General features: G+C 28.0%; 217 protein-coding genes, 15 tRNA genes, 3 rRNA genes and 1 other RNA gene (2 of these 236 running past the window's edge). 152 read left to right on the top strand and 84 right to left on the bottom strand.

Annotation, left to right across the window (positions count from 1 at the left end; genetic code table 11):
* The 27 genes from fliG to ASKIR_RS08305 all read left to right on the top strand — a co-directional run.
* Positions 1-529 carry the 3' portion of a flagellar motor switch protein FliG gene (gene fliG, locus ASKIR_RS08440; RefSeq protein ID WP_066350370.1) on the top strand. 482 nt of this gene lie to the left of the window's left edge, so the window shows 529 of its 1,011 coding nt (coding positions 483-1,011); its start codon lies off the left edge, out of view; its stop codon occupies positions 527-529.
* On the top strand, positions 529-1,254 hold the full coding sequence (locus ASKIR_RS08435) for a FliH/SctL family protein (RefSeq protein ID WP_066160448.1): 726 nt from the start codon (positions 529-531) through the stop codon (positions 1,252-1,254). Before fliG ends, ASKIR_RS08435 begins: the two co-directional genes overlap by 1 nt.
* A 50-nt stretch (positions 1,255-1,304) precedes the next feature.
* Entirely contained in the window at positions 1,305-1,592 is a 288-nt protein-coding gene (locus ASKIR_RS08430; protein WP_066160451.1) for a FliM/FliN family flagellar motor switch protein, read from the top strand.
* Between the two features lie 12 nt (positions 1,593-1,604).
* Entirely contained in the window at positions 1,605-2,279 is a 675-nt protein-coding gene (locus ASKIR_RS08425) for a flagellar hook assembly protein FlgD (RefSeq protein ID WP_115588149.1), read from the top strand.
* A 13-nt stretch (positions 2,280-2,292) separates the two neighbouring features.
* Positions 2,293-3,972 carry a flagellar hook-basal body complex protein gene (locus ASKIR_RS08420; protein WP_115588150.1) on the top strand — a complete coding sequence of 560 codons (1,680 nt, stop codon included), beginning with the start codon at positions 2,293-2,295 and terminating at the stop codon, positions 3,970-3,972.
* A gap of 93 nt (positions 3,973-4,065) precedes the next feature.
* Positions 4,066-7,161 carry a flagellar hook-basal body complex protein gene (locus ASKIR_RS10305; protein ID WP_066350374.1) on the top strand — a complete coding sequence of 1,032 codons (3,096 nt, stop codon included), beginning with the start codon at positions 4,066-4,068 and terminating at the stop codon, positions 7,159-7,161.
* Between the two features lie 63 nt (positions 7,162-7,224).
* Positions 7,225-7,551 (top strand): hypothetical protein, encoded by a 327-nt coding sequence (locus tag ASKIR_RS08405; protein ID WP_066160464.1) that lies wholly within the window; start codon positions 7,225-7,227, stop codon positions 7,549-7,551.
* A gap of 1 nt (position 7,552) precedes the next feature.
* Positions 7,553-9,580 carry a hypothetical protein gene (locus ASKIR_RS08400; protein WP_228137889.1) on the top strand — a complete coding sequence of 676 codons (2,028 nt, stop codon included), beginning with the start codon at positions 7,553-7,555 and terminating at the stop codon, positions 9,578-9,580.
* A 57-nt stretch (positions 9,581-9,637) separates the two neighbouring features.
* Positions 9,638-9,952 carry a flagellin gene (locus tag ASKIR_RS08395; protein WP_066350376.1) on the top strand — a complete coding sequence of 105 codons (315 nt, stop codon included), beginning with the start codon at positions 9,638-9,640 and terminating at the stop codon, positions 9,950-9,952.
* A gap of 15 nt (positions 9,953-9,967) precedes the next feature.
* Entirely contained in the window at positions 9,968-10,828 is an 861-nt protein-coding gene (locus tag ASKIR_RS08390) for a FliM/FliN family flagellar motor switch protein (protein ID WP_066350377.1), read from the top strand.
* Position 10,829: 1 nt separating this feature from the next.
* Entirely contained in the window at positions 10,830-11,153 is a 324-nt protein-coding gene (locus ASKIR_RS08385) for a hypothetical protein (protein WP_066160476.1), read from the top strand.
* Positions 11,154-11,531 carry a hypothetical protein gene (locus tag ASKIR_RS08380; RefSeq protein ID WP_066160478.1) on the top strand — a complete coding sequence of 126 codons (378 nt, stop codon included), beginning with the start codon at positions 11,154-11,156 and terminating at the stop codon, positions 11,529-11,531.
* Entirely contained in the window at positions 11,515-11,910 is a 396-nt protein-coding gene (locus ASKIR_RS08375; protein WP_066350378.1) for a hypothetical protein, read from the top strand. Before ASKIR_RS08380 ends, ASKIR_RS08375 begins: the two co-directional genes overlap by 17 nt.
* Positions 11,907-13,061 carry a flagellar biosynthesis GTPase FlhF gene (gene flhF / locus ASKIR_RS08370; protein ID WP_066160480.1) on the top strand — a complete coding sequence of 385 codons (1,155 nt, stop codon included), beginning with the start codon at positions 11,907-11,909 and terminating at the stop codon, positions 13,059-13,061. Before ASKIR_RS08375 ends, flhF begins: the two co-directional genes overlap by 4 nt.
* A 2-nt stretch (positions 13,062-13,063) precedes the next feature.
* Positions 13,064-13,885, top strand: coding sequence for a P-loop NTPase (locus ASKIR_RS08365; protein ID WP_066160483.1), 822 nt, complete (start codon positions 13,064-13,066; stop codon positions 13,883-13,885).
* 10 nt (positions 13,886-13,895) lie between these two features.
* Positions 13,896-14,276 (top strand): hypothetical protein, encoded by a 381-nt coding sequence (locus ASKIR_RS08360; protein ID WP_174519302.1) that lies wholly within the window; start codon positions 13,896-13,898, stop codon positions 14,274-14,276.
* 12 nt (positions 14,277-14,288) lie between these two features.
* Complete coding sequence (gene fliE / locus ASKIR_RS08355) at positions 14,289-14,612, top strand: flagellar hook-basal body complex protein FliE (protein ID WP_066160485.1); 324 nt, start codon at positions 14,289-14,291, stop codon at positions 14,610-14,612.
* Between the two features lie 15 nt (positions 14,613-14,627).
* Positions 14,628-15,095, top strand: coding sequence for a flagellar basal body rod protein FlgC (flgC, locus tag ASKIR_RS08350; RefSeq protein ID WP_066160488.1), 468 nt, complete (start codon positions 14,628-14,630; stop codon positions 15,093-15,095).
* Between the two features lie 7 nt (positions 15,096-15,102).
* Positions 15,103-17,103, top strand: a complete 2,001-nt coding sequence (locus ASKIR_RS08345; RefSeq protein ID WP_066350380.1) for a flagellar hook-length control protein FliK — start codon at positions 15,103-15,105, stop codon at positions 17,101-17,103.
* Positions 17,103-17,852 (top strand): flagellar biosynthetic protein FliR, encoded by a 750-nt coding sequence (locus ASKIR_RS08340; RefSeq protein WP_066350382.1) that lies wholly within the window; start codon positions 17,103-17,105, stop codon positions 17,850-17,852. The genes ASKIR_RS08345 and ASKIR_RS08340 overlap by 1 nt, the downstream gene beginning before the upstream one ends.
* Positions 17,853-17,860: 8 nt before the next feature.
* Positions 17,861-18,907, top strand: a complete 1,047-nt coding sequence (gene flhB, locus ASKIR_RS08335) for a flagellar biosynthesis protein FlhB (RefSeq protein ID WP_066350385.1) — start codon at positions 17,861-17,863, stop codon at positions 18,905-18,907.
* Positions 18,908-18,910: 3 nt separating this feature from the next.
* Complete coding sequence (locus ASKIR_RS08330) at positions 18,911-20,911, top strand: tetratricopeptide repeat protein (RefSeq protein ID WP_066350386.1); 2,001 nt, start codon at positions 18,911-18,913, stop codon at positions 20,909-20,911.
* Positions 20,908-22,215, top strand: a complete 1,308-nt coding sequence (gene fliI, locus ASKIR_RS08325; RefSeq protein WP_066350387.1) for a flagellar protein export ATPase FliI — start codon at positions 20,908-20,910, stop codon at positions 22,213-22,215. Before ASKIR_RS08330 ends, fliI begins: the two co-directional genes overlap by 4 nt.
* Positions 22,212-23,363 (top strand): flagellar hook-associated protein FlgL, encoded by a 1,152-nt coding sequence (gene flgL, locus ASKIR_RS08320; RefSeq protein ID WP_115588151.1) that lies wholly within the window; start codon positions 22,212-22,214, stop codon positions 23,361-23,363. Before fliI ends, flgL begins: the two co-directional genes overlap by 4 nt.
* 20 nt (positions 23,364-23,383) lie before the next feature.
* Positions 23,384-25,495, top strand: coding sequence for a flagellar biosynthesis protein FlhA (gene flhA / locus ASKIR_RS08315; RefSeq protein ID WP_066350391.1), 2,112 nt, complete (start codon positions 23,384-23,386; stop codon positions 25,493-25,495).
* Positions 25,496-25,522: 27 nt separating this feature from the next.
* Positions 25,523-26,710, top strand: coding sequence for an MFS transporter (locus tag ASKIR_RS08310; protein ID WP_115588152.1), 1,188 nt, complete (start codon positions 25,523-25,525; stop codon positions 26,708-26,710).
* 30 nt (positions 26,711-26,740) lie between these two features.
* Positions 26,741-27,304, top strand: a complete 564-nt coding sequence (locus tag ASKIR_RS08305) for a flavin reductase family protein (RefSeq protein ID WP_066350394.1) — start codon at positions 26,741-26,743, stop codon at positions 27,302-27,304.
* A gap of 28 nt (positions 27,305-27,332) precedes the next feature.
* Here the strand turns inward: ASKIR_RS08305 and mnmA (ASKIR_RS08300) are convergent, their stop codons facing one another.
* The 4 genes from mnmA (ASKIR_RS08300) to ASKIR_RS08285 are packed head-to-tail and all read right to left on the bottom strand — an operon-like array spanning position 27,333 to position 31,025.
* Complete coding sequence (mnmA, locus tag ASKIR_RS08300) at positions 27,333-28,370, bottom strand: tRNA 2-thiouridine(34) synthase MnmA (protein ID WP_115588153.1); 1,038 nt, start codon at positions 28,368-28,370, stop codon at positions 27,333-27,335.
* A gap of 11 nt (positions 28,371-28,381) precedes the next feature.
* Positions 28,382-29,485, bottom strand: a complete 1,104-nt coding sequence (mnmA, locus tag ASKIR_RS08295; RefSeq protein ID WP_115588154.1) for a tRNA 2-thiouridine(34) synthase MnmA — start codon at positions 29,483-29,485, stop codon at positions 28,382-28,384.
* 22 nt (positions 29,486-29,507) lie between these two features.
* On the bottom strand, positions 29,508-29,984 hold the full coding sequence (gene folK, locus ASKIR_RS08290) for a 2-amino-4-hydroxy-6-hydroxymethyldihydropteridine diphosphokinase (protein WP_066160522.1): 477 nt from the start codon (positions 29,982-29,984) through the stop codon (positions 29,508-29,510).
* An 18-nt stretch (positions 29,985-30,002) separates the two neighbouring features.
* Positions 30,003-31,025 (bottom strand): M24 family metallopeptidase, encoded by a 1,023-nt coding sequence (locus tag ASKIR_RS08285; RefSeq protein WP_115588155.1) that lies wholly within the window; start codon positions 31,023-31,025, stop codon positions 30,003-30,005.
* A gap of 73 nt (positions 31,026-31,098) precedes the next feature.
* Here ASKIR_RS08285 and aroQ point away from each other — a divergent pair, with 73 nt between their 5' ends.
* The 3 genes from aroQ to sppA are packed head-to-tail and all read left to right on the top strand — an operon-like array spanning position 31,099 to position 33,688.
* On the top strand, positions 31,099-31,578 hold the full coding sequence (gene aroQ / locus ASKIR_RS08280; protein ID WP_066160530.1) for a type II 3-dehydroquinate dehydratase: 480 nt from the start codon (positions 31,099-31,101) through the stop codon (positions 31,576-31,578).
* Positions 31,579-31,581: 3 nt separating this feature from the next.
* Positions 31,582-32,811, top strand: coding sequence for an aminofutalosine deaminase family hydrolase (gene mqnF, locus ASKIR_RS08275; protein WP_115588156.1), 1,230 nt, complete (start codon positions 31,582-31,584; stop codon positions 32,809-32,811).
* On the top strand, positions 32,804-33,688 hold the full coding sequence (sppA, locus tag ASKIR_RS08270) for a signal peptide peptidase SppA (RefSeq protein ID WP_066350402.1): 885 nt from the start codon (positions 32,804-32,806) through the stop codon (positions 33,686-33,688). Before mqnF ends, sppA begins: the two co-directional genes overlap by 8 nt.
* A gap of 62 nt (positions 33,689-33,750) precedes the next feature.
* Here sppA and ASKIR_RS08265 read toward each other — a convergent pair whose 3' ends face one another.
* The 26 genes from ASKIR_RS08265 to ASKIR_RS08145 form a co-directional block, all read right to left on the bottom strand.
* Entirely contained in the window at positions 33,751-34,959 is a 1,209-nt protein-coding gene (locus tag ASKIR_RS08265) for an acetate/propionate family kinase (protein ID WP_066350405.1), read from the bottom strand.
* Positions 34,960-34,987: 28 nt separating this feature from the next.
* On the bottom strand, positions 34,988-35,983 hold the full coding sequence (pta, locus tag ASKIR_RS08260) for a phosphate acetyltransferase (RefSeq protein WP_066350406.1): 996 nt from the start codon (positions 35,981-35,983) through the stop codon (positions 34,988-34,990).
* A gap of 161 nt (positions 35,984-36,144) precedes the next feature.
* Positions 36,145-37,335, bottom strand: coding sequence for an acetate/propionate family kinase (locus tag ASKIR_RS08255; RefSeq protein ID WP_066160543.1), 1,191 nt, complete (start codon positions 37,333-37,335; stop codon positions 36,145-36,147).
* Positions 37,336-37,417: 82 nt separating this feature from the next.
* Positions 37,418-38,359 (bottom strand): cation diffusion facilitator family transporter, encoded by a 942-nt coding sequence (locus ASKIR_RS08250; RefSeq protein ID WP_066350407.1) that lies wholly within the window; start codon positions 38,357-38,359, stop codon positions 37,418-37,420.
* Positions 38,360-38,983, bottom strand: a complete 624-nt coding sequence (locus tag ASKIR_RS08245) for a 3'-5' exonuclease (RefSeq protein WP_066350408.1) — start codon at positions 38,981-38,983, stop codon at positions 38,360-38,362.
* A complete protein-coding gene (locus tag ASKIR_RS08240; protein ID WP_170256937.1) occupies positions 38,976-40,811 on the bottom strand; it encodes a putative nucleotidyltransferase substrate binding domain-containing protein in 1,836 nt (611 codons plus the stop codon). Before ASKIR_RS08240 ends, ASKIR_RS08245 begins: the two co-directional genes overlap by 8 nt.
* 66 nt (positions 40,812-40,877) lie before the next feature.
* On the bottom strand, positions 40,878-42,524 hold the full coding sequence (locus ASKIR_RS08235) for a cation acetate symporter (protein ID WP_115588158.1): 1,647 nt from the start codon (positions 42,522-42,524) through the stop codon (positions 40,878-40,880).
* Entirely contained in the window at positions 42,521-42,838 is a 318-nt protein-coding gene (locus ASKIR_RS08230; protein WP_066349819.1) for a DUF485 domain-containing protein, read from the bottom strand. The genes ASKIR_RS08235 and ASKIR_RS08230 overlap by 4 nt, the downstream gene beginning before the upstream one ends.
* 225 nt (positions 42,839-43,063) lie before the next feature.
* A complete protein-coding gene (locus tag ASKIR_RS08225) occupies positions 43,064-44,701 on the bottom strand; it encodes a cation acetate symporter (protein WP_115588159.1) in 1,638 nt (545 codons plus the stop codon).
* Positions 44,701-45,018 carry a DUF485 domain-containing protein gene (locus tag ASKIR_RS08220; protein WP_066349844.1) on the bottom strand — a complete coding sequence of 106 codons (318 nt, stop codon included), beginning with the start codon at positions 45,016-45,018 and terminating at the stop codon, positions 44,701-44,703. Before ASKIR_RS08220 ends, ASKIR_RS08225 begins: the two co-directional genes overlap by 1 nt.
* A gap of 138 nt (positions 45,019-45,156) precedes the next feature.
* A complete protein-coding gene (locus tag ASKIR_RS08215) occupies positions 45,157-45,768 on the bottom strand; it encodes a 3'-5' exonuclease (protein WP_066349846.1) in 612 nt (203 codons plus the stop codon).
* 1 nt (position 45,769) lies between these two features.
* On the bottom strand, positions 45,770-46,315 hold the full coding sequence (locus tag ASKIR_RS10345; RefSeq protein ID WP_228255680.1) for a putative nucleotidyltransferase substrate binding domain-containing protein: 546 nt from the start codon (positions 46,313-46,315) through the stop codon (positions 45,770-45,772).
* A 63-nt stretch (positions 46,316-46,378) separates the two neighbouring features.
* Positions 46,379-47,590, bottom strand: a complete 1,212-nt coding sequence (locus ASKIR_RS08210; RefSeq protein WP_228255679.1) for a DUF294 nucleotidyltransferase-like domain-containing protein — start codon at positions 47,588-47,590, stop codon at positions 46,379-46,381.
* Positions 47,587-49,206: a VC_2705 family sodium/solute symporter gene (locus ASKIR_RS08205; RefSeq protein WP_066349849.1), complete on the bottom strand. Its 1,620-nt coding sequence runs from the start codon at positions 49,204-49,206 to the stop codon at positions 47,587-47,589. The genes ASKIR_RS08210 and ASKIR_RS08205 overlap by 4 nt, the downstream gene beginning before the upstream one ends.
* A gap of 106 nt (positions 49,207-49,312) precedes the next feature.
* Positions 49,313-49,975: a response regulator transcription factor gene (locus ASKIR_RS08200; RefSeq protein WP_066158742.1), complete on the bottom strand. Its 663-nt coding sequence runs from the start codon at positions 49,973-49,975 to the stop codon at positions 49,313-49,315.
* Positions 49,956-51,539 carry a sensor histidine kinase gene (locus ASKIR_RS08195; RefSeq protein ID WP_066349851.1) on the bottom strand — a complete coding sequence of 528 codons (1,584 nt, stop codon included), beginning with the start codon at positions 51,537-51,539 and terminating at the stop codon, positions 49,956-49,958. The genes ASKIR_RS08200 and ASKIR_RS08195 overlap by 20 nt, the downstream gene beginning before the upstream one ends.
* A 64-nt stretch (positions 51,540-51,603) precedes the next feature.
* Positions 51,604-51,680: transfer RNA gene (locus ASKIR_RS08190), tRNA-Asp, on the bottom strand.
* Positions 51,681-51,693: 13 nt separating this feature from the next.
* Positions 51,694-51,769: transfer RNA gene (locus ASKIR_RS08185), tRNA-Val, on the bottom strand.
* Between the two features lie 27 nt (positions 51,770-51,796).
* A tRNA-Glu gene (locus tag ASKIR_RS08180) sits at positions 51,797-51,871 on the bottom strand.
* Positions 51,872-51,890: 19 nt separating this feature from the next.
* Positions 51,891-51,966: transfer RNA gene (locus tag ASKIR_RS08175), tRNA-Lys, on the bottom strand.
* Positions 51,967-51,981: 15 nt separating this feature from the next.
* Positions 51,982-52,058, bottom strand: a tRNA-Asp gene (locus ASKIR_RS08170).
* 13 nt (positions 52,059-52,071) lie between these two features.
* Positions 52,072-52,147: transfer RNA gene (locus ASKIR_RS08165), tRNA-Val, on the bottom strand.
* Positions 52,148-52,163: 16 nt separating this feature from the next.
* Positions 52,164-52,238 (bottom strand) — tRNA-Glu (locus ASKIR_RS08160).
* Positions 52,239-52,257: 19 nt separating this feature from the next.
* Positions 52,258-52,333: transfer RNA gene (locus ASKIR_RS08155), tRNA-Lys, on the bottom strand.
* A 59-nt stretch (positions 52,334-52,392) separates the two neighbouring features.
* Positions 52,393-52,896, bottom strand: coding sequence for a CinA family protein (locus ASKIR_RS08150; protein ID WP_066350049.1), 504 nt, complete (start codon positions 52,894-52,896; stop codon positions 52,393-52,395).
* A 44-nt stretch (positions 52,897-52,940) separates the two neighbouring features.
* A complete protein-coding gene (locus ASKIR_RS08145; protein ID WP_066350051.1) occupies positions 52,941-54,299 on the bottom strand; it encodes an FAD-dependent oxidoreductase in 1,359 nt (452 codons plus the stop codon).
* 188 nt (positions 54,300-54,487) lie between these two features.
* Here ASKIR_RS08145 and ileS point away from each other — a divergent pair, with 188 nt between their 5' ends.
* From ileS to gmk, 9 genes are all read left to right on the top strand, one after another.
* Positions 54,488-57,217 carry an isoleucine--tRNA ligase gene (gene ileS / locus ASKIR_RS08140; RefSeq protein ID WP_066350053.1) on the top strand — a complete coding sequence of 910 codons (2,730 nt, stop codon included), beginning with the start codon at positions 54,488-54,490 and terminating at the stop codon, positions 57,215-57,217.
* Between the two features lie 115 nt (positions 57,218-57,332).
* Positions 57,333-57,608 (top strand): NifU family protein, encoded by a 276-nt coding sequence (locus ASKIR_RS08135; protein ID WP_066159095.1) that lies wholly within the window; start codon positions 57,333-57,335, stop codon positions 57,606-57,608.
* A 7-nt stretch (positions 57,609-57,615) separates the two neighbouring features.
* Positions 57,616-58,212, top strand: coding sequence for a hypothetical protein (locus tag ASKIR_RS08130; protein ID WP_066350055.1), 597 nt, complete (start codon positions 57,616-57,618; stop codon positions 58,210-58,212).
* Positions 58,190-59,485 carry a UDP-N-acetylmuramoyl-L-alanyl-D-glutamate--2,6-diaminopimelate ligase gene (locus ASKIR_RS08125; protein WP_066350056.1) on the top strand — a complete coding sequence of 432 codons (1,296 nt, stop codon included), beginning with the start codon at positions 58,190-58,192 and terminating at the stop codon, positions 59,483-59,485. Before ASKIR_RS08130 ends, ASKIR_RS08125 begins: the two co-directional genes overlap by 23 nt.
* A 185-nt stretch (positions 59,486-59,670) precedes the next feature.
* The gene (rpsB, locus tag ASKIR_RS08120; protein WP_066350057.1) at positions 59,671-60,462 is read left to right on the top strand and encodes a 30S ribosomal protein S2; all 792 of its coding nucleotides are present in this window, start codon (positions 59,671-59,673) and stop codon (positions 60,460-60,462) included.
* Positions 60,462-61,508, top strand: coding sequence for a translation elongation factor Ts (tsf, locus tag ASKIR_RS08115; RefSeq protein WP_066350058.1), 1,047 nt, complete (start codon positions 60,462-60,464; stop codon positions 61,506-61,508). Before rpsB ends, tsf begins: the two co-directional genes overlap by 1 nt.
* A gap of 38 nt (positions 61,509-61,546) precedes the next feature.
* A complete protein-coding gene (locus ASKIR_RS08110; protein WP_066350059.1) occupies positions 61,547-62,230 on the top strand; it encodes an ABC transporter ATP-binding protein in 684 nt (227 codons plus the stop codon).
* Positions 62,227-63,054, top strand: coding sequence for a hypothetical protein (locus ASKIR_RS08105; protein ID WP_066350060.1), 828 nt, complete (start codon positions 62,227-62,229; stop codon positions 63,052-63,054). Before ASKIR_RS08110 ends, ASKIR_RS08105 begins: the two co-directional genes overlap by 4 nt.
* A 3-nt stretch (positions 63,055-63,057) precedes the next feature.
* Positions 63,058-63,678: a guanylate kinase gene (gmk, locus tag ASKIR_RS08100; protein ID WP_066350061.1), complete on the top strand. Its 621-nt coding sequence runs from the start codon at positions 63,058-63,060 to the stop codon at positions 63,676-63,678.
* Here gmk and ASKIR_RS08095 read toward each other — a convergent pair.
* Complete coding sequence (locus tag ASKIR_RS08095; protein ID WP_066350062.1) at positions 63,675-65,294, bottom strand: EAL domain-containing response regulator; 1,620 nt, start codon at positions 65,292-65,294, stop codon at positions 63,675-63,677. The two genes, gmk and ASKIR_RS08095, sit on opposite strands and share 4 nt — an antisense overlap.
* Before the next feature lie 84 nt (positions 65,295-65,378).
* Here ASKIR_RS08095 and ASKIR_RS08090 point away from each other — a divergent pair, with 84 nt between their 5' ends.
* Both ASKIR_RS08090 and ccoS read left to right on the top strand, forming a co-directional pair.
* A complete protein-coding gene (locus ASKIR_RS08090) occupies positions 65,379-67,814 on the top strand; it encodes a heavy metal translocating P-type ATPase (RefSeq protein ID WP_115588160.1) in 2,436 nt (811 codons plus the stop codon).
* On the top strand, positions 67,807-68,049 hold the full coding sequence (gene ccoS, locus ASKIR_RS08085; RefSeq protein ID WP_066350064.1) for a cbb3-type cytochrome oxidase assembly protein CcoS: 243 nt from the start codon (positions 67,807-67,809) through the stop codon (positions 68,047-68,049). The genes ASKIR_RS08090 and ccoS overlap by 8 nt, the downstream gene beginning before the upstream one ends.
* 36 nt (positions 68,050-68,085) lie before the next feature.
* Here ccoS and ASKIR_RS08080 read toward each other — a convergent pair whose 3' ends face one another.
* Positions 68,086-68,376, bottom strand: coding sequence for a c-type cytochrome (locus ASKIR_RS08080; protein WP_066159059.1), 291 nt, complete (start codon positions 68,374-68,376; stop codon positions 68,086-68,088).
* 161 nt (positions 68,377-68,537) lie between these two features.
* Here ASKIR_RS08080 and ASKIR_RS08075 point away from each other — a divergent pair, with 161 nt between their 5' ends.
* Positions 68,538-69,131 (top strand): ATP-binding cassette domain-containing protein, encoded by a 594-nt coding sequence (locus tag ASKIR_RS08075; RefSeq protein WP_115588161.1) that lies wholly within the window; start codon positions 68,538-68,540, stop codon positions 69,129-69,131.
* The gene (gene hemH / locus ASKIR_RS08070) at positions 69,121-70,050 is read left to right on the top strand and encodes a ferrochelatase (protein ID WP_115588162.1); all 930 of its coding nucleotides are present in this window, start codon (positions 69,121-69,123) and stop codon (positions 70,048-70,050) included. The genes ASKIR_RS08075 and hemH overlap by 11 nt, the downstream gene beginning before the upstream one ends.
* Positions 70,051-70,066: 16 nt before the next feature.
* Here hemH and hisA read toward each other — a convergent pair whose 3' ends face one another.
* The 4 genes from hisA to lepA form a co-directional block, all read right to left on the bottom strand.
* On the bottom strand, positions 70,067-70,774 hold the full coding sequence (gene hisA / locus ASKIR_RS08065; RefSeq protein ID WP_115588163.1) for a 1-(5-phosphoribosyl)-5-[(5-phosphoribosylamino)methylideneamino]imidazole-4-carboxamide isomerase: 708 nt from the start codon (positions 70,772-70,774) through the stop codon (positions 70,067-70,069).
* 133 nt (positions 70,775-70,907) lie between these two features.
* On the bottom strand, positions 70,908-71,513 hold the full coding sequence (gene hisH, locus ASKIR_RS08060) for an imidazole glycerol phosphate synthase subunit HisH (protein WP_066350073.1): 606 nt from the start codon (positions 71,511-71,513) through the stop codon (positions 70,908-70,910).
* A 34-nt stretch (positions 71,514-71,547) separates the two neighbouring features.
* On the bottom strand, positions 71,548-72,120 hold the full coding sequence (locus ASKIR_RS08055; protein WP_115588164.1) for a ComF family protein: 573 nt from the start codon (positions 72,118-72,120) through the stop codon (positions 71,548-71,550).
* 11 nt (positions 72,121-72,131) lie between these two features.
* Positions 72,132-73,919, bottom strand: coding sequence for a translation elongation factor 4 (gene lepA, locus ASKIR_RS08050; protein WP_066350079.1), 1,788 nt, complete (start codon positions 73,917-73,919; stop codon positions 72,132-72,134).
* Positions 73,920-74,065: 146 nt separating this feature from the next.
* On the opposite strand from lepA, the gene ASKIR_RS08045 reads away from it, so the two are divergent.
* Positions 74,066-76,564: a heavy metal translocating P-type ATPase gene (locus tag ASKIR_RS08045; RefSeq protein WP_115588165.1), complete on the top strand. Its 2,499-nt coding sequence runs from the start codon at positions 74,066-74,068 to the stop codon at positions 76,562-76,564.
* 32 nt (positions 76,565-76,596) lie between these two features.
* Here ASKIR_RS08045 and ASKIR_RS08040 read toward each other — a convergent pair whose 3' ends face one another.
* Positions 76,597-77,529 (bottom strand): ribose-phosphate pyrophosphokinase, encoded by a 933-nt coding sequence (locus tag ASKIR_RS08040; protein WP_115588166.1) that lies wholly within the window; start codon positions 77,527-77,529, stop codon positions 76,597-76,599.
* 134 nt (positions 77,530-77,663) lie between these two features.
* Here ASKIR_RS08040 and ASKIR_RS08035 point away from each other — a divergent pair, with 134 nt between their 5' ends.
* A complete protein-coding gene (locus tag ASKIR_RS08035) occupies positions 77,664-78,818 on the top strand; it encodes an Opr family porin (RefSeq protein WP_066350083.1) in 1,155 nt (384 codons plus the stop codon).
* A gap of 25 nt (positions 78,819-78,843) precedes the next feature.
* Here the strand turns inward: ASKIR_RS08035 and ASKIR_RS08030 are convergent, their stop codons facing one another.
* Both ASKIR_RS08030 and ASKIR_RS08025 read right to left on the bottom strand, forming a co-directional pair.
* Positions 78,844-79,056 (bottom strand): DUF5718 family protein, encoded by a 213-nt coding sequence (locus ASKIR_RS08030; RefSeq protein ID WP_228254661.1) that lies wholly within the window; start codon positions 79,054-79,056, stop codon positions 78,844-78,846.
* Between the two features lie 41 nt (positions 79,057-79,097).
* Positions 79,098-79,301, bottom strand: a complete 204-nt coding sequence (locus ASKIR_RS08025) for a nitrate- and nitrite sensing domain-containing protein (protein ID WP_228137877.1) — start codon at positions 79,299-79,301, stop codon at positions 79,098-79,100.
* A 166-nt stretch (positions 79,302-79,467) separates the two neighbouring features.
* Here ASKIR_RS08025 and ASKIR_RS08020 point away from each other — a divergent pair, with 166 nt between their 5' ends.
* Complete coding sequence (locus tag ASKIR_RS08020) at positions 79,468-80,469, top strand: DUF438 domain-containing protein (RefSeq protein WP_066349817.1); 1,002 nt, start codon at positions 79,468-79,470, stop codon at positions 80,467-80,469.
* A gap of 39 nt (positions 80,470-80,508) precedes the next feature.
* Here ASKIR_RS08020 and ASKIR_RS08015 read toward each other — a convergent pair whose 3' ends face one another.
* The 7 genes from ASKIR_RS08015 to bioD all read right to left on the bottom strand — a co-directional run bounded on the left by ASKIR_RS08015 (position 80,509) and on the right by bioD (position 89,724).
* Positions 80,509-81,348 (bottom strand): DUF5718 family protein, encoded by an 840-nt coding sequence (locus ASKIR_RS08015; RefSeq protein WP_115588167.1) that lies wholly within the window; start codon positions 81,346-81,348, stop codon positions 80,509-80,511.
* A 153-nt stretch (positions 81,349-81,501) separates the two neighbouring features.
* Positions 81,502-83,001, bottom strand: coding sequence for a fumarate hydratase (locus tag ASKIR_RS08010; protein ID WP_066349883.1), 1,500 nt, complete (start codon positions 82,999-83,001; stop codon positions 81,502-81,504).
* A gap of 161 nt (positions 83,002-83,162) precedes the next feature.
* Complete coding sequence (locus ASKIR_RS08005; protein WP_066158862.1) at positions 83,163-84,146, bottom strand: HpcH/HpaI aldolase/citrate lyase family protein; 984 nt, start codon at positions 84,144-84,146, stop codon at positions 83,163-83,165.
* A 29-nt stretch (positions 84,147-84,175) separates the two neighbouring features.
* Positions 84,176-85,246, bottom strand: coding sequence for a MaoC family dehydratase (locus ASKIR_RS08000; protein ID WP_174694317.1), 1,071 nt, complete (start codon positions 85,244-85,246; stop codon positions 84,176-84,178).
* A gap of 10 nt (positions 85,247-85,256) precedes the next feature.
* Positions 85,257-87,779, bottom strand: coding sequence for an aldolase/citrate lyase family protein (locus ASKIR_RS07995; RefSeq protein WP_066349882.1), 2,523 nt, complete (start codon positions 87,777-87,779; stop codon positions 85,257-85,259).
* 15 nt (positions 87,780-87,794) lie between these two features.
* Complete coding sequence (locus ASKIR_RS07990) at positions 87,795-88,928, bottom strand: HpcH/HpaI aldolase/citrate lyase family protein (RefSeq protein WP_066349880.1); 1,134 nt, start codon at positions 88,926-88,928, stop codon at positions 87,795-87,797.
* A 157-nt stretch (positions 88,929-89,085) separates the two neighbouring features.
* A complete protein-coding gene (gene bioD, locus ASKIR_RS07985) occupies positions 89,086-89,724 on the bottom strand; it encodes a dethiobiotin synthase (protein ID WP_066349879.1) in 639 nt (212 codons plus the stop codon).
* 76 nt (positions 89,725-89,800) lie between these two features.
* On the opposite strand from bioD, the gene ASKIR_RS07980 reads away from it, so the two are divergent.
* The 9 genes from ASKIR_RS07980 to ASKIR_RS07940 all read left to right on the top strand — a co-directional run bounded on the left by ASKIR_RS07980 (position 89,801) and on the right by ASKIR_RS07940 (position 98,993).
* Positions 89,801-90,100, top strand: a complete 300-nt coding sequence (locus ASKIR_RS07980; protein ID WP_066158842.1) for an ATP-dependent Clp protease adaptor ClpS — start codon at positions 89,801-89,803, stop codon at positions 90,098-90,100.
* A gap of 1 nt (position 90,101) precedes the next feature.
* Positions 90,102-92,309, top strand: a complete 2,208-nt coding sequence (gene clpA, locus ASKIR_RS07975) for an ATP-dependent Clp protease ATP-binding subunit ClpA (protein ID WP_066349878.1) — start codon at positions 90,102-90,104, stop codon at positions 92,307-92,309.
* Between the two features lie 13 nt (positions 92,310-92,322).
* Positions 92,323-92,742: a c-type cytochrome gene (locus tag ASKIR_RS07970; protein WP_164698856.1), complete on the top strand. Its 420-nt coding sequence runs from the start codon at positions 92,323-92,325 to the stop codon at positions 92,740-92,742.
* Positions 92,743-93,105: 363 nt separating this feature from the next.
* Positions 93,106-94,623, top strand: a 16S ribosomal RNA gene (locus ASKIR_RS07965).
* A 113-nt stretch (positions 94,624-94,736) separates the two neighbouring features.
* Positions 94,737-94,813 (top strand) — tRNA-Ile (locus tag ASKIR_RS07960).
* 28 nt (positions 94,814-94,841) lie between these two features.
* Positions 94,842-94,917, top strand: a tRNA-Ala gene (locus tag ASKIR_RS07955).
* Between the two features lie 363 nt (positions 94,918-95,280).
* Positions 95,281-98,194 (top strand): 23S ribosomal RNA (locus ASKIR_RS07950).
* 206 nt (positions 98,195-98,400) lie between these two features.
* Positions 98,401-98,516: ribosomal RNA gene (gene rrf / locus ASKIR_RS07945) — 5S ribosomal RNA — on the top strand.
* The 16S, 23S and 5S rRNA genes sit together here with 2 tRNA genes alongside, the layout of an rRNA operon.
* A 147-nt stretch (positions 98,517-98,663) precedes the next feature.
* Positions 98,664-98,993 (top strand): ComEA family DNA-binding protein, encoded by a 330-nt coding sequence (locus ASKIR_RS07940; RefSeq protein WP_082949051.1) that lies wholly within the window; start codon positions 98,664-98,666, stop codon positions 98,991-98,993.
* Between the two features lie 204 nt (positions 98,994-99,197).
* On the opposite strand, the gene ssrA is transcribed toward ASKIR_RS07940, so the two are convergent.
* Positions 99,198-99,595: a transfer-messenger RNA gene (gene ssrA, locus ASKIR_RS07935) on the bottom strand.
* 99 nt (positions 99,596-99,694) lie between these two features.
* On the opposite strand from ssrA, the gene ASKIR_RS07930 reads away from it, so the two are divergent.
* From ASKIR_RS07930 to def, 7 genes are all read left to right on the top strand, one after another.
* Complete coding sequence (locus tag ASKIR_RS07930; protein ID WP_066159721.1) at positions 99,695-100,897, top strand: saccharopine dehydrogenase family protein; 1,203 nt, start codon at positions 99,695-99,697, stop codon at positions 100,895-100,897.
* Between the two features lie 2 nt (positions 100,898-100,899).
* Positions 100,900-102,048: a carboxynorspermidine decarboxylase gene (gene nspC, locus ASKIR_RS07925; protein ID WP_066349853.1), complete on the top strand. Its 1,149-nt coding sequence runs from the start codon at positions 100,900-100,902 to the stop codon at positions 102,046-102,048.
* 24 nt (positions 102,049-102,072) lie between these two features.
* Positions 102,073-103,017 carry a polyphosphate kinase 2 gene (gene ppk2, locus ASKIR_RS07920; RefSeq protein WP_115588168.1) on the top strand — a complete coding sequence of 315 codons (945 nt, stop codon included), beginning with the start codon at positions 102,073-102,075 and terminating at the stop codon, positions 103,015-103,017.
* Positions 103,014-104,153, top strand: coding sequence for a polyphosphate kinase 2 (ppk2, locus tag ASKIR_RS07915; protein WP_115588169.1), 1,140 nt, complete (start codon positions 103,014-103,016; stop codon positions 104,151-104,153). The genes ppk2 (ASKIR_RS07920) and ppk2 (ASKIR_RS07915) overlap by 4 nt, the downstream gene beginning before the upstream one ends.
* Before the next feature lie 92 nt (positions 104,154-104,245).
* Positions 104,246-105,544, top strand: coding sequence for a trigger factor (gene tig / locus ASKIR_RS07910; RefSeq protein ID WP_066158672.1), 1,299 nt, complete (start codon positions 104,246-104,248; stop codon positions 105,542-105,544).
* Between the two features lie 15 nt (positions 105,545-105,559).
* Entirely contained in the window at positions 105,560-106,144 is a 585-nt protein-coding gene (gene clpP / locus ASKIR_RS07905) for an ATP-dependent Clp endopeptidase proteolytic subunit ClpP (RefSeq protein ID WP_066158668.1), read from the top strand.
* A 9-nt stretch (positions 106,145-106,153) separates the two neighbouring features.
* Positions 106,154-106,669 (top strand): peptide deformylase, encoded by a 516-nt coding sequence (gene def / locus ASKIR_RS07900; protein WP_066349843.1) that lies wholly within the window; start codon positions 106,154-106,156, stop codon positions 106,667-106,669.
* Positions 106,670-106,679: 10 nt separating this feature from the next.
* Here the strand turns inward: def and ASKIR_RS07895 are convergent, their stop codons facing one another.
* From ASKIR_RS07895 to ASKIR_RS07885, 3 genes are read right to left on the bottom strand one after another with little or no spacing between them, the layout of a single operon-like run.
* Positions 106,680-107,054 (bottom strand): hypothetical protein, encoded by a 375-nt coding sequence (locus tag ASKIR_RS07895; RefSeq protein ID WP_066158663.1) that lies wholly within the window; start codon positions 107,052-107,054, stop codon positions 106,680-106,682.
* Between the two features lie 49 nt (positions 107,055-107,103).
* Positions 107,104-107,499 carry a PAS domain-containing protein gene (locus ASKIR_RS07890; protein WP_066158661.1) on the bottom strand — a complete coding sequence of 132 codons (396 nt, stop codon included), beginning with the start codon at positions 107,497-107,499 and terminating at the stop codon, positions 107,104-107,106.
* A gap of 10 nt (positions 107,500-107,509) precedes the next feature.
* Positions 107,510-109,300: a methyl-accepting chemotaxis protein gene (locus tag ASKIR_RS07885; protein ID WP_115588170.1), complete on the bottom strand. Its 1,791-nt coding sequence runs from the start codon at positions 109,298-109,300 to the stop codon at positions 107,510-107,512.
* A gap of 113 nt (positions 109,301-109,413) precedes the next feature.
* Between ASKIR_RS07885 and ASKIR_RS07880 the strand changes: the two genes are divergently transcribed.
* The 8 genes from ASKIR_RS07880 (at position 109,414) to folE (ending at position 117,518) form a co-directional block, all read left to right on the top strand.
* Positions 109,414-110,916: a YifB family Mg chelatase-like AAA ATPase gene (locus ASKIR_RS07880; RefSeq protein WP_115588171.1), complete on the top strand. Its 1,503-nt coding sequence runs from the start codon at positions 109,414-109,416 to the stop codon at positions 110,914-110,916.
* A 77-nt stretch (positions 110,917-110,993) separates the two neighbouring features.
* Positions 110,994-111,878, top strand: a complete 885-nt coding sequence (era, locus tag ASKIR_RS07875) for a GTPase Era (protein ID WP_066349979.1) — start codon at positions 110,994-110,996, stop codon at positions 111,876-111,878.
* Positions 111,879-111,902: 24 nt separating this feature from the next.
* On the top strand, positions 111,903-112,775 hold the full coding sequence (locus ASKIR_RS07870) for a hypothetical protein (RefSeq protein WP_066349981.1): 873 nt from the start codon (positions 111,903-111,905) through the stop codon (positions 112,773-112,775).
* Positions 112,756-113,436 (top strand): hypothetical protein, encoded by a 681-nt coding sequence (locus tag ASKIR_RS07865; protein ID WP_066349982.1) that lies wholly within the window; start codon positions 112,756-112,758, stop codon positions 113,434-113,436. Before ASKIR_RS07870 ends, ASKIR_RS07865 begins: the two co-directional genes overlap by 20 nt.
* On the top strand, positions 113,417-114,787 hold the full coding sequence (locus ASKIR_RS07860; protein WP_066159011.1) for a GspE/PulE family protein: 1,371 nt from the start codon (positions 113,417-113,419) through the stop codon (positions 114,785-114,787). Before ASKIR_RS07865 ends, ASKIR_RS07860 begins: the two co-directional genes overlap by 20 nt.
* Positions 114,774-115,961 (top strand): type II secretion system F family protein, encoded by a 1,188-nt coding sequence (locus tag ASKIR_RS07855; protein WP_066349983.1) that lies wholly within the window; start codon positions 114,774-114,776, stop codon positions 115,959-115,961. Before ASKIR_RS07860 ends, ASKIR_RS07855 begins: the two co-directional genes overlap by 14 nt.
* 11 nt (positions 115,962-115,972) lie before the next feature.
* Positions 115,973-116,923: a magnesium/cobalt transporter CorA gene (gene corA, locus ASKIR_RS07850; RefSeq protein ID WP_066159005.1), complete on the top strand. Its 951-nt coding sequence runs from the start codon at positions 115,973-115,975 to the stop codon at positions 116,921-116,923.
* 22 nt (positions 116,924-116,945) lie between these two features.
* Positions 116,946-117,518 carry a GTP cyclohydrolase I FolE gene (gene folE, locus ASKIR_RS07845; protein ID WP_066159002.1) on the top strand — a complete coding sequence of 191 codons (573 nt, stop codon included), beginning with the start codon at positions 116,946-116,948 and terminating at the stop codon, positions 117,516-117,518.
* A gap of 34 nt (positions 117,519-117,552) precedes the next feature.
* On the opposite strand, the gene ASKIR_RS07840 is transcribed toward folE, so the two are convergent.
* Both ASKIR_RS07840 and ASKIR_RS07835 read right to left on the bottom strand, forming a co-directional pair.
* On the bottom strand, positions 117,553-118,434 hold the full coding sequence (locus ASKIR_RS07840; protein WP_066159000.1) for a DUF234 domain-containing protein: 882 nt from the start codon (positions 118,432-118,434) through the stop codon (positions 117,553-117,555).
* A 116-nt stretch (positions 118,435-118,550) separates the two neighbouring features.
* The gene (locus tag ASKIR_RS07835) at positions 118,551-119,000 is read right to left on the bottom strand and encodes a Fur family transcriptional regulator (protein ID WP_066349985.1); all 450 of its coding nucleotides are present in this window, start codon (positions 118,998-119,000) and stop codon (positions 118,551-118,553) included.
* 142 nt (positions 119,001-119,142) lie between these two features.
* Between ASKIR_RS07835 and ASKIR_RS07830 the strand changes: the two genes are divergently transcribed.
* Together ASKIR_RS07830 and feoB are read left to right on the top strand one after the other, a co-directional pair.
* On the top strand, positions 119,143-119,373 hold the full coding sequence (locus ASKIR_RS07830) for a FeoA family protein (protein WP_066349986.1): 231 nt from the start codon (positions 119,143-119,145) through the stop codon (positions 119,371-119,373).
* A complete protein-coding gene (gene feoB / locus ASKIR_RS07825; RefSeq protein ID WP_115588172.1) occupies positions 119,363-121,246 on the top strand; it encodes a ferrous iron transport protein B in 1,884 nt (627 codons plus the stop codon). Before ASKIR_RS07830 ends, feoB begins: the two co-directional genes overlap by 11 nt.
* Positions 121,247-121,264: 18 nt before the next feature.
* On the opposite strand, the gene ASKIR_RS07820 is transcribed toward feoB, so the two are convergent.
* Both ASKIR_RS07820 and trpA read right to left on the bottom strand, forming a co-directional pair.
* The gene (locus tag ASKIR_RS07820; RefSeq protein ID WP_066349987.1) at positions 121,265-121,999 is read right to left on the bottom strand and encodes an arginyltransferase; all 735 of its coding nucleotides are present in this window, start codon (positions 121,997-121,999) and stop codon (positions 121,265-121,267) included.
* Positions 122,000-122,740, bottom strand: coding sequence for a tryptophan synthase subunit alpha (gene trpA, locus ASKIR_RS07815; RefSeq protein ID WP_066354808.1), 741 nt, complete (start codon positions 122,738-122,740; stop codon positions 122,000-122,002).
* Between the two features lie 95 nt (positions 122,741-122,835).
* On the opposite strand from trpA, the gene panB reads away from it, so the two are divergent.
* The 3 genes from panB to ASKIR_RS07800 are packed head-to-tail and all read left to right on the top strand — an operon-like array spanning position 122,836 to position 125,738.
* Positions 122,836-123,645: a 3-methyl-2-oxobutanoate hydroxymethyltransferase gene (panB, locus tag ASKIR_RS07810; RefSeq protein ID WP_066407428.1), complete on the top strand. Its 810-nt coding sequence runs from the start codon at positions 122,836-122,838 to the stop codon at positions 123,643-123,645.
* A gap of 27 nt (positions 123,646-123,672) precedes the next feature.
* On the top strand, positions 123,673-124,707 hold the full coding sequence (gene ruvB / locus ASKIR_RS07805) for a Holliday junction branch migration DNA helicase RuvB (protein WP_066407425.1): 1,035 nt from the start codon (positions 123,673-123,675) through the stop codon (positions 124,705-124,707).
* Entirely contained in the window at positions 124,704-125,738 is a 1,035-nt protein-coding gene (locus ASKIR_RS07800; RefSeq protein WP_066407422.1) for an AI-2E family transporter, read from the top strand. The genes ruvB and ASKIR_RS07800 overlap by 4 nt, the downstream gene beginning before the upstream one ends.
* Positions 125,739-125,744: 6 nt before the next feature.
* Here ASKIR_RS07800 and ASKIR_RS07795 read toward each other — a convergent pair whose 3' ends face one another.
* Both ASKIR_RS07795 and ASKIR_RS07790 read right to left on the bottom strand, forming a co-directional pair.
* Complete coding sequence (locus ASKIR_RS07795; protein WP_066407420.1) at positions 125,745-126,476, bottom strand: ferredoxin-thioredoxin reductase catalytic domain-containing protein; 732 nt, start codon at positions 126,474-126,476, stop codon at positions 125,745-125,747.
* A 98-nt stretch (positions 126,477-126,574) separates the two neighbouring features.
* Complete coding sequence (locus ASKIR_RS07790) at positions 126,575-126,946, bottom strand: hypothetical protein (RefSeq protein WP_115588173.1); 372 nt, start codon at positions 126,944-126,946, stop codon at positions 126,575-126,577.
* A gap of 100 nt (positions 126,947-127,046) precedes the next feature.
* Between ASKIR_RS07790 and ASKIR_RS07785 the strand changes: the two genes are divergently transcribed.
* From ASKIR_RS07785 to ASKIR_RS07740, 10 genes are all read left to right on the top strand, one after another.
* On the top strand, positions 127,047-129,407 hold the full coding sequence (locus tag ASKIR_RS07785; RefSeq protein WP_115588174.1) for an ATP-binding protein: 2,361 nt from the start codon (positions 127,047-127,049) through the stop codon (positions 129,405-129,407).
* Positions 129,408-129,484: 77 nt separating this feature from the next.
* Positions 129,485-129,561: transfer RNA gene (locus ASKIR_RS07780), tRNA-Gly, on the top strand.
* Between the two features lie 35 nt (positions 129,562-129,596).
* Positions 129,597-129,673: transfer RNA gene (locus tag ASKIR_RS07775), tRNA-Met, on the top strand.
* Between the two features lie 7 nt (positions 129,674-129,680).
* A tRNA-Met gene (locus ASKIR_RS07770) sits at positions 129,681-129,757 on the top strand.
* Positions 129,758-129,770: 13 nt separating this feature from the next.
* Positions 129,771-129,847: transfer RNA gene (locus ASKIR_RS07765), tRNA-Thr, on the top strand.
* 18 nt (positions 129,848-129,865) lie between these two features.
* Positions 129,866-129,940, top strand: a tRNA-Gln gene (locus ASKIR_RS07760).
* Between the two features lie 118 nt (positions 129,941-130,058).
* The gene (locus ASKIR_RS07755) at positions 130,059-131,039 is read left to right on the top strand and encodes a c-type cytochrome (RefSeq protein ID WP_066174095.1); all 981 of its coding nucleotides are present in this window, start codon (positions 130,059-130,061) and stop codon (positions 131,037-131,039) included.
* 18 nt (positions 131,040-131,057) lie between these two features.
* Positions 131,058-132,002 (top strand): cache domain-containing protein, encoded by a 945-nt coding sequence (locus ASKIR_RS07750; RefSeq protein WP_115588175.1) that lies wholly within the window; start codon positions 131,058-131,060, stop codon positions 132,000-132,002.
* Positions 131,999-132,658 carry a response regulator transcription factor gene (locus ASKIR_RS07745; RefSeq protein ID WP_066159377.1) on the top strand — a complete coding sequence of 220 codons (660 nt, stop codon included), beginning with the start codon at positions 131,999-132,001 and terminating at the stop codon, positions 132,656-132,658. The genes ASKIR_RS07750 and ASKIR_RS07745 overlap by 4 nt, the downstream gene beginning before the upstream one ends.
* Positions 132,648-133,790 carry a sensor histidine kinase gene (locus tag ASKIR_RS07740; RefSeq protein ID WP_115588176.1) on the top strand — a complete coding sequence of 381 codons (1,143 nt, stop codon included), beginning with the start codon at positions 132,648-132,650 and terminating at the stop codon, positions 133,788-133,790. The genes ASKIR_RS07745 and ASKIR_RS07740 overlap by 11 nt, the downstream gene beginning before the upstream one ends.
* Here ASKIR_RS07740 and sugE read toward each other — a convergent pair.
* A complete protein-coding gene (gene sugE, locus ASKIR_RS07735) occupies positions 133,780-134,097 on the bottom strand; it encodes a quaternary ammonium compound efflux SMR transporter SugE (RefSeq protein WP_066350005.1) in 318 nt (105 codons plus the stop codon). The genes ASKIR_RS07740 and sugE overlap by 11 nt on opposite strands.
* Before the next feature lie 129 nt (positions 134,098-134,226).
* Between sugE and ASKIR_RS07730 the strand changes: the two genes are divergently transcribed.
* Positions 134,227-135,108 (top strand): DMT family transporter, encoded by an 882-nt coding sequence (locus tag ASKIR_RS07730; protein ID WP_066350006.1) that lies wholly within the window; start codon positions 134,227-134,229, stop codon positions 135,106-135,108.
* Between the two features lie 6 nt (positions 135,109-135,114).
* On the opposite strand, the gene ASKIR_RS07725 is transcribed toward ASKIR_RS07730, so the two are convergent.
* A complete protein-coding gene (locus ASKIR_RS07725) occupies positions 135,115-135,984 on the bottom strand; it encodes a LysR family transcriptional regulator (RefSeq protein ID WP_066159387.1) in 870 nt (289 codons plus the stop codon).
* A 99-nt stretch (positions 135,985-136,083) separates the two neighbouring features.
* Between ASKIR_RS07725 and ASKIR_RS07720 the strand changes: the two genes are divergently transcribed.
* Positions 136,084-137,112, top strand: a complete 1,029-nt coding sequence (locus ASKIR_RS07720; RefSeq protein ID WP_082946346.1) for a YeiH family protein — start codon at positions 136,084-136,086, stop codon at positions 137,110-137,112.
* A gap of 21 nt (positions 137,113-137,133) precedes the next feature.
* Here ASKIR_RS07720 and ASKIR_RS07715 read toward each other — a convergent pair whose 3' ends face one another.
* From ASKIR_RS07715 to ASKIR_RS07695, 5 genes are all read right to left on the bottom strand, one after another.
* The gene (locus tag ASKIR_RS07715) at positions 137,134-137,964 is read right to left on the bottom strand and encodes a phosphate/phosphite/phosphonate ABC transporter substrate-binding protein (protein WP_066350007.1); all 831 of its coding nucleotides are present in this window, start codon (positions 137,962-137,964) and stop codon (positions 137,134-137,136) included.
* Positions 137,965-137,973: 9 nt separating this feature from the next.
* Positions 137,974-139,101, bottom strand: coding sequence for an acyl-CoA dehydrogenase family protein (locus ASKIR_RS07710; protein ID WP_066159392.1), 1,128 nt, complete (start codon positions 139,099-139,101; stop codon positions 137,974-137,976).
* A gap of 11 nt (positions 139,102-139,112) precedes the next feature.
* The gene (locus ASKIR_RS07705; protein ID WP_115588177.1) at positions 139,113-140,363 is read right to left on the bottom strand and encodes a ferritin-like domain-containing protein; all 1,251 of its coding nucleotides are present in this window, start codon (positions 140,361-140,363) and stop codon (positions 139,113-139,115) included.
* A gap of 125 nt (positions 140,364-140,488) precedes the next feature.
* The gene (locus ASKIR_RS07700; protein ID WP_066350008.1) at positions 140,489-141,229 is read right to left on the bottom strand and encodes a DsbC family protein; all 741 of its coding nucleotides are present in this window, start codon (positions 141,227-141,229) and stop codon (positions 140,489-140,491) included.
* Between the two features lie 65 nt (positions 141,230-141,294).
* Complete coding sequence (locus tag ASKIR_RS07695) at positions 141,295-142,194, bottom strand: AEC family transporter (protein WP_066350009.1); 900 nt, start codon at positions 142,192-142,194, stop codon at positions 141,295-141,297.
* Between the two features lie 118 nt (positions 142,195-142,312).
* Here ASKIR_RS07695 and ASKIR_RS07690 point away from each other — a divergent pair, with 118 nt between their 5' ends.
* From ASKIR_RS07690 to mnmE, 24 genes are all read left to right on the top strand, one after another.
* Entirely contained in the window at positions 142,313-142,894 is a 582-nt protein-coding gene (locus ASKIR_RS07690; protein WP_066350011.1) for an NAD(P)H-dependent oxidoreductase, read from the top strand.
* A 30-nt stretch (positions 142,895-142,924) separates the two neighbouring features.
* Positions 142,925-143,554, top strand: a complete 630-nt coding sequence (locus tag ASKIR_RS07685) for an NAD(P)H-dependent oxidoreductase (RefSeq protein ID WP_066350012.1) — start codon at positions 142,925-142,927, stop codon at positions 143,552-143,554.
* Between the two features lie 49 nt (positions 143,555-143,603).
* Positions 143,604-145,097 (top strand): leucine-rich repeat domain-containing protein, encoded by a 1,494-nt coding sequence (locus ASKIR_RS07680; protein ID WP_066350014.1) that lies wholly within the window; start codon positions 143,604-143,606, stop codon positions 145,095-145,097.
* Between the two features lie 87 nt (positions 145,098-145,184).
* A complete protein-coding gene (locus ASKIR_RS07675) occupies positions 145,185-146,783 on the top strand; it encodes an ABC-F family ATP-binding cassette domain-containing protein (RefSeq protein ID WP_115588178.1) in 1,599 nt (532 codons plus the stop codon).
* A gap of 79 nt (positions 146,784-146,862) precedes the next feature.
* Positions 146,863-148,494: a ShlB/FhaC/HecB family hemolysin secretion/activation protein gene (locus tag ASKIR_RS07670; RefSeq protein WP_066350018.1), complete on the top strand. Its 1,632-nt coding sequence runs from the start codon at positions 146,863-146,865 to the stop codon at positions 148,492-148,494.
* 15 nt (positions 148,495-148,509) lie between these two features.
* On the top strand, positions 148,510-155,247 hold the full coding sequence (locus ASKIR_RS07665) for a two-partner secretion domain-containing protein (RefSeq protein ID WP_115588179.1): 6,738 nt from the start codon (positions 148,510-148,512) through the stop codon (positions 155,245-155,247).
* Positions 155,244-155,552, top strand: a complete 309-nt coding sequence (locus ASKIR_RS07660) for a hypothetical protein (protein ID WP_115588180.1) — start codon at positions 155,244-155,246, stop codon at positions 155,550-155,552. The genes ASKIR_RS07665 and ASKIR_RS07660 overlap by 4 nt, the downstream gene beginning before the upstream one ends.
* Before the next feature lie 311 nt (positions 155,553-155,863).
* Positions 155,864-156,469: a hypothetical protein gene (locus tag ASKIR_RS07650; RefSeq protein ID WP_115588182.1), complete on the top strand. Its 606-nt coding sequence runs from the start codon at positions 155,864-155,866 to the stop codon at positions 156,467-156,469.
* Positions 156,459-156,683, top strand: a complete 225-nt coding sequence (locus ASKIR_RS07645) for a hypothetical protein (protein WP_066349813.1) — start codon at positions 156,459-156,461, stop codon at positions 156,681-156,683. The genes ASKIR_RS07650 and ASKIR_RS07645 overlap by 11 nt, the downstream gene beginning before the upstream one ends.
* A 5-nt stretch (positions 156,684-156,688) precedes the next feature.
* Positions 156,689-158,206: a hypothetical protein gene (locus ASKIR_RS07640; RefSeq protein ID WP_115588183.1), complete on the top strand. Its 1,518-nt coding sequence runs from the start codon at positions 156,689-156,691 to the stop codon at positions 158,204-158,206.
* Positions 158,199-158,387, top strand: coding sequence for a hypothetical protein (locus ASKIR_RS07635; protein WP_066349814.1), 189 nt, complete (start codon positions 158,199-158,201; stop codon positions 158,385-158,387). The genes ASKIR_RS07640 and ASKIR_RS07635 overlap by 8 nt, the downstream gene beginning before the upstream one ends.
* 298 nt (positions 158,388-158,685) lie before the next feature.
* Positions 158,686-159,600, top strand: a complete 915-nt coding sequence (locus tag ASKIR_RS07625; protein WP_115588184.1) for a hypothetical protein — start codon at positions 158,686-158,688, stop codon at positions 159,598-159,600.
* On the top strand, positions 159,590-159,811 hold the full coding sequence (locus ASKIR_RS07620; protein WP_115588185.1) for a hypothetical protein: 222 nt from the start codon (positions 159,590-159,592) through the stop codon (positions 159,809-159,811). The genes ASKIR_RS07625 and ASKIR_RS07620 overlap by 11 nt, the downstream gene beginning before the upstream one ends.
* A 2-nt stretch (positions 159,812-159,813) precedes the next feature.
* A complete protein-coding gene (locus ASKIR_RS07615) occupies positions 159,814-160,689 on the top strand; it encodes an esterase/lipase family protein (protein ID WP_115588186.1) in 876 nt (291 codons plus the stop codon).
* A gap of 212 nt (positions 160,690-160,901) precedes the next feature.
* Complete coding sequence (locus tag ASKIR_RS07605) at positions 160,902-161,270, top strand: hypothetical protein (protein ID WP_066349834.1); 369 nt, start codon at positions 160,902-160,904, stop codon at positions 161,268-161,270.
* A gap of 81 nt (positions 161,271-161,351) precedes the next feature.
* Positions 161,352-161,513 carry a hypothetical protein gene (locus ASKIR_RS10300; RefSeq protein WP_165844108.1) on the top strand — a complete coding sequence of 54 codons (162 nt, stop codon included), beginning with the start codon at positions 161,352-161,354 and terminating at the stop codon, positions 161,511-161,513.
* A 1,038-nt stretch (positions 161,514-162,551) separates the two neighbouring features.
* The gene (locus ASKIR_RS07590) at positions 162,552-163,205 is read left to right on the top strand and encodes a hemagglutinin repeat-containing protein (protein ID WP_115588188.1); all 654 of its coding nucleotides are present in this window, start codon (positions 162,552-162,554) and stop codon (positions 163,203-163,205) included.
* 175 nt (positions 163,206-163,380) lie between these two features.
* Positions 163,381-165,957 (top strand): ATP-dependent Clp protease ATP-binding subunit, encoded by a 2,577-nt coding sequence (locus tag ASKIR_RS07585; RefSeq protein WP_115588189.1) that lies wholly within the window; start codon positions 163,381-163,383, stop codon positions 165,955-165,957.
* A 75-nt stretch (positions 165,958-166,032) separates the two neighbouring features.
* Entirely contained in the window at positions 166,033-166,167 is a 135-nt protein-coding gene (gene rpmH / locus ASKIR_RS07580; RefSeq protein ID WP_024775877.1) for a 50S ribosomal protein L34, read from the top strand.
* Positions 166,155-166,490, top strand: a complete 336-nt coding sequence (gene rnpA, locus ASKIR_RS07575; protein ID WP_082946344.1) for a ribonuclease P protein component — start codon at positions 166,155-166,157, stop codon at positions 166,488-166,490. Before rpmH ends, rnpA begins: the two co-directional genes overlap by 13 nt.
* A complete protein-coding gene (gene yidD / locus ASKIR_RS07570; RefSeq protein ID WP_066349939.1) occupies positions 166,487-166,813 on the top strand; it encodes a membrane protein insertion efficiency factor YidD in 327 nt (108 codons plus the stop codon). Before rnpA ends, yidD begins: the two co-directional genes overlap by 4 nt.
* A 1-nt stretch (position 166,814) precedes the next feature.
* Positions 166,815-168,407 (top strand): membrane protein insertase YidC, encoded by a 1,593-nt coding sequence (yidC, locus tag ASKIR_RS07565; protein ID WP_115588190.1) that lies wholly within the window; start codon positions 166,815-166,817, stop codon positions 168,405-168,407.
* 9 nt (positions 168,408-168,416) lie between these two features.
* Positions 168,417-169,286 (top strand): Jag N-terminal domain-containing protein, encoded by an 870-nt coding sequence (locus ASKIR_RS07560; RefSeq protein WP_115588191.1) that lies wholly within the window; start codon positions 168,417-168,419, stop codon positions 169,284-169,286.
* 5 nt (positions 169,287-169,291) lie between these two features.
* Entirely contained in the window at positions 169,292-170,635 is a 1,344-nt protein-coding gene (gene mnmE, locus ASKIR_RS07555; RefSeq protein ID WP_066407359.1) for a tRNA uridine-5-carboxymethylaminomethyl(34) synthesis GTPase MnmE, read from the top strand.
* A 1-nt stretch (position 170,636) separates the two neighbouring features.
* Here mnmE and ASKIR_RS07550 read toward each other — a convergent pair whose 3' ends face one another.
* On the bottom strand, positions 170,637-171,122 hold the full coding sequence (locus tag ASKIR_RS07550; RefSeq protein ID WP_115588192.1) for a SixA phosphatase family protein: 486 nt from the start codon (positions 171,120-171,122) through the stop codon (positions 170,637-170,639).
* A gap of 93 nt (positions 171,123-171,215) precedes the next feature.
* Here ASKIR_RS07550 and ASKIR_RS07545 point away from each other — a divergent pair, with 93 nt between their 5' ends.
* Both ASKIR_RS07545 and htpX read left to right on the top strand, forming a co-directional pair.
* The gene (locus ASKIR_RS07545; protein WP_115588193.1) at positions 171,216-171,902 is read left to right on the top strand and encodes a TIGR02117 family protein; all 687 of its coding nucleotides are present in this window, start codon (positions 171,216-171,218) and stop codon (positions 171,900-171,902) included.
* A gap of 40 nt (positions 171,903-171,942) precedes the next feature.
* On the top strand, positions 171,943-172,791 hold the full coding sequence (gene htpX / locus ASKIR_RS07540) for a zinc metalloprotease HtpX (protein ID WP_115588194.1): 849 nt from the start codon (positions 171,943-171,945) through the stop codon (positions 172,789-172,791).
* Between the two features lie 10 nt (positions 172,792-172,801).
* On the opposite strand, the gene ASKIR_RS07535 is transcribed toward htpX, so the two are convergent.
* From ASKIR_RS07535 to ASKIR_RS07490, 10 genes are read right to left on the bottom strand one after another with little or no spacing between them, the layout of a single operon-like run.
* The gene (locus tag ASKIR_RS07535) at positions 172,802-174,019 is read right to left on the bottom strand and encodes a sensor domain-containing diguanylate cyclase (protein ID WP_066349949.1); all 1,218 of its coding nucleotides are present in this window, start codon (positions 174,017-174,019) and stop codon (positions 172,802-172,804) included.
* A 40-nt stretch (positions 174,020-174,059) separates the two neighbouring features.
* Positions 174,060-175,133: an ATP-binding protein gene (locus ASKIR_RS07530; protein WP_066349950.1), complete on the bottom strand. Its 1,074-nt coding sequence runs from the start codon at positions 175,131-175,133 to the stop codon at positions 174,060-174,062.
* Positions 175,130-176,059 carry a 4-hydroxythreonine-4-phosphate dehydrogenase gene (gene pdxA / locus ASKIR_RS07525; protein WP_115588195.1) on the bottom strand — a complete coding sequence of 310 codons (930 nt, stop codon included), beginning with the start codon at positions 176,057-176,059 and terminating at the stop codon, positions 175,130-175,132. Before pdxA ends, ASKIR_RS07530 begins: the two co-directional genes overlap by 4 nt.
* Positions 176,052-176,834: a pyridoxine 5'-phosphate synthase gene (locus ASKIR_RS07520; RefSeq protein WP_066159445.1), complete on the bottom strand. Its 783-nt coding sequence runs from the start codon at positions 176,832-176,834 to the stop codon at positions 176,052-176,054. Before ASKIR_RS07520 ends, pdxA begins: the two co-directional genes overlap by 8 nt.
* A gap of 17 nt (positions 176,835-176,851) precedes the next feature.
* A complete protein-coding gene (locus tag ASKIR_RS07515; RefSeq protein WP_115588196.1) occupies positions 176,852-178,264 on the bottom strand; it encodes an anthranilate synthase component I family protein in 1,413 nt (470 codons plus the stop codon).
* On the bottom strand, positions 178,261-179,235 hold the full coding sequence (locus ASKIR_RS07510; RefSeq protein ID WP_115588197.1) for an SPOR domain-containing protein: 975 nt from the start codon (positions 179,233-179,235) through the stop codon (positions 178,261-178,263). Before ASKIR_RS07510 ends, ASKIR_RS07515 begins: the two co-directional genes overlap by 4 nt.
* Positions 179,236-179,262: 27 nt before the next feature.
* On the bottom strand, positions 179,263-180,525 hold the full coding sequence (locus tag ASKIR_RS07505; protein WP_115588198.1) for a serine hydroxymethyltransferase: 1,263 nt from the start codon (positions 180,523-180,525) through the stop codon (positions 179,263-179,265).
* A gap of 15 nt (positions 180,526-180,540) precedes the next feature.
* Complete coding sequence (gene lysS, locus ASKIR_RS07500; RefSeq protein ID WP_115588199.1) at positions 180,541-182,061, bottom strand: lysine--tRNA ligase; 1,521 nt, start codon at positions 182,059-182,061, stop codon at positions 180,541-180,543.
* A 14-nt stretch (positions 182,062-182,075) separates the two neighbouring features.
* Positions 182,076-182,801: a CvpA family protein gene (locus ASKIR_RS07495; RefSeq protein WP_115588200.1), complete on the bottom strand. Its 726-nt coding sequence runs from the start codon at positions 182,799-182,801 to the stop codon at positions 182,076-182,078.
* 56 nt (positions 182,802-182,857) lie between these two features.
* Positions 182,858-184,918 carry a sensor histidine kinase gene (locus ASKIR_RS07490; protein ID WP_115588201.1) on the bottom strand — a complete coding sequence of 687 codons (2,061 nt, stop codon included), beginning with the start codon at positions 184,916-184,918 and terminating at the stop codon, positions 182,858-182,860.
* A 109-nt stretch (positions 184,919-185,027) separates the two neighbouring features.
* Here ASKIR_RS07490 and ispG point away from each other — a divergent pair, with 109 nt between their 5' ends.
* The 3 genes from ispG to ASKIR_RS07475 are packed head-to-tail and all read left to right on the top strand — an operon-like array spanning position 185,028 to position 187,950.
* On the top strand, positions 185,028-186,089 hold the full coding sequence (ispG, locus tag ASKIR_RS07485) for a flavodoxin-dependent (E)-4-hydroxy-3-methylbut-2-enyl-diphosphate synthase (RefSeq protein WP_066349972.1): 1,062 nt from the start codon (positions 185,028-185,030) through the stop codon (positions 186,087-186,089).
* Positions 186,089-187,534, top strand: a complete 1,446-nt coding sequence (locus ASKIR_RS07480; protein WP_066158956.1) for a replicative DNA helicase — start codon at positions 186,089-186,091, stop codon at positions 187,532-187,534. The genes ispG and ASKIR_RS07480 overlap by 1 nt, the downstream gene beginning before the upstream one ends.
* A gap of 20 nt (positions 187,535-187,554) precedes the next feature.
* The gene (locus ASKIR_RS07475) at positions 187,555-187,950 is read left to right on the top strand and encodes a type II secretion system protein (RefSeq protein WP_066158953.1); all 396 of its coding nucleotides are present in this window, start codon (positions 187,555-187,557) and stop codon (positions 187,948-187,950) included.
* A gap of 39 nt (positions 187,951-187,989) precedes the next feature.
* Here ASKIR_RS07475 and ASKIR_RS07470 read toward each other — a convergent pair whose 3' ends face one another.
* On the bottom strand, positions 187,990-188,214 hold the full coding sequence (locus ASKIR_RS07470; protein ID WP_170256951.1) for an ATP-binding protein: 225 nt from the start codon (positions 188,212-188,214) through the stop codon (positions 187,990-187,992).
* Between the two features lie 197 nt (positions 188,215-188,411).
* Here ASKIR_RS07470 and ASKIR_RS07460 point away from each other — a divergent pair, with 197 nt between their 5' ends.
* Complete coding sequence (locus ASKIR_RS07460) at positions 188,412-189,572, top strand: PepSY-associated TM helix domain-containing protein (RefSeq protein WP_115588202.1); 1,161 nt, start codon at positions 188,412-188,414, stop codon at positions 189,570-189,572.
* Positions 189,573-189,641: 69 nt separating this feature from the next.
* Here ASKIR_RS07460 and kcuS read toward each other — a convergent pair whose 3' ends face one another.
* The gene (gene kcuS / locus ASKIR_RS07455; RefSeq protein ID WP_066158949.1) at positions 189,642-189,839 is read right to left on the bottom strand and encodes a KCU-star family selenoprotein; all 198 of its coding nucleotides are present in this window, start codon (positions 189,837-189,839) and stop codon (positions 189,642-189,644) included.
* A 2-nt stretch (positions 189,840-189,841) separates the two neighbouring features.
* On the bottom strand, positions 189,842-191,941 hold the full coding sequence (locus ASKIR_RS07450; RefSeq protein ID WP_115588203.1) for a carbon starvation CstA family protein: 2,100 nt from the start codon (positions 191,939-191,941) through the stop codon (positions 189,842-189,844).
* 164 nt (positions 191,942-192,105) lie between these two features.
* Between ASKIR_RS07450 and ychF the strand changes: the two genes are divergently transcribed.
* Positions 192,106-193,209, top strand: coding sequence for a redox-regulated ATPase YchF (gene ychF, locus ASKIR_RS07445; RefSeq protein WP_066354290.1), 1,104 nt, complete (start codon positions 192,106-192,108; stop codon positions 193,207-193,209).
* A gap of 37 nt (positions 193,210-193,246) precedes the next feature.
* Positions 193,247-194,080, top strand: coding sequence for an HDOD domain-containing protein (locus tag ASKIR_RS07440; protein WP_115588204.1), 834 nt, complete (start codon positions 193,247-193,249; stop codon positions 194,078-194,080).
* A 3-nt stretch (positions 194,081-194,083) separates the two neighbouring features.
* Here ASKIR_RS07440 and recO read toward each other — a convergent pair whose 3' ends face one another.
* Entirely contained in the window at positions 194,084-194,701 is a 618-nt protein-coding gene (gene recO / locus ASKIR_RS07435; protein WP_066354284.1) for a recombination protein RecO, read from the bottom strand.
* A 6-nt stretch (positions 194,702-194,707) separates the two neighbouring features.
* Positions 194,708-194,968 (bottom strand): hypothetical protein, encoded by a 261-nt coding sequence (locus ASKIR_RS07430; protein ID WP_066158933.1) that lies wholly within the window; start codon positions 194,966-194,968, stop codon positions 194,708-194,710.
* Positions 194,969-195,079: 111 nt separating this feature from the next.
* Between ASKIR_RS07430 and ppnP the strand changes: the two genes are divergently transcribed.
* From ppnP to ASKIR_RS07410, 4 genes are all read left to right on the top strand, one after another.
* Positions 195,080-195,394, top strand: coding sequence for a pyrimidine/purine nucleoside phosphorylase (gene ppnP, locus ASKIR_RS07425; protein WP_066158931.1), 315 nt, complete (start codon positions 195,080-195,082; stop codon positions 195,392-195,394).
* A gap of 84 nt (positions 195,395-195,478) precedes the next feature.
* The gene (locus ASKIR_RS07420; RefSeq protein WP_115588205.1) at positions 195,479-196,306 is read left to right on the top strand and encodes a thiamine-phosphate kinase; all 828 of its coding nucleotides are present in this window, start codon (positions 195,479-195,481) and stop codon (positions 196,304-196,306) included.
* Positions 196,307-196,315: 9 nt separating this feature from the next.
* Complete coding sequence (truD, locus tag ASKIR_RS07415; protein WP_115588206.1) at positions 196,316-197,377, top strand: tRNA pseudouridine(13) synthase TruD; 1,062 nt, start codon at positions 196,316-196,318, stop codon at positions 197,375-197,377.
* Between the two features lie 54 nt (positions 197,378-197,431).
* The gene (locus ASKIR_RS07410) at positions 197,432-197,788 is read left to right on the top strand and encodes a hypothetical protein (RefSeq protein ID WP_066158920.1); all 357 of its coding nucleotides are present in this window, start codon (positions 197,432-197,434) and stop codon (positions 197,786-197,788) included.
* A gap of 25 nt (positions 197,789-197,813) precedes the next feature.
* Here ASKIR_RS07410 and ASKIR_RS07405 read toward each other — a convergent pair whose 3' ends face one another.
* Positions 197,814-200,030, bottom strand: a complete 2,217-nt coding sequence (locus tag ASKIR_RS07405) for a methyl-accepting chemotaxis protein (RefSeq protein WP_115588207.1) — start codon at positions 200,028-200,030, stop codon at positions 197,814-197,816.
* 131 nt (positions 200,031-200,161) lie between these two features.
* Here ASKIR_RS07405 and ruvA point away from each other — a divergent pair, with 131 nt between their 5' ends.
* The 26 genes from ruvA (at position 200,162) to ASKIR_RS07275 (ending at position 225,383) form a co-directional block, all read left to right on the top strand.
* Positions 200,162-200,719 (top strand): Holliday junction branch migration protein RuvA, encoded by a 558-nt coding sequence (gene ruvA, locus ASKIR_RS07400; protein WP_066159465.1) that lies wholly within the window; start codon positions 200,162-200,164, stop codon positions 200,717-200,719.
* Between the two features lie 15 nt (positions 200,720-200,734).
* Complete coding sequence (locus ASKIR_RS07395) at positions 200,735-201,775, top strand: D-alanine--D-alanine ligase (protein WP_066350149.1); 1,041 nt, start codon at positions 200,735-200,737, stop codon at positions 201,773-201,775.
* Position 201,776: 1 nt separating this feature from the next.
* Positions 201,777-202,496, top strand: coding sequence for an alpha/beta fold hydrolase (locus ASKIR_RS07390; RefSeq protein WP_066350150.1), 720 nt, complete (start codon positions 201,777-201,779; stop codon positions 202,494-202,496).
* Positions 202,483-203,898: a Mur ligase family protein gene (locus ASKIR_RS07385; RefSeq protein ID WP_066350151.1), complete on the top strand. Its 1,416-nt coding sequence runs from the start codon at positions 202,483-202,485 to the stop codon at positions 203,896-203,898. The genes ASKIR_RS07390 and ASKIR_RS07385 overlap by 14 nt, the downstream gene beginning before the upstream one ends.
* Positions 203,899-203,906: 8 nt before the next feature.
* Complete coding sequence (locus ASKIR_RS07380) at positions 203,907-204,395, top strand: HIT family protein (RefSeq protein WP_066350152.1); 489 nt, start codon at positions 203,907-203,909, stop codon at positions 204,393-204,395.
* A 69-nt stretch (positions 204,396-204,464) separates the two neighbouring features.
* On the top strand, positions 204,465-205,934 hold the full coding sequence (locus ASKIR_RS07375) for a type II secretion system protein GspD (protein WP_082946352.1): 1,470 nt from the start codon (positions 204,465-204,467) through the stop codon (positions 205,932-205,934).
* 24 nt (positions 205,935-205,958) lie between these two features.
* A complete protein-coding gene (locus ASKIR_RS07370) occupies positions 205,959-206,864 on the top strand; it encodes a radical SAM/SPASM domain-containing protein (RefSeq protein ID WP_082946353.1) in 906 nt (301 codons plus the stop codon).
* Positions 206,857-207,645, top strand: coding sequence for an EI24 domain-containing protein (locus ASKIR_RS07365; RefSeq protein ID WP_066350157.1), 789 nt, complete (start codon positions 206,857-206,859; stop codon positions 207,643-207,645). The genes ASKIR_RS07370 and ASKIR_RS07365 overlap by 8 nt, the downstream gene beginning before the upstream one ends.
* 2 nt (positions 207,646-207,647) lie before the next feature.
* The gene (locus ASKIR_RS07360) at positions 207,648-208,376 is read left to right on the top strand and encodes an inositol monophosphatase family protein (RefSeq protein ID WP_170256954.1); all 729 of its coding nucleotides are present in this window, start codon (positions 207,648-207,650) and stop codon (positions 208,374-208,376) included.
* Positions 208,377-208,416: 40 nt separating this feature from the next.
* Complete coding sequence (locus ASKIR_RS07355) at positions 208,417-208,671, top strand: YfhL family 4Fe-4S dicluster ferredoxin (protein WP_066159487.1); 255 nt, start codon at positions 208,417-208,419, stop codon at positions 208,669-208,671.
* A gap of 1 nt (position 208,672) precedes the next feature.
* On the top strand, positions 208,673-210,142 hold the full coding sequence (locus ASKIR_RS07350) for a Ppx/GppA phosphatase family protein (RefSeq protein ID WP_066159490.1): 1,470 nt from the start codon (positions 208,673-208,675) through the stop codon (positions 210,140-210,142).
* Positions 210,139-211,152: a lipopolysaccharide heptosyltransferase I gene (gene waaC, locus ASKIR_RS07345; protein ID WP_066350159.1), complete on the top strand. Its 1,014-nt coding sequence runs from the start codon at positions 210,139-210,141 to the stop codon at positions 211,150-211,152. The genes ASKIR_RS07350 and waaC overlap by 4 nt, the downstream gene beginning before the upstream one ends.
* Positions 211,136-212,041 carry an LpxL/LpxP family acyltransferase gene (locus tag ASKIR_RS07340; RefSeq protein ID WP_115588208.1) on the top strand — a complete coding sequence of 302 codons (906 nt, stop codon included), beginning with the start codon at positions 211,136-211,138 and terminating at the stop codon, positions 212,039-212,041. The genes waaC and ASKIR_RS07340 overlap by 17 nt, the downstream gene beginning before the upstream one ends.
* A 5-nt stretch (positions 212,042-212,046) precedes the next feature.
* Positions 212,047-212,397 (top strand): diacylglycerol kinase, encoded by a 351-nt coding sequence (locus tag ASKIR_RS07335; protein ID WP_115588209.1) that lies wholly within the window; start codon positions 212,047-212,049, stop codon positions 212,395-212,397.
* Positions 212,398-212,441: 44 nt separating this feature from the next.
* Positions 212,442-213,218 (top strand): glycosyltransferase family 32 protein, encoded by a 777-nt coding sequence (locus ASKIR_RS07330; RefSeq protein ID WP_115588210.1) that lies wholly within the window; start codon positions 212,442-212,444, stop codon positions 213,216-213,218.
* Position 213,219: 1 nt separating this feature from the next.
* On the top strand, positions 213,220-214,200 hold the full coding sequence (locus ASKIR_RS07325) for a polysialyltransferase family glycosyltransferase (protein ID WP_115588211.1): 981 nt from the start codon (positions 213,220-213,222) through the stop codon (positions 214,198-214,200).
* A gap of 72 nt (positions 214,201-214,272) precedes the next feature.
* Positions 214,273-215,523 (top strand): PIG-L family deacetylase, encoded by a 1,251-nt coding sequence (locus tag ASKIR_RS07320; RefSeq protein WP_164966874.1) that lies wholly within the window; start codon positions 214,273-214,275, stop codon positions 215,521-215,523.
* The gene (locus tag ASKIR_RS07315) at positions 215,520-216,581 is read left to right on the top strand and encodes a glycosyltransferase (RefSeq protein WP_115588213.1); all 1,062 of its coding nucleotides are present in this window, start codon (positions 215,520-215,522) and stop codon (positions 216,579-216,581) included. Before ASKIR_RS07320 ends, ASKIR_RS07315 begins: the two co-directional genes overlap by 4 nt.
* Complete coding sequence (locus tag ASKIR_RS07310; protein WP_115588214.1) at positions 216,578-217,840, top strand: O-antigen ligase family protein; 1,263 nt, start codon at positions 216,578-216,580, stop codon at positions 217,838-217,840. The genes ASKIR_RS07315 and ASKIR_RS07310 overlap by 4 nt, the downstream gene beginning before the upstream one ends.
* Positions 217,837-219,003 carry a nucleotide sugar dehydrogenase gene (locus tag ASKIR_RS07305; protein WP_115588215.1) on the top strand — a complete coding sequence of 389 codons (1,167 nt, stop codon included), beginning with the start codon at positions 217,837-217,839 and terminating at the stop codon, positions 219,001-219,003. Before ASKIR_RS07310 ends, ASKIR_RS07305 begins: the two co-directional genes overlap by 4 nt.
* A gap of 10 nt (positions 219,004-219,013) precedes the next feature.
* Positions 219,014-219,760: a glycosyltransferase family 2 protein gene (locus ASKIR_RS07300; RefSeq protein ID WP_174694318.1), complete on the top strand. Its 747-nt coding sequence runs from the start codon at positions 219,014-219,016 to the stop codon at positions 219,758-219,760.
* A gap of 3 nt (positions 219,761-219,763) precedes the next feature.
* Positions 219,764-220,510, top strand: coding sequence for a lipopolysaccharide kinase InaA family protein (locus ASKIR_RS07295; protein WP_228198739.1), 747 nt, complete (start codon positions 219,764-219,766; stop codon positions 220,508-220,510).
* Complete coding sequence (locus ASKIR_RS07290; RefSeq protein ID WP_115588217.1) at positions 220,507-221,430, top strand: glycosyltransferase family 9 protein; 924 nt, start codon at positions 220,507-220,509, stop codon at positions 221,428-221,430. The genes ASKIR_RS07295 and ASKIR_RS07290 overlap by 4 nt, the downstream gene beginning before the upstream one ends.
* Positions 221,420-222,490, top strand: coding sequence for a hypothetical protein (locus ASKIR_RS07285; RefSeq protein ID WP_115588218.1), 1,071 nt, complete (start codon positions 221,420-221,422; stop codon positions 222,488-222,490). Before ASKIR_RS07290 ends, ASKIR_RS07285 begins: the two co-directional genes overlap by 11 nt.
* A complete protein-coding gene (locus tag ASKIR_RS07280) occupies positions 222,483-224,429 on the top strand; it encodes an LTA synthase family protein (RefSeq protein ID WP_115588219.1) in 1,947 nt (648 codons plus the stop codon). The genes ASKIR_RS07285 and ASKIR_RS07280 overlap by 8 nt, the downstream gene beginning before the upstream one ends.
* A gap of 9 nt (positions 224,430-224,438) precedes the next feature.
* The gene (locus ASKIR_RS07275) at positions 224,439-225,383 is read left to right on the top strand and encodes a glycosyltransferase family 9 protein (RefSeq protein WP_115588220.1); all 945 of its coding nucleotides are present in this window, start codon (positions 224,439-224,441) and stop codon (positions 225,381-225,383) included.
* Between the two features lie 12 nt (positions 225,384-225,395).
* Here ASKIR_RS07275 and gmhA read toward each other — a convergent pair whose 3' ends face one another.
* The 4 genes from gmhA to gmhB are packed head-to-tail and all read right to left on the bottom strand — an operon-like array spanning position 225,396 to position 228,904.
* The gene (gene gmhA / locus ASKIR_RS07270; RefSeq protein ID WP_066350177.1) at positions 225,396-225,965 is read right to left on the bottom strand and encodes a D-sedoheptulose 7-phosphate isomerase; all 570 of its coding nucleotides are present in this window, start codon (positions 225,963-225,965) and stop codon (positions 225,396-225,398) included.
* Positions 225,946-227,382 (bottom strand): D-glycero-beta-D-manno-heptose-7-phosphate kinase, encoded by a 1,437-nt coding sequence (rfaE1, locus tag ASKIR_RS07265; protein WP_066350179.1) that lies wholly within the window; start codon positions 227,380-227,382, stop codon positions 225,946-225,948. Before rfaE1 ends, gmhA begins: the two co-directional genes overlap by 20 nt.
* The gene (gene rfaD, locus ASKIR_RS07260) at positions 227,379-228,386 is read right to left on the bottom strand and encodes an ADP-glyceromanno-heptose 6-epimerase (protein WP_066159534.1); all 1,008 of its coding nucleotides are present in this window, start codon (positions 228,384-228,386) and stop codon (positions 227,379-227,381) included. The genes rfaE1 and rfaD overlap by 4 nt, the downstream gene beginning before the upstream one ends.
* 2 nt (positions 228,387-228,388) lie before the next feature.
* Complete coding sequence (gmhB, locus tag ASKIR_RS07255) at positions 228,389-228,904, bottom strand: D-glycero-beta-D-manno-heptose 1,7-bisphosphate 7-phosphatase (protein ID WP_115588221.1); 516 nt, start codon at positions 228,902-228,904, stop codon at positions 228,389-228,391.
* Positions 228,905-228,987: 83 nt separating this feature from the next.
* On the opposite strand from gmhB, the gene ASKIR_RS07250 reads away from it, so the two are divergent.
* The 3 genes from ASKIR_RS07250 to ASKIR_RS07240 form a co-directional block, all read left to right on the top strand.
* Positions 228,988-229,860, top strand: coding sequence for a glycosyltransferase (locus ASKIR_RS07250; protein ID WP_170256956.1), 873 nt, complete (start codon positions 228,988-228,990; stop codon positions 229,858-229,860).
* Positions 229,861-229,925: 65 nt separating this feature from the next.
* On the top strand, positions 229,926-230,114 hold the full coding sequence (gene rpmB, locus ASKIR_RS07245) for a 50S ribosomal protein L28 (protein ID WP_066159543.1): 189 nt from the start codon (positions 229,926-229,928) through the stop codon (positions 230,112-230,114).
* Between the two features lie 21 nt (positions 230,115-230,135).
* Positions 230,136-230,686 carry the beginning of a potassium channel family protein gene (locus ASKIR_RS07240; RefSeq protein ID WP_066350182.1) on the top strand. It continues 577 nt past the right edge of the window, so 551 of the gene's 1,128 nt are visible here — the first part of the coding sequence; its start codon is at positions 230,136-230,138; its stop codon lies off the right edge, out of view.

Below are 230,686 nucleotides of genomic sequence, written 5' to 3'. Positions count from 1 at the left end.
TGAAGAAACAAGAGTAAAAGTAAGTATTCAAATAGCTACTATTAAAGATGTTTCTCCAGATGTTGTAAGAACTATTTCAGCAGTTCTAGAGAGAAAATTAGAATCTTTATTATCATCAATTGTAGATGTTGGTGGAGTTAAGGTTGTTGCTGATATGTTGAATAAAATGGGACCAAAAGCTATTGATATTCTTAAAAATATTAATGGTATTGATACATCTTTAGCAAATAGAATTAAAGATAATATGTTTGTATTTGAAGATTTATTAAATTTAGATACAGAGTACATTATGAAAATTATTCAAGGTGTTGAATCAGCTGATGTTGTAGTTGCTATGAAAAATGCTACAGAAGAGCAGATTAGAAAAGTTACAAGTGCAATGTCTCAAAGGGTTAGAGATAGATTTAATGAAGAGAGTGAAATGCTTACGAAAGTTAAAATTAAAGATATTGAAGCAGCGCAAAGAAGAATGTTGGCAGTTGCACAAAAAATGATTGAAGATGGTGTAATAGAAAGAGAGAGTACATAATGGCAGATAGTATCTTTGCAAGTGCAAAAATAGTAAGTAATAGCGATAATATAAAAAAATTTGAGCTAAATAGTTTCTCTAAAAAAAGTAAATCTTTAGATGAGAAAGATTTGGATAGTAATTTAAATGAAAAAGAGGATTTAGAAAAAGATCTTAAAGTAGAATTAGTAAAAGAGGTTCCAGCAATAATAGACAATAGTGAAGTTTTGAATAAAATTGAACCAATTTTTGCAGAATTCTCATCTTTAGCTCAAAAAATAGAGGCAATTTCTCAAAAAATATTAGGAATTGAGGGAGATATTGTATCTAAAAATAAAGAGTTAGATTCTCAAGTTGTAAAAGCAATAAAAGATTTAAAAGAACAAGCAATTTTCTTTGAAAAAACAGCAACTCAAGTTGAAAATAAGATGCTAAAAACATCACTTACAATTGCAAAGAAAATTATTGGAATTGAACTTAGTCAAAATTCGGAAAAAATTGCAAAACAGACAATATCTCAACTTTTAGAAAAAGTTAAGGGTGCTACAAAAGTAAGAATTCATTTAAATCCAAAAGATTATATTGTTTTGAAAAAAGAGCTTGAACTTGAAAATTATATAGAGTTAGTTGAAGATATAAATGTTGTTGCTGGTGGTGTTGTAATTGCTAGTAATATTGGAAATTTTGATGGAAATATTGAAGCTAAAATATCTTCAATGTTGGAATCACTTGATTTAATAATATAAAAAAGTTTTTGTGATATAATATTTATCAAATTTAAAAAAAGATTATAAAAATGGAAATAAGTGAAAGAGTTTATGATTTACTAGTTGATACAGAGATAGTTGTAGATGTTATGCTAGGATACACAAATATCTCTATTGGTGAATTTTTAAAGTTGACTGAAGGTGATATTATCTCACTTCACAAACCAGCTGGAAGCGGTGGTGAGATCTATGTAAACTCAAGAATTATTGGTACAGGTGATATAATCGTTATGGATGAGAAGCTTGCAGTTAGAGTTCAAGATGCAATGGATTCAGATAATGTTGTAAGATATTTCTTCGAAGAGCATATGATATAAAAGGAGCTTAAAATGGCAGATGGTATGACAGTAAATAGTACAACAGATTCTTATGGTAACCAATATACTCAAAGTATTACAAATGATCAACTAACAACAAATGATTTCTTAAAGCTTATGATTGAAGAGTTAAAGCTTCAAGATCCTACTAAGCCTATGGATTCAGCAAAAATGCTTTCAACTCAGATGCAAATGAGTACATTAAATGCAAATATGGAGATGATAAAATCTTTACAAGCAATTCAAACTGCATTTAATCAAAATTCACTTTCAACAGCAACTGGAATTATTGGAAAAAATATTGAAAATGGAAGTGTAAATGAAGATGGAGCTTTAAGAGCTTTTGCTGTTGATTCTATTGAGATAGTTGATGGTGAGATTATGGTGCAAGCTAGTGAATGGCAGTATCTTTATAACGGTATTGCTTTAAAAGATGGTGAAGAGTATAAAGCTGCAAATTATGATGAAGAAGGAAATCTTTATGATCATGAGGGAAATAAAACAGGACAAACTATAGTTTTAGAATCTTTGGGGAAACCTTTAGTAAAAGATGGCAAACTTGTAATTAAAGATGAGAATGGTGAAGAGGTTTCTACTCATGATTATGTTTTAAGTGGTAAAACTCAAATTGTATTATCTGATGAGAGTGTAACTATACCATTCTCATCAATTACTAAAATTTTCTAGAAAAGGGGTTCTTGTGATAGGTTCATTATGGAATGGAATGTCTGGTATTTGGCAACAAGATAAAGGAATTTCTATTGAATCTAACAATATAGGAAATGCAAATACAGTTGGACACAAAAAAGATGAGATAAGTTTTTCAGATCTTCTTTATTCACAAAGTGGTGTTGGAAAAGGGGTTCAGGTTCAAAGTATTTCAAAAAGTTTTACTCAAGGTCAAATAGTTGGAACTGGAGTTGGAGTTGATGTTGCTATTGAAGGAAAAGGTTTTTTTGTAGTAAAAAATAGACAAGATGATTCTATTTCATATACAAGAGCTGGAAATTTAGTAGAGGCAAAAGATGGATTTTTGGTTACGCAAGAAGATTATAAAATTCAAGGACTTGTTCCACAAGAAAGATTAACAAGCTCAACAAACCCTAATTTAAATATATTTACAGATGATTTTGGAGTAAGTATTATTTCTAGAAATATAAGCGATGGAAATGGGACAATTTATAATATAAATGCTAAAGCTACAGATTATGTAAGTAGTGCAAAAAATGACTCTATACAGAAAGATGCAGATGGTTTTAAAACAGCACAAGATAAAATAGATGATATAAAACTTTTAATTGTAAATTACAGTGAAAAATTAGCTTCTTATCAAAATAATCAATCACAAAATAGCATAGCTTCACAAAATCAAATCTCTCAAATTGATTTTTCAAAGCAAAGATGGGATTTAAAAAGTGAAGGCAATGTTTTAAGTTTTAATATAGATGGAAGAGCATATAAAGTTGAATTTGATAAAGATATTAATATAGATGAAAGTAAGATGGAAGAGTTATATGATTTTTTAAGCCAAGATGGCAGAAATTTATATAATCTTACAGATCCAAATCAGATTCAATCTCAAGAAGATATAGATAATATGCCAGTTACAACACCCGAAGAGATAGCTTTAAAAGATGTTGCTCAAACAAGAAGAGATAATCAAATAAGAAATTATGTTGATGCTTATTCCCTTGTAAATGCTACAAAAGAGTTAGCAAATAAAATATCCTCAACAACGGGTTATAGTGCAAGTGTAAAAAATGGAATGATAGATATTGAAAATTTGGTTTCAGGTAAAGCTTTTAAAATTAGTGACATAGAGGCTAATAGTGAGAAATTAAATCCAAATACTATGCAAGAAGCAGTTGAAGGTAGTGGATTAGCAATGGTTGAAAGTGCTAAAAACTCTTTAATGAATGCATTACAAAGAGCTGATGCCCAATTTTTAGAGATAACAAATGTTATGAATTATGGGGATTTAACAAGCTATGGAGTTAGTGATATTAGTGTAAATTTAGCTGCTCTTGGAATATCAGATAGTAGTTTAGTTGATGTATCAATAAGTGATGATGGTTTTGTTTATGCTACAAATGGTGGTCATAAATTTTTAGTTGGAAGACTTAGCACTGTTGCTTTTAGAAATGAACAAGGCTTAGAAGCACAAGGTGGAAATTTATATAAAGCAACTGAGTATAGTGGAGATGCTTTTAACGCAGACTCTATGAATACAATAAGAGGTGGCTCTCTTGAAAGAGCAAATATTGATTATGGTTCAACTTTAACTTCTTTAATGGTATATCAAAAAGCATTTGAAGCAAATTCAAAATCTATAACAACATCAGATGAGTTTTTAAAAACAGCAATTGAGATGAAAAGATAGATAGTATAAATTCAAGTGTTTATACTTTTGTACAAATATTGTATAGAAGTATGAACATTTATGTTCATTTACCTTAAAAATAAAGGATAAGATATGATAGGCGCATTATGGACTGGAATATCAGGATTATCAGCACATCAAAAAGCTTTAGATAATGAATCAAATAATATAGCAAACGTTAATACAGTTGGTTATAAAGCGGGAAGAATCTCTTTTGCAGATCAAATTTACCAAGGACAAATTGGGAAAGGGTCATATGTTCAAGATGCAGAGAAGATTTTCGTAACAGGTGGTTCAAAAGTTACTGGAGTGGATTATGATGTTGCACTTCAAGGTGATGGATTTTTCACTGTAATAAATAAAAATACTCTTGGAACTGCAGAGACATTCTATACAAGAGCTGGAAACTTCAGAATGGGAGAGAATGGAACTTTACAAAACCCAGATGGATTTGAGATTCAAGGTTGGGCTATGAGCTCAATAGATCAAAAAAATGATGTAGTTAGTACAAATCAAAATGCTTCAAGATTTACTGATGACTATATCAAAACTATGGGAAATTCAATAATAAGACATAAAGATTTTATTGAAACAATTGCTGCTAAAGCTACAAATTATAATGAAACAGCAAAATCAGATCCAGTAACTGTATTTAGTGGAGCTGGTGGTAAAACAAAAGCAGCAAAATTAAAAGATATTGATATGGCACTTTCAAACTATAATCAAATCTTACAAAAATATCAAGAAGATCCAAATGTTCCATCAAAAGGTTCAACTGCACAAATATCTCAAGTAAACTTTAAAACAGGAACTCCTCCTACTTCTATTATTGGGCAAGAAGGAGATATGATTGAAGTTATTATAAATGGAAATACATATACTCAGAAATTTGTTGTAACAAAAACAACACCAAATTGGAGATCAGAGCTTTGGAACTCTCTTACTTTATCGCCTATAAATGAAAGAGAACTTTATGATTTAAAAGATCCATCTCAAATAGATATCATGCCAACAGCTACAGAAGCTGAAAGATCAGCAAAAGATCAAGAGATAGCAAAATATGATAGATTAGCTGGAAAAATAGAGACTTATAAAGCAATGGCTGATCAAATATCTAATAAAGAGTCAGGAGTTGTTGCCTATTTAGCAAAAGATAGATTAAATCCAACAAGTGATGTTTTAAATCCAAACGGAATGTATGAGGAGAGCACTAACTTAGCTGATATGTTAAGAGGAGTTGTTCAAATTAAGGGTCTAATTCCTGGAAAAGAGTTTAAAATATCTCAAGTAGCAGAGTATTCAGGTGAAAATACAAACTTCTCAGTAAAAGGAACTTTCCAAACAACAGCAACAGCAACTCAAGGAACTGGAAAACAAGCACTTGAAGATGCTAGAGATGCTCTTTCAAAACTTGTTACTGGAAATCAAAGAAGTGTTTATTCAGTTCAAGATTTATATGGAGCTGCTGATAATAAAACTTTCTCATTTAGTATAAATATTTTTGATAAAGATTTAGGTTATGTAATTCCAGTACCAAATGATGGAGCTGTTCCTCCACAAGCTGTTCCAATTGAAATTGGAAATGTAGAGAGTGGAGATATAAATAGTATAGTAGATGCAATAAACAATACAAGAACATCTTCAGGTCCTCAATTAGGTGATTATGTGATTGCAAAAAATATAAATGGTCATCTTGTTATTGAAACAAATGAACAAAATTATGATGTTGAGTTTGATGCAAGATTAGCAACTGATCCAACAGTTGATTTAAATGCTTTGGTAAATGAAGCTACATATACTTATGATATTAAAGTAGGAAACTCAACTATTTCAACACCATTTACAACAACAACACCAATAGATCAAAATGCTATTTATACAGCAATCGCAGGAAATATTGCAACATATAATGCTGCAAATCCAGGAAGAGAGTTAGTAATTAGTCCTATGAATGCTGGTATTTTTACTGTAACAGCTGCTGATGGAGAGAGAATTGAAGGTGATTTAAGACTTACAGTTGGAAGTACAAATCCACCAACATCTACTCCTTCTTCAAATGCTGGAACTAATACAGTTTTAGAGCAAGGGACATTGACTATTGGTGCAGTTGCTGACTCTACAACATACTCTATTTCAATAAATGGTACAGCATACTCATATACAACAGGAGTTGGATATACAGGAACTCAAGCTGATATTAGAAATCAAATTTTAGCTCAAATACAAAATGATCCAGCACTAGCTGGTTTAGTAACAGCAACTTCTAGTGGAGCAGATGGAATTAGTATAGTTCAAAAAAGAGTTGTGGATACTTCTAATACAGCAACAGATTTAAATATAAGTGCTACAAATGGTGTTTATGTAGCTTCTCCATCTTATAATGCTGGTACACCAGAAGAGAGAGTTTTTGATATTGATTTTACAGCACCAAAATCAAGATCTGAGTTTGTATTAAACCTTATGGGAACAGAGATAAAAGTAACTTCTAGTGAATCAGAAACAGAAGCAACTTTAGCAACAAAATTACAAGCAGAGCTTGATAAACAACCAAATCTAAGAAATAGATATGAAGTAGTATTTAGTGCAGGAGATGTGGTATTAAGAGAGAAAGCAGGTGCTTCAGGATTTACAGGATTTGCTGGAACTTTACCTACTTTAACAATTAATGATTTAGCTGTTCCTGTATGGGATTTGAAAGAAGGATTTATAGAAGTAAATAGTGATTATTCTGGAAACAAAGGTGCAGGTGGAGAGTTTATGGAGATTACAACAAGAGTTGATCAAACTTCAACTCAAGAGAGTCTTCAATTAAGATTAGACCTTTTAAATATTTCAGATAGTAAATTTGGTGCATTTAAAATTGATAGTACAGGATTGGTAACTATCACTGATGGTGGAGTTGAATATGCTGTTGGGCAAGTTTCAATTGCTAGATTTACAAACAATAGAGGACTTGAGGCTGTTGGTGGTAATAATTTCAAAGCAACACAAGAGTCTGGAAATGTAATTTATAGTACAAATAATAACAACACAGATGGTGTAATGGGACAAGCATTGGAGATTAGTAAAGCAGATTTAAGTGAAAGCTTAGTAAATTTAATGGTATTTCAAAGAGCGTTTGAAGCAAATGCAAAATCTATTACAACTTCAGATGAGCTATTAAGTACACTGATTAACCTAAAAAGATAAGTAGTAAATTTTAGACTTAAGTTAAAACTTAAGTCTAAAAAATTAAAAAGTAGGAAGATTATTTTGAGTTTTATCATAATTGCAGTTTTAATTGTAGTTTTATTATATTTTTTATCAACAGCTCATACATACAAAACTATGTATTTTAAAATTAAAGAGGAAAAAAGCCTTACAGAAGAAGAGGTTTTAAAACTAGAGGCTTTAATAAAAAGATATGAAAAGCAGGTTAAAATAGGTACAAAAAGTTTACAAAATAATCAGGAAAATCTTCATATAGCAAGAGATGATTTACAGAAGTTAAGAATGGAAAACATTACTTTAAAAAATCGAATAAATGATCTTCAAAGAAGAAATGAAGAGCTATTTGCTCAAGTAAATGCAATTATTTAAGATGTTTTTTTTGAATAAATTTATATATAAAATATTTCTTACAATTTTATTAATAAGTAATATTTTATATGCAAACGACATATTAAAATCACAACCACAAATTATTTTTGAACTTGATAAGTTAGATGAGTTAGAAGTATCAAATGAGTTTAATAAAGCAGTTTTACTTTTTAATAAACAAAGATATAAAGAGGCTTATGATATTTTTGAGAAAACAAAAGTAGTATATGAAATACCATCTTTATTAAATATGGCAATAATACTTTTAAAAGATAATAAAAAAGAGGAAGCAGTAACTCTTTTTTCTGAAATATACTCAAAAAAATCAAACTTATTGAATGAACCATATGCTTTTATAGCCTCTTGCTACTATCTTTTTACCCTTACTTCAGATGATAAATATATGATAGATTTGGTAACCATTTTCCAAAATAGTGATAAACTAAAAAATCAAAGTGAGATTATATTAAATATCAAAGATATTATTTTAGAAGAGCTTGCAAATAGATATTTAATGGTAAAAGATTATGATAATGCTTTAGGAGCTTTAAATGCTATGAGTTATTCGCTTGATTTAAAAAAAGCTCTTGTCTATATTAAACAAAATAATCTACTACGAGCTGATATAATTTTAAAAAAATTAATTGATACCCAAAAAGATGAAGATAGATTAGATGAGATATATTGGTTTAGTGTTTTTGTAAATTTAAAGTTAAATAAATTAGATGTTGTAAAAGAGATTTTAGAGAAGATAAATAAAAGAGGAAGTGATTATAAAGTACATATAAATTTACCTTTTGAAATATATTTTAATAAAGATTTATACTCATCAAGCGATTATTTAAAATCTATTTTAAAATTTGATGAAGAGAGAAAATTAGATTACTTGTACTATTTTGCACCATTTGTCTTCTCTGATTCAAAGGAGTTAATGTATGATACTGTAAAAGGTATGGTATCAAAAGACAAAAGTAGCCTAGAGAGTCTTGAGGCTATGTTTAACTACAATATAAATTTTATAAAAGCTATTAGAAATGACCCTTTTGTAAGAATAGATCAATTAAAAAATGAGTTAAATGAAAACTCAAAAGCATACAACTACTATAATTTAGCACTAGCTTTCGCTCAAATTAAAGATTTATCAAATGCATATAAATATTTTGAAAAGGCTTACAAATTAAGCCCAGGTAATAAGTTATATGCTGTTATGTATCTAATAACATCAAATAAAGTTTCAAAATCAATGGATGATAAGCAAAAAGAGTTGATTAAAGAGAGAATAAAAAGTAGTGATGGATTGTATAACTACTTTGCAAAAGAGCTATATAGTATTTATGTTGATATAAGCTTTGAAAATAAAGAGGAACCATATTTGCAAACTACACTATTTTTTAAAGCTTTAGATTTCCTAAAAAAGCTTGAAAATAACGAATATGTAGCTGAGCATCCTCTTTTGATAGATTGGGAAAAAGACTCTTTTATATATTTACTAAAATTAGTTCAACAAACAAAAAATGAAGATGATTATAAATATTTTTCAAGAATGCAAGATACAATACCACTAAAATATAATAATAATTTTTTGAATAGCTCTTTAATAACTTCACTTTACTATATTGATATTTTAAAAGCTTTAGGTATATTTAGTAGAGCAGATTTTTATATACCAAAAGAGAGTTCACCTTTATATTTGCTTACTGATGCTTATTCAAGTCTATATTTAGGTAAAGCTAATGAGTCTATAAATATATTAAATAGATTAAAAAATGAATACAATATTGAAAATAGATTTACCATGTATTTACTTGTTGCATCTTATTTAGAAGCTAAAAGAAGAGAAGAGGCTTCTATTCAAATTACACTTATAAAAGCATTTTATAATGATACCGATACAGATTTTTTAACAGCAATTCAGTTGATTCAAACTTTAAATATAAATGCTGCAATACAGTTTTTAAATAAAGCATATAACAATCAATTTATAAGTTTTGATATTATTGGTTTTGATGAATTTATGCTCTCTTTATAGTACTATTTGAAATTTTTTGTTATAATAATTTCAATTTTCTTTATTTAAGGATAACAAATGGAGATAGGACGAACTGCACAAATTGATTTAGCAAAAGAGAATTATGCTTTAAAATCAAAAGAGGTTAGCAATATTGATGAAAAAGAAAAAGTTATAGAAGATGAAGAGTATAAAAAAAACCTACCTATTGATCCAAACAGTAAACTAAATGAAGTTATATTAGATAATATACAGTTTGGCTATAATAAAGATTCGCAAGATTTTTTTGTAAAAGTTACAAGAGGTAGCATTGAAAATAAATATCCAACTGAAGATATGATGAAGATAAAAGCTTTTTTACTTGAAGAGCTTCAAAGAACATTAAAAAATTAATATAAGGCATATAAATTGGCATCAGATTTATCACAAGTATTTAAAAATGAACTTACAAATACATTAGAGCAACTTTTAGGAAAAAAAGCTAAAGTTGAGGGAATAAAAAAGTTAGATGATCTTTTAGAGTCATCGTTTATTGAGTGTGATGTAAAGGTTGAATTTAAAGATATAAAAAGTGGAATTACATTTTTTATCCCAGCTTCTAGCGCTACTAAATTTGAATATCTTATGCTAGGCGGAATGGGAGATTTAAAACAAGATATAGATGATGAGACTACTGATGCTGTAAATGAGATAATCTCAAATATCTCTGGAAGTTTTGCAACGGCATCAAATGCTCAAGGTTTAGCTGATATATCTGGAGTTAAAGTTGAAATAAAAAGTATAAAAGTAGTTGATGCTGCTGTTTTAAAAGATAAAGAGTTATATAAATTTGATACAACTTTAGATGGTGAGCAAAATCCAGTTATTTTATATTTTGATAAAATAATATCTCCATTTTTCTCTTCAATAACAGGTGCAAAAGAGCCAATGAAAAGCTCACCAGTAGCAGTTGAAACTCCAGTTGTTGCACAAAGCTCTAAATCTATGCAATCCATATCAAATCCTTCTAAAAATTTAGAACTCTTATACCATGTTAAATTAAAATTAAGTGTTAGATTAGGATCAAAAATAGTTTTATTAAAAGATATTTTAAGATGGGATGTTGGTGAGATAATTGAGCTTGAGCAGATGGTAAATGAACCTTTAGAGATTTTAATAAATGGTGTAAAAATTGGAGAAGGTGAAGCTGTTATTGTTGAAGGAAAATTTGGTATTAAGATAAGAAGAATAGTAAATGAAGATTTGCAACTAGATAAAATAGGACTCTAATATGGAAATTAATACAAGTAATTTATACAACAAAGATATTCTACAAACAAATAAATTTGAAAATATTAATCAAGATAAACTAAGCCTTGTAGAAGATAAAAAATTAAGAGAAGTAAGCAATGAGTTTGAAGCATTTTTTTTAAATCAAATTTTATCAACATCGCTTCAAGGAAACAACTCAATTGCTGGAAGTGGTGCTGGAAGTGATATTATAAAAGGGATGTATTTAGAATCAATTGCAAATCATAGTAGTGGAACTTTTGGAATAAGTGATATGTTATATAACTTTTTATCACAAAATAATAAAAAAGAGCAGGTACTATAGATGGTAGATGATATTTTAAATAGTATGAATGAAGAGATAAAAAGTTTAAAAGAGGCAATTGTTCAAGATATTGCTGATATTAAACTTGGTAAAAACGAAGAACTTTTTAAAAGAAATGAAGCAAAACATAATATAATAAATGAGATTATGCAAAAAAAAGTAGATTTAAATAATGAACTTGCAAAACTAATACAAGCAAATTTTGATGTAAATATTTATAGAGAAAAAGTAGATTTACTTGAAGAGAATTTAAAAGAGCTTTATGAATTAAACAAAAAATTAGCAAATATCGTTTTACCTATTCAGCAGATGTATAAAGGATTAGTAGAAGAGGTTACTCAAAAAGCAGGGGGACAAATTTTTGATATTAAGGCTTAGTTTTTTAAGTTTAATATTCTTTAACTCTCTTGGTGCAATAACAGTTTTAGTAACAAAAGATGCAATAAAACTTGATGAGAAAATAACAATTTCTAAACTAGAAGAGAAAGAGTATGAAAATGTCCCTAGAACTTGTACGCCTATGACAAAAAAAGAGATTGAGGAGGGTGAATATATAGCAACTCATTATATAAATAAAAATAGTGTTCTTTGTTTAAGAAGTGTAAAGTTATTTGAAGATTACTCAATTGTATTTAATTTTGGCGGAGTAAAAATAGAGAAAAAAGGTAAAATAATCTACGAAAATGATGAGTTTATAAGATTTAAAAACCTTGATGGACAAGTAGAACAGATATATAAAGATGGAAGATTAAGATGAATAAATACTCATTTTTGGGAGAAACACCAGCAGAAGCATTAAGAGAAGCACAAAAAAAGTGTGGTGAAGATGCAATAGTAATATCTACAAAGAAAGTTGAAGGTAAAACTCCTTATGATAAAGGAATGTATGAAGTTGTTGTTATGTTAGAAGATGAGACAATCATGCAGAATAAAGAGTTTACAAAAGTAGCTATTACAAAAGCAAGTAGTGATGATAATCAACCATTAAAAGCTCAAGTTTATGATTACAGAGAAGAGATTTTAAAGATGCAAAATCTTCTTGAGCAGGTTCAAAAAACTCTTTGGAAACCAAAGTCTCAACTTTTTGATTTAACTATTCCACCTGAATTTATTGATATTTATACAATATTTGAAAAAAATGAGTTTGATAGTGAGATGACTTACTCTATTATGAAAAAAACTATAAAAGAGTTACCTGTTGCACTAAAAGTAAACTCTAAAAAGGTAAATGATTTTTTCAAATTAATTTTAAGAAAAGTGATACCTATAAAAATAGAATCACCGCTTAGAAAAGAGCAGAGAAAAATAATGATGATGGTTGGACCAACAGGAGTTGGAAAAACTACAACAATTTCAAAATTAGCAGCAAGATTTGCATATAAAATGGAGCAAAATTATAAGGTTGGAATTGTAACTTTAGATACTTTTAGAGTAGGTGCAATAGAACAACTTCAAGCATACACAAATATTATGAGAATACCTTTAGAAGTTGTAAAAAGACCAGAGGATTTAAGCGAAGCACTTTTTAGATTAAGAGAGTGTAGTTATATTTTTATAGATACAGCTGGTTCAAGTCAATATGATATTGATAAAATAGAGCTTTTAAATGAGTATAGAAAACAAGTTGATGAGTTGCCAATTGAAAAGACATTGGTACTTCCATCAAATGTAAAACATAGTGATTTATTGGAAGTTTATAAAAATTACTCAATTTTAGATATAGATAATTTAATCTTTACAAAACTAGATGAAACAAGAAGTTTTGGAAATATTATAACATTTGCTCATAAGACAAAAAAAGCTATAACATACTTCTCTGTTGGGCAAAATGTTCCAGATGATTTAATTCCAGCAGATGCAACATTTTTAATAGAGTGTTTTATGAAGCAAGAGTTTATTAGGAGTTAATAATGTTAGATGAAAAACTCTCTCAAGCAAAAAACCTAATAAACCTTACAAAAAATATTGATGATAAAGTAAATACAAAAACAAAACTTTTAACAGTAACATCTGGTAAAGGTGGAGTTGGAAAATCTACTTTTAGTGCAAATTTGGCATATTTTTGCTCTTCAAAAGGTTTTAAAACAGTAGTTTTAGATGCTGATATTGGTTTGGCAAATATGCAAGTTTTATTTGATATTAGGCCAGAATTTACTCTTTTTGATTATGTAAACGGTAAAAATAGTTTGCAAGATGTTATTTTGGAGACTAAATATTCAAATTTATATTTAATTGCTGGTAAAAGTGGTTACCAATATAGTAATACAAATAGTAGTTTTGTTTTTTCAAGATTGATAAATGATATTTTAGCTTTAAACTATTTTGATATTTTAATAGTTGATACAGGTGCTGGATTAAATGATTATGTAAAAGAGTTTTTACAAGTATCAACAAATATATTAGCAATAACATCAACAGATCCAAGCGCTTTAACTGATGTTTACTCACTTATAAAACTTTTATCATTAGATAAAGATGAGTTGATGCTATGCTTTAATCATACAAGAAGTGATAATATTGGAAAAAATGTTACTAACTCTTTAATAACTCTTGCTAAAAAAAATAGACTAAAAGAGAATTTTATGATAAAATATATAGGAAACATTCCAAATAGTTCTATGATATCATCTGTTGCTAGGACTAGAAAACTTTTTTTGAAAGAGTTTCCAGGGGATGATGTATCTATGCGATTTGTTGAAGTTGCAAAAAATATTTTAAGAAATCTTAAATAAAGGAATAGCTTTGGTAGTTGAAAGATTTTCACAAAATCTAATAAATACTGGAATTTTTAAGCTTTATGTTGCAGTTGGATTTTGTGCAACCTTAATATTTTTTATTTTAAATAGTCAACTTTTTGCACCAATAGAGATAGTTTTTGGTGCTATTCTTGTAACTCTTTTTTTAAGAGGAGCTGCACATATTATTTTTTCTTTTATAGTTAGAAACTTTAGTTTAGATAAAAAAGTAGAAGATTTTGATATTAAATATAATGAAGAAAAAATAGGATTTTTATTAAATAAATTTAAAAGCGAAGATTATGTTGAGGAAGATGAGTTGGAGATTAAAGAGAAAGAGATTGCTTCTGAAGTAAACAGTTCTCAAAATTTAGAAGAGAATAAATAAAAGGAATAGAATATGCAAATAGGTTCAGTAAATTTTTTAAATCCACTTGAACAAGTAACAGGAAATGCTGTAGATAGTGCAACAGCAACAAATCAAGTAGATAGTAACTATGCAAATAAATCTTTTAAAGATTTACTTCAAAATGCAGTAGATGATGTAAATAACACTCAAATACAAGGTTATAACTCAATGAAAGATATTGCGACTGGTAAGGTTCAAAATCTACAAGAGGCTGTTCAAAGAATTGAAGAGGCTGAACTTAGTTTGAAATTAGGATTAGAGGTAAAAAATAAAGCTTTAAATGCATATAAAGAGATTATGAGAATGCAAGTTTAGGTTTAGGAGGATTATATGGGATTTTTTGATGGATATAATGTAGCAACTTCTGGAATGAGTGCTCAAAGAACAAGAATCAATGTAACAAGTGCAAATATTGCAAATGCAAAAACTACTCATACAGCTGAAGGTGGACCATATAAAAAGCAAGTTGTACTTTTTGAAGATGTACTTTTAGCAAATAAAAATAAAAAAACAAACTCAAATGATATTGAAGTTACAAACTCTACAAATTCGGAGTTAAGTCTTAGAGCAGTAGGAGTTAAAAAGATTATAAAATCAGATGCTCCTCCAGTTTTAAGATATGATCCAACACATCCAGATGCGAACGAAAAAGGTTATGTTGCATATCCTGATATTAATCCTGTTGTTGAGATGGTTGATTTAATTGAAGCAATGAGATCTTATGAAGCAAATGTTACAGCTTTTAATACTCATAGAGGAATTGATACAAAAACTTTAGATATATTAAATGGAAATTAGTAGTTAAATGACAACTTTAATAGATTTATCTTCTCAAACTAGTGAATCAAATGGTGATAATAAAGCATCTAGTAACTTAAAAAATGATTCTATAAAAACTTCACCAAGCTTATTTGATACACTTTTAAACAGTGTTAAAAATAATCAAGAGCTAGAAAATAGTGAAAATAAAAATCTTGAACTTAAAAATAAAAACACAAAAGAGAGTATAGTAACTGAGCAAAATATCGAAAACAAAGCAGATATTTTATTGAATGAAGATATTTCAAATAGTGTTGAAAATAGTATAAAAATAGATTTAGATGATGATAAAACAACTAATTTTGAAAAAGTAGAAAAAGAGGATAAAGAACTAGCTTTAGATATTAAAAAAGATAATAAATCTTCAAAAGATAGTAATAATTTTGTTAATAAAAATAGCTTATTAGATAGGATGATTTTAGAAGTAAAAAATAGTGATAATTCTCAAAAAAGAGATTTAAATATAAAATTAGAAAATATCTCTAATAATTTTGAAAATAGTATAAAAAGTGATACAAAAAAATCTCAAATAGATATTTTAAAAATAGATAAGCAAGAAGAACAAATTTTTTCTAAAGAGCTAAGTTTAGATAATACAAAAGAGTTAAAAATTCTAGAGGATGGTATAGATAATTTTGAAGATAGTTTAAATATATCTAAAGAGATTAATAAAGAAGATAGTGTATCAACTAAAATAGATAATCAAAAAATTGATAAGCTTGTTATTGAAAATAGTAAAGATGAGGTAATAAAAAACAGTACAGAAATTTTTATAGAAGATACTATAAATAAAGAGAATTTAAAAGTAGAAGAGATATCAACAGATTTAAAAGAGAATGAAAAGAGTTCTCTAATGGATAAATTAATAGAAAAAAATAGTTTAGTAGCAGAAACAAATAAAACAAATAGTGTTATTTTAGTTGAAAATAAAATAGAAAATAAAATAGAAAAAAATATAACTCAAGAAGTAAATGTAAATGGTTTAAAATCTTTAGAAAATAAACAAAGTGATTCTATTTTAGCATCTTTGCCTCAAAAAGGTTTAGAAGAGCTTAAAAAAACTAGGTTAATGGATACTTTAATATCTCAAAATAGTAATCAAAATAGCGATAAAAACTTGGAAAATTCAAATAAACTTACAGATATTGAAGTAGGTTCTGAAAAAATAACTAATAATAAATTTGTTAGTGAAGATATAAGTAGAGTTGAAAAGCAACTTTTATTTAATAAAAAAGAGGCAGTAAATATTTTAGAAAATGCTAAAAGTATTGAAGATATAAAACATAGCGCTCAAATTTTAGATTTAGAAGCAAGTGAGCTTGAAGTATCAAAAGAGATAACAAAAGATAGTTTAAAAAATTTAGAGCTTGAAGATAAAAAAAGCTTAGAGAGAAAAACTATTTTAAATACACTTTTAAATGAAAAAAATATAAGAAGTGTTGATGTTAGAAATCTAATAACAAACTCAATTGAGGCTTCAAATGCACTTTTAGAAAATAGTCTAAATATAGCAGATGATGTTACAATTGATGTAACAAACTCTTTAACAAATCAATTTTCAGCAAAAATTGTTGCAGCAAGACAACAGCTTGGTTCTATGATGTCTGATATTGCAAGACAGATGTATGAAAATTATAAACCACCTGTTACTGCTTTTAGAATAAATATTAATCCACAGGATATGGGGACAATCTCTGTTTTAATGAAGCATGATAGACTTAGTGGTTTAAATATTACTCTTAGTATTTCAAGTTTAACAACTTTAGAGCTGTTAATGGAAAATCAAAATATGTTAAGAAACTCTTTGGTAAAAACTTTTAGTGACTCTTCAAGTTTTAATTTAGATTTTAATCAAGGAGATAATAACTCATCTTCAAAAGAACAATCTTCAAATAAAAATAGACAAAATAGTAGTAAAGATACTCAATCTATATTAAAACTTAAAGAGGAAAATAGAGATCTTGAAGATAAAAATGATTATATGTAATGGAAGAATTTTTCTCTTTATTAAACTCTGCTGTAGTTTTTAAATTTTTATTACTTTTTGCAAGAGTTGCATCTTTTGTTGCTTTTATGCCAGTTTTTGGACATGCTGCTATTAGTGTAACAATAAGAGTAGCATTTGCATTCTATTTAGTAATTTTTCTATTTCCTTTTGTTGGTGAGTTTGAGTATATAGATGAGACAAATTTTATTCTAGCTCTTTTAACAGAGATTAGTTTAGGATTTATAGCTGCAATGCTATTTAATGTTATGTTTTCAGCTGTTAGAATTATTGGAGAGTTTGTAGGATATGCAACTGCACTTTCTATGGCTATGATGTTTGATCCAGCAACTGGCTCTCAAGAGGGTTTGGTTTCAAAACTTCTTTTTTGGATAGCATTAATGGTTTTTTTTCAAGCTGGACTTTACGAATCTACTCTTGTAATGTTAGCAAAAAGTTTTTCAATGGTTCATTTAGGGGCTTTTAATATTTTTAGTTTTAATGGAATAGAGATAGCTATTAGTGAAATCTCAAGAATGTTTGCTTTTGCATTTATTTTTGCTTTTCCACTATTTTTTATTGGATTTATTATGGATGTATATTATGGATATGGTACAAAATCAATGCCAGCATTTTCACCATTTATTATTACATTTCAGTTAAAATTTGCTTTAATATTTATATTTTTGATATTTGGTTTAGAAGTTTTAAATGAGGCATTTGTAAACTATTTTATTGATAAGTTTGAATAAGGATTTTTATGGCTGATGATGAAAAAACTGAAGAACCCACATCCAAAAAATTAGAAGATGCCAGAAATGAAGGTAATGTTGGTAAATCTATAGAGGTAGTTGGGGCTGCTGTATTAACTTTGGGCTCAATTTATCTAATTTTTTTTTCAGATCATCTCTTTTTTGAAATAAAAAATACAATGAAGTATATTTATGGATTTATGACTGAAGAGTTAACAAGCGCAACTTATTTTACAATTACCTATGCAGTATCAATGACTTTAATGAAAGCATTAATGCCTATTTTTTTATTTATCTTTGTAATAGCATTAGTAGGAAATTGGATGCAGTTTGGTTTCTTATCAACTCCTCTAAAATTTGATTTACAAAAGTTAGATCCAATTAAAGGTATGCAAAATGTTTTTAGTCTAAAAAAAGCATTAGAGGCATTAAAATTAACACTAAAATTAACAATAATTGTAATTGTAATGTTTGTTTTGTTTGCTTTAACATATGAAGATTTTTTAGGAATGATGGATAAAGAACTTAATGCTACCATAGATATAATTATTGAGTTATCAATTATATTTATCTTTACAATTCTTTTTATTATCATAATATTTGCTATAATAGATTTTTATTTTTCTAAGCACTATTATATAAAATCTTTAAGAATGAGTAAGCAAGAGATTAAAGATGAGTATAAGAATATGGAGGGAGATCCTCAAGTTAAAGGAAGAATACGAAGAATTCAGATGCAAATGGCTCAAAAAAGAATGATGAGTAGTGTTCCTGAGGCTGATGTTGTAATAACAAATCCAACACACTATGCTGTTGCATTAAAGTATGATAGTAGTAAAAATCAAGCTCCAATTGTTATTGCAAAAGGGATAGATTTTTTAGCTCTTAGAATAAAAGAGGTAGCAAAAGAGAATAGTATTACAATAGTTGAAAATCCAGCATTGGCAAGAGCTTTATATGATCAAATTGATTTGGATAGAGAGGTTCCAAATGAGTTTTATAAGGCTGTTGCAGAAATTTTCACATACATTTATGATTTAAAGAAGAGAAGGTAAAATTTGAGAGTTTTTTTTATTTTTCTATTGCTTATTAACTTTTTAGATGCAAATAGTAGAGATTTTTATTATAGTTTTATAGGTTCTCAAGGTAAACAAATACCAGAATCAACAAAAGAGCAAATTTTATCAACTCTTGATGGAATTGATGAAGCTAGAGAGCTTTATTATGAAGGAAAACCAAAAGAGGCTTTTGAAAAAATTGAAGAGATAAAAAATAGTAATAAAATATCTATTTTAAAAACAGATATTTTGCTTCTATATTCAGAGTTAGTTTTAAAGTTTCAATCAAAGAAGATATTAAATGATGCAACAAATGAGTTAGAAAAAGCTGTAAATGATGGAACTGTAAATCAAGAGAATCTACTTCAAGCATACTTGCTTTTAGTTGAATTAAAACTTTCAATAAACAAGATTGATGAAGCTAAGTATTATTCAAAAACTTTAGTAGATATATTTGATACTCAAAAAGCTAAAATAAGAGGTAAAATTTCTCAATCAAAAATATATAGATATCAGAAAAATTATCAAAATGCTGAAAAAGTTTTATATGAGGCTTTAAATTTAACAAGTGATAGAAATGAGGCTTCAAATATTGCAAATGAACTTTTTGACGTCTATTTGCTAGCTGGTAAAACAGAAGAAGCAAGAAGTGCCATGGAGCAAATTTTAAATCTAACACCATCTTTTTATTCAAATGATTTTATATTAGCAAATAAAAGAGCTGATATGCTTTTTAAGCTTGGAATGGATGATTTGGGTATAAAAATTTTAAAAGATATTATTCTCAATTCTAAAAATAGTGATATTTTGAATAAAACTAAATATAAGTTAGCAAATATTTATCTTAATTTATATAAAAGAGGCGATACAACATCTTTGAGTATTGCAAAAGCTTTATTAAAAAGTTTAGTAGATGGAAATAAGGAGGATCCTTTATATAAAGATTCAAAAATCTATTATGATGAGATAAAAATGAGAAAAAGAGAGATTGAGCCAACTGAAATTTCACATGAATATGTTCAAGATGAGACAATGCAACAAAAAGCTATATTGCAAGAGTTTTTAAACTATAGCGATGACAAAAAATATGAAGATATAGTAAGAGGTAAAGATATTTATAAAAAAATTCCAAAATCGATACAAAAAAGATTCGATATAAATAATCTTGAAAATATGATAGATATTGCTTATCTTGAGCTAATCAAAGATTATATTGCAAAAAAAGAGTGTGAGAAATTAAGAAACTTATTAAAAGATACAAAAAGAGATATATTTGTACAAATTTTAAATGATGAACTTTTGAAAAATGGTTTAATAGCTTGTATCCAAGAGAAACCTGATGAACAAACTTATGAACAGTTAAAAGATATTTTAAAAGAGACAAAAGATGAAAATATATATTTTGTTTTAGAGAATATTGCTTTTGGAATAGGGAAGATTGATGATGCTGTTTATTACTCTTCAAAAATCTCTAATAGTAAAAATATTGAGCTTTTAAAGGATGAATTCTTTACTAAATATCAGGTTTTAAAAGAGAAAAATGATTTTGTTCTTTTTGATAGATTTTTAAAAGACAATTTAAAAAATAATTCAGTTGTTGAAGCAAATTTAGAAAATCCTATGATTATAGATTTTTATTATGATTTATATATGTATTTAAAGAAGATAAAAGATGAAGAATCCGCTAATAAAACTCTTGAGGATTTAAATAATTTTCAAAATAGTTTTAAAGTTTTTGTATATTCACCAGTTGTAGAACTAGAGTTAGCAAAAATAGCAAAAGATAGTAAAAACTATGAACTTGCTGTAAAAAATCTCAAAGATGCCCTTTTACACACAAGAAATATAAAAAAAGAGGATGAAGTTAGAATTTATTATGAACTTGCAAATTTATATCAAGAGCTTAAAGATAATGAAAATAGATTTGAATTTTTACAAAAGTGTAAGGATATAAAATTAGATGATAATTTATATAAAACAATGTGTGAGAGTATGAATTGAATAATTTAGATGATATATTAAATCAAATCGATTCATCAAACTTAAATATTGCTTTTGGAAGAGTTACAAATATCTCTTCAATAACACTTAGTGCAACTGGGCTTGATGTTGCTGTTGGTGATATTGTAAGAATTGAATCAGAACAAAAACTTTATTCTGTTTTAGGAATGGTTACAGTGTTAAATGCTAGCTCATTTATTGTAGTTCCTTTTTCATTTGTTGATGGATTTAGAGTAAACGATAAGGTTTTTTTACAAAGAGATGGACTTAACATAAAGTGTGGTAATGGACTTTTAGGAAGAGTTGTAAATGCTTTGGGTGAACCTATTGATGATAAGGGAAAAATAAGAGATATTGATACAAGTTGCCCTATAAATAAAGAGAGTATATCTCCACTTGAGAGAGGAATTATAGATAAAAAATTTGCAACAGGCGTTAAAGCAATTGACTCAATGCTAACTTGTGGAAAAGGTCAAAAAGTTGGTATTTTTGCAGGTTCAGGAGTTGGAAAATCTACACTTATGGGGATGATTGTAAAAGGGTGTGAAGCTACAATTAAAGTAATAGCATTAATTGGTGAAAGGGGTAGAGAGATACCTGAATTTATTCACTATAATTTAGATAATGATTTAGAAAATACTGTTATTGTAACTGCAACTTCAGATGAGTCAGCTTTGATGAGAAAATATGGTGCATTTACAGCTATGGCAATTGCAGAATATTTTAGAGACAAAGGTCATGATGTTCTACTTATGATGGATAGTGTAACAAGATTTGCTATGGCTCAAAGAGAGATAGGACTTAGCACTGGAGAACCACCTGTAAGTCGTGGTTATCCACCATCTGTTTTTGCACTTTTACCACAACTTATGGAGAGAGCTGGAAATAGTAGTAAAGGCTCAATTACAGCTTTTTTTACTGTTTTAGTTGATGGAGATGATATGAATGATCCAATTGCAGATCAAAGTAGATCTATTTTAGATGGACATATTGTATTAACAAGAGATTTAACAGAGCAGGGATTTTATCCACCAATAAATATACTAAAATCAGCCTCTAGGGTTATAGACAAGGTAGTTACAAAAGATCATTATAATGATTTTTTAAAGTTAAAAAGAGTATTATCTCTTATAAAAGAGAACGAAGTTTTAATTAGAGTTGGTGCATATAAAAAAGGTGCTGATTTAGAACTTGACAACGCAATATCAAAAAGAGAAAAAGCAAGAGAGTTTCTTACTCAAGGAACTTTAGAAAAATACTCTTTTGATGAGATTGTCGAAAATTTAAAAAAGGTGTTATTATGATATCTGGTATAGATTCAACAACATATAGATTAGGAAATTTAGATAAATATCAAGCAAAATTAAATTTTCAAATGAGTGGAAAACAGCTTCAATATGGAAGTGATGACTCTGTTACTTTTGGAAGATTGGTTCATACTCAAGATCAAATAAGATTAAACGAGGGTATAGTTAATCAGTTAAATAGAGCAAAAGTTTTAAACGATAATTCAGATAGTACTATAAATGAAATCAAAAAAATAATGGATAAAATAAATGCGGAGCTTATTAAAGCAAATACTTCAACAACAGGAGTTGAAGGATTAGAAGCAATTGCTCAACAATTAGTTGGTTATAAACAAAGCTTAATGGATTTAGGAAATACTCAAACAGAGGGTCAATATCTATTTGCTGGAAGTGATGCTTCTGTTAAACCTTTCTCAATGGATACAAATGGAAAAGTAACATACCATGGAGATTCACAATTGAGAAAAATGGCAGTAGATGATGGTTCGTATCATCAAAGAGGAGTTAATGGTATTGATATTTTAACTTTTGTTGCTAATACAGCTTATGCAAATGGAACATTAACATTTAAAGATGGCGATAAAATTGTTGATCAAGATGGAAATGAGTGGGTTTTAGATACAGCAACAAATCAAATTGAAAAGACTAGATGGGATGGTTCAAAAGAGGTTTTAACAGCAGTTCCACCAGTTCCACCAGCTTCTGAATATAGTGTAGATTTAACAGCTTTAGGTGATGGTATTAGATTTGATGCAAGAAGAAGCACTTTTGATATGTTAGATGATGCTATTAAAAGTTTAAGAGGATTAGATGATTTAGGAAATCCAGCATTTCCAGCTGATGAAGCTGCTAACTATGCTTTTAGAAGAGAGGGAATCTCTCAAGCAGTTGATGATATAAAAAAAGTGATTGATTCAGCAGTTATAGCACATGCAGATTTGGGTGGTAGAAATAAAACTTTTGAAACTGCTTTGGATAGGTTAAGTTCAAAAATTGTTCAACTTAATATTGTAGATACGGAACTTGGTAGTTCAAATTTAACAGATGTTGCTATGCAACTAAAGTCTTTAGAAATTTCATATACAGCTATGTATTCAACGGTAAATAAAACATTTGAATTATCTTTAGTTAATTTTATGAGATAAGTTAGCTAATTTAGTGATATATGAAATTTAGTCTTAAAAATTTATTCTCTAGGGATTTAATTGCAGTAGCATTGTTTTTATCAATGCTTGCAATTATAATTGTACCTTTAAGTCAAACTGCTATTGACTTTTTTATATCACTATCTTTAGCTTTGTCATTTCTTATACTTTTAATATCTTTATATATTCAAAAACCAGCTGATTTAACAACTTTTCCAACACTTTTATTAATACTTGTTATTTTCAGACTTGCACTTAGTATTGCAACAACAAGATCAATTTTAAGTGAAGGTCATAATGGTCCTGAAGCCGTTAGTACAATAATTAGTGCATTTGGTGAGTTTGTTGTTGGTGGAAATATGGTTATTGGAATTGTAATATTTATAATATTAGTTTTAATAAACTTTATGGTTGTAACAAAAGGAGCAACAAGGGTTGCTGAGGTTACTGCTAGATTTACACTTGATTCAATGCCTGGTAAGCAAATGGCTATTGATGCTGATTTAAATGCTGGATTTATTGATGATAAAGAGGCTCAAATTAGAAGAAAAGCACTTATAACAGAAGCAAACTTTTATGGGGCTATGGATGGATCTTCTAAGTTTGTAAAAGGTGATGCTATTGCTGGTATTATAATTACAATTGTAAATATTATTGGTGGTCTTTTAATTGGAATTTTCCAACATGGTTTAAGTGCAGGAGATGCTGCAAATATTTATACAATTTTAACAATTGGTGATGGTCTTGTAAGCCAAATTCCAGCACTTTTAACATCAACTGCAACTGCTATTATAATAACAAGATCAAATACAGATGAAGAGAGATTTGCAACAAGAGCTGTAAACCAATTAATGAAAGATACAAAATCTCTAATTTTAGTTGGTATTGGGCTTATTCTTTTCTCATTAGTTCCAGGTTTTCCTACAGGTATTTTATCTTTTATGGGAATTTTATTAATAGCTTTAGGTTATACAATTATAATGATTGATAGAGGTGATGATAATATTGTAACCAGAATGTTTAAAGCTCCAGTTGCTAAAAAAATTGAACAACCAGCTGAGCTTAAAGAGCAGAAAAGAAAAGAGGCTGCTATTGATGAGAGTCAAAGTATTGAAACAGTTATGAAGCTTGAAGTTTTAGAGTTGAAGCTTGGAATTAGACTTCTACAACTTGTTCAAGGAAACTCTGAGCTTCTTGATAAGATAAAAGCAATTAGAAAAAATATTGCTAGTGAGCTTGGATTTATAATTCCTCAAATAAGAATCTCAGATGATACAAATCTTGGAGCAAATGAGTATCAGTTTTATCTAAAAAGAATACCAATTGTAAAAGGAAGAATTGAAGTTGATAAACTTTTAGCAATGGGTGGATTAGCAAATGAGAAGTTAGATGGTATAAAAGTTAAAGAGCCTGTATTTAATTTAGATGCAATTTGGATAGCAAAAGAGTTAAAAGAAGAGGCTTTAATGAAAGGCTTTACAGTTGTTGATGCTCCAACAATTATTTCAACTCATATATCTGAAATTATTAGAAAACATGCTGAAGATATTATAACTAGACAAGATATTGTTGATATTATTGATAGATTGAAAAAAGATTTCCCAATTGTTGTAGAAGAGGCTATGAAAGTTGCATCTTATGGAAGTTTATTAAAAGTTTGTAAAGATTTACTTCATGAAAAAATACCAATTATTGATATGCTAACAATCATTGAAGCAATTGCAGATATTGCTGAGTTTACAAAAGCACCAGAGATTCTACTAGAACATGTTAGAGCAAAACTATATAGACTTATTACTCAAAAATATAAAGATAGTGATGGAGTTTTACATATAGTTACAATTAAACCAGAACTTGAACAACACTTTATTAGTAAACTTCAAGATAATCATGGAGCTAGTCAATTAATGCTTAGTATCGCTGAGATAAATAACTTAGTTACAAAAACAAAACAGCTTCTTGATAGTGTTGAGAAAAAAGGTTTCTCAAAAATAGCTATGGTTGTTGATCCAGTTTTAAGAAAAAGAGTCTCAGAAATATATGAGAAATTTGGGATGGTAATTCCAGTTTTATCTCATGCAGAGCTTGATTCTAAAGCAAATTTTGCTATTGAAGGAACTTTAGAGTTCTAATCTTTTTTATACTTTTTAAGGAATTCTTTGAAATACTATTTTACTTTTTTAAGAGATAATCCAATTATTAGAGGTTTATCTTTGGTTAATTTTATTGCATCATTTGGTGCATGGTTTTCAACAGTTGCAATATATACAATGGTTGTTGATTTTGGTTCAAGTGAACTTGCAATTGCTATTGTTACAGCTATGCATTTTTTACCAGCAATTTTAATAGCTCCTTTTAGTGGAGCAATTATTGATAGAGTAAGAATTAAACCTTTAATGGTTACCTTACTTTTTATAGAACTTTGTATGACAGCTTGTTTTTTATTGATTTCAAATGCTAGTGATTTGTGGTTACTTTTAATATTTATATTTATAAGAATGAGTGCAGCTTCAATGTTTTTTTCAAGTGAAATGTCACTTTTAGCAAAATTGGCAAGTGGAAAAGAGCTTCAAACTGCAAATGAGATTCAATCAATTATTTGGTCTTTTACATATGCAGTTGGAATGGCTGCTAGTGGATTTATTGTAAATTTATATGGAGTTAAAACAGCTATTTTAATTGATGTTATCATTTTTATATTAGCATTTATAGTTTTTTTACCAATTAAAATAAATTTAGAGTATAAAAAAATTGAAGAGAAAATTTTAGAGTTAATGCTTGATGGTTTAAGATATATCAAAAAAAACAAAATTATTTTACATCTTATTTTTCTTCATGCAAGTGTTGGATTAACATCTTATGATGCATTAATTACAATATTGGCAAAAAATGAGTACAAAGAGTTAATTGCAGTTCCTTTGGCAATTGGTTTATCAAATAGTGTAAGAGCAGTTGCTCTTATGATTGGACCACTATTTTTAAATAAGATTATAAATAAATCAAATCTTCAATATCTACTTGCATTTCAAGGTATTACAATCATAGTTTGGGCTTTTGCACAAAGTGATTTTTATCTATCGCTTATAGCACTATTTTTTGTAGGATTTAGTACGGCATTTTTATGGTCATACACTTATGCTCTTTTACAAAATTATTGTGATAAAAAATATATAGGAAGAGTTATTTCATACAATGATATGTTTTTTATGTTTGCAAATGTTTTAACAACTTTGTTTATAGGTTCTATGGCACATATTACAACAACTACGGTGATTACAGTCTGTTTAGGATTTGCATTTATATTTTTTGCTTTCTACTATACTAAGATAAAAGCATTAATATCCTAAAATGTAAACAAAAATTTCAAAAGGGTTATTATGATACTTGATTATAAAAATGTAAATGATTTAGATAGATATAAAATTATGTCTGGAAGTATAGTTCCAAGACCAATTGCATGGATTGTTACAGAAGATGATGGAGTTTTAAATGCAGCACCTTTTTCATATTTTATTCCAATCTCTACAAATCCAGCACTTGTAATTGTGGCAATTGGAAAAAAAGATGATGGAAGTTTAAAAGATAGCTTAGCAAATATTCTTAAAACAAAAAAAGCAACTATTTGTTTTCCAAATAAAGATAATGTAGAACTTGTTCAAAAGTGTGCAACACCACTTTCTAAAAGTGAGAGTGAAATAGAGAAGTTTCAAATTGATGTTAAAAAAGAGTTAGAAGATTATCCACCAATGATAAGTTCAACTCAAACAGCACTTTTTTGTAGCTATTATGATACATATAAAGTAGATGGGGATACAACACCTGTTATTTTAAAAATAGATTATCAATTTATTGAAGATAGTAGAATCAATGAGAGAAATCACACAAAAATAGATAGTATTGGAAGATCTGGAATTACTTTTAAAGCTATGGTAGATCTATAATTTTGCTAAGCTTTATGCTTAGCAAAAACTATTTTGCACTTTTTATAAAAGCACTTCCTAAAACTCTATTTCCATCATAAAAAACAGCCAGTTGTCCACTAGCAACTCCAAAAGCTGGTTCTTTTAATTTTATAATTGCTTTATCATTAATAATCTCAACATCACATAAAATTGTATTACTTCTATATCTTAGTTTTACACCACATGAGAATTTTTTATCATCAATATAGATATTAAGCTCTTCTCCAACAACTTCATTAACTTCTAAAGCTGGTTTTTTACCAACAACAATTGTGTTATTGTTTGGATTTAATTTTAAAACAAAATGAGGCTCTTGAGCACCTTTTACACTAAATCCTTTTCTTTTTCCAATTGTATAGTGAGCATAACCTTTATGCTTTCCTACTACATTTCCATTTTCATCTAAAACATCACCTTCAATATCTATATTTGCATGTTTTTTTATAATATCAGTATAAACTGTCTCAACAAAACAGATCTCTTGTGATTCACTTTTTTCTGTTATTTTTTTGTAAGAAATATCAAGATTTGATCCAAGTTTTATAATATCCTCTTTTTTTAAATTACTTAAGGGAAACATCATAAAAGCAATAGAGTCTTTAGGAACTTGAGATAAAAAATAGCTTTGATCTTTTGATAAATCATCTGCAAGATAGAAAAATTTACCATCAGTTTTTACATAGTGACCAGTTGCAAGAAATGAAGCTCCTTGCTCTTTTGCAAAATCAAGCATTGCACCAAATTTTATATTTTTATTACATTTTACACATGGATTTGGAGTATTTCCATCTATGTAAGAGTTTACAAAATAGTCATAAACATCTTTTTCAAATTTTTTGGATAAATCTAAAATATGATATTTTATACCTAAAAATTTTGCAACCCCATCAATATAACTTAAATTTGATTCGTGGTAACCATCAGTTCTATCATGAAGTTTTAGATAAACTCCTTCAACTTCATATCCATCTTTTTGTAAGATATAAGCTGTAACTGATGAGTCAATTCCTCCACTCATTCCAACCATTATTTTTTGTTTACTCATCTTTTACCTTTTTATTTGTAAAAGCTTATAAAGCCACCACCAAGACAATAATCACCTGAGTATAAAACAAGACTTTGCCCTAATGTTACAGCTCTTTGCGGATTATCAAACTCTACTACTACTTTTTCATCACTTGCCTCAACAACCGTACAAGCTTGCTTTTGTTGTCTATATCTAACTTGTGCCATTAACTTATCTCCAACTTTAGGTGCAACTTCTAGTACCCAGTGCATCTGTTTTGCTTCAACAGTTTTACTCATTAAAAGTGGATGATTTGTATCTTGAACAACAGTTATTGTGTTATTTACTATATCTTTAGAAGCTACAAACCAAGGTTTATGCGTATTGTTTTCGTCTTCGTTTTCTTTGATTCCACCAAGACCTATACCTTTTCTTTGACCCAATGTATAACAAACTAAACCTTTGTGTTTTCCTAAAACTTTTCCATTTTCATCAATAATATCACCTGGAATTGCTTGTAAGTGTTGAGTAATAAACTCATCAAATTTTTGATTACCAATAAAACAAATTCCTGTGCTATCTTTTTTATCACTAACAGGAAGATTATGCTCTCTTGCTATCTCTCTAACCTCTTTTTTTGTCAAATCTCCAAGTGAAAACATAGCATGACTTAGCTGTTCACTTGATAGTGCATGTAAAAAATATGTTTGATCTTTTGAACTATCTTTTGGAGTATCTAGTACAAAATGATCTTTATATTTTGCAATTTTCGCATAATGCCCAGTTGCAATCATATCTGCACCCATTTTTTTTGCTTCATTTAAAAATACATTAAATTTTATCTCACGATTACATAAAATATCTGGATTTGGGGTAAGACCTTGTTTTAAACCATCTAGGAAAACATCAAAAACTCTATCTTTGTACTCTTTTACAAAATCCTTTCCTAATACTTCAATACCTATTAGTGCACCAACTTTTTTTGCATCTTCAAACTCTATACGATTAGGACACTGGCTACCTTTTATTCCATATTCCCAGTTTCGCATAAACAATCCAACAACATCATAACCTTGTTGTTTTAACAATAAGGCTGTAACAGATGAATCAACTCCACCTGACATTCCTACAACTACTCTTTTATTTTTATTCATTTTTTTACCTTTAAAAAGATTTTTATATATATTTTAAAGGAATAATCACAGACTCTCTATTTGCCCAATTTTTGTGAGGTATAATTAAATTCTTTGAGTTTATCTTTTTTTTATCAAAAAATATAATATCTATATCTAAGGTTCTAGGCGCATCTTGAAAGGATCGCTTTCTTCCAAATTTTTTTTCATATCTTTGCATAGCTTGTAAAAACTCAAATGCACAAAGATCTGTTTGAAGACGAATTATACCATTTAAAAAATCACTTTGTTCTAAAAAACCAAATGGAGGATTTTTTAAAAGAGGGGAAGTTTTAAGTAAAGTAAATCTTGAATCTTTTTTTAAACATAAGATTAATTTATCAAATATTTTTTTTGTATCTCCAATATTTCCCCCAACTCCAATAGTTACACTATATTTTTTGTTTGAACTAATATTAAAAATTTTTGGAAAATTTGGTGTATAAAAAAGTGTTAAATTAGGTGATAATTTTTTTTTCAAATTTCTCTCTTTTTCTATTTATAAAATTTCAGCTTTGCCATTTTTTATATAAACTGTATCCTCAATTCTTACACCAAACTCATTTGGAATATAAATTCCAGGTTCTACTGTAAATATCATATTATCTTCAATTATAAGCTCATTTTTGCTATTTATATTTGGAAACTCATGAATATCAAGTCCAACACCATGACCAGTGCTATGCACAAAATATTTTCCATAACCAGCTTGAGAGATAAAATCTCTAGCAATCTTATCAATTTCACAAGCTTTCATTCCAGCCCTTGCTTCATTTATAGATTTTTCTTGAGCTTTTAATACAATGTCATAAATTTTTTGATATTTTTTATTTTTAAAAGTTTGCTTTCTTTCAAAATTAAAGTTATCAAAATTTGCAACACTAGTACAAGTTCTATCAGAACAATATCTTTTATATTTAACTCCTGCATCAACTAAAATTAAATCATCTTTTTTTAATCTTTTGTTTGTAGGAAGTGCGTGAGGTTTTGCTGCATTTTCATTTATTGCAACAATTGGATTAAAAGAGGTTTCAAGTTCTCCTTTTTGACTCATAAATTTGTAAGCATTAAAATATAGCTCTTTTTCACTCTTTTTAAATCCACTATTTTTAATATATTTTGCAAACTCTTTAAAGCCATCTTTTCCTAAAGATGATGCTTTTTTAAGAAGTTTTATCTCATAATCACTCTTTATTAATCTTTTTGTTTTTGAAAAATTTATCTCTTCAATAAAATTTATATCTAAATCCTTTACAATGTTTTTGTACTCAAAAAAAGTAAAATCATTTGGATCAAAAGTTATAGATTTGATAAGATTTTTTTTCAAAATCTCTTTAACACTCTCAATTAGATTAGCACTTTCAATAACTTCACAATTTTTTGCATACTCTTTTGCTTCAATTGTATATCTAGCATCTGTAATAAAAAATTTCTCACTTCCTAAATTTAAAAAAATTACATTATCACAAGAAAAGTTAACTTCATAATATATCGCATTCTCATTTTTTAAAATAAAATTCACAAATATCCCTTATAGTAAGCTTTAACAAAAATTTAAATATAATCTTACCCAAAATTAATAAAAGGAAAATAATATGAAAATAGCAGTAATTCAAGGACCAAATATAAATATGTTAGGAATTAGAGAACAACATATTTATGGTGGAATGACAATGGATCAAATTCATGAGCAACTAAATAATGCTGCAAAACAAAATGGAGTTGAATTAGAGTTTTTTCAATCAAATTTAGAGGGTGAGATTGTAGATAGAATTCAAGAGTGTTTAGGGACTGTTGATGCAATTATGATTAATCCAGCTGCATATTCGCACACTTCAATTGCAATAAAAGATGCTTTAAGTGCTGTTAATCTTCCTGTTGTTGAAGTTCATATTTCAAATATATATAAAAGAGAAGAGTTTAGACAAAAATCTGTAACAGCAGGTGCAAGTACTGGAGTAATAACTGGATTTGGAGCTTTTGGTTACCACTTAGGAATGATATCTTTAGTTCAAATTGTAAATGAGATAAAAGCTGTAAATGAAGCAAGAGCACAACAACAAGAGCAAAAATAGTTTATGAAAATTTTAAAAGCAAAATATCTTTTAACATTTGATGAGAATTTTAAAGTTATAAAAGATGGTGCTGTTGTATTTGATGAGAAGATTTTAGAGGTAGCCACATATAGTTTTATAAAAAGAAAATATGCTCATCTTGAAGTTGTTGATTTAGGAGCAAACTCTGTATTAATGCCAGGGCTTATAAATTCACATCTTCATTTGGAGTTTAGTGCAAATAAAACTACACTTAAATATGGAAATTTTTATGATTGGTTAAACTCAGTTATAAAATATAGAGAGCCTTTAATAAACAAAGCAAAGACATCTTTAATTAAAAAAGAGTTAGATAATATTTTAAGAAGTGGAACAACAACTATTGGTGCAATCTCTTCATACTCTTTTGATTTGGAAGCTATTTTAAAAAGTCCAATAAATAAGATATTTTTTTGTGAAGTAATTGGATCAAAGCCAGATATGATAGATGCACTTTTTGCTGATTTTAAAGCACGATTTTATGAAGCACAAAAACACAATAGCAAAAATTTTAAAGCTGCAATTGCAATTCACTCACCATACTCAGTTCATCCATTTTTAACAAGAGAGGTTTTAAATCTAGCAAAGATTGATAATACAGTGGTTACTTCTCACTTTTTAGAGTCAATTGAAGAAAAAAAGTGGCTTAGAAAAGATAAAGGAAGCTTTTTAGAGTTTTTTACAAATTTTTTAAATCAATCAACAGCTACAAACAGACCAATGGAGTTTTTAAATCTATTTAATGGAGTAAGAAACTTATCTTTTACTCACTGTGTAGAGGCAAAAAAAGAGGAGCTTAGTAAAATAAGAGAGTTAAATGCATCTATAAATCACTGTGCTGTTTCAAATAGATTTTTAAATAATAGCAGACTAGATTTAGATAAATTAGAAGATATAAATTTAAGTATTGGAACAGATGGACTTAGTTCAAATAGCTCTTTAAGTATGTTTGATGAGTTAAGAGCACTATTACATATTCATTATGAAAAAAATATAGTTAAATTTTCAAAAATTTTATTAAAAGCTGCAACTGTTGGTGGAGCAAAAGCTTTAGGTTTTGAAAATAGCAAAGGTAGATTAGAAAATGGTTATGATGCAGATATTATAGGTTTTTCTCTTCCTTCAAATATAGAGGATATAGAAGATATTTATATGCACATAATTTTACACACAAAAGAGATAAATAGAGTTATTATAGGAGGAGAGTTTGTTTGATTTTATAAAAAAACTTTTTTCACCAGTTATTTGGTTTTTTGATTTTGTTACAAAATATTTTAAAACTATTGTTTTTTTAACAATTGTATATTTTCTATTTTTTAGCTCAAATGATGAAGAACTTATGAGCAACAATTTTGCAAACTTGCAAAAAATAGATTTAATAGGTGAGATAGTTGATCCTACAAAAGTGTTAGAAAATATTGAAAAAGCTAAAAATGATACAAATATAAAAGGTGTTTTACTGTTTGTAAATAGTCCAGGAGGTGCTGTTGCTCCATCTATTGAAATAGCATTGGCTATAAAAGAGTTGCAAGAGTTAAAACCAGTTGTTGTATATGCAAGTGGAACAATTGCAAGTGGAAGTTACTATGCATCTATTTGGGCCAATAAAATTATTGCAAATCCTGGAACAATTGTTGGTTCTATTGGAGTTATTATGCAAGGATTTGATGCAAGTGAACTTTTACAAAAAGTTGGAGTTCAAACTCAAACTGTAAAAGCTGGAAAATATAAAGAGAGTGGAACAATTACTAGAAGGTGGACTGATTTTGAGCAAAAAGAGCTTCAAAATTTAATAAATAGTACATATAATATGTTTGTTTTAGATGTTGCAACTGCTAGAAATTTGAATATTAAAAATCAACAAAATTTTGCAGATGCAAAAGTTTTTACAGCACAAATGGCAAAAGATGTTGGACTTGTAGATGAGGTTTCAAATATAACTTTTGCAAAAAATAGTTTAATAGAACTAAGCCAAGTTGAAAAAGCTGTTTGGAAAAAAGAGGATAAATTTGAGAAATTTATGGATAAGTTTTTAACAGAGACTATATCTAAAATTGTGATGAGTTTTTCAAGTAGTTTAAAAGCGATTTAATATATAAAATAAAAAAAGGTAAAGAGAAAAATCTTTACCTTTTTTAAAGAGGAAAATAAAGATTATTTTCTTCTACTTCCACCAGCAACAATATTATAAGTATCATTTGCTATTACATACTCTTCTTGAGTTGGAATTACAAAGATTCTTGCAGGTGATGCATTTGTAGAGATATCTCTAGCTTCACTTGATCTAACATTGTTTTTAGTTGGATCTATTACAAGTCCCATAGCATCAAGTCCAGCACAAACTTTTTCTCTAATTAATGCTGCATTTTCACCAATTCCACCTGTAAAACAAAGTGCATCAACACCATTTAGTGCTGCAACATAAGCTCCAACATAAGATTTGATTTTATATGCAACCATATCAATAGCAAGTCTACATCTATCATCACCTTGAGCCATACCATCTAAAACTTCTCTTAAATCTGAAGATTTTCCAGAGATTCCAAGGATTCCTGATTTTTTATTCATAATATCAAGTGCTTGATCAATAGTAATATCTTCTTGTTTCATCATATATTGAATAGCTCCAGCTCCAATATCTCCAACTCTAGTTCCCATCATAAGACCTTGAACAGGAGTTAATCCCATAGATGTATCAATACATTTTCCATCAAATACAGCACTTACAGATGAACCATTTCCTAAGTGACAAACAATAATTCTAGTATTGTGTTTTTTCTCTAACATAGCTCTTGCTTCATTTGATACAAAGTAGTGGCTTGTTCCATGGAAACCATATTTTCTAATACCATGTTTTGTATATTGATCATAAGGAAGTGCATACATATACGCATAATCTGGCATAGTTTGATGAAATGCCGTATCAAATACACCAACATTTGGTTTACCTGGCATTAACTCTTGACAAATTTCAATTCCTGTAATGTTTGCAGGATTATGTAAAGGAGCTAATGGAGATAATCTTTTCATAGCATCAATTACTTCAGGAGTAATTAAAACAGAACTAGCAAACTCTTCACCACCATGAACAGTTCTATGACCGATTGCTTCAATATCATTAATTGAGTCAATAACTTTACCTTCTCCACTTGTTAGAGTAGTTAAAACAGCATTAATAGCTTCTCTGTGAGTTGGCATAGGAATATTTAAAACAAGTTTTTTCCCATCTTTATACTCATGTTTTAAAACACCATCTATACCAATTCTTTCACAAATTCCTGAAGCAAAAACTTTTTTAATAACTGGATTCATTAATTGGTATTTAACCGAAGAACTTCCTGCATTTAATACGAAAACTAACATATTTTTCCTTTTTTTGAAATTTAATTTTTTATTTAATTTGTGTTGCTGTAATAGCTACTAAATTTGAAATATCTTCAACAGAACAACCTCTTGAAAGGTCATTTACAGGTTTATTTAAACCTTGAATAATAGGTCCATGAGCCTCTGCATTTGCAAATCTTTGAACCAGTTTGTAACCTATATTTCCAGATTGTAAATCAGGGAATACTAAAATGTTTGCCTTTCCTGCAACTTTTGAATCAGGAGCTTTTTTAGAACCAACACTTGCAACAATTGCAGCATCAGCTTGAAGTTCACCATCAAATTCAAAATTTACACCTCTTTGTTTTAATATATCACAAGCATTTGTTACTTTATCAACAAGTGGATGAGCAGCACTTCCTTTTGTAGAGAAGCTTAACATTGCAACTCTTGGCTCAAGTCCAACAACACTTGCAGCAGTTGCAGCAGTTGCACTTGCAATATCTGCTAATTGTTCAGATGTTGGATCTGGAATAACAGCACAATCTGCAAATAAAATTAGACCATTGTCTCCAAATTTACCATCAGCAGTTTCCATAATAAATGTAGAAGAAACAGTATTTATTCCAGGTGCTGTTTTAATAACTTGAATTGCAGCTTTTAAAACATCAGCAGTTGGAGAGTTTGAACCTGCAACTAAACCATCAGCATCACCAAGTCTTACCATCATACAACCAAAAAATCTTGGTTCGTTTAACATTAAATTTGTAGCTTCTTCTTTTGAAAGATTTTTACTTTTTCTAAGTTCAACAAGCTCATTAATATATCTATCTATATTTGCAAATTTTTTTGGATCTATGATTTTTGCACCTTCTATATTTGCACCACATTTTGCAGAGTCTGCTTTTATAGTATCTTCATTTCCTATTAAAATGATATTTGCAGTCTTATCTTTTAAAACTTGCTCAGTAGCTTTTAAAACTCTCTCATCTTCACTTTCTGGAAGAACGATAGTTCTTAAATTTTGTTTTGCTTTTGCTTTAATATTTTCAATTAAACCCATCTTGCAATATCCTTTCTTTATTCAAATTTAGAAAAAATTATAGTTAAAAGAAATAGCATTAAAGTAGCACAAAAATAGCTTTTTTTTGAGTGAATTTTTGTAAAAAAAAGAGCAAAAATGTGTAGATTTTACATTTTGCTCTAAATTATTTTATAAGATTTTTACTTTTTTAGTAGATTATAAGTATCAGTTGCTATTACAAGTTCTTCATTTGTAGGAATAACAAAGATTTTTGTTTTAGAGTTTTTTGTATTTATCTCTTTGTTTCCTTTCTCTCTTTTTGAGTTTTTATCTTTATCAATCTCAATTCCCATAAACTCTAAACCTTCACAAACCTTTTCTCTAATTAAATCAGAGTTTTCTCCAATTCCAGCAGTAAAACAAATAGCATCAACACCATGCATAAGTCCTGCATAAGAGCATAGATATTTTTTGATTCTATCACATAACATAGTAATTGCTATTTTAGATCTTTTATCTCCATCATTAGCAGCTTTTATAACCTCTCTTAAATCTGAACTAACTCCAGAAACTCCAAGAATCCCTGATTTTTTATTTAAATAATCAAGAATTTGTGTGTGAGATAGACCTTTTTTTTCCATTAAATATGGAATAACACCAGCATCAATATCTCCACTTCTTGTACCCATTACTAAACCTTCAAGTGGAGTAAGACCCATAGAAGTGCTAATTGATTTTCCATCTTTAACAGCACAAACAGATGATCCATTTCCAAGATGACAAACGATAACTTTGCTATCTTTTTTATTTAAAAGCTTAATAGCCTCTTGTGATACATAGTAGTGACTTGTTCCATGAAATCCATATTTTCTTAAGTGATGCTCTGTATAATCAGCATAAGGAACTGCATATAAGAAGTTTTCCATTGGCATTGTTTGGTGGAATGCTGTGTCAAAAGTTACTACATTTGGAACTTTTGGCATTAACTCTTGACAAATTTTTACACCCAAAATATTTGCAGGATTATGCAAAGGAGCTAGAGGAATTAACTCCTCTATTTTTCTAATAACTTCATCATCAACAATAACAGAGCCTTTAAAATACTCTCCACCATGTACAACTCTGTGTCCAATAGCTTTTATCTCATCAATAGAGTTTATAACCTTTGTCTCATCATTTGTAAGAATTCTAAGAACTAATTCAATTGCCTCTTTGTGTGTAGGAATTGGAAGTTCAAAAGTAATTTTTTTATTCTCTCCAATTTCATGTTTTAAAATCCCATCAATACCGATTCTCTCAACTAAACCACTAGCTTTTAGCTCTTTAGACTTTATATCAATTAATTGATATTTTAGTGAAGAAGAACCTGCATTTAAAACGAAAATCAACATTTCTATCCTTTTTCTTAAATTTATATTAAAATTTATAATTAATTTTTTGAAATAATATCTAATTAAAACTTAAATAATTTTTTTATTCTGCCCACTCAAAATCAGTTGTGAAAACTATTGTAAGCCAAAGATTTGGATCCTCTTTTCCTAAATCTTTCTCTATCTCATCACGAAGCATATCCCACTCTTCAAGTTTTTTTGCTGGCCAACTTTTTGGAACTATAAAATAAAGTTCAATCTGTCTTCCTCTTCCAACTCTTGCAACATAGGCTCTAAAAGAGTCAAAGGCATATTTATTTACAATATTTTTTGCAACAATATCAACATGATTTTTTAAAGAAGATGGAGTTACAAGCAAAATATCTGCAAGTGCTTGTTTAACAGTTTTAAAAGGCATTGGAATTACTAAAATTGATACAAAAATTAGAATAAAAGGGTCAATAAATGGTGTAATCCAAGAGAGTTCTCCCTCTTTTACAAAGTACCCAAAACCAAAAGCTATAAGATAAGCAAAAGACATGGAAGCTGAAATCAACCAACTAATAGAGTCTAATTTTAAAAATTCTGAATTAATATCTTTATTTGCTTTTCTTATAAAAACTCCCAAAGTAATCTCAACTACAATAGAAATAGCAGTTATAATAATTGCATAAGAAAAGATTATCTCTCTTCCTCCAAGTAAAATACTATCAATTGCATTTATAAAAGCATAAATTGAAGCACCTATTAAAAGTATTCCATTTACTCCTAAAACAATTGGTTCAAGGTGCCAAAAGCCCATTGTAAAATGTTTTTCAAGTCTATTTGAGATAATATCTTTTGAAGTTGAAGCTGTAATTAATTTTGCAACAACAAGTGCTAAAATAGTCATTAAAGCATCTATCATTCCATAAATACTATCAAAAATAATAGTTGCAGAACTAGCTAGCAGACCAAAAATCAAACCAAGAATTGCTAAAAAAATTGTGGTAAATATAGAGAGTTTTAGTATCTCTTTTTCTGATTTAAATTTTGATAAATTCATCTATTTTATTTTTACATTTGGATGATTTTTTAGTTTTAAAAATATCATTGCAGTCATTATTGCATCATTATAAGAGTCATGATTTCCAAATTCTGGAATATCTAAATCATTTACTATAGTTTTAAATTTTAAATCTATAAAGCTTTGAGGGATTAACTCAATTTTAAAATCGTGATAAATCTCAGATACCTCTATACTTCTATTTGGTAGAGTTATTCCCAATAGTGGTTTTAGGTATTTATTTATCATATTTTTGTCAAAATCTAAAAAATATCCAACTAAAGTCCTATTTCCTATAAACTCTAAAAAATCTAAAATCACATCCTCTATTTCACATCCATTTTTTAAATCACACTCTCTTATATGGTGTATTTTGATTGATTTTTCATCTAAAGAGCTATTTTTAGGTTTAATATATCTTACAAACTTTTTACTTGAAACTATTGTATTATCTTTTATAATTACAGCACCAATAGAGATAATATCATCAATTTGTGGATCTAATCCTGTTGTTTCACAATCAAAACAAATATACTCATTTTTTAAAGGTTTATCAAATAAAAAACTATATTTTTTATCTTTTAAATTTTTTTTATTAAAGTAGTTTGAAATATTTCTAAACATAGTTAAGCTTAAAGTGGTTTTCTAATCGTTTTTTTAGTCTATTTACTATTTTAAAAGAGTCTTTTAGTAAATCTTTTTCCATAATTGTTAATCTATTTGGATTTACAAAATTATCTATCTTCTCTTTTTTATCAAGTTTCTCTAAACTAGCTTTTAGTTTTAAACTATTTAAAATATTAAATGCCATAATCAACTCTTTTGCGCTCTCATCATCTAAAACTTTTAACTCTTTTAAGCTATTTATTCTTTTTATTGTATTTGTATTTAAAACTCTGTTTTGAATACTTAAAGATCTAATTCCTTGAACAATTATAAAAATACCACCTCTTTTTATATCAATCTCATCTTTATGTTTTTCATCTTTGCTATTAAATACAAAACCATCAAAAAACCCTAAAGGAACATCAAAACTATTTATAACTCTTGCAAAATTTGTATAAAAACTTTGAGAGTTTGAAGATATTTTAAATAGATAATTTTTTAACTCTTTAATAATTTCAATATCTCCAGATACACAAAGTGCATCATAAAATATTGCAATATTCATAAAGTTATCACCACTTGGACTATTTACCCACTCATAAATAAGCTCTTTAAAATCGCTTTGTTTTCTGCACCAATATGGATTTGAAACCATTATATTTCCTTCACATCTAGGAAATCCAAAATCAACTAAAGTCTCTGTAAAAAGATGAGTAAACTCTCTTAGTTTTTCTTCACTAATAGAGCAATCATCTGAAATAATGAGTGCATTGTCTTGATCGGTTCTTAGTATTTGTTCAGCTCTTCCTTCGCTTCCCATTACAACTAAACAAGATTTTCCAATAAGCTCTTTTGGAGCTAAAAGTTTATATAGTTTATCAAGAAGTTTTTTATTTAGTTGATTTATTAATTTAGAGATAAACTCTATTTTTACACCTTTTGCATTTAGTGATTTAATTATTTTTATAAATGAGTGTGAAGCCTCTTTTAGCTCTTCTAATGTTTCAGCATTAATTATTTGATTTGAAACTGCAAAAGTATTTGTTGCAAAAAATGATGAAAGAGATATTTGATCAAGAATTCCAACAATCTCATCATGGTCATTTTTTACAACTACTCTTTTTAATCCATGTTTTGCCATTTGAAGTTGAGCATTAAATAAAAAATCATCTTCATTTATATAAATTAATCCCTTAGAAGCAATTTTTACAACCAAATCATCATAATCCATTCTATTTAAAATAACTTTTTGTCTAAAATCTGAATCAGTTACAATATACATTTCAGCATTTTCATCTTTTAATAATAGTGTTGGAATTTTCTCTTGTTTTATGATTGTAGCTGCTTCAAATATTGTTTTGTTTGTATCAACAACTACAGCTTTATGAATTTTTGCATCTTTAACTTTGGCAATCATAATATTTGCCATATCTTTATTTTTTTCATTTAAGATATTATTGTTTAACTTATCTGAAATGGATTGAAAAAAATAGTTTTCTAGTTGTTGATTTGAGCTTAAAATCTGCATAAATCTCTCTTTTTTAAGAGCGTAACAGATACTCTCTTCGATAGCCACAAAACTATTTTTACTATGATTTTTTATCAAAGATACAGAATCAAATATCTCACCTTTTGAATATACACTTAAAACTTCATCATCGTTTATCTCTTGAATTAAACCTTTTAAAACAAAATATAAAAACTCTGGATTACTATCTTGTGCTTGAACTATTGAGTTTGCTTTAAAATAGACAATATCTAGCTCTTCAACTAAATCGTCCAACTCAAATGTATTTAAATTATTAAATGGGTGAATATTTGAAATAAATTTTTTTTGCTCTTGCATACTCATCTCTCCTATATTTAAAGTAGTGCAAAATCAAAAAGAGAAGAGATTCTCTTTTTGATATTTTTAGTGTGAAACTGCTCCTGCTGAACCAATTCCAGTGTTAGCTCTAACATTTTGAGCTCTAAACATAGCTCTCTCTGCTGTAGCTCGTTTTGAGTTATCAATTATAGAGAAGAACCAAATTGAAATAAAGGCAACTGTAACAGAGAATAGTGCAGGGTGAGCATAAGGGAAAATTGCTTTTTCATTTCCTAAAATTTGTACCCAAACATTTGGACCTAAAATTACTAGAGAAACTGCTGTAATTAATCCCATAAATCCACCAATAAATGCACCTCTTGTTGTTAATTTTGACCAATAAATTGATAAAAACAAAATTGGGAAGTTAGCACTTGCAGCGATTCCAAATGCAAGTCCAACCATATATGCAATATTTTGAGACTCAAATGCAATTCCAAGTGTAACTCCAACAATACCTACAATTATAACAGTTATTTTTGAAATTTTTACAATTTTCTCATCACTTGCATTTGGATTTATAACATTCGCATAAATATCGTGTGAAATTGCACTAGCACCTGCAAGAGTTAGTCCAGAAACAACAGCCAAAATTGTAGCAAATGCAACAGCACTAATAAATCCTAAGAAAGCATTTCCACCAAGCATATGAGATAGGTGAACTGATGCCATATTAGATCCACCAAATAGTTTTCCATCAACAAAATATTGAGCACCTTCAGCACTGTTTAAAAATGCAATTGCTCCAAGTCCAACAATAGAGATAATTACCCAAAAGTATGCAACAAATCCAGTTGCATAAACAACAGATTTTCTAGCCTCTTTTGCATTTCCAACTGTAAAGAATCTCATTAGTACGTGAGGAAGACCAGCAGTTCCAAGCATTAAAGCCATACCTAAAGAGATAGCAGATACTGGATCACTTAAAAATCCACCTGGTTTTAAAATCTCTTCACCTTTTGCATGATTATTTACAGCAGTTTGAGCTAATGATTCAAAATTAAATCCAAAGTGCCATAAAACCATAATAGCCATAAATGAAACCCCAGAAAGAAGTAAAACAGCTTTAATAATTTGTACCCAAGTAGTTGCAAGCATTCCACCAAATGTTACATAAATAATCATTAGTGCTCCAACCATAAATACAGCATACTCATACTCCATACCAAATAGAATTTGAATAAGTTTTCCAGCCCCAACCATTTGCGCAATTAAGTATAAAACAACAACAGATAAAGAACCAAATGCAGCTAAAGTTCTAATCTCTTTTTGTCCTAATCTATAAGCAGCGATATCAGCAAATGTAAATTTACCTAAGTTTCTTAATTTTTCAGCCATGAAAAACAAAATTACAGGCCAACCAACTAAAAATGAAACAGCATAGATAATTCCATCATATCCATTCATATAAATAAGTCCAGATACTCCTAAAAATGCAGCTGCACTCATGTAGTCTCCAGCAATTGCTAAACCATTTTGGAATCCAGTTATTCCTCCACCAGCCGTATAGAAATCACTAGCAGATTTTGTTCTTTTAGCCGCCCAATAAGTAATTCCTAATGTTCCAACAATAAATACTAAAAACATTGCAATTGCTGCAAGATTTAAATCTCTTTTACCCTCAAAAGTTGCATCACCTGCAGCAAAAAGAGTAAGTGAAGTTAAAAAAAGTAGAGTTATTATTCTAATCATAAAAACTCCCTTACATCTTTTTTAATTCCATTTGTAAGATCATCAAACTCACCATTTGCCCGTCTTACATAAATTAGCGTTGTTAAAAAGCTAATAACTAAAATTGCTAATGCAATAGGAAATGCAATAGTTGTTATATAACCTTCTGCTACTTTTATTGCAAATAGATCTTTATTAAATGCAACTACTGTGATAAATGAATAAAACATTACCAAAACAAAAATTCCTAATTTTAAAGCTAATGAGTTTCTTTTAGAAACCAGCTCTTTATATTTAGGATTTGACTCTATTAGATCAACTAATTTCTCATCCATACTATATCTTCTCCTGCGACTTTTTATTTTTGTCAATTGACAAAGTAGTATGATTATACAAAGAAAATTTTATTTTTCAATTGTAAAGTAGTTTTATAGAGTATTTTAAATATAAATGGATGTAAAAAAGTAACAAAAAATGATAAATAAATTATTAAAATTAATAGTATAAATTAAGTTAATATTAAGATACTAAAGAGAGGAGATCTCTCTTTAGAAATTTTATTAGTGTGATACAGCTCCATCAGCACCAATTCCAGTTTCAGCTCTAATTTTTTGAGCTTCAAATCCAGCTTTATCCTCTTCTGCTCTAGCTGATTTATCAGTGATTGAGAAGAACCAAATTCCAATAAACGCTGCAAGAATTGAGAATAGTGCAGGTTGAGTATATGGGAATATAGCAGTTTCAAATCCAAAGATACCTACCCATACAGTTTTACTTAGTATAACTAATACAACAGCTGTAATAAGACCAATGAATCCACCAATAAATGCACCTCTAGTTGTTAATTTTGACCAATAAATTGATAAAAATAAAATTGGGAAGTTCGCACTTGCAGCAATAGCAAATGCAAGACCAACCATGAATGCAATATTTTGATTTTCAAATGCAAATCCTAATAAAATTGCAACAATACCAATTACAAGAACTGTTCTTTTAGAAACTTTCATCTCTTCAGCATCTGTAGCTTGACCTTTTCTAATAACGATTGCATATAAATCGTGTGCAATTGAGTTAGAAGCAGCAAGTGTAAGACCAGCAACAACTGCTAGAATTGTAGCAAATGAAACAGCAGCAATAAATCCTAAGAATACAGAACCACCAACAGCTTCAGATAAGTGAACTGCAGCCATATTGTTTCCACCAATTAATTTACCAGCTTCATCAAAGAATATAGCACCTTCAGGAGTATTTAGGAAAACAATAGCACCTAAACCAACAACTCCAATAATTAAGTAGAAGTAACCAACAAAACCAGTTGCATAAACAACAGATTTTCTAGCCTCTTTAGCATTTCCAACTGTAAAGAATCTCATAAGAATATGAGGTAAACCAGCAGTTCCAAGCATTAAAGCAAGTCCTAATGATATAGCAGAAACAGGATCAGATACGAATGGACCTGGTCTTAAAATAGCTTCACCTTTAGCATGTATACTTACAGCTTCAGTTGCTAATGAAACAAATGAGAATCCATAGTGATATAAAACCATAATAGCGATAAATGTTACACCTGATAATAGTAATACAGCTTTAATAATTTGTACCCAAGTAGTTGCAAGCATACCACCAAAAGTTACATAAATAATCATTAAAGCTCCAACTAAAATAACAGACCAAGCGTAAGGAATATGGAATAATACTTCAATTAGTTTTCCAGCTCCAACCATTTGAGCAATTAAATAGAAAGTTACAACTGATAAAGAACCAAATGCAGCTAAAACTCTTATTTTTTGTTCATCAAGTCTATATGCAGCGATATCTGTAAAGTTGAATTTACCTAAGTTTCTTAATTTCTCAGCCATTAAGAATAGAATAATTGGCCAACCAACTAAGAATCCAATAGCATAAATCATACCATCAAAACCGTGTAGGAAAATCATTCCAGAAATACCAAGAAAAGAAGCAGCAGACATATAATCTCCAGCAATAGCTAGACCATTTTGAAATCCAGTGATTCCTCCACCTGCTGTATAGAAATCTGAAGCAGATTTTGTTTTACTAGCAGCCCATTTTGTAATACCCATTGTAGCAACGATAAATACAAAAAACATAATAACAGCAGGAATATTAACTGCGTTCTCTCCATCACCTGCAAATAGTGCTAATGATGATAACCCTAATAAAGATAATATTTTCAACATTACATAATATCCTTTACATCATTTTTAATTGACATTTCTAAGTCTTCAAACTCACCATTCGCTCTTACAACATAAATTAGTGTTGTAATAAATGCAATTATAATAATTGTAACTGCAATCGGCCAAGCAACAGTCATAACACCCTCAGCTGAAAGTTTTGTTGCAAAAAACTCTTTGTTGAATGCTATAGTTAAAACGAAACCGTAATAAACTACTAACACAAAAATAGCTAATTTAATAGCAAAAGAACTTCTTTTTGAAACAAGTTCATGGTATTTAGGATTAGCTTTAATCCTTTCTACTAATTTGTTATCCATTTTTTCTCCTAAAATAAGATTAACTGAAATATTAAAGTATTTTAGTTGCAAAAGCATAGCATTTGAAAAAAGATTTGAAATAAATGATATAGATTTACTAAAAGCCTATAAAATAGGCTTTAAATTGATAAAAAGAATCTATTTTTTTAAATATTTTTTTAGTTTTAAGAAAATCATAGCAGTCATAATAGCATCATTTAATGCATCATGTTTACCTAAAGTTGGAATATTGAGATTTTTCATAATAGTGTCAAATTTTAAATCTATAAAACCGTAGTTATCTTTTGATTTTTTTGTATCATAATATATTGATGATACCTCTATTTTTTCATTTGGTAGTTTTATACCAAGTAAATTTTTTGTATATTTTGAGATAATTGTTGCATCAAAATCTATATAGTAACCAACAATAGGACGAGATCCTATAAATTCAAGTAGTTTATATATAGCTTCATTTGGTTCTATTGCATTTTCTAAATCAATCTCTCTTAAGTGGTGAACTTTAATTGATTCTATATTTATACTTTTTGATGGTTTTAAATATATATTAAATGTATTTCTCATAAGAACTTTATTCTCTTTAACTAAAACAGCACCAATAGATAAAATCTCATCTTTTTTTGGATTTAATCCTGTAGTTTCACAATCTAAACTAACATACTCTTCAAACGGTGGCTCATCAAATAAAAAATCAAATCTTTTATCTAATAGCTTTTTTCTATTCCATGATTTTAAAATTTTTTTAAACATTTTAATAAATCTTATCTAGTTTAAATACATAGCTTACAAAGTTTTTAAACTCATTTGCAATTTTAAGACTCTCTTTTAGTAAATCTCTCTCTATTTTTCCAATCTCATTTGCATTTATATTGTTGTTTAACTCTTGATTTTGTTGAATAAGCTCTAGTTGATGTCTTAATCTTATTGTGTTTGCTATTTCAAGTGCTTCAAGAATCTCTGCGCTCATTTTTTTATCTAAAATATTTTTCTGTTCTAAAAGTTGAATTCTTTTTACAGTTGTTGTCTCTTTAATTCCCTCTCTTAAAGAAAAACTTCTAATTCCGTGAATAATTGGGAATATAACTGCTTTTTTAATATTTATTAAATCATTTTTCCCCATAAAATTTGATACAGTTGTTGGGGTATCAAATGCCGTTGTTGATTTTGCAAAATATGCCAAAAATATTGCACTATGTTTTTTTGAGTATAGAATATTTTTTAAATCAATTAAAAGATTTTTGTCCCCAGCAACAGCATAAGAGTCTATAAATATTGCTAAATCTAAAAAATCTTTCATATTTGAGCTATTGTTTAACCATTTATTTAAATCATTTTTAAAATCACTATAATTTTTGCACCATTATGGATTTGAAACCATAATATTTCCTTTACAAGGTGGATACCCTAAGAAAATGAGTGCATCAGTAATTTTTTGCATATAAGGTCTGTATTGTTCTACATCAATACCATCTTTTACTATTAAAGCATTATCTTGATCATTTTTTATAATCTGTTCATTTCTTCCTTCACTTCCCATTACAAAAATACAAGAGCTGTTTTGTAAATCTTCTGGAACTATAAGTGAGTAAACTTTTTGATATAGTTTTGTATTTAATTGACCAATTAAATTAGAGATATGATGTATTTTTACACCTTTTGCTTGTAAAGATGTAATAATATCCATAAAATCTTTTGTTGCCTCTTTTAAATTTTCAATACTCTTTGCACTATTGATTTTTGATTCAATTACATAAGTATGATTTGCAAAGTGAGATAATATATCTATTTGTTCTAAAACTCCAACCATATTTTTATTATCATCAACAACACCAACTCTTTTTATATTTTTTTTAACTAAAATTGTAAGAGCATCAAACAGATAATCATTTTTATTAATTGTTAAAAGTGGAAAGATAGCAATATCTTTTACAGGTATTGTTAAATCTCTTCCTTGAAGTAAAACTTTTACTTTTAAAAGCGAATCAGTTATTATTCCATACTCTTTATTTTCACCTTCAACTATAATTGTTGAAGTTTTAAACTGCATTGATTTTTCAATGGCATCTATTAGTTTTGTATCTTTTTTTACAATACAAGCCTCGTGAATTAGAGTATCTTGAACTTTTGCAATCATAAAAGATGATAGTTGAGATGCATTCTCTTTCTCTTTTAAAGTTCTTAATTTATTTACTAAATCTTTTAAGAAGAAATCTTTAAATTCCTGATTTGCATCTATTAAATTTAAAAACATTTTTTTATCTAATTCATAACAAATTAGCTCCTCATTTACTTTAAAAGTATTTGAACATTTATTATAAATAAGTGAGTTTGAATCAAAAGTATCTTCACTTTGATAATCCATAACTACTACATTATCGCTATTGTATTCAAAAACTGAACCTTTTATAATTAAAAAAAAGTGATTGGGAATATTGTTTGGACTTATTAAAATAGTTCCTTTTGGATAATAAGCTATATCCATATGCTCAAGACATTTTGCCATTTGGCTTGGGCTTAAAACTTCAAAAGGGTGGATTTTTGATAAAAAAACCTCTTGATCTTGAATACTCATCTTATCTCCTTAGATTTTTTATTTTTTGAAAATATAAATTTTGATGCAATTATTGCTATAAAAAAGTTTAAAAATGCTCCAACTATTCCAATTGATTCTGGTATTAAATACAAAAAGTAATTACTCTGCTCAACTTTAAAATTATAGACAATTGTGTAAATAACTACAAATAAAAAAGATATTAAAAGAGCAAAAAATATTGATTTTTTATCTATATTTTTAAAAATAGTTAAAATAATTGTTGGAAACAAAGTTGCTGCACTAATACTAAAAGCCAAAAGAACTATTTGTAAAATAGTGTAACTATTATTTATTTGTAATAAAGTTGCGAATACAATTAAAATAGCTAAAATAGAGTTTAATTTAAGTTTTGATATTTTTTTATTGTTTGGTAAAAATTCATTTACTAAAGTCGCTTTTATTAATAGTAAAAGTCCTGTAATTGTTGATAAAGTTGCAGCAAGTGCACCTGAAATTACTAAAGCAATTACCCAATTTGGCATATTATTAACTTCACTATTTAGTAAAAAGATTGTATCTGGATCTATTTTTAACTCATTTAAAGTTACAAGATTGTCACTATTTTCATCACTATATTTTACTAAATTTGTATCTTCCCAAGTTTTAAGCCACTTACCATAGATTTGCTCATTTTTATCATTTATAAATTCATCTTTTATAAAAGATTTATACTCTACATTTGAGATATTTTTTGAAAAATTTATGTATGAAAGTGCTGGTAATGATATTAAAAAAGAGTATATTAAAGCTATAAAAACAGTTGCCCAAATTGCACTTTTTTTGCTATTTTCAACACTACTTGTATGAAAAAATTTTGTTAAAATATGTGGTAAAGTAGCAACTCCAAGAGCTAAAGATATAGTTAAAAAAGTAGTAGTTAAAAAGCTACTCTCTTTTAAAGATATATTAAAACTATTTTGAATTTCAACTACTAAATTTTCTGTATTTTGTATAGATGAAAAGATTGCAAGTTGAGGGATAAAACTATTTGTTAATGATATAGTTAAAAATATAATTGGAGTTGCAAAAGAGAAAAGAATAATAATATATTGAAGAATATAAGAGTAAGAGAACTCTTTTTTACCAAATATAGTTGCATAAAAAAAAGTTAAAATTGATGCAAAAAGTAAAGCAAGTGTAAACTCTATTTGAAAAATTCTTGAAAAGATTATTCCAGTTGCCTTTATTTGAGCGCAAAGATATAAAAAAGATATAGCTAAAATTATAAAAGCAGATAGTTTTTTAATCTCTAAACTACTATATTTTATATCAAAAAATGATGGAATAGATAGTTCATTTTTCTCTCTTATTTTTGGAGCAATGATAAATATGAGTATAAAAAATCCTGAAATAATTCCTACAATAATATAGTTTGTAAGTGAATAAGAGTATAAAAAAATACCAGCAAAAGAGATAAATGTAGCTGCACTTATAAAATCAACAGCTATAGAAAGACCATTTGAAATAGTTTTATTATTGGCTTTTTTTACAATATAAAAATCTTTTGTAGATGTAGATTTTGTCCAAAGGGCTATTCCAAAATATATTGTAAATGATATTCCTACAAAAAGATATATTAAAGATTGAAGTTCCATTAAAAAGAGTTCCTAAAATATGTAAAATTTAATATTAAATTATTTAAAAATTAAGGCCTATTATATTTAAAATATATAGCAAAAGCATAGCAAAATAGGAAACTTATTAAATAGAGTAGTATCTATCTATTTTATATCCCAAACCTCTTATATTTTTTATAAAATCCTCTTTTAAACTCTTTTTTAATCTTGAAATTTCAGCTCTAATTGTAGGATTATCAATGTTTTCACTATCCCAAACATCAATTCTAAACTGTTCAAAATCTACAATCATATTTATATTTAATGCTAAAATATGGATTATCTCTAACTGTTTTTTTGTAAGATTTTGTGGTTCGCCATTAAAATAAAGAGTCTGTTTATCTTTTGAGTAAGAGTAGTTCTCTGAAAATTTGATATGGCTTGTATCTCTTTGCTCTTTTTTTAAAATTAAGTTTATTTTAATTCCTAACTCTTCAAGATGAAAAGGTTTTTTAAGATACTCTCTAGCTCCTAAACTATATGCTTTTGTAATATCTTCTATATCAATTTGAGCTGAAATGAAAATTGTTGGAATATGAATTTTCTTACTATTTAACTCATCTAAAATCATAAATCCATCTTTTGTAGGAACATTTACATCAAGAATTAATAAATCGTATCTATTTTCAATATTATCTAAAACATCTTGTCCATCAAAATAGCTATCAACCATATGACCTATGTTTTTTAGATATTCAGTTATTGTATTGTTTAGCATCAATTCATCTTCAAGTAGTAGTATTTTCATTTAGTTTAAACCTATATATAAATTTTGTATCTTTTGTATCTGATAGAACTTTGATTATAACTAAATTCTTATCACAAATCTCTTTTACTATTTTTAAGCCAAGTCCAAATCCACCTCTTGCTTGATTCTCTCTATAAAAATCTTCAAAAATTTTATCAATATAATCTATTTTTTTAGAAGAGGTTGTAATTGAAAGTTCAACCTCTTCATCATCTACATAAAATAGTTTAATATATATTGGAGATCTTGCAAACGAGTATTTAACCGCATTTGATAAATTATTATCAATTACTCTTTGAAGTTCAATAGAGTTAAATTTTATATAAACATCCTCTTCAATGTTTTTTATAAAATATAAGCTATTTGATTTTACAATCTCTTCAAAAAAAGTTAATCTATTCTCTAAAATTTCACTAAAATTAAGGTACTCTTTCTCATAAATAACTCTATCTTTTTTAATTAAATATGATAAATCATCATAAATATATTGAATTATTTTACTTCCAGCTTCAATATTTGTAATATAGCTATTATCTTCAACTTTCATTTTAAGAAGATCTATATTTGTTCTAATAATTGATAAAGGTGTATTTATCTCATGAACAGAGTTTTTTATAAATTTCTTTTGACTCTCAACAAGCTCTGATAACTCTTTTGTTTTCTCCTCAACTTTTTCCTCTAGGTTTTTATTTAAGCCTTCTAAAATATTTGTTTTTAGTTTTATATTGCTTATTGCATCAAATGCAAAATTAGCAATAACTTTAAACTCTCCAAATATAAATCTACTTTGATTTATAGGTTCATTTTTCTCCTGAGCCTCTTTAAAATATTTTCCTATTTCAGTAACATCTTTTACAATTAAAATAGTTGCGTTTTTATATATAAATATTGAGTATAAAATAAGTAAAATTGTCATAGAAACAATTTGCAAAGTATAGTTTGAGATTTTTTTGTTGTACTCTTGCTCTTTTTGTCTAATTAGCTTATCAATCTCATCTAAATAGACACCTTTTCCAATAGTCCAAGAAAATGGTTCATAAGATATAACATAAGATATTTTATTTCTCTCTTTGGTAATTTCAGGTTTTGTCCAAAAGTAGTTTACAAATCCACCATCACTGTTTTTAGATGTTTCAATTAGCTCTTTGACTACCTCTTTTTTATTACTATCTGTAAAATTTAAGAAATTTTTACCAATATTTGATTTATCTGTTGAATTATCTATTAAAACACCACTAAAATCATAAATAAATATATACTCATTTGAGTTCTCATTTAAATTTATTTTATTTAGTATATAGATTATCTCTTTTTTAATCTCATCTTTTGATTTTAAATTTTTATTCTCTTCGTAGTAAAACTCTATAAATTTTAAACTGTTTTTTATATGACTTTTTAAAATCTCTTTTTGACTATTTGAATAATCCTCTTTTAGAGTGATAATTTTTTCTTGAAGTTCATCGTGTGCATTATTTATTATAATAAAAGTAAAAAATGCAATAAGTAAAACAATAAAAAAAATACTATAGACAATTAGATGATAAAGAGATTTCGCTTTTAACATTTGCTACCTTTAAAAATAAGTTGTAATAGTAGCTATATTTTATTGATAAAAAGATAAATTAAAATGGCGCGGCCAACGAGACTCGAACTCGCGACCTCCTGCGTGACAGGCAGGCATTCTAACCAACTAAACTATGGCCGCACCTTTTAAGAAATGGTGGTCGATATAAGACTCGAACTTATGACATCTACCTTGTAAGGGTAGCGCTCTACCAACTGAGCTAATCGACCAAAGAGGGGGATTTGTATATTTGACCTTGGTGACCCCTAGGGGATTCGAACCCCTGTGGCATGGATGAAAACCATGAATCCTAACCGTTAGATGAAGGGGCCAAGATATACAAAATAAAAATGGTGACCTGTGATGGATTCGAACCATCGGCCTCCTCATTAAAAGTGAGATGCTCTACCAGCTGAGCTAACAAGTCATAAAATAAGAAAAATGGCGCGGCCAACGAGACTCGAACTCGCGACCTCCTGCGTGACAGGCAGGCATTCTAACCAACTAAACTATGGCCGCACCTTTTAAGAAATGGTGGTCGATATAAGACTCGAACTTATGACATCTACCTTGTAAGGGTAGCGCTCTACCAACTGAGCTAATCGACCTTTGTATATTTGACCTTGGTGACCCCTAGGGGATTCGAACCCCTGTGGCATGGATGAAAACCATGAATCCTAACCGTTAGATGAAGGGGCCAAGATATACAAAATAAAAATGGTGACCTGTGATGGATTCGAACCATCGGCCTCCTCATTAAAAGTGAGATGCTCTACCAGCTGAGCTAACAAGTCATTTTTGTAATTTTAAGTTACTAAACTCAAAATGGACTGGAATTATAGTGCAAATTAAATTAATTGTCAAGAGTTTTTTTAATAAATTTTAAAATTTCTTTTAAAGAAGTAAGTGCAGCTTTTTTTTGAATCTCTTCTCTACTACCTTTGAAGTTAAAAATTTTAATTTTTTGAGCTCCAAAACTATCTGAAATTCCAATTACTACCATACCTACAGGTTTGTTTTTTGTTCCACCATTTGGTCCTGCAACCCCTGATATTGCAATACCATAAGATGCATCAAATTTTTTTATAACTCCTTTTAGCATTTCAGATACAACCTCTTTACTAACTGCTCCAAAATCTTTTAATGTTGATTTTAAAACACCAAGTTCTTGATTTTTTATCTTATTTGAGTATGTAACAATGCTTCCATTAAAAACATCACTTGAACCAGAAATTTTAGTAATCATGCTAGCAACTAATCCACCAGTACAAGACTCTGCTACTGTAATTGTAAGATGATTCTCTCTTAGTAGATTTTGTAGAGTTATCATATCTTTTTTAGAGAATTTTTTTGACATAAAAATCCTTTATGAAGAAAAAGGCTTTTGCCTTTTTCTAATTATTATTTATCATCTGTAAAATCAGCTAGGAATTTATCTTCGTAGAAAGTTTTTCCAAGATGTTTTGTAACAATTTTAATATCTCTTTCTGCATTTCCAAGACAAGAAGTTGCACCTGGAGATGGTGTCATATTAAATATGATTCCTTCTTCTTCAGTAATAGAAGCTTCACCTAACATTAGTTTTTTCTCCGTTTTATTTAAAACTTGTGGTCTAACTCCTCCAAAACCTTTTGCATACTCAATATCATCTACACTTAGTGAAGGAACAATTTTTTGTGCATCTTTAACAAAAAGTTTTTTATTAATTCCTGGAATTTCAAATAAGAAGTTTTTAAATACATAGTTTCTAATATCTGAATCTTTTAATAAATCCCAGAATATTTTCATAATACTTCCATCAAAGTTTAAAGTTTTTAAACATTGGAAGAATGATTTTCCACCTTTGTATCTTTCTAAAACTAAAAGTGCAAGAGCTGTTGGTCCAAATCTTGTTTTACCTTCACATAAGATATCTGGATCTCCATGAAGCGCTGCAAATGGAAGTTTGTCATTTTGTACCATATAAACTTTACCATTTAAGTATGTTCCATTTGTAATATAAAATGATCCAGCCATAGATAGTGAACCCATATGTTTTCCATGTCCCATTTTGTGAGCTAGATAAAGTGAATGTGCTCCTGCATTTACAACAACGAAATCAGCTGTATAAACATCTCCTTTAGTAGTTGTTACTTTAAACATTTTGTCAATTTTTTCTATCTCATCAACTTCTGAGTTAAAGAATACATCAGTAATTTTTGAACTATCAGCCTCTTTAGCAGCTTTTACAAGTTCTTTTGTCATAGCTCCAAAATCAACAGTTGTGTATTGATCATTTGTACCCATTGCAACAATTGGTTCAGGTCTATCTTTTGTTCTCTCTTTATCAGCATAAACAAGTAATGGCTCTTTTTCTCTTAAAGCCTCTTTGTCCCATAACTCTAAATATGGGAAAATCTCTTTAAATTGATTATATCTATCTGTAATAAATTTAACCTCTTTTTCTCCAACTCCAAGAGCCATTTTTTGGTGTTTGAACATAATTTTATCTTGTAAGTTGTATGCCAAACAGAACTTTTCAATCATTTTTGCAGTTCTTTTTGTAATTTTTGCTTTTTCAAATGTATAGTTTGTTTCAATATCACCAACGTGAATTGTTTGAGAATTACTTGTACCTTTTGAATTTAAAGTTGCTAAATCTTCATATTTCTCTAAAAGACAGATATTCTTTACATCTGAATATTTAGCAAGTTCAAAGAACATAGCAGCTCCTGAAATTCCACCACCAACAACGATCACTTCATAATGTTTTGCACTCATTTTATATCCTATATTTTTAATGTCAAAATTTGGGAACGATTTTATCATATAAAGTTTTGATTTTAGATAAATGAAATATTTAAAATTTGAAAATTAACTATTTTTGTTGATTAAAGTAAATTAAAACTCTTTTAGATATAATCAGCGATTTAAATAATAAGCTAAACAGATAAATATAAGGTGTTATGATGGATTATAAAGAGAGTTTACTACTACCAAAAACAGATTTTCCAATGAGAGGAAATCTTCCTTTAAATGAACCTATTAAATATAAACAATGGGATGATAAAAAAGTTTATGAAAGAATGAAACAAAATAGAGTGGGGTGTCCATCATTTACGCTTCACGATGGACCTCCTTATGCAAATGGAAATATTCATATAGGTCATGCTTTAAATAAAATTTTAAAAGATATTATAAATAAATTTCACTATTTTGATGGAAAAACTATACGATATACTCCAGGTTGGGATTGTCATGGTTTACCAATTGAGCAAAAAGTTGAAGAAAAAATAGGAAGCCAAAAGAAAAAAGAGCTTCCAAAATCAAAATTAAGACAACTTTGTAGAGATCATGCAACAAAATTTGTTGAAATTCAAAAAGATGAGTTTAAACAACTTGGAGTTATTGCTGATTGGGAAAATCCATATTTAACAATGGATTTTAAATTTGAAGCAAATATTTATAGAGAGCTTTGTGCAATTGCAAAACAAGGATTATTGGTTCAAAGAAGTAAACCTGTTTATTGGTCATGGGCAGCTCAAACAGCTTTAGCTGAAGCTGAAGTTGAGTATGAAGATAAAACTTCACCTTCAATTTATGTGGCATTTAAACATCAAGATCTTGATGCTAGTATTATTATTTGGACAACAACACCTTGGACACTACCAGCAAATCAAGCGATTGCACTAAATAAAGATGAAGAGTATGTTCTTACAAGTGATAAATTTATAGTAGCTCGTAAACTATATAACTCTTTAATTGAGCAAGAGGTTATAAAAGGGTCTATTATTGAGACAATAGATGTATTAAAATTAGAGAATACAAAGGCTACAAATCCACTAAATGGTAGAGACTCTAGAGTTATTTTTGGTGAGCATGTTTTAATGGATTCTGGAAGTGGAGCAGTTCACACAGCACCAGGACATGGAGAAGATGACTATAAAGTATCACTTAAATATGGTATTGAAGTGATTATGCCAGTTGATGCTTATGGAAAATATGATGAAACAATTATTAGAGAAAAACTATTTAAAGATTGTGATAAATATTTAGGATTAAATGTATTTAAAGCAAATGAGTTGATTTTAGAAGAGTTAGGAGCTGCTTTATTAAAAAGAGTAGATATTAGACACTCTTATCCACACTGTTGGAGAACTCATACACCAATTATTTTTAGAGCAACAAAACAGTGGTTTATATCTATTGATGATGAGTATGGAAATAAAAACAAAACTTTAAGAGAAAATGCTCTTGAGGTGGTTGAAAATCTAAAATTCTATCCAGAGTGGGGAAGAAATAGATTAAAAGCTATGCTTGATGGAAGACCTGATTGGTGTATTAGTAGACAGCGAGATTGGGGAGTTCCAATTGCATTTTTCAGAAATAAAAAAACTGATGAGATAATTTTTGATGAAAAAGTATTAAACTTTACAGCAATGATCTTTGAACAACATGGTTGTGATGCTTGGTATGATATGGAAATTAAAGATTTATTATATCCTGGAAGTGGATTAAATCCTGATGATTTAGAAAAAACTTTGGATATTTTGGATGTTTGGTTTGATAGTGGAAGTACACAAAATGCTGTTTTAAGAAGTGGAAATTATGATGCTGGAACATTCCCAGCTGATATGTATCTTGAAGGAAGTGATCAACATAGAGGTTGGTTTCAATCATCACTTCTTACAACACTTGCAAGTAGTGAAGTTGCACCTTATAAATCTATTTTAACTCATGGATTCACTGTTGATGAAAAGGGTGAAAAAATGAGTAAATCTAAAGGAAATGTTGTAGCTCCCAATAAAGTATTAAAAGAGTATGGAAGTGAAATTTTAAGACTTTGGGTTGCTATGAGTGATTATCAAAGTGATTTGAAAATCTCTGATAATATTTTAAAACAAAATGGTGAACTTTATAGAAAAATAAGAAATACAGCAAGATTTTTACTTGCAAATATTGATGGACTTGATTCATTAGTTGATGTATCTAAACTTGGAGTTTTAGATAAGTGGATTTTAGAGAAAGCAAAAAGAGTTTTTGATGAGATAGAGTCTAGTTTTAAAATCTATGAGTTTTCAAAAGGTTTAAATAAACTAAATAACTTTTTAGTTGTTGATTTATCAGGAATTTATTTAGATGTTTGTAAAGATAGATTATATTGTGATGATAAAAATGATATTCATAGAACTGCATCTCAAACAGCTATGGCTATGATTACTAAAAAATTAATTAGTACATTAGCATGTATTTTAACTTATACAATGGATGAGTTACTTGAGTTTGCACCAAAAATTATAAAAGGTGATGCAAAAGATATTTTTGATTTTGAAAAATATAACCTTCCAGATGTAAAATCTGAAATAAAAGATGAGTTGTTTGTAGAAGCAAAAGAGAAGTTCTCAGAAATAAAAGATGCTTTAAGTAAAGAAAAAATCATAAAATCTACTTTAGAATTAGAGATAGTTACAGATAATAAAGAGTTTTTATCTTTAGATGAGGTAGAATCAAGTGATTGGTTTTTAGTTAGTAAATTATCAAATATAACTTCAAGCAAAGAATTACTAGGAAGTTTCAAACTTGAAGATAACGAGTTTAAAGTTTACAAAGCAAGTGGACATAAATGTCCTAGATGTTGGAAATATACTTCAACAAAAGAAGAAACACTATGTTCTAGATGTGAAGAAGTGATTAAGTAATGTTTGAAAATGAAGTTACTCTTACATTTATATTCCAAACTATAGCAGTTATATTAGTAATAACTGCTATTGGAATATTTTTTGTAAAAAAGTATAAAAAAAAAGGTAAATAAAAATGTTTCCATTTAATGATGAGGATTTGCTTGATCCTGTAAAAAATATAATAAGTAAAAAAATATCTCCTATGCTTGCACGAGATGGTGGAGCAATTGAGTTATTAGATATAAAAAATGCAAAAGTTTATATTCAGTTACAAGGTGCTTGTGTTGGATGTAGTGCAAGTGGAAGTACACTAAAATATGTAGTAGAAAAAGAGCTTAAAAGTGCAATACATCCAGATTTAAAAATAATTAATGTTCCAATAGGAAAAGAGAACTATTTAGAGGATTAATAACTACATGATAAACGAAAATAGAGTATTAAATGATGCGCATTCGCTTTTTGCTCAAAGAAGATTTGAAAAAGCACTTTTTTTGTACTCTTTATTGGTAGATAATTTTCCACAAAAAGATGAGTACAAAATATATGCACTTTTTTGTGATATTGCTTTAGAAGATGCTTCAAAAGCAATAGCTTTGTTTGACTATTTTACAATATTAAAAGATGATGATTTGCAAGAAGCAATAGATTATGTAAAAGGTGTTATAAAGGCTTACGATGGAGACATTGATAAGATGATGATGCTTTTAAAAGAGCTTAATTTGACAACTGTAAATCAGCTTGATGCTATAAATTATAGTGATTTTAAAAAGTTAATTGAACAAAGAGGCTCATTTAAAGTTGCTTTTGAAGATATTATGTTCTCTACAAAAGTAGCAATTGAATCAAAAGATGATTTTTATGATTTTGTTACAAAACTTATAGATAATGGTTTTAGTAATATGGCATATAACTATCTTGAGGGTTTTAATGAATATTTTATTCATGATAAAGAGATAGTAAAACTTTATAAAAGATTGGAAGAGAAGAGTAATGAAGTTAATCATAAAGAATAAAATCTTTACAGATAATACAAATGAGTTAGAAAAAGATAGTATCTTTGTATTATCAAAAAATAATGAAAAATTTAAAGATATTGCTATAAATGGTGGTTTTAAGATAATAGAATCAAAAAATTTGAAAAACTATTTAGATATGAGTTCTATTAAAATTATTGGAATTACAGGGACAAATGGAAAAACAACAACAGCTACAACAATTTATAAAATTCTTTTAAATTTGGGTTATAAAGTAGCTCTTCAAGGAACTAGAGGATTTTTTATAAATGAAAATCAAGTTGAAGATTATTCACTTACAACTCCAGTTCAAATTGGAAATTTTGTAAATATTCAAAAAGCTATAGAAAATTCATGTCAATTTTTTGTAATGGAAGTAAGCTCTCACGCAATATCTCAAAATAGAATCGAAGGTTTACATTTTGCTTTAAAAATTCATACAAATATTACAAGAGATCATTTAGATTATCATAAAACTATTGAAGAGTATATAGATGTAAAAAACTCATTCTTAAGTGATGAGAGCACAAAATTAGTAAATATTGATGATGAAGTTTTAAAATATAACTCAAAAAACGCTTTTACTTACTCTTTAAAAAATAGTTCTAATTTTCAAGTTATAAATAAAACTATTGAGAATAAAATGAGTGTTGAATTTATATATGAAGATAAAAAATATAGCTTTAATACAAAAATGATGGGTATTTTTAATATCTATAATCTAATGGCTTCAATAGCTGCTGTTTTTATAACTACAAAAAGAGCTTTAGATGAAATTTGCAAGGCAGTTGAGAATTTCCAAAGTGTTAGTGGAAGAATGGAGATAGTATCTCAAAAACCATTTATAATTGTAGATTTTGCTCACACTCCAGATGGTATGGATGAGGTTTTAAAAAGTTTTCCAAACAAAGATATAATTTGTGTTTTTGGAGCTGGTGGAAACCGTGATAGTGCCAAAAGACCTTTAATGGGCAAAGTTGCAAAAAAATATTCAAAACATATAGTTGTAACAAGTGATAATCCAAGATTCGAAGATCCAAAAAAAATAATAGAAGATATATTAGCAGGTATTGATGATAAATCAAATGTTATTGTAGAAGAGAATAGAGCAGAAGCTTTAAAAAAAGCTATATCTTTAACAGATGATAAAAGTGTAGTTTTGGTTCTTGGAAAAGGTGATGAAGCTACTCAAATAGTTGGTGATAAAAAATTTGAGTTTAGTGATAAAACAGAAATTCTAAAAATCTTAAACAAAATAAAAACAAAAAATTAAACAAATCTTAATTTTCTTTAGATATAATCGCAGTTCTATTTTTTAAATCAATTTGATTTTTAATTTAGTACCTCACATGTATCAATCCTTGCTCGGGTTGTGTTAGCTTAAAAACTAGCATTAAGGGATACAGAGGCTAAACCCTAGAAAAAAATAAAAACAGACATAATTCAAGGAGAATTAACATGGTTACAATGAAAGACCTATTAGAGTGTGGTGTACACTTCGGACACCAAACAAGAAGATGGAATCCAAAAATGAAAAAATTTATTTTTGGTGTTAGAAAAAATATCTATATTATAGATTTACAAAAAACTCTAAGATACTTTAGATATACATATAATGTTGTTAGAGATAGAGCAGCTGAAGGTCAAACGATGATTTTCGTTGGTACTAAAAAACAAGCTAGTGAAACTATTAAAAAAGCTGCTGAGTCTTGTGGAATGCCATATGTAAACCACAGATGGTTAGGTGGAATGCTTACAAACTTTGGAACAATTAAAAAATCAATTAGAAAATTAGAAATTATTAAAAAAATGAGAGAAGAGGGGCAATTAGACCTTCTAACTAAAAAAGAAGCTTTAATGCTTTCAAGAAAAGAAGAAAAATTAGAGTTATACCTTGGTGGTATCAAAGAGATGCACAAACTTCCAGATATGATGTTTGTTCTTGATGCTGTTAAAGAGAAAATTGCAATTGCTGAAGCTAGAAGATTAGGAATTACTGTTGTAGCTCCTTTAGATACAAACTGTGATCCAGATGTTGTTGATTTACCAATTCCTGGAAATGATGATGCTATTAGATCAATTCACTTATTCTGCAACGAAATGGCTGCAGCTATGAATGAAGGAAAAGCTGCTTTAGCTGAAAATGGTGCAGATGTTATTGAACCAATTTCAAAAGAAGAGCAAGATGAGGTATTAGCTGAAGCATTAGCAGAGGGTGAAAATGAGATTGCAGAAGGTGAGGAAGCATAATGGCAGCAGTTACACCACAATTAATTAAAGAGTTAAGAGAGTTAACTGGTGCTGGTATGATGGATTGTAAAAATGCTTTAAATGAGACTGGTGGAGATTTAGATAAAGCTGTTCAAGCTTTAAGAGAGGCTGGTCTTGGAAAAGCTGCTAAAAAAGCTGGAAATGTTGCTGCTGAAGGTTTAGTTGCTATTGAAATTAATAGTGACAATACAAAAGCTGTAATTTTAGAGCTTAACGCACAAACAGATTTCGTTGCAAAAAATGAAAACTTTGTAAATCTTACAAAAGAGATTACATCTCATGCTTTAAATAACGGAATTAAAGATGCACAAACTTTAAATAGCTCAACAATAAATGGGCAAGAGTTTTCAACATTTTTAGCTGAAAAAATTGCAACAATTGGTGAAAACTTAGTTGCTAGAAAATTAGAGTGTGTTGAAGGTCAAGTTGTAAATGGTTATGTTCATGTAACTGGAAGAACAGGTGTTGTTTTAGCTGCTTCTTGTGATGCTGGTGTTAAAGATAAAGCAACTGCACTTTTAAGAAACATTGCTATGCATGCATCTGCTATGAAACCAACTGTTATTTCATATAAAGATTTAGATCCAGCTTTTGTTGAATCTGAAAACAGAGCAATTAGAGCTGAGATTGAAGCTGAAAATGAAGAGTTAGTAAGATTGAAAAAACCTCTTAAAAAGATTCCAGAGTTTGTTTCTAGATCTCAATTAACTGAAGAAGCTATTGCACTAGCAAAAGCAAGATTTGAAGATGAGTTAAGAGCTGCTGGAAAACCTGAAAAAATTTGGGCAAATATTATTCCTGGACAAATTGAGAGATATATCACTGATAACACTCAATTAGATGGAAGATTTGCACTTTTATCTCAAGCTTATGTAATGAATGATAAACAAACTGTTGAGCAAGCAATTGCTGAAGTTGATCAATCAATTAAAATTACATCTTATGTTAGATTTGAACTTGGTGAAGGAATCGAGAAAAAAGAAGAAGATTTCGCAGCTGAAGTTGCAAAACAAATGGGAAAATAGTAAGTAGTTTTTAACTATTTAAAATAAAGGAGAGAGTTGTGAGTGAAAAAAAATCTAATAAAACACTCAACTCCTCTTTACTTCTAAAAGCTTCAAATATTGAACACAATTTTGATTATCCACTTTTTAAAAATATAAATTTAGATATAAAAGAGAAAGAGTCAATAGCAATTATTGGAAGTAGTGGTAGTGGAAAATCAACTCTTTTAAATATATTATCTTCACTTTTAAAGCCAACATCTGGAACTGTTGTTTTTAAAAATAAAGATATATACTCTTTAAAGCAAGATAAGCTTTTAAAAATAAGAAGAGAAGATTTTGGAATAGTTTTTCAAGCACACTATTTATTTAGAGGATTTAGTGCAATTGAGAATCTTCAAATAGCAACACTATTAAGCAAAGAGAAGATTGACAATAGACTTTTAGAGCAGTTAGATATAGCTCATGTTTTAAATCAAGGTGTTGGAGAGCTTAGTGGTGGACAGCAACAAAGATTATCTATTGCTAGAATTTTAATGAAAAAACCAAATATAATATTTGCAGATGAACCAACGGGAAATTTAGATAAAAAAACTGCAAATATAGTTATGAATACACTTTTTGAATATATAAAAAATAATAATGCGGCACTTGTTTTAGTTACTCATGAAGATGATTTAGCTTTCAAGTGTGATAGAGTTTTTAAGTTGGAGGATTTAAGCTTGAAGGAGATTTTAAAATGAAATTGCTTCTAATTTGTAATACAGCAATAATTGAGCATATATTTAATTTAGTTTGTAAAAGATTAGGAATTGATTTAAATATTGAAAGAAATACAAAATTTCAAGGTAAATTTGACTTTATTGTTGTTGATCAACCTTTTATTGGAAGTGATTTTTTAAAGTTAAAAAGATTTACAAAAAAACTTGCAGCTATTAACTCTGAAGAGTTAAGCTATGACCTTCCAAGCGATTTTGTAGTTCCTAGACCTTTTTTACCAACAAAACTTGAAGCTATATTAAAAGAGCAGATAAAGATTTTAAAAGATGAGATTGAAAATGGTCACAATTTTGATACATTTAAAGATAGTTTAGTTAAAGATAACTATATTGAAGATTCGCAAAGTTTTAATGAGATGCAAGAAAAAGAGAGTGATTTAGCTGAGGATTTTTTTGAAACTTTAATTGAAGATGATTTTGATGATGGTTTTTTTAGAAAAAATGATTTAGATGATGAGAGTATTGTATCTTTAAACTCTATTAGACAAGGTGGAGTTCTAGATAAAAGTGAGTTAAAAAAGATAAATAGCTTTTTAGATGATAAAAGTGAGAATATACAAAAATTAGAAGAGAGAGATTGGAAAGATATCACTGATATTATTGATGATGCACTTGATGAAGTAAAAGATTATGAATTTGATTTAGAAAAAGAGGATTATACTTTAGTTTTAAATAGATTTAAAATGGATGAATTAAAGCCACTTTTACTTAAATTAAATCAAAATATAATAGATAGGTTAGCTAGAAATGAAGTTATAAATCTTAAAATTTCGCTAAAAGGAGAGTAATTTATGAATGAACTAAGAGGTGCGGTATTAATTGTTTCAGGACCTAGTGGTTGTGGAAAATCTACTCTATTAAAAGAAGTTATAAAAAATATTCCAAATCTATATTTTTCTATCTCTACAACAACAAGAGAGCCAAGAGAAGCAGAAGAAGATGGAATTGATTACTTTTTTGTAAGTAAAGAGAAGTTTGAAGAGGATATAAAAGATGCAAACTTTTTAGAGTATGCAAAAGTTCATGACAACTATTATGGGACTTCACTTAAACCAGTAATTGAAGCCTTAAATGCTGGAAAATTAGTTATATTTGATATTGATGTTCAAGGGCACAAAATTATAAGAAAAAAACTTCAAAATCTAATAACTTCTGTATTTATTACAACTCCAACAAAAAAGATATTAGAACAAAGATTAATTGCAAGAGCAACTGATAGTGAAGATAGTATTAATAAAAGAGTTGAAAATGCAAGAGTTGAGATGGAGGAGTTTTTAGATTATGATTATTTAATTGTAAATGAAAACTTAAATGAGGCAAAAAAACAGATTTTGGCTATTGCAACAGCTGCAAGAGTAAAGTCAAAACTATATTCAAAAGATGAGATAGTAAATAGTTGGCTAGAAGCCTAAACTATCTCTTCAAATGTTAAAGGCTTGTCAAAATAGTAACCTTGAGAGTAGTCTATATTTAGAGCCTTAACTTTTTCATAAATATTTTCAGTTGCTACAAACTCAGCAATTGTTTTTATATGAAAATCCTTAGCAATACTTGCGATTGTTCTTACAATTATCTCAAGCTCTTTTGAGTTGTGAATATCTTTTATTAATGAGCCATCTATTTTTACAAAACTAATATCTAACTTTGATAAAATATGAAAATTTGAGTAGCCAGCACCAAAATCATCAATACCAACTTTACAACTATATTTAGATACATTTGTAATAAAATCTTTTATGATATTAAAATCTATAATCTCTTCACTCTCCAATAGTTCAAACTCAAGATTGTTTACAAACTCTCTGTTTTTTTCTAAAAAGTCATAAATATATTTTTTTGTTTTATCATCTATTAAATCTACATAAGAGATATTTATAGATACTTTTTTCTTTTTCTCTTTTATTAGTTTTAAAGAGTCATCTAAAATAACTTTTACAATATTTTGATAAAGTCTAGTTTTTTTTGCAACTTCTAAAAACTCATAAGGACCGTGAACTTTTCCATCAAGACTTATGTATCTAATAAGTGCTTCATATTTTAAAACTTCTTTAGTTTTTGTATCAACAATAGGTTGAAAAAATGCTTTTAATAAGTTCTCTTTAAAACCTTGTTTTAAAAGTTTTATCCACATAATATTTTGCTCAAAAGATTTATGAATATTATATGAATCCTCATAAATCATAATTTTTTGGAATTTTTTTCTAGCATAGTTTATAATTCTTTTTGTATATTTATAAGCTTGTTCTCCATCACCTTTTGCAATACCAATTGTAACATTTACATCAATCTCATTATCATCAATTAAAAAAGCATCACTTTCAATCGTATCTAGAAAATCTCTACAGATTACAAAAAAAGTATCTATATCAATAGTATTTTTTGGACTTACGGCAAATTTATCTGACTCAATTCTATAAAGAGAAAAATCTTTTGAACTAAAATAGTTTCTCATTTTTGATGCAAATTCAATTAAAATTTTATCTCCAATTTTTTCACCAAATAGATCATTTGTTGCTAAAAACTCATCAATATCCAATAGTGCTAATAGATCATTGTTTGAGTATTTTAAATCTTTTTGAAGTCTATTTTTATTTGCAAGTTTTGTAAGATTATCTGTATATAAATCTTTTAACTCATGATAATTTAAGGATTGAAGCATTGCTTGAAGAAGTTTTGATATATCAATTGGTTTAAGAACATATTTATCAACACCAATATTTATGGCTTCAAGTAAATACTCTTTATTTGAAAATGCAGTTGCTATAATAATTGGAATTTTAGGATTTATCTCTTTAATTTTTTTAATCATATCCATACCTGATAAAATAGGCATATTTATATCGGTTATTATTAAATCAATACTATCTTGATGCTCTAAAAATAGATTAAATCCCTCTTCTCCATTTGAAGCAACATATTGCGTTTTTGTAAATGATTTTAAGAATTCAGATGTAATATCTCTTAACTCTTTCTCATCTTCAGCATAAAGTACATTAACATTTTTTAGCCTATCTATATCTTTGTTCATTAAACCACTCTTTGAAAATAAATAAGATATAATACTTAAATTTTTTTATATATAGTTTAATAATAAGCGGTTAGGAGACTTTTTTTGTCAAAAATAGTATGTAATCATTGTCATTTATCATTTGATAGTAGTGTAATGATAAAAGAGAATGATTTAAATTTTTGTTGCGGTGGTTGTCAAAGTGTTTATCATATTTTAAAAGATGAAAATCTTGACTCTTTTTATGAAAAGCTTGGAAATAAGAGCATAAAAGCTCCTCTTCAAATCTCTAATGATGATTTATCAAAATTTGACTCTCAAAATTTTTTAGATAACTACACATCAAAAACAAAAGATGGTTTTACTCAAATTGATTTAATACTTGAAGGAATTCATTGTGCTGCTTGTATTTGGTTAAATGAGAAGATTTTGTATGATACAAAAGGTGTTATTGAAGCAAATATCAATTTTACAACAAATAAGGCTAGAGTTGTTTTTAATAGTGATATTTTAAAGCTATCAGATATTATAAAAAAGATTAGAGCAATTGGTTACAACGCTTATGCTTATGATTCAAGTGTGGCTGATGTTCAGGCAAAAAAAGCGAAACAAGACTATTTTGTAAGAATGATGGTAGCTGTTGTTTGTACTATGAATATTATGATGCTAAGTGTTGCAAAATATACAGGCTTTTTTACAGGAATGAGCAATGAAGTAAAAGATATGATTCATTTTGCTGAGTTTATTCTAACAACTCCAGTTTTGTTTTATAGTGGGTTTGTTTTTTATAAAGGTGCTTATTATGGAGTAAAAAACCGTATGGTAAATATGGATTTACTTGTAAGTACAGGTGCATCTTTAACCTATCTTTACTCACTTAGTGTGATGCTTGGAGCAAAGGGTGAGAGCTATTTTGATTCAGTTGCTATGATTATAACTTTTGTTTTGGTTGGAAAATATCTTGAAGTTATTGGAAAAAAATCAGCAGTTGATACACTTGATAAAATAAAATCAACTCTACCTTTAGAAGCTGTTGTAATAGAGAATGGGAAAAAAGAGACAAGAGCTTTAAACTCTATAAAAGTTGGAGATATTATTGAACTTAAAATTGGAGAGAAAGTTCCAGTTGATGGAAAAATTGTATTTGGAAGTGCATCATTTGATGAGTCAAGTTTAACAGGAGAATCAACTCCTGTTTATAAAAAACAAGATGATATTATATATAGTGGAACTGCTATTTTAGACTCTTTAATTCATTTTGAAGTTACAAAAGATTTTAAAAACTCTACTTTTTCATCAATTGTAACTTTACTTGAAGATTCACTAAATTCAAAACCAAAAATCCAAACTTTGGCAAATAAGCTATCAAGAGGGTTTAGTTTAACAATTCTTACTATTGCATTTGCTACTTTTTTGGTTTGGTACTATTTTGGTCTTGATTTAGGTTTTTACTTTGAAAATACAAATCAATTTGAAAGATCATTTATAACAGCTGTTTCAGTTGTTGTAATTGCTTGTCCTTGTGCTTTAGCACTTGCAACTCCAATGGCAAGTTTGGTTGGAATTTCACAATTAGCAAAAAAATCTTTGCTTTTAAAAGAGGCTAAATATATTGAGACAATTGCAAATGCAAATATTGTAGTTTTTGATAAAACAGGAACACTTACAAAAGGTGAGCTAAAAGTAGAAAATTCACAAATTTTTAGTGAAGATAAAAATATCTTAAATCTTTTATATTCACTTTTAGATAGTTCAAATCATCCAGTAAGCCTTGCAGTTAAAAAATATTTAGAAAAAAATTACTCTTTAGAGAAATTAACTTTAGAAGATGTAAAAAATATTGAAGCAAAAGGTTTAAGTGCAAAATATAAAGATTTATCTCTTTTGGGTGGAAATATAGAGCTTCAAAAAGAGTTTGGAATTGATATTGATTTTACAACTTTTAAAACTATATACTCTTTTTCAGTAGATAAAAAAATAGTTGCTATTTTTGAATTAAGTGATGAGATAAAAGATGATGCAAAAGAGCTAATAGATTATTTAAAGAGTAAAAATATAAAAAGTGTAATGCTAACTGGAGATAATGGTTTTGTTGCAAAAGAGGTTGCAAATGAGCTTAAAATAGATGAGTTCTATTTTAATCAAACTCCACAAAATAAAGCAGATTTTATCAAAAAACTAAAAGATGATGAAAAAATTGTTGTAATGGTTGGGGATGGAGTTAATGATAGTGTTGCACTAGCTTCAAGTGATGTTGCAATTGCTATGGGAAATTCAGCTGATGTTTCAATGCTTGTATCTGATATTGTGATTTTAAATTCAAAATTAAAAGCACTAGAAGATACTTTTAAAATATCAAAAAAGACATATAAACATATTAAACAGAATTTGGCTTTTTCACTTATTTATAACTCTGTAACAATTCCTTTAGCAATGGCTGGATATGTTATTCCTCTTGTAGCAGCTCTTTCAATGAGTTTAAGCTCACTTGTAGTTATTTTTAACTCACTAAGAATTAAATTAAAGGATAAAAATGATTGATGATACACTATTTTTTATGTTAATTGTGGGACTTATAATCTCAGCTGGAATGTTACTTTTGTTTATTTGGGCAGCAAAAAATGGTCAATTTGATGATGCAAATAAAATTACAAGTGGTTTACTTTTTGATAGTGTTGATGATTTAAATGATGCTATAAAAAAAGAGCAAGCTATTAAAGATGCAAAAAAAGATAGCTTAGAGAAAGAAAAAGAGCAAAAAAAAGAGGATAAGTAAAACTTATCCTCTTTGATTTAGTAAAATAATCTTAGATTATTTTCCCATATATTCAGCTAACTCTTTAATATCAGCATCACTTAATCTTGTTGCATAACCTTTCATAAGTGCTTTCATAGGACCACCATAAGATCCATCTTTATAACCATTTAAAGCTTTTACTATATTTTCTTTAGTTTGGTTAGCTGGAACAAACGATTTACTTTGAGTAGTTACATTTATTTCACCTTTAACTCCATGACATGCTTTACATGTAGCATAAGATGCTGGTGCAGCTGCAAAAGCAAATGCTGATAAAGCAATAGTTGTTAGAATGATTTTTTTCATCTTTTCTCCTTTAAAATTTTAAGCTGTATTCTAACTATATTTTCTTTGTAATTCTCTTAATAAAAAAGGTTAATAAATTATTACAATTAAAAATATATTAAATATAAATATATATTAAAGCCTATTTTGAATATATTACAAACTAAAAAAGGAAATAGCTTTTGGATAGTTTTGTGTTAGAGATAAAAAATCTAAAATTTGCTTACAAAAAAGGTAACTATATATTTTCAAACTTTAATTTAAATCTAAAAAAAGGTGAACTTGTAACAATAATTGGAAAGAGTGGTAGTGGAAAATCAACACTTTTTGAACTTATTTTAGGAAATTTAAAACAGGAGTTTGGAGAGATAAAAAAGAGCAAAACAGCTATTATATTTCAAGATCCTTTTTCATCTTTTCATCCAACATATACTATTTATGAGCAGATAAAAGATGTTTTAAATAGAGATTTTAAAGATGAACTTGATAGGATTTTGCCAAAATTAAGTTTAGATATTGAGTTTTTATATAAAAAACCGTATGAGTTAAGTGGTGGTCAACTTCAAAGATGCTCTATTTTAAGAGCAATTCTTTTAAAGCCAGAGCTTCTTTTAGTTGATGAGCCAACATCAGCACTTGACAATATAATAGCTTATGAGACAATGAAGTTAATAGTTGAACTTCTTGATTCTTGTGCTGTTTTATTGGTGACTCACGATTTAGATATGGCAAAATGGTGTAGTAATAAAATTATAAGGTTGGAAGATGAAAAATAGTAACAAAGCTTTAGTTTTACTAAATATGGGTGGGGCTAGAAGCAAAGATGAATTAAAAATGTTTTTAACAAATATGTTTAATGATGAGAATATTTTAACAGTTAAAAGCGCACTTCTTAGAAAAATGATAGCTTTTTTTATAGTAACAAAGAGATTAAATAGTGCTTGGAAAAACTATGAGGAGATTGGAAATGCATCTCCAATTAATTCTTTAACAGAAAAGTTAGTAGAAAAGTGTAACGAGAAAATAGATGGATATACAACATATCAAGTTATGAGATATACTCCACCTTTTGCAAAAGATGTTGTTGAGAAGTTAAAAGAGGATGGAATAAGTGAAGTTTTTTTACTTCCACTTTATCCGCAATACTCTACAACAACTACAAAATCTTCAATGGAAGATTTTTTAAAATATGCAAAAAATAGTTTTAAAATCAAAACTATAAATGATTTTTATAAAAATGATAAATTTAACAACTGCATTGTAAATGAGATAGAGAGAAATATGCAAGAAGGTGTTAAATACAATCTTATTTTCTCAGCTCATGGACTTCCTCAAAAAATTGTTGATAATGGTGACCCATACCAAAAACAGATGATTGAACATGTTGAGATTTTAAGTAAAAAATTAAAAGAAAAAAATATAGATTTTAAATCTATAAATCTTGCTTATCAATCAAAAGTTGGACCACTAAAATGGCTTGAACCTTCACTTGAAGATATGTTAAAAAACTTTGAAAATGATAATGTAATTATCTATCCACTATCATTTATTGTGGATAACTCTGAAACAGATTTTGAACTTGATATTGAATATAGAGAAGTTGCCGATGAGATTGGAATACTTGAGTATAAAGTTTGTAAGTGTGTAAATGATGGAGATGATTTTATAGAGGCTATAAAAGATAATATAAGCTAGAATTTTCTAGCTTATATTAAAGAATTTTAAAAGCCTCTTCTAAATCTAAAGTACCTTCATAAAATGCTTTTCCAACAATTACTCCACCAATATTTCCATTTGCTTTACAGTTTTTGATATCTTCAATATCTTTAACTCCACCACTTGCAATTGTGTAAACATTGCTAGCAAGTGCAATATCTTGCGTAAATTCAACATTAACTCCACAAAGCATACCATCTTTGCTTATATCTGTACAAATAATTGCTTCAACTCCAGCATTTGCAAACTCTTTTGCTAAAGAGGTAGCTTTCATTGTTGAAACTTCTGCCCAACCCTCAACTGCAACCATTCCATTTATTGCATCAATTCCAACAGCGATTGGATATTTTTTTGCCATATCTTTTACAAATTGTGGATCTTTAACAGCGATTGAGCCAAGAATTAATCTATCAACTCCAAGTTTTAAATACATCTGAATAGTTTTTTCATCTCTTATTCCGCCACCAAGTTCAATTTTTAAATTACAGTTCTCTCTAATTTTTTTAATCTGCTCTAAGTTGGCTGGTTTTCCTTCAAATGCTCCATTTAAATCAACAATATGAACCCACTTACTTCCTAACTCTTCAAATCTTTTTGCTACCATCCATGGTTCATCTGAGTAGATTTTTGCACTATCCATAAGCCCTTTGCTAAGTCTTACAGCCTTTCCATCTTTTAAATCAATCGCTGGTAATATATCCATAATTTCTCCTTTTTAAATAGTTCCTATTTAAAAAAGGAACTTTTTTCTCAATTACTACTTTTTATAGCGGGGATTGAAAATCCCCTAAAAAGTAGCAAAAACCTAAAGGGCTTTGAGAACAAAGCCTTTTTTATTATAAATTTATAAAGTTTTCTAATATTTTAAGTCCATTATTATGAGACTTTTCAGGATGAGGTTGAAATCCAAAAATATTATCTTTGTTTACAGCACTTACAAAATCATATCCATAATTTGTTGTTGCTATTGTATATTTATCATCTGTAACGACATGATAAGAGTGTACAAAATATAAATATGGGTTTTGTAGATTTTTAAAAAGTGGATTATCTTTATTTACTGTTTTATTCCATCCCATATGTGGAATTTTTAAATCACTACTCATCTTTGATTTATCAAATTTCACAACTTTTCCTTCAATTAATCCTAAACCTTTTGTATATCCAAACTCTTCAGAGCTTTCAAACAAAAGTTGCATTCCAAGGCAAATTCCAAGAAGTGGTTTTTTACTATTTGCAAAATCTAAAATAGCATCTTTTAAGCCACTATTTTCTAAATGTTGCATAGCATCTTTATATGCTCCAACTCCTGGTAGTATTATTTTGTCTAAATTTTTTAAATCATCTGCATTTTTTACAATTTTTAAATCTTTTGTAAATTTTGAACAAGCGTTATAAACACTTGCCAGATTTCCCATATTGTAGTCTATTATTCCTAACATCTAAATCCTTTTAAAGGATAGATTATATCTATTATTAATTTAAAAATGAGCATAGAGTAAGAGCAAACAAAACATTTACACCCTCTTTTTTTAAAGCTTTTTTAGCCTCTAAAATAGTTGTTCCTGTAGTAAGTACATCATCAATTAAAATTACATCACAATTTTTTACTCCACTATAGATAAATTTTCTTGGATTTTTTTGTCTAAACTCCAAATTTTTTCCAGCATATTTAACAATATTTTTAGCTTTTAAAGTGTTGAAAACTGGTTTTATAAAAGCACTTTTTAAATGCTTTGCCAAAATAGCAGTTTGAGAGAAATCGTGTCTTGTGTGGTCATCTATTGGAAGAGCCAAAATAGTGTGGGTAAAAGTAAAGTTTGAAGCAAATTTAGCAAAGCTAAGCTTTCCTAAGATATTAAAAACTCTATCTCCATAGAAGTGATATTTGCTTTGGATTAAATCTTCCAAATCTTTGTAATCATAAAAAGAGTAGATAAAAAAATCTTTCTCTAGCTCTTTTTTATAAAAGTTTGGCTCAAGTAGTGTGGTTTGACAAGTTTTACAAATCATTTGTAAAGATAACTTATCACAACTTGTACACTTCAAAATAAAACCTTTTAGATTTTCAATACAGCCATAAAAGCCTCTTGTGGAACATTTACTTTTCCGATAGCTTTCATTCTTTTTTTACCCTCTTTTTGTTTTTCAAGAAGTTTTCTTTTTCTTGTAATATCTCCACCATAACACTTTGCAGTTACATTTTTCCCCATAGATTTTACAGTCTCTCTAGCAATTATTGTGCTTCCAATACTAGCTTGTACTGCAACTTCAAAAAGTTGTCTAGGAATTAGCTCTTTTAGTGCTTTTACAAACTCTCTTCCTCTTGAAACAGCTTTATCTTCAGGAACTATGATAGATAGTGCATCAACTATATCTCCAGCAACTCTAACATCAAGTTTTTTTAAGTTTCCTTCTCTAAATCCAACAGGTTCATAATCAAAAGATGCATAACCTTTTGTTGTAGATTTTAATTTATCATAAAAATCCATTACAATCTCATTCATAGGTAAATCATACTCAAGAAGAACTCTTTTTCCTATGTAATCCATTTTTAATTGAATTCCTCTTTTATCGTTTAAAAGTTTTATAACATTTCCTAAAAACTCATCAGGAACTAAAATTGTAGATTTTACATAAGGTTCAAAAATTGTCTCTATATAGTTTGGCTCAGGAAGTTCGCTTGGATTTTGAATAGTTATTTTTTCTCCATCTTTTTTTAAAACTTCATAAATAACTGTTGGAGCAGTTGCTATTAAATCTAAATCAAACTCTCTTTCAAGTCTTTCTTTAATAACTTCCATATGAAGCATTCCTAAAAATCCAGTTCTAAATCCACTTCCAAGAGCCATTGAACTTTCAGGTTCAAAAGAGATTGAAGAGTCATTTAATTTTAGTTTATTCAAAGCCTCTCTTAAATCTTCAAATTTATCTGTCTCTATAGGATAAAGTCCTGCAAATACAAATGGTTTTGCAGGTTCAAAACCATCAATAATCTGTGCAGTTGGATTTTTTGCATCAGTCATTGTATCACCAACTGCAATTCCATCTAAAGTTTTAAGACCTAATACAACAATACCTATTTCACCTGTTTTTATCTCTAAAGTATCTTCTCTTTTTAAAGGGTGTGGATACATCAAACTTAAAACTTGATGCTCAACTTTTGTATTCATCATTCTTAAAGTTTGACCTTTTTTGATACTTCCATCATAAACTCTTACAAGCGCCAAAGCTCCTAAATAGTTATCAAACCAAGAGTCGTAGATTAAAGCTTTTGTAGGTGCATTCTCATCACCATTTGGAGAAGGTACTCTTTTTATAATTGACTCTATTAAATCTTTAACTCCAAGACCAGTTTTTGCACTTATTAAATTATGCTCTGTACAATCAAGTCCAATAGCCTCTTCAACTTCTGCTAAAACTCTCATTGGATCAGCACTTGGTAAATCTATTTTATTAACAACAGGAAGAAGCTCTAAGTCATTATCCATTGCAATATATACATTTGCTATTGTTTGTGCTTCAACACCTTGAGTTGAATCAACAATAAGCAAAGCACCTTCAGATGATGCTAAAGAACGGCTTACTTCATAAGAGAAATCGACATGTCCTGGAGTATCTATAAGATTTAGAATATATTTTTCACCATTTAAAGTGTAGTTTAGCCTAACACTTTGAGCCTTTATTGTAATACCTCTCTCTTTTTCTATATCCATATTGTCCATAACTTGAGAAGTCATTTCTCTATCACTTATTCCTCCACACTCTTGAATAATTCTATCTGCAAGTGTTGATTTACCGTGGTCAATATGAGCTATGATACTAAAGTTTCTAATATTTTTTTGCAATTTTTTTCCTATAATTTTAAAAGATTATTTTCAAAGTGGCAAGATTATATCTAAAAAGTAGTAAGTTTTTGTTAAAGATTAAACTCTTCATTCGCATTTAAAAGGAACTTGGTTATTATCCAATACAAAATTTATCAAGGATTTTTATGATAACTAGAAAATTTGATATTAAAGGTATGACATGTTCTGCTTGTTCAAATGCAGTTGATAGAAGTGTTAAAAAACTTCAAGGAGTTAAAGAGCTAAATGTCAATTTATTAAACAATAGCATGCTTGTAAAATATGAAGAGAGTTTATTGGATGATGAAAAAATTATAAAATCTGTTGAAAATGCTGGATATGAAGCAACTTTAAAAATAGATAATATTAAAAATAAAGAAAAAGATTTATCTTCAAATGAGATAGTGGAGTTAAAAAATAGATTAATAATATCTTTAATTTTTGCAGTCCCACTATTTTATATCTCTATGGGGCATATGTTAAATTGGTATTTCTTATCATTTTTTCACGGAACACAAAATGCTATAACATTCTCATTTACTCAATTTTTATTATCACTTCCAATAGTTTTAATAAACAAAAAATATTATAAAGTAGGGTTTAAAACACTTTTTAAAGGCTCTCCAAATATGGACTCTTTAGTAGCAATTGGAACAGGTGCTGCAATGGTTTATGGAGTTTTCTCTATATATAAAATAGCTTATGCTTTAGGAGTAAATGATTTAGATATTGTAAAAGAGTACTCTATGAATCTTTATTTTGAGAGTGCTGCTGTTGTTTTAACTCTAATTACATTTGGAAAATATCTTGAAGCAAGAGCAAAATCAAATACATCTGAAGCAATTAAAAAATTAATAGATTTAAATGTAAAAAAAGCAACTATTTTAAAAGATGATAAAGAACTAGAGGTTTTAGTTGAGAATTTAGCTCTTGAAGATATAGTTATTGTAAAACCTGGTCAAATTATTCCTACAGATGGAGTTATTATTTTTGGAGATACATCAGTTGATGAATCTATGCTAACAGGTGAGAGCAGAGCTATCTCAAAAAAAGTTGGAGATAGTGTATTTGGAGCTAGTATAAACAAATATGGGGTTATAAAATTTAGGGTTACAAAAACAAAAGATGAGACTTTTTTATCTCAGATTATAAAACTAGTAGAAGAGGCTAGTTCATCAAAAGCACCTATTTCAAAACTAGCTGATAAGATAAGTGGAATATTTGTACCAACAGTTATTTTAATATCTATAATAACTTTTATATCATGGTACTCTTTGGGTTACTCATTTGAGTTTTCACTCTCTATTGCAATTTCTGTTTTAATTATCTCTTGTCCTTGTGCACTAGGACTTGCAACTCCAACTGCAATTATGGTAGCAACTGGAAAAGGTGCACAAAATGGAATTTTAATAAAAGATGCACAATCACTAGAACTGGCTTCTAAAATAGATACCATAGTTTTAGATAAAACAGGAACAATAACAAAAGGAAAACCAACTGTAACTAATATCTTTACAAATAAAACTATTAGTAAAGATGATTTAATTCAAATTGCTTACACTATTGAAAAAAATTCAGAACATCCACTAGCAAAAGCAATTGTAGATTTTGCTAAGAGTAAAAAAATAGATTTTTTAAATTTTGTTGATTTTAAAGCAACAAATGGTTTGGGAGTTGAAGCCAAAATTGATAACAGTTTTTACTATATTGGAAATGAGAAGTTTATTTTAAGCAAAAATATTGAGCCTAAAGAGTTTTTAGCTCTTAGTGAAAATTTGTCAAAAGATGGAAAAACTACTATTTTTGTAGCAAATAGTAGTGAAGTTTTGGGAGTTATAGAGATTTTTGATGCTATTAAAGATACAAGTAAAGATGCTATAGATGAGTTTAAAAGAATGAATCTTGAAGTTATTATGCTTACAGGAGATAATCAAAAAACAGCCAGAAGTGTTGCAAAAACTTTAGGGATAACAAATTTTATAGCTGAGGTTTTACCACAAGATAAAGATAAAAAAATCCAAGAACTTCAAAGTTTAGGTAAAAAAGTTTTAATGGTAGGAGATGGAATAAATGATGCACCAGCTTTAACTAGAGCAGATGTATCAGTTGCTATTGGTGCTGGAAGTGATATTGCAATTGAATCTGCAAATATTATTTTAGTAAGAAGTGATTTATTAGATGTTGTTAAAGCTATACAGTTAAGTAGTGCAACAATTAAAAATATAAAACAAAATCTTTTTTGGGCATTTTTTTATAATATTATTGGTATTCCTTTAGCTGCAGGAGTTTTTTATACAACTTTAGGGTGGAAACTAACTCCTATGTATGCAGGTGCTGCTATGAGTTTAAGTAGTGTAATGGTAGTATTCAACGCTTTAAGATTAAAGCTTTTTAAACCAAAAATATATAATAATTTAAAATTAGAGATAAAGGATGAATTTATGGAAATAGTATTAAAAGTAGATGGAATGACTTGTGGACACTGCAAAGCAAGAGTTGAAAAAGTTCTAAATGCAATTGAAGAGGTTAGTAGTGTTGAGGTTGATTTATCAAGTAAAAATGTAAAAGTAACTCTAAGCAAAGATATAGATAGTAAAATTTTAGAAGATGCTATTGTTGATGCTGGATATGAGATTATAAAATAGATATTTTAGAGTCAATTGACTCTAAAATATTATTAACTATTAAAAATTGAGTTTACAGATTCGTTATTATGTATTCTTCTAATAGCCTCTCCAATAATTGTTGAAGCTGTTAAAACTGTAATTTTTTTAGAGTCTACTTTTGTTGGAATTGTATCAGATATTACAAGCTCATCTAAAATTCCATTTTCAATATTTTCATAAGCTTTTCCACTTAAAACTCCATGAGTACAACATGCCATCACAGATGTTGCCCCTTTTTGTTTTAAAACTTCAGCAGCTTTTACAAGTGTTCCAGCAGTATCAACCATATCATCTACTAAAATAACATCTTTACCTGTTACATCTCCAATTATATTCATAACTTGAGATTCATTAGCTCTCTCTCTTTTTTTATCAACTATTACTAAATCATATCCTAATTTATCAGCATATTGTCTAGCTCTTGCAACCCCTCCAATATCTGGACTTGCAATAATTGGGTTTTTTAAATTTTTACTTTTAATATAGTTTACAAACATAATTGAACCAAAAAGGTTATCAGCAGGAACATTAAAAAAACCTTGGATTTGAGCAGCGTGTAAATCGATTGTTACAACTCTATTTATTCCAGCTTTTTCTAGTAAATCAGCCACTAATTTTGCACTAATTGGAACTCTTGGAGCTGCTTTTCTATCTTGTCTTGCATAACCATAGTATGGTATTACAGCACTAATTGATTTTGCACTTGATCTTTTAAGGGCATCAATCATTATTAAAAGTTCCATTAAATTGTCATTTGCAGGAGAGCATGTTGGTTGAATAATAAAAACATCTTGTCCTCTTACACTTTGAGTAATTTGAACAGATATTTCACCATCACTAAATTTATTTAAAGTAGCATCAGAGACTTTCATTCCCAGATAATCTGCCACTTTTTTTGCGAAAGCTGGATTTGCACTTCCACTAAAGAGCTTAAAAGTTGACATAAATTTTCCTTAATTCTTTTAAATTTAATCGCAAATCATAACAAAAAAGCGCTTTAATAATAATTGTATAGTAAGCAACTATTAATAAAAATAATAATAAAGTTAGCACTTAAAAAATCATAAGGAGAAAATTTATGAAAAAAATAGCAATGTCTTTGGGGGCTGCAACACTTCTTACAACAACACTTAGTGCAAATAGTGTTTCAGATGCTATAACAAATGGATTTTTTGAGGGAAGTGTAGCTTTATACGCACAAACTCAACAAAATAAAGGTACAACAAAAGATAACTCATTTGGAAATGCTCATTTAAAATTAAAATACAACACAGATAATTTTTATAATTTCAGTCTTGGACTTGAAGGAAAAGGGAATTTAAAAATTGCTGAAAAATATAGTAAAGATTGGGAAAATGGTGCAGTTCCTGGAAGTGATGGATACAAAAACAATGGTTTATTAACTCAAGCATATTTAAAGTATGAGTTAGAGCAAGGATTTATTTTTAAAGCTGGAAGATATGAGAGTGAATTAGCTTGGCTTACTGATTATCAACAAGGTGCAATAGTAGAGATAGATGCGATACCAGCTGTTTTATTTACATTAGCGTACTCAGAAAAAACTGCAACATCTGATATTGATGAAAGTTCTCATTTTGATAGACCTTTAGAGGATTATACAAAAAAAGGAGTATATGCAATAGAGATTAAAGATGAGGCTATTGAAGGTTTTGTGTTTAATCCATACTATTATCAAATTCCAGATGCTGTTAAATTTTATGGTTTAAAAGTAGCTTATGAGCATGAATTTGGTGGAGCAAATCTTGAATATGCAAGAAGTAATCTTACAAGTAAATACAGAAGCTTCTCTGGTAATGATAATGGATATATTGCTCATGCAGAAGTTTTTGGAAAAGCTGATATTTTTAAATTAACTGGTGGAGCTATAGTTACAAGCGATAAAGGTGGAGCAGATATTATGACAACATATGGTGACACTATTTCTCCATTTAAAGATGGAAATCAAAACTACACAAAAGATGCAAGAACTATCTATGCCTCTTTAAATGCAAATATTGAAGAGAGATTTGACTTTACAGCACTATATGGATACACAAGATATGATGATCAGGTTTCTGGAATGGACGAAAGAGAGTTAAATTTAATTTTTGAATATAACTTTAGTGAAGAGTTGGCTTTAGGACTTGCTTATGTAAAAGTAAAAGCGGATTCACAAAATAACAAATATAATGGTTATGATAAATATTTAGCAAGTATTGAGTATAAATTTTAGATAAAAGTGCTTTAAGCACTTTTATCTATTTTACTACTTGATGAAGTTTTGAACACTGTCCAAGGTATGTATCCATTCCACACATATCATTCATAATATCTTGAAAACTGTGTGCGTGTGCGTTATAAACATATACAAATATCTCATCACCTTTTTTCAAAAAGTTTTTTTTACCAAAATCTGTATAAGCTGTTGCACCTACTGCTATTACAATACCTTTTGCATCTTTTGCTGGAATTTTAAGTTCAAATACTTGTATACGAATATTATCAATTTGGTTTAATCTTTTAAAACATTATTGATTAATTCTAATACATTTTTATCATAATTTTTATGTTTAAGATTGGTTTGTAAAATATTGATATTTTTTGAAGTTTCAACTTTTTGATTTTCTAATTGTGATCCAAATTTTTCTCCTTTGCTTCTAAAATAACCAGCACTCATTCCTCTTTCTTTTTGTAACTCATGAACAGTTTTAGATATATTGCTTATAAGTTGAACATGAGATTCTAAATAATTATAATTTGATATTAAATCAAATTATAATAGCATGAACTTAGAAAAAATATTATTTACTCTTGACTAAAATCATTATCCAAAAATTTTAAATAGGATAAACTTTATCCTATATTTATAAAAGGAATTTAAGATGTTAAGTGATTTATCAAATAATATTGAAATATTTAAAAAAGGTCATCCAGTAAGAGTATATTTAGAAGAGAATATATTAATAAAAGAGCTATTTTCTGAACTTTTTAATACAGATCCAAAAAAAGATTATCAGAAATTTTATAATATTTTTAACCAAATTTGTGAAGTAGAAAAGCATTTTGCAAGAAAAGAGAATCAACTTTTTCCTTATCTTGAAAAATATGGTTGGACTGGTCCATCTCAAGGAATGTGGTCTTTTCACGATGATATTAGAGCAATAATAAAAGATGTAAGAGAAAGTATTGAATCAAAAGATTTTGACTCAATTATAGAAAAATGTACAAATTTATATAATAATTTGATTCATTTAATAAATGTAGAAGAGAATAGGCTTCTTCCAAATGCTTTGCAACTATTAAAAGAGGAAGATTGGGAAGAGTTTTATGAAGGTGATAGCGAAATTGGTTGGATGTTTACAACTCTTCCTCCTAGATTTCCAGAGATTCTAAATAAAGAGACAAGCAATGTAGAACCAGAGTATATTCATCCAAGTATGGATAAGAAAAGAAGAGAATTACCATTCTCTCTTGAGGGAAGAACTCATTATGATGAAGGTTATTTAACACCTGAACAAGTAAACTTTATATTTAAGTTCTTACCTGTAGATATTACCTATGTAGATGAAAATGATAGAGTTATTTTTTATAATCGTGGAGATGATAGAGTTTTTCCAAGAAGTGCTGGAATAATTGGAAGAGAGGTTAAATTTTGCCACCCTCCAAAGAGTGTTGATCAGGTTCTAAAAATTCTTGAAGAGTTTAAAGCAGGACGTCAAGATATTGCTGATTTTTGGATTAATTTTAAAGGAAAGTTTGTACATATAAGATATTTTGCTGTAAGAGATGAGCAAAAAAACTATAAAGGTGTAATTGAAATGTCGCAAGATGTTACCGATATAAGAGCATTACAAGGAGAGAAACGACTTTTAGATTGGGAGTAGCAGATTTTAAAATCTGCTACTTATTATTTGTAATAAAATCTATTTTACTATTTGGTGTAGCTTTGAACATTGTCCTAAATAAATATCCATTCCACACATATCATTCATAATATCTTGAAAACTATGAGCATGTGCATTGTAAACATATACAAATATCTCATCACCTTTTTTCAAAAAGTTTTTTTTACCAAAATCTGTATAAGCTGTTGCACCTGCAGCTATTACAATACCTTTTGCATCTTTTGCAGCAAATTTCATAAACTGTGTAAGCTCTTCAAGTGGTCCACAATCCTCTTGAGTATTTAAAATATCAATCATCCAATTTTTTAATTTCTCAAAAAAGTAACTATATGATTTAACTGAACTAGTTGTTCCATAATCATATACAATTCCATCTCTTTTTATAAAAGAAGAGATATGATATTTGCTTAAAATTCCTTTTTCTGTGAAGTTATCAATAGGAATTATATCTTGAGATATCCCTTTAGTTTTCTCTCCCCAATTTTTTTTAGTGCTAAGTTTGCTTCCATCTTGAAATCTTAATGAGCAATCATTAAAAGCACTAAAATATCTAGGAACAATATCAACGACCTTTTCATTTTCATATACAAAATCACAAATAAGGGCAACTTCAGCCTCAACTTGCAGTTTATCATCTTCTCTTCCATGAGTTAATATGACTTCATCACAAATAGGATAAGTTCCTAAAAAACTATCATGACCTTTTATATAAAAAGGAAACATCCCTTTTGGAGCATCTTTTTCTGTTGTTTTTATAACAGAAAACTCATCAGCTTCTCCAGCCTCACCCAAGTGATTTGCAAAGTTTCCAGCAACCGCAAAACCTAAGTAATCTTTTAAATCTTCTAATAAATCCATAATTATAAAATCCTAAAATATTTTGAAGTGCAATAGTATCGAAAAAAAGTATTTTAAAAGTCAAAAACGAAATATAATTTGTTAATTTAAGAGTAGTTTAAGAAAATATTTACAAAGAGCCTATAGTATTTGTGGCTCTTTGTAAAATAAGAACTATTTATTAATAGTTCTCCATTTAGCAGGTCCTGTTGTATGAATAGAGTTTCCTTCAGTATCCACTGCAACAGTTACAGGCATATCTTTTACTTCAAACTCATAAATAGCTTCCATTCCAAGCTCTTCAAATGCTAAAGTTTTTGCACCCTTAATTGATTGAGCAATTAAATAAGCAGCTCCTCCAGTTGCTATAAGATAGATAGATTTGTACTCTTTGATTAGGTCTATTGTAGGTTGTTTTCTTTCACCTTTTCCAATCATTCCCATAATTCCAATTTCCATCATATCTTTTGTAAATTTATCCATTCTTGTAGATGTTGTTGGTCCTGCAGGTCCTACAACTTCATCTCGAACTGGATCAACTGGTCCAACATAGTAAATAAATTTATCTTTTAAATCAACACCATTTGGAAGAGGTTTTCCAGCATTTTTGTACTCAACTATTTTTTTATGAGCAGCATCTCGTGCAGTTAAAATTTTTCCAGATAATAATAAAGTATCACCAGATTTAAATTGAGATAAGTTCTCTTTTGTTAAATCTTCAATATTTACTCTTTTAATAGTATCCATTGGAAGTTTAATATCTGGCCAAAGGTCTAAATCAGGTTTTTCAAATTTAGCTGGACCATTTCCATCTAATTCAAAGTGAATATGTCTTGTTGCTGCACAGTTTGGAATCATAGCAACAGGAAGTGATGCAGCATGACATGGATAATCTAAAATTTTAACATCTAAAACAGTTGTTAATCCACCAAGACCTTGAGCTCCAATTCCAAGTTTATTTATATCTTCATAAAGTTTAAGTCTTAACTCTTCAAGTGGATTTTGAGCTCCTCGCTGCTTTAATTCATGAATATCAACATGTCCCATTAAAGACTCTTTTGCAAGTAACATTGCTTTTTCAGGATTTCCACCAATTCCAATTCCTAAAATACCAGGAGGACACCATCCAGCTCCCATATCTTTTACATTTGCCATAACCCAATCATAAATACTATCACTTGGATTTAAAACAGCAAATTTAGATTTGTTTTCACTTCCTCCACCTTTTGCTGCAACTGTAATATCAAGTTTATCTGAGTTATCAACACTTACATGAATTACTGCTGGAGTATTATTTTTTGTATTTACTCTTTTTCCAGCTGGATCACTTACAACTGAAAATCTTAAAGTATTATCAGGGTCTGTATAACCTTTTGCAACACCTTCATTTAATAAATCTTCTAAATTTTTTGTAATATCTAGGTTTGCTTTTAAACCAACTTTCACAAAAATATTAACACTTCCTGTATCTTGACATAGAGGTCTGTGTCCCATAGCACACATTTTTGAGTTAATTAAAATTTGTCCAATTGCATTTTTTGCAGAGTCACTTTGCTCTTTCTCATAAGCTTCAACCATACCTTTTACAAAATCCTCTGGATGATAAAAAGATATAAATTGACATGCAGATGCAACTGAATCTATAATGTCCTGTTCTGTTATTTTTTTGCTCATAAATTTTCCTTTTTGTTTTAGAAATTTGATAATTATATCAATGCAGTTTATAAACTTCCCTTTTTTAAAAGATTTTTTTTAAAAAAAATAGAAAAGTGTATAATTTTGGAATTAAAAAAAGCTACCCTTAAAAAAGAGTAGCTTCTTAAATCATCTAAAAATTAGGCAAAAAATCTTTTTTCTGCCTCTTCCATTAATTTAACACCAGAGAATTTAGCTCTTTGAACTAATTCCCAGAAGTATCTATAAGTTGCTCTATCGTGTAACTCACCATCATATTGAATTGGTCCCCACTCAGCATCTTGAGCTTTAATTAAAATATTTTGTGCAGCTTCAAGCTCTGTAAAATCAGGTTTCATAGCATCAACAATAGCTTGAACTTGTGTTGGGTAAATTGACCACATTCTCATAAATCCAAACTCATTTCTAGCTCTTTCAGCATCTTTGTATGTTTGGTATGGATTTTTTAAATCTAAAGTTACATTGTGACAAGGAATTACGCAGTTTTGAATAGCAGCTTGTGCAACTCTTGCTTTTGCAGCTCCAATTAATCTGTGATCAAATTGACCTGGACTTCTCATATTAATTGCTGGAATTGCTCCTTGATATCCACTTACAAAATCCATTAGACCAAAATCTAAAACTTGTAACCAAGGTAATGTTGCAATTTTTTCAACATCTTGTAGAGCTCCATGCGTTTCGATTAAAACGTGAATTGGAATCTCTCTTTTAATTCCAGCTTTTTTTGCAACAGCTTGAATATACTCAATTTGAGTTTTAGCATCTTCATAACAAGTTGATTTAGGTAAAGTAATATATGCTAATTTTTCACCAGCACCATTTACTAAAATATCAACATCTTGTCTCCAATCTGGATGAGAATGGTCATGGATTCTTGTTCCTGCCATACCATAAGGGTTTGCATCAGAGTTTACAACTCTAACAATCATATTAGCATGCTCAACCTCTTTTCCAGTTTCAGCACCATCTTCACAATCACAAGTAATATCAAAAACAGGTCCAAGTTTTTTTTGCATTTCAAAACCTTTTAGGATTAGCTTTTCGCTTCCTGCAAAGTGTTCACAAGTTGGAATAATTGGTAAAGATTTACCAGATTCAAATAAAGCTTCTTTTGGGTGTGTCATGTTTTTTCCTTTTTATTAAATTTAATTTTTTATTTTTTTGTTGATTTTTTTGGTATTACAACTGTGTAATCCAAATCTAAAACTACATTTGGAAGATATTTTCCATCTTCACCTTTGGCATTTTCAATCTCTTTTGGATTTTGATTTTTAAGAGCAATTGTTCTTAATCTTAAAAGTCCAATATCCTCTCTTTTATGATCAATTTTTTCCAAAACCTCACTATAAGCATAGATTGTATCTGTTGCATATGTTGGATTACAGTGGCTTCCACTATTTATTGCATATACCCATTGGGCATTTTGAAGCCCATTAAATGATATTGCTCTTGCCATTGAAATAACAATTCCACCATACATAAGTCTTTGTCCCATAGGTGTACTTTTCATCATATGGTCGTTGAAATGTACTTTTGCATTGTTTTGATATAACTTTGTTGCAAGTGTATGGTCACTATTATCTATTGTAATTCCCTCTGGATGATTAAGTCTTTCACCAACTTCATAATCTTCAAAGAAATACTCTCCACCACTAGCACTGACATCAACACATTTTATAGTTGGAATATTAATAGTGTCTAAAATTGGTGTTGCTTTTTGGAAAGTTGGAACTTCATTTATTCCACTTGTTGTGCTATGATCTTTTTTATGAACCATAACCCATCTTTTGAAGTTTAAAACTTCATTTCCATTTTGATTTACTCCAATAGAGTGAACATATACAACTCCACTTTTACCATTTGAATTCTCTTTTAATCCAATTACAGTTGAAGTCATACTAACTGTATCACCAATGTAAACTGGATTTGGAAAAGATATCTCAGCATAACCTAAATTTGCGATTGCATTTAAAGATATATCTTGAACAGATTTTCCAAATGTCAAATGAAACATTAAAATATCATCAATAGGTCTTTTTGAATAACCCATCTCTTGTGCAACTACATCAGAAGAGTGTAGCGCAAATCTAGAACCTGTAAAAGCGATGTATAAAGATACATCACCCTCACTTATAGTTCTAGGAAGTGGATGAATGATTTTTTGACCAATGCTGAAATCTTCAAAATAGTTACCAAAGTTTATTTTGTTACTAATTTTTGACAAATTTATCTCCTTATTTTCCAAATAGATTTTGACCTAAAGCTTTATATGTTTCATAAAGCTTAATCATTTTTCTTGCCCAAGTTATTTTTGAAGAGTCAACTAATCTATTGTTATGTAAGATTACCTCTTTACCTTGTTTATTTGCCTCTTCATACTTTTTAATCATCTCTTCATAATCTGCAACTTCGCTTTGTTTTGGAGTGAATATATCATTTATATACTCAATTTGAACTGGATGTACAAGAGATTTACCATCAAATCCTAGATTAAATGCATCTTTTGTTGAATCTTCACAAGCAAACTCATCCATAACATCAAAATGAGGTCCATCTATTACTATTTTCCCATAAGCTTTTGCTGCAAGTGCTATTTGAGTTAAATATGTAACAATAGCTTTTGAACCTCTTTTTATATCTATTTGAAGTCTATTTGCTAGTTTATTTGAACCAACAACAACAACTTCAACTTTAGGACTAGCTGCACAAATTTCATGAATATTTAACACTGCAAGTGGAGTTTCTATCATAATCATAAGAGTTAAATTTGGATTTACCTCTTCAATTAATTTAACAGCCTCTAAAACATCCTCTTTTGTATCAATTTTTGAAAATAGTATTGCATCAAGTTCAATCTCTTTTGCCAAAGCTAAATCTTTTTTTAAATCTTCACTTCCAAGATTGTTTACTCTAATAACTCTTTCACTATCTCCAAATTTAGGACCTTGCTCTTTATAAACCTCTTTTACAACAGATCTTCCAACTTCTCTTTGTTCAGCTAAAATAGCTTCAAAATCAAAAATAACAGAATCTGCTAAAACAGTTTTTGCTTTTTCTACATTGTGTTTATTGTATGAAGGTACTAGTAGCATTGATCTTCTAGCTTTATATTCAACTACCTCTTCACCTTTTGTCACAGCAAAATATTGTTCGTGTAGATCTTTTACAAGTTGTTTTCTTAAAACTTTTCCATTTTTTGTTCTTGGATAATCACTTAGAGCAAAAATCTCTTTAGGAGCTTTATATTTTGCAAGATTATTTTGAGCAAATTTTAAAATCTCTTGCTCTTTCTCTTTACTTAAAGCTGAGTGCCCAACAACAGCAATAGCAACTATTGTTTTATCTTTTTCGATATCTAAACCAAAAGCAACACAATCAGCAACATCGGCGTGAGTTTTTACAACTCTTTCAATCTCATGTGGACTTACTCTAAATCCAAAAGTATTGATAATATCATCTTTTCTTCCAATAAACCAGATATATCCATCTTTATCTTTTCTTGCATAATCTCCTGTAAAGAAGTAACCATCATGTCTTGATTTTAAAGTCTCTTCTTCAAGTTGCCAATACTCTAAGAATAATCCTGGATCATCTTCTCCAATACAAATCATTCCCTCTTCTTCAACTCCAACTTCTTCTAAAGTTTCAGGATTTAGAAGTTTTACAATATGTCCTGGTTGTGGGAATCCTGCACTTCCTGGTCTTATTGGATTAAATTTTGAGTGTGAAATATAGTATGAACACTCACTCATTCCAATTGCCTCATAAATATCTTGTTTGAATCTTTCTCTCCAAAGTCCTAACATCTCATCACTTAAATGCTCTCCAGCACTCATGCAGTATCTTAAGCTTGGACAATCATCAAGTTTGAAATCTGTTTTTTGAATAATTTGTCTATAAATTGTTGGAACACCAATAAAAATTGTACAGTTATGTTTTTTGATTAAATTAATCCATGTAGAAGCATCATTTGCACCTTCATAAGCAATAACTGTGTGACCATTGTATAGTGGATCCATAAGTGCAGAACCTAAAACATAAGTCCAGTTAAATTTTCCAGAGTGCATTATTCTATCATTCTCTTTAAAATCAAACCAATAATCAGTTGCTGGTTTTCTTCCAACAAGTGATCTGTGAGAGTGAAGTACTCCTTTTGGATAACCAGTTGTTCCAGATGTATAAACTAAATATGCAGGTTCTCCTGATCTTGAGTTATAGTGATTTGCTGTTGTATCACACTCTTGAAAAATTTTACTTAATGCGTAAACATTTATATCTTTTGGTTTTTTGAAATCATCAACACTATCAACTCCAGCAACAACTATTGTTTTTAAGTTGTCAAGATTTTCTAAGTATGGTACTAAGTTTTCGTACATAGAAGCTGATAAAACTATAGCTTTAGCTTGAGAATCTTCAGCTAAATATTTAACTTCACTACCACTTAACAAAGTTGAAGTTGGAACAGCAATCATTCCACCTTTCATAACACCAAAAAAAGATATTGGATATGCTAAAGAGTTTTTAAGACAAACTAGAACTCTATCTCTTGGTTTTAATCCAATATTTTGAGTAAAGAAGTTTGCTACTTGATCCGATTTTACACTTAAATCTTTATAAGTAACTTCATCAGTTCCAAGTTTATCATCTTCAATTATCATCGCAACATTATTCTCTTTTGCACTTCCCAACCAAGCTGAAGTACAAGCAACACCAATATTTAAAAATTCAGGTATATCTATTTTAACTGTTTGACTCATTTTAATCTCCTTGAATTACAGTTGACCATATGGCCAATTTTCTTTAAATGTATTTAAAGGCATTCTATTTAACACAGAAAGTGCAAATAGTTTATCCTCTTTTGAAAGGCTATTTAGTGCATAAGCTCTTAAAATGTTTTGTAAAGATTTACCAAACATTGGAGGATCTAGCATCTCACCTTCATATCTAATAGCTCCACTTAAAAGTGCATCTGCTTCAATAGCAGCTTTTAAAATAGAGACATCTTTTGCAATCTCATTTGGGCTTGGAGTAAATGCAACTTTACAGATATTTATATGGTTTGGAGTAATAACTTGTTTACCAGTTAATCCCATAGAACTCTCTCTTAAAGCATGTGAATAAACATATTTACTAGCTTCATCTCCATGTAAATCTAACCATCTTCTAATATCTTTTTTCTCAACACAATTACTTGGTAGTGAGTGAGGAGTTAGCATTACTTCAACTCCACCAATTACACCTTTACCTTTAATTCTAGCTTCTAAAGTTAACATATCAAAATATGTTTCAAGCTCATCAATCCAACCTTTTGGAGTGATTTTGTATGCCATTGCTTTTGAAAAGTCATGAATTCCAAATACTATATGTTTAACAGTTGAATACTCCATTAATCTATCAGCAATTCTTAAAGATTTTGGGTGCTCAACAATTGGTTGAATTGTAAGATTACTTCCAATAGAGATTAACCAAGAAGATAAATCTCTAATTTCAGCACTTCCATAAACCTCTCCAGCTTTTGCTAAAACTATTACATCAACATATTGATGAATTTGTTTAAGCATTTTTAAATCCTCTTCATACTCTTCAGTTCTAAATGGATTTATTCTAATAGCTATTTGAAAATCTCTTTGAGGAAATTTTGGTAACTCTTGAATTAAAAGCTCTCTACTCATAGCTTTTTGTCTACAACCATCTTCTAAGTCAAATAAAACTGTGTGAGCTCTTGTATTGTAAGCATGTTTTTGAAGTCTAAGCTTAGCTTGTTCCATACTCTCATAAGATCCATCAAGTGGATTATATTTTATTGGTGGATAGTAGATTTGAATCCCTGGCCAATAACCTCCAAGAACTGGAGTCAAATCATCTTTTGCTGTTAATTTAGATAAATCTATTGCAGAAGTCATCATGTGTTCAACCTTTCTTTGAAATTTCTTTTTTATTTTTATGAATGAAATTTTATTATACATAAAATCAATAGTGAAGTTATACACAATTTAAAATGAAATCAATTTATATCTTTTAATATACGAAATATTTTTAAGCTTATTATAATAATTGAGGTTTTTATAAATCTTGCAAAAACTTCAACTCTTTAAAATAATCTTTTAAGAATGGCTTTGAAACCTCTTCAAAACTATCTATATCTAAATACAAATTTATAAAAAATTCAAAATCTATATCTCTATTTTTTAAAGCTTCTATTGAAAGTAGGGTATCATTTATAGATCCTAATTTTGATGGAGTTATTAACAAAGCTTTTGTATTAAACTCTTTTATTAAATCAATCATAAAAAAATCTTTTTCTATTGGAACCATCAAACCACCAGCACCTTCAACTATTAAAACATCACAAAAATTTTCTAGATACTCTTTTTTCTCTTTTAAAAACTCTATATCTATTTTTGAGTTCTCTTTTGCAACATAAGGTGAAGCGGGGAGAGTAAATTGATATGGAACACAATCATTTATAGATATATGTTCAAAATCTTTGTTTAGTTTTTTTGCTAGATTTAACATTTTACTTCCATCAAGTGGAGTACTATTTTGCACACCTGTTTCAATAGGTTTAAAGTAACCAACTCTTAAATTAGCATTTGCAAAAAAGTTTAAAAACTTTTCACAAGCATAAGTTTTACCAACATCTGTATTGGTTGCAGTTATAAAAATAGCTTTGTTTATATAATCTTTTGGATCAATCTTCATAATAATCTCTTTTTTGTTATAATTTGTATCTTTTGAAAAAAAGATTTTAACATAGTAAAAATAATAAGGGTTTAATGTGAGTAATGAGATTGAAATAGAGTTAAATGAAGATTTAGAAGTAGAAGAGCCAAAGAAGTATAATGTTTTTTTATTAAATGATGACTATTCAACTATGGATTTTGTAATTGATGTTTTAGTAAAAGTATTTAGAAAAACAAATAGTGAAGCTGAAACTATAATGTTAAATATTCACAACAATGGAAAAGGACTTTGTGGAGTTTATAGTTTTGAAATTGCTTCTACAAAAGTAGCTCAAGTAAAAACTATGTCAAGAGAGAAAGGCTTTCCTTTAAAAGCTGTTATGGAAGAAGAGTAAAATGATAAGTAAAGAGTTAAGAGAGATTTTTGCAAAATCTATAAACTACGCAAAAACAAATAGACATGAGTACCTAACATTGGAACATATTTTTTTAATGTTAATAAATAGTCAAACAATAAAAGAGCTATTTGAAGATTTAAATGTAGATAGCATAAAACTATTTGAAGATTTAAAAAAATATGTAGATGATACAACGCCAAAGTTACCTGAAAATATTGTTGATGAGCCAATTGAGACTATAGCTTTATCTTCAACTATTGAATATATGGTTGCACATACTCAAAGTAGTGGAAAAACAAAAGCAAATGTTGAAGATATGTTTGTGGCAATTTTAAAAGATGAAAATTCTTATGCTACATATTTATTAAAAAAACTTGGAATTCAAAGAGTTGATATTCTTGAAGAGATTTCTCATAAAGATGATACAGGTGTTGAAAATAGAGATGAACAAAATGATAAAGTGCTTGATCAAAACTCAAGTGAACTTGTGGCAATTGCTAAAAAAAATCAAATTGATCCAGTAATTGGAAGAGATAAAGAGTTACAAAGAGTAATTGAGATTTTAGGAAGAAGAAAGAAAAACAATCCACTTTTAGTGGGAGAACCAGGAGTTGGAAAAACAGCAATTGCAGAAGGTTTAGCTTTAAAAATTGCCTCAGGTGAAGTTCCACCATTTTTAGAAGATTCAAAAGTTTTTTCACTGGATATGGGTTCGATGTTAGCTGGAACAAAATATAGAGGAGATTTTGAAAAAAAACTAAAATCTCTTCTAAAAGAGATAAGCAAAATTCCAAATGCAATTTTATTTATAGATGAGATTCATACAATTGTTGGAGCTGGAAGTGTTGGTGGAAGTGCTATGGATGCTTCAAATATATTAAAACCACTTTTAGCAAGTGGAAAACTAAGATGTATTGGAGCTACAACTTTCTCTGAGTATAGAAATGATTTTGCAAAAGATAAAGCTCTTAGTAGAAGATTTGCAAAGGTTGATATAAATGAACCAAGTGTTGAAGACTCAATTTTAATATTAGAAGGATTAAAATCAAAATATGAAGAGTTTCATAAAGTAAAATATTCAAAAAGTGCAATTATAAGTGCAGTTGAACTTAGTAAAAAATATATTCAAGATAGATTTTTACCAGATTGTGCAATAGATGTTATTGATGAGGTGGGTGCTAGTAAAAAGATTGAATTATCAACAACTTTAAAAACAAAAAGTGATTCAAATATAACAATAACTTCAAAAGATGTTGAAGATGTAGTTTCAAAAATGGCTCATATTCCCTCAAGAAGTGCAACAAAATCAGATTTGACACTATTAAAAAATCTAGAAAAAAATATGCAAAAAAGAGTTTTTGGACAAGATAAAGCAATAGTATCAATAGTTCAAGCAATAAAAAGAAATAAAGCAGGATTGGGAGTTGATAAAAAACCAATTGGAAGTTTTTTATTTACAGGACCAACTGGAGTTGGAAAAACAGAAGTTGCAAAAGAGCTATCTTTACAACTAGGAATCCATTTTGAAAGATTTGATATGAGTGAATATATGGAGGCTCATGCAATCTCAAGACTTATTGGAGCACCTGCTGGGTATGTTGGATTTGAACAAGGTGGACTTTTAACAGAAGCTATAAGAAAACATCCACATACAGTTTTATTACTTGATGAGATTGAAAAAGCCCATCCAGATTTAATGTCAATTTTGCTTCAAGTTATGGATAATGCAGAACTAACTGATAATAGTGGAAATAAAGCTGATTTTCAAAATGTTATATTAATAATGACTTCAAATCTTGGAGTTGCTGAAGCAAATGTTATGGGGTTTGCAAAAAATGAAAAACTAAATGAAGGAAAAGCTATAAACAAATTTTTTGCACCAGAGTTTAGAAATAGACTTGATGCAGTTGTTAGTTTTGATAGCTTAAGTTTAGATATTGTTTCAAAAGTTGTTGGTAAGTTTATAGAGGATTTGGAAAGACAACTAGAGAGCAAAAAAATAAAAATAGAGATTAGTAAAAAAGCTAAAGATGAGTTGGCAAATCTAGGTTACGATAAAACTATGGGTGCAAGACCTTTAAATAGAGTAATATCAGATAAAATAAAAAATCCATTGACAGATGAGATTTTATTTGGAAAGTTAAAAAAAGGTGGAGTTGTAAAAATAGATTATAAAGATGATTTTATTTTTACTTATATCAATTAAAAAGGAGTTTATTATGAGAATGTTTATTTTAACTTTTGTGTCGATGTTTTTATTTATATCTTGTTCAAGTGAAGATAAAAAAGATGTTAAAGAACTAGCAGTAAAAGAAGAAGTTGTTGCGCAAGAGGAGTTTGTTGATGAAAATGTAGAAGAGACAATATCTGAAGATATAATTGTAGTAGTAAAAGATGGTAAAACTTTATATAAATCTTGTAGTTCGTGTCATGGTTTAAAAGGTGATGCAAAAGCATTAGGTGTATCTAAACCAATTAATGATTATTCTAAAGAGGAGTTATTAACTATATTTAAAGGTTATAAAGATGGAACATATGGTGGAGAGTTTAAAACAATAATGAAAGCTCATATAGATGCAAGAAGTGAACAAGAGTTAGAGCTTTTAGCTGATTATATATCAATGATAAAAGAAAATTAATAAAAAATGTCCTAAAAATGGGCATTTTTCAACAAAATAGAAAGAATTCCAAAATTTAAGCCAAAGTTAAGCGCAAACCTCTTGACAAAGTAAGATTTTCCTATTATAATTCCCGTCCAATTTGACCAGTACGGTTTAAAATTAAGATCTTTAAAATTATGATTAGACGGTTTAAGAAGATGTAATCTTTATAAACTGAATATGAGAAATGTTAAAAAAATATTATGAAGAAACAAGTATAAGTAAAATTATAACTTGTCTATAACTTGAGTGATAATTTTGTAATTAAGTAATTAAAAACAAAAAAGTCAGATTCAAATAAACTATAACAAATATATATTTATGAAAATAGATATAAAAAAAATTATGGAGAGTTTGATCCTGGCTCAGAGTGAACGCTGGCGGCGTGCTTAACACATGCAAGTCGAACGAGAACGGGCTATAGCTTGCTATAGTTGTCAGCTAAGTGGCGCACGGGTGAGTAATGTATAGGTAATATGCCTCTTACTAAGGGATAACAAATGGAAACGTTTGCTAATACCTTATACTCCTTTTAAACAAAAGTTTAAAAGGGAAAGATTTATTGGTAAGAGATTAGCCTGTATTGTATCAGTTAGTTGGTGGGGTAATGGCTTACCAAGACTATGACACATAACTGGTTTGAGAGGATGATCAGTCACACTGGAACTGAGACACGGTCCAGACTCCTACGGGAGGCAGCAGTGGGGAATATTGCACAATGGACGAAAGTCTGATGCAGCAACGCCGCGTGGAGGATGACACATTTCGGTGCGTAAACTCCTTTTATATAAGAAGATAATGACGGTATTATATGAATAAGCACCGGCTAACTCCGTGCCAGCAGCCGCGGTAATACGGGGGGTGCAAGCGTTACTCGGAATCACTGGGCGTAAAGAGCATGTAGGCGGATTAATAAGTTTGAAGTGAAATCCTATAGCTTAACTATAGAACTGCTTTGAAAACTGTTGATCTAGAATGTGGGAGAGGTAGATGGAATTTCTGGTGTAGGGGTAAAATCCGTAGAGATCAGAAGGAATACCGATTGCGAAGGCGATTTACTGGAACACAATTGACGCTGAGATGCGAAAGCGTGGGGAGCAAACAGGATTAGATACCCTGGTAGTCCACGCCCTAAACGATGTACACTAGTTGTTGTGAGACTAGATCTTGCAGTAATGCAGTTAACACATTAAGTGTACCGCCTGGGGAGTACGGTCGCAAGATTAAAACTCAAAGGAATAGACGGGGACCCGCACAAGCGGTGGAGCATGTGGTTTAATTCGACGATACACGAAGAACCTTACCTGGACTTGACATAGTAAGAACTTTCTAGAGATAGATTGGTGTCTGCTTGCAGAAACTTATATACAGGTGCTGCACGGCTGTCGTCAGCTCGTGTCGTGAGATGTTGGGTTAAGTCCCGCAACGAGCGCAACCCTCGTGTTTAGTTGCTAACAGTTCGGCTGAGAACTCTAAACAGACTGCCTACGCAAGTAGGAGGAAGGTGAGGACGACGTCAAGTCATCATGGCCCTTACGTCCAGGGCTACACACGTGCTACAATGGGATATACAAAGAGCGGCAATACGGTGACGTGGAGCAAATCTTATAAAATATCTCCCAGTTCGGATTGTAGTCTGCAACTCGACTACATGAAGTTGGAATCGCTAGTAATCGTAGATCAGCTATGCTACGGTGAATACGTTCCCGGGTCTTGTACTCACCGCCCGTCACACCATGGGAGTCGAACTCATTCGAAGCGGGGATGCTAAAGTAGCTACCTTCCACAGTGGATTTGGCGACTGGGGTGAAGTCGTAACAAGGTAACCGTAGGAGAACCTGCGGTTGGATCACCTCCTTTCAAAGAAATATTATTAAGATTTGGTTCTTAATATATAAATAAAGAAAAACAATATTTTTTAACAACTCATATTTGGTTTATAAAGATTATTTAACCGAAAAGTATAGGTGAATGGGCCTATAGCTCAGCTGGCTAGAGCGCTCGACTGATAATCGTGAGGTCTCAGGTTCAAGTCCTGATAGGCCCACCATTAAATAATCTTTAAAGATTGTTGGTTTGGGGAATTAGCTCAGCTGGGAGAGCGCCTGCTTTGCACGCAGGAGGTCAGCGGTTCGATCCCGCTATTCTCCACCATACTTAAGTTTTAATATAAGTTTTATAAGAGATTATAAGATTTATATTAGAGCTTTGTAAAAGAAGTTACTAAATGATATTTAAAAATATAATGTTAAAGTCTTTAAAATTTTTTCGTAAAATTAAATAGTAATGTTTAATTTTAAATAAAAAAATTTCATATCTAAAAAAGATAATTATTTGAAAAGATAATTATAAAACTATAGATAACACAACTAACTTATTATAGTATGTACTTGTATATATGTTTAATAAGATAGTAGCCAAAGAATATTATCAAATTTAAAAGTTCTAGTTAAACTAAAACTTTTAGGCAAGAAAAGAGGACCCTAAATAAAATCGTAAGATTTTTTTAGGTTCCGATTATAAGCTATTAAGGGCTAATGGTGGATGCCTTGACTGTAAGAGGCGAAGAAGGACGTATTAGGCTGCGATAAGCCTCGGGGAGCTGCCAAAGAGCTTTGATCCGAGGATTTCCGAATGGGGCAACCCAGCATATAGAGATATATGTTACCCTGCGGGGAGCGAACCTGGTGAAGTGAAACATCTCAGTAGCCAGAGGAAGAGAAATCAAATGAGATTCCCATAGTAGCGGCGAGCGAACTGGGATTAGGACAAACCCAATGCTTGCATTGGGGGTTGTAGGACCATAATATAAGATTAAAGATGATAGATGAATTAGTTGGAAAGCTAAAGCATAGAAGGTGATACTCCTGTAATTAAAATCATCAATAACTTTAATGGTATCCTGAGTAGGTCGGAACACGTGATATTTTGACTGAAGCTGGGGGGACCACCCTCCAATCCTAAATACTACTTACAGATCGATAGTGAACAAGTACCGTGAGGGAAAGGTGAAAAGAACTGCAGCGAGCAGAGTGAAATAGAACCTGAAACCATTAGCTTACAATCATTCAGAGCCCTATGATTTATCAGGGTGATGGACTGCCTTTTGCATAATGAGCCTGCGAGTTGTGGTGTCTGGCAAGGTTAAGCCAAGTGCGAAGCCGTAGCGAAAGCGAGTCTTAATAGGGCGAAATAGTCAGATGCTGCAGACCCGAAACGAAGTGATCTATCCATGAGCAGGTTGAAGCTGGTGTAAGAGCCAGTGGAGGACCGAACCCGCTGACGTTGAAAAGTCTTGGGATGACTTGTGGATAGGGGTGAAAGGCCAATCAAACTTCGTGATAGCTGGTTCTCTCCGAAATATATTTAGGTATAGCCTTGTGTTGTAGCATATAGGGGTAGAGCACTGAATGGGCTAGGGCTGCTTACCGCGGTACCAAACCCTATCAAACTATGAATACTATATGTGGAATCACAGGAGTCAGGCGGTGGGTGATAAAATCCGTCGTCGAGAGGGGAACAACCCAGACTAACAGCTAAGGTCCCTAAGTTACATCTAAGTGGAAAACGATGTGGAGTTACTGTGACAACCAGGAGGTTGGCTTAGAAGCAGCCATCCTTTAAAGAAAGCGTAACAGCTCACTGGTCTAGTGATTCTGCGCGGAAAATATAACGGGGCTAAGATGTACACCGAAGCTTTAGATTCAATTTTTAATTGAGTGGTAGGAGAGCGTTCTATTCAGCGTTGAAGGTATACCGGTAAGGAGTGCTGGAGCGGATAGAAGTGAGCATGCAGGCATGAGTAGCGATAATTAAGGTGAGAATCCTTAACGCCGAAAACCCAAGGTTTCCTACGCGATGCTCGTCATCGTAGGGTTAGTCGGGTCCTAAGTCGAGACTGAAAAGTGTAGACGATGGCAAATTGGTTAATATTCCAATACCAACATATAAGCGCGATGTGGGGACGCATAGAGTTAATCGAGGTCACGGATGGAAGTGTGGCTCGAAGGATGTAGGTTGTTAAGTAGGCAAATCCGCTTAACACTAGACCGAGATCTTACAGGCTCTTGACACTCTTCGGAGGAGATGGAGAATCGATGATACTGTCGTGCCAAGAAAAGCCACTAAGTTTATTATATGTTGCCCGTACCGTAAACCGACACAGGTGGGTGGGATGAGTATTCTAAGGCGCGTGGAAGAACCCTCTTTAAGGAACTCTGCAAAATAGCACCGTATCTTCGGTATAAGGTGTGCCTACTTTGGTATATGAACTTGCTTCAAAAAGCTAAAGAGGTTGCAACAAAGAGTCCCTCCCGACTGTTTACCAAAAACACAGCACTTTGCTAACACGTAAGTGGATGTATAAGGTGTGACGCCTGCCCGGTGCTCGAAGGTTAATTGATGATGTCAGCGCAAGCGAAGCATTTGATCGAAGCCCGAGTAAACGGCGGCCGTAACTATAACGGTCCTAAGGTAGCGAAATTCCTTGTCAGTTAAATACTGACCTGCATGAATGGCGTAACGAGATGGGAGCTGTCTCAAAGAGGGATCCAGTGAAATTGTAGTGGAGGTGAAAATTCCTCCTACCCGCGGAAAGACGGAAAGACCCCGTGCACCTTTACTACAGCTTGACACTGTAGCTTGGATATTCATGTGCAGGATAGGTGGGAGGCTATGATGACTAGACGCAAGTAGAGTCGGAGCCATCCTTGAGATACCACCCTTGAATATTTGAGTTACTAACTGCGATGAGTTATCCTCATTCAGGACAATGTCTGGTGGGTAGTTTGACTGGGGCGGTCGCCTCCTAAATAGTAACGGAGGCTTACAAAGGTTAGTTCAAAGCGGATGGAAATCGCTTGTTGAGTATAATGGCATAAACTAGCTTGACTGTGAGACCTACAAGTCGAACAGAGACGAAAGTCGGTCATAGTGATCCGGTGGTTCTGCGTGGAAGGGCCATCGCTCAAAGGATAAAAGGTACGCCGGGGATAACAGGCTGATCTCCCCCAAGAGCTCACATCGACGGGGAGGTTTGGCACCTCGATGTCGGCTCATCGCATCCTGGGGCTGTAGTCGGTCCCAAGGGTATGGCTGTTCGCCATTTAAAGCGGTACGCGAGCTGGGTTCAGAACGTCGTGAGACAGTTCGGTCCCTATCTTCCGTGGGCGTAGGAAAGTTGAAGAGATTTGTCCCTAGTACGAGAGGACCGGGATGAACCAACCACTGGTGTACCAATTGTTCTGCCAAGAGCATCGTTGGGTAGCCACGTTGGGATGTGATAAGAGCTGAAAGCATCTAAGCTCGAAGCCAACTCTAAGATGAACTTTCCCTGAAGTTCCCAGCAAGACTAGCTGGTTGATAGGCTGGATGTGTAATGGGTGTAAGCCCTTTAGCTGACCAGTACTAATAGAACGTTTGGCTTATTTTTAACAATTTTCTTTGGTTTACTATCTTATTAAGCATATCTTTTTATGTTTAATAGACAATTGTGTTTATTTTTTTAGAAAGAAAAAAAGGCGTTTACTTGAAAAAATGCAAATTTTTTTAAGAGCCAAGACTTTAGCATTATTTTTTCTTAACTCTAATTGAGTTGAGTGCAAAGAGTATTTATTATTTACTTTTTTCACTCAACTTGTTGGTGGCTAAAGAGAAGTGGAAATACCCAGTCCCATTCCGAACCTGGTAGTCAAGCACTTCATCGCCGATAATACTGCTGGGTCCCCCGGTGGAAACGTAGGTCGCTGCCAGCTCTTGAGTATTTATTCAAGCCTTTATCTATTCACTTACCTCCAAGTGTTTAGGTGAAGGCTTTTTTTATCTATCTTTATTGATTTTTATATTTATTTTAACTATTTTTTATGTTATACTCTTTTACATTTTATTAAAAGGGGGTTAATATGAAAAAACTTGTTGCTATTTTAGCTTTATTCTTTACTATTTTTTTAGGTGCAATTGATCTTCAAACTGCTTCTAAAATGGAGTTAATGAATCTTAAAGGTGTTGGTGATAAAAAAGCTGATGCTATTATTGAGTATAGAAAAAACAACACTATCTCTAATCCTGATGATCTAAAAAATGTTAAAGGATTTGGTGAAACTTTAATTAACAACATTAAAGCTCAAATTGAATCTAACAAAAAAAAAGATAAATCGAATAAGCCTTCTTATTCTAAATCCAACAACACTAACTCTATAAAAGATAAAAATACAAATAACTCTTCTAAGTGATATATCTCTTATCATCTTACAGTGTTATCTTTTTATTTTTTAGAGGAAAGGAGAGTTTTTAAAACTCTCCCTCTCTTTATCATCTTCTCTTTTTCGATCTATTCTCTTTATTCCTCTATCTTTTTTTGGTTTTTATAATAAATTTTACATATTTTTAGTAGAAAGAGTACAGTTAGTTCTATAAATATAAGTTTTAGAATGTATTGGTGGAGATGTGCGGGATCGAACCGCAGTCTTAAAATAGCTCATATTAGCGTCTACATGTTTAGCAAAGTTGAAAAATTTCACTTTATAACAGCTCAACTTCCAAAAGCAATTATAAAGCTAAGATTTAAAATTTCTCTTTAAGTTTCAATCAACTCCTTAAAGATAATCTATCTATTGTGAACCAGCATTTACCTACATAGATAGAATCTGTAGTGCCAGTCTCCAAAGACTCAAGCCTAAAGGCGAGTCAATAAGTTGTTAAACTTACGCAGCTTTAGCGTAAGCTGGAGCGTAATTTGTATTATTTGCGTCTAAAAAAAATGAACCGCGTAACGGCATGTTCAGGCCGACATGCAACTAATACTTGCTACTCTAATCGATACCAAGTCATCCCCATATTGAAACGAGATTGTAACCAAAAATATTAAAAAAGTAAAGTTAAAACTATAAAAAGATATAATGATGTTTATATTAAAATTTTTGGAGAATTTATAATGAGCAAAAAAGGGATTTTGATAATTGGAGCAGGTGGTGTTAGTCAAGTTGCAACTGTAAAATGTGCTATGAATATTGATACTTTTGAAAAAATAACATTAGCTTCTAGAACTCTTAGCAAATGTGATGCAATAGCAGATTATATTTTGAAAAATCAAGGTGTAAAGATAGATACTGCACAAGTAGATGCAGATAGTGTTGATGAACTTGTTAAACTAATTGAAAAAGTAAATCCAAAATTAGTTCTAAATGTTGCTTTACCATATCAAGATTTAACAATTATGGATGCTTGTACAAAATGTAAAGTTGATTATGTTGATACAGCAAATTATGAACATCCAGATGAAGCAAAGTTTGAATATAAACTTCAATGGGAAAGAGATGCTCAATTTAAAGAAGCTGGAATTATGGCACTTTTAGGCTCAGGATTTGACCCAGGTGTTACAGGAGTATTTTGTGCATATGCAGAACAAAATCTTTTTGATGAGATTCACTATATAGATATTATGGATTGTAATGCAGGTGATCATGGTTATGCTTTTGCTACAAACTTTAATCCAGAAATAAATCTTAGAGAAGTAAGTGCAAATGGAAGATATTGGGAAAATGGAGAGTGGATTGAGACAAAACCACTTGAAATTAGAGTTGATCATGACTATCCAGAAATTGGAGTAAAGGCTTCATACTTACTTTATCACGAAGAGTTAGAGTCATTATCTAAAAATATTAAAGGTTTAAAAAGAATTAGATTTTTTATGACTTTTGGAGACTCTTATATTCAACATATGAATTGTTTACAAAATGTTGGAATGCTAGGAATTGAGCCAGTAGAACACCAAGGACAAAAAATCATTCCAATAGAGTTTTTAAAAACTTTATTACCTGATCCTGCAAGTTTGGGTCCTAGAACTGTTGGAAAAACAAATATTGGATGTATTATTGAAGGAATTAAAGATGGAAAACCAAGAAAAGTTTACATCTACAATGTTTGTGATCACCAAGAGTGTTATAGAGAAACTGGAGCACAAGCGGTTTCTTATACAACAGGAGTTCCTGCAATGATTGGTTCAAAACTTTTATATAAAGGTATTTGGAAAAACAAAGGTGTATTTAATATAGAAGAGTTTGATGCAAAACCATTTATGGATGAGCTAATGACTCAAGGTCTTCCTTGGAAAATACTTGAACTTGATGTGAAATAGTTATGAATAAAAATTATGAAGTAGTTGATAGCTTTGAAAAGCTTCCAAGCCCTGCATATGTTTGTGAAGAGGAACTTTTAGAAAAAAATTTAAAACTTTTAAAAAGAGTTCAAGATGAAACAGGAGTTAAAATTCTTTTAGCTTTAAAAGGTTTTGCTATGCATTCAACTTTTGATTTATGTAAAAAATATCTTAAAGGTTGTTGTGCTTCTGGTCTTCATGAAGCACTTTTAGCGAAAGAGGAGTTTGGAAAAGAAGTTCATACATATAGTCCAGCTTTTAAAGATGAAGAGATAGATGAAATTATATCTATCTCAAATCATTTAATATTTAACTCATTTAATCAGTTAAAAAGATATAAAGATAAAGCTTTTAAAAAAGTATCTTTAGGAGTGAGATTAAATCCTGAGTATTCAAGTGTTGAAGTAGATTTATATAATCCTTGTGCTCCAAATTCAAGACTTGGTATTACAAAAGCAAATTTTGATGAATCACAACTACAATATCTAGAAGGGTTCCATTTTCACGCACTTTGTGAACAAAATGTAGATGCTTTAAAGGGTGCTTTAATAAATTTTGAAAAAAATTTCTCTCAATATTTTTCTCAATTAAAATGGGTAAATTTTGGAGGAGGTCATCATATTACAAGAGCTGATTATGATGTTGAGGGATTGATTAATCTTTTAAAAGATTTTAAATCAAGATATCCTCATCTTGAAGTTTATATGGAACCAGGTGAAGCAGTTGGTTGGCAAACTGGTTATTTAGTGGCAACTGTGCTTGATATTGTTAATAATGGAATGGATTTAGCAATTCTTGATACAAGCGCAGAAGCTCATATGCCTGATACTTTAGCTATGCCATATCGTGCAATGATTAGAAATAGTGCAGTAGCATTTGAGAAAAAATATACATATAGATTAGGTGGAAATACTTGTTTGGCTGGAGATATTATTGGAGATTACTCTTTTGATGAACCTTTAAAAGTGGGTGATAAGATAATTTTAGAAGATATGATTCATTATACAATGGTAAAAACAACCACTTTTAATGGTATAAAATTACCATCAATTGTTATAAAAACTAAAGATAATAATTATAAAATTATAAAAAACTTTGGATATAATGATTACAAATCAAGATTATCTTGATAAAATTACATAGGGAGAACGTATATGGGACACGATAGAAGCTTAGTTAGACACGCATTTGAGGATGATAATTCAGTAATTGATACAAAAGATGATATTCCTCATGGAGTGGATAAAACTAGACCTAGAAAAAAGTTAAAAGAGAAAGTTCAAGATGGTGAAACAAAAGTTCAAGTTTGGATAAAAAAAGATACATTAGAGTATCAAAAACAACTTACACTTTTGCAAATTGAGCTATTGAAACTTCAAAATTATGTTAAAGAAAAAGGTTTAAAAGTATTGGCAATCTTTGAAGGTAGAGATGCTGCTGGAAAAGGTGGAACAATAAAAAGAATAACAGAGCACTTAAATCCAAGAGGAGCAAGAGTTGTTGCTTTAGAGAAACCAAGTGATGTTGAAAAAACACAATGGTATTTTCAAAGATATGTACAGCATCTTCCAAGTGCTGGAGAGATAGTTTTATTTGATAGAAGTTGGTACAATAGAGCAGGAGTTGAACCTGTTATGGGATTTTGCACAAAAGATGAACATTTGCAATTTTTAAAAGATGTTCCAGAGTTTGAAAAAATGCTTGTTGAATCAGGGGTTATATTATTTAAGTTTTATTTTTCTGTTTCAAAATCAGAACAAGAAAAAAGATTAAAAAAAAGAGATAGTGACCCCTTAAAACAGTATAAATTATCTCCAATGGATAAAGAGGCTCAAAAAGTTTGGGATAAGTATACAGTTGCAAAATACTCTATGTTAAGAGCTTCTCATACTCCTGTTGCTCCTTGGACAATTGTAAAGAGTGATAATAAGAAAAAAGCTAGATTAAATTGTATTAGACATATTTTAAATGCACTATCTTATGATAAAAAAACTAAAGATGATAATATTTTAAAAATTGATAGAAAAATTATTTTAAATGGTGCAGTAGAGATAGAAAATATGGAGTTTAATCAAGAAGTTTCAAAAGGAAATAGATGAATTTAAGTGATTTTGACATAACAAGTTATAGTGGATTATATATATCAAAAGATTCTCATCCAAGGTTTGGAAAGAAATATATTGCTAGATTTCAGTATGATAAAAAAAGATATGTCAAAGTATTGGGTTATGAAAAAAGAGATAAACTTACTCTTGATGGTGCAAACAGACTTATGGAAAACTTTAAAGATTCGATATTAAAAGATGTTAAGCAAAATATAAAAATAACTCAAAAAGCAACGAAAGATAACTCTTCTGTAAATAAAAACAGTTTTAGTGAAGAGATTAAAAAATTAAAAGAAGAGAATGAATTTTTTAAATCTATTTTAAAAAATTACAAATCAATACAACCTGAAATTTTAGAAGAGGGTATTCAAAAAATCTATGATTTACAAGAGTTAAAACCATATCAAATTGAGTTAATTAAACTTCAAGATTGGCTTGAAAAAGAGAATAAAAGAATGATTATTATCTTTGAAGGAAGAGATGCTTCTGGAAAAGGTGGGGCTATTAGAAGAATAACTAGATATATGAATAATAAGCACTATAGGGTTGTAGCTCTTGGTAAACCAACAGAGACTCAAAGAAATCAGTGGTTTATGCAAAAATATATTGAACATTTTCCAACTGGCGGAGAGATAGTATTATTTGATAGAAGTTGGTACAATCGTGCAATGGTTGAGCCAGTTTTTGGATTTTGTACACCCGAAGAGCATGAGATTTTTATGGAAGATATTGTGAATTTTGAGCAAGATTTAGTAAGACAAGGAATGATTTTAATCAAACTTTATTTTTCTGTTTCAAAAGAGGAACAAAAAAGAAGATTTGATAGAAGAATTAATGATCCATTAAGACAGTGGAAATTCTCTGAAGTTGATATGCAAGCTCAAGATTTATGGGATGAGTTTAGTGAGAAAAAATATGAAATGCTAAGACGAACTACTTCAAGAAGTGCACCATGGCATATTGTAAGAAGCGATAATAAACATCTATCAAGAATTGAAGCTTTAAAAATTATATTAAACTCTGTTGATTATGATGGAAGAAATTATGCTTTAAATTTTGAACCAAATGAAGAGGTAAATATATCTGTTCAAAAAGAGTTACTTCAAATGAGAAAGACAAAAGATTATTAATCTCTTTTGTCTTTGCTATTTTTACCTTAATAAAAACCTTATAAACTTTTAGATAAAATATTTGCTAAATTTAAAAATTCGGAGTAAATTTAATGGAATTTAAAACAAATAGAGTTGATGAAGCAAATATTGAGATAGTTGCTACATTAAAAAAAGAGAACATTGAAAAAAAACTTGATAAGGTTGCTACACAAGCAGCTAAAACTATGAATATTCAAGGATTTAGAAAAGGAAAAGTTCCTGTTGCAGTTGTAAAACAAAGATATGCTGATAAACTTTTAGAAGATGCTGAAGGTGAAGCTATTCGAGATGTTTTAAATAGTGGATTAAAAGAGCTTAATGTTAAAAATGAAGATCTAATCGGAGAGCCTACTATTTCAAAATTTGATAAAAAAGATAATGGAGATATTGAAGTTGAAATATCAGTTGCTACAAAACCAAATATTGATTTAGGTGATTACAAAAAACTATTACCAGATGTTAAAGCTATTGAGATTGATGCTAAAAAAATTGATGAAAGAATAGAAGAGATTGCAAGTCAATCAGCACCTTTGACAAAAATTGCAAGAAAAAGAGCAGTAAAAGATGGTGATTTTGCAGTTATTGATTTTGAAGGATTTGTAGATGGTGTTGCATTTGAAGGTGGAAAAGCTGAAAAGTATCCACTACAAGTAGGAACAGGTTCATTTATTCCAGGATTTGAAGATCAAGTTATTGGTATGAAATATGAAGAAGAGAAAGATGTAGTTGTAACTTTCCCAAAAGAGTATCAAGCAAAAGATTTAGCTGGAAAAGAGGCTGTATTTAAAGTAAAACTTCACGAAATTCAAGAGAGAAAAGCTGGTGAAATTACTGATGAGTTTGCTAAACAAATGCTTCCAAATGAAAAAGATGCAACAGTTGATACTTTAAGAGATAGAATAAAAGAGCAGATGGTTGCTGGTGAAAAAGCTACTTACTATAGAGAAGATTTAAAACCAAAGTTTATTGAAAATTTAGTAAAAAATATTAATTTTGCACTACCTAAAACTGTTGTTGAGCAAGAGATTAATTTTGCACTTAATAATAAAATAAGAAGTTTTACAGAAGAGCAAATCAATGAGTTAAAAGAAGATGCTTCTAAAATTGAAAAAATAAGAGAAGAGTTAAAAGAAGATGCTGTTAATTCTGTAAAAGCAACATTTATTGTTGATGCTTTAGCAAAAGCTGAAAAAGTTGAAGTAAATGATCAAGAAGTTACACAAATTTTATATTTTGAAGCTTTACAAATGGGACAAAATCCACAAGAGTTAATTAAGCAATATCAACAAGCTGGGTATTTACCTGCTATTAAAATGTCAATGATAGAAGAGAAAGTTCTTGCTAAACTTTTTGATGAGAAAGCAAAATAATTTTTAGGATAAATGATGAGTTATATACCATATGTAGTTGAGAAAACTGGTCGAGGTGAACGAAGTTATGATATTTATTCACGACTTTTAAAAGATAGAATCATCATGCTTAGTGGAGAGATAAATGATGCAGTATCTTCAACAGTTGTTGCACAACTTCTTTTCTTAGAAGCTGAAGATCCAGAAAAAGATATATATTTATATATAAACTCTCCAGGTGGAGTTGTGACAAGTGGAATGTCAATATTTGATACTATGAACTACATAAAACCAGATGTTTGTACTATTTGTATTGGTCAAGCTGCATCTATGGGAGCTTTTTTACTTAGTTCAGGAACAAAAGGTAAAAGATACTCTCTACCAAATTCAAGAATTATGATTCATCAACCACTTGGTGGCGCACGTGGTCAGGCAACTGATATTCAAATTCAAGCACGAGAAATTCAAAGATTAAAAGATACTTTGAACTCTATATTGGCTTCTCAAACTGGTCAAGATGTTAAAACTATTGAAAAAGATACAGATAGAGATAATTTTATGAGTGCTCAAGAAGCTTGTGATTATGGACTTGTTGATAAAGTTATTGAAAGACACAATTAAGAGATATAGATGATTAGAGAGATAATTACATATCCAAATAAATTACTTCGAACAAAATCAAAGGATGTAGTGAAGTTTGATAGCGAACTTCACACTCTTTTAGATGATATGTATGAAACGATGATGAATGCTTCTGGAGTTGGACTTGCTGCTATTCAAGTTGCTGTTCCTTTAAATGTTCTTATAATAAACCTTCCAAATCAAGATGATGTACAAGATAAAAATGATTTAATAGAGGCTATAAATCCAGTAATTACTCATAAAGATGGAGTTCAAGTTTACCAAGAGGGATGCTTAAGTGTTCCTGGATTTTATGAAGATATTACCAGAGCAAAGCATATTATTGTTGAGTATTTTAATAGATTTGGAGAAAAACAAGTTATGGAGTGCGAAGATTTTTTAGCTGTTGCTTGGCAACATGAGATGGAGCACTTATCTGGGCATGTTTTTATAGAAAATTTATCTTTTATAAAAAGACAAAAATTTGAAAAAGAGTATAAAAATAGAAAAAAGACTAAAAAATAGTTAACTATTTTTATAATCTCTTGCTTATAATATTTAATATTAAAATTAATAAAAAACTATTCATAAAAATCCAAACAGACCAGAAAAAAAACTTTTCAAATAGTGTTACAAAAACATCTTTAAAATTTATCGGACAAGATTTATATGCTAAATAAATTGCTAAAATAGTTGCTGCTATAAAACTATAAATATTTATTTGAGTAAAAATAACAGTAAAAATTGAGAAAAATGGAGCAAAAATAGTTAAAGCAAAAAATCTTCCATAATTTTTTCTTCTCTTTTCACCATTAAAATAACCAACTGTATATTTACAGTTTGGGCAAATTGTACCCATTTGTGATAAGATTTCATTTCCACAATCTGGACAATTTATCATCTCTGACATAAAAATTCCTATTTTTGTTGAAATTATATCTTAGTAATATTAAATTAACTTACTCTTGTTTTATAAGCTCTTCATAAATTTTTGACATTTTTTCAATCTCATCTCTTGAAGCTTTTCTTCTACAAGATAGATAACCTTTTGTTCCATCGCATGAAATAAATGGATAAACAGTTGCAAAAACCCAATAAAAGTCACCATTTTTTGTAGCATTTTTTACATAACCTGTCCAAATATTACCTTTTTTAACTGTTTCCCAAAGATCTTTAAATGCAACTTTTGGCATATCTTTATGTCTTACAACATTATGAGGTTTTCCAATTAGTTCTTCAATTTCATACTCAGCAATATTGCAAAAATCTCTGTTTGCAAATCGTATAACACCTTTTTCATCAGTTTCGCTAACTAAAAACGCGTAATCATCTAAAATTTTCTCTTTATTGCTCATAGATTATCCTTTAAAACTTTTTACTTTTAGCATCTTCTAATGCTTCAGCCGCCATTTGCGAAACTACATTTGATATATCATTTATAAGTATTGTCTCTTTTTCATTCTCTTTTGATATTTGATCTAAAATAGTAATAGTTTCATTAACTTGATTAATTCCAACCATTTGCTCATTTGCTGCATCACTTACGCTTTGAATAATTTTTAAAGTTTGTGATATATGAGAATGTAGAGCTTTATATCCATCTTGCATTTTGCTAGATATTGATTTTCCTTCATAGGCTTTTGAATTAGCTAATTCAACTAGATTTTTTATATCATTTGCTGCTTCTGCACTTTTATTTGCTAGATTTCTCACCTCACCAGCAACAACTGCAAAACCTTTACCAGCTTCTCCAGCAGTTGCCGCTTCAACTGCAGCGTTTAGGCTTAAAATATTTGTTTGAAATGCTATTTGATCAATAATTGTAATTGCTTCGTTTATAGCTGTAACTTTAGCATTTATCTCATCCATAGATAGAGTTGTTTGGTTTGCAAGTTTATAACCATCTTCAACGGCTTGTTTTACAATTTCTGCTAGATTTGACATCTCATTAGTATTTTTAGAGTTATTTTTTGTAATTTCTGAAATTGTTTGTACAGCTACTGTTGTCTCTCTTAAACTCTCAATCTGTTTTGTAATTTTTGAACTTAAATTCTCAAGTGAGTTTTTTAATGTTTGTGAATTATTTTCTAATACATTTCCATCTTCAAGTCCATTTTTAGCTTGAGTTGCTAAAGTATCACCCAAACTATTAACACCCTCCATAACTTGTAATAAGTTCGATGGATTTGATATTTGCTTACTAATTTTTAGTCTATCTTTATAATCATTTAAACTATAAGATTTAAGAACTTTTTCAATATCTTTCATATAAGTTTCTAAGTCATCAATAGCTTCATTAATTGTATTTTTCAATGTATTAATCATAGGATTAGAACTATCTGATTTTACTCTACAACTAAATATACCCTTTCTTAATTTATCAAAAGTTAAAACACTCTCTCCAATAACTCTCATATCAATTTTAAATTTATTATCAAACTCATCAATTGCACTATTGATATCTTTTGTCATTGTTGAGAATTCGCAATCACCTTTTATCTCTCGTTTATCAATTCTATTTTGTTTATATGTAATAAAATTTATAAACTCTCTAAAGTGCATAGAAAACTCTTTTATTCTGTTTGTGATTCCTTTTGCAATAAAGAAAAATATAAAAAGTTGTAAAATAATAATTAAAGCACCAAGAAGGACAATTTTATAAAAGAACTCAAAATATATATCTTCTAAATAGTCCTCTTTGTTTATACCTGGAACCAGCCACATTTCCCACTCAGGAATGTATTTGTAATATATGATTTTATCTTGATTTGTTACATCTGTGTAATACTCTATTATGCCACTTCCTTCATTACTTGAAGTTATTGTTTTAATAAAATCTAAAGATGATAGGTTTTTCCCTTCAATAGTTGGATGTATTGTAATATTTCCATCTTTATCTACAAAATATATATAACCACTTTTACCAATTTTTATCGCTTTTATAGCATTTTTAAACTCATCTTTTTCATAACCTTTTGGATCATTTTTTGCATATAAAGAGCTTAAAGAGTATATTGACTCACCAAGAGTTTCTAAATCTTTGTTAATGATAAGTTCAATATTTTTTTTAGCAATAAAAAATGATATAGAAATTATAAAAACCAAAGTTATTATGTTAAAAAACATAGTCAAAAAAAGCTTCTTACTTGTAGACATATTTTCCCCTTTAGCCCAAATTAAGATTTAGGTGTAAATTCTATCATAAAAAATACATTTTTGCATTATTTATTTAAATATTGTAAAATCAAAAAAATCTTAAAGAGGCTATAATGAAAGTTATAAAATCTGCAACACTATCTTCAATTGATGCAACTGTAGTTGATGTTGAATCAACATTTACAAGAGGAATGCCAAGTTTTACAATAGTAGGAATGGTAAGTGCAAGTATAAATGAGTCAAAAGATAGAGTTAAATCTTCACTTTTAACAAATGATTATAAATTTCCTCCTCTAAAAATAACAATTAACCTCTCACCATCTGAATTGAGTAAAAGGGGAACACATTTTGATTTAGCAATAGCTTTACAAGTTGCACTTTTTAATGAAACAAAGCTATTTTTTGATGATATATTTTTCTTTGGAGAGTTAGCACTTGATGGTAAAGTAAAAGATACAAATCACATATTTGCAATAGTATTGTCATTAGCAAAACAAGGAGAGCTAAAAAAAGTTGCTGTTTGTAAAGAGAGTGCAAAAAAGTTGGCAAATATTCCAAATATTGAGATTTTTGTTGTTGATAATTTAAATGATGCTATAAATTTTGTAAAAAGTGATAAAAAAGAGCAATTTTTATATCAAAATGAGATTTTACCATATAAAAAAATTATTATAAATGATGAAACTTACTACTATGATGAGAGCTATTTAAATGATTTTAGTGATATTTTAGGTCAAGATATGGCTAAGTATGCAGCTATTATTTGTGCTGCTGGGAATCACAATTTTATTATGGAAGGCAGTCCAGGTTGTGGTAAATCTATGATTGCAAAAAGGTTACAGTATATTTTAACTCCTATGAGTTTAGAAGAGATTTTAGAGAAAGCAAAACTTCAAGCTCTTGATATGCTTGAAGTTGATTTTAAACCAATAAGAGCTTTTAGAAATCCTCATCACACTGCAACAAAATCTTCAATTTTGGGCGGTTCAAACTCTATGGGAGAAGTTGCACTTAGCAACAATGGTATTTTATTTTTTGATGAATTACCACACTTTCCAAATCATATTTTAGAAGCATTAAGAGAGCCACTTGAGGATAATAAAATATTAATATCAAGGGTAAATAACAAAATAGTTTATGAGACAAAGTTCATATTTGTAGCAGCACTTAATCCTTGTCCTTGTGGAAATTTACTTTCAAGTGTAAAAGAGTGCAGATGTAATAGCTTAGAGATACAAAGATATAAAAATAGGCTTAGCGAGCCATTTTTGGATAGGATTGATCTATATTTAGTTATGAATGATAGTTTTAATGATAATAAAAATATTGTAAGCTCTAAAGAGCTTCATGAAAGTGTTATAAATGCTTTTATTAAACAAAAGCAAAGAGGACAAAAAGAGTTAAATGGGAAACTTAATGATGAGGATATAAAAAAATATTGTATTTTAGATGATGAGAGTAAGCAAATACTTGAAAAAGCAAGAATTAACTACTGCTTATCTTTTAGAAGTATAAATAAAGTTTTAAAAGTGGCAAGAACTATTGCTGATATAAATAATAATGAACTTATTACTAAAAGTGATTTATTAAAAAGTTTAAATTTTAGAAGAAGGTAGTTATAAATGGAGTTTTTCTTAATTTTGAAATTAAAATTATGTTACTATTATAACTATTTATTAAAAAAGGCAAATTAATGACAAAATGCGGATATGTTTCAGTTGTAGGAAGACCAAATGCAGGTAAAAGTTCACTTTTAAACTGGCTTGTTGGTGAAAAGATTGCTATGGTTTCACACAAAGCAAATGCAACTAGAAAAAGATCAAATATTATAGTTATGCACGAAGATGACCAGATTGTTTTTGTAGATACTCCAGGAATTCATGAGACAGAAAAACTTTTAAACAAATTTATGCTTGATGAAGCACTAAAAGCTATTGGAGATTGTGATTTGATACTTTTTTTAGCTCCAGTAACTGATAGTTTAAAATATTATGAAGATTTTTTAGAGAAAAATAAAAAAAATACAAAACATATTTTACTTCTTACAAAAATAGATTTTGTAAATAATGAAGAGCTTATGAGCAAACTTAAAGAGTATGAAAAATATAGTGATAAATATGAGGCAATTATTCCAATATCTATAAAAAAAGCTACTAAAAAATCTGATATTTTAGATGAGGTTGTAAAATATTTACCAGTTCATCCATATTTATTTGATCCAGAGATTATCACAACAGAACATTTAAGAGATATATACAAAGAGTTTATTAGAGAGGCTATCTTTGAAAATATTAGTGATGAGATTCCTTATGAAGCTGATGTTATGATAAATAAAATTGAAGAGAAACCAAATGTTGATGTAATAAAAGCAAAAATTATTGTTCAAAAAGATAGCCAAAAAGGTATGATTATTGGTCAAAATGCAACAGCAATCAAAAGAATTGGGAAAGCTTCAAGATTAAAAATTGAAAAACTTAGTGGTAAAAAATGTTTTCTTGAGTTATTTGTTAGTGTAAAGAAAAATTGGACAAAAAATAAAGATGCTTTAAAATCTATGGGGTATGAATTCGATAGTTAAACTTATTTTTTAAGGGGGTTTAAATTGTCTTTTATCGCAACAGTTTTAGATATAACTATTGTTGATTTTGAGGTAAAAGAGAAGATAAATGATAATTTTCTAAAAGATTATATATCAACAAATTTAAACCTAAAAAATATAAAAATTGAAAAAAATCAGAAAATTTATATAAATTTTGTCGAAAAAACAAAAGAGTATCAACTCTTTATTATGGATAAATCTTTTAAATATTTTGAGTATGAGATTATAAAAGAGATAAAGGAGTTCGATTTTATAGGATTTTCTTTATTTATTTGCGAGAATTTTTTTGTAATTTTTAAAGATAAAAAACTATACTACCTTCAAAAAATAAATCAAAAAATTGAAAACTCTGAACTTTTAACATTTTTAGATAAAAAATTCAATATAGATTTTAAATATATAAAAAATTTATCAAAAGATGATTTAAAAATCCTAGAAGATGATTTTTTAAGAAAATCAAAAAAGAGCTATAAGCAGGAGTTAAAAAGAGTCAATTTATCAAAAGATTTTAGTTTTTATCTTTTTGTTTTATATATTTTTATTTTTACAATTTTTTCAATAAGTTATTTTAAAAATGAGTATGAAAAAGATTTTGCTTTAAAAAATATAGATCCAAATATGATATTAAAAAATCATGAGTTTGTTAGTTTTGAAGATAGATTTTATAAAACTTTAAAAGATGCAAACTCTACCTTTGTTGATATTATTATTTTTGATTATAAAACAGATTTTGCAAAAATTGTTGTTGAATCTCCAAATAAAGATAATATTAATAATTTTTTAAATAGTTTTAACAAAATAGAGCAAAGTTCAATAAATTTTTTAGATGATAAAGATATCTTTAGGGCAACAATAGATGTTAAATTATCTAAATAATAGCTTCATTAATAGCAAAATAAAAACAAAAATACAGCTAGTATTACTTCCTATTTTAATATTTTTTTTAATATTTGCTATTTTTAATAATGTTGTTTTTAAAAATAGTTTAGAAGAGAAAGATTCTAAAATTTATGATATTTTAAATAAGAAAAATAGTACACCATTAATAGAGATATCAAAACAAATTGGCGAAATAGCAAATGAAAACAAAGTTTTTATTCAAAAAATAGAGAATTTTAAAGATGAGATTAGAGTGGTTGCAAAATCATCAAAAAATAGTTTGATTAAGTTTTTAATAGATATTGAAAAATTTAATGACTTCTCAAATATAAGTAGTTTTAGTCTAAAAAAAATTAAATCTGATGACTATTTTTTTGATTTAAATATAGATTTTTCAAAATATTATATAAAAAATAAACAAAATATTATAAGAGATTTAATTTTAGAAAAAAGCGATAAAAAGGATTTAAAAAGTAAGATACCAAATCTTACTGCGATTGTTGGAAATTTTGTTTTAATAGATAATATTTGGATAGAAAATGATAGTTTTTATAAACATTTTAGAGTAAAAATTTCAGATAACAATAGTGTTTTATTGGAGTTTGAAAATCAAAAATTAGAACTAAAGGTGCATCAATATGACTCTTTTAAAAACTAAAATAGATTTTTCAATATTTACTAAATATGGTGTTGAATTTTTCTTAAAAAATGAGATAGTACCAATTTATGAAGATGGTATATCTTTGACTTTGGCTGTTTGTGAAGATTTTGATATTTTAAATTTTAAACATAATTTTGTAAAACATATAAATTTTAAAAAATTTGAAAAAAGAGAGATTTTGTTTCTACTATTAGATATTGAAATAAAAATATCACTTTATGAAAAAGCAAGAAATGCATTAAAATTAAATAGTGAAAATCTATCAACTGCTAGTTTTTTGGATAGTTTGATTCTATTTTCAATAGAGAAAAGAGCTAGTGATATACATATTGAATCTTATGAAAATTTGACACTTTTTAAGTTTAGAATTGATGGAAAATTGAATATATTTTTTAGTTTTTCGATTGAATTTTTTAAAATAATTTCCTCTTATATAAAATTAATTTGTAATCTTGATATGACACAAACACGCTTGCCACTAGATGGCCGCTTCTCAAGAGTTATAGAGAATAAAAAGTATGATTTTAGATTCTCTTCTATGCCAACTATTGATGCTGAATCAATAGTTTTAAGAATTTTGGATAATAAAAATATAGATAAATCACTACAAACTTTGGGTTTTAGCCAAAATATTTATGATAGTTTAAAAAATATATTAAAATTAAAATCAGGACTTATATTAATTAGTGGACCAACAGGAAGTGGAAAAACTACAACTTTATACTCAATTTTAAAAGAGTTAAATAGTGAAGATAAGAAGATAATCACAGTTGAAGATCCAGTTGAGTATAAAATCCCTTCAATCAATCAAATATCAGTAGATAATAAGTTAGGGCTTAGTTTTGAACTTGTTTTAAAAAATATTTTAAGACAAGATCCAGATATTATCTTTATTGGTGAAATTAGAGATAAGTTTTCTCTTGATATTGCTCTTCAAGCTTCACTTACAGGTCATTTAGTTCTTGCTAGTATTCACTCAAATAGTTCATTAGAAACTATTACAAGACTACTTGATTTACAAGCAGATCCTTATTTGATTTCAACATCACTTAAAGCTTCACTAGCTCAAAGATTGGTTTTGAGTTTTTGTAAATATTGCCAAGCACAAGGTTGCAAAAAGTGTAACTATACAAAGTTTTATGAAAGAGTTTGTATAGCAGAACTTCTACTTGTAGATGAGATAATCGCATCTTTAATTTTTAAAAAAGCAAGCAGCCAAGAGTTTTGGCAATATTTAAAAACTATAAATTATAAAACAATGCTTGATGATGGACTTTTAAAAGTAAAAAATAGTGAAACATCTATTGAAGAGCTTGAAAAACTGGTATGTATAAATGAAAAAATATAACATAACATATCAAAAAAATGGTGAAATAAAAAATCAAATTGTAACAGATATTGAACTTGAATTAATAAAAAAAGAGTTTGATATATTAACTATAAAAGCAAAAAAATCAATATTTGAAATTAAATTTAAAAATAGGGTTAGAGTTCCTAAAAAAGAGCTTTTATTAATCTTTTTTGAGTTAAATTTAATGCTTGAATCAAATATAAATATAAGTGATGCAATAGATATTTTAATAAAATCAAAAAAAAATAAAAAAACTCAAAAATTTTTACAAGCTATGAATTATGCACTCTCAAACTCTATGCCAATTTCTGAAGTATTAGATGAATTTGTAATAGAAGATTTTGTTAAAGATTTTTTAAATATCTCTCAAAATAGCTCAAATTTAGCTAGAAATGTAGATGCTATTTATCATCTTTTAAAAGAGCAAGATAGTATTAAAAAGAGTTTTTATAAAGCCTTAGGCTATCCAATTTTTCTATTTTTTACATTTTTAGCTTCTTTGTTTATTATTTTTAGTTTTGTTATTCCAAGTTTTAAATCTATTTTTCAAAATCAAATAGAGAATCTTCCACAAAGCACAAAAATATTATTAAATATGGAGATATTTTTTAAAGAGTATTCTCTGATTTTTATTATAATTGTTTCCTTTTTGATACTTTTTTTAATTTTTTTATATAAAATTAGTAAGAAATTTGAGTATTTCTTAGATTATATATTTATTAAATATATTCCAATATTTTCAATAGTTTTAAGAAATTTACAGCTGTATAAACTTTTTTTAGTAGTGGATATTATGCAAAAATCAAAGTATGAATTTCACAAAGCTTTTTTAAATAGTAAGCTTTTAGTAAAGAATAAATATTTATTGGATAAAATCCGCGTAATTGATAGTTTGCTAGAAAATGGAAAGAGTATTTGCTTTGCTTTTAAAGATATAAATATTTTTGATGATATTATTTTAAATCTGCTAAATACAGGTGAAGTTACAAATAGTTTAGAGATTGTTGTTCCTGAGATAAAAAACATATATAAACATAGATTTGAAAATAGTGTAAATCTTATGATTTCCATAATCCAGCCACTATTTTTACTAATAATTGCTAGTATGATTTTATTTATAGTATTAGCAATATTTACACCTATTTGGGAAATGGGAAGTTTAATAAAATAAAAAGGACTCTAATGATTAGTTGTTATGTAAAAAAAGGCAATAGATTAAGTGTAATTCAAGGTTTAGAGTTTTTAGAAAATATAGAAGATAGAAAGAGTGTTATTTGGATAGATATGTTTTCTCCAACTTTGCAAGAGGTAAAAGCTGTTGAAAATATTTTTGCTATAGAGTTTCCTACAAAACAAGAGAGTGAGGAGATTGAGCTAAGTTCTAGGTATTGGGAAGAAGCAAATAGAATAGAGATAAATAGTTATTTTCTTATAAATGACAAAAAAGATCCAGTAAATGAGACGGTTTCTTTTATTTTACAAGATGATTTGTTAATAAGTGTTAGATATAAAAAATTAGCAAGTTTTGATGCTTCAATTAAAAAACTTCTAGCAAGTCCAAGAGAGTATAGAACAGGTTACTCTATTTTTTCTCAAATTATTGACATTAGAATTGATACAGATGCTGATATTATTGAAGAGTTAAATAGAGATATAGCGGCAATAAGAAAACAGGCTTTTAATGATGATGTTGAAAATGAAGATTTGCTAGAGCAGATGTCCTCATTTGAAAACTTAAATATGAAAATAAGAGAGAATTTAACGGATAAACAAAGAATTTTAAACTCTTTATTAAAATCTCAAAAAATAACTGAGGATAAGAGTGAACTTCCTATTATGTTAAAAGATATTAGATCATTAATTGATCATACAAATTTTAATTTTGAAAGAATTGATTATTTGCAAAATATATTTATAGGGCTTTTAAGTGTTGAGCAAAATAAGGTTATAAAAATTTTTACTATTGTAAATGTAATTTTCCTTCCACCAACACTAATTGCAAGTATTTATGGAATGAACTTTGAGATTATGCCCGAACTTAATTGGGAGTATGGATATCTTTTTTCAATTGGAGTTATGGTTTTAGCTGCTGTTACACCTTTGATAATCTTTAAGAAAAAAGGTTGGATATAAAATTATTGTAAAGGAATTATAAATTATGAAAGAGATTGAGTTTGAAAATTCAATAAAAAATATTTTAGAGTATATTGATGAAGATGTAAATAGAGAGGGGCTTTTAGATACTCCAAAGCGTGTTAGAAAAGCTTATGAATTTATGTTTAGTGGATATAAACTTGATCCAAAAGAGATTATTCAAAAAGCACTTTTTACATCTACAAATGATGAGATGGTTGTTGTAAAAGATATTGAGTTTTACTCATTTTGTGAACATCATATGTTACCTATTATTGGAAAAGCTCATGTTGCTTATATTCCAAATGGAAAAGTTGTTGGACTTTCAAAAATTCCTAGAGTTGTGGATGTTTTTGCAAGAAGACTTCAAATACAAGAGCAGATGACTGAACAAATTTGTGATGCTTTAAATGAACACTTAAAACCAAAAGGTGTTGCTGTTATGATTGATGCAAGACATATGTGTATGGAGATGCGTGGAGTTGAAAAAATTTGTTCAACTACTGTAACTTCTTCTTTAAGAGGACTTTTTAAATCTGATAAAAAAACAAAAGATGAGTTTCTATCAATAGTTTCTTCTTCTTTTAATAAATAGACCACTCTTTTGTCTATTTATTAAATAATTATAGTTAATTATTAAGCAATAAAGCTTTTAAGCTTTTTGTATTAAATATCTTTAATGTATCACTTTTTAGATTCTTAAGTTCATTAGAGCAACCATTTTTTGTAAAAATAACTATAATATCATAAGCTATATCTTCACTTTTTAAATCCTCTAAAAATTTGTTAAATTCACTCTTTTTTAATTTATTATCACTATATTTGCACATTCCTACAATAGTTTTTTCTAAAACAGTTTTTGCAACTATTGGAATATTGATATTTTCATTCCAATATTGACCGTGTTGTTTTATATTATCTACAAAACTATTTTTTATAAAAGCTAAAGCTAACTCTTCAAAAATAAAATCACTAAAATCTGACTCTCTACTTTTAAATTTCTCTTTAAACTCCTCATAGTTTCCATCTTTAATCCCTTTGTAAATAGGAGATACAAAAGCAAACCAAAATCTAAGAAAAGGATTGGTGAAAATAAGCTTTTTAGCCACTTTTGAATCACCCCTTTTACCAAGTAAAAAGTGTTCAGAACTATCAATATCTAAAATCTCTTTTTCATATAGTGAGTCAACACACTTCATACCCTCTTCAAAGCTTACATGGGCTCTTTTAAAGGCATTTGTAGTTTTTCTATCTCCTAGTGCAACTCCTGAAAGAATTGCATGATCTACATGATAACCACCTGTTAAATGGTTTATCTCACTTCTATAGTAGTTGTAATTGTTTAAAATATGTTTTTCTATTAATTCTAAAATTGGTTTTGAAGTATCTATTTCTATCTTAAGTCCTCCAAATATAGTAAAATATTTTATTGCAATTTGCATATCATCTATTTTGTTTATTTCACAAAATATTTTGAACTGCTCTTTTATTGATTTGTCTAATATAATCATTTTTTGTTTTCCTTAAGATAGATTAAATAACTTTATAAATTTATTCTCTTTTTTTAATGTATGAATAGTGTAAATCAATGATTTTTTTTAAAGAAGTATAAAAGTAGTGTTTAACACTACTTTTGACATTTTTCACAAACTCCATATAGTTGCATTGAGTGATCAGTTATTTTAAATTTATTTGCTTTTGCAATTTTCTCTTGTCTTTTTTCAATCTCATCATCTACAAATTCAACAATAACTCCACACTCTGTACAAATCAAGTGGTCGTGATGAGATTTTGTATTGCTTTCATATTTTTTACCTTCAGCACCAAAGTTAATAGATGCTATAAGCTCAATCTCCTCTAAAAATCCTAAAGCTCTGTAAACTGTAGCTATTCCAACATTTGAATCAGGATAATCTTTTTTGATTTTATTATAAATCTCTTCAGCAGTCAAATGATCATCAGCTTGAAGCAATACACTTAAAATTATCTCTCTTTGTTCAGTGTACTTTAAACCTTTTTGCTTAACAATTCTTCTTAGCTCTTCAATTATTTTTTCTTGATCACTATTTTGTTTCATATAAACACCTCTTTAAATTTTAGCTTACTAGTATATCTAAAGTTTGAATAAATTTCAAACTTAGAGATATCTTGATTTAGGTTAAGCTATATTTATCAAACTTTATATTACAATAATCATTATTGTTTTAAAAGGTGTAAATATGTCATTAAATGATTTAGATATTAATAAAATAGCTACAATCAAGGCTATAAGTTGTGATGATATTTTAAAAAGTAGGCTTTACTCATTTGGAATAGTAGAGGGTACAAATGTTTGTGTAACTGCAAAATCATTAAGAAAAAAAACTATTGAAATAAGAGTAGATAAATCAAAAGTTGCTTTAAGACATAGTGAAGCAAATAATATAAAAGTAGAAGTTTGTGAAAACTAAAATTAAAATTGCATTGGTTGGACAACCAAATGTTGGTAAATCTATGCTTATTAACTCTATTTCTAACTCAAGATTAAAAGTTGGAAATTTTTCAGGAGTTACTGTTGAAAAAAAAGAGATAAATTTCTCTTATAAAGAGTTTGACATAACTATTGTTGATCTACCAGGCTCTTATTCGCTTACAAACTATTCAATTGAAGAGAGGGTTGTAAATGAGTTTTTATATAAAAATAACTACGATATTATTTTAAATGTAGTTGATTCTACAAATCTTCAAAGAAATCTTCTTTTAACAACTGAACTTATGGCACTGAATAAAAAGATTGTAATTGCTTTAAATATGAGTGATGAGGCAAAAAAAGAGAGTATATTAATAGATGAAAAAAAGTTATCAAATTTTTTAAATATAGCTTGTGTAAAAACAAGTGCTAAAACAAAAGATGGGCTTGATAAACTATTAGAAGAGATTATAAAAACATATAAAAATAAAGAGTTATCAAATATAGATATCTCTTCAATTAATCAAAGATTTGAATTTTGTAAAAATGCTGTAAAAGAGTGTGTAAGTGTAGATAGTTTTTCAAATAAGAGTGTTACACAGAAGATTGATTCTATATTAATGAATAAATATTTAGGAATTCCTATTTTTTTACTTTTTATGTGGATACTTTTTCAATTGACTTTTACGCTAGGTGCAGTTCCTATGGATTATATCGATATTGCTTTTTCAACAATATCTTTAGAGATTAAAAACCTTTTTGGTGAAAATCAACTAAGTTTACTTCTTTCAGATGGAATAGTTGCAGGAGTTGGTGCTGTTGTTATGTTTTTACCAAATATCTTGATTCTATTTTTAGGAATATCTTTATTAGAATCAACAGGATATATGAGTAGAGTTGCTTTTTTATTGGATGGAATTTTTCATAAATTTGGATTGCATGGAAAATCTTTTATACCTTTAGTAACAGGTTTTGGATGCTCTGTTCCAGCTTATATGGCAGCAAGAACTTTAAAAAATCAAAAAGATAGACTAATAACTTTGTTTATAATTGGATTTATGTCATGTGGTGCTAGATTACCTATTTATGTACTTTTTGCAGGTGCATTTTTTTCAACTCAAAGTGCTGGAAATATTCTTTTTATAATATATATTTCAGGAGCTATTTTTGGGCTGTTTGCTGCAAAGATTTTAAGAGATGTAGTATTTAAATCAGTTGATGAACCTTTTGTAATGGAGATGCCAAAGTATAGGCTACCATCATTTAGATTTATTTATAAAGATGTTATAAACAAAGGTTTTATGTATTTAAAAAAAGCTGGAACTTTTATTTTAGCCGCTTCAGTTTTGATTTGGTTTATGAGTAATTATCCAAAAAACTTAGAGCTTCAAGAAGAGTTTGAATCTAAAATAGAGTTAGCAACTACAAAAGATCAAAAATTAGAGTTACAAAATGAGTTAGATTTATATAATCTTGAAAACTCATATTTAGGAGTTATTGGTAAATTTAGTGAACCTTTGTTTGCTCCTTTAGGTTTTGATTGGAAGATGACAGTTGCTCTTGAGGCTGGTTTAGCAGCAAAAGAGGTTGTTGTTACAACTCTATCTATTTTATATAAACAAGGTGCAAATGAAGATCCAGAAAATCCAAGTGAAGGTTTGGTTGAGAAAATAAAACAGAATATACCTTTTGAATCAGCAATATCATTTATAGTTTTTGTAATGTTATATATTCCTTGTTTAGCTGCTGCTATGGTTTTTACAAAAGAGGCTGGTTCATGGAAATATCTGCTTTATCTATTTATTTTTACAACTTCAACTGCTTGGATAGTTTCATTTGTGGCATATAATATTACAAAATTGGTAGTTGCATAAATATTTGCAACTACTAATTTATTGAAAAGCTTCCCAAACACTCTCTTGGTTATATTTTGCTCTATTTTTTAAAACCTCAAAAGGCATATACTCCTTTTTATATCCCATTGAAAAATGATCTTTAATCCAATATCCTAAATAAATATATGGTATTTTTAACTCTTTTGCAATCTGTATTTGAAATAAAATTGAGAATTTTCCAATAGATAAATCACTATAATCGTGATCATAAAAACAGTAAATTGAAGATATAGATTTTGGTAAAATATCAACTAATGCAACACCAATTAATTTATTATCTTTAAAATATAAAAACTCTCTAGCATACTCTTTTTCACCCTCTACATAAGATTTTATATAGTCATCTAAATCTATTGGGTTGTATGGCCAATTTTTTTTGTGATTCATAAATTGATGATATTTGTTATAAAGCTCTAAATGTTCAATTGTAACACTTGGATTTCGTATTGAGATTTTTGTATCTCTGTTTTTAGCTAAGACTCTTTTTTGAGATTTTGAAAATTTAAAGTTTGCTACATCTATTCTAATTGATACACATTTTGTGCAAGATCTGCACTCAGGAACAAAATGAACCTTACCAAATCTTCTCCAGCCTCTTTCTAGCTTATTTTGGTAGTTTTCACTACTGCAACTATTTAAAAATTGGTATCTAATATCTGATGATTCATTGTCAAAATAGGAACACTCTCTATTCTCTTCAAAAAACTCAAAATCTTGGTTAAAAAACTGCATCTATTCGTTTATTTTCTCTTTTATCTCTTTTGCCAAAGAAGATATTTTTTTGATTTTTTCACTGCTATTTAAACTATCATCAAGCAGATGTTGAACAAAAGCACTTCCAACTATAACTCCATCAACATCTTTTGATTTTTCTTTACAAGTTTTTTCATTTATTCCAAAACCAATATATAAAGGAGTTTGTGAATACTTTCTTACATTTTTTATAAGTTGTGATAAATCCTCATCTCTTCCGCTTCCTGTAATTCCAGCATAAGCAACCATATAGATAAATTTAGAAGAGTTTTCTACAAGTAGTTTAATTCTATCTTCAGGTGTTGTTGGAGCTACAAATGCTATATTTGTTTTATTATATTTTTTGAAAAGCTCTTCATATTTTTTACCCATCTCATAAGGTAAATCTGGAATTACCATTCCCAATACACTATATTCAACTGCTTTTTTTAAGAAGTTTTCCAAGCCATAGTGATAAAATGGATTCATATATCCCATCCATAAAGTGTCAATATCTTTTGAAATTTTTGATGAAACTTCAAAAAGATCATTTAGTTTAAAACCATTTTTTAAAGCCAATAAATTAGCTTTTTCAATAATTGGTCCTTCTGCAACTGGATCTGAAAATGGAACACCAAGCTCTAAAATATCAACTCCACTATCTTTTAAACTATATGCCAAATCAACTGTAAAATTGTTGTTTGGTAAAGAAGTAGTAATATATCCAACTAATTTTTTCAACTCTTATCCTAAAAATAAATTTTTTGATTTTATCTAAAACCGAATTAAAATCTATTTTTAGTTATAATCAAATCTATTTTAATTTAGGATTTATTATGAGTATAATTAAACAAAATTTTGAAAAAATGAATATAACGAAGATTATAAATGCAAAAAATAGATTTAAACTAACTGTAATTACAGCATATGATGCTTTGTTTGCAAAGCTATTTTCACAAAGTGCTGATATTATACTTGTAGGAGATAGTTTGAATATGAGTTTTGCTGGTAAAGATGATACTTTAAGTGCAACGCTAGATCAGATGATTTATCACACAAATGCTGTTTGCAATGGTGCAAAAGATAGTTTTGTTGTTATGGATATGCCTTTTGGAACATATATTAATAAAGATGAAGCTTTAAAAAACTGTGTAAAAGTTTATAAAAAAACAAATGCAAGTGCTGTAAAAATTGAGGGTGGTGAAGATAGAGCTGATATTGTAAAACATCTTACATCAAACTCAATTGCTGTTATGGGTCATATTGGTCTTATGCCTCAATATGTAAGAAGTGTTGGTGGATATAAGGTTAGAGGTAAAACAAAAATTGATGAAGAGCAGTTAATTCGTGATGCAATCGCAATAGAGAAAGCTGGAGCATTTTGTATTGTAATAGAGGGTGTTATGAGCGATGTTGCACAAAAAATTACACAAGCTGTTTCAATTCCAACAATTGGAATTGGAGCTGGTAAAGAGTGTGATGGTCAAGTTTTAGTTTGGTCTGATATGTTAGGATTTTTTGAAGATTTTAAACCAAAATTTGTAAGACACTATTTAAATGGAGCTAAACTTGTAAAAGATGCTGTAAATAGTTACAGAGATGATGTTCAAACACAAAATTTTCCATCAAAAGAGGAAGAGTATTAAAATGAATTTTAAAAGCGGAGCTTTATAGTGCAAAGATTAGTTGAGGTTGAATCAGTATCTTTTGAAGAAGAGACAAATGAGCAGAGTTTAAGACCCTCTTCTTGGGATGATTATATAGGTCAAGAGAAGATTAAAAAAAATCTTAGAGTCTTTATAGATGCTTCTAAAAAAAGAGCTGAAGCGCTTGATCATATTTTATTTTATGGACCTCCAGGACTTGGAAAAACAACTCTATCTTATCTTATATCAAATGAGATGAGTACAAATATAAAAGTAACAGCTGGTCCTATGATAGAAAAGAGTGGTGATTTAGCAGCAATTTTAACAAACCTTGAAGAGGGTGATATTCTATTTATTGATGAGATTCATCGTTTAAGTCCTACTGTTGAAGAGATTTTATATCCAGCTATGGAGGATTATAGACTTGATATTATAATTGGTTCAGGACCTGCTGCTCAAACTGTAAAGATAGATTTACCAAGATTTACACTAATTGGAGCAACAACAAGAGCTGGAATGCTTTCAAATCCTCTTAGAGAGAGATTTGGAATGCATTTTAGAATGCAATTTTATACAGATGAAGAGTTAGCAAAAATTATTCAAAAAGCTTCTGTAAAGTTAGGTATATTTTGTGAAGATGAATCAGCTTTAGAGATTTCAAAAAGAAGTAGAGGAACACCAAGAGTTGCATTAAGACTACTTAGAAGAGTTAGAGATTTTTCTCAAGTTGCTAATGATAAAACCATAAAACTAGATAGATGCAAATATGCACTTGATGAGCTAGGGGTTAATGAAAATGGTTTTGATGAGATGGATATAAATCTACTTGAACTTCTTATATCAAATCGTGGAAGACCTATGGGATTGGGAACTATGGCAGCAGCTTTAAGTGAAGATGAGGGGACAATTGAAGATGCGATTGAGCCATATTTACTAGCAAACGGATATATAGAAAGAACAGCACGTGGAAGAGTTGCTAGTGTTAAAACTTATGAGATGTTTAGATTAACTCCACCAGATGGTAATAAATTAGATGATAGTTTTCAAGGAAAACTTTTTTGAAACCAGCATATTTTTTAATAACAATTTCTATAGTTTTACTATTTTTTCTTGTAGAGTTATTTAATCCATTTTTAAAATCTATTTTTGTAGCAACACTTCTTACAATTGCTACAAACTCTATGCATCAAAAAATAGAAAGAAGCATTAAAAATAGGGTATTATCAACTTCAATAATAACTTTTGCAATGGCTTCACTATTTTTTATTCCAATTTTGTATTGCATTATCTCTTTTGCTACATATTTTAATCAAGTAAATCAAGTGACTTTAGTAAATAATTTAAATGAGATAAAAATATCTTTTTTTAGTTTATTAAAAGAGTTTAGCTTTTTAAATGATTTTATAGAGAGTATTACTTCCAAGTTAGATATTGGGAAATTAGTGCAACAACTTGTATCTTTAAGTGCATATTTAGGTAAAAATAGTGCAAAATTTATGGCTGATATGTTTTTAATCTTAATATTTTTATTCTTCTTTACACTATATTCAAAACAAATTTCACAATATTTAAAAAATATTATTCCAATAAATAATGAAGATGCAACAATTTTATTTAATGAATCTTCAAGCGTTATGAGCGTAGTTTTTTACTCAATTTTAGTAACAGCAATATTTCAAGGATTTTTATTTGGAGTATTCTTAAAAATATTTGGATACGACGGTTTATTATTTGGTGTTTTATATGGTTTTGCCTCACTGATTCCCGTTATTGGTGGAGTTATTATGTGGCTTCCAGTTTCAATATATGAAGCAAGTACAGGAACTTTATCAAATGCAATATTTATTGCTATTTATTCAATAGTTGTAATATCAATTATTGCAGATACATTTATAAAACCAATAATAATAAACTATATAAATAAAAAAGTTGTAAAAAATAGAACAAATATTAGTTCACTTTTGATATTTTTCTCAATAATTGCAGGATTATCTACTTTTGGATTTTGGGGTATGATAATTGGACCTGCTATGGTTAGTCTTTTTATATCTGTAATGGAGCTATTAAGAAAGTATAGTGATATTTTTAAGTAAATATCACTACTCTCCTCTTAAAACCTCTCCTTGCCAAGTCATAATTCCATAATCTAAGTTTATAACTTTTTTAAATCCCATATTTAGCATAACTCTTTGACAATAAGCACTTCTGCTACCACTATGACAATATAAGATTATAGTTCTATCTTTTTTATCATTCAGTGGCTCAAGAGAGTTATAAAATGAAGTTGTTGGAACTAAATAATCAGTTCCCTCAATTCTAGCATTTACCCACTCCATCCACTCTCTTGTATCAACAAGTAAAAAATCAACCATTCCTAGCTCTCTAGCTTCAAGTAGTGCTTCAAGTTCAATTGAACTAATATCTTCTTTGTTTAATAAATCTTCACACTCATTTTTTGTAAGACCTCTGCTATGAGTTACTATAGCCTCTTTTGTATCAATTCCTATAAGTAATTCATCTGCTTTATCTTTTGTACAAAAGATTCCACAGTGACAGTTTCCTTTTGTTGGAATCTCTTTTGTAAGAGCTGGAACACAAGGACAAACTCTATTTTTTTCAGTTTCACTCTCTTTTATTACCATAAAACATGGACAATATTTTTTCCCATAAATTAGTTGATTTCTTGTAAGTCCCATCTCAATAGATTCAACAACTTCGAAATCAGGATTAAATACTAAATTATGTTTTTCTAATACATCTTTTGTAAATTTTTTTGTGTTTTCTAACTCATTTTTAAACTCTATTGAATTAATATCAATCTTTGCTATCATAAAAAATTCCTATATATTTAAATAAGATAAAATTATATTAGTAGTTTTAGTAGAGTTGGCTTAAAAAATATATTAAGCCAACTATTAAATTGGATAAATTAAGAGTTAGATTCCATTTGAGCTTTTTGTAAAGCTAGCATTTGAGCTTTTACTCTCATCATATCTTCTGTAGGATATTGATTTTCAACATTTCCTCTTGAAACTTTTACATAAAAATCTTCAGAGCTAGTATTAAATCCAAAATTTGTATTTGACATCACAACTTCATATCTGCTTTGAGTTGCACTATCATTTTTTATAGATTCTGCTTTTGCATCATCTTTTACATTTTCAATACTCTTTTTTTGAATTTGTTGTAGCTCTTTTTGTTCATCAGTCTTTGCTGAGTTAGAAGTAGATTTTACTTGTTGTAGCTCAATAGTAGCATTCTCTTTATACTGATCAATATTTGGTCTAATTCCAAGTTCCATACAATGCTCCTTTTCTTAAAATTTTCTTATTATACAACAAATTTTAAATTTTTTGTATATTTTTGGTTATAATCTAGTAATTTTTTTTAGGAAATATTTAATGAATAGCACTTTTGATTATGAAAAATTAAAACTTTTTTATATAGGTAAAGAAAAAGTTGAAGATAGTTTTGTTCCTCTTGTTTATCAAAACAAGGATTTATTAACTCATGCTGCAATAATAGGAATGACAGGAAGCGGAAAAACAGGTCTTGGAATAACGCTTTTAGAAGAGGCAGCAATTGATCAAATCCCATCAATAATAATTGATCCAAAAGGGGATATGACAAATTTATTATTAAATTTTTCTAATCTAAATCCAAGTGATTTTGAACCTTGGCTTGATAGTAGTGAGATTTCAAATAGTGGATTAAGTAAAGAGGATTTTGCAAAAAAAGTTTCAACTAACTATAAAGATGGTATTACAAGAGATTTTCAAGATATTAGCAGAGTAAAAAAACTAAAAGATAGTGCTGATTTTACAATCTATACACCAGCTAGTAGTGCAGGTGTTCAAGTCTCTATTTTATCATCATTTAAAGCCACAAGTATAGAAGTAATAGAAGATAATGAGCTATTCTCTACAATTATAAACTCAACAGTTCACTCAATTTTATCTTTGATTGAAAATAGCAGTGATGAGACATCAAAAGAGTCAATTCTTTTAGCCTCTATTTTTACAAACTATTTTAAAGAGCAAAAAGATTTAACTCTTGAGGAGCTTATTACTTTAATTGTAACTCCACCATTTTCAAAAATTGGAGTTTTTGATTTAGAGACATTTTTTTCAAAAAGTGATAGATTAAATTTTGCATTAAAACTTAATAATATCATTGCAAGCCCATCTTTTAGTAGTTGGCTAGAGGGTGAAACACTTGATATTTCAAAACTTTTGTACAATGAAGATGGAAAACCAAAGGTAAATATATTTTCAATTGCACATCTAAATGATTCTCAAAGAATGTTTTTTGTAACAATACTTTTAAATCAAATTGTAACTTGGATGAGAAGACAAGAGGGAACTACATCTTTAAAAGCACTGTTGTATATGGATGAGATATTTGGGTATTTTCCAGCACAGGCAAATCCTCCTTCAAAACAACCAATGCTTACACTTTTAAAACAAGCAAGAAGTTTTGGAATAGGTGTTGTTTTATCTACACAAAATCCTGTTGATATTGATTATAAAGGTTTAAGTAATATTGGAACATGGTTTATAGGAAGATTGCAAACAAAGCAGGATATAAATAGAGTAATTGATGGACTAAGTAGTTCATCATCAAGTGAAACTTTTGATAAAAATGATTTAATTTCAAAATTAACTTCACTACCAAAAAGAAATTTTATTTTAAAAAATATAAATGAAAAAAATTTAAAAGTTTTTGAGACAAGATGGGCACTATCTTATCTAAAAGGGCCACTTTCTAAAGATGCTATATCACAACTTATGAGTCATAAAAAGCAAAAAAATTATAAAAAAGAGGAAAATAGTTTAAATGAAAATAATTTTGTTGATATTTCTAAAGGTAAAGCAAAGCAAGTTATTACAAGTGGATTAAAAGAGAGTTATTTTTATAAATCACAAAATAGTGCTTACTATATGCAGGGGTATCTTCTTTTGTCTTGCAATATTCACTATAATTTAGCTTCAAAAAATATTGATTTAAAAGAGAATTTAAACTATAGATTATATTTAGATAAAAATGATAAAGAGCCAAATTTTGATGAACTTGAAGTTATAACTATAAAAGATTTTGAGCAAAAAGAGAAACAAAATAGTTTTTATTATGAACTTCCATCATATGTTTTAAATGAGTCAAGAATTAAACTTTTACAGAAGAGTTTTAATGATTTTGTATATAGAAATTCAAAACTAACTTTATACAAAAATGATGATTTAAAGCTCTTTTCAAAACAAAATGAGAGCTTGGAAGATTTTAAAATTAGGTTGCAAGATAGATTAAACGAGAATATAGATTTTGAAATAGAGAAGTTAAAAAGTAGATTAGAAAAAGAGAATAATCAAATTTTAGAAAAGATTAATAGACTTAATTTGAAACTTCAAAAAGAGAAAAAAGATTTAACAAATGCTTCAGCAAATAGCTTTATATCAATTGCAAATACAATTTTAACAGCTTTTTTTGGAAAAAGTAATTCAAAAATTAGTGCAACAAAAATAAGTAGTAGTGCAAGAACTACTTCAAAAGTCTTAAAAGAGAGAGATGATATAAAACTTATAGAAGATGAGATTAATACTCTTAAAACTCTTCAAATAACTCTTCAAGATACTCTACAAAATGAAATTGAAAAGATTAATAAGAACAACGATATTTCAAATTTAGTTATAGAAGAGTTTGATATAAAACCAAAAAGAGCTGATATTTATGATTTAAAAGTAGAAATTTTGTGGATTGAGCAGTAGGTATCTTTGCTTAAGCAAATTTTAATTTGTAAATGCTTATAATTCCACTCCTTTTTGATGCAATCACTTCAAAAAGTGCGGGAGTAGCTCAGTTGGCTAGAGCTTCTGCCTTCCAAGCAGACTGTCGCGAGTTCGAGTCTCGTCTCCCGCTCCACTTAACTTTTTAAGTTAAATTGTTCTTTTATATATCGCGGAATAGAGCAGCTAGGTAGCTCGTCGGGCTCATAACCCGAAGGTCACAGGTTCAAATCCTGTTTCCGCAACCAATTTTGTGTCAAGGTAGCTCAGCTGGTTAGAGCGCTGGTCTCATAAGCCGGAGGTCGAGGGTTCGAGTCCCTCTCTTGACACCATTTATTTATGGATGCTGGTGTAGCTCAGTTGGCTAGAGCAGCTGATTTGTAATCAGCAGGTCGGGGGTTCGACTCCCTTCACCAGCTCCACTTTTAATAACCTTTTTTTGGGGTATCGCCAAGCGGTAAGGCAACGGTTTTTGGTACCGTCATTCGAAGGTTCGAATCCTTCTACCCCATCCACTTACAATCTTTACAATAAAAATTTCTTTTGTTACAATTCAAAGCCTTGTAAAATTTCTTTTGTTATCTTCGTGTTATATTGAAATAATACAATTCAAAATCAAATTAGGAGGAAGTTATGAGAAAAATAGTAGTATTAGCAACGGTATGTAGTCTATTTGCAACAAGTGCATTTGCATTTGATCCAAAAGAGCTTGCAAAAAGAAACAGTATGGGATATAAATATGAGGGTGAAAAACTTGAGTATAAAATTCCAGATGAAAGCACAATCCCAAATAATCAAATGGGAGATATGATTAGATATGGTAAAGAGCTTATAGTTCATACTTATAAGTATATTGGACCAGAGGTTGATGATAAAAAAATGAGATACTCTGGAAATAATTTTTCATGTCAAACTTGTCACTTAGATGCTGGAACAAAGGCTTTTTCTGCACCATTTATAGGAACAAGTGCAGCTTTCCCTCAATATAGACCAAGAGAGGATACAATTGGAACTTTAGCTGAAAGAATAAATGGTTGTATGCAAAGAAGTATGAATGGTAAACCACTTCCTGTTGAGAGCAAAGAGATGAAGGCTATGGAAGCTTATACATTTTGGTTAAGTCAAGGAGTTCCTATTGGGGCTTCTAATAAGCTTGAGGGAAGAGGACTTCATAAAATTGATAGAAAAATGATTAAAAAACAAGCAGCTGATCCTGTTAAAGGTAAAGTTGTTTATACACAACACTGTGCTTCTTGTCATGGAGAAGATGGTCTTGGTGTTAAAAATGAAGGTAAGGCAAATGGTTATATGTTCCCACCACTTTGGGGACCAGATAGCTACAATAAAGGTGCTGGAATGTACAGAACTTTAAAAGCAGCTGATTTTATTAGAAGTAATATGCCATTAGGTGCTACAAAAGAGCATCCAATTTTAACAGATGAAGAGGCTTATAATGTTGCAGCTTACATGAATTTAGATACTCATGAAAGACCTGAAAAACCAAATAGAGATAAAGATTTCCCATCAGCAGCTGTAAAAGCACCTGATGCTTATATTGAAGGTAAAGACCCAATTGAAAGAAAATTCGGACCTTATGGAAATATCATTAAATAGCAAAAAGGAGTATCTTAAATGATACTTCCTTTTATAAAAACTTACAAAAAGATAGTTATACTTTTTATTATTTTGGTTCTTTTTTTTATATACTTTTTAAATAAATACAATAATATTTTAGATAAAAAAAATCTTGACATATTTGTGTCAAATCAAATCCAAATTATTGAAAATGAGTTAGAAAACCAAAAAAATCAAGCTTTGTCTTTAGCTTTAATGTTTTCACGAAATCAAGAGATTGTTAAAAATTTAGAAAATAAAAATAGTATAGAGTTAAAAAAAGAGCTTTTAAAACTTTTAAATATTATAAAAACATATACAAAAAATAGCATAGATGTTCAAATTCATACAAAAGATTTAGAGGTATTTACAAGAAGTTGGGAAGATAAAGATTTTGGATTAAAACTTGATAGTTTTAGAGAGGGTCTTGTAAAGGTTAAAAACCAAAATGAACCTTATGTTTCAAGTGAATTAGGAAAACGATTTAACATAAAAGCGATTGTACCAATTTATAATGATAAAAATATATTTATAGGTTCTCTTGAAGTAATAGTTGATTTTAAATCTCTTGTAAATAGGCTTAAAACTTTAGGGATAGACTCTGTAATTATGCTAGAGAAAGATTATTTAAAAATTGCAACTTATCACCAAAATAATCAAAAGTTTAAAGATTATGCTATTTTGGAGAGTAGTTTTACAAAAGGATTATTAGATATTTTAGAAAAAAATCCACAATTTTTAAAAAAAGATAAGTTTTATTATCAACTAGATAGTAGGATTTTTACTCAAATTCCTTTAGGAGAGTTTGAAAATAAAAGTGTTGGAGTTTTGTTTATTAGTTTTGATAAAAATATAAACAACTTTAGATATTTACCAAAATATGATTACTTTATAGATGTTGAAATAAAAGATGAAAAAAATGATAATAAAGATATTTTAAAAAAAGAGATAATAATTAGATGATAAAAATATTGTTGCTAGAAGATGACTATTTATATAAAATTTCAATTAAGGAGTTTTTAGAAGAGCTTGATTTTGTAGTTGATGATTTTGATAATGGAGAAGATGCTTTAAACTCAATTTTTGAAAAAAGGTATGATTTATTGTTACTTGATATAAGAGTTCCAAAGATGGATGGATTTGAGCTTGTAAAGCATGTAAGAGAAGCCTCTATTGATACTCCAATTATAATTTTAACTTCACTTACAGATATAAAAGATTTAAGCCGTGGATACACTCTTGGTTGCAATGATTATATTAGAAAACCTTTTGATATGATTGAGCTAAAATTTAGAATAGAGGCACTTATAAAAAATCATTTTAATTCAAGTGATGATTGCATTGAGCTTGAGTTAGGATTTAAATACAACATACAAAAATCTCTTCTTTATAGAGATGAAGAGGTGGTTGATTTATCAGCAAAAGAGCTTGAACTTCTATCTTTTTTGGTACAAAATAGAGGTTTTTTTGTATCTATTGAGTCTTTACATGAAAATGTTTGGGAAAATAAAGATATATCTTATGCAGATATTAGAATGTGTATAAAAAGAGTTAGAGAAAAAACAGACAAAGATTTTATTAAAACAAAGAGATTTTTAGGTTATAAAATTGATAAGTAGTAAATCAGAACTAAAATATATTGTAATTCAAGTAACAATTACACTTTTAATAGCTCTAATTCCAATATATTTTTATATAGATGCAACAAAAAATAATCAAGATATAAAAGATAAGATAGATTTACAAAATTATGCAAATCAAATTGTTTTGAAAATAGATTATTTTGAAAGGCAGAACAACAATATATTTTATTATCCAAGATCAAACATATATTTCTCTTCAATTTTTGATAAAAATAAAAATGAAATATTCTCTTCAAATCAATCTTTAGAGTTTTTTTATGAAGATTTTAAAAAATTTAACGATAGATTTTGTTATCAAAAAGAGTTAAATCAAAATATTTTAGATGCTTCATTTTTAATTGTTTGCAAAAAGGTTGATTATAGTGAGGTTATTTATAATGCCTTAATACTTATCTCAATAGTTACTTTTTTTATATTTTTACTCTCATTTTTTGTAATAAAACAGAGCATTGAGCCATATAAAAAATTAAATATCTATTTAGATGAGTTTTTAAAAGATGCTATGCATGAACTTAAAACCCCAATAGGAGTTGCTAGAATAAATATTGATATGTTATCAATGAGATTAAGAAATGATAAAAATATTTTAAGAGTAAAATCTGCTTTAAAAAACATGACAATTATTTATGAAGATTTAGAGTATTACATGCAACAACATGAGGTAAAAGAGTTAAAAACAGATATTAATTTATCTTCATTTTTAGAAAAAAGAGTTGAGTTTTTCAATGACTTAGCAGTTGCTAGAAATATAGTTTTTCATAAAAATATAGAAGCAAATATTGAAATAGTTTTTAATGAGATTGAAGCTTATAGAATAATTGATAATAATCTATCAAATGCAATAAAATATTCAAAAAATGATTCAAATATTTATATTAGTTTAATAAAAGATGATAAAAATATAAGGCTTGTTTTTAAAGATGAAGGAGTTGGTATAAAAGATACATCAACTGTTTTTAAAAGATATTATAGAGGCGATAATATAACAGGTGGTTTTGGGATAGGTCTTAGTATTGTAAAAAATATTTGTGATAAAAATGGTATAAAAATTGAGCTAGACTCAAAAGAGAATCAAGGCTCAACTTTTACATATATTTTTAGTTTGTAGTAAATTTAAGACCAACTATTCCTATAAGAATAAATAAAATACTTATAACTCTAATTAAAGTCATAGATTCACCAAAAAGCATAATTCCAGCAATTACAGTTCCAACAGTTCCAATACCTACCCAAACAGCATAAGCTGTACCAATAGGAAGAGCTTTTAAAGCAAGACTAAGAAGATAAAAACTAATAATCATAGTAATAATAGTAAAAATTGTAGGAATTAGTTTTGTAAATCCATCACTATATTTTAAACCAACTGCCCAAAATATCTCAAAAATACCTGCTAAAAATAGTATTGTCCAACTCATAAAAATCCTTTTGAAAAATTTAAGGCCGTCCTTGAATGAGTAAAGAGGCTAGGTCGTCCTAGCTTTTGTAGGGGCGTATTTTAGTAAATATTAGATAAAATATAAATAAAAATCAATTAAGGTAAAGTTTTGCAACAATCAACAAAAGCTCATATTTATGTAGTAATAGCAACAATTTTTATAGCAGGATCATTTCTTGCATCATATAAACTTTCAAGCACAATAGATGCAATATCATTAACTCTTTATAGATTTGTTTTAGCACTTATTTTTTTATCACCACTTGTAATTTTTAATAAAAATAGAGTAAAAGCTGTACCAAAATTCTTACCAAAAGCTATGGTTATAAGCCTTTTTTACTCTTTATATTTTATTGGTATGTTCAAAGCTTTGGAGTATACAACAGTTTTAAATACAGGCTCAATTTATACTTTAGTTCCTTTAATGACTGCAATTTTATGTATCTTTTTCTTTAAAGAGAAGATTCCTTTAGCTCAGTTGATTGTTTACATAATAGGAATAATCTCTACTTTAATAGTTGTTTTTAAAGCCAATTTAGAACTTTTATTAAAATTTTCTCTAAATCAAGGAGATATTATATTTTTAATAGCCTCTTTATCTATGGCACTTTATTCAATATTTTTAAAAGTTTTATATAAAAAAGATGATGATATTATTGTGCTTGTTTTTTCTACTTTAATGGCTGGAATAATCTGGATGAGCTTTACAATGTGGATTTTAGATATTCCTTATGAGTGGGAAAAAATTGAGGGTAATTTACTATTTTCAATGTTATATTTAGTAGTTGCAACAACAATTTTAACGCTATTTTTATATCAAAAAGCAACACTTATTTTAGGACCAAAAAAAGTTATGGCATATATTTATATAAGTCCATCTTTGGTTGCTTTAATAATGTTTATTTTTGAAAAACAGACTATCTCTTTAGGAGTTTTTATAGGTATTTTGCTTTCAGCAATTGCTACAATTATAATTTTAAGGCAAAAATAAAATATATTAATTAAATCTACTTTTTATAAACTCAATAAAGGTTTCAAAAAGTAGATTTTTTGATTTATCTTTATGATAAATTAGATAGAACTCTCTTTGTAGCTTTAAATTTTTTAATTTTATTTCAAACAATTTTTTCTCTTCTAACTCTTTTTTCACAACTACTTTTGAAATAGCAGTTACTGTATTTGAGTTGTTTAAAACAATAGTTTTTATCTCTTCAAAATCTTGTAGTTGCATAAAAATATCTAACTCTTTTGCAATTTCTCCAATTTTTGCTATAAAAATCTCCCTTGTTCCACTTCCAAGCTCTCTTAAAATCCATTTTTTATCAATAGTATCAATAAAACTCTCTTTTTTATACTCTTTATCACTTGTAACAACTACTAGCTCATCATTTGATAACTTCTCTTTTACTAAATTACTATTTTGTATATCTACTTCAATAAGCCCAATATCTAACTCACTTTTTAAAATTTTATCTATTATTTTGCTTGAATTTATTGTTAAAATATCGAGTTTTACATCCTTATATTTTGATAAAAAATCAAAATAAATATTAGGCATAATGTAGTTTGATATTGTTTTGCTTGATGCTATTTTTATATGTCCAGCTAGTTTATTCTCTTGAAAAATTGTTCTTGCATCAAAAAGTGCTAAGTAGTGAGAGTAAGTTTTTTCTTTAAAATATTTCCCCTTTTCATTTAGTATTAATTTTTTACCAATTCTATCAAATAGTTGTTCATTTAGACTACTTTCAAGTGATTTTATAGCTAATGAAATAGCTGATTGACTTATATTTAACTCACTTGCCACCTGTGTTACTTGGGGATTTTCACAAAGTTTATAAAAAAAACTTAACTCTTTTAGTGTCATATTTTTCCTTATTAAAATTATTTATTATTATATTAAAAATAATATATTTTACAAATTAAAAAAATAAGAATATAGTTTTAAAATTAAAGGAGATTTATTGTGAAAACAAATAATCAAGATATAAAATTATTAATAATAGGAACATTAGTAATCTTTGTTTTTGCAATAATATCAATATCTATTGCAAATTCAAAAATAGTTTCAAGTTTGGCAATAAGCCCATTAATCGTTGGAATTATTTTAGGGATATTTTTTGCAAATACAATAAAAGAGAGCTTTTTTGATAAATATAATCAAGCTATAACATTTAGTGCAAAAAAACTTCTAAGAGTTGGAATTATATTGTATGGTTTTAGACTTAGTTTTCAAGATATTGCAGATGTTGGTTTTGGTGGAGTTTTTGTAGCCTTTTTTATAGTTTTTTCAACTTTTATTTTAGGGTATTTTATTGGAGTTAAAGTATTAAAACTTGATAGAGAAGTTTCAATTTTATGTAGTTCAGGAGCATCTATTTGTGGAGCAGCTGCTGTTATGGCAACATCTAGCGTTGTAAAAAATGAATCATATAAAAGTGCAATTGCTGTATCTTTTGTTGTTATTTTTGGATCAATTGGGATGTTTTTGTTACCTTTTTTATACAATATTGGATTAATACCTTTGGATAATAATCAAATAGGAATCTATTTTGGTGCAGTTTTACATGAAGTTGCAAATGTTGTTGCAGCTGGAAATATGGTAAGTGATGAAGCTACAAATAGTGCAATAATTGTAAAAATGATTAGAGTTATGTTTTTGGTTCCATTTTTACTTCTTTTATCATATTTTTTGATTAAATTCCCAAATAGTGAAAATATAAAAGCAAAAAGCAAAATCATAATTCCTTGGTTTGCAGTAATTTTTATAGTTGTTGTTGCTTTTAACTCTTTTGATTTTTTAAATATTAAAACAATAGAGACAATAAATTACATAGATATGACAGTTTTAACAATGGCAATGTTTGCTTTAGGATTAAATACAAATCTTAAAAAGTTTAAAGAGGTTGGAATAAAACCCTTTTATTTAACTTTACTTCTATTTATATATTTATGTTTTATAGGATATTTTTTAGTTCTCTTTTTTGTTAAATAGTGGAAGCTAATGCCCACTATTTTACCAGTTATTTTTGATTAAATTTTGCTCTTTCATAGCTTGTGTTAAAACATCATACCCTTTAAGTTCTTTTTCTGTTGTAATAACCCATTTATTAAGACCTTCCATTTGCATCATTTTTTTAATTATTGGTTCATTTGGATCTTGCGAAAGCATCATATCTACGAATATTTTTTTTACTTTTTCATCTAAAGAATTTAGTGCTGTAAAATTACAATGACAATAACCTTCACTAGTGTAAAAAGACTCTATTTCACCTGCTGGAAATAGTCCTTCTTCAAGTACTCTAACCCAAGTACTAATACCAATCGCACCAGCATCAAGTTTATCATTTTTTATTGCTTCAAGTACATCAAATTCGCTTCTTCCTGTATCTCCATGTTTTCCTAAATCAGAATTGAATTTAACTATTTCAACATCTTTGATAGATTCACCTAATTCATTTTGTAAATATTTTAGAGGTAAAATTGCAGCTTGTGCTGAATCTGCACTTCCAAGTCCAAACTTTTTACCTTTTAAATCTTGAACTGATTTTATACCACTTTTTGCTTTTGTAATAAATACTGATTTAAAATCAATATCTGTATCTCTCATCAAAAGTGCTTGTGCTTTATGATTACTTAATTCATAAGTTCTCACCCAAGCAACATTTGTATTCCAAGCTATATCAATTTTTCCACTTAATAAATACTCAATTTGTGCTTCATAATTTGAAAAAAGAACATAATCAAGTCTTACACCATTATCATTAAAATAATCTCTTATGATATCCCAAATTGTTACGATTTTTGGGTCATAAGCAACTGAACCTACAACTATTGGTTTTTTCATTTTTTCTCCTTAAATTATTTCTTGATTTGTTAAAGCTTTTCCAAGCCAAGTTGTAAGAACATCAGTACTTGGTGCCATAACAGCAGCCGCTAGAGAATCTCTTAAAAGTCTTTCAATATTTATTCTTTTGGCATAAGCAGTTCCTCCACCAATTTTCATGGCAGTTGTACAAACATCAACAGCCATAGATGAAGCATGAATTCTTGCTGCTAATACATTTGCTTGTGCCATTGGGTCTGCTTCAATTACACTTTTTGCTGCACTTAATGTAAAGTATTTTGCACTTGCAGCTTTTGAATAGATATCTGAAATATGATTTTGAACAGTTGGAATACCACAAAGTGCTGAATTATCACTATATTTTCTATTCATTGAGTAATCAATTATTGAATTACTTGCATTTAATGCAACTCCACTATAAACAGCTGCTAATCCCATTATAAAAAATGGACCAACAGTATTAAATATTTGATCTAATCCGCTTCCTGCTGCTCCAATTCTAAATCTTTCATCAATTTTTACATTTTCTAAAATCATTGGGCAAGAAGCATTTCCTCTCATTCCAAGTCCATTCCAAGCACTATGTTCAAAAGTAATCCCTGCTAAATCTTTTGAAACCAGCCAATTATCTAGTCCTTCACTATCAAATGAGTTTGCATCAATTAAATAATAATCTGCATATTGTGCTGATGTAACAAAACTTTTTCTTCCATTCATACTTAAAGTTTGTCCATCTTTAGTAACTTTGATTTCTGGATTATAAAAATGAGTTCCTGTACCACTTTCACTATAAGCAAGTGCTAACATAATTTCGCCATTTGCAATTTTTGGTAAAAACTCTTTTTTTAACTCTTCACTTCCATGAGTTGCTAAACAATTTGTAGCAACATTATGCATCATATAACATAAAGCTGTTGTTGCACAATAATTTGCAAATGCTAAAACAGTTTGCGTATGTTCATAAAAACCAAATCCCATTCCTCCGAACTCTTTTGGAACTAAAAGACCTGTTAATTTTTTATCTTTTATAGCTTTAAAACTATCAACTGGAAATTTTCCTTCCGCATCAACTTGTGTTGTAAATGGTGCAATATTATCTTTTGCAAACTCTATCATTTCATTATATAAATTTAACATTTTTTTTCCTATTACATAAAATTTGGTGTGTGTGCTTTTGAAATATCATTCGCTAAATCTTCATCAATACCTATACTAACTAATCTTTTTATCCTATTTTCATTCATTTTTTGTTTTAAATCTTCAACTAAATCAAATCCTTTTTTATAGTCATTTGGCTCATCGCTTCCACCTGCAAGAATTGCTAAAGATTCAAGTAATAAAGATGATTCACTACTTATTTCATCCATAAACTCTTTTCTTTTAAAAGCACTGTTTTTTAGAGCATTTATCCTATTTGGATTTTGTTCAATGGCAGATTTTACATGTTCAATCCCATAAGCAACATGTCTCATTTCATCTCTTTTTGATAATCTTATAATCTTTTTTGTAGCTTCATCTGGCATATATTTTTCTAAAAAAGTTAATAAATCAACAAAAGTTCCTTCTCCCATAACATGAAGTAAAAAAGAGCTTTTAATATAATCATCTTCTTTAAATAATGAAAAAAGTGAACGCTGAGTAACTTCACTTGAATATTGAAATCCTCCGCCATTTGCATTTGCTCTTTTTGTAAATACTTCAATATGTCTTGATTCATCATTCATTAGTGATGATAAAAAAAGTGGAACTTCCATATAGTATGGATTTATTTTACTTATAAATTTTCCAGGAATATATAAAGCTGAAAATTCATTTTCAACTAAATATGTCATAATCTGACAAATTGCCTTTTCTAAAACTGGATTAAACTCAGGAATTTCATTCCAAGGAATATCTGTTGTTGCATTCCATTGTAAATTTTTCCCTTCTTCATATAAAACTGAGATTGGGTTTGACCAAACTTGTTCCTTAAAAGATAATTCAAAGTCGTAAATAGGACTATTTTCTTGAGTTATAATTCCTCTTGTTAAAAGTCCATTATTTTCTGGTGCTTTAATTAGTATTTCATCACTTAAGTTCAAATCTTTTAGTTTTGGATTAGAAGTGTCAATACCTTTCATCTTTTTATCCCAAGAAGCTTTTTGTGAAAAACTATTCTTTGATATTTTCTGAATTTTATAAGAGTATTGATTTTTTAAACTTTCTCGCCCTAAATATAAATGACCTCTTAACTTTGCCCAACCACGAAGTTCTGTTTCAATATTGGCTTTTTGTGAAACAATTTCTATTATTTCATGAGTATTAGCAAGTAAAAAAGCATTTTCAAGTTTTAAGAATAAGGCTTTTGATGGTGGTATATCACCTGTAAATATAGATATACAGTGATTTAGATTATTCAAATGAATCTCCAAAATTATACTTTAATTTTGTCCATTCTATAAATTAAAAATTCAGTGATGGAATCTCAACCTGAGATCTAAGACTGAAATTTTAACACAAAGATATAAAAAGTAAATAAATTTTGCTATTTAACACTAATGTTATAATCAGATAGAAGTTTTACCCAAATAATACTATTTCCATCTTTATCAAAAAGTGCTGGTGTTCCTTGAACTCCTAAGTTTGTTCCAAGTTTTAAATGCTCATCTAAAATTTTCTCTAAACTCTCATTTTGAGATTTTGAGTATTTCATATTTTTAATTTTTGTTAAATCATCTCCAATTTCAAACTCAAAAAAAGCATCAATTTTCTCTTTTGTAGTTTTTTGACTTAGTATATATTTGCTAATATCTCTTGCCTCTTTATGAAAATCAAGTGGATAAAAAAATACTTTGATTTTTACTTTATCTTTAATCTGTTCAAAATATGACTCAAATTTTTTACAATATGGACATTGTGGGTCTGTAAAAAGAATTAACTCTTTATCTCCATTTCCATAAATAAAAGCCTCTTTATTTTTAAGTGGTGTTAAATCAACAGGAGATTTTAGTTGAGTTCCATTTGAACTATTTATTACTGTTCCACTTATTACATATTTTTTATCTTTTGTTACAAAAATCTCATCTTTTGCACCCTGAGCTGATATTTTTAAAATATATAACTCTCCTGCATTAAAAGCTTTTTCAACAGTTATAGAGTTTCTTTTTAAAAGCTCTAAATTCTCAAATTGTGCATATTCACTCTTTTTTAATTCAATAAGATTAGCTTGTGAAAAAGTTAATAAAAATATTGATAAAAATAGAGCATTTTTTACTGTTTTTAACATTTTTTTCCTTTTTTTAAATTTTGTGCTAATAGTACTAAAATATAGTTAATCTTTAGTAAAACTCTTTAGATAATTAAAGAGAAAAAATATGTAGTAACAAATGAGATTAAAATTCCATAACCAACAATTGCAGAACTAAGTCTTGGAGCAAGTCCAGCCATTGCTGCTATTGCACCTGCTGTTATCATTGGAGCCATTGCCGCTTCTAGTATTGATACAGTTCCTGCTAGATTATTCCATCCAAAAATTTTACAAACAATAATTGCAATAATTGGAGCAAAAATAAGTTTAACAAATAAAGCTACACTAAAAGGTTTTATATCCTCTTTGGGAAGTTTAAGTTGAAGTTGAAGTCCTGCTGCTACAAGTGCTACTGGAACAGTTGTTAGAGCAAAAGCCTCTAATACTTTTGTAATAGTTGGATTAAACTCCACTCCAACTAAAAATAGAGCAAAAACTAGCGTTAAAAACGGTGGGAAAGTTAGAACTTTTATAGTGATTAGCTTAAAAGTAACCTTTGTTTTGCTTGTATATAGTGAGACTATAAATGTTCCATATATTGCAAATGCCAAAAAGGTTCCTAGTTGATCATAAACTAGTAAATATGGCATGAAATTATCATTTGGCAAATATGTATCAAGTAGTGGAATACCCAAAAATGAGCTATTTGTCAAAATAGCAACTAGCATTAAGCTTCCAGTTACCTCTTTACTAAAATCAAAAATCTTTGATAAAAAAAGAATTAAAAAAGCACTTAATGTCATAACAAGCCAAGCAACAATTGCTGGAATCATAAGCTCCAAAGAGAAGCTTATTTTTGGTGTTTGTAAAAGTACAATTGCAGGATATGATACATAAAGTACAAATTTATTTAAAGCAATTGAACCATCCCTTTGCATAATATTTAAACGATTTAACATATACCCTAAAAATAGTGCAAATAAAATTAATAATATATTTTCCAAAATCAACCTTTTTCATAAGTAAAGTGGAACTTTATCATAATATGATTTAATTATTTAATATAGAGATTAAGATTATTTTGGTACATTATTGTTTTAAATAATTTTATAAAGGATATATATGAAAAAAGTTTTAATTATAAATGGACATCAATATTATGATGTAGTTGCACGTGGTGAATTAACAAATAAAATAATAGAGAAAGCAAATAAATTTTTTAAAGAAAATGGTTTTGAAGTTAAATATACACACATTGAAAAAGGTTATGATGTAAAAGAGGAGTGTGAGAAGTTTGAGTGGGCTGATGCAGTTTTATTTCAATATCCTGTTTATTGGATGGGAGTTCCTTGGATAGCTAAAAAATATTTTGATGAGACTTTTACTCAAGGAAGACACTATACAAGTGATGGAAGAAGTAGAAGTGATGAGAGTAAAACTTATGGAAGTGGAGGACTTTTAAAGGGTAAAAAATATATGTTAAGTATCACTTACAACTGTCCAAAGAGTGAATTTAATAATCCAAATGGTTTTTTTGATGGATTATCATTAGATGAAGCAAATGTTGCTACTCATAAAACTTTTCAATTTGTTGGATTAGAGCCTTTAAAAACTTACTCTGTTCACGATATTTTTAAAGGTGATTTGGATTTAAATAAAGAGTTAGCTAAATTTGAAGAGACTTTAAGAGAGAATTTTTTATAAAATTACAAAATAGATTAATAGGAGAAAAATATGGAAAAAACTTTTATGGAAGCAATGGATTTTAGACATGCTTGTAAAGTATTTGATGATACAAAAAAGATTAGTGAAGAAGATATAAAATATATTCTTGAAGCAGGAAGAAAATCTCCTAGCTCATTTGGACAAGAGCCTTGGAAATTTTTGGTTATTACAAATCCTGAATTAAAAGCAAAAATAAGACCTTTTTGTTGGGATCAACCACAAATTACAACTTGCTCACACTTAGTTGTAATTTTAGCAGCAATTGAAAGTACAAAACCAACTTCAAGTGAAGTTTTAAGAAAGTTTAATAGAAGAGGACTACCTAAGGATATGGTTGAAGCTTATATTAAAAAATATTCAAGTCACTTAGAAGATACTTTTAGCAGCGATGAAAAAACTCTTGCTTGGACATCAAGACAAACATATATTGCAATGGCAAATATGATGACAGCTGCAGCTATTAAAGGAATTGATTCTTGTCCAATTGAAGGGTTTGAAAAACAAAATGTAGAAAAAGTTTTAAACTTAAATACAAAAGAGTATCAACTAAGTGTAATTGTTCCTTTTGGATATAGAATAAAAGAGCAAAGTAAACAGTTAAGAGAAGATTTAGACAAAATTGTTGAATATATTAACTAAAGCTGTAAAATGCTAATATAATCAATATTTTTATTAAATAAGGGATTAAATGCTAGTTAATGTTAGTGAGATAGAAAATTGGTTAAGAGAGTATGGTATAAGTAACTACCATATTTCAGATGATTTTTATGTTTCAGTTCAAGGTAATGTAAACTTAAGTGAAAAGTTAAAAGGAGAGAAACTTCCAGTTAAGTTTGATAGAATTGATGGTTATTTTGATATAAGTAACAATGAACTTCCTAGCCTTGAGGGTTGTCCAAAAATTGTTATGAAAGATTTTAACTGTTCACACAATAAACTAACATCTTTATTTGATTGTCCTGTTGAGGTTGGTGATTTTGATTGTTCTCATAATAATCTAAAAAACCTATCTTATGGTCCAAAAGAGGTAAAAGGTTTTTATGATTGCTCATTTAATGAACTAACATCAATAAAAGCTAGTCCAAGAACTGTAAGAGGACACTTTAAGTGTAATAATAATCGTCTAACTACACTTGAAGGTGGTCCAAAAAGTATTGATACATATTTTGATTGTTCAAATAATATTTTGGAGAGCTTAATTGGTGGACCAATTACAGTTAAACAAGATTATATTTGTAATACAAACAGAATAACTGAACTTGATGGTGTTGCTGATGAGATTGGTGGAGATTTAATTACAGATATTAAGTTAAATATCAATCCAAAATCAGAAGAGGATCAAGTATATAAATATAATGGTAGAGAGGCAGTTTCTCATATTTACAGACCTTTAGTTGCTCTTACAAATGCTGAAGATATACAAGCTTGGCTTGATAAGTTTGATATAAAAGGAACTACAATTTTGCCTGATAACTCTGTTGATGTTCAAGGTGATGTAAAACTTTCAAATAGACTTCCAAACCTTACAAAATTACCTTTAAATTTTAATTATGTTGATGGAGATTTTGATATAAGTGAAAATGAGCTTGTATCTTTAGAAGGTTGCCCAACAAGAGTTGGTGGAAGTTTTTTTGCTCATAAAAATGAGTTGGTATCTTTAAGAGGAGGACCAAAAGAGGTTAAAGGAAGTTTTGTAATTTTACATAATAATATTACATCTCTTCAAAACTCTCCAACTGTTGTAAAAGATGACTATATCTGCTCTCACAATCCATTAAGAACACTTGAAGGGATAAATACAGTTTTAGGGTATGTATTTACGGGAGTTTATATTCCAAGACTAAAATGTCAAAAATATAACTACAAAGGGATTACAACTTATAAATATCCAGGTGATGCTGTTATGAAATATCTTGATGAGGAGTATATCTCTTTAACAGATGAGGAGAAAGCATTTGAATCTACAAAGAAAAACTTAGAGAAAGTTATAAAAAAGATGTTAAATGCAAATACTTTAACAAAAGAGATGGTAACAGATCAACTTATAAAAAATCTTACAAAATATCAACTTGATCAACTAAAAACAAAAGTTTTATGGATTAAAAATCCACCAAATGAAGATAATAGCGATATTATAAGTGAAGATGATATTATGAAACTTGCTTTTGAGAAAGAGCTTTAAGCTCACTCTTAAGGCAAAAACTTTTTAATTTGGATATAATCGCCAAAAATTAATCAATAAAATTATACAAAATGGAGTTATTAGAATATGGTTCAAACAGTTAATTTAAAAAAAGCATTTGGTGCTAGAGTTCTTTTTGCGGATATAAACTTAAAACTTGATAGCGGGAAAAGATATGGACTTATAGGAGCAAATGGTGCTGGAAAAACAACTTTCTTAAAAATTCTTTCAGGTCAAGAAGAGGCAACTGAAGGTGAAGTGCAAATTCAAAATGGAAAAAAAGTTGGAGTTTTATCACAAAATCAATTTGCTTATGAAAACTTTTCAATATTTGATACAGTTTTAATGGGAAATAAAAGACTTTATGATGCTATAAAAGAGAAAGAAGAGCTTTATATGAGTCCTGAGTTTACTGATGAGATAAATAATAGGCTAGCAGAGCTTGAGATTATTTGTTGTGAAGAGGATCCAACTTATGAGTATGATATTAAAGTTACAAAGATTTTAGAGGATTTAGGATTTCCAGCTTCAACTCAACAAAATTTAATGAGCACTCTAACAGGTGGTGATAAAGTTAAAGTTCTTTTAGCACAAGTTCTTTTCCCTAAACCTGATATTCTATTTTTAGATGAACCTACAAATAACCTTGATATTGAAACTATTTCATGGCTTGAAAATCAACTTCAACACCACGATGGTACAATGGTAGTTATCTCTCACGATAGACACTTTTTAAATGCTGTTTGTACAAATATACTTGATGTTGATTTCAAAAAAATTAGAGAGTTTAGTGGAACTTATGATGATTGGTATATAGCTTCTACATTAATTGCAAAACAACAACAAGCAGATGTAAATAAAAAACAAAAAGAGAAAGAGGAGCTTGAGAAGTTTATTGCTAGATTTAGTGCAAATGCTTCAAAAGCAAAACAAGCTACAAGTAGACAAAAACAACTTGATAAACTTGATATTCAAGCTATTGAAGTATCAAGTAGAAGAGATCCATCTATTATTTTTAGACAAAAAAGAGAGGTTGGAAAAGAGCTTTTAACTGTTAAAAATATCTCAAAATCTTATGGAGATAAAGTTGTATTAAAAGATGTATCATTTACTTTAGAAAAAGGTGATAAAATAGCTTTAATTGGAGCAAATGGTATAGGAAAAACAACTTTATGTGAAATTTTAATGGGTAATATAAAAGCTGATAGTGGAGAGATTTTATGGGGAGCAACTATTCAAAACTCATATTTCCCACAAAATACAACAGATATTATAAAAGGTGATATGACACTTTATGATTGGTTAAGAGGTTTTGATAGAGATGCTGATATAGCAGAGATTAGAAACTGTTTAGGAAGAATGCTTTTTAATGGACAAGAACAAGAGAAAAAAGTAGATGCTTGTAGTGGGGGAGAAAAACATCGAATGATGCTCTCTAAAATCATGCTTGAGCAAGGAAATTTTTTAGTTCTTGATGAACCTACAAACCACCTTGACCTTGAGGCAATTATTGCTTTAGGTGAAGGACTTCACCAATATGCGGGATCTGTAATTTGTGTATCTCACGATAGAGAGCTCCTTGATGCTTATGCAAATAGAATTATTGAGATTCAAGCAGATGGCTCAATTTTAGACTTCAAAGGAACTTACGAAGAGTTTATTGAATCAAAAGGTCTTACTGCTTAAAATTTCTTTATAAAATATAGTTTATAAGTGAAACTACACATTCGCTTATAAATTAATAGTGTAAGGGGAAACATAAAAAATGAGAAATATTTATATATTTTTCTTTATAACTCTAAATATATATGCAAACACTCCTTTAGATATAGTAAATAAACAAATCCAAGACTTAGAACAAAAAAGAGTATTTGAAGAGCAAAAAGCAAATAAAGCAAAAAAAAATGAAAAGCTTTTTGATAAAAATATAATAAAAATAGATCAAGACCTAGATGAAAAAAGTTGTATAAATATCAAAAATATTTATATAAGAGGTGTTACTGTTTTTGAAGATGGTTATTTTGATAAAATTATTGAACCATATTTAAACAGATGTAATGGTATTAGAAATTTATCAAATTTAAGAGATAAAATTACAAATAAATATATAGATAGTGGATTTATTACAAGTAAAGCTTATATAAAAGCTCAAGATTTAAATAATAATAGTTTTGTTATAGATGTATTTGAAGGAAAAATAGAAGAAATTTTATCAAAAGATGTAAATAGTTCAAATCTTTATTTAAATTATAAAAATAGAGTTTTAAATATAAAAGATTTAGAAGTAGCTCTTATGCAAGGTGATAGATTAAATTCACAAAATTTAGATTTACAATTATATGCTGGTAATGAACCATTTTATACAAAGATATATATAGAAAATAATAGCCAAAAAAATTCATATTATGGAACTATTGGAGTAAATAATTTTGGAACAGATTATACAGGTAAATATCAGATATATAATAATTTAAATTATGAAAACCTTTTAAATATAAATGATATTTTATCTTTTAATTTAAATACTACAAATAATGCCTTAAAAACAAAAAATAAAACTATAGGTAGTTCTATAAATTATTCAGTTCCTATTGAAAGAGCTTTATTTAATCTTTTTTATAATTACTCAAACTATAAACAGATAAATAGTGATTTCTTTGGAAATGATTTTCTTTCAAATGGTGATAATTACTCTTTTGGTGTAGAGATGGAATATAAGCTTTTTCATAATATTAACAATAATCTTAGTTTTATAATTAATTATGAAGATAAGAGTACAAGAAATTATTTAAATAATGCAAAACTTGATTTACAAAGTTATAAAATTAGACCTATTGGATTTGGATATAAACATAGTTATGTATCAAATAGTTTTGATTTTTATAGTAAGCTTTTATATCATAAAGGTATATCAGGTTTAAAAGAGGAGTTTTCTGAACAAAATATCTATTTTGATAAATTTACTTTAGATTTTGGTTTTAATAAATATTTTGATAAATTACATAATTTACAATATAACTTATTGTTTAGAGGTCAATATTCAAATAATAATCTTTTTGGAACAGAAGAGATAAGTGTAGGTGGGATTTATAGTGTTAGAGGCTTCAATAATATAAGTTTGAGTGGAAATAAGGGATTTTATTTAAGAAATGAAATCTTACAAAGATATTATATAAGCCAAGTTGTAATTATGCCTTATGTAGGTTTTGATTATGGATATATAGATGATAATATTTATAGTAATGCTGGAAGTATAAGTGGAACAGCATTTGGAAGTAGATTTTATTACAAAGATGTGAGTTTTGAAATCTTTTATAATAGACCTAAAAAAGAGACAGAATATACAAAAGAGCAAAGCTCTGATTTTTATGGATTTAGTATAGTTTATAGTTTTTAGGAGGGGGGAATAAAAATGAAAAATTATATAAAAAAAATAATTTCATTACAAATAACAACAAGCTTGTTTTTACAACAAACTCTAATAGCTAATAATTTGGCAGTAGATACAACTGCACCAAAAAATAATCAAGCAAATATAGAAAAAGCTAGAAATGGGGTTCCAGTTGTAAATATAGTGGCTCCAACTCAAAGTGGTTTATCTCACAATAAGTTTAGCGATTATAATGTGAATAAAGATGGACTTATTTTAAATAACTCAAATAAGCAAGAGGTAAATACACAACTTGCAGGTTATATTTATGGAAATGAGAACTTAAGAAATGGTACAGCAAAAACAATTTTAAATGAAGTAACAAGTAAAAATAGGACATATTTAAAAGGATTTACAGAAGTAGCAGGAGATAGGGCATCTGTAGTTGTAGCAAACCCAAATGGTATTTATATAAATGGTGCTGGATTTATAAATACTTATAAAGCAACTATCACAACAGGAAATCCAAATATTATTAATCATGAGCTAAGAGGGTTTGATATAAAAACTGGACAAATAGATATAGATGGAAGTGGCTTAAATGTTTCAAATGTAAATAAAGCAGAACTTTATGCAAAGACAGTTAGTTTGAATGCAAAAATATATGCACAAAATCTTGATGTAGTAACTGGAGAGAATAAGATATTACAAGATGGAACTATTAAAAATATAGAAGATGTAGTAAAAGAGAAACCACTTTTATCATTAGACTCTAGCTCTTTGGGTGGAATATATGCAAATAAAATAAGCTTAATTGGAACACAAAAAGGTGTAGGAGTAAATCTTCCTATTGAGATAATTGCTCAAGATAGTTTAGTTTTAAGTGCAGATGGGAAAATATTTTTAGATAAAGTAAGTTCAGAAAAAGATGTAGATATAGTTTCTAAAAATGACTCTATAAATACAAATATTGTTTATGCAAATAGTATAAATATGGAAGCAAAAAATGATATAACGAATGAAGAACTTATTATTGCACAAAACAGTATTAGTTTGAAAGCCAATGATATTGTAAATAAAAATGCAATAGCAACACTTAATAAAGATATAGATATAACTGCTAAAAATCTTACAAATTATAATACTATTTATTCAAACGATAGTGTAAATTTATATGTAGAAGATACTCTTTTAAATAGTACAAATAGTAGTGTAGTAGATTTGGCAAATGAAAAGGCAACTATTGAAGCAAAAAATAGTATAAGTATAAAAGCTAATAGAGTTATAAATGATAAAGCAATAATAAAAACTCAAAATAAAAATATAAATATAGAAGCTTTTAGCCTAGAAAATCTAGCTGGTAATCCAAATATAAAAGGCTCTTATATACAATCTGGAAATTCAAAATCGATTCAAAATGGTACAAGAATAAATACACAAACAATAGCAAGAGATAGAACTGGGAATACCTACAATGCTTTTACAATATATACAGATGTTATGAGTTATGATAAAAATTATATCTACTCTTCTATCATATCAGGTAATGATATGAATATAATAAGCAATAATATAAAAAATAACTATTCATTAATATTCGCACAAAATAATATAAATATAGAAGCTAATACCTTAGCAAATATATCAACAGATATTGTAAAATTAGTAACAACTCATAAAGATATCTATCAAAATGAGAGGTATTGTAAACATAAAGTTTTAGGAAAATGTGTAGACCATAGTAATCGTTCAGCTTATAGAGGTAGACAAACTACTTACAATGTAGAGGTAATAGATAGTGTAAACTCTACAATCCAAGCAGGTGGTAAAATATTTGCAAATTTAGATAAATTAGAAAATGGAATGCTAGAGAATAAAACATTAGAGTTTGATACATATAACTCTTTTAATAGTAGTTTGTTTAAAAATATACCTTTAAATAAAGATGAAGAGGGAAACTATAAACTACCAACAAATAGATATTCACTATTTACAACAACCAATCCAAATAAAAATCCAGAGTATCTAGTAGAGAGTAATCCTTTATATACAAACTATGATAACTACATAGGAAGTTCATATTTCTTTGATAAGGTTGGATATAGTCAAGATAGAAAAATAAAAAGATTAGGGGATGCAGCCTATGAAACAAAATTAGTAAGTGATGCAATTTATAAACAAACAGGACAAAGAGTTTTAAATCCAGATTTCCAAAATGAGAATGAACAGTTTGTAGTATTGATGGAAAATGCAGTAAATCTTAGTGGTATTTTAGAGTTAGAATTGGGTAAACCTCTATCTAAAGAACAAATAGATAATCTTACAGAAGATATAGTTTGGATGGAGGAGCAAATTGTAGATGGACAGCTAGTTTTGGTACCTGTTGTATATTTGGCAAAAGATTACAAATCTCAAGGTGCAACTATAATAGCAAATAACATAGAGTTAGATGTAAAAGAGAGTTTAAATAACAGCGGAACTATAAAATCAAATCAAAATATGAATGTAAAAGCAAATAGTATCACAAACAATTCGGGAGTATTGCTATCTCGTGGGAAAGCCACACTTATTTCAAATGAGGATTTTATAAATAAAAATGGTGGGCAGATTAAAGGAGATGAAATAGCTATTGCTTCACTAAATGGAAGTGTGATAAATGAGACATATTCAAATACCTATACAGAAGATAGTGTTTTAAATAAGAGAACTCTATTTGGAACTAAACAGGTAAAAAATGGAGATTTTACAAATACCGAAATAGGAAAAACAAGCACTATAGAAGCTACAAATGGAAACTTAGTAATCCAAGCAAAAGAAGATATTACAAATATCGGAGCAAATATAAAAGCACAAGAGAGTGTAGTGTTGCAAACAGAAAAAGGAGATATAAACCTAAATGCAATAAAAAAAGAGAGTGGACATAATCTATATTTTAGTGGAGGATTTGATAAGAGTAAAGATGTAGAGTATCAAATATCAGATATAGAAGCAAATAATATAATAATGCAAAGTGGAAATGATATAAATCTACAAGCAAGTAAGCTAAATGCAACAAATGATATAAATCTAAATGCCAAAAATGATGTAAATGTACAAGCTTTAAATAGCCTAAGATATACAGACCGACAGATAACAACAAAAGGAACATTTAGTAAAAAAACAACAAGAGATATGGAGTATAAAGAGAGTGTAAATTCAAGTGAGTTTAATGCAGAGAATATTTATATAAATTCAGGGAATAATATAAACCTAGAAGCCACAAAACTAAAAGCAAAAGAGAATATAGTTGTAGATGCAGATAAATCAATAAATATTTTAGCAAAAGAGTATAAAGAGGGAAGTCTACATCAAACAAATAAATCATCATTTGGTGGATTGAAAAAGAGCTTGGATATTAGCTCAACAGATGCTTTAAAACTAAATAGTGCTTTACTTGAAACACAAGCTGCAAATATAGTTTTAAATTCAGGAAAAGATATAAATATACTTGCAAGCCAGATAAATAGTGGTGCAGATATCCAACTAAAAGCATTGGAAGATATATTAATAGCAAGTCAAAGTGAATATCTAGCAAAAAAAGAGGTACACGAGAAATCTAGCTTCAATTTAGCAGGATTAGTATCACTTATAGTACCAGTTGAAACAACACTTTATTCTCAAGAGATAAGTAAAAATGATAAAGTAAATTCTACAAATGTATCTAGTAGCTTAAATGCAAAAAATGATATAAAAATAGATAGCGGAAGCACAACAATAGTTGGTTCAAATTTAGAAGCAAACAATATTGATATAAAAGCAGATACGGGTGAGATAAATATTGGTTCAAGCCAAGATTTAGAAAATATGAGCTCTTTTGAGAGAAAAATAGAAGTAGGGCTTTCGGATATAACAAGTGTAATAAAAGATCAATATAAAGATTTGATGAAAGGTAATACAAAACTAAAGTTTGAATTAGGAAGTGCCCAATTTGATGAAGTAGATCAAAGCTCTCAAAGAGTTATAAATAATGCATCAAGCCTAAAAGCACGAGAGAGTATAAGTTTAGATAGCTTAAGTGATATAAATATAGTAGGAAGTAATTTACAATCAGAAGATAGTATAACATTAAGCTCAACGGTTGGAGATGTAAATATATTAAGCTCAACAGATAGTTATAGCCAAAATATAGATGAGAAGCATGGAAGTGCAAAGATAAGCTTAACATTACAAAATGAGTATGTAGAGATAGCACAAGCAGTAGATAGTGCAGTAAAGAGTGCAGAGCAACTAAAACAGACCAAAGATGATTACAGTAACTATAAGAGTGAAGTAAAAAAACTAGAAAACAATTTGTCAAAATTAAAACAAAGTTATAAGAATAAAGAAGTAGGAGTAGATTATAGTGATATAGAAGATTTGAGTGACTTTATAGATAATCTAAAATCACAAGAGAAATACTATGTAGCAGCAATTTCTAGTGCAACAGCAGATTTGGCAAGTAAAACAACAGCAATAGCTACTCAAAGTGCAGCAGCTGCTGCTTCAAGTGGAACATTAGGGTTTAGTGCAGGTTTATCTTTAGATGTAGATGGAAGTAAAACAAATACTCAAAATAAAACAACAAGCTCAAACTCATCGAACCTAGTATCAAACAGTATAACAATAAATACAAAAGAAGATACAAATATTATTGGTTCAAACCTAGTAGCAAATGATAGTTTAAATATAAATACAACAAACCTAAATGTAAAAGCTTCTCAAGATACAACAAGTATAAGACAAGATAGCGAGAGTTTAAATGGGAGTGTAAACTTCACAATGTATGGAGGAGGTGGAGGAACTGCATCTTTAGGAGGAGGGAAACAAAGTTTCCAAAGTGATAGTGTAGTAAATAATAACTCACAACTATTAGCAAATAATATGAATGTAAATGTAAAAAATGATGCAAGTTTTATAGGAGCAAATGTAAAAGCAAATGATACATTAAATTTAAATGTAGGGAATAACTTAAGCTTAGAATCTTTAAGAGATGAATACTCTTCAAATCAATCAGGGTTTAATGTAAATGCAGGAGTAGGTATAGGAAGTGGAGGTAAAGAAGCAAAGAGAGCACCAAGTACAGATATAGGAAAAGTATCATCTGTAAACTCTGGAATTTCTATGAATAATGGAGTAAGTCAAAGTAAACAAACAGTTCTAAGCTCTATAACAGGAGATAATGTAAATATAAATGTAGGAAATAATACACACTTAAAAGGTTCATTAATATCTAGTGATGAAGATAATCTAAACCTAACAACAAATACCCTAACATTTGCAAACTTATCAAATAGCTCATACTCTTCAAGTAAAACTATAGGTGGAAGTATAAGTAGTAATGTAAAAGGAGATGTTTCAAACCTAGGATATAACTCTGAGAATTCATTAGAAACAAATGCAAGTAAAACATTAGCAACATTAGGAAAAGGGAATATCATAATCAAAGATAAAGAGAATTCAGATGATATAACAAAACTAAACCAAGATGTAAATGCTATAAATAAAGATTTGTACTCAAGCCAAACAGGAACAAAAGTAGATGCAACTTTGGATACAAGATTGCTAACAGAAGAGGGAAGAAAAGAGATAAAAGATGATATTTATACAGCAAGTGCAATAGCAAAAGCAATAGAACAGATAGTTACAACAGATAAAGCAAGTATAGTAGATTTTTTTGATGAAACACAACAAAATGTAGATGTGTATAATGCAATGAAAACAAAGATAGCAAATAGTGATGAACTATCAAAATATTTGCAAGACCCAAACTTAGACCCATTGGTAAAACAAAATATGCTACAAGAGATAGCAAGTACAGTAATGCAAGAGTTAGGATATGTTGTAAATGATGTAAAATTAATAAGTACAGATGAAACAGGAACAAATAATACCCAAGTAAAAGGTTATTATGACCCAAATACAAATATATCTTATGTAAATGATAAATATAATAACTCAACAAGTGAATTAGTATCATCAACGGGACATGAGATAATGCATGATATGGATAAACAAAATAATATATTTGTTGCAAATGATAAAGACCAAAATATCTATGCAACAAACTTTGGGGATAACTTAGCATACTATACAGATGGAGCATTGAATATAGTAAATGGAGGAAACCTAGCAAGTACAAATAATCATAATAATGGAATGGTAACAGAGTATCCATCAGTATTTAATACTTCAGTTAATATGCTAAATACAAATAATCAAGAGTTTGCTGGGCTTGATAAAAGTAATGGGGATGATTTAGTAATTTATTGGGGTGGACAAGCAAGTGCATCTATGGGAGTATCAGGGGCAACAAGTAAAGGTTCTTTCTCAAATATCAAATTTGAAGATGGAAAATTCATTAAAGAAAGTGGAGATTATATTAGCGTAGAAGCAGGGGCTGGAACACCATCTGCTTCAGGTGGAGGAGTGTTTGGAATAGTATTTACTAATGATGTAAATAATTTTAAAGGAAGTTATCTAAATCATGGTGGTTCAGTAGGTTTATGGGGAGTAGATGTAACAAATACAACTATAAGTAAAGAAACTAATCAAAGTACAACAGGAATTTCTTTTTCTGTTAATACTCCAGGAGCAGAAGGACATATTAGAGTAGGAAATACTAAGGCTACAATAAATAATACAAAAGAATTATTAGATTTTAATCCAGCTATAAATTTATATAATGATACTAAAAATAATATAAATGACTTTTTTAATTCTATTCCTAATTTATTTAATAAAGATACAAAGGAAGAGAAATGAGTAAGTTATTATTTATTATACAAATTTGTATAATATTGTATATAATAAAAATGTATTTATCTATATTACCAAATAAAAATAATTTACCTTTTAAAAAAACAAAAAAACAATACAAAAATTTTGTACCAGATTATGATTATAAGATGTTTTATTTTCATTATGAAATAGATAAAGAACACCCAAAATATAAAGATTTTGATTTTGATAAGTTTGATAATCTATTAGAGTCAAAAATGCTATTAAGAAATATATTAATATTTTTGATAATTATAATACAACTATTTAGTTATATATTTATTGATTAAAAATAAAAAGGAAGAGAAATAATGGAATTTTTATATTTTTTAATTTTACTATATATAATAATATTATTAGGATATATTCAATTATTTATTTTGAATAAATATAAATTAAAAGAAAAATGTTGGCTTTTACCGTTGATTATTTCTAAATGGTATGAATGTTATGAAGTAGATATCAATTCTAATGAATTTATTAAAGATAATCGGAAAATACAAAGTTATTGGAAAAGATTGAAATATTTAATTCCTATATGTATTATTCTTTTTATTTTTCTTTAATTAACTCTAATGAATAGATAAAATAAAAGATTGTGATGAATAATTTTTATAATAGTTCTTTGGCAAGTACAAATAATCATAATTTAGGGATAGTAACAGAGTATCCATCAGTATTTAATACAAATAATTTATTAACTGGAAATAATAAAGAGTTTGCTGGACTTGATAAAAGCAAAGGGGATGATTTACCAGTAATTCCAATAGCTATATTGGGAGTAACTGCTTTTCAAACTTATCTTAATACACCAACAAATGAGAATGATATACATAGAGGAATAGAAGGAGAAATAGATAAAAATATGAATCAACCAATGAAAAAAGTAATAAATAAATCAGAAGAAGTAATAAATCAATTTGGAGAGGATTTAAATACTTTATATATAAAAAGAGATGATATAGCACAAGATATTTCAAGTGCTTATCGTAATATGCCAGATTGGGCTAGAAAATCAAGTATAGATATAGCAATGACAATAACTGAATATGGTTCTACAGTTTGGCTTCCAAAACCTATATTAAACTCTTATGATATTTACTCTGGTCAGAATTTTGATACTTATCCTACATCAATTTGGGGAGGGATAGGATATGGAAATGACAAATTAATAGAGTATGAAAAGAATAAGAATAATGAAAAATAGTTTAGCATCAAAAGTAAATGGTATATTTTTAACGGCAATATTTTCCATAATAATGGGAATAATAACAATATTAAGTCCATCGTATACTAAGTGGGGTAATGATATAGTTTCAAATATAATTATAGGAATAATATATGTAATAATAGGTTCTATTGTAGCCATAGTTCAAATTATTTCTATCTATAAAAGTTATAAAAAAGATAAAGAAAATTAAAATAAATGAAAAATATTATCTTATCTATATTTTTAATTGTTCAAAATTTAAATGCTTATTTAAATATAAATGTAGGAAATAATACACACTTAAAAGGTTCACTTCTAGCTAGTGATAGTGATAACCTAAACCTAACAACAAATACCCTGACATTCGCAAACTCATCAAATAGCTCTTACTCATCAAGTAAATCAATAGGTGGAAGTGTAAGTAGTAGTGTAAATGGAGATGTATCAAGTGTAGGGTATAACTCTGAGAATTCATTAGAAACAGAGGCTAGTAAAACCCTAGCAACTTTGGGAAATGGAAATATCACTATAAAAGATATTGAAAACTCAGATGATTTAACAAAACTAAACCAAGATGTAAATGCTATAAATAAAGATTTGTACTCAAGTTCAACTGGAACAAAAGTAGATGCAACTTTAGATACAAGACTTCTTACAGAAGATGGAAGAAAAGAGATAGCTGAAGATGTAGAAAGATCAAAAAGATTGGGACAAGCAGTAGCTGATGTAGTAAGTTCAGATTCTTTAAATATTAAAGATACATTTGATCATATAGGAGATGTGCAAAAAGATTTAGATGTACAAAAAGCTTTAGCTTTAAATGATAATGGACAAACAATAAATATATTAGAAAATCAACAAAACTACTCTCAAGAACAAATAGATAAAGCAATAAATGATTACGCACAAATATATGCAAGTACATATGGAGTAAATATAGAAGAAGCGAAGATGGCTGTTTTAAATGATAAATATGGTTCAACATATACAAATAAAGATAATACAAACTCAAATATCTACCTTGATAAAACAAATAATCAAAATGCTTTAAGCTCTTCAAATACCCTAGGACATGAAGTAGCCCATGTAAGACAAAATCAAGGACAGACATATCTAAGAGAAACAACTCAACTGCAAGAAGAGTACTCAGATTTGTTTGGTAAATACTCATCAAGTGGATTGGATTTTTCATCAAATACATATAACTATGTAAAACTAGATATAAATAAAACAAATGGATTAAATTCATATGGTGATATAAATGTATTAAATATAAACACAAAACAATATCTGCAAGATGTATCTAGGGTTAATAGTGGTGATGGTAGAATTGATGACTTGAGTTATGATGAAGCTAAAGATATGATAAAAAATGTAAAGGGAATGGTTATATATAAAAAGCCTGATGAAATAGGTGGATATATGGTTGGAACACCTGAACAAGCTATGAATTATTTAATGACTGGAAAAACAGAAGAAGAAAAAAATAAACTTTTTGTAAATAGAATCCAAAGAGATATTGGTAAAGGTTTTGTTGGATTAGGTAATAGTTTAAATGAATTATATAACTTAGATACATCAAAAATGACACCCCAACAAAGACTTATGTTTGATTATTTAAATTTAAAAGTAGTTACTGTTCCAGCGTATGGTGGTAGTAAAAATAATCCAGTAAACCAATCATCAAATATTATAATTAATGAAATAAATAAAGTTGGAGAAAAAAATGAATAATCTTATTGCAGGTTTAAGTTCAAGACAAGGTAGTGGTATATATGTCTTTCTAAATTTAGAATGGATACTTCCAATTTCAACAGTGATAGTTATATTAATTTATTATCTTGATAATCAAAGAAAAAAGAATAATAGTAAAGACAAAGAACAAAATAAGAAAACAGGTGATGAAAATGAGTAATTATATATTTATTCTAATAGGGCTTTCTTTTATTGTATTAGGGCTTGTTCTGGAACATAATAGATATATTTTTGATGATAGTGAAACGGCAGGATATACTGGTTTTTTTTTATATTTATTTGGGATTTTTATTTTTTCATTCCAGTTTGTAATTTGGGGTATTAGAATACTAATAGCAATATTTAAAGAATTGTGGAATGAGTATAAGAGTAGAAAATAGTAAAAAAGTATGGGATTAATTTTTTCTCGTTCACAACATCCTCGTTGGAAATGCAGAAGTAAAAAGTAAGGGTAAAAATTGAGCATAAACCTAATATTAAATAAAAATCTATTGTCAAACCTAGTATCAAATAGTATAGCAATAATTACAAAAGAAGATACAAATATAGGAACAAATAATACACAAGTAAAAGGATATTATGATTCAAATACACAAACAAGTTATGTAAATGATAAATATGCTAACTCAACAAGTGAATTAGTATCATCAACGGGACATGAGATAATGCATGATATGGATAAACAAAATAATATATTTGTTGCAAATGATAAAGACCAAAATATCTATGCAACAAACTTTGGGGATAACTTAGCATACTATACAGATGGAGCATTGAATATAGTAAATGGTGGAAACCTAGCAAGTACAAATAATCATAATAATGGAGTAGTAACAGAGTATCCATCAGTATTTAATACAAATAATTTATTAAATGCTAATAATAAAGAGTTTGCTAATATTAATAAAAGTGGTGGAGATGATTTACCAGTAATTCCAATAGCAATATTGGGAGTAAGTGCTTTTCAAAGTTATCTTAATGCACCAACAGATGAGAATGATATACATAGGGGAATAGAGGGGCAGATAGATAAAAAGATGAATGAACCAATGAGAAATGTAATAAATAAAACAGGAGAAGTAATAAATCAATTTGGTAATGATTTAAATACTTTGTATGTAAAAAGAGATGATATAGCACAAGATATTTCAACTGCTTATCGTAATATGCCAGAAAATTATAGAAGATTAACTATAGATACAGCAATGACAATTTTTGAAAAAGGAATCACAGCTCCTTTTTCACCAGTTTTTAGTGCAGGATATGATTATTATTCAGGAGAGAATTTTATAACACATCCTACTTCTATTCCTGGAGCATTAGGTTATATAAATAATAAAATGTATGAAAAGGAGGATAGTAATGGGAAATAATATTTACTCAAGAACAAATATTTTTATAACAGGATTATTCTTTATTTTAGCAGGGATACTTACTATTTTATATCCTTCTTTAGTGGAATATAAATGGGGGGACAAAGATGGAGAATCATCTCTGTTAGTAGGAACAGCTTATATTATAATAGGTTCTATTGTAGCCATAGTTCAAGGTATTTCTATTTATAAAAGCTCTAAAAAAGATTAACTGTGAATAATGAAGTAGCCCATGTAAGACAAAACCAAGGACAGACATACCTAAGAGAAACAACTCAACTGCAAGAAGAGTACTCAGATTTGTTTGGTAAATACTCATCAAGTGGATTGGATTTTTCATCAAATACATATAACTATGTAAAACTAGATAGTAATAAGACAAATAGTTTGAACTCAATAAATGATATAAATATACTAAATACAAATACAAAACAGTATCTGCAAGATGTAGCTAAAGCTAATAGTGGTGATGGTAGAATTGATGACTTGACAATATTTGTACACGGAACATACTCATCACCAAAAGATGCAGATAAGGATTTTTTAGAAGCCGTTGGTAAAACTTATAATGAAACAGTTTATCAGTTTGATTGGAGTGGTAAAGATGGAACAGAAAATGGTAGTGGTGCTGATAATAGTTTTTGGTCAAGAGCTAATGCTGGATTGAGATTAAGTGAATTTGTAGAAAACTATGAATTTAAAGATGGAGAACCTTTAAATATAATAGGACACTCTCACGGTGGAAATGTAATTAAAGATTTTACACAGTTTTATCAAGGAGATAAAAAGATAGATAATGTAGTATTTATGGGAACACCAGTAAGAAAGGATTATCCAATAGATTATAGTAAATTTAGTGAAAATTCATCAATTAAAAATGTATATGATACAAGTGATGTGGTTCAAAAATTAGGAGGAAGTGATGTGCAATTTGGAGTTTTTGGAGTTAATATAGATAAAATAGGAATGGGAGATAGAAATATAAATAACCCTAAAGTTCAAAATATAGAAGTAGAAAGTGGAAATCATCCAAAAAATAGTCATTCAGATTTAGATAGCAAAAAAGTATGGGAACAATTTAATGATTAAAAATTTACCAAATATATTAATTCCTTTTTATTTAATAGTTCTTATAGCATTGATAATTTTAATATTACAACTAAATATTTTTAATTTAAGTACCGAAGATGTTGGTTACAATTCTTTAATTTTATTTTCAATAATAATTTTTTTATTATTACCTTTACAACTATTTTTACTATTTATTAAATTAATTTATTTTTTATGGGAAAGTTATAAAAATGAAAAATAAACCTAAAATGTTAGTTGCAATCAGCTATTTTCATAAAAAAAAAGATAAATTAAAACTTAAAAAATCTAGATATAAAAGAAGTTCAAGAAAGGTTAAATACTATAGCAATAATGACGAAAGTTTAATAAAAATAGTACCCATTAAAAATTGTACTTTAAAAGATATTGAAGAAACTCTACTGAAAATTTTTCCAGATAAAGAACACACTTTTATAGATGAATATGGAAATGAGTATCTTAGTGGATATTATAATGTTACACCTAAAATAAAAAAGACACTATTTGAAAAATTCAAGATAGAAATTGATATAGAAAGTTTTGATTGTTTTATAGGAGAAGAATATGAGTCAGATATATAAACACGGAATGACAAGTATAATTTATTTTTTAATAAGATAAAAAGGAAGAGAAATGAGTAAGTTATTATTTATTATACAAATTTGTCATCACTTGGATATGATTCAAGAATACAAGATGGAACAAAAAATATTAGAGTAGAAAGTGGAAATCATCCAATAAATAGTCATTCTGATTTAGATAGTGTTAAAGTATGGGAGCAATTTAATGATAAAAGCATTAATTTTAATAACAAAAATAAATAGTATGGTAATAATTTAAAATGTATTTAAATAAGTCAGTATTTGTTTTTATATATTTGTTTTTACTTTTAAATTTAATATTTTTTATAATAATAGTTTATTTAAAAGGAGAGTTTTGGGGTTATATTGGCTTTTTTATACATTTTCTTTATCAAATTATAGAACCATTGGCTTTCATTTCTATTTTAACATTAATATTACATAAAATAAGAATATTTATTTTATTTTTACCTACATTTATAAATATCTTAATTGATTATTTTATAAAAGGCACAATAATAACTTCTGATTATATATGTTATGAATTTTTATTTGGATTTTCAGTATGTAATATACTTTTTTCACTTGTCATATTACAACTTATAATTTCATTTATATATTATATTTTTTCTATATTTAGAAAAATAAATAGTGATAAAGTTGATAATGTTGAAGTGGAAAGTGGGAATCACCCAAAGAAAAGCCATTCAAATATGGATAGTAAAGATGTTTGGAAGCAGTTTAATGAAAAATAAAATTATAGCAATAATTTGTGTATACATAATCTTTATTTTTGTTTATATAGATAATAATTCAAATATAGAAGTATTAACTAAAATGTTAATACTATTTTGGATGCTTCTTTTTTTGAATAATAGTGAAGGTAAAAAAATATTTTTTATTTTTTATTTTTTATTTTTTATTTTTTATTTTTTATCAAATTCTGAGACTGATAGACATATGTCCAATTTCTTATTTATAATAATTGGTTTATTGTTTCCTATGTATAGTATTGTTTCATTAAATATAATAAGAATAAACTACAAGTATTTTCTTAAGTATAATGGTGTATTTTTGATTGTAATATTAGTCTTCTTTTTTAGGGATTATTTTGGATTTAAAACAGGTATTGCAAATATGACATATACTAAATTTGATATATTTTTGTTTATCTTAACTGTGGTACAAATTTTATTTGCAATTTATTTTTCCAAATTAATATTGTTAATTTTTAAAAGAAAAGTTTCTTCAGAAAATTATTTCAAAAATAAAAGGTAAAAATTGAGTATAAACCCAATAGTAAATAAAAATTTATTGTTAAACCTAAATGGAAAAAATATCATTATAAATGCAGATGAGAAATTAAGTACAAATACAAATATAGTAGCAAATGATAGTTTGAATATAAATACAAAGAACCTAAATGTAAAAGCTTCTCAAGATACAAACCAAACAAGCCAAGATAAAAAGAGTATAAATGGAAGTGTAAACCTAACAATGTATGGAGGTGGAGGAGAGACTGCATCATTAGGTGGAGAAAAACAAAGTTTCCAAAGTAATAGTGTAATAAATAATAACTCACAACTACTAGCAAATAATATGTATGTAGATGTAAGAAATGATGCAGTATTCCAAGGAGCAAATCTAAGAGCAGAAGATACACTAAATTTAAATGTAGGGAATAATCTAATAGTTGAAAGCTTAAGAGATGAATCATCTTCAAATCAATCAGGATTTAATGTAAACGCAGGAATAGGATTTGGGAGTGGAGGAAAAGAAGGACATAGAGTACCAAGCATAGATATAGGCGATGTATCATCTGTAAACTCTGGAATTTCTATGAATAATGGAGTAAGTCAAAGTAAACAAACAGTTCTAAGCTCAATAACAGGAAATGAAATAAATATAAATGTTGGAATGACCCCAAGATGGTAGACACTTTTTTTATTCAGTTAATACCTTAGATTGAGTAACACTTTTATTTTATCTTTTCTCAAATTCTTTTAGAGTTATAAAAAATTCTATATATTCAAATAATATTATGTAATACTTGACATTATCTGACTAAAGTTATATAATCCAATTAGCAATTAAACATTAGGAGTGCTAAATGAATAATATATTTGAAAAAATGACAAATCAACTAAGAGAAGCTATTGATAGTGGTTTAAATCTAGCTTTGCACAATAAAAATCAAGAGATAGAAGTAGTACATATTTTGTGGGCTTTGCTTACAAATACAAATTCAGTATTAAATCAACTATTAAATAAAATGAATGTAAACAAAGCTGCAATTGAACTTGAAGCAAAATCAAATGCAAGTAGACTTCCAACTGTAAGTAGTGTTACAAAAGAGAATATTAAAGTATCAAAAAAATTATACGATAGTTTTCAAAAAGCAGCTGGACAGATGTCAAGTTTGGGAGATAGTTATATAGCAATTGACTCATGGCTTATAGCAAACTTCGATGAGCCAACAATCAAAGAAATTTTAGGAAAATATATAGATTTAAAAGAGGCAAAAAAAGAGCTTGAGGCAATTCGTGCTGGAAAAACTATAGATAATCAAAGTGCTGATGATAATTTGGAAGCTTTAAATAAATATGGAATAGATTTAAATAAACAAGCAATTGATGGAAAACTAGATCCCGTTATTGGAAGAGATGAGCAAATAAACAGAATGATGCAAATTTTGATAAGAAAAACAAAAAACAATCCAATATTGCTTGGAGAACCAGGTACTGGAAAGACTGCAATTGCTGAAGGTTTGGCTCAAAGAATTGTTTCAAAAGATGTTCCAACATCTTTATTAAATAAAAGGGTAATTGCACTTGATATGAGTTCACTTATTGCAGGTGCAAAATATAGAGGAGAGTTTGAAGATAGACTTAAATCTGTAATTGATGAAGTTAAAAAAGATGGGAATATAATTTTATTTATAGATGAGATTCATACAATTATAGGTGCAGGTGCTAGTGAAGGAAGTATGGATGCTGCAAATATTTTAAAACCAAGTCTTGCACGTGGTGAACTTCACACAATTGGCGCAACAACACTAAAAGAGTATAGAAAATATTTTGAAAAAGATCAAGCAATGCAGCGAAGATTTCAACCTGTTAAAGTTGATGAACCAACTGTAAATGAGGCTTTGCAAATTCTAAGAGGTATTAAAGAGAAACTTGAAACTCATCACAATGTTACCATAAATGATAGTGCATTAGTTGCAGCTGCAAAATTATCAAATAGATACATTACAGATAGATTTTTACCTGATAAAGCAATAGATTTAATAGATGAAGCAGCAGCTGAACTTAAAATGCAAATTGAGAGTGAACCAACAGCACTTTCAACAATAAAAAGAGAGATTCAAACTTTGCAAGTTGAAAAAGAGGCTTTAAAAATGGAAAAAAGCCAAAAAAATGAAGATAGAATAAAAGAGATAGAAAAAGAGCTTGCAAATAAAAATGAAGAGAAACAAAATCTTGAAGCTAGATTTGAAAATGAGAAACATACATTTAATTTAACAAGTGAGTTAAAAACAAAAATTGATGAGCTTAAAACTAAAGCAAATATTGCAAAACGAGAGTCAAAATTTGAAGAGGCTGCAAAAATAGAGTATGGAGATATTCCAGAGTTAGAGAAAAAAATAAAAGAGAATGAAGAGAAATGGGCAATTATGCAAAAAGAGGGAACTCTTTTAAGAAATAGTGTTGATGAAGAAAGCATAGCAACAATTGTCTCTAAATGGACACAAATTCCTGTAAATAAGATGCTTGATAGTGAAAAGCAAAAAGTTTTAAGAGTTGAAGAGGTTCTAAAAAAAGATGTTATAGGTCAAGATGAAGCAATCAAAGCAATAAGCAGAGCAATTAAGAGAAATAAAGCTGGACTTAGTGAAGTTAATCGTCCTATAGGAAGTTTTTTATTTTTAGGACCAACAGGAGTTGGAAAAACAGAGAGTGCAAAAACATTAGCAAAATTTTTATTTGATGATGCAAAATCACTTATTAGATTTGATATGAGTGAATATATGGAAAAACATGCTGTTTCAAGACTTGTAGGAGCAGCTCCAGGTTATGTTGGATATGAAGAGGGTGGGCAGTTAACTGAAGCTGTTAGAAGAAAACCTTATAGTGTAATACTTTTTGATGAGGTTGAAAAGGCACATCCAGATGTATTTAATATACTTTTACAAGTTTTAGATGATGGAAGATTAACTGATAATAAAGGTGTTACAGTTGATTTTAAAAATACAATTATAATTTTAACTTCAAATATTGGAAGTGCTAGAATAATTGAAATTAGCGATAAAGAGCAAAGAAGAAAAGCTGTAATGGATGAGTTAAAAGCTCATTTTAGACCAGAGTTTTTAAATAGACTTGATGATATTGTAATTTTTGAGCAGTTAAATTTAGATGCTATTACAAATATTGTTGATATTTTATTTGCAAATATAGAGAAAAAATTACTTGAAAAAGATATAAAAATATCACTATCAAAAGAGGCAAAAGAGTATATTGCAAAAATAGGATTTGATCCAGTTTATGGAGCAAGACCACTAAAAAGAGCAATTTATGAAATAGTTGAAGATAAACTAGCTGAGCTTATTTTAGAAGATAAAATAAAAGAGCAAAGTTGTGTTGATTTTGATTTAGAAGATGAAAAGATAGTAGCAAAAATATCTTAAAGCAAAGAATAGTTTAAGTAAGATTTGCCTATAATCCACAACTTAATTTTGAAAATTTAAAAGGGTAAGAGTAAGATGAAAAGAACATATCAACCACATAACACTCCTAAGAAAAGAACTCACGGGTTTAGAGTAAGAATGGCTACAAAAAATGGTAGAAGAGTAATTAATGCAAGAAGAGCTAAAGGAAGAAAAAGATTAGCTGTTTAAGTAAGGACTTTAGGCTAAATAGCCAAAAAGAGTTCAACAAACTTTATAAAAGCGGTAAAAGTTGGCATACTTCAACTTTTGTCGCTTTTTTTATGCCAAATTCAAAATCAAAATTTGCATTTGTAGCTTCAAAAAAGATTGGAAATGCAGTTTTAAGAGCAAAGGCAAAAAGAAGATTGAGAGCTACACTACTACTATATGATAATCGATTAAAAGATGGAAGTTACATTTTTGTTGCAAAAAATCCTATAAATGAAAAGTCATTTATAGATTTACAAAAAGATTTTAATTTTGCTTTTAAAAGACTTGAACTACTTAAATGAGAAGTATTGGTAAGTATTTAATAAGATTTTATCAAAAATATCTAACAGTTCTATCATATGGTTCGTGTAGATATTATCCAACTTGTTCACAATATGCACTTTGGCAACTAGATAATAATAGTTTTTTTAAGGCTATTTTTTATACAATATTGCGTATTTTAAAGTGCAACCAACTTTTTGCTGGTGGGTTTGACTATCCAGTTGTAAATAGGTTAAAAAAAAATCAAAATATCAAATATAATAAAATCAAAATAGTATATTGGTATATACCCACAAAAAATGGGAAATTTCTAGTAGTAAAAAACAGGGAGTGGAAGAAGTAGAATGAACAATGGTAATAATATAAACGGCGGATTGCAAAAACGATTAATTATAATGACTGTAATGGTTTTTGTATTTTTTATAGCGTATGAGTTTTTGGTACTTAAACCAAAACAACAAGAGAGATTGGCTCAGGCAAAAATTGAACAACAGCAACAAGCAAATGCAGCTCCTGAAGTTCAAAATATTGTAGAAAATTCAAATAGTAATAGTGTCTCTGCACCAGCGGTAGTAGATAATAAAAGTATAATTGCAAAGATTACAACTGAAAAAAATGTTATAGAGATTGATAATCTAGGAAGAGTTGCACAAGTTACACTTTTAGAAGCTAAGTACAAAGATGAAAATCAAAACCAAATAAAACTATTTAAAGCAGATCAATTAAGACCTTTGGAGCTTAGATTTCAAGATCCAGCTTTGAATAATGAAGCTTTCAAAGTTGATATGAAAGCTAGTTCTTCAACAATAGATGCTACAAATTCTGTTCAAGAGTTGGTTTTAACACAAACTTTAAGCAATACAGTTTTAACTAAAAAGTTTAAATTTTATCCAGATGGTCACTATGATTTAGAAGTTAGCTCTACAAATGATAAACAATTTTTTATTACAAATGGATTTAGACCAGATGTAATTGCAGATATGTATGCAGTTCATGGGTTTATGGGTAAATTAGCTGATGATACTTTGGAGACTATTGAAGATGGAGATTTAAAAGATCAAAAAACTTTAACAGGACTTAGTTTTATCTCTAATTTTGATAGATACTATGCAACTGTTATTTACAATTTTGATAGAACATTCCAAGCAACATTAATGCCAGATAACAATAGAGATCCACAAGCGTTTATTCACGCTGGATCAAATATTAGTTTTAGTGGATTTATGGGACCAAAAAATTATAATGATTTAAAAGCTTTAAATGCAGAGCTTATTGATGTTATTGATTATGGTTGGTTTACATTTATTGCAAAACCTATGTTTACACTTCTTCAATTTATTCAAAGTTATGTTGGAAACTGGGGTTGGACAATTGTTATTCTTACAATTTTAATTAAACTTGTACTTTATCCTTTATCATACAAAGGTATGGTATCTATGCAAAAATTAAAAGAGCTTGCTCCAAAAATGAAAGAGATTCAAGCAAAATATAAAGATGATAAGCAAAGACAATCTATGGCTATGATGGAACTTTATAAAAAACATGGTGCAAATCCAATGGGTGGATGCTTACCATTAATTTTACAAATTCCAGTTTTCTTTGCTATTTATAGAGTTTTAATTAATGCAATTGAGTTAAAAGGTGCTGAATGGATTTTATGGATTAAAGATTTAGCAGAGTTAGATCCTTGGTTTGTGTTACCAATTTTAATGGGTGCAACAATGTATGTTCAACAAAGAATTACACCAATGGCAATGCAAGATGAGTTGCAAAAGAAGATATTCCAAATGTTACCAATTATATTTACATTCTTCTTCTTATGGTTCCCAGCAGGATTAACACTATACTGGTTTGTAAATAATCTATTTACTATTGCTCAACAATATACTATTAATAGAATATTTGAGAAGAAAAAAGCTGCAAATAAAGCAAGCTAGGAATATCCAATGAAAAAGTTTGAAGCTAATAGTTTAGAAGAGGTTTATGACCTAGCTAAAAAAGAGTTTAATTGCTCAATTACTGAGTTGGTTATTGAAGTAATTCAACAACCATCGAAGGGTTTTTTAGGTTTTGGAAAGAAAAAAGCTATTATTTGTGCTTACTGTAAGTGTGAAAATCAAGGACAAAAAGATAGTTTTAAAACTTATAAAAATAAAGATGTAAAAATTGAAGATGTAAACTCAAGAATAGAGAACTCTAAAAAATGTGAAGAGTTTGAAGACATTAAAATTGAGAAAAAAGAAGATATTGTAAAAGTACCAAGCGTTGAGAAAAAAGAGAAGATTTTTGATAATTTTTATCACGAAGATAAAGATAAAGAGGTTTCAAAAATAATTATCAAAAAACCAAAAGATGAGATAGTTAAAGAGATAAAAGATGGTTTAAATCTTCTATTTAGTGATACTTGCTTTAATTTAGATGAAGTAAAAGTGAGTTTTTATGATGATGAGACGATTTATATTGAGTTTTATGGAGAAGATTCAGCACTTTTAATAGGTAAAGAGGGTTATAGATATAAAGCTTTATCATATATTTTATTTAATTGGATAAATGATAAATATGGACTTATGTTAAGACTTGAAGTTGCAGAGTTTTTGAAAAACCAAGAGATTGCTATTAACTTATATTTGGAGCCAGTTATTGAGATTATTAAAGATAAAGGTAATTTTAAAACTAAACCTCTTGATGGTATTTTAGTTCATATTGCTCTAAAAAGATTAAGAGAGGAGTTCCCTTTAAAATATGTTGCAGTTAAAACAAATATTAAGGGTGAAAAGTATGTGCTTGTAAATGAGTACAAAAGTAAAGAGGATTAAAAAAGTTGTATTTAGATGATACAATTGTAGCTATTGCCACTCCTTTAGGAGTTGGCTCTATTTCAATAATTAGACTCTCTGGTTCAAACTCACTAAATATTGCACAAAAAATCTCAAAACTTACAGATATAAAACCAAGATATGCAACTTTGTCATACCTTTATGATGAAAAAAACAATCCAGTAGATGAAGCTATAATACTATATTTTAAAGCTCCAAACTCTTTTACAGGAGAGGATATAGTGGAGTTCCAACTTCACGGTGGAGTTGCAATTGCTAATTTAGTTTTAGATTTAGTTTTATTTCATGGCGCTAGAATGGCAAATGCTGGTGAATTTTCAAAAAGAGCTTTTTTAAACAATAAAATTGATTTAAGTAAAGCAGAAGCTATTTCAAAAATAATTGAAGCAAAGAGTCAAAGTGCTGTTAAACTTCTAGCTAGACAGTTAAAAGGTGAGCTTAAAGAGTTTGTTGAAAGTATTAGAGAAGATCTTCTTTTTATGCTTGCATACACAGAGGTTAGTATTGATTATGCAGAGGAAGATTTACCAAGTGATATTTTAGAAAAAATTGAAGAAAAAATAGAAAAAATCACTATAAAATTAAGAGATACTTTAAGCGCAAGCAGAAGAAGAGAGGGCTTAATTGAAGGTTTTAAAGTAGCAATTATTGGTAAACCAAATGTTGGAAAATCTAGCCTTCTAAACAAACTTTTAAATTATGAAAGAGCAATTATCTCAAATATTGCAGGAACTACTAGAGATACTATTGAAGAGAGTATAAAAATTGGTTCACATATTATAAAAATAGTTGATACAGCTGGAATTAGAGAAGATACAACTGATTTAATAGAGAAAATTGGAATTGAAAAATCAATAAAAAGTATTGAAGATGCAAATATTATTTTAGCTTTGTTTGATAATAGTGAAAAAATATCAAATGAAGATAGAAAAATTTTAGAGCTAATAAATAGTGTTAGTGATAAAACTGTTATAAAGATTTTAAATAAGATTGATATGAAAAGCTCTTTTGATAAGAGTTGTTTGGGTGAATATTTAGAACTATCTACAAAATATAGTATTGAAGATTTGATTTCAAAATTAGAGGATATTTTGAATAGAAGTATTGGAGAAGATGAGCTTACACTTGTTTCAAAAAGACAGGTTCAAAGTGTTGAAAAAACTTTAGAAAATATAAATCTATCAAAAAATCCACTTCAAACTGGAGAGTTGGAGTTTTTTGCTCATTTTATAAATGAAGCTTTGTTTGAGATTTCAAATATTACAAAACCCTATGATAATGATGAGATGTTAGATGTAATGTTTGGTGAGTTTTGTTTAGGCAAGTAGCCTAAACATCACTTGGTTTTGTATAACTTATAAGTTTTGCATTAGTTTTATCTATATCAATCCAGCTGTCGCAGTCAAAATCAATTTGCATCAAAGCTCCCTCTTCAAACTTCTCTTTAAATCCTACAAGTGTAACTGCAAGAGCTGTTAAAGATGGATTGTGACCAACAATTAACATTGTATCAACTGTGTCATAAGTATAAGTTATAGTCTCTATCAACTCATTTACAAAAGCCATATATAAAACCTCATTTAGCATAATAGTTTTTGTATAATCTAACTCTTTAGCAAATATTTCAGCTGTTTGTCTTGTTCGTACAGCTGGACTTGCAACTATTAAATCTATTTTTGAATCTTTACTTGACAAATATTTTGCCATTTTAACAGCTTTTTCTATCCCCTGTGCTGTTAATTCTGTATCGTAATCATATTCGTTTACAACTTCTCTCTCTTTTGTAGTATGTCTTGCTATAAAAACTCTTTTCATATTTTCCTGCTTAAATAAAAATGCTAAATTTTAACCATATCTTTATAAGAAAAATATAAAAATATCAAAACAATAAAAAGAGAGTAACAAATTATGAAAAAATTTATCAAATATCTACTATTTTCCTTGATTTTTATAATATCTTTTGTAATTTTATATTTTGTCTTTGAATACTCTCTTTCAAGATATTCAACACCATATAGTTTAAAAAATGGTGAATATGAGATGTTTGTAAAATCAAATGGTGTTCATACAGATATTGTTTTACCACTTAAAAGTGATATTATAAATTGGTTTGATTTCTTCTCTTCAAGTGATACTTTAAGTAAAAGAGATGATTTTTCATATATTAGTATTGGTTGGGGTGATAAAGGTTTTTATCTTGATACTCCAACATGGGCTGATTTAAAAGTCAAAACAGCAGTTGTAGCAGCTCTTGGACTTGGTTCAACTGCTCTTCATATAACATATTATGAAAATATTATTGAAGATGATTTAACATATAAAATCTATATATCAAAAGAGCAGTATGAAAAAATAGTATTAAATATAAAAGAGTCTTTACAATATAAAGATGAAAAAGTTATAAATATAAAAACTAATGCACAATATGGTCAAAATGATGCTTTTTATGAAGCTATTGGAAGTTACAGCATTTTTCACACTTGTAACACTTGGACAAATAGTGTTTTAAAAAGTGCCTATTTACCAGCTTCAGTTTGGACAGCATTTGATGAGGGAATTTTATATCAATATAAAAATTTAAAAAGTAACTATTAATCTAAATTTGATAAAATTCGCAAAAATTTAAGGAGATAAAATGGAACAGGCTAAAACAGTATTTTTTCTAACACTTCTTACAGTATTATTTGTATTTATAGGATTTAGTTTTGGTGGAACAAATGGAATGTTAATAGCATTTTTAGTTGCATGTGGAATAAATTTTTATGCATATTACTATTCAGATAAGCATGTTTTAAAAAGATTTAATGCAACACCAATTGAAGATATTAGACATCCAATATATAGAATAACTCAAAAATTGATTCAAAGAGCAAATCTTCCTATGCCAAAAGTTTATTTAATAGCAGATCATACACCAAATGCATTTGCTACAGGAAGAAATCATGAAAATGCTGCAGTTGCAGTTACAATGGGACTTTATGAGATGTTAAATGAAGATGAACTTGAAGGTGTAATTGCTCATGAGTTATCACATATAAAACATTATGATATCTTAATTGGAACAATAGCTGCAGTTTTTGCTGGAGCAATTGCTATGATTGCAAATATGATGCAATTTAGTACTATGTTTGGAAATAGTAGACAAAATTCAAACCCTATAGTTATGATTGTTATGGCAATTTTACTACCACTTGCTGCTTCAATTATTCAAATGAGTGTTAGTAGAAGTAGGGAGTTTATGGCAGATGAAGGAGCTGCAAGAATGACAAAAAATCCAAGCGGACTTCAAAATGCATTAAGAAAACTTGAAAATTATGCACAAAGAGGAGCTGTTTTAAAAAATGCAAGTGAAGAGACAGCTCATATGTTTATAATAAACCCTTTTTCAGGTTTAAAAAATAATTTTGGAAATATTTTTAGAACACATCCAACAACATCAGATAGAATTGCTAGACTTGAAGAGTTAAAAAAAGAGTTAAGATAGATATACTATCTTAGCTTTTATATGCAATAACTCTATTTTTTCCCTCTTTTTTTGCTTTAAATAGTGCTAAATCTACCTTTCTTATTAGTTCATGGCTTGAGATATTTTTATTTGCTTCTATAACTCCAAGACTAATAGTAACTCTTTGATCATTTTTAAATATATGACCTTCAACATTGTTTTTTAATTTTTTTGCCAAAATAAAACTACTATTCAAATCACTTTGTGGGATTATAATAGCAAATCTATCTCCAGCAACTCTTGAAATAAAAACATCTTTTGGAAGAGTTGCTTTTGCTAAATTGGCTATTTGTTTTATTATAGTATCACCAAAATCATAATTAAAAGTTGTATTTATATTTTTTATATCATCAATATCAAAAACAACCAAAGAGAAGATATTTTTATCATCTTTTAGATTTTGATGAAATGTTTCTAAAGCTTTGTAAAACCAATCTCTATTGTATAGTTTTGTCATATTATCTATTGATGCTTGTTCTTCATTTAAGTTTTTAGATTTTGCAAGATAGTTGAATTTTTTAAGAAGAATATTTGATACAATAAATGCAATAAAAATTGATAAAACAATAAATATAAGTGCCAAAAGAAGAGTTAAATAGATATTTTTATCATAAGTTGCCTCTTCACTTTTTATTTTTTCTTCTACTTTTTTCTCAATTTCACTTGGATAAAATCCACTTCCTATAATTAAGTTTGTTTCAGGAATTAGTTTTACAAATGAAACTTTTTCTTCAACTTTATTTGTATTTGGATTTAACCAAAGATAGTTTACAAATCTATCATTTTGATAATTTGTTGTTATTGTTTTTACTGCACTATTATAGTTTTCATCTTCAAGAATAAAAAGATTTTCTCCCTCTAAAAAGTTTAAAAATGAGTGTAAAATAACATTTCCAGAAGTGTCAAATATAAAAAAATAATCACTAGCTTTGCTATTTATATTTTTCATAAGATTTAAAAATGAGCTATTTAATATATTTTTATTTCCAGCTAAAATAATCTGGTTTTTATATATTTGAATAGCTATCTCAACATTTGTTTTAACTTGCGTTTTCTCTTGTTCTAACAAAGAGTTTTTATATAATAAAAAATTATTTTCTAAACTACTTTTATAGCCAGAAATAATTATATAAAAAATCATTGCCACAACTAAAGGCAAAATAGTAAGCGGGGCATATCTAATAAAAGATATAATTCTTTTTTCCATATTCAATACTCTTATTCTCTATATTCTAACTCTCTTCATTCTATCTTAAAGCCCACTCAAAAAATGAAAAAACTTCAATTTTAAGTTGATTATTTTTTATTTTATTACTATTTGAAACAGTGATTATTTCAATATTTGAAATATTTAGTTCAATTGATATTTTTGTTATTTTTTTAAGTAAAGTGGCATTTGAAACTTCATTAAAAAATGGTATACAAACAACTGCAGTTCTTATTTGTGGTATATAAAAATCTATATAATCAAGATAATAAATCTCTTCATAACTATTTTTTAACTCCAAAAAAACCATATTTGTAAACTCTTGTTTAAATTTTTTTTGAAAATTTATAGCACTTTGAAATGCGTGATTGTAACAATAAATCTTTTTTAAAGAGTTTTTTTGCTCAAATTTATCTAAAAAAAATATCAATCTTTGCTCTTCAAAAATTTTACAACGCTCATAAAATCTATCTTTAGAGATTTTTATTCTCATTTTGAGAGTATTAAATAGTTGAAAAATAGACTTTTTTTCATCAATATTCTCTAATAAAAGTAGATAGATATTTAAATCTGTATTATCTTGCAAGTTTAGATTTATAATCTCTTGAATTCTTGACTCTTTTTTACTCTCTTCAATAAAAAGTATCTCAGGAGAGTTTCCATATTTTAAGAAAGTATTAAAACTAGATGTAATATTTAGTTGTTTATTGTCAAATAGAAGATACTCTTCAAAATCTAAGTTATTTAAAAATATTTTTGAAAAACCATCTATATTTATATCTTTAGTTGCAGATATAATAATATTTTCAACACTAATTTTTTCAAGTGATTCAAAGTTAACATTTTCTAAAACTAAAACTTTTATCTCATTTTGATTAATAAAATCTTGTAAAGGTTTTAACTCTAATTTGAAATTTCTATTCTTTATATCTAAAAAATCTATATATAAAATCTCTTGTTTTTTAAAGTTTGATAATAGGTCAAAAATTAAATAAGTTTTACCAACTTTAGGAGCACCTATAATTATAGTTTTATTAAATAGAATCTTTTTTTTTCTCTCCAAAAAGTTTATTTTTGGAAGAGTTTGTTCATAGTTTTCATTTAAAAAATTCATTTTTTGCTTAAATTTATAGCTTCTTTTATTGCATTTATGTAGCTTTTTGTGTTTATTTTTTCATTTTTATATGCAATATTAAAAGCAGTTCCGTGATCAACACTTGTTCTTATAATTGGAAGATTAAGACTAACATTAATACTCTCATCAAAATATAAAGCCTTTAGTGGTGCTAAACCTTGATCATGATACATAGCTATAAAATATTTAAAATTTTTTCTTGAATTTGGTGAAAAAGCAGTATCAGGTACTAGTGGACCTTTAAAAATATCCTCTTTTAACTCTTTATTGGCTTTTTTAATAGCTTTAAAAATAACTACCTCTTCATCTCCTAAAACACCATTATCACTTGCATGTGGATTTAATCCTAATACCGCAATATTTTTAGCTTTTACATTTTTATAAAAATCAATAAAAAATTTTACTAAATCTTTTTCAATAATCTTTTTAGGAACTTTTTTTAGTGCAATATGTTCTGTAAAAAGTGCAACATACATTTTAGGACAGCCCAACATCATAATTGCATGTTTATTAAAAAAATCTCTTAAAACCTCTGTGTGACCTTTGTATTTTATGCTAGCTTTACTCCAAGACTCTTTATTGATTGGAAGAGTACAAATTGCATCAACCTCTTTTTTATGTGCTAGTTTAATTGCATCCATAAATGAGTCAAAAGAGTATTTTCCAGCTTTTTTTGAAACCTCACTAGGTTTTATAACAAAATCACCTTTTGTTTCAAAAAGCTTGAAATCTTCTGGAATATCAACTTTTAAAAGTTTTGAAGCTTGATTTAGCATATTTTTATTTATACAATAAATTGGATCACAAATTTTTTTTATAGTTTCATGCTCTTTTAGAGCAATCTCTATTCCAATACCATTTAGATCACCAATACTAATAGCTATTTTTTTTAGTTGTTTACTCATTGATTAAAATTTTCATATCTTCAATTGCATTTTTTAAACCTGTAAAAACAGATCTAGCGATTATACTTTGTCCAATATTTAACTCAATAATCTCTTTTATTTCACAAATATGTTTAACATTTTGATAGTTTAAACCGTGTCCAGCAGCAACTTTTAAATCTAAATTTGATGCAAAATTGGCAGCTTGTTTTAAGTCAAGTAGGCTATTTTGTAAAAGTTCTTTAAGCTCTTCATTTGTCAGTTCAAGATATTTAATAGAGTGTTGAGTTCTTCTTAAATTTGTATGAAGCATTGCATATATATTTGCAAAACTTCCTGTGTGAAGCTCTACCCAAGTTGCACCTAACATATTTGATAACTCAATTGATTTACTATTTGGATCAACAAAAAGTGAAACTTCAATATCATTTTCTTGTAGTTTTTCAATAGTATTGTTTATTTTATCAAAGTTTTTATCTAAATCAAGACCACCTTCTGTTGTAACTTCATCTCTATTCTCAGGTACCAAAGTTACTCTATTTGGTTTTAATTTACAAACAATATCAATAATATTTTCATTTATAGAGCACTCAAGATTTATAGGTAGTGCTGATTGCTCAATTATAGCTTTAGCATCTAAATCATGGATATGTCGTCTATCCTCTCTTAAATGGATTGTAATTTGATCTGCACCTGCAAGTTTACAAATACTTAAAGCATCTAAAGGGTTTGGATCATTTATTTTTCTAGCCTCTCTAAGCGTTGCTATATGATCTATATTTACTCCAAGTAGCATTTTATTTCCTTTACTGTTTATGATAAATCTTTTAGTGTTGCAATATTTGCAGCTAATTTATTGTGCACCTCTAAATACTCATCTTCATTTTTAGAATCAGCAACTATTCCAGCTCCTGATTGAAAAATTATCTTATCTTTAGTTAAAAGAGAAGTTCGTATAGTTATTGCACTATCCATATTCCCATCAAATCCAAAATAGGCTACGCTTCCTGAATAAAAACTTCTTTTTATTTTTTCAAAGTTTGCTATTAACTCCATAGCTCTTATTTTTGGAGCTCCTGTCATAGTTCCTGCTGTAAATGTTGCCATAAATAGATCAAACATATCATATTTCTCATCTAAAACAGCCTCTACATCACTAACCATGTGCATAACATGAGAGTATCTCTCAATTCTCATAAGTTCAGTTACTTTAACACTTCCAGCACGAGCTACTCTTCCAACATCATTTCTTCCTAAATCAACAAGCATTAAATGCTCAGATCTCTCTTTTAAATCATTTAAAAGCTCATTTTCCATCTCTAAATCTTTTTGTAAAGTTGCCCCTCTTTTTCTTGTACCTGCAATTGGTCGAAGAAGCATATGATTATCTACTAATCTAATCATAACTTCAGGGCTACTTCCAGCAATACTAAAATCTTCAAATTGAAGTAAAAAAAGATATGGACTTGGATTTTTGCTTCTTAATGCTCTATAAAAACTTAAATGATCTACAACAGCACTTTGAATAAATCTATTTGAAATTAAAATTTGAAATATATCTCCACTTTTAATCATCTCTTTTGCATCTTCTACCATTGAAAAAAACTCTTCTTTTGAGTAGTTGAATTTTCCTTCATCTAAAATAGTAGCTTTTTTCAAGGGTGTATAGCTATATGGTTTTAGAAGCTCTTTTTCTATAGCTTCAAGCTCATTTTTAAGCTTATCAACTGAAGTTAAAATAGTCAATTTTGAAGTTTTATGAGAGTAAGCAAGAATTATTTTTGGTCTAATTAAATCAAAATCTGCAATATCTAGCTGATCTTTTAAATTTTGCATATTACTTTTTAATTTTGGTTCAAACTCTTTGCTTATATCATAACCAATATTTCCAATAAAACCATCAATTAGACCAATTCCAAGCTCTTTTGCTATATTTTTATAAATCTCTTTATCAAATTTTTTATAATATTTTTTTAAAAATAGTAGTGGATTATTATCAACTTTTTTGATATCTCCACTCTCATTTTGAAAAAAACATTCACTATTTTTGTACCAAATTCTCTCTCTTGCACCAATTATTATATATGAGAAATTTCCATCATTTCCGCTACTAATTGTACTTTCAAATAAAAAAGAGAGCTCTTTTGGATAAAGAGCTTTTACTTTTTCATAAATTGATACAGGTGTAAATTGATCCAAAAATAGAGTTTTGTTATAAAAAATCATTTCACTTCTTTAATAAAAGCTGATTGAATATTTAGCTTAGTTTTTATATTTGGCATTTGAGTATTTGCGTTTGCTCTACTACTATAAGGTCCAATTAAAAGTTTATTTAAATTACTCTCTTCTATAATTTTGTATTCAAAACCATTTTGTTTTATTTTTTGTAAGTATGCACTATCTGGTCTGTTTTTAAATGCACCAATTTGAACATAAAAACCTTTAGAAGTAGATGTTGTAGTCTCAACTGCTTTTTTGGCACTATTTTGAGTGCTTTTACCTTCAACTAACTCTCTAATAGATTTTTTAGGTTCGTTTTGTGTAGAAGGTGCTTTTTTCTCTTCAACTTTTACAACAGGAGCAACACTTTTTTTCTCTTCAATTTTTTGAATCGTTTTATCTAAATCTTCATTTGTAATAGTAGTCTCTTTAGGCTCTTCTACAATCTCTTTAATAGAGCTTAAGTTATCTAAACTATCATTTTCTTTTAAATCTTCTAGTGATTGTTCTGCACTTTTTCTATTTGTATCATCAAGAATTTTTTGATAACTCTCTTCAATGCTACTCTCTTTTGAAATATTTGTATCACTACTTGATGAATCTTGCGGCATAAAAGGATCACCTTTTTTATCTTTATTTGAAAGAAGTCCAACAATAACAACTGTTAGTAAAAATAGAACTAATAAAATAGCTCCAAGCATAAGATATTTCTTCTTGTTATCGCTTCTATTAGATCTCTTTTCTAAGATTAGGCTATCAAACTCATCATTACTATTTTCTAATTCAATATTATTTTGAAGTCTTTGAATCTCTTCATAACTATTGTCACTGTTATAAGCACTATTTAGACTGTTTGATAGATTTAAATTTTGCATATTTGATTCTGCTTGATTTAGTTCATTTAATTTTCTTTTTAACTCTTCGCCCTCTTGTTTCAACTGAACTTTTTTTAAAAAATCATCACCACTTATTTGCATAGCCTATCCTTTTTTTAAAATTTTTATTTAATACGTCGAACTACTGTAAATCACAAACTTACTAGCTAACTCTTCAAGCTCTTTGTTTATTTTTTTATGTAACTCTTTATCTTCAATATTATCTAATACATCACAAATTTTATTTGCAATATATTCAAACTCTTTCTCTTTCATTCCTCTTGCTGTTAAAGCAGGGCTTCCTATTCTAATACCTGAAGTTACAAATGGGCTTCTTGTCTCTCCTGGAACTGTGTTTTTATTTACAGTAATTCCTGCATCTCCAAGTGCTGCATCTGCATCTTTTCCACTAAATGGTTTATTTAAGAAAGATACTAAAACTAAGTGATTATCTGTTCCACCACTTACAATATCATAACCTCTACTTACTAGAACTTCACCTAATACTTTTGCATTTGCTTTTACTTGTTTTGCGTAATCTTTCCATTTAGGATCTAAGATCTCTTTAAATGCAACAGCTTTAGCAGCAATTACATGAACTAAAGGTCCTCCTTGAAGTCCTGGGAAAATTGCACTATTTATTTTTTTAGCAATCTCTTCATCATTTGTCATAATCATACCACCTCTTGGACCTCTTAAAGTCTTATGAGTAGTTGTTGTTACAACATGAGCATAAGGAAATGGACTCATATGTTCACCAGCAGCAACAAGTCCTGCAATATGAGCAATATCTGCAAATAAAATAGCTCCAACTGAATCAGCTATCTCTTTAAATCTTTTAAAGTCAATCTCTCTTGCATATGCACTTGCACCACAAACAATGATTTTTGGTTGAACAATTTTTGCAATCTCTTCTACTTTATCATAATTTATTCTTCCATCAAGTTCAACACCATAGTAAAATGCAGAGTAGTTTTGCCCTGAAAAGCTTGGTTTACTTCCATGAGTTAAGTGTCCACCATGAGATAGATCCATACCTAAGATTTTATCACCAGCTTTAAGTAGTGCTGCATATACAGCACCATTTGCTTGAGATCCACTATGTGGTTGAACATTTGCATATTTACATCCAAAGATTTTACAAGCTCTATCAATTGCAAGTTGTTCTACTTTATCAGCTTGTTCACATCCACCATAATATCTTTTATATGGATAACCTTCAGCATATTTATTTGTAAATACACTTCCCATTGCTTGCATAACTGCTGGAGATGTAAAGTTCTCACTTGCAATCATCTCAAGATGGTTTGTTTGTCTTTTTAGTTCTGCTTCAACTATCTCAAATACTTCAATATCTGCTACTTCTAAATTATCGTTTGTTATGTAGTTCATATTTTTCTCCAATTTTTATTTCTCTTCATCTTCACTATGTAAATCAATCTCTTGTTTTACAGGTTTCATTGCTGGAAAAAGTAAAACATCTCTAATAGAGTGTTGATTTGTAAGCATCATTACAAGTCTATCAATTCCAATACCTTGACCAGCAGTTGGGGCCATACCATAAGATAGAGCATTTACAAAATCCTCATCCATCTCATGAGCTTCATCATCTCCACTATCTTTTGCAGCCATTTGAGCTTCAAATCTTTGAAGTTGGTCAAGTGGATCATTTAACTCACTAAATGCATTTGCAATCTCTTTTCCAGCTATAAACAACTCAAATCTCTCTGTTAAGTGAGGTTTTGCATCATTTCTTCTTGCAAGTGGAGAGATATCAACTGGATACTCTGTAATAAATGTTGGATTAATAAGTTTTGCTTCAACAAACTCATCAAATAGTTCACCTTGAAGTTGTCCAAGATTTAATTTTGAATTTGCTTCAAGTTTATTTGCTCTTAAAAACTCTAAAATTTTCTCTTTATCTTCAACTATATCTTGTGGAACTCCACCAATTTCATATAAAGATTGAATTAGTGGAATTTGTGTAAATTTATTAAAATCTATTTTGAAATCACCATAAGGAAGAATTTTTGGAAGATCTAAATTTTCAAATAGATATTCAAAATACTCAATTGTAAGTTCAATTAAATCTTCATAAGTTTTATATGCCCAATAAAACTCTATTGAAGTAAATTCAGGATTATGTGTTGCATCCATTCCTTCATTTCTAAAGTTTCTATTTATCTCAAATACAGCTTCAAATCCACCAACAATTAATCTTTTTAAATAAAGTTCTGGGGCAATTCTTAAAAATCTATCAATTCCTAAAGCATTGTGATGTGTAACAAATGGTTTTGCATTTGCTCCACCTGCAATTGGATGCATCATAGGAGTTTCAACTTCTAGAAAACCTTTTGCTTCAAAAAATCTTCTAGTTAATGATATTACTTTACTTCTAATATGAAAAATTTTTCTCACTTCACTATTCATAATTAAATCTAAATATCTTTGTCTATATCTTAGCTCTTTATCTTGAATTCCATGATATTTTTCTGGAAGAGGAGATATAGCTTTTGTAAGAATTTTTAAGTTTGTAACAAGAAGTGATAACTCTCCATGACCTGTTACAAATGGATAACCACTAACTTCAACAATGTCTCCAACTTCTACAAATTTTTTGAAAATATCATTATAAAAGTTCTCTTCTAAATTATCTCTTGCTACATAAACTTGTAAAACTCCACTTTCATCTTCAATTTTTAAAAAACTAGCTTTTCCCATAAGTCTAAAAAGTTTTATTCTTCCTGATATTGTATAGTTTCTATTCTCATCTCTTTTTGACTCTAGTTTAAATACATCACTATTTACATTTAAATATTTTGCAATTGTACAATCTCTTTTACTATCATTTGGGTAAGGGTTTATTCCTAAATTTCTTAAATTTTCAGCTTTCTCTATTCTTTGTTGTATAAATCTATTTTCAAACAATTTTTAATCCTTTTTTAATCCTCTTTATTTTGATTATTAACACTATCAAATCTATCTTTTTGACTTTTTAATTCATCTTCAAACTGCTGTTTTTGTCTATTTAACTCTTTTTCAAACTCTTGGGCTGCTTTCTCTTTTACAAAATCACTTGCTTGTTGCTCCATTTGAACTGCCTCATCTTTTGCACCTTCAATCACAGCTGAAACATCTTCTTGAATCTCTTTTGTACCTTCATTTAGTTGCTCTTTAATAGAGTTTGTATCAAGCTTCATAATGTATGAACCAACACTTATTAAATGTGGCATAACTATAGAGTTTGAGAAATTTTCATCTATTGATTTTTTAAATGAATCAATTGAGTTTATAGCATAAGCTATAATTGAGAAAATTAAAAATACTTTTGCAGCACCAAAAATAAATCCTAAAACTCTATCAAATATTCCAAGTCCACTTGCACTAAAAATCTTGCTAACAATAATACCTAAACTATAAATAACAAACCAAATAGCAATAACAGATATTATAAAACCTAAAAGTTTTATTGTAGATTCATTCTCTATATTTAAAACAGAAGCTACAACATTTCCAACTTCTAAAGATATTCTAGAAGCTATAAATATAGCACCAACAATACCTAAAAGACCAAAAACCTCTTTTATAAAACCTTTAAATAAGCCCTTTAACCCTAAAAAAAGAGTAATTAAAATAATTACTATATCAAACATTGCAATATCTTGCATAAAAGTTCCTTTTTGAATAATTCGTGAATTTTATCTAAAAAAGATAAAATTAAAGTTTAATTAAAATTTATTACAATGTTCAAGCCTTTGAGGTTTTTACCATCATAAATAAATTTTTTATTCTCTAGTTGTATTGTCAAATTTAGTGTTTTTACAAAAAATTCATGAACAGTATATAGACCAAGACCAATTCCATAAGAGTTATGTTTTGTTGTGAAATATGGTTCAAAAACCTTTGGTAAGATATCTTCATCTATACCATTTGCACTATCTTGAATTGTTAGCTCTTTATTTGAAAAATCTATTAAAATAACTTTTTTTTCTAAGTTTTTTTCACTGTTTAAAGCATAAATTGAGTTATCAATAATATTTAAAATAGAGTCTGTAAAATCATTTTTATTGCACTCTATCATTAAATCATTATTATGTGTAAACTTACATTCAATACCATTTTCTTCAAAAATTGTTTCAAAAAAAGATATTACACTATTTATAATTTCAACTATTGAAGAGCTATTTTTAGCATCTTTATCAAAAAAAGTAGAGAAGTCTTCTATGGTTTTTGATAATTTTTTTGTATTTAGCATTATTTTATCGCAAGATTCTAAAATCTCATTTTTTTCTAGTTGATTTAACTCCTCTTTTAGTCTCATTCCACTTGAAATTGTACTAATAACACTCAAAGGCTGTCTCCAGTGGTGTGCAATATTATTCAAAGTTCTCTCAACTGCATTTATTTTTGATTGTTGAAATATTAATTTTTGTTCATTTTTCTCTTTTTCAATTTGTAAAATCTCATTTGTAATATCTATAAATGTAATTAAGAAAGTTGAATCAATTTTTTGTGTAGATGCTTTAACACTAAAGTATCTTAGTTCATTATTTGAGTTTTTAATTGCAACTTTAAATGATTTATTGTTGTTTGTAAATAGATATTCAGCCCAATTTTTACCATCATAAAATCTATTTTTTAGATACTCATCATTTTTCATATCTTCAAATGTATAACATATACAAACATATTTATTTCTAAACTCATCTATATTTTTCACACTTGGAAAGAAGTTAAAAAGTTGTTGATTTGCAGTTACAATTTTTTCACCATCTGTAATAATTATAATATTTGGTTGAGAATCTAAAATGATTCTATTTTTTCTATCTTCATATCTTACATTTTTTATATAGTATGCTAAAAACAGGGCAAAAAGTATTGTTAAAGCTATAAATGAAGCTAAAACACTTTGAATTTTTATATGGTTTAAGCTCTCTAAATTTATGCTATTTAGTTTAATAAAATTTAATATATAAGCTAGATTCTCTCCATTTTCATTAAAGAGTGGATATTTAGATATTAAGTAACCATTTTCAACAATATAAGAATCTATATTTATATATTTTTCAATTCCATTATTTTTTATGTAGTTGTATAAATCTATATCAACATTTGCATTTGCAATATAATAGTCATCTATAAAAAGCTTTGATAATAAAGGATTTGTAAGGTTTTTTCTAATACTTTTGTCTGCTATTACAACAGGAGATATGCTATTTTTATTTAAATCTTCTGTTATTGAATCAAAATGTGTAACAACTTCTAAAGCTCCTTGAAATTTTCCATCTTCATCAAATATTGGGGTTCTTGCTTTTATTCCAACATTAAAAAGCCCAGCACTAATTGAAGTTGATATATTTTGAAGTGAGGATAATTTTTTTAAATCAGGTCTAAATTTAAGATTCCCTCTTATATTTGTCCATGATCTATAAATGCTATTTAAATTTTTATCAAAAATTTGAATCCAAATATTTTTATATTTTGAATGAGTCTCTATTAATTTTGCAATTTTTTCATAATTTAAATCTTTAAAAGTTCTATTTTTCAGGTGATTATAAAGATTTTCATCTTTTGATAAAGCAATTGCAATTGCCAAAGATGTATTTTGCTTATCATTTATTAAATTTTGAGTTTTTTCAAATATATTTTTATTTGTACTATCATAAATAGATTTTAATAGCTTTGATTGTTTACTATTTATATATATATTTGTTAAAACTACTGCTAAAATTACAGATACGATAAAACCTAAACCTATTAGATAAATACTTTTTTTTCTTTCCAATTTTTGCTCTTATGATAATTTTTTAATAAAGGCTAAGCATATAAAATAATCTCTTATTTATAAATTAAACTTCACTTCTATTTAATTTATTTTAGATAAAATCACACTTATGATTAAAAGATACCCAACAAAACAGATAAAAGTAGGAAATGTCCTAATTGGTGGTGATGCACCAATAAGTGTTCAATCTATGACATTTAGTAAAACATCAGATATTAAAGCTACTGTTGAGCAGATAACTAGACTTCATTTTGCAGGAGCTGATATTGTAAGAGTCGCTGTTCCTCATATTGAAGATGCACAAGCTTTAAAAGAGATAAAAAAGCAGGTACAAATACCAATTGTTGCAGATATTCATTTTCACTATAAACTAGCACTTATAGCTGCAGAAGTTGTTGATTGTATTAGAATAAATCCAGGAAATATTGGAGATAAAAAAAGAGTTCAAGAGGTTGTAAAGGCTTGTAATGAACGAAATATCCCAATTAGAGTTGGAGTAAACTGTGGAAGTTTAGAAAAAGAGTTTGAGAACAAATATGGTCAAACACCAAAAGGTATGGTTGCAAGTGCTGATTATAATATCAAATATCTTGAAGATTTAGGTTTTACAGATATTAAAATATCACTAAAAGCCTCTGATGTTCAAAGAACAGTTGAAGCTTATAGAATGTTAAGACCTATGAATAACTATCCATTTCATTTAGGGGTAACTGAAGCTGGAACTGCTTTTCACTCTACAATAAAATCATCAATTGCTCTTGGAAGTCTTATTTTAGATGGTATTGGAGATACGTTAAGAGTCTCTATGACAGGAGAGCTTGAAGAGGAAATTAAAGTAGGTCGAGCTATTTTAAAAGATGCTGGAGTTTTAAAAGAGGGTTTAAATATTATTTCATGTCCAACTTGTGGAAGAATTGAAGCTGATTTAGTAAGTGCTGTTGCAGAGGTTGAGAGAAGAACAGCTCATATTAAAACTCCTCTTGATGTTTCAGTTATGGGTTGTGTTGTAAATGCTATTGGAGAGGCAAAAAGTGCTGATGTTGCAATTGCTTTTGGAAAAGGAAGTGGGCTTGTTATGAAAAAAGGTGAGATTATTGCAAAATTAAGTGGTGATGCTTTAATAGACAAGTTTGTTGAAGAAGTTGAATTTGAAGCGAAAAGAAAAGCATAATGGATAGTATTTATAGCATAAACATTGAAAGAGCTGTTTTAAGTTCAATCTTCTTTAACCCTGAAGAGCTAGAGGATGTTTTAGGAGTTTTAAAACCTAAAGATTTTTATCTTCCAGCTCATAGGGCTATTTTTGAAGCAATGGTAAAACTTCATGAAGAAGATATGCCAATTGATGAGGATTTTGTAAGAAATAGAGTTGATAAGAAAAGTGCAGATGATCAAGTTTTACTTGAAATTTTAAGTGCAAATCCTATTACAAATACAGCTGCTTATGTAAGAGAGATAAAAGATAGTGCTGTAAAAAGAGAGTTAGCAACACTTGCAACAACAATAAAAAAAGTTGCAATTGAAGATGAGGTTAGTGCAAATGAAGCTTTAGATACCATTCAGGGAGAGCTTTATAAAATATCTACAAATAGTGCTACTAGTGAATTAAAAGATATGCAAACTGTTACAAGTGATACTTTAGATTATATTAAAAAGATGAAACTACTTGGTAATAAATATCTAATTGGTCAAACAACAGGTTTTGATTCACTTGATAAAAGAACAACAGGATTAAATGAGGGTGATTTAGTAATTATTGCTGCACGTCCAGCCATGGGAAAAACTGCACTTGTTTTAAATATGGCTTTAAAAAATGTTGAAAGAGGAAAAGGTGTAATATTTTTCTCACTTGAGATGCCAGCTGAACAGCTGATGCTAAGAATGCTTGCTGCAAAGACATCAATTCCTTTACAAAATCTTAGAAAAGGTGATATGGATGATAAAGAGTGGTCTATTTTAAGTGCTGCTTTTGATGATTTAAATAGTAAAAAACTATTTGTTGATGATGGTGGAAGTATAAATATTAATCAACTTCGTGCAAGAGTGCGAAAACTTGCTCAAAATCAAGAGAATAATATTAGCCTTGTAATTATCGATTATCTTCAACTTATGCAAGGTCTTGGAAATAAAGATAGACATCAAGAGGTTTCTGATATTTCAAGAGGTCTTAAAATGCTTGCGCGTGAGCTTAAAATTCCGATTGTTGCACTCTCTCAATTAAATAGGGGATTAGAAAATAGACCTGATAAAAGACCAATGTTAAGTGATTTAAGAGAATCAGGAGCAATTGAGCAGGATGCTGATATTATAATGTTTGTTTACAGAGATGATGTTTATAAGCAAAGAGATGAGGCCAGAAAAGAGAAAGAGGCAAAAGATAGGGGTGAGGATTATAAATCTAAATTTATAGACAGACCTATTGAAGAGGCTGAAATAATAATTGGAAAACAAAGAAATGGACCAATTGCTACAGTTAAACTGGATTTTCATAAATCTTTGACTAAGTTTATGGATAAAGAGAATGAAAACTTTGGTGCAGCACCGGTTGAAGTTGTTTTTGAATCAATTGTTGATACATCAAAAGAGACAAAGGTAGATTTTCCAGATATTTTTTAAATTTACACAAGGAGCATAAAATGAAAAAAGCTTTTTCTTTGATCGAGATTATATTTGTGATTGTAATTTTGGGAATAATAGTCTCATTTGCTGCTCCAAAACTTATGGATACAAAAGATAGTGCTTTGGTATCAACATTAAAAAGAGATATCTCTACAGCAATAAACTCTATTCAAAGCTACTATTTGTTGAATCAAAAAATTGAAGATATAAATGATGTTTTAAATATAGGTTCTACAAATTGGGATATTGAAAAACTAAGAATGAGTGATAAAAACTCTTGTGTTAGTTTAGAGATAAAAAATAGTATAAATGGTTTAAAAATTGAGCTAGATGTAGATTTAGTTAAAGATTTACCAATTTGTAAAAAGTTAAGAGAGAGTGGTTTAGAGTCAAAAACTTTTGATGTTTATTAAAAATAATATTTAAACATTTTTCAAATTTATAACTAAATTTTATATCAGAATAGAAAAACAAGCCCCTGATGGCATGTTTTTTGCCTCTATTGTTCCTTTGAAATGATTTTCAATTATCATTTTTGACATATAAAGACCTATACCACTCCCTTTTTCTTTTGTTGTAAAGTAAGGCTCAAAAATATGGTTTATATTTTTATTTTCTATACCACCTGCATTATCAATTTTTAATTTCAAAACTAATAAATATACTATTCTTATCAAAAATAGGTTTCATTATATTAGAAATATCTATTTTGCATATCTCAAATGCTTCACATATTGAAGCCTTATTTCCTGCAATTAATCAAGTATTTAAATTGAATGATAATGAAAAATAATACTAATTATTGATTTGTTAAAGTAGTATTAAAGTTGATTTAGTAGTATTCAAATTTAATTTATAAAAAGGAGCATATATTATGCATAAGTCATTTTGGTTTCAACTTCACTGGTTGTTGGGGTTAGTTTTTGGACTTACTTTGTTTATTGTAGGTATTTCAGGAGCAATTTTATCTTATGAAAAAGAGATATTAAGATTTATAAATAAAGATACATATAGTGTAAAAATTCCAGCAGATAAACAAATCTTAACAACTCAAGAGATTTTAGAAAAGTATCAATATTTAAATAAAGATGCAAAGATAAATAGCATCTCTTTTTCAAGTGATAAAAGTGAAAGTGTAGTCTTAAGCCTAGCAGATCCAAATAATAGAAAAGGTAAAAATATATTTATAAATCCTTATACAGCTGAGGTTTTGCCAGATATTAAAGGAAGAGAATTTTTCTCTTTTATGAGATCATTTCATCGATGGTTAGCTTTTGAAGGAGAGGCTAGAACTATTGGTAAAAATATAGTTGCTATTACAACTATTGTTTGTTTAATTTTAACTATAGGTGGATTAGTTGTATATTGGCCAAGAGTTAAAAGAAACTTTTTAAATAGCTTTACATTTAGTTTTAAACACAAAAAAAGAGCTTTTGTATCAACTATGCATAGTGCTGTTGGTATGTGGGTTATTCCATTTTTCTTACTTTTATGTCTAACAGGACTTTACTGGTCGTATGATTGGTATAGAAGTGCTATGTTTACGGTGATGCAAGTTGAACAACCAAAAAGAGCAGCATCTTCTCAACAAACAAAAATAGATAAAAAAGAGGATATAAAAGCTATTAGTTTTGATAATCATCAAAAAGTAGTTGATATATTTAATCAAAATGTTTCAAAAGATTATAAAAATGCAAGATTATCATTAACACCAAATAAAGATGGCTTATACACAATAACATATTTATATGCAGATGCAACTCACTTTAGAGAATCAAACTCTATGCAAATAGATATTTCAAAATTAGCTGTTGTAAAAGATTCTAAATTTGAAGATAAAAAATTAAATGAACAACTTATGAGTAGTATGTTACCTCTTCATAGTGGAGAGTATTTTGGTTGGATTGGACAACTTTTGATGTTTTTAGCATCTTCATTAATGGCACTATTTGTAATAACAGGATATATGCTTTATTATGACAGATTAAAGAAAAAAAGAGCCAAAGCTTTAAAAGAAAATAGTTCTATAAATTAGATAATAAAAAAGGTCAAGAAAAATCTTGACCTTTTTTGTATGTTTAGTAGAGCCTCTACTCTTGATTTTTTAACAACACTTTTTAAAACCACCACTGTTATATCTTCTATCTAGTGCTTCATTAAAAAATTCACCTCTTGATAAAACTTTATCATTTGGATGGTTTCTTTTCATATGCTCAAGATATTTTTCATAACTTGATAGTCCCACAAGGGGATGAAAAAACTTTTCAGATTTTTCATAAAGTGTTTTAATATGTTTAAACACTTTTAAGCCTTTTGAAGAGAATCAAGTCTTACATAAGGAGACTCTTTTAAAGGTATTTTAATTTTTCCAAAACAGATTCCCAAAGTTGCAATTATTACTAAAGTAGTTGCAAACATAAAGAATATACATAAAATTGCATTTATAATATTTGAAAACTTAACTTGAGTTGAAATAGAGATACTATTTTGGATTTTTTCAATTTCAGCTACATCAGTTGTAGTTAAAAGTTTTGCTTCTAAATCAACAATTTTTTGTGAGTGAATTTGAGCAGTTGCAACATGACTTACTGCATTATGAACTCTATCTCCCTCTTTATATGGTAATACTTTTTGAATTCCACCATACATTGTTGCAGTTAGAACAAAAATTGCTGGAATTACAGTAACCCAAGTATATTTTGCTTTCCCCATTTTGTATAAAACAGCAGTAGCAAGTAAAAGTGCAATACCAGCTAACATTTGGTTACTTACACCAAATAGTGGCCATAATGAATAAATTCCACCTCTTGGATCAATTGTTCCTTGGTATAAGAAATATCCCCATCCAGCAACACTTAAAAAAGTTGCTAAAATACCAGCAGCATAGTTATTTGTATTTCCTAAAGGTTTGTAAACATTTCCTAAAATATCTTGAACCATAAATCTACAAGCTCTAGTACCTGCATCAACAGCAGTTAAAATAAACAGAGCTTCAAATAAAATTGCAAAGTGATACCAAAATGCCATCATATCAATTCCACCAAATAGTTCATGAAGAACTAAAGCAACCCCAATTGCAAATGTTGGAGCCCCACCTGTTCTTGATAAAATTGTCTCTTCACCAATATTTTTTGTTAAAGAAATTATCTCTTCAGGAGTTACACTAAATCCCCAGCTTGAGATTGTTTGCGCAACTTGAATAATATCTGTTCCTATAAATGCAGCTGGTGAGTTAATAGCAAAATATAATCCTGGATGCAAAATTGTTGCACAAATTAGAGCCATAATAGCAACAGCACTCTCCATTAACATTGAACCATATCCAACAGGAAGTGCATGAGTCTCATTTTCAAGCATTTTAGGACTTGTTCCACTTGAAATTAGAGCATGGAAACCACTAATAGCACCACAAGCAATAGTAATAAATAAAAATGGAAAAATAGCACCTGCAAAAACTGGACCAGTTCCATCAAGGTATTGAGAGTTTACCTTTGGCATTTGAATATCTGGAGCAACAATAACAATTGCAATTGCCATAAGTAAAATTACACCAATTTTCAAAAAAGTTGATAGATAATCTCTAGGCGCTAATAAAAACCATACAGGTAAAACAGCAGCTATAAAACCATAAGCCATCATGATAATTGCTAAAGTTGAAGCATCAAATGTAAATCTAGCAGCCCAAACAGGATCTGCTGAAATAACACTTCCATAATGAATAGCCAAAATTAAAAGTACAAATCCAATAACTGAAGCCTCTCCAACTTTTCCAGGTCTTAAATATCTCATATAAATACCCATAAAAATTGCGATTGGAATAGTCATAGCAATAGTAAACAGTCCCCAAGGAGATTCTGCAAGTGCTTTTACAACAACCATTGATAAAATTGCAATAATAATTAGCATAATACCAAATATAGCAATCATAGTAACACCACCAACAAAAGTTCCTAATTCATCTTTTATAATTTCACCCAGTGATTTACCATTTCTTCTTGAAGATATAAATAAAACCACGAAATCGTGAACTGCACCTGCAAAAACTCCACCTACAAGTATCCATAACATTGAAGGCAGATATCCCATTTGAGCAGCTAAAATTGGACCAACAAGTGGACCAGCTCCTGCAATTGCTGCAAAATGATGACCAAATAAAACAGATCTATTTGTTGGAACATAATCTCTTCCATCATCATTAATCATAGCAGGAGTTGCTCTATTTTTATCAAGTTCTAAAACTTTGTAAGCAACAAACCTTCCATAAAATCTATATGCAATCATATAGATACAAACAGCTGCAACAACTAAGTACATAGCTGAAACAGTTTCACCATTTTGTAGTGCTAAATAACCAAAGCATACAGCTCCAACTACCGCAACTACACCCCAGAGTAGTTTATTCATAGCGATTCCTTTTTTTTAAATAAAACTTTTAAGTCTACTACTTAATGTATAAAATAAAAATTAAGTAAATTGTTAAAAATAACCTAAATTTTGTAAATATCTATTTATCTATTATTTTGTAATTTTTGTCTATAATAATGCTCATAAAAAAACAAAGGATTAAAATGGGATTAGGAGTAGGAATAGTAGGACTTCCAAATGTGGGGAAAAGTACAACTTTTAATGCTTTAACAAAAGCACAAAATGCACAAGCGGAAAACTATCCATTTTGTACAATAGAGCCAAATAAAGCAATAGTTCCAGTTCCTGATAAAAGACTTGATGAGCTAGCAAAGATAGTAAATCCAGATAAAATTCAACACTCAACTATTGATTTTGTTGATATTGCTGGACTTGTAAGAGGTGCTAGTAAAGGTGAGGGGCTAGGAAATCAATTTTTATCAAATATAAGAGAAGTTGAAGTTATTTTGCATATGGTTAGATGTTTTGAAGATGGAAATATTGTTCATGTGGAGGGTGATGTAAACCCTTTAAGAGATATAGAGATAATTGAAACAGAGCTTATCTATGCAGATATTTCTCAATTAGAGAAAAAAATTGAAAGACTTAAAAAACAGTCAAAAGGTAGTAAAGAAGCAGCAGCTCAACTTGTAATTGCTGAAGAGTTATATGCTCATATTGGTGAACTTCAACCTGTTAAAACATTTGAAAATAGAGATAATGAAGTATTTATAGCATTAGATAAAGAGCTTAGATTTTTATCAAATAAAGATGTAATATATGGTGCTAATGTTGATGAAGATACATTAAGTGTTGGAACAAATGATTATGTTGAGATGGTAAAAGAGCATGCATCAAATGTTGGTGCGGATGTTATTGTTTTATGTGCAAAAATTGAAGAGGAGCTTGTAGGTCTTGAAGATGATGAAGCAAGAGCATTTTTGGATGATTTAGGAGTTGCTGAATCAGGTTTAGAGCAAATTATTCAAAAAGCTTTTGATAAATTAGGTCTTCAAAGCTATTTTACAGCTGGAAAAATAGAGGTTCGTGCTTGGACAATTAGAAAAAATACAAAAGCTCCACAAGCAGCTGCTGTTATTCACAATGACTTTGAAAAAGGTTTTATTAAAGCAGAGGTTATATCTTATGAAGATTTTGTTAAATTTGGTGGAGAAGCTAAATGCAAAGATGCTGGAAAACTAAGACTTGAAGGTAAGGATTATGTTGTTCAAGATGGTGATGTTATGCATTTTAGATTTAATGTGTAAGGAAGATTGATTTAAAAAAATAAAATAGGGGGCTATTTTGCAATTATCTGAGGTATTAAGAAGAGTTGAGTCCTTGGCTCCTCTTCCAAGAACTATTATTGAAATTGAACAATATAGAAAAAAAGAAGAAAAAGAGATACAAGAGTTATATGAAATTATTAAAAAAGATGCTTTATTAGTTACAAATCTTTTAAAAATTGCAAACTCTGCAATGTTTGGATTTAGAAGTAAAGTTGAAACACCATTACGAGCTATAACTCTTCTTGGGATTAACTTTACAATTTCTGTTGCAATCTCTACAAGTAGTCAAAAACTTTTAATATCTTCATTGTCACCTTATGGACTTTCAAATGATGATTTTATGAAGGCTTCAAATATAGCTTTAGCCCTTACAAATTTATGGTTAAATAAAGTTGATCCAGAGTTAAAAGATAAACTTTTGCTTCCAGCTTTACTACAAGATATTGGTAAATATATTATTTCAGATGTACTAATTTTAAACAATAAAGAGAGTGATTTTTATAAAAAGGTATTAGAAAATTTAAAATCACTACAAGAGATAGAGAAAGATTTTTTTGAATTTTCAAGTTCATATGTTACTGCTCATATTTTTAAACATTGGAATCTTAATCAAGAGTTAATAAACACTATAGAGTTTGTTGATGATGTAGAAAAGTCACCAATTGAGTATAAACAAAAAGTAATGATTTTAGATGTTATTAAAACAGCTTCAAATATAAAAGAGCCTTTAAGTGAAAAATCAATTAATATGGCAATTAAAAAGGCTAAAGAGTATAAATTAAATGATAAAGCATTAATAGAAGCAATTAATACTTTAAAAACTAGATTAGAAAATGAAAATATTTATTAGATTTTAAAGTCCAAGTAGAATAATTTCCCAAAGTTTTTCTACTTCCTCATCTTCTAAGTTTATTGAAGATTTTGAATTAAATAGCTCTTTTATCTTATTTATTTCAAAGCTTTTTGCTCTATTAACACAAACTTTATGAACAGGAATAAATCCTCTAATTAAACCTAAGTTAAAATCAACCTCTATTTCACAAATAAGACACTCAAAGTTTGTATGAAGTCTTCCCTCATGCTCTAAAAGTAAAATATATGATTCAACAATTGCTCTTAAAACATTTTGTTTATTAATCTTAGTTACTAACTCTTCAAGTGTTTTAAAATAGAAACTATCAGGCTCTTCTAACTCTTTTAAATGAGTGTAAAATAGTTTTAAATATCTTTGCCAAGCATACATTTTTTCACTATTTAAAATCCAAGGAAAACCAAGTTGCATAACATCTTTTAATCTTGAAATAGAGGATTTAGTCTTCTCTAATTCAAAATCTATTTTGTAACCAATATTGATATTTGAGTGCCTAGCTCCATAAAATCTATAAGTTGTTATAAGCTCTTTTTCACACAAAATTGTAACTATTAAATCATCATCTTTAACAGCTTTTATATCAATAATATAGCCCTGCATATAATATTAATCAATATCCTCATTTAGCATATCATTTATCTCTTCAATTAATTCAGCCGCCTCTTCATCATCAATCTCTCCAGCTTCTAACTCACTTAAAAGTTCCAAAAACTCTTTTTTCATCTCTTGCATAGAGTTTAACTCTTCTTTTGTATTTTCATCATCTTTTTTTGAAGCAATCAACTCAAGTAGTTCATCAATATAATCATCAACATCTTCTAAAACAACATTTTTTATTAAATCTTTTAGCTCTTCTTGCTTATTCATTTTGTAACCTTTTTAAAATTTTGAGGGATTATAGCAGAAAATTGTAACTATATTTAATATTCTCACATAAAAATTTGGATATACTTCTTTGAGAAAAATTAAGGAGAACAGATGGATTATTTTAGAGGTGTTTCTATTGCTAAAGCTGCAAATATTTTATATGATGGAAACATTACAAGCAGAGCAATTACATTTGAAGATGGTTCAAAAAAGACTTTAGGAATTATGCTACCTGGTGAGTATGAGTTAAATACTGTTAATAAAGAGATTATAGATATTCAAAGAGGAAGTTTAGAGTTACTTCTACCAGCATCTGATTGGGTTAAATATGAAGGACCTGCATCTTTTGAAGTTCCAGAGAATACAAAATTTAAACTAAGAGTTCACTCACTAGTTGATTACTGTTGCTCTTTTATAAAAAACTAATAAAAATTAAAACAGTGAAAACACTGTTTTAAACTTACCCAATTTAATCAATTCTTTTTGCAAAATTTCGATACACTTCTTCTTATGAATAAAGAACAATTTTTTATAAATAGTATACAAAATAGTAAATACAACGGCGATGATGGTGCGTTTATAGATGGGTATGTTTACTCCATGGATGCTTTTTTTGAAGATGTACACTTTAAAAAAGATTGGTTTACATTAAAACAAATAGCATATAAATCAATGCTTGTAAATATATCTGATGCAATTGCTATGAATGCAAAACCAAAATATGCACTAATAAGCATAGCTATTCCAAAATATTATACAAATGAAGATTTACAAGAGCTTGCAAATGGATTTAAAAAAGCAGCCAAAGATTTTGATTTTGAAATTATTGGTGGCGATACAATTGAAAATTATAAATTAGATATTAGTATTACAATTATTTCAAAAACTTCAAAACCTATATATAGAAGTGGTGTAAAAGAGGGTGATTATCTCTGTTATACAGGAAAATTAGGAGATAGTAAAAAAGATTTAGAGGCTTTATTAAGCGGAAAAAAAATTAAAAAATCATCTAAATTTATAAAACCAGTTCTAAAAGCTGATTTTTTTTATGAGGCTTCAAAATATATAAATGCTTCTATGGATATTAGTGATGGATTGTTTTTAGATTTAGAAAAACTCTCAATTGCTTCAAATATTGGATTTGATATTTTTAGAAAAATTGATGATAATATTGCTAGTTCTGGTGAAGAGTATGAGATACTTTTTTCATGTAGTCAAAAAAATCTAAAAAAGATTGAGCAAATAGCAAAAAAGCATAAAACAAAATTGAACTTCTTTGCAAAAGCTGTAAAAGGAAGTTTTAGAACAAATCTTTCAAACCACCATTTTAAAAATTAAGGAAAAAAATTGCAATTACAAAGATATTTAAACCACTCAAAAATAGATGTACTTTTTAAACAAACGAAAGATGATTTTGTTGTAAATGAGGTACCTTTATATGAATTTAGTGGTGATGGTGAACATCTAATTTTAAAACTTAGAAAAAAAGATTTAGCAACTTGGGATGCTATAGAGATTTTAGCAAACTATTTGAAGTGTAGTACAAGAGAGTTTGGATATGCAGGACTTAAAGATAAAAATGCAATGACAATTCAGCATATTTCAATTCATAAAAAATATGAAGAGGCATTAAAAAATTTTAGTCATGAAAATATAAAAATTCTTGAAACAACTTATCATAATAATAAGATAAAAATTGGTCATTTAAAAGGAAACAACTTTTTTATTAGGCTAAAAAGAGTTGGATTAGTTGAAAAAAGAAAAATTGAAGAGGCTTTAGGACAAATTGCTACTTATGGTATGCCAAACTATTTCGGATTTCAAAGATTTGGAATTGATGGTGAAAACTACAAAAAAGGTCAAGCTATTGTTGAAGGAAAATTAAAAGAGAGAAATAGAAATTTAAAACAGATGTTTATAAATGCTTATCAAAGTTATCTTTTTAACTCTTGGCTTTCAAAGAGAATAGAGATTTCAAAACTAATAGAAACTTTTGAACCAAAAGAGATTTATGAAAAGTTAAATCTTCCACTTGATGAGGTAAAAAGAGCAAAAAAACAGCCTCATCCATTTAAAATTATTACAGGAGATTTACTCTCTCATTATCCATTTGGAAGAATATTTATAATTGATGATTTAGAGAGTGAGAGTCAAAAATTTTTTGAAAAAGATAGAGTTCCAACTGGACTTTTATGTGGAAAAAGAGTTAAGAAGTCTGAAGGTCTTGCACAAGAGATTGAAAAAGAGTTTGATGTGCAAATGGGTGAAGATGGAGCAAGAAGATTTGCTTTTATATTTCCAGAAAATATACAGAGTAATTATAAAGAGGATAAAAATCATATGGAATTAAATTTTTACCTTCCTAAAGGCTCATATGCAACGGAATTTATAGCTGAAATTATACATTAATTATTTAAGTGATTTTTTGCTAGTATCGAATTTACATTAACATAAGGGTAACAAATGAGATATGAAGAGCTAATAACTGAACTTTGTGAGGTTATAAAAGAGACTGAAAATGATTCAATTGATATTTTTGAAAACACTGAAGAGATTTCAAAAGTTATTGATGATCTTGAAATTCCAAGACATAAAAGAGAAAAATTAGGGGATTTTATTTCAAATATTTATGGACTTCTACAAAGACAAGATTTACATAGACAAAAAATAGAGAGAGTTGTTAATTTTGTTTGTGATAAAAATGATATTGATAAATCTCAATATAATATTGCACCTAGTGCAAAAACAATTTCTGTGTCAGAAAATAGTATGAGTGCTGATGATTTAGAAGAACTTATTAGACAGATGCAACAAGAGTAAGATGGTTTAAAACCATCTTACTCTTTTAAACATTTAATATAAATTTAGCAAATGGAGTTGAACTTTTATTGCTAGTTTTAATATTGTCTAAACTCTCAAATAGTTCATTTGTACTTTTTTCAACTCTGTTTGCAGTAGCATTTAAAATATCATTTTTATCTTTAGCAGCATTTGAATTTACTAAATCTTGAAGGCTTGAATGGAATTTAAGATTTAACTTATTTATACTATCCAATATATTCTCATCTTTTATTTTATTGTAGTTCTCTTCACTATTTAGCCAATCTTTAACATAGTTACTGTTAGCTACTTGAAACGATTTTTGATTTCCAAGTTTTGAATATACTTCATCTTTACTTTTTAGAATATTAACCTTTAATAAAGCTGTATCAAATACTAAATCTACATCATAAACCTTTTCTAAACTCTCTTCAAGAAATGATGTTCTTGAAGCTGCAGTTACTAAATAACTTGACATATATGCAATTGAATTTGCCATATTTGATATCTGTTCAGCAACCTGTGCATTTTTTTGTGTAGATTTATCTAAAGAGCCAATTGCATCATTAATTTGTAATATCCCAACTTCTTGCTCTTTTGAAGCAGTTGCCACACTTTCAATAGTAGTTAAAGTGTTTGAAATATTGTTATTTAATTCGCTATATCCATCAATCATATTATTAGCAATACTCTTACCTTGACTTGCTTTTTGAGTCGCTTTTTCTACAATCTCTTTAATCTCTCTTGCAGCTTCTGCACTTCTATTTGCTAGATTTCGCACCTCTTGAGCAACAACAGCAAAACCTTTTCCAGCTTCACCAGCAGTTGCTGCTTCAACTGCTGCGTTTAGACTTAAGATATTTGTTTGGAATGCTATTTGATCAATTACCTCAATAGCTTCATTTATAGAGCTAACCTCTTTATTTATGTCATCCATAGATTTAGATGTTTGATTCGCTAAATCTTGACCTTTTTTAGCAGATAGACTTAAATTTTGTGCTAGCTGTGCCATTTGAACAGCTGCTTGAGTATTTGCTTGAATTGTTGCAGTTATCTCTTCAAGTGCAGCAGATGTCTCTTCTAAGCTAGCAGCTTGTTCAGCTGATGAGCTTTTAAGTCTTAAAGATGTATCTGAAAGTGTTTGTGTACTATCTTTTAGAGCATTTCCTGTATTCATAACAATAGCAAGAAGCTCTGAAGTATTGTTTCCTACAAGTTTGATACCACTTGCAAGTGATCCTAGGTTTCCAAAAATATCATCATCTTTTAAAATATAGTCATATTTTGATTCAGCATAATTTCTTAAGGCTTCATTTATTTTGTCTAAAGTCTCTTTTGTTCTTTCAATCATTAAATTTAATTTATTTTTTAAATCTTCTACATGAATATTTGAAGCTCTATTTTCAACTTTATAAACAAAAAATCCATTTGCAGTCTTCTCTATAACATCATTAACCTCTTCAATTACAATCTCATCTTGTTTTAATCCATCTCTTACTTTATTCATATATGAGTTAAATAAATTTGCAACCTCTCCAATCTCATCATCCGTTTTTACATTTAGTTTTATATTTGTATCATTTGATGCAAGAAGCTCTTCAAAACCATTTTTTAGGCTCTCTATTGGACTTGTAGCTCTTTTTACAATAAAGAAAATTAAAGTTATTGTAATAAGCCCCAAAATTGTTGAAGCTATAGAGATATCTTTTAATAAATTACTTATTTTTTCATCCGTTTCTGCAAGAGAGAAAGTTAAATCCATAACACCAATTACATCACCAATCTCTTGGTTTGCGTGACACATCATACACTCGGCTGTAGCAATCATTGGTTTAATCATTCTAATATTATGACCATCGGCATCATTTGTTTGAATTAACTGATTTTCTTTTGATTCAAAGCTCTCTAAAACTTTTGGATCTTCTGTATAGGGAACTGTTGTTGGATATAGTTCCATTAAAGCTTTACTTTTTGCTACAACTAACTGCTTAACACCTTTTATCTGTCTAGCCTCTTCTTCTGCTTTTGCTATTAAATCAGGATCTCCTGTATTCATTGTATTTCTTAAAGTTTGAAATATTGATGCATTTAACATCTCCAAACTCTCTTTTGCATTTGATATAGAGTCTTCAGTTACCTTTGTAGTTGTAGAATAAACGATAAAACTGCTACTTAGAAAAGTAAGTAAAAAAAGCGCAACCATAATTTTATTACTAATCTTTTTTGTTATAAAATCCAACATATCTAACCCTTATTTTTTAAGTAGAATTATTATATACTTAAAAACTTTAAAACAGAGTGAGAAAATCTATAAAAAAATAAAATTAAGATTAATTTATAATAGATATAAAAAAAATATAAAGTGGGATTGCATTGATAGTAGGATTAATAGGTAAAGTTGTGAAAAAAGAGCCAACAGTTATACATTTAAATGTAAATGGAGTTATTTATGAAGTTTTTGTATCTTTAAATTGTAGTTCAAAAATTATTTCTGATGAAGTTAAGTTTGAGATTACTGAGATTATAAGAGAAGATGCACACAATTTATATGGTTTTTTAGATTCAAATGAAAAAAAACTTTTTGATACAGTTATTAAAATAAATGGAGTAGGACCAAAAGTTGCACTTGCAATCTGCTCTACATTTACACCAAGTTCTTTTGCTCAAATTGTATCTTCAAGTGATGTAAATATGTTAAAAAGAGTTCCAGGAATTGGTCCAAAAGGTGCTAGTAGAATATTAGTAGAGCTTAGTGGATTTGTTGTTGAGACAAATAGTAGTAGCGATATTCCAAATATTAATCTTGAAGCTTCACTAGCTTTAGAATCACTAGGATTTAAAAAAGATTTAATTTCAACTATCTTAAAAACTTGTACAAGCTCAACAACTTCTGAATTAGTTAGAGAAGCACTTAAAAAATTACAAAAATAAAAGGGAAATTATAAAATGAAAATAGCAATAGTTTTTGGTGGTATAAGTTTTGAGCATGAGATTTCAATAGTAAGTTCAATTGCCATGAAAGATGTTTTAAAAGATGAGTTAATATATATATTTATAGATAAAGATAGAGATTTATATGAGATTCCAAGTTCTAAAATAAATTCAAAACTATTTAGTAGTGCAGAGTACTTAAAATTTGATAAAGTTTTTTTAAAAAAGGGTGGATTTTATAAAGTATCTGGACTATTTAAAAAAGAGCAAAATATTGATTTTGATGTGGTTTTAAATCTATCACATGGTGGAGATGGAGAAGATGGAGTTTTATCTTCAGTTTTAGATTTTTATAATATCCCTTTTATAGCTCCAAGAACAGAAGCTTGTGTAGTTAGTTCAAATAAATTTATTACAAAAGGATATGCACAAAGTGTTGATGTAAAAACTCTACCTTACAAATACTATACAAAAAATGATAGTATAAAAGTTGATATGTTTCCAGTTATCTTAAAACCAGTAAAGCTAGGTAGCTCTATTGGAGTATCTATTGTAAAAAATCAAGAAGAGTTAGCTTATGCTCTTGATGTTGCTTTTGAGTTTGATGATGCAATTATAATTGAGCCTTTTATTAGTGGAGTAAAAGAGTATAACCTAGCTGGTACAAAAGTAAATGGAGAGTTTATTTTCTCAATTATTGAGGAGCCCCAAAAAGCTGAGTTTTTGGATTTTGATAAAAAATATTTAGATTTTTCAAGAACATCAAAAGCTTTAGAGGTTGATTTAGGTGAGAAATTAAACAGTGAGATAAAAGAGAGTTTTAAAAAAATTTACAACACTCTTTTTGAAGGTTCAATAATAAGATGTGATTTTTTTGTAGTTGAAGATAAAGTATATTTAAATGAGATAAACTCAATTCCAGGATCTATGGCAAACTATTTGTTTGAAGATTTTCAAGATCTTTTTACAAAAGTTGCTTCAAATTTACCTAAAAAGAAGTTTATTCCTATAAATTATGAGTATGTAAATAAAATTCAAGTTGCAAAAGGAAAGTAGTTTGGCACTAAAAAGCATAAATGTTGATGGAAAAGTTTTTGATATATCTTATGAGATAGTAAATCCAAATGCAAAAAAAGATATAGTTTTTCTTCATGGTTGGGGTTCAAATAAAGAGATTATGAAAAAAGCATTTGGAACTTTTTTAAGTTCTTACAGGCACATATATATAGATATGCCAGGATTTGGAAATAGTGAGAATATATATGAACTTACAACAGCAGATTATGCACAAATAATAAAAGAGTTTTTAAAAAAATTGGATTCAGATTTTTTTGCAGTTGCAGGACACTCATTTGGTGGTAAAGTTGCAACTTTATTAAATCCACAAAATTTAATTTTATTAAGTAGTGCTGGAGTTTTAGAGAAAAAACCACTAAAAGTTAGATTAAAGATATCTTTAGCCAAATTTTTTAATAAAGTTAAGTTAAAAAGTATAACAAAAAGATTTAGAAGTAAAGATGTAGTAAAAATGAGTGAAAATATGTACAAAACATTTAAAAATGTTGTAGATGAGGATTTTACTCCTATTTTTGCAAAACAGATAAATAAAACACTTATATTTTGGGGATTAGAAGATAAAGCCACTTCTATAAAATCAGGAGAAAAAATTTCAAATATTATAGAGAATTCAATTTTCTATAAATTAAGTGGAGATCACTACTTCTTTTTAAAACACTCAAAACAGATATGCGAAATAATAGAATATGAACTATTTTAATTTTTTTATCAATTTTATAGCTATTTTTGCTCTCTCTTGGTATTTAATACTAAATCTTCAATGGTATAACTATAAGTTACAAAGGGTTGTTTTAAATCATCATAAAAAAGTTTGGCATCTTTTTTATTTTATTCTTCCATTACTTTTATGGATAGTATTAAAAGAGATATACTTTGCACCAATTTTAATTTTATATTTAATCGCACTATATTTTTGGGCAAAAAAACTTGATAGAAGTTTGGTTTACACAAAAAGAGTTCAAAGATTTTTTATAATATTAACTATAATATTAATTTTTGGATACTTTTTTGCTTCAAAAATCTACTTTTTATTTGCTATTTTTTTAACAATATTATTATCAAATCTTACAGAAAAATTAATGTTTAATTTTTATAAAAAAATTGCAAAAAGAAGACTAAATAGCATAAAAGATTTAAAAATTGTTGCAATTACAGCATCTTATGGAAAAACATCTATAAAAAACTTTTTATACCATATTTTAAAAAATCATTTTAATACTTACAAAACTCCAAGAAGTGTAAATACAATTGCAGGGCTTGTTTTAGATGTAAATATGGATTTACCTTCAAATACTCAAATTTATATAGCAGAAGCAGGAGCTAGAGTAAAAGGTGATATTAAAACAATAGCAAACTTTCTTGAACCTCAAATTTGTGTAGTTGGAACGATTGGAGAGCAACATATTGAGTATTTTAAAAGTTTAGAAAATATTCAAAATACAAAAAAAGAGTTATTAAGTTCAAAAAGATTAGAGAAAGCATTTGTTCATAAAAGTGCAGATGCAAAAGAGTCTTTAAATATTGATATTTTTCCAAAAAATTTAGAGATTTTAGATAGTAGTTTAGATGGAATTAGATTTAGTTTTGAGATAAATGATAAAAAAGAGGAGTTTTTTGCCCCAATTTTAGGAAGTTTTAATGCTATAAATTTAAGTGCTGTGATTTTAGTTGCAAACTATTTAAAAATAGATATAAAAAGCATAAAAGATTCTTTAAAAACTCTTCCTCAAGTAGAACATAGACTTCAAAAAATTGAAGCAAATGGTAAAGTGATAATTGATGACTCATTTAATGGAAATTTTGAAGGAATGATTGAAGCTTTTAATCTTTGTAAAACTTACAGTGGAAGAAAGGTTATTATTACTCCAGGACTTGTTGAATCAACTATTGAAGCAAACAAAAAAATAGCTTTAAAAATAGATGAGGTTTTTGATTTTGTAATCTTAACTGGAAGTTTAAATATAGAGGTTTTAAGTCAAAATATAAATAAAGAGAAAGTTTTTATTTTAAAAGATAAATCGCAAATGCAAAATATATTAGCAAGTAGTACAAAAAGTGGTGATTTAATTCTATTTGCAAATGATGCACCTAATTTTATTTAAGGATTTTTATGGAACATCTTTATGCACCTTGGAGATACTCATATGTTAGTGAAGAGAAGATTAAAGATTGTGTTTTTTGCCATATTTTAAAAAATAGAAGTGATGAGAAATATCAAGTAATTTTTAGTGATGAACTTTGTTTTGTAGTTATGAATAAATTTCCTTATAGTCCAGGTCATATTATGGTTGTACCAAATTTTCACACATCAAATATAGAGGATTTGGAAGATATTGTTTGGCAAAGAGTTTCAAAAAGGGTGCAAGAAGCTGTTAGGCTTTTGAAAGATATTATGCCTTGCGAGGGTGTTAATATTGGAATGAATTTAGGTCGTGCAGCTGGTGCTGGAATTGAGCAGCATGTTCACTATCATCTAGTTCCAAGATGGATAGGTGATACAAATTTTATTACAACAATAGCTCAAACTAGAGTATATCCAGCAAATTTTTCTGATATTTTTAAAAAGTTAAAAGATAAGTCAAAAATATATTTTAAATAATTTTTCTTTACTTTGTAGTTTTATTTTGCTAACATAATTTTTTCTTATTAAATTTTTTGGGGGGAACTTATGAAAAATTTTGCAAGATACTCTCTATTTTTAATACTCTTTTTTAATCTTAGTTTCTCAAATGATAATATAAATATAAATTTCTCAAAAATTGACTTAAATGAACTTATAAAAATTAGTTCAAAGATACTCAAAAAAGATATTTTAATATCTGATAAATTAGATATTAAAGTTGATTTTGTATCAAATAAAACCCTAAATAAAGATGAACTTTTAAATATTTTAAGAGCAATCTTAAATGAAAACAACTATGTTTTAGAGGATTTTATCTCTTTTTATAAAATCTCAAGAAAAGAGTCAAAAATAGCTTCAAAAGATGATATTTTGATTTATGAACTAAAAAATAGTGAAGTTGAAAATATATATAAAATTTTAGAGGAATTTTTAAAAAATAGGAGTTTAAATGGTGATGAAAAAACTTTAATTGTTCCAAATATTGAATCAAACTCTTTGATTGTTTTTTCAAATCAAAAGAGTTTAAATAGTATAAAAAAGCTTATAGATAGTCTTGATAAAGAGAGTTTACAAGTATATATTGAAGCTAAGATTATAGAGGTTAATAATGAGCTTGTTGATAAGGTTGGAGTATCTTATGGAATAAGTGCAGCTTCAAGTTCAAGTGGTGGAATTATGGCATTAAGTACAAAGTTAAATGGTGGTTCATTTGCAATTGATGAAGCTATAGGAAGTTTGGGAATAGATATAAGAAATCAAAATTTAAAAAGTGGTGTATCTTTGGCTGCAAGTTTGAATTTGCTTAAACAAAAAGGTGCTTTGGATATTGTCTCACAACCTTCAATTTTAGCAATAAATAATAAAGAGAGCTTTATTTATGTTGGTGAAAAAATATCAATGCAAACTTCAAGTAGTTTAACAGATGGAGGTACATCTAAATCAGATTATGAAAGAGAAGATGTTGGATTAACTTTGAAAGTAAAACCTAGAATTTCAAAAGATAATAAAGTTGCTTTACAAATAAGCGCTTTGTTGGAGGCTGTAAAACTAAACAAAGTAGGAGCTGGTGACAATCCTGATACTTTGAAAAAAGAGATAAATACAACTGCAATTTTAAACAATGGAGAGAGTGTAATAATTGGTGGATTAATAGAGAATAAAAATGAAAATATAGAAGAAAAAGTTCCACTTTTAGGAGATATTCCAATTCTTGGGGCACTTTTTAGAAATAGTGTTACACTAAATAAAAAGAGCAATTTAGTGATTATAGTAACTCCATATATCGTTCCAAAAGATAAAGGAGTTAGTTTTATTCGAGAAAAACTTTCACAACTTAAAGATATAGAGGATATTTACTTACAAAAGAGTTTAGAAGATATTGAAAAAAAAGAGAACAAAAAAGAGAAAGTAGTACAAAAACAAGAGAGTCAAAAAAGCAACAATAATAGAAAAGATCCAATGCAAACATTAATAGATAGTACAAACTCTTCAAGCGATGATTTTTATAACTTTTGATATACTTTTGCAAAAACTAAAGGAATTGTTATAGCAAAGTTTAAAAAAGTTCATATTGAGCTTACAAATATATGCAATTTAAAGTGTTCATTTTGTCCTCCAAAAAATTTACCAAACAAAATTATGAGTTTAGATTTTTTTGATAGATTAAATAGTGAGCTAAAAGAGTTTACAAATGAACTTGCATATCATATAGTTGGTGATCCTTTAGTTTTAACAAATTTAGAAGAGTATTTAAAGATTAGTAAAAAACATAATCTTAAAGTAAATATTACAACAACTGCAAATAATATTTCACAAAAGCACTACAAAGCTTTATTAAATAGTGCTATAAAACAGATAAATTTCTCAATAAATTCATACAATGCAAACTCACATAAAAAGAGTTTTGAAGAGTATTTTGAGCCTATTTTAGATTTTGTAAAGTTCGCAATGCAAAATAGTCATGATTATTTTATAAACTTTAGAATCTGGAATTTAGATGATAAAAAGAGTGCTTTGGATTTTAATAATGAAGTTTTTAATAGATTAAATCATTTTTTCAATTCAAATTTGAATATAGATGAGATTTATAGTACAAAACCAAAAAATATTAGAGTTGCTAGAAAAATATTTATTAATTTTGATGAATATTTCTCTTGGCCAACTTTAAAAAACAACATAGTTAGCCAAAAAGGTTTTTGTTATGGTTTAAGCTCTCATTTTGGAATATTGGCAAATGGAACTGTTGTTCCTTGTTGTTTGGATTTAGATGCTTCTATAAATCTTGGAGATACAAATGAAAACTCAATCAAAGATATTTTACAAAGTAGTAGAGCAAAAGCTATGATAAATGGTTTTAAAAATAATATTTTAGTTGAAGAGCTTTGTCAAAAGTGTGAATATAGAGTACGATTTGATATAAAAAATAAAGAGGAAGAGCATGAATGAAATAGAGATTTTAAAAAGAAGTATAGGTGATTTTTTTAGCTCCTCAATGCTAAAACTAGCATTAATTCCACTTCTTATTACAATGACAATTTTATATATAATATTTTTTCAAATGGCTAGTTTTGGAATAGATAGTTTGCAAATTATTGCTCAAACTTCACAAAATGGTGAAGAGATAGTTATTGATGAGAGTGCACCATTTTATTTTGTATGGTTTACATATTTAATTGTTTTTTTATTTAAATACTCAATTACATCTTGGTTGGCTGCTTTTTTAATCTATACAGTTGGAATTATTTTTATTTTTCATTTTAGTATTATTTTAACTTTGTTAATTATTGGATTTTTGACACCTTTTGTTGTTAAATATCTAAAAAAAACCCACTATAAAGATTTGATTTTAAAACCTTATGGAACAGTTTTAGGCTCTATTTATCTACTTTTAAAAACTATTTTTATAATGATATTTTTATATATAGCTTTAATACCTCTATATTTTATACCATTAATAAATATTTTGGCTATATATTTGCCTTTATATTATTTTTTCCACAAACTTTTAAACTATGATGTATCATCTACAATTTTAAGTAAAGATGAGTATAAAAAAATCTATGAAAAAAGCTCAAACTATTTTAGAGTAAGAACATTTTTTTTATATCTAATTTCAACTATTCCATTTATAACTCTTTTTGTAGCTATATTTTATGTTCTTTATCTATGCCATGCTTATTTTATGGAGCTTGAAAAAATTCAAAAAAACAGTAGTGAGGTTTTATAGTTTTGGAAAATATAAAAAATGCAGTTATAAAAGCAAATATTGAAGTTTTAAACTATTTAAAAAATAGTTTAAAAAAAGATGATTTTATATATACAAATCAGATTGGTTTTGGTGGAGATAATTCACTTAAAATCGATATTATTTTTGAAAATATTTTTATAAAACATTTAAAAGAGTTTGGAAATATTTTTAGTGAAGAGTGTGGTTTAAAAGATTTTAAAAAAGATATAACTTTTATTATTGATCCACTTGATGGAAGCAATAATTTTTTCTCAAATCTTCCATATTATGGAACATCTGTCGCAATAAAAAAAGATGAAGAGATTATTGGTGGATTTGTTGCAAATTTAGCTTTAGAAACCTTAGTATATAGATTTTTAGATGATGAGGTAATATATTTATCACTAAACAGCAATAAAGAGTTAAAAAACAGAATAAATAATAGCTCAAAAGTTGCAGTTTTTGAAAGAGGTTATAAGTATCCAGATATTTGTAAAATTTTAAATGATAAAAATATAAAGTTTAGAGTTTTAGGAGCAACAGCTATCTCTTTGGCGAATGCAAGAGATTATGATTTTGTTCTTTTTATGGGAGAATTAAGAGCTTTTGATATTGATGCAGCAATGTATATTTGTAAAGATTTATATAAAATAGTTAAAAATAATCTTATTTTTATAACAAAATCAAAAGATTGTTTTAATGATTTTAAAGAAATTATTAAACATTTTTAGGTATAACTCCAAAACCAAAATAAAAAATAGGAAAAAATAGATGGCTTTAATAATTACGGACGAATGTATTGCATGTGATGCATGTAGAGAAGAGTGCCCAAACTACGCTATTGAAGAAGGGGATCCAATTTATATTATTGATCCTGATAGATGTACTGAGTGTGTTGGTCATTATGAAGAACCACAATGTGTTGAGGTTTGTCCAGTTGATTGTATAATTTTAGATCCAGATAATGAAGAGACAATGGAAGAGTTGAAGTTTAAATACGAACAACTAATGGAAGAAGAAAACTAATATGTCGAAAATTACAACAATCATCGACATTGGTTCAAACTCAATGCGAATGGTTGTTTTAGAAAAATCTAGTAGATTTGCATTTAGTCTTATAAATGAGACAAAAAGTAGGGTGAAAATCTCAGAAGGATGCTATGAAAATGGTGGTATGCTTCAAGAGATACCCATGCAAAGAGCTTATGAATCTTTAAAATCTTTTTTAAATATCTCAAATGCCCTTAAATCAAGAAAAATTCTTTGTGTTGCAACATCTGCTTTAAGAGATGCTCCAAACTCTAATGTTTTTTTAAGTAGAGTAAAACAAGATTTAGGTCTTAATATTAAGATTATAAATGGTGAAAAAGAGTCATATTATGGGGGAGTAGCTACTTCAAATTTGCTTCATGATGATAACTTTGTAACAGTAGATATTGGTGGTGGAAGTACAGAGTTTTGTTTTGTTGAAGATGGAAAAATAGTAAAATCTTTATCACTTGATATTGGAACAGTTAGAATTAGAGAGTTATATTTTAATAAAAACAATCTTGATGGTGCAAAAACTTATATTCTTGAAAATCTAAAAAAAGTTTTAAATTGTGGTGTTAATACTCCTTCAAAAGTTGTTGGAATTGGTGGAAGTATTAGGTTTTTATCAAAATTAATTATGCAAAAAAATGCTTACCCACTTGACTCAATTCATGGCTTTACTTATGATGTAAAAAATGAGCAAAAACTTTTTTTAGATATTTTAAAAACAGAATCAAACGAAGAGTTAGAGGCTTTGGGTGTAAAAAAAGATAGATTTGATACTATAAAAGAGGGTACATTTATCTTTAAAACTATTATTGATGAGTTAAATATTAAAACTGTTGTAACTTCTGGAGTGGGTGTGCGAGAGGGAGTTTATTTAACAGATTTATTAAGAAATCAAAATCATAAATTTCCTTCTAATTTTAATGTAAGTGTTAGAAGTCTACTTGATAGATTTCAAATATGTGAAAAACAGAGTGCATATTTAGGAAGAAGTGCTAAAGAGATTTTTGAGGTTTTAAAACCACTTCATAAGCTTGATGATAAGTTCTCAACACTTTTAGTTGTTGCTTCGAAACTGCATTCAATTGGGGTTAGATTAAACTTTTATAAATCAAATGATAATGCTTTTGATTTTATTTTAAATGGTTTAACTTATGATTTTTTACACACTTCAAGAGTAACTGTTGCTTATATTTTGAAGTTTTCAAAAAAATCTCTACCAAAAGAGAGTGATATTGAAAAATATAAAGAGCTGTTGCCACCTTTGGAAACTTTAAGATGGCTCTCTTTTATGCAAGCTTTAAACCTAGCAATAAATATTGACTACTCAAATCCAAAGACACAATATGCTTTAAAAGAGAATATTCTAACAATTGAGCTTGAAAATAACTCATTTTTATTAAGCTCTCAAATAGATAAACTTGAACTTCCAGATGGTTTGGAGCTTGGAATTTTATGATAAAAAAAATTGCAATTGTTAGATTATCTGCAATGGGTGATATTATTCACTCAATGACAGCTTTGCAATTTATAAAAGCAAAATATCCAAATATCCAAATAGATTGGTTTGTTGAAGAGGGATTTGCTGGCGTTTTAGAAAACAATCCTCATGTTGACAATATTATAAGATTAAATTTAAAAAGTATAAAAAAAAACAGATTTGAGATTTTTAATCAGATTAAACTTGTAAGAAGTTTAAAAAAAAACAGTTATGATTTAGTAATAGATACTCAAGGACTTTTAAAATCTGCAATAGTAGCTAGACTGCTTGGGAAAAAAAGAGCTGGTTTTTGTAAAAATTCAACTAGAGAAAAAATAGCAAGTTGTTTTTATAATAAAAAGATATCAATTTCATATGATAAAAATGTAATTGATAGAAACTGCTATTTGATAAGTAAGGCTTTGAATTTTGAAATTACAAAAGATGAGATTGTAAATAAAGAGCCTTTTTTATTTTTTAAAGATGAGAGTGGTATAATCTACGACTATTTAGAAAAAGATAGAAAAAATATTTTGTTTGTTGTTGGTGCTAGTTGGCCAAGCAAAATTTATCCTAAAGAGAAGTTTGCAAAAATTGCTTCAAGTTTAAATGAGAATTTTTTAATTGCTTGGGGAAGTGAGCAAGAAAAAGAGATGGCTAAGTTTATAGAGCAAAATTCAAATGCAAGAGTTTTGCCAAAACTAGATTTAAATAGTTTAAAAGCTTTGATTTCAAAAGTTGATTTGACTATTGGAAATGATACAGGACCAACTCATATATCTTGGGCTTTAAATATTCCAACAATAACTATTTTTGGGAATACTCCAGCTTATAGAAACACATATGAAACAAATATAAGCAAAACTGTAAAATCAAAATCTATTGTAAACCCTTATAAAATAGATAAAAATGATTTTTCAATTCAAGATATAGATGAAGAAGAGATTATAAAGATTGCAAAGGAGCTTTTAAATGATAGAAAAGATTAAAGACTATTTTATACTTATTTTATACTATATTTTTCTATTTTTATTTTTTATAACTCCAAAGTTCTTAATGGAGAAATTTTTAAAATTTTTGGCTTTTTTAGCCTACAAAGTAGATAAAAAGCATCTAAAAATTGCACGAGCAAATATTGATTTAGTTTTTAAAGATAGTTTAACTAAGAGTAGAAAAGAGGAGATAATTTATAACTCATATAAATCTTTATGTTTTAATATGTATGAGCATATAGAGAATCAAAGAGTAAACAAAGAGATACTTTTTTCAAAAGCAAATATTTTAAATAAAGAGATAATAGAAAAAGCTTTTAAAGATAATAGAAAAATTATATATATAACGGCTCATTATGGTGGTTGGGAGATAACACTGCCTTATATTGCTATGATGTTTGGTGAAATTGCTGTTGTAAATAGAAGAATGGATAATCCATATATTCAAAAAAAATATGAGATAGGAAGAAGTAAAAACCGTATTACAATGCTTGAGAAAAAGAGTGCTGCAAAAGGTATGCTAACTGCTTTTAAAGAGAATAAAAGTATAGCCGTAGTTATTGATCAACACATAGGTAGTGGAATAGATATAGAGTTTTTAGGACAAAAAGTAAAAGCAACAGACTCAACAGCAAGAGTTGCACTAAAATTTGATGCAATTATTATTCCAATTTTTACAGTAAATAATGGTTTTAGAGATTGGACAATAGAGGTTCAAGAGCCAATTGATGTAAAAACTTATGAGTTTAAAAGCGAAGATAAAATAAAAGAGCTAACGCAAATTCAAAACGATATTGTATCTAATCAAATTTTGAAAAAACCAGACTTTTGGCTTTGGCAGCATAAGCGTTTCAAAGCTTATAATGATGAAATTTATAAAAAGTAAAATATATGCAAAATAAACCTAAATATAGTTTTTTTAAAAATTGGAAATATGCTTGTGATGGGTTAATAACTGCTATAAAAACAGAGAGCTCTTTTAGGCTTGAGCTGTTTTGTGCAATATTTATTGTAGCTTTGATTTTGTATGTTGATACAACTTTAACAAATAAGCTTATACTTTTAGTTACTGGGATTTTGGTTTTAATAGTAGAACTTTTAAACTCTGCAATTGAAAATGTGGTTGATTTGTGTACAAAAGAGATTCATCCACTTGCTAAAAATGCCAAAGATTTAGGCTCAACTGCTGTTATGTTTACAATTGGTTTGCATTTGGTTTGTTGGATGATAATTTTAATATAAATTTTGATATCATTCAAACTCATTTCAAATAAGGAAACAAAGTTATGTTTTTTGCAATATTAATAAATCGTTTATGTAAAATTTTCGGTGCACTTTTAAAAGGTATATCTTATATCATCTATTTTATTTTCCCAAAACTTAGATTTACAATTCCAAAAGTTAGTAAAGCAAAAATATCATCAAAAAAAAGTTCTCTTGTACCTAAAATAATTTGGCAAACAAACTATTCAAATGTTGTTACTCTTCCTGTTTATATAAACTATTTATTTAATAGACTTATGTCTTTAGATTGGGAATATAGATATGTAAGTACTGAAGATAGATTGGAATATATAAAACAAAATGCACCTAAAAATTATATTGATGCTTTTGAACAATTAACAGATGGTGCAGCTCAAGCTGATTTTTGGAGATTATTTGTTTTAAACAATATTGGTGGAGTTTATATGGATATAGATGCTCATATTGTTTTGCCTCTATCAAAACTAATTAAACCAGAGGATAAAGAGCTATTTATTAAATCAAAAGTTAGATACAACAACTATTTTTTGGCAACTGCTCCAAATAATAAACACTTTAAAAATACACTTGATTTGATAGTTGATAATATTGAAAATAGAAGAGTAGAAGGTGGAGTTTATAGCCTTACAGGACCAATGGCACTAAATCAAGCAATAGGTGATCAAGCAATAAATTATAAACTATATAAATATGTTTGTATTCAAGGAAGTTTTACAAATGAGTATTTTCAATATATGGATAAACCAAGAGGAAAATGGACTCATGCTAAGAAAGAGAATTTATTAAAAAAGGTTGATTAAAATGGAAAACAAAAAGAATCTATTTGTTATTAATTCTCCACTGCAACTTTTAAATTCACAAGAAGCTATTTATAAATTTGAATTAAAAAATATTATAATAGTAGCTATTTATAACAGAAGTGTTAAGAATATAGAACAAATAGAAGCTCAACTTGAAAAAATAGATTGCGATGAAATAGTAAGATTTAATCCACTAAAAGAGGGTAAGCTACAAGGATATGTAAAGTTAATAAAGTATTTGAAGAAATACAATTATGAATATATATTTACAGGAGAGATTGAAGATTTTAGATTTAGAGCAATTGTTGCTAATCTGAATAAGACAAAGTTATTTTTATTAGATGAAGGTAGCGCCACGGTTGTTTTATATGAGAATGTAATAAAAAAAAATAGAATAAATAAATTTAAATTAAAAAGTATAAAATTTGTTTTAAATGGATTAAAAATAAATCTAAAAGATACTATAAATTTTTTTACATATTATGATTTTAAGCCTTTAAATAATGGTGCAGTAGTAAAAAATAAATTGGAATATCTAAAAAAAGATTTTAACCTAGATAAATTTGTTTATGATGATACTTTATTTTTTTTAGGGCAACCTTTACATATATTTTATGATATTGAAGAATTCAAAAATAGTTTTAAAAGAATTATAGAAAAAAACAAAGATAAACAAATAGTATATATTCCTCATAGAGAAGATAAGGAAACATTTAAAATTATAGCAGATAATTATAATCGAATAAATATTTTAGAGTTAAATCAACCAATAGAAAAATATTTCTTACAAGTAGGAATATATCCAAGAAATCTAATTTCATACTCATCTACAGCTTTAACTACTATAAAAATAATATTTCCAAATTGTTTAGTAAAGTATATAAAAAATAATAAACCAAATTTGGAATTAAATGATATTAAAAATTTAGATTTTATTTATAAATATTTTAAAAAGAATAATATTTTAGAATTTATGGATTAAAAAATGTTTTTTTTGACTATTTTAATATTACTTTTGATTATTATATATGTTTTAATTTCTACTAGAAAAAAAATGTATAAATATAAAACAAAACAAGATTATTTTTATGATTTTAAAAAATCAAAAAAGTTTGATTTAAAAGAATTGATAAATTTACAAGATTATGATAAAAATCAAACACTTATACTTAAAATAAAAATTAAATCTACATTTTTATCAAAAATATTTCCTCCCTATGTGAGGATCTATTCTAATCAAAAAGAAGAAAAGACTTTTTTTGAACATGGTGCACATGGTATTAGATATATAGATATTAGCTCTTTTTGTGGAATGGAAAATATTAAACTTTTTACAAAAAATTGTAAAATAATTTCAAGTAATGTAGAGATTTTTGATTTTGAAAATTTGGATATAAAAAATAAAAAAATTTTAATAATAGCTCCTCATGCTGACGATGCAGAAATATCATCATTTGGTCTCTATAGCAGTGCTAAAGAAAGCTTCATCGTTACTGTTACCGCTGGTGAAGGATCTTGTAAATTTTGTGATTTTGATTGTGATAAAGAATTGAAAGCTAAAATTAAAGGAAATTTGAGAATTTTTGATGCTTTGACAACTGGATTATTAGGAAAAGTAAAATATGAAAATAGCTTAGCTTTGGGCTATTTTAATGAAACAATTAAGATTATGTATGAAAATAAAAATAAATTAGTTTCTTCAAAAACAGCTGGAATATCTGATATAAACTATTTTAGAAGAGTAAATCATTCAAGTATTGCGACTAACTCAAAACCAAAATCAAATTGGGATTCTTTATTAAATGATTTTGAATGTATTATTAATTCTATAAAACCAGATTTTATAGTAACATTACATCCACAGATTGATTCAAATATAGATCATAAATATATAACTTTAGCTATTATAGAAGCAATGGAAAAGTTAAATTGTGAAGAAATAAAATTATTAACTCTTACTAATCATTTAACTCAAAATGAATTCTATCCTTACGGAAATATGTTTTCTACTACAGCTTTAGCTCCTAGATTCAAAACATCTTTTATTTTTGATAGTATATATTCACATAAGCTATCACGAGAGCAACAAATGTATAAATATTATGCATTAGAATCAATGCATGATTTAAGAGATTCTACTATTCAAATAGGTTTTAAGAAAGCATTTCTTTTTGCTTTTAGACAATTAAGAAGATATTTAAGTGGAAAAGAAAAAAGTTATTATAGAAGAAGTGTTAGAACAAATGAAATTTTTTATGTAACAAACTATAAAGACTTAAAAAGAGCTTATGAGGATATATTGTGAAAAAACATTTAGCAATAGTTTGCCCAACAGGAAATTTTGGTGGAATGGAACTAGATAGTATAAAATTAGCAAAAAAATTGCATCCTTATTGTAATATAGTATTTATAACAAAAAAAGATGGTTTTTTGGATAAAAATTTTAACAGTTATATATTAAAAGAAGCTAGTGTTAATTTAGAAACTTTTGAAAAAAATAGTTTTTTATTTTTTAAAACTATTTTAGATTTTAAAAGAATAATAACAAATTACAATATACAAAATATAATATATTTTGGAACAAGTAAATTGCAACTTATGTATTGTGCAATTTATGGAACAGATATTAATCTTATAGTTAGACATGGTACAACAAGAGCAAAACCAAAGAATAGTCTTTTTCACAAAATAATTTATAGTAGAGTTAATAATCATATAGCAATTAGTGAACACTTACTTGAAAATGTGAAAAAAACTTTTCCATTTGGAAACAAAACAAAATCTACTTTGATATATCCATCAATTAAAATTTTTACATATGAAAAAAAGAAAAATGAAAAGTTAAATATATTACATGTTGGAAGAATTGTAAAAGGTAAAGGTCAAATTGATGCAATAAAAGCTTGTGATATTTTAATAAAAAATGATATAGATTTTGAATTTTTTATAGTTGGTGGATATGAAGATGGATATGAAGAAGAGTTTGCAAACTTTTATAAAGAGATAGAATATAAAGATAAAATCAAATTAATTGGATTTACAAATGAAGTAGATAAATATTTTATAAAAGCAGATATTTTCTTATTTCCTAGTTATGGAGAAGGATTTGGAAATGCTTTCATAGAATCTATTGCTTATGGATGTAAAGCAATTTCATATGAAAATACAACATTTATAGAGTTTAAAAATTTAGGATTTGAATTTGCAATTGTAGAAAATAAAAATATAGAACAATTGAAAATAGCTCTTTTAAACACTGCAAAGGGTTTAGTTGAGGTTGATTTGAATAAAAATATTAATTTACTAAAAAATAATTTTTTAGAAAAAATTGAAATACAAAAATATTTGGATGTGTTAGTATGATAGATTATTTTAGAGGAATAAAACAAGATTATTTTAAAATATATATGTTTGTATATATTTTCTTCTTACCATATAATTTTTTTAGTGGCTTTTTTAGTAATCTTACTATTTTTTTATTTATTTGGTGGCTATTTATTGGTAAAAAAAGAGGATATTTTACAAGATTAAAAGAAATATCTAAAAATAAGCCTTTAGTTTTATTTTATATGTTTATTTTTTATGCAATACTATCTTTATTTTGGAGTGATAACATCAAAATTGGTATTGAAGAACTAGAATACTATAAATATTATCCAATGATTACAATAGTGTTTTTTTCTGTATTTAATAAAGAAGATGTAAAAATGGCATTTTATGTTATTACATTTAGTTTCGCACTATATGCTCTATTTTCTTTATCTATATATATGGAGTTTTTTACTGTTCAATTAAAAGATGAAATATCGAATAAAGCTAATCCAAGAGGTATTTTGCCATATGCAGTTGTTACTTTTTATATGGCATTTAATGTTTTACTTTCTATCTATTTTGCTATAAAAGAACAAAATAATAAACTGAAATATTTATTTTTATTTATAGCAATTTTTTCATTTTTTACAATTCTTGTTAATAATGGAAGAATGGGGCAATTGAGTTTTTTATTTTCACTTATAGTGTTAATGGTTTATTATAGACAATATTTATATCAATACAAAAAAATTATAATATTGATATTTTTATTGATGGTTCTTTGTATTTTTTACCTTTATAATATTAATAAAATGGATAGATATTTTCTTGGATTTCAACAGTTACAACATGCTTATGAAAATAAAGAATATGTTGGAAGCTGGGGAGCTAGATTATTTATGTGGAATGCCGCAACAGAGCTTATACCAAAAAATTTTTTATTCGGAACAGGAGTAGGGGATGCATTTGTAGAACTTGAAGAGTATAAAAATCAAAATTCAGAGATATTGAATGGTTGGATAACTCACTACCATAATCATTATTTTGAATATATAGCTAAATTTGGAATTTTTGGTTATTTTATATTTTTGATAAGTATTGTTTTTCTTCTAAAAATATTATATAAGCAAGAAAAAGATTTCTTTTATATAGCACTTGTTTTTTACTCTATGTTTTTTATAAATGGTGTAGGTGATAGTATTATACAAATGAGTAATTTTGATAATTTTTTTATATTAGTTTTTGTTTTATTATCAATCACTATAAAAGAGAATTCAAAATATAAAATAGGAGATAAAAAAATAATATGAAAATAGCAATAGCAGGAACAGGATATGTAGGCTTATCAAATGGATTACTCTTAGCTAAACACAATGAAGTAGTTGCTCTTGATATAATTCCTTCTAAAGTAGAGATGATTAACAATAAAATATCTCCTATTGAAGATAAGGAGATTAAAGAGTATTTAAAAAAAGATAACATAAATTTTAAAGCTACTTTAGATAAGAATGAAGCTTATAAAGATGCTGATTTTATAATTATTGCAACTCCTACTGATTATGATCCACAAACTAACTACTTTAACACAAAAAGTGTTGAAGCAGTAATTAAAGATGTATTAGAGATAAATGCAAATGCAACTATGATTATAAAAAGTACAGTTCCTGTTGGATATACAAAAAGCTTAAAAGAGAAATTTAATACAAATAATATAATCTTCTCTCCAGAGTTTTTAAGAGAAGGAAAAGCTTTATATGATAATTTATACCCAAGTAGAATAATTGTAGGTGAACAAAGTAAAAGAGCAGAACTTTTTGCTTCACTACTAGAGCAAGGTGCTATTAAAAAAGATATTTCAATTTTATTTACAAATTCAACTGAAGCAGAAGCTATTAAACTATTTTCAAATACATATTTAGCTATGAGAGTTGCTTACTTTAATGAACTTGACTCTTACGCTCAAACTCATAACCTTGATACTAAACAAATTATTGATGGTGTAGGATTAGATCCAAGGATTGGAACTCATTATAATAATCCAAGCTTTGGATATGGTGGTTATTGCTTACCTAAAGATACAAAACAATTACTAGCAAATTATAAAGAAGTGCCAAGTAATTTAATAGAAGCTATTGTAAAATCCAACTCTACAAGAAAAGATTTTATAGCAGATAGTATTATTAGAAAAAATCCAAAAATTGTAGGTATTTATAGACTTGTAATGAAAACAGGCTCAGATAATTTTAGAAGTTCAGCAATTCAAGGAATAATGAAAAGAATAAAAGTAAAAGGTATTGAAGTAGTAATATATGAACCAGTGCTAGAAGAGGAGACTTTTTTTAACTCAAAAGTAATAAAAGATTTAGAAGAGTTTAAAAAAGTATCAGATGTAATAGTAGCAAATAGATTAAACGAAAATCTTAAAGATGTAGAAGAAAAAGTTTATACTAGAGATATTTTTGGAAATGATTAAGGAGAAAAGTTTGAAAATTACAGCGAATATTATTACTCTAAATGAAGAAAAAAATATTGAAGCAGTTATTAAATCTGTTCAAAGTGTGTGTGATGAAGTTTTAGTAGTTGATTCATTAAGTAGTGATAGAACTTGTGAAATTGCAGAAAGTTTAGGTGCAAAAGTTATAAAACAAGGATATTTGGGAGATGGACCACAAAAAGCATTTGGTGCACCTTATGCTTCAAATGACTGGATCTTAAGTATAGATGCTGATGAAAGACTTGATTTAAATGCAATAGAAGAGATAAAAAAATTGGATTTAGAAAATAGTTTTTATGATGGGTATTCATTTGCTAGAAAAACATTTGTTGGAAAAAACTATATAAAACTTTGGTATCCAGATAGAGTTGTAAGACTTTATAATCGTAAAAAATGTGGTTTTTCAACTGCAAAAGGACATGCTAGAGTTGAAGCAAAAAGTGTTTGTGATTTAAAAGCTGATATGTTGCATTACTCTTATGATGATTATATACATATGATAAGAACAACTGAAAAATTTATAAAAAGAGGTGCAATTTTAGCACACGAAGAAGGTAAAAAAGCAACAGTCTTTGATCCAATTATTCATGGATTAGGAGCTTTATTTAAAGCTTTAATATTAAAAGCTGGAGCATTTCATGGAATTAATGGATGGAATGTAGCAGTGATTTCAGCATATAGTTCATATATGAAGTATGCTATTATGTTGGATATGCAAAGAAATGTAAAAGGCTAAGATTTGATTAAATATAAATTAAATAAAAATTATGAAAATATTAAAGATTTTTTGTTAAATATAAAAGATTTTTTTAAACAAAACTCAAACACCATTCATAAAGCAAGAAATGAATTAAAAGTTATAGAATATAAAAATGTTCAAACAGTTGTCAAGGCTTTTAAAATCCCAAATATTTTAAATCAAATAGTTTATGCCTATTTTAGAGATTCAAAAGCAAAAAAATCTTACGAGAATGCTGTAAAACTTAAACAATTAAATATAAATACACCCAATCCTATTGGATATATTGAGTTTTATAGAAGTTTTTTATTTAAAGAAAGTTTTTTTATTAGTGAAAAATTAAATTATTTATTTACTATTCGTGAGCCATTAAGAAATACTATGCTAAATGATAGAGAATTAATTATAAAAAGATTTGTTGCATTTACTTATAATTTACATAAAAATAGTGTTTATCACAAAGATTATTCAGCTGGCAATATACTAGTTTTTAAAAATAAAAATGATGAGTATGATTTTAGTATAGTTGATATAAATAGAATGGAATTTAAAAATATTGATTTAGAAACTGGTTTAGATAATTTTGCAAAATTATGGTTAGATGAAGATAGTTTAAAATTAATTGCAACTGAGTATGCAAAATTATTACAAACTAATGAAAAAATAGCTATTGATATTTTGAAAAAATATGATAAAAAATTAAAAAACTTTGTAGAATTTAAAAGAAAAATAAGAGGAAGAAATTGAATCTTTTAATCACAAGACACGATAAAATAGGTGATTTTTTAGTTAGTTTACCTCTTTTTAAAGCTATAAAAGAGCAATACCCATCTACAAAATTAACAGCCCTTGTATCTAAAATCAATTTTGATTTTGCAAAGAGTTTAGATTTTATAGATGATGTGATTTTATATGATAAAAGTGATTTAAATAAGACTCTACAAGATATAAAATCAAAAAAGTTTGATGTATCAATATCTTGTTTTATAGATACCTCTTTGGCAATTTTATTATTTAAAAGTAGAATCAAAAAAAGAGTTGCACCTGCCACAAAAATTGCACAAATATTTTTTAATATTAGAGTTAAACAAAGAAGAAGCAAGGTAGAAAAAACAGAGTGGCAATATAATCTTGATTTGGCAAAAGCTATTTTTCCTGATATAAAACTAGATTTTAAAAGACCACTTTTAAATCTTGATGTAAAAAAAGATAAAAGAGTAATTTTTCATGCTGGTTTTGGTGGAAGTAGCGATGGAAATTTGAGCTTAGATGATTATTTGAGTTTAGCAAGAAGTATTAAAGATAGTGAGTATGAAGTAGTTTTCTCTTTTGGACCTGATGATGAAAAATCAAAAGAGTATATTGAGTCAAAACTAGATTTCAAAGCTACAATTTATAACTCAAAAGGTACTTTGCTTGAATTTACAAAATATATTGCATCTTCAACTCTTTTTGTAAGCACTTCAACAGGACCTATGCATCTTGCAGGTGCAACAAACTCAAAAACTTTATCATTTTTTGGAGATAGTTTATTTGCAAGTAGTAAAAGATGGGCAACTATAAGTGATGAAAAATATCAAAATAATTTTATGCTAAATAAAAACTATTCAAAAGATGATTACATCAAAATAGAAAATTGTTTAAAAGAGATTTTAGATGTCAAATAAACATTTTGTTTGGGATAATTTCTCAGATCAACCACATGTTATAAAAGATAAAGCTTTTAAAAAAGTCATGAGAAAACAGCATAAAAAAGATTTTATAAAACTTATTCTTACTTCACTTTTTATTTTGCCTTTATCAATTCTTTTTATGAAACTATTTCGTGGAAAAATAGAAACTTCAAATAAAGATTTTATTGGACTTGGAGTAAATTTAGATAAAGATGATGGTAAAAATACTCAGCAAGATTTAATTGAAGAGTTGGGTGTAAAAAATCTAATTATTAGAGTTCCATTAAGTGATATTTTAAATATTGACTCTTATGTAAATTTTGCACAAAGTTTTAATTTAAAAACTCCTAAAAATATCTTGATAAATATTATTCAAGATAGATTTAATATTGAAAATCATGAAATCTTAGAGAAAAATTTAGATTTAATATTTAAAAAATTTAAAAATATTTCAAATGAGTTTCAAATAGGAACTACAATAAATAGATTGAAATGGGGATTTTTTAGTGTAGAGGAGTTTATAAGATTTTATAAAGTTGCACAAAAACTAAAAGAGCAAAAATATACAAATATAAAACTTCTTGGACCATCTGTTATAGATTTTGAATACTACTACAATGCAAGAGCTATGTTTAATTTTCAAAATATTAAATATGATATCACTTCAGCACTACTTTATGTAGATAGAAGGGGAAAACCACAAAATACTCAGTATGGTTTTTTTGATACAAAAAATAAAATAGATATGCTTTTTTCACTTGTAAAATTAAGCCCAAAAACTTTAAGTGATGATATATATATTACAGAAGTTAATTGGCCAATATCAAACACAGTTCCATATGCACCTACAAGTGAAAAAGAGTGTGTAAGTTGTGAAGATTATACAAAATATATGTTGGATTATCTTAAAATTGCACGAGATTCAAAAAAAATAAAAAAAGTTTTCTGGCATCAACTAATCGCACCTGGTTATGGTTTAGTTGATAATAGAGATGGAAAAATTTTAAAATATCCACAATTTTATGCCTTTAAGGAAATGTTACAAAATGTTTAAGAATAGATATACGCAAACTTTTACAGCAATTATTTTATCTTTGCTTATACTATCTTCTCTTAGAATCTTTTTCTATTTTAAATATCAATATTTTTTTGAAGATTTAACATTTTATGAGACATTTATATCTTTTATATTTGGTTTAAGAGTTGATATTATTACTCTTTTTACATTTGTTGGAATATTTATTTTACTTCTTCTTTTACCCTTTAAATTTACATTTAATATTTATTATAGAGTTTTTTTAGCTATTTTATGGAGTTTAGTTTTTATCTCTATTTTAGCTCTATGTATAGCAGATATTATATATTTTGAGTTTAGTCAAAGACATGTTTCAAATGAACTTTTGAGCTTAGCAGATGATATGAATATAATATTTGATATGGCTTTTGGTTCACTAATTTACTACACTATCACATCGTTTATTATATTTATTCTACTTACTCTTTTATTTGTTAAAATTTTTAAATCGCCTTTGAAAAATCAATTTTTAAGAAAAAGAGACTATTTTTACTTTTTTTTAATTATTCTTATGTTGTTTGCAGGAATTAGAAATAGTTTTGAGAGAAAATCATTTGGAATTGTAGATGCTTATGCTGTTTCAAAAACTAGCTCAGGAGTTTTAGCTATAAATGGTTTTTACTCATTTTATAGAACTTTAGGTGTTTATCAAGGTGGCAAGAGAATAAACTTAATGAATTTTGAAGAAGCACAATCAATCGCAAAAGAGTTTTTAAAAAGTGATAAATTTATTTTTATAAATGATGATTATCCAGCACAAAGAGCTTTAAAAACAAAAGAGAATAAAAATCAATACAATATTGTTATTGTTTTGCTTGAGTCTTGGGGTGCTGAACATATTGATGGGTTTACAAAATATAAAGAGTTAAATGTAACACCATATTTCAAAAAGCTCTCAAATGAAGGACTTAAATATACAAATTTCTATGCAAATGGTTATAGATCTATTTATGGAATAACATCAGTTTATACAGGAATAACTTTACCAGCTGGATTTCAATATTTAGGAAATGGTTTAGAACTTACAAACTTAAGCTATTTAGGACAAATAGCAAAACAAAATGGATACTCTACAATTGCAGCACAAAGTTCAAATAGAAGATCATATAGAGTAGATTCTGTTTCATTATTGGCTGGTTTTGATCAGTTTTATGGAGCTGAAGATATGCCAAATGTTGAAGCTGTTGATGAAGGAAGAGAGCCAGATACAGGAACTTATGATTATAATATGTTTAGCTTTATGCATCAAAAATTAAACACTATACAAGAGCCTTTTTTAACTTTTATGTTTACTTCTACAAATCATAGCGATTTTCATCTTCCAAGTGCTAAATTTGAGAGATATCCTCACGATTTAAAGAACTATTATGGATATTTAAATAGTTTAATCTATGTTGATAATGCAATAGAGAGATTTATAGAAGGTGTTAAAAAAGAGCCTTGGTTTGATAATACTATTTTTATATTTACATCAGATCATGGAAGTGGGAATGCTTTGGGAAATATAGCAAAAGATTTAAGACCTGACGATAAGATAGTTTCTAATATAGAAGGTTATAGAATTCCACTTTTAATCTATGCACCAAAGATTTTTAAACCAAAAGAGATTGATATTTTAGGTTCTCAAAATGATATTAAACCTACAATCATTGATATATTAGGGTTTGAAAATAGCTTTAGTTCAATGGGTAACTCTTTATTTGATGAGAGTTCTAAAAATAGATTTGTTTATACATTTGGTGGGGATCAAATAGGTCTTATCACAGAAGATTGCTATATTATGTTTAACTATAAAGATACTACAAATTCTAGTTGTAAAGATGAGTTAAAAACTAAATTAGAAAAAGAGCTAAAAGCTATTGATAGTTTTGAATCATACCTTTTAGATAAAAATAGATGGCTAAACATAAAAGAATAAGGTTACAAAATGGTTAAAACGATATTTATAGAGATTCCTTCGTGGCTTGGGGATGCAATTATGGCAACACCAGCTATACAAAATATAATAAAAACATATCCAGATGCTAAAATCATACTTTTAGGTTCATATGTATCTACACAAGCTTTTAGTAACTATCCAAATATTAAACAAATAATAGTTGATGAGACAAAAAAAGAGAAAAATAGATATAAAGCTTTAATCAAATTAGCAAAAAGTATTGGAAAAGTTGATTTAGCCATATCTTTTAGAAGAAGTATATCATCAAAATTTATGATGTTTTTTATAAAAGCAAAAAAGAAGTTCAATTACAAAAGACTTACAAAAAATGAGATTCATTTAGCTATTCGATATAACGATTTTGTAAACAAAGTTTTAAAAACAGATAATGAAGTAGGGGATTTAAAACTATATTTTACTCCATATAAATATCCTAAAAAAACATTAGGAATAAATCCAGGTGCAACATATGGAAGTGCTAAAAGATGGTATCCAGAAGAGTTTGCAAAGGTTGCAATAACTTTAGCTTTAAAATATGATATTGTAATTTTTGGAGGTCCAGCTGAAACAGATATTGCAAAAGATATTGAATATGAGTTGGTTAGACAAGGAGTGCGAAACTATCAAAATTTAGCTGGGAAGACGACTATTCCTGAACTTATAGAAAAAATAGCAGGTCTAAGTCTATTTATTACAAATGATAGTGGTCCTATGCATATAGCTGCTGCTTATAAAATTAAAACTATATCAATTTTTGGACCAACAAAATATAAAGAGACAAATCAGTGGAGAAATCCAGATGGAATAATTGTTACAAAAAACCTATCTTGCTCTCCTTGTATGAAAAGAGAGTGTCCCTTAAAACATCATGATTGTATGAAGCAGATAAAAGCAAATGAGGTTTTAGAAGCTATTAGTTTGTTAGAAGAGTGAATCTTCTAACAGTTAATTACTTAATTCATTGTCAATAATTTGACAAATTGTATGTGCAAAAAGAATATGCATCTCTTGAATTCTAGGTGTATCATTTGAAGGAACAACCAAGTTTATATCACAGAGCTCATTCATAGCTCCACCATCTCGTCCAGTTAATCCTAAAGTTTTGCATCCCATTTCTCTTGCAACTTTTAAAGCATTTATTACATTTTTACTATTTCCAGAAGTTGAAATTCCTATTAATAAATCGCCTTTTTGTGCCAATGCTTCAACTTGTCTATCAAAAACTCTATCATATCCATAATCATTTCCAATAGCTGTTAATGCACTTGTATCAGTTGTAAGAGCAATTCCTGGTAATCCTCTTCTTTCAGTTTTATATCTTCCTGTAAGCTCTGCTGCAATATGCTGTGCATCTGCTGCACTTCCACCATTTCCACAAAGTAAAACTTTATTTCCCGCTCTTAAAGTTTCAACTGCAAGTTTTGAAGCCTCTAAAAGTGGCTCTTGCATAGTCTCTATTACTTTAGCAATTGTCTCTTGGTGAGCTAAAAACTCTTTAATTATTGCATTTTGCATTTTCATTTATCCTTTTTATTGTGTTTGTTGTACTTTTACCATCTACAAATTGAACAAGTTTTAACTCATCTGCTATATCTTGTCCAACAACCTCTTTACCTTCATAATCACCACCTTTTACTAAAACATGAGGTTTGATTAGTTTGATTAGTTCATAAGGTGTCTCTTCTTCAAAAATAACTACATAATCAACACTTTCAAGTGAAGCTAAAATATATGCTCTATCATCTTGACTGTTTATTGGTCTGCTTGAACCTTTTAATTTTCTTACACTACTATCAGCATTTAATCCCAAAATTAAAACATCTCCATAGCTTTTTGCCTCTTCCAAATATTTTACATGACCAACATGTAAAATATCAAAGCAACCATTTGTAAATACTATTTTTTTACCTTGAGAGTGAAGTTTTTTTGCTAATTTTTCAATCTCATCAAATGTTTTTATATGGCTTGATGAACTTGATTTATTAAGTTGAGATTCATACTCATAAATCTCATCTAAAGAGGCAGTTGCACTTCCAATTTTCCCTACAACAACTCCAGCTGCTAAGTTTGCAAAATATAGAGCCTTTTTAATATCAACTCCACAAGAAAGAGCAAATGTAATTGAAGCAATTACAGTATCTCCAGCTCCTGTTACATCAAATACTTCTCTAGCTGCTGTTGGACTTGTAAATAGCTCATCATCAAATATTGCAATTCCTTGCTCACTTAAAGTTATAAGTGAAACTTCCAAATTGCAATTTTGTTTTAAACTTTTTAGTGCTTCAACTAAAGATTTCTCATCTTTTATATCAATATTTGTAGCTTCCATAGCCTCTTTTTTATTTGGAGTTAATGTATAAGCACCTTTATATTTACTAAAATCTTTACCTTTTGGATCTGCTAAAACTTTTATTTTATTTCTGTTTGCAAGTTTTATAATATCTTGAGTTAAAGTAGTAGTTAAAACACCCTTTTTATAATCAGATAAAATTATTGCACTATAATTTTTTATATTTTTCTCTAAAATCTCTAAAATTTTATTTGAACTATTTTTTGAAATCTCATCTACACTTTCGCTATCATATCTTAAAACTTGTTGATTTGAAGCCATAAGACGGCTTTTTTTAGATGTTTTTCTTCCTTTTTCAACAACCAAGTTATCGAAAGATACACCAATATTTGAAAGTAAAGTTTTAAGTTCATTTGCAACACTATCATCACCAATTACACTAATAACTTCAACACTGCTTCCTAGACTTACTAGATTATTGATTACATTTCCAGCTCCACCTAAAACTGAGTTCTCTTTTTTTACATTTACAACCTGAACTGGAGCTTCTGGTGAAATTCTATCGCAACTTCCCCACAAATAGTGATCAATCATAAGATCACCAATTACTAAAATATTTGGTTTAAAATTAATATTTATCATTTAATCTCTTCATTAAAAAGTCTAATAATCTCAGGAATATAAGCTTTTATTCCATCTTCTAAGCTAAATCTTGGCTCATAATCTAAAAATTTTTTAGTAGTTTCAATATTTGCTTCTGTAAAAAATTGATAAGAACCAACATAAGGATTTATAATATACTCTTTTCCATTGTCAATTCCTAACTCTTCTTGCAAAATATTTACAATATCTTCAAAACTTCTAGCATTTCCTGTTCCTACATTATATACTCCTGATTTTTCAGGTTCACAAGCTTTTATATTTGCTTGAATAATATCTTCAATATATATAAAATCTCTTAGAATTTTATCACTTCCTTCAAAAAGTTTTGGAGCGTGACCTCTTAGAATTTGGTGTCCAAATTGAACTACCATTGAAGATGTTTTCTCTTTGAAAAACTCTCTTGGTCCATACACATTAAAATATTTAAGACCAACAATTGATATTGGAAGCTCTTCTTTTAGGTATTCATAAGTGATATTATCCATCATAACTTTACTAAATCCATAAACATTATTTGGTTTTTCAAATCCAACTTCAAACTTATCACTATCTCCATAAGTTGCAGCACTACTTGCATAAATCATATTAGCTTTATGTTTTATTGCAATTTTTAATAAATCTTCATATGCATTTACATTTGTTTGTATCATAATATCTTGCTCAATTGCTGTTGTATCAGATATTGCTGCTTGATGAAAGATATAATCAAATTTATAGTTTTTTTCTAAACTTTTTAAAAGTTTTTTATCATTTATATCGCCACTTATTACAACACCATTGAATCCAACAAGATTTTTAAAGTGACCAAAACTTTTTAAGTTTCCGTTTGAAAATCTCTCACCACTTCTAAAACAATCAAGTACTACAATTTTTGATTCTGGATAGTTTTTTTGAAAGTAAAAAGCCAAGTTTGAACCTATAAATCCAGCTCCCCCTGTTATTAAAATTGTTTTTTTATTAAAGTTTATATCTGTATATTTCATTTTTATTCCTTTATATATTTTAAACTATCAAATAAGCTATTAGCTACTAAAAAATCTTCACAATTTTTTTCATTTTTACTTATTAAAATTTTGTTTTCTATTTTACCATTTTTTGCACAATCTATATCACTTTTTTTGTCACCAATTAGCCAAGAGTTTTTTAAATCTATATCAAAATCATTTAGTGATTTTAAAATCATTCCATTTTTTGGTTTTCTACATAAACAGTTCTCTTCAGGTTTATGAGGGCAGTGATAAACTTTTAAAATATCAATCTTTTGTTTTTTGAACTCTTCAACCATATAATTTGTTAGAATTTCAAAATCCTCATTTGTATAAAATCCTCTACCAATTCCAGATTGATTTGTTACAACAATAATCTCATAACCAAAATCTAAAAACTTTTTACAAGCTTCAAAAACACCATCAACAAATTTAAAATCACTAATTTTATAAACATATTCAAAATCTTCGTTTATAACTCCATCTCTATCAAGATAGATAATCTTTTTTTTCATTATAAAATCCTCAAAATTTAAGATTAAATAATATCATAAAGCAGTTTTAACTATAATTATGACTTTAAAAAATAGGAAAAAATATGATAAACACAACTATATTTTATAAAATAGAAAATAGATTAATAAGTGAGATAAAAAAAAGAGATTATATTAAAGTGGTAAAAAATAGTTCAAAACTACTCAAACTTTTTGGCAAAAGAAAATATGCAGATATCTATTTTCATAGTGGAATTTTAGATGAAGATAGTATTGATAAGATTAAAAATGCAAAATTTATAATTACAAACTCTTTTTCAAACTTAAATTTAATTGTAGAAAAAACAGAGATATCTAAAGAAAAAATTGATGTTATCTATCCAAGTGTAGATTTAGAGTATAAAAAACCAAAAGATATAAAAGAGAAATATAAAGAGAGATTTGATTTAACTATAAATACAAGATTAATTCTTTTTAGTGCAAAAAATTTTAAAAATTCAGGAATAAAAGAGTTTTTAGATATCTGTTCAAATCTATCTTATATAGATTTCAAACTTTTGATTTTGGGAAATAAGCAACAGCTAAATGCTCTAGATTTTATTATGCCAAAGTATAAAAGCTTAGAATCAAAGATTATAAAGCTTGAAGAGAGCAAAGAGAGTTCAGATGAGATATTTTTATTAAGTGATATTTTTTTGTTACCAACACATAATAAAAATATTGCAAGTAGTGTGATAAAAGCTATGTTTTGCAAATGTGTAGTATTCGCTCCAATTAATAATGATATTAAAGAGATATTAGATATTTACGCAACAATGGATAGTCCAAGTGATCCAAGCACTCCTTTTAAAATTGATGGAGTTCTTTATGATTTAAATGAGTTAAAAAAGATTCAAAAAGAGAATAGAAAAATTGCAAAACAGATGAGCTTAGAGCAAAATATTGCAAAATTTGATGATATTTTATCAAAAATTTAACTCTAACTTAAGAATTTTAAGGTACAATACGCGAATATTTTTCACTAAAAAAAAGGAATAAGAAAATGGCAAGAAGATGTGCAATTTCAGGAAAAGGACCTATGGTTGGAAACAACGTAAGTCACGCAAAAAATAGAACAAAAAGAAGATTTTTACCAAATATTAGAACTATTAGAGTTATGACTGAAGATGGTTCAACTGTTAAACTAAAAATTTCTGCAAAAGAGCTAAGAACTCTTAAAAAACACTCTTAATAGTATAGCAAAAGTGCTTAAATGAGCATTTTTACTAATATTAAAAAAGTATTAGGCTGGGAACTTTCAAGTTCAAGGCCTCAATATGATTTAAACTCTGTAATTTATTCAAAACTAAAACCACTAAGATTACCCTTAATAATTATCCAAATTCTTATGATGATAGGAGTATTGGGTTATGTTTATTTTGAAGATTATTCAATTATGCATGCAATATTTCAAACATCTTATACAATTACAAACACTGGTTTTGGAGCATTAAACGAATCAAACTTTAAAAATGAGACTATATTTTTTACTGTTTTTTTAATGATTGCTGGTTTTTCTAGCTTTATTTTTGGAATTGGGGTTATAATTGATGTTTTTACAAATGGAAATTTAAGAGCTTTATTGAAGGAGAGAAGGATGCTTTATAAAATAGCAAGATTAAGAAAACATTTTGTGCTTTTTTATCACAATGAATATACAGCACAAGTTGCTAAACAGTTTAGAGAGAATCATATACCTTTTGTGGTTGTTGATCCAAGTGATAACATAGAAGAGATAGCCAGAGAGAATAAATATCCATATTT

It is taken from the genome of Aliarcobacter skirrowii CCUG 10374, assembly GCF_003544835.1.
Taxonomy (GTDB): domain Bacteria; phylum Campylobacterota; class Campylobacteria; order Campylobacterales; family Arcobacteraceae; genus Aliarcobacter; species Aliarcobacter skirrowii.
Note: the sequence above shows the minus strand (reverse complement) of the source record. Positions and strands in the feature narration are given on the sequence as shown.

Coding starts and splice junctions, on each gene's coding strand:
- ASKIR_RS08215 (WP_066349846.1), bottom strand. CDS start 45,768: ATGTTTAAAAAAATTTTAAAATCATGGAATAGAAAAAAGCTATTAGAT.
- ASKIR_RS07670 (WP_066350018.1), top strand. CDS start 146,863: ATGAGAAATATTTATATATTTTTCTTTATAACTCTAAATATATATGCA.
- ASKIR_RS08340 (WP_066350382.1), top strand. CDS start 17,103: ATGGAAGAATTTTTCTCTTTATTAAACTCTGCTGTAGTTTTTAAATTT.
- sugE (WP_066350005.1), bottom strand. CDS start 134,097: ATGAGTTGGACAATACTATTTTTAGCAGGTATTTTTGAGATATTTTGG.
- ASKIR_RS07515 (WP_115588196.1), bottom strand. CDS start 178,264: ATGATTTTTTATAACAAAACTCTATTTTTGGATCAATTTACACCTGTA.
- ASKIR_RS07405 (WP_115588207.1), bottom strand. CDS start 200,030: ATGTTGGATTTTATAACAAAAAAGATTAGTAATAAAATTATGGTTGCG.
- ASKIR_RS07420 (WP_115588205.1), top strand. CDS start 195,479: ATGAATAAAGAACAATTTTTTATAAATAGTATACAAAATAGTAAATAC.
- ASKIR_RS07365 (WP_066350157.1), top strand. CDS start 206,857: ATGAATGAAATAGAGATTTTAAAAAGAAGTATAGGTGATTTTTTTAGC.
- ASKIR_RS07640 (WP_115588183.1), top strand. CDS start 156,689: ATGAAAAATATTATCTTATCTATATTTTTAATTGTTCAAAATTTAAAT.
- tig (WP_066158672.1), top strand. CDS start 104,246: ATGGAATTTAAAACAAATAGAGTTGATGAAGCAAATATTGAGATAGTT.
- hemH (WP_115588162.1), top strand. CDS start 69,121: ATGAAAAATAGTAACAAAGCTTTAGTTTTACTAAATATGGGTGGGGCT.
- ASKIR_RS08210 (WP_228255679.1), bottom strand. CDS start 47,590: ATGAGTATTCAAGATCAAGAGGTTTTTTTATCAAAAATCCACCCTTTT.
- panB (WP_066407428.1), top strand. CDS start 122,836: ATGAGTATAATTAAACAAAATTTTGAAAAAATGAATATAACGAAGATT.
- yidD (WP_066349939.1), top strand. CDS start 166,487: ATGAGAAGTATTGGTAAGTATTTAATAAGATTTTATCAAAAATATCTA.
- ASKIR_RS07995 (WP_066349882.1), bottom strand. CDS start 87,779: ATGAGTCAAACAGTTAAAATAGATATACCTGAATTTTTAAATATTGGT.
- tsf (WP_066350058.1), top strand. CDS start 60,462: ATGGCAGCAGTTACACCACAATTAATTAAAGAGTTAAGAGAGTTAACT.
- ASKIR_RS08240 (WP_170256937.1), bottom strand. CDS start 40,811: ATGCAAGAGCAAAAAAAATTTATTTCAAATATTCACCCATTTAATAAT.
- ASKIR_RS08365 (WP_066160483.1), top strand. CDS start 13,064: ATGTTAGATGAAAAACTCTCTCAAGCAAAAAACCTAATAAACCTTACA.
- ASKIR_RS08385 (WP_066160476.1), top strand. CDS start 10,830: ATGGAAATTAATACAAGTAATTTATACAACAAAGATATTCTACAAACA.
- ASKIR_RS07530 (WP_066349950.1), bottom strand. CDS start 175,133: ATGAATTTTTTAAATGAAAACTATGAACAAACTCTTCCAAAAATAAAC.
- flgL (WP_115588151.1), top strand. CDS start 22,212: ATGATATCTGGTATAGATTCAACAACATATAGATTAGGAAATTTAGAT.
- ASKIR_RS10345 (WP_228255680.1), bottom strand. CDS start 46,315: ATGAAAGATTTTTTAGATTTAGCAATATTTATAGACTCTTATGCTGTT.
- bioD (WP_066349879.1), bottom strand. CDS start 89,724: ATGAAGATTGATCCAAAAGATTATATAAACAAAGCTATTTTTATAACT.
- ASKIR_RS07585 (WP_115588189.1), top strand. CDS start 163,381: ATGAATAATATATTTGAAAAAATGACAAATCAACTAAGAGAAGCTATT.
- ASKIR_RS08150 (WP_066350049.1), bottom strand. CDS start 52,896: ATGTCAAAAAAATTCTCTAAAAAAGATATGATAACTCTACAAAATCTA.
- ASKIR_RS07725 (WP_066159387.1), bottom strand. CDS start 135,984: ATGACACTAAAAGAGTTAAGTTTTTTTTATAAACTTTGTGAAAATCCC.
- ASKIR_RS07495 (WP_115588200.1), bottom strand. CDS start 182,801: ATGCAAGATATTGCAATGTTTGATATAGTAATTATTTTAATTACTCTT.
- ASKIR_RS07940 (WP_082949051.1), top strand. CDS start 98,664: ATGAAAAAACTTGTTGCTATTTTAGCTTTATTCTTTACTATTTTTTTA.
- ASKIR_RS08010 (WP_066349883.1), bottom strand. CDS start 83,001: ATGAGCAAAAAAATAACAGAACAGGACATTATAGATTCAGTTGCATCT.
- ASKIR_RS07645 (WP_066349813.1), top strand. CDS start 156,459: ATGAAAAATAGTTTAGCATCAAAAGTAAATGGTATATTTTTAACGGCA.
- def (WP_066349843.1), top strand. CDS start 106,154: ATGATTAGAGAGATAATTACATATCCAAATAAATTACTTCGAACAAAA.
- ASKIR_RS07860 (WP_066159011.1), top strand. CDS start 113,417: ATGACTCTTTTAAAAACTAAAATAGATTTTTCAATATTTACTAAATAT.
- ASKIR_RS07880 (WP_115588171.1), top strand. CDS start 109,414: ATGAAAGTTATAAAATCTGCAACACTATCTTCAATTGATGCAACTGTA.
- ASKIR_RS08380 (WP_066160478.1), top strand. CDS start 11,154: ATGGTAGATGATATTTTAAATAGTATGAATGAAGAGATAAAAAGTTTA.
- nspC (WP_066349853.1), top strand. CDS start 100,900: ATGAATAAAAATTATGAAGTAGTTGATAGCTTTGAAAAGCTTCCAAGC.
- ASKIR_RS07745 (WP_066159377.1), top strand. CDS start 131,999: ATGATAAAAATATTGTTGCTAGAAGATGACTATTTATATAAAATTTCA.
- ASKIR_RS08345 (WP_066350380.1), top strand. CDS start 15,103: ATGACAACTTTAATAGATTTATCTTCTCAAACTAGTGAATCAAATGGT.
- ASKIR_RS07480 (WP_066158956.1), top strand. CDS start 186,089: ATGGATAGTATTTATAGCATAAACATTGAAAGAGCTGTTTTAAGTTCA.
- ASKIR_RS08305 (WP_066350394.1), top strand. CDS start 26,741: ATGATACTTGATTATAAAAATGTAAATGATTTAGATAGATATAAAATT.
- era (WP_066349979.1), top strand. CDS start 110,994: ATGACAAAATGCGGATATGTTTCAGTTGTAGGAAGACCAAATGCAGGT.
- ASKIR_RS07275 (WP_115588220.1), top strand. CDS start 224,439: ATGGTTAAAACGATATTTATAGAGATTCCTTCGTGGCTTGGGGATGCA.
- gmhA (WP_066350177.1), bottom strand. CDS start 225,965: ATGCAAAATGCAATAATTAAAGAGTTTTTAGCTCACCAAGAGACAATT.
- ASKIR_RS08020 (WP_066349817.1), top strand. CDS start 79,468: ATGTTAAGTGATTTATCAAATAATATTGAAATATTTAAAAAAGGTCAT.
- ASKIR_RS07710 (WP_066159392.1), bottom strand. CDS start 139,101: ATGTTAAATTTATATAATGAAATGATAGAGTTTGCAAAAGATAATATT.
- ASKIR_RS07885 (WP_115588170.1), bottom strand. CDS start 109,300: ATGTCTACAAGTAAGAAGCTTTTTTTGACTATGTTTTTTAACATAATA.
- ASKIR_RS08195 (WP_066349851.1), bottom strand. CDS start 51,539: ATGTTAAAAGCGAAATCTCTTTATCATCTAATTGTCTATAGTATTTTT.
- rfaD (WP_066159534.1), bottom strand. CDS start 228,386: ATGAAATATACAGATATAAACTTTAATAAAAAAACAATTTTAATAACA.
- ASKIR_RS10305 (WP_066350374.1), top strand. CDS start 4,066: ATGATAGGCGCATTATGGACTGGAATATCAGGATTATCAGCACATCAA.
- ASKIR_RS07790 (WP_115588173.1), bottom strand. CDS start 126,946: ATGGAACTTGGAATTAGACCAAATATTGATCAGTATAAAGAGAATGCT.
- recO (WP_066354284.1), bottom strand. CDS start 194,701: ATGCAGGGCTATATTATTGATATAAAAGCTGTTAAAGATGATGATTTA.
- ASKIR_RS08135 (WP_066159095.1), top strand. CDS start 57,333: ATGTTTCCATTTAATGATGAGGATTTGCTTGATCCTGTAAAAAATATA.
- ASKIR_RS08250 (WP_066350407.1), bottom strand. CDS start 38,359: ATGAATTTATCAAAATTTAAATCAGAAAAAGAGATACTAAAACTCTCT.
- ASKIR_RS07835 (WP_066349985.1), bottom strand. CDS start 119,000: ATGAAACAAAATAGTGATCAAGAAAAAATAATTGAAGAGCTAAGAAGA.
- ASKIR_RS08005 (WP_066158862.1), bottom strand. CDS start 84,146: ATGACACACCCAAAAGAAGCTTTATTTGAATCTGGTAAATCTTTACCA.
- flhF (WP_066160480.1), top strand. CDS start 11,907: ATGAATAAATACTCATTTTTGGGAGAAACACCAGCAGAAGCATTAAGA.
- ASKIR_RS07535 (WP_066349949.1), bottom strand. CDS start 174,019: ATGGAAAAAAGAATTATATCTTTTATTAGATATGCCCCGCTTACTATT.
- ASKIR_RS08040 (WP_115588166.1), bottom strand. CDS start 77,529: ATGTCAACTTTTAAGCTCTTTAGTGGAAGTGCAAATCCAGCTTTCGCA.
- rpsB (WP_066350057.1), top strand. CDS start 59,671: ATGGTTACAATGAAAGACCTATTAGAGTGTGGTGTACACTTCGGACAC.
- ASKIR_RS07375 (WP_082946352.1), top strand. CDS start 204,465: ATGAAAAATTTTGCAAGATACTCTCTATTTTTAATACTCTTTTTTAAT.
- ASKIR_RS08095 (WP_066350062.1), bottom strand. CDS start 65,294: ATGAACAAAGATATAGATAGGCTAAAAAATGTTAATGTACTTTATGCT.
- ASKIR_RS07755 (WP_066174095.1), top strand. CDS start 130,059: ATGAGAAAAATAGTAGTATTAGCAACGGTATGTAGTCTATTTGCAACA.
- ASKIR_RS08265 (WP_066350405.1), bottom strand. CDS start 34,959: ATGTTAGTTTTCGTATTAAATGCAGGAAGTTCTTCGGTTAAATACCAA.
- gmk (WP_066350061.1), top strand. CDS start 63,058: ATGAATGAACTAAGAGGTGCGGTATTAATTGTTTCAGGACCTAGTGGT.
- ASKIR_RS07660 (WP_115588180.1), top strand. CDS start 155,244: ATGAGTAAGTTATTATTTATTATACAAATTTGTATAATATTGTATATA.
- ASKIR_RS08125 (WP_066350056.1), top strand. CDS start 58,190: ATGAAGTTAATCATAAAGAATAAAATCTTTACAGATAATACAAATGAG.
- ASKIR_RS07380 (WP_066350152.1), top strand. CDS start 203,907: ATGGAACATCTTTATGCACCTTGGAGATACTCATATGTTAGTGAAGAG.
- ASKIR_RS08220 (WP_066349844.1), bottom strand. CDS start 45,018: ATGGATAACAAATTAGTAGAAAGGATTAAAGCTAATCCTAAATACCAT.
- ASKIR_RS07650 (WP_115588182.1), top strand. CDS start 155,864: ATGAATAATTTTTATAATAGTTCTTTGGCAAGTACAAATAATCATAAT.
- ASKIR_RS07930 (WP_066159721.1), top strand. CDS start 99,695: ATGAGCAAAAAAGGGATTTTGATAATTGGAGCAGGTGGTGTTAGTCAA.
- ASKIR_RS07510 (WP_115588197.1), bottom strand. CDS start 179,235: ATGCAAATAAGTGGTGATGATTTTTTAAAAAAAGTTCAGTTGAAACAA.
- mnmA (WP_115588153.1), bottom strand. CDS start 28,370: ATGAGTAAACAAAAAATAATGGTTGGAATGAGTGGAGGAATTGACTCA.
- ASKIR_RS08425 (WP_115588149.1), top strand. CDS start 1,605: ATGGCAGATGGTATGACAGTAAATAGTACAACAGATTCTTATGGTAAC.
- ASKIR_RS07355 (WP_066159487.1), top strand. CDS start 208,417: ATGGCTTTAATAATTACGGACGAATGTATTGCATGTGATGCATGTAGA.
- ASKIR_RS07970 (WP_164698856.1), top strand. CDS start 92,323: ATGAGAATGTTTATTTTAACTTTTGTGTCGATGTTTTTATTTATATCT.
- ASKIR_RS07605 (WP_066349834.1), top strand. CDS start 160,902: ATGAAAAATAAACCTAAAATGTTAGTTGCAATCAGCTATTTTCATAAA.
- ASKIR_RS08235 (WP_115588158.1), bottom strand. CDS start 42,524: ATGATTAGAATAATAACTCTACTTTTTTTAACTTCACTTACTCTTTTT.
- htpX (WP_115588194.1), top strand. CDS start 171,943: ATGGAACAGGCTAAAACAGTATTTTTTCTAACACTTCTTACAGTATTA.
- ASKIR_RS07385 (WP_066350151.1), top strand. CDS start 202,483: ATGAACTATTTTAATTTTTTTATCAATTTTATAGCTATTTTTGCTCTC.
- ASKIR_RS07840 (WP_066159000.1), bottom strand. CDS start 118,434: ATGATTATATTAGACAAATCAATAAAAGAGCAGTTCAAAATATTTTGT.
- ASKIR_RS08395 (WP_066350376.1), top strand. CDS start 9,638: ATGGAGATAGGACGAACTGCACAAATTGATTTAGCAAAAGAGAATTAT.
- mqnF (WP_115588156.1), top strand. CDS start 31,582: ATGAAAATTTTAAAAGCAAAATATCTTTTAACATTTGATGAGAATTTT.
- ASKIR_RS08130 (WP_066350055.1), top strand. CDS start 57,616: ATGATAAACGAAAATAGAGTATTAAATGATGCGCATTCGCTTTTTGCT.
- ASKIR_RS07325 (WP_115588211.1), top strand. CDS start 213,220: ATGGAAAACAAAAAGAATCTATTTGTTATTAATTCTCCACTGCAACTT.
- ASKIR_RS07895 (WP_066158663.1), bottom strand. CDS start 107,054: ATGTCAGAGATGATAAATTGTCCAGATTGTGGAAATGAAATCTTATCA.
- ASKIR_RS07310 (WP_115588214.1), top strand. CDS start 216,578: ATGATAGATTATTTTAGAGGAATAAAACAAGATTATTTTAAAATATAT.
- ASKIR_RS07750 (WP_115588175.1), top strand. CDS start 131,058: ATGATACTTCCTTTTATAAAAACTTACAAAAAGATAGTTATACTTTTT.
- yidC (WP_115588190.1), top strand. CDS start 166,815: ATGAACAATGGTAATAATATAAACGGCGGATTGCAAAAACGATTAATT.
- ASKIR_RS07890 (WP_066158661.1), bottom strand. CDS start 107,499: ATGAGCAATAAAGAGAAAATTTTAGATGATTACGCGTTTTTAGTTAGC.
- ASKIR_RS07560 (WP_115588191.1), top strand. CDS start 168,417: ATGAAAAAGTTTGAAGCTAATAGTTTAGAAGAGGTTTATGACCTAGCT.
- ASKIR_RS07330 (WP_115588210.1), top strand. CDS start 212,442: ATGTTTTTTGCAATATTAATAAATCGTTTATGTAAAATTTTCGGTGCA.
- ASKIR_RS07680 (WP_066350014.1), top strand. CDS start 143,604: ATGCTAGTTAATGTTAGTGAGATAGAAAATTGGTTAAGAGAGTATGGT.
- rpmB (WP_066159543.1), top strand. CDS start 229,926: ATGGCAAGAAGATGTGCAATTTCAGGAAAAGGACCTATGGTTGGAAAC.
- hisH (WP_066350073.1), bottom strand. CDS start 71,513: ATGTTAGGAATAATAGACTACAATATGGGAAATCTGGCAAGTGTTTAT.
- ASKIR_RS08230 (WP_066349819.1), bottom strand. CDS start 42,838: ATGGATGAGAAATTAGTTGATCTAATAGAGTCAAATCCTAAATATAAA.
- ASKIR_RS07795 (WP_066407420.1), bottom strand. CDS start 126,476: ATGATAGCAAAGATTGATATTAATTCAATAGAGTTTAAAAATGAGTTA.
- ASKIR_RS08225 (WP_115588159.1), bottom strand. CDS start 44,701: ATGTTGAAAATATTATCTTTATTAGGGTTATCATCATTAGCACTATTT.
- rfaE1 (WP_066350179.1), bottom strand. CDS start 227,382: ATGATAAATATTAATTTTAAACCAAATATTTTAGTAATTGGTGATCTT.
- waaC (WP_066350159.1), top strand. CDS start 210,139: ATGATAAAAAAAATTGCAATTGTTAGATTATCTGCAATGGGTGATATT.
- ASKIR_RS07335 (WP_115588209.1), top strand. CDS start 212,047: ATGCAAAATAAACCTAAATATAGTTTTTTTAAAAATTGGAAATATGCT.
- ASKIR_RS07250 (WP_170256956.1), top strand. CDS start 228,988: ATGATAAACACAACTATATTTTATAAAATAGAAAATAGATTAATAAGT.
- gmhB (WP_115588221.1), bottom strand. CDS start 228,904: ATGAAAAAAAAGATTATCTATCTTGATAGAGATGGAGTTATAAACGAA.
- ileS (WP_066350053.1), top strand. CDS start 54,488: ATGGATTATAAAGAGAGTTTACTACTACCAAAAACAGATTTTCCAATG.
- ASKIR_RS07620 (WP_115588185.1), top strand. CDS start 159,590: ATGGGAAATAATATTTACTCAAGAACAAATATTTTTATAACAGGATTA.
- ASKIR_RS07340 (WP_115588208.1), top strand. CDS start 211,136: ATGATAGAAAAGATTAAAGACTATTTTATACTTATTTTATACTATATT.
- clpA (WP_066349878.1), top strand. CDS start 90,102: ATGATAAGTAAAGAGTTAAGAGAGATTTTTGCAAAATCTATAAACTAC.
- ppnP (WP_066158931.1), top strand. CDS start 195,080: ATGGATTATTTTAGAGGTGTTTCTATTGCTAAAGCTGCAAATATTTTA.
- ASKIR_RS07460 (WP_115588202.1), top strand. CDS start 188,412: ATGCATAAGTCATTTTGGTTTCAACTTCACTGGTTGTTGGGGTTAGTT.
- ASKIR_RS08015 (WP_115588167.1), bottom strand. CDS start 81,348: ATGGATTTATTAGAAGATTTAAAAGATTACTTAGGTTTTGCGGTTGCT.
- ASKIR_RS07820 (WP_066349987.1), bottom strand. CDS start 121,999: ATGCAGTTTTTTAACCAAGATTTTGAGTTTTTTGAAGAGAATAGAGAG.
- ASKIR_RS07550 (WP_115588192.1), bottom strand. CDS start 171,122: ATGAAAAGAGTTTTTATAGCAAGACATACTACAAAAGAGAGAGAAGTT.
- ASKIR_RS07685 (WP_066350012.1), top strand. CDS start 142,925: ATGGAAAAAACTTTTATGGAAGCAATGGATTTTAGACATGCTTGTAAA.
- ASKIR_RS08145 (WP_066350051.1), bottom strand. CDS start 54,299: ATGAGTGCAAAACATTATGAAGTGATCGTTGTTGGTGGTGGAATTTCA.
- ASKIR_RS07865 (WP_066349982.1), top strand. CDS start 112,756: ATGTTAAATTATCTAAATAATAGCTTCATTAATAGCAAAATAAAAACA.
- ASKIR_RS07395 (WP_066350149.1), top strand. CDS start 200,735: ATGAAAATAGCAATAGTTTTTGGTGGTATAAGTTTTGAGCATGAGATT.
- ASKIR_RS07350 (WP_066159490.1), top strand. CDS start 208,673: ATGTCGAAAATTACAACAATCATCGACATTGGTTCAAACTCAATGCGA.
- rpmH (WP_024775877.1), top strand. CDS start 166,033: ATGAAAAGAACATATCAACCACATAACACTCCTAAGAAAAGAACTCAC.
- ASKIR_RS08400 (WP_228137889.1), top strand. CDS start 7,553: ATGTTTTTTTTGAATAAATTTATATATAAAATATTTCTTACAATTTTA.
- ASKIR_RS07320 (WP_164966874.1), top strand. CDS start 214,273: ATGTATAAATATAAAACAAAACAAGATTATTTTTATGATTTTAAAAAA.
- mnmA (WP_115588154.1), bottom strand. CDS start 29,485: ATGAATAAAAATAAAAGAGTAGTTGTAGGAATGTCAGGTGGAGTTGAT.
- ASKIR_RS07430 (WP_066158933.1), bottom strand. CDS start 194,968: ATGAATAAGCAAGAAGAGCTAAAAGATTTAATAAAAAATGTTGTTTTA.
- ispG (WP_066349972.1), top strand. CDS start 185,028: ATGATTAAAAGATACCCAACAAAACAGATAAAAGTAGGAAATGTCCTA.
- ASKIR_RS08035 (WP_066350083.1), top strand. CDS start 77,664: ATGAAAAAAATAGCAATGTCTTTGGGGGCTGCAACACTTCTTACAACA.
- ASKIR_RS07830 (WP_066349986.1), top strand. CDS start 119,143: ATGTCATTAAATGATTTAGATATTAATAAAATAGCTACAATCAAGGCT.
- ASKIR_RS07520 (WP_066159445.1), bottom strand. CDS start 176,834: ATGCTACTTGGAGTAAATATAGATCATATAGCAACGCTTAGAGAGGCT.
- ASKIR_RS07715 (WP_066350007.1), bottom strand. CDS start 137,964: ATGAAAAAACCAATAGTTGTAGGTTCAGTTGCTTATGACCCAAAAATC.
- ppk2 (WP_115588169.1), top strand. CDS start 103,014: ATGAATTTAAGTGATTTTGACATAACAAGTTATAGTGGATTATATATA.
- ASKIR_RS07665 (WP_115588179.1), top strand. CDS start 148,510: ATGAAAAATTATATAAAAAAAATAATTTCATTACAAATAACAACAAGC.
- ASKIR_RS07700 (WP_066350008.1), bottom strand. CDS start 141,229: ATGTTAAAAACAGTAAAAAATGCTCTATTTTTATCAATATTTTTATTA.
- ASKIR_RS07450 (WP_115588203.1), bottom strand. CDS start 191,941: ATGAATAAACTACTCTGGGGTGTAGTTGCGGTAGTTGGAGCTGTATGC.
- aroQ (WP_066160530.1), top strand. CDS start 31,099: ATGAAAATAGCAGTAATTCAAGGACCAAATATAAATATGTTAGGAATT.
- ASKIR_RS07305 (WP_115588215.1), top strand. CDS start 217,837: ATGAAAATAGCAATAGCAGGAACAGGATATGTAGGCTTATCAAATGGA.
- ASKIR_RS07285 (WP_115588218.1), top strand. CDS start 221,420: ATGTCAAATAAACATTTTGTTTGGGATAATTTCTCAGATCAACCACAT.
- ASKIR_RS07675 (WP_115588178.1), top strand. CDS start 145,185: ATGGTTCAAACAGTTAATTTAAAAAAAGCATTTGGTGCTAGAGTTCTT.
- ASKIR_RS08205 (WP_066349849.1), bottom strand. CDS start 49,206: ATGGAACTTCAATCTTTAATATATCTTTTTGTAGGAATATCATTTACA.
- ASKIR_RS07690 (WP_066350011.1), top strand. CDS start 142,313: ATGAAAAAAGTTTTAATTATAAATGGACATCAATATTATGATGTAGTT.
- ppk2 (WP_115588168.1), top strand. CDS start 102,073: ATGGGACACGATAGAAGCTTAGTTAGACACGCATTTGAGGATGATAAT.
- ASKIR_RS08105 (WP_066350060.1), top strand. CDS start 62,227: ATGAAATTGCTTCTAATTTGTAATACAGCAATAATTGAGCATATATTT.
- ASKIR_RS07990 (WP_066349880.1), bottom strand. CDS start 88,928: ATGATGACTTCTGCAATAGATTTATCTAAATTAACAGCAAAAGATGAT.
- ASKIR_RS08255 (WP_066160543.1), bottom strand. CDS start 37,335: ATGTTGATTTTCGTTTTAAATGCAGGTTCTTCTTCACTAAAATATCAA.
- corA (WP_066159005.1), top strand. CDS start 115,973: ATGATTAGTTGTTATGTAAAAAAAGGCAATAGATTAAGTGTAATTCAA.
- flhB (WP_066350385.1), top strand. CDS start 17,861: ATGGCTGATGATGAAAAAACTGAAGAACCCACATCCAAAAAATTAGAA.
- ASKIR_RS08045 (WP_115588165.1), top strand. CDS start 74,066: ATGATAACTAGAAAATTTGATATTAAAGGTATGACATGTTCTGCTTGT.
- pdxA (WP_115588195.1), bottom strand. CDS start 176,059: ATGAGTAAACAACTAAAAAAAATAGCTATTAGTATTGGTGATCTAAAT.
- ASKIR_RS08435 (WP_066160448.1), top strand. CDS start 529: ATGGCAGATAGTATCTTTGCAAGTGCAAAAATAGTAAGTAATAGCGAT.
- ASKIR_RS07280 (WP_115588219.1), top strand. CDS start 222,483: ATGTTTAAGAATAGATATACGCAAACTTTTACAGCAATTATTTTATCT.
- ASKIR_RS08245 (WP_066350408.1), bottom strand. CDS start 38,983: ATGTTTAGAAATATTTCAAACTACTTTAATAAAAAAAATTTAAAAGAT.
- ASKIR_RS07635 (WP_066349814.1), top strand. CDS start 158,199: ATGAATAATCTTATTGCAGGTTTAAGTTCAAGACAAGGTAGTGGTATA.
- ASKIR_RS07785 (WP_115588174.1), top strand. CDS start 127,047: ATGAATAGCACTTTTGATTATGAAAAATTAAAACTTTTTTATATAGGT.
- ASKIR_RS07505 (WP_115588198.1), bottom strand. CDS start 180,525: ATGAACTACATAACAAACGATAATTTAGAAGTAGCAGATATTGAAGTA.
- ASKIR_RS08080 (WP_066159059.1), bottom strand. CDS start 68,376: ATGAAAAAAATCATTCTAACAACTATTGCTTTATCAGCATTTGCTTTT.
- ASKIR_RS07545 (WP_115588193.1), top strand. CDS start 171,216: ATGAAAAAATTTATCAAATATCTACTATTTTCCTTGATTTTTATAATA.
- ccoS (WP_066350064.1), top strand. CDS start 67,807: ATGATTGATGATACACTATTTTTTATGTTAATTGTGGGACTTATAATC.
- fliE (WP_066160485.1), top strand. CDS start 14,289: ATGCAAATAGGTTCAGTAAATTTTTTAAATCCACTTGAACAAGTAACA.
- flgC (WP_066160488.1), top strand. CDS start 14,628: ATGGGATTTTTTGATGGATATAATGTAGCAACTTCTGGAATGAGTGCT.
- flhA (WP_066350391.1), top strand. CDS start 23,384: ATGAAATTTAGTCTTAAAAATTTATTCTCTAGGGATTTAATTGCAGTA.
- ASKIR_RS07475 (WP_066158953.1), top strand. CDS start 187,555: ATGAAAAAAGCTTTTTCTTTGATCGAGATTATATTTGTGATTGTAATT.
- ASKIR_RS07410 (WP_066158920.1), top strand. CDS start 197,432: ATGAGATATGAAGAGCTAATAACTGAACTTTGTGAGGTTATAAAAGAG.
- hisA (WP_115588163.1), bottom strand. CDS start 70,774: ATGGATATATTACCAGCGATTGATTTAAAAGATGGAAAGGCTGTAAGA.
- ASKIR_RS08200 (WP_066158742.1), bottom strand. CDS start 49,975: ATGAAAATACTACTACTTGAAGATGAATTGATGCTAAACAATACAATA.
- pta (WP_066350406.1), bottom strand. CDS start 35,983: ATGGGTTTAATTGAAAATATTAAAGCAAAAGCAAAACAAAATTTAAGA.
- ASKIR_RS07855 (WP_066349983.1), top strand. CDS start 114,774: ATGAAAAAATATAACATAACATATCAAAAAAATGGTGAAATAAAAAAT.
- ASKIR_RS08430 (WP_066160451.1), top strand. CDS start 1,305: ATGGAAATAAGTGAAAGAGTTTATGATTTACTAGTTGATACAGAGATA.
- clpP (WP_066158668.1), top strand. CDS start 105,560: ATGAGTTATATACCATATGTAGTTGAGAAAACTGGTCGAGGTGAACGA.
- ychF (WP_066354290.1), top strand. CDS start 192,106: ATGGGATTAGGAGTAGGAATAGTAGGACTTCCAAATGTGGGGAAAAGT.